Annotated in this window: 221 protein-coding genes, 9 tRNA genes, 1 other RNA gene and 14 pseudogenes (2 of these 245 running past the window's edge); 118 read left to right on the top strand and 127 right to left on the bottom strand. The window is 35.5% G+C overall.

All coding sequences use genetic code 11. The annotated features are described in order from the left end of the window. The 6 genes in view from uppS to rpsB are tightly spaced (at most 16 nt apart) and all read right to left on the bottom strand, a layout consistent with a single transcriptional unit that may run on beyond the window. On the bottom strand, positions 1–18 hold the start of the coding sequence (uppS, locus tag AAGD50_RS04855; protein WP_182309382.1) for a polyprenyl diphosphate synthase. It extends 678 nt beyond the left edge of the window; only the first 18 of its 696 coding nucleotides appear in the window; its start codon is at positions 16–18; the stop codon falls past the left edge of the window. Between the two features lie 6 nt (positions 19–24). Beyond that, the gene (locus AAGD50_RS06840) at positions 25–288 is read right to left on the bottom strand and encodes a hypothetical protein (protein ID WP_039964055.1); all 264 of its coding nucleotides are present in this window, start codon (positions 286–288) and stop codon (positions 25–27) included. Positions 289–293: 5 nt separating this feature from the next. Continuing rightward, the gene (gene frr, locus AAGD50_RS04865; RefSeq protein ID WP_264723666.1) at positions 294–851 is read right to left on the bottom strand and encodes a ribosome recycling factor; all 558 of its coding nucleotides are present in this window, start codon (positions 849–851) and stop codon (positions 294–296) included. 7 nt (positions 852–858) lie between these two features. Continuing rightward, positions 859–1596, bottom strand: coding sequence for a UMP kinase (gene pyrH / locus AAGD50_RS04870; protein ID WP_400771558.1), 738 nt, complete (start codon positions 1594–1596; stop codon positions 859–861). A 16-nt stretch (positions 1597–1612) separates the two neighbouring features. Then, positions 1613–2473 carry a translation elongation factor Ts gene (gene tsf / locus AAGD50_RS04875; protein WP_006279981.1) on the bottom strand — a complete coding sequence of 287 codons (861 nt, stop codon included), beginning with the start codon at positions 2471–2473 and terminating at the stop codon, positions 1613–1615. Further along, positions 2454–3302 (bottom strand): 30S ribosomal protein S2, encoded by an 849-nt coding sequence (gene rpsB, locus AAGD50_RS04880; protein ID WP_010962661.1) that lies wholly within the window; start codon positions 3300–3302, stop codon positions 2454–2456. The genes tsf and rpsB overlap by 20 nt, the downstream gene beginning before the upstream one ends. A 191-nt stretch (positions 3303–3493) precedes the next feature. On the opposite strand from rpsB, the gene AAGD50_RS04885 reads away from it, so the two are divergent. The 4 genes from AAGD50_RS04885 to AAGD50_RS04900 all read left to right on the top strand — a co-directional run bounded on the left by AAGD50_RS04885 (position 3494) and on the right by AAGD50_RS04900 (position 7230). Continuing rightward, positions 3494–3570: transfer RNA gene (locus tag AAGD50_RS04885), tRNA-Asp, on the top strand. A 137-nt stretch (positions 3571–3707) separates the two neighbouring features. Beyond that, positions 3708–4154 carry a preprotein translocase subunit YajC gene (gene yajC / locus AAGD50_RS04890; RefSeq protein WP_264723668.1) on the top strand — a complete coding sequence of 149 codons (447 nt, stop codon included), beginning with the start codon at positions 3708–3710 and terminating at the stop codon, positions 4152–4154. 32 nt (positions 4155–4186) lie between these two features. Beyond that, positions 4187–6007: a glutamine--fructose-6-phosphate transaminase (isomerizing) gene (gene glmS / locus AAGD50_RS04895; RefSeq protein ID WP_264723669.1), complete on the top strand. Its 1821-nt coding sequence runs from the start codon at positions 4187–4189 to the stop codon at positions 6005–6007. Between the two features lie 266 nt (positions 6008–6273). Beyond that, positions 6274–7230: an Rpn family recombination-promoting nuclease/putative transposase gene (locus AAGD50_RS04900; RefSeq protein ID WP_341810018.1), complete on the top strand. Its 957-nt coding sequence runs from the start codon at positions 6274–6276 to the stop codon at positions 7228–7230. A gap of 114 nt (positions 7231–7344) precedes the next feature. Here AAGD50_RS04900 and AAGD50_RS04905 read toward each other — a convergent pair whose 3' ends face one another. The 3 genes from AAGD50_RS04905 to hemC form a co-directional block, all read right to left on the bottom strand. Continuing rightward, entirely contained in the window at positions 7345–7536 is a 192-nt protein-coding gene (locus AAGD50_RS04905; protein ID WP_070356842.1) for a hypothetical protein, read from the bottom strand. Positions 7537–7632: 96 nt separating this feature from the next. Continuing rightward, entirely contained in the window at positions 7633–8520 is an 888-nt protein-coding gene (murB, locus tag AAGD50_RS04910; RefSeq protein ID WP_264723671.1) for a UDP-N-acetylmuramate dehydrogenase, read from the bottom strand. After that, on the bottom strand, positions 8511–9389 hold the full coding sequence (gene hemC, locus AAGD50_RS04915) for a hydroxymethylbilane synthase (protein ID WP_264724258.1): 879 nt from the start codon (positions 9387–9389) through the stop codon (positions 8511–8513). Before hemC ends, murB begins: the two co-directional genes overlap by 10 nt. Before the next feature lie 874 nt (positions 9390–10263). Between hemC and odhB the strand changes: the two genes are divergently transcribed. Next, the gene (gene odhB, locus AAGD50_RS04920) at positions 10264–11436 is read left to right on the top strand and encodes a 2-oxoglutarate dehydrogenase complex dihydrolipoyllysine-residue succinyltransferase (RefSeq protein WP_264723672.1); all 1173 of its coding nucleotides are present in this window, start codon (positions 10264–10266) and stop codon (positions 11434–11436) included. A 218-nt stretch (positions 11437–11654) separates the two neighbouring features. Further along, positions 11655–12417, top strand: a pseudogene (locus AAGD50_RS04925) (IS5 family transposase). Here AAGD50_RS04925 and AAGD50_RS04930 read toward each other — a convergent pair. The 4 genes and pseudogenes from AAGD50_RS04930 to rnhA form a co-directional block, all read right to left on the bottom strand. Further along, positions 12399–13301: a hypothetical protein gene (locus AAGD50_RS04930; RefSeq protein WP_264724144.1), complete on the bottom strand. Its 903-nt coding sequence runs from the start codon at positions 13299–13301 to the stop codon at positions 12399–12401. The pseudogene AAGD50_RS04925 and the gene AAGD50_RS04930 overlap by 19 nt on opposite strands. A 365-nt stretch (positions 13302–13666) precedes the next feature. Next, a complete protein-coding gene (locus AAGD50_RS04935) occupies positions 13667–14332 on the bottom strand; it encodes a RadC family protein (RefSeq protein WP_341810019.1) in 666 nt (221 codons plus the stop codon). A gap of 185 nt (positions 14333–14517) precedes the next feature. Next, positions 14518–15528 (bottom strand): helix-turn-helix domain-containing protein, encoded by a 1011-nt coding sequence (locus AAGD50_RS04940; protein WP_264724143.1) that lies wholly within the window; start codon positions 15526–15528, stop codon positions 14518–14520. 170 nt (positions 15529–15698) lie between these two features. Continuing rightward, positions 15699–16133: pseudogene (gene rnhA, locus AAGD50_RS04945) on the bottom strand (ribonuclease HI); the annotation flags it as partial. 429 nt (positions 16134–16562) lie between these two features. Between rnhA and AAGD50_RS04950 the strand changes: the two are divergent. Together AAGD50_RS04950 and AAGD50_RS04955 are read left to right on the top strand one after the other, a co-directional pair. Next, a complete protein-coding gene (locus AAGD50_RS04950; RefSeq protein ID WP_264724140.1) occupies positions 16563–17471 on the top strand; it encodes an Rpn family recombination-promoting nuclease/putative transposase in 909 nt (302 codons plus the stop codon). Between the two features lie 20 nt (positions 17472–17491). Beyond that, complete coding sequence (locus AAGD50_RS04955) at positions 17492–18025, top strand: pyrimidine dimer DNA glycosylase/endonuclease V (RefSeq protein WP_264724139.1); 534 nt, start codon at positions 17492–17494, stop codon at positions 18023–18025. A 228-nt stretch (positions 18026–18253) separates the two neighbouring features. On the opposite strand, the pseudogene AAGD50_RS04960 reads toward AAGD50_RS04955, so the two are convergent. Beyond that, positions 18254–19016: pseudogene (locus AAGD50_RS04960) on the bottom strand (IS5 family transposase). A gap of 137 nt (positions 19017–19153) precedes the next feature. Here AAGD50_RS04960 and AAGD50_RS04965 point away from each other — a divergent pair. The 3 genes from AAGD50_RS04965 to AAGD50_RS04975 all read left to right on the top strand — a co-directional run bounded on the left by AAGD50_RS04965 (position 19154) and on the right by AAGD50_RS04975 (position 23464). After that, positions 19154–20605, top strand: coding sequence for a cytoplasmic incompatibility factor CifA (locus AAGD50_RS04965; protein WP_341810020.1), 1452 nt, complete (start codon positions 19154–19156; stop codon positions 20603–20605). 311 nt (positions 20606–20916) lie between these two features. Further along, positions 20917–22263, top strand: a complete 1347-nt coding sequence (locus AAGD50_RS04970) for an IS110 family transposase (RefSeq protein WP_174515809.1) — start codon at positions 20917–20919, stop codon at positions 22261–22263. Positions 22264–22552: 289 nt separating this feature from the next. Next, positions 22553–23464 (top strand): Rpn family recombination-promoting nuclease/putative transposase, encoded by a 912-nt coding sequence (locus AAGD50_RS04975; protein ID WP_174515810.1) that lies wholly within the window; start codon positions 22553–22555, stop codon positions 23462–23464. A 9-nt stretch (positions 23465–23473) separates the two neighbouring features. Here AAGD50_RS04975 and AAGD50_RS04980 read toward each other — a convergent pair whose 3' ends face one another. Beyond that, complete coding sequence (locus AAGD50_RS04980; protein WP_264724049.1) at positions 23474–23758, bottom strand: transposase; 285 nt, start codon at positions 23756–23758, stop codon at positions 23474–23476. A 142-nt stretch (positions 23759–23900) separates the two neighbouring features. Beyond that, entirely contained in the window at positions 23901–25421 is a 1521-nt protein-coding gene (locus AAGD50_RS04985) for an HlyD family type I secretion periplasmic adaptor subunit (protein WP_174516815.1), read from the bottom strand. A 266-nt stretch (positions 25422–25687) separates the two neighbouring features. Here AAGD50_RS04985 and fabG point away from each other — a divergent pair, with 266 nt between their 5' ends. Both fabG and AAGD50_RS04995 read left to right on the top strand, forming a co-directional pair. Continuing rightward, on the top strand, positions 25688–26422 hold the full coding sequence (gene fabG, locus AAGD50_RS04990) for a 3-oxoacyl-[acyl-carrier-protein] reductase (RefSeq protein ID WP_015589136.1): 735 nt from the start codon (positions 25688–25690) through the stop codon (positions 26420–26422). 94 nt (positions 26423–26516) lie between these two features. Further along, positions 26517–26846 carry a TrbC/VirB2 family protein gene (locus AAGD50_RS04995; protein ID WP_155968336.1) on the top strand — a complete coding sequence of 110 codons (330 nt, stop codon included), beginning with the start codon at positions 26517–26519 and terminating at the stop codon, positions 26844–26846. 27 nt (positions 26847–26873) lie between these two features. On the opposite strand, the gene AAGD50_RS05000 is transcribed toward AAGD50_RS04995, so the two are convergent. From AAGD50_RS05000 to carA, 36 genes are all read right to left on the bottom strand, one after another. Then, complete coding sequence (locus tag AAGD50_RS05000) at positions 26874–28154, bottom strand: M48 family metalloprotease (RefSeq protein WP_264724048.1); 1281 nt, start codon at positions 28152–28154, stop codon at positions 26874–26876. A gap of 71 nt (positions 28155–28225) precedes the next feature. Then, on the bottom strand, positions 28226–28870 hold the full coding sequence (gene ribB, locus AAGD50_RS05005) for a 3,4-dihydroxy-2-butanone-4-phosphate synthase (RefSeq protein ID WP_007549343.1): 645 nt from the start codon (positions 28868–28870) through the stop codon (positions 28226–28228). 6 nt (positions 28871–28876) lie between these two features. After that, positions 28877–29371 (bottom strand): transcription elongation factor GreA, encoded by a 495-nt coding sequence (greA, locus tag AAGD50_RS05010; protein WP_007549342.1) that lies wholly within the window; start codon positions 29369–29371, stop codon positions 28877–28879. Positions 29372–29380: 9 nt separating this feature from the next. Then, the gene (gene atpA, locus AAGD50_RS05015) at positions 29381–30922 is read right to left on the bottom strand and encodes a F0F1 ATP synthase subunit alpha (protein ID WP_012673176.1); all 1542 of its coding nucleotides are present in this window, start codon (positions 30920–30922) and stop codon (positions 29381–29383) included. Then, positions 30919–31479, bottom strand: coding sequence for an ATP synthase F1 subunit delta (atpH, locus tag AAGD50_RS05020; protein ID WP_010962742.1), 561 nt, complete (start codon positions 31477–31479; stop codon positions 30919–30921). The genes atpA and atpH overlap by 4 nt, the downstream gene beginning before the upstream one ends. A gap of 41 nt (positions 31480–31520) precedes the next feature. Next, positions 31521–31871, bottom strand: a complete 351-nt coding sequence (locus AAGD50_RS05025) for a YraN family protein (RefSeq protein ID WP_264724047.1) — start codon at positions 31869–31871, stop codon at positions 31521–31523. Positions 31872–31894: 23 nt separating this feature from the next. Then, on the bottom strand, positions 31895–32323 hold the full coding sequence (gene rplQ, locus AAGD50_RS05030) for a 50S ribosomal protein L17 (RefSeq protein WP_264724046.1): 429 nt from the start codon (positions 32321–32323) through the stop codon (positions 31895–31897). A gap of 7 nt (positions 32324–32330) precedes the next feature. After that, complete coding sequence (locus AAGD50_RS05035) at positions 32331–33398, bottom strand: DNA-directed RNA polymerase subunit alpha (protein ID WP_264724045.1); 1068 nt, start codon at positions 33396–33398, stop codon at positions 32331–32333. A 21-nt stretch (positions 33399–33419) separates the two neighbouring features. Then, positions 33420–33806 carry a 30S ribosomal protein S11 gene (rpsK, locus tag AAGD50_RS05040; protein ID WP_213863584.1) on the bottom strand — a complete coding sequence of 129 codons (387 nt, stop codon included), beginning with the start codon at positions 33804–33806 and terminating at the stop codon, positions 33420–33422. Between the two features lie 24 nt (positions 33807–33830). Continuing rightward, entirely contained in the window at positions 33831–34199 is a 369-nt protein-coding gene (rpsM, locus tag AAGD50_RS05045) for a 30S ribosomal protein S13 (protein ID WP_010962745.1), read from the bottom strand. A 59-nt stretch (positions 34200–34258) separates the two neighbouring features. After that, complete coding sequence (locus AAGD50_RS05050) at positions 34259–34900, bottom strand: adenylate kinase family protein (protein ID WP_007550178.1); 642 nt, start codon at positions 34898–34900, stop codon at positions 34259–34261. After that, positions 34897–36225, bottom strand: coding sequence for a preprotein translocase subunit SecY (gene secY / locus AAGD50_RS05055; RefSeq protein WP_264724042.1), 1329 nt, complete (start codon positions 36223–36225; stop codon positions 34897–34899). Before secY ends, AAGD50_RS05050 begins: the two co-directional genes overlap by 4 nt. A 3-nt stretch (positions 36226–36228) precedes the next feature. Continuing rightward, positions 36229–36699, bottom strand: a complete 471-nt coding sequence (gene rplO, locus AAGD50_RS05060; protein WP_006279863.1) for a 50S ribosomal protein L15 — start codon at positions 36697–36699, stop codon at positions 36229–36231. Between the two features lie 3 nt (positions 36700–36702). Then, positions 36703–37215 (bottom strand): 30S ribosomal protein S5, encoded by a 513-nt coding sequence (gene rpsE / locus AAGD50_RS05065; RefSeq protein WP_010962748.1) that lies wholly within the window; start codon positions 37213–37215, stop codon positions 36703–36705. A 12-nt stretch (positions 37216–37227) separates the two neighbouring features. Continuing rightward, a complete protein-coding gene (rplR, locus tag AAGD50_RS05070) occupies positions 37228–37599 on the bottom strand; it encodes a 50S ribosomal protein L18 (protein ID WP_006279867.1) in 372 nt (123 codons plus the stop codon). Positions 37600–37604: 5 nt separating this feature from the next. Beyond that, positions 37605–38150, bottom strand: coding sequence for a 50S ribosomal protein L6 (gene rplF, locus AAGD50_RS05075; RefSeq protein ID WP_007551152.1), 546 nt, complete (start codon positions 38148–38150; stop codon positions 37605–37607). A 16-nt stretch (positions 38151–38166) separates the two neighbouring features. Further along, positions 38167–38562, bottom strand: coding sequence for a 30S ribosomal protein S8 (rpsH, locus tag AAGD50_RS05080; protein ID WP_155968326.1), 396 nt, complete (start codon positions 38560–38562; stop codon positions 38167–38169). Between the two features lie 21 nt (positions 38563–38583). Continuing rightward, a complete protein-coding gene (rpsN, locus tag AAGD50_RS05085; RefSeq protein ID WP_064124653.1) occupies positions 38584–38892 on the bottom strand; it encodes a 30S ribosomal protein S14 in 309 nt (102 codons plus the stop codon). Between the two features lie 16 nt (positions 38893–38908). Continuing rightward, a complete protein-coding gene (rplE, locus tag AAGD50_RS05090) occupies positions 38909–39442 on the bottom strand; it encodes a 50S ribosomal protein L5 (protein WP_010962750.1) in 534 nt (177 codons plus the stop codon). A 6-nt stretch (positions 39443–39448) separates the two neighbouring features. After that, positions 39449–39766, bottom strand: coding sequence for a 50S ribosomal protein L24 (gene rplX / locus AAGD50_RS05095; protein ID WP_006279347.1), 318 nt, complete (start codon positions 39764–39766; stop codon positions 39449–39451). Next, entirely contained in the window at positions 39766–40125 is a 360-nt protein-coding gene (gene rplN, locus AAGD50_RS05100) for a 50S ribosomal protein L14 (protein ID WP_006279348.1), read from the bottom strand. The genes rplX and rplN overlap by 1 nt, the downstream gene beginning before the upstream one ends. Positions 40126–40138: 13 nt before the next feature. Beyond that, entirely contained in the window at positions 40139–40375 is a 237-nt protein-coding gene (gene rpsQ, locus AAGD50_RS05105; RefSeq protein WP_007549925.1) for a 30S ribosomal protein S17, read from the bottom strand. Next, a complete protein-coding gene (gene rpmC / locus AAGD50_RS05110) occupies positions 40368–40571 on the bottom strand; it encodes a 50S ribosomal protein L29 (RefSeq protein ID WP_006279350.1) in 204 nt (67 codons plus the stop codon). The genes rpsQ and rpmC overlap by 8 nt, the downstream gene beginning before the upstream one ends. An 11-nt stretch (positions 40572–40582) precedes the next feature. Then, positions 40583–40996 carry a 50S ribosomal protein L16 gene (gene rplP, locus AAGD50_RS05115; RefSeq protein WP_010962752.1) on the bottom strand — a complete coding sequence of 138 codons (414 nt, stop codon included), beginning with the start codon at positions 40994–40996 and terminating at the stop codon, positions 40583–40585. 14 nt (positions 40997–41010) lie between these two features. After that, entirely contained in the window at positions 41011–41625 is a 615-nt protein-coding gene (gene rpsC, locus AAGD50_RS05120; protein WP_010962753.1) for a 30S ribosomal protein S3, read from the bottom strand. Between the two features lie 39 nt (positions 41626–41664). Continuing rightward, the gene (gene rplV / locus AAGD50_RS05125) at positions 41665–42012 is read right to left on the bottom strand and encodes a 50S ribosomal protein L22 (protein WP_007549821.1); all 348 of its coding nucleotides are present in this window, start codon (positions 42010–42012) and stop codon (positions 41665–41667) included. A gap of 5 nt (positions 42013–42017) precedes the next feature. After that, a complete protein-coding gene (rpsS, locus tag AAGD50_RS05130) occupies positions 42018–42302 on the bottom strand; it encodes a 30S ribosomal protein S19 (protein ID WP_006279181.1) in 285 nt (94 codons plus the stop codon). Positions 42303–42305: 3 nt separating this feature from the next. Further along, entirely contained in the window at positions 42306–43130 is an 825-nt protein-coding gene (gene rplB / locus AAGD50_RS05135) for a 50S ribosomal protein L2 (RefSeq protein ID WP_015589143.1), read from the bottom strand. A 1-nt stretch (position 43131) separates the two neighbouring features. Continuing rightward, entirely contained in the window at positions 43132–43419 is a 288-nt protein-coding gene (locus AAGD50_RS05140; protein ID WP_015589144.1) for a 50S ribosomal protein L23, read from the bottom strand. Next, positions 43416–44030, bottom strand: a complete 615-nt coding sequence (gene rplD / locus AAGD50_RS05145) for a 50S ribosomal protein L4 (RefSeq protein ID WP_012673183.1) — start codon at positions 44028–44030, stop codon at positions 43416–43418. The genes AAGD50_RS05140 and rplD overlap by 4 nt, the downstream gene beginning before the upstream one ends. Before the next feature lie 2 nt (positions 44031–44032). Continuing rightward, complete coding sequence (gene rplC, locus AAGD50_RS05150; RefSeq protein WP_264724040.1) at positions 44033–44755, bottom strand: 50S ribosomal protein L3; 723 nt, start codon at positions 44753–44755, stop codon at positions 44033–44035. 9 nt (positions 44756–44764) lie between these two features. Beyond that, positions 44765–45085, bottom strand: coding sequence for a 30S ribosomal protein S10 (gene rpsJ / locus AAGD50_RS05155; protein ID WP_012673184.1), 321 nt, complete (start codon positions 45083–45085; stop codon positions 44765–44767). A 14-nt stretch (positions 45086–45099) separates the two neighbouring features. Further along, positions 45100–46272 (bottom strand): elongation factor Tu, encoded by a 1173-nt coding sequence (gene tuf / locus AAGD50_RS05160; protein ID WP_265041119.1) that lies wholly within the window; start codon positions 46270–46272, stop codon positions 45100–45102. Positions 46273–46350: 78 nt separating this feature from the next. Continuing rightward, positions 46351–46421: transfer RNA gene (locus AAGD50_RS05165), tRNA-Gly, on the bottom strand. A gap of 4 nt (positions 46422–46425) precedes the next feature. After that, positions 46426–46508 (bottom strand) — tRNA-Tyr (locus AAGD50_RS05170). Positions 46509–46622: 114 nt separating this feature from the next. Further along, positions 46623–47822, bottom strand: a complete 1200-nt coding sequence (gene carA / locus AAGD50_RS05175) for a glutamine-hydrolyzing carbamoyl-phosphate synthase small subunit (RefSeq protein WP_010962760.1) — start codon at positions 47820–47822, stop codon at positions 46623–46625. Between the two features lie 205 nt (positions 47823–48027). Here carA and AAGD50_RS05180 point away from each other — a divergent pair, with 205 nt between their 5' ends. Next, positions 48028–48522: a hypothetical protein gene (locus AAGD50_RS05180; RefSeq protein WP_341810021.1), complete on the top strand. Its 495-nt coding sequence runs from the start codon at positions 48028–48030 to the stop codon at positions 48520–48522. Between the two features lie 420 nt (positions 48523–48942). On the opposite strand, the gene AAGD50_RS05185 is transcribed toward AAGD50_RS05180, so the two are convergent. Then, the gene (locus AAGD50_RS05185) at positions 48943–50028 is read right to left on the bottom strand and encodes a hypothetical protein (RefSeq protein ID WP_264724039.1); all 1086 of its coding nucleotides are present in this window, start codon (positions 50026–50028) and stop codon (positions 48943–48945) included. 47 nt (positions 50029–50075) lie between these two features. Between AAGD50_RS05185 and AAGD50_RS05190 the strand changes: the two are divergent. Further along, positions 50076–50838 (top strand): annotated as a pseudogene (locus tag AAGD50_RS05190) (IS5 family transposase). A 105-nt stretch (positions 50839–50943) separates the two neighbouring features. On the opposite strand, the gene glpX reads toward AAGD50_RS05190, so the two are convergent. After that, entirely contained in the window at positions 50944–51870 is a 927-nt protein-coding gene (gene glpX, locus AAGD50_RS05195) for a class II fructose-bisphosphatase (RefSeq protein WP_155969529.1), read from the bottom strand. A gap of 128 nt (positions 51871–51998) precedes the next feature. On the opposite strand from glpX, the gene AAGD50_RS05200 reads away from it, so the two are divergent. Then, positions 51999–53027 (top strand): hypothetical protein, encoded by a 1029-nt coding sequence (locus AAGD50_RS05200; protein WP_174516021.1) that lies wholly within the window; start codon positions 51999–52001, stop codon positions 53025–53027. 85 nt (positions 53028–53112) lie between these two features. Here the strand turns inward: AAGD50_RS05200 and ppdK are convergent, their stop codons facing one another. Next, complete coding sequence (gene ppdK / locus AAGD50_RS05205; protein ID WP_264724245.1) at positions 53113–55839, bottom strand: pyruvate, phosphate dikinase; 2727 nt, start codon at positions 55837–55839, stop codon at positions 53113–53115. 210 nt (positions 55840–56049) lie between these two features. On the opposite strand from ppdK, the gene AAGD50_RS05210 reads away from it, so the two are divergent. Then, a complete protein-coding gene (locus AAGD50_RS05210; protein ID WP_096616857.1) occupies positions 56050–56901 on the top strand; it encodes an Rpn family recombination-promoting nuclease/putative transposase in 852 nt (283 codons plus the stop codon). Positions 56902–57007: 106 nt separating this feature from the next. On the opposite strand, the gene AAGD50_RS05215 is transcribed toward AAGD50_RS05210, so the two are convergent. Beyond that, on the bottom strand, positions 57008–58396 hold the full coding sequence (locus AAGD50_RS05215) for a phosphomannomutase/phosphoglucomutase (RefSeq protein WP_264724037.1): 1389 nt from the start codon (positions 58394–58396) through the stop codon (positions 57008–57010). Positions 58397–58490: 94 nt separating this feature from the next. Between AAGD50_RS05215 and AAGD50_RS05220 the strand changes: the two genes are divergently transcribed. From AAGD50_RS05220 to AAGD50_RS05235, 4 genes are all read left to right on the top strand, one after another. Then, the gene (locus AAGD50_RS05220) at positions 58491–58634 is read left to right on the top strand and encodes a hypothetical protein (RefSeq protein WP_338406540.1); all 144 of its coding nucleotides are present in this window, start codon (positions 58491–58493) and stop codon (positions 58632–58634) included. A gap of 344 nt (positions 58635–58978) precedes the next feature. Beyond that, positions 58979–60574 (top strand): hypothetical protein, encoded by a 1596-nt coding sequence (locus AAGD50_RS05225; protein ID WP_341810022.1) that lies wholly within the window; start codon positions 58979–58981, stop codon positions 60572–60574. A gap of 521 nt (positions 60575–61095) precedes the next feature. Then, positions 61096–61347, top strand: coding sequence for a hypothetical protein (locus AAGD50_RS05230; protein ID WP_264724032.1), 252 nt, complete (start codon positions 61096–61098; stop codon positions 61345–61347). Then, positions 61337–61852, top strand: coding sequence for a transposase (locus AAGD50_RS05235; protein ID WP_264724031.1), 516 nt, complete (start codon positions 61337–61339; stop codon positions 61850–61852). The genes AAGD50_RS05230 and AAGD50_RS05235 overlap by 11 nt, the downstream gene beginning before the upstream one ends. A gap of 352 nt (positions 61853–62204) precedes the next feature. Here the strand turns inward: AAGD50_RS05235 and tsaD are convergent, their stop codons facing one another. Then, positions 62205–63212 carry a tRNA (adenosine(37)-N6)-threonylcarbamoyltransferase complex transferase subunit TsaD gene (tsaD, locus tag AAGD50_RS05240; protein ID WP_264724029.1) on the bottom strand — a complete coding sequence of 336 codons (1008 nt, stop codon included), beginning with the start codon at positions 63210–63212 and terminating at the stop codon, positions 62205–62207. Between the two features lie 268 nt (positions 63213–63480). On the opposite strand from tsaD, the gene AAGD50_RS05245 reads away from it, so the two are divergent. Then, positions 63481–63633, top strand: coding sequence for a hypothetical protein (locus AAGD50_RS05245; RefSeq protein WP_153296810.1), 153 nt, complete (start codon positions 63481–63483; stop codon positions 63631–63633). Positions 63634–63651: 18 nt separating this feature from the next. On the opposite strand, the gene AAGD50_RS05250 is transcribed toward AAGD50_RS05245, so the two are convergent. Together AAGD50_RS05250 and AAGD50_RS05255 are read right to left on the bottom strand one after the other, a co-directional pair. Beyond that, positions 63652–64389, bottom strand: a complete 738-nt coding sequence (locus AAGD50_RS05250; protein ID WP_265024435.1) for a hypothetical protein — start codon at positions 64387–64389, stop codon at positions 63652–63654. 869 nt (positions 64390–65258) lie between these two features. After that, positions 65259–66395 carry a cysteine desulfurase family protein gene (locus AAGD50_RS05255; protein ID WP_264724027.1) on the bottom strand — a complete coding sequence of 379 codons (1137 nt, stop codon included), beginning with the start codon at positions 66393–66395 and terminating at the stop codon, positions 65259–65261. A gap of 155 nt (positions 66396–66550) precedes the next feature. Between AAGD50_RS05255 and AAGD50_RS05260 the strand changes: the two genes are divergently transcribed. Further along, positions 66551–67249: an alpha/beta hydrolase gene (locus tag AAGD50_RS05260; protein ID WP_151808056.1), complete on the top strand. Its 699-nt coding sequence runs from the start codon at positions 66551–66553 to the stop codon at positions 67247–67249. 238 nt (positions 67250–67487) lie between these two features. Here the strand turns inward: AAGD50_RS05260 and AAGD50_RS05270 are convergent, their stop codons facing one another. Both AAGD50_RS05270 and AAGD50_RS05275 read right to left on the bottom strand, forming a co-directional pair. After that, positions 67488–68162 carry an ABC transporter ATP-binding protein gene (locus AAGD50_RS05270; RefSeq protein ID WP_007549198.1) on the bottom strand — a complete coding sequence of 225 codons (675 nt, stop codon included), beginning with the start codon at positions 68160–68162 and terminating at the stop codon, positions 67488–67490. A gap of 39 nt (positions 68163–68201) precedes the next feature. Then, positions 68202–68663, bottom strand: a complete 462-nt coding sequence (locus AAGD50_RS05275) for a HesB/IscA family protein (protein ID WP_010081891.1) — start codon at positions 68661–68663, stop codon at positions 68202–68204. Positions 68664–68710: 47 nt separating this feature from the next. On the opposite strand from AAGD50_RS05275, the gene AAGD50_RS05280 reads away from it, so the two are divergent. The 3 genes and pseudogenes from AAGD50_RS05280 (at position 68711) to tnpC (ending at position 72443) form a co-directional block, all read left to right on the top strand. Further along, the gene (locus AAGD50_RS05280; protein ID WP_065106726.1) at positions 68711–69910 is read left to right on the top strand and encodes a deoxyguanosinetriphosphate triphosphohydrolase; all 1200 of its coding nucleotides are present in this window, start codon (positions 68711–68713) and stop codon (positions 69908–69910) included. After that, entirely contained in the window at positions 69910–70992 is a 1083-nt protein-coding gene (gene ribD / locus AAGD50_RS05285) for a bifunctional diaminohydroxyphosphoribosylaminopyrimidine deaminase/5-amino-6-(5-phosphoribosylamino)uracil reductase RibD (protein WP_015589162.1), read from the top strand. Before AAGD50_RS05280 ends, ribD begins: the two co-directional genes overlap by 1 nt. A gap of 112 nt (positions 70993–71104) precedes the next feature. Further along, a pseudogene (gene tnpC / locus AAGD50_RS05290) lies at positions 71105–72443 on the top strand (IS66 family transposase). A 143-nt stretch (positions 72444–72586) separates the two neighbouring features. Here the strand turns inward: tnpC and rpe are convergent. Both rpe and AAGD50_RS05300 read right to left on the bottom strand, forming a co-directional pair. Further along, the gene (rpe, locus tag AAGD50_RS05295; RefSeq protein WP_264724025.1) at positions 72587–73267 is read right to left on the bottom strand and encodes a ribulose-phosphate 3-epimerase; all 681 of its coding nucleotides are present in this window, start codon (positions 73265–73267) and stop codon (positions 72587–72589) included. A 103-nt stretch (positions 73268–73370) separates the two neighbouring features. Then, positions 73371–73799, bottom strand: a complete 429-nt coding sequence (locus AAGD50_RS05300; protein WP_265041116.1) for a zinc-ribbon domain-containing protein — start codon at positions 73797–73799, stop codon at positions 73371–73373. A 74-nt stretch (positions 73800–73873) separates the two neighbouring features. Between AAGD50_RS05300 and dapD the strand changes: the two genes are divergently transcribed. After that, positions 73874–74704 (top strand): 2,3,4,5-tetrahydropyridine-2,6-dicarboxylate N-succinyltransferase, encoded by an 831-nt coding sequence (gene dapD / locus AAGD50_RS05305; protein WP_155968290.1) that lies wholly within the window; start codon positions 73874–73876, stop codon positions 74702–74704. Positions 74705–74710: 6 nt separating this feature from the next. Here the strand turns inward: dapD and AAGD50_RS05310 are convergent, their stop codons facing one another. Beyond that, a complete protein-coding gene (locus AAGD50_RS05310) occupies positions 74711–74995 on the bottom strand; it encodes a DUF2610 domain-containing protein (RefSeq protein ID WP_341810023.1) in 285 nt (94 codons plus the stop codon). Continuing rightward, positions 74996–75367, bottom strand: a complete 372-nt coding sequence (locus tag AAGD50_RS05315) for a hypothetical protein (protein ID WP_406719861.1) — start codon at positions 75365–75367, stop codon at positions 74996–74998. 101 nt (positions 75368–75468) lie between these two features. Between AAGD50_RS05315 and AAGD50_RS05320 the strand changes: the two genes are divergently transcribed. After that, positions 75469–76518 (top strand): class I SAM-dependent methyltransferase, encoded by a 1050-nt coding sequence (locus AAGD50_RS05320; protein WP_007549412.1) that lies wholly within the window; start codon positions 75469–75471, stop codon positions 76516–76518. Positions 76519–76758: 240 nt separating this feature from the next. Here the strand turns inward: AAGD50_RS05320 and terL are convergent, their stop codons facing one another. The 3 genes from terL to AAGD50_RS05335 all read right to left on the bottom strand — a co-directional run bounded on the left by terL (position 76759) and on the right by AAGD50_RS05335 (position 81223). Further along, positions 76759–78210: a phage terminase large subunit gene (gene terL / locus AAGD50_RS05325; RefSeq protein ID WP_264724022.1), complete on the bottom strand. Its 1452-nt coding sequence runs from the start codon at positions 78208–78210 to the stop codon at positions 76759–76761. 644 nt (positions 78211–78854) lie between these two features. Further along, positions 78855–80429 carry a penicillin-binding transpeptidase domain-containing protein gene (locus tag AAGD50_RS05330; RefSeq protein ID WP_264724021.1) on the bottom strand — a complete coding sequence of 525 codons (1575 nt, stop codon included), beginning with the start codon at positions 80427–80429 and terminating at the stop codon, positions 78855–78857. Continuing rightward, positions 80384–81223 carry a polysaccharide deacetylase family protein gene (locus AAGD50_RS05335; protein WP_010962787.1) on the bottom strand — a complete coding sequence of 280 codons (840 nt, stop codon included), beginning with the start codon at positions 81221–81223 and terminating at the stop codon, positions 80384–80386. Before AAGD50_RS05335 ends, AAGD50_RS05330 begins: the two co-directional genes overlap by 46 nt. 122 nt (positions 81224–81345) lie before the next feature. Here AAGD50_RS05335 and AAGD50_RS05340 point away from each other — a divergent pair, with 122 nt between their 5' ends. The 4 genes from AAGD50_RS05340 to AAGD50_RS05355 all read left to right on the top strand — a co-directional run bounded on the left by AAGD50_RS05340 (position 81346) and on the right by AAGD50_RS05355 (position 85235). Further along, positions 81346–82854: a YifB family Mg chelatase-like AAA ATPase gene (locus AAGD50_RS05340; RefSeq protein ID WP_264724020.1), complete on the top strand. Its 1509-nt coding sequence runs from the start codon at positions 81346–81348 to the stop codon at positions 82852–82854. 83 nt (positions 82855–82937) lie between these two features. Beyond that, positions 82938–83402, top strand: coding sequence for a hypothetical protein (locus tag AAGD50_RS05345; RefSeq protein ID WP_015589170.1), 465 nt, complete (start codon positions 82938–82940; stop codon positions 83400–83402). Positions 83403–83640: 238 nt separating this feature from the next. Further along, a complete protein-coding gene (gene ftsZ, locus AAGD50_RS05350; protein ID WP_010962790.1) occupies positions 83641–84837 on the top strand; it encodes a cell division protein FtsZ in 1197 nt (398 codons plus the stop codon). Next, complete coding sequence (locus tag AAGD50_RS05355; protein WP_007549395.1) at positions 84837–85235, top strand: EVE domain-containing protein; 399 nt, start codon at positions 84837–84839, stop codon at positions 85233–85235. The genes ftsZ and AAGD50_RS05355 overlap by 1 nt, the downstream gene beginning before the upstream one ends. A gap of 33 nt (positions 85236–85268) precedes the next feature. Here the strand turns inward: AAGD50_RS05355 and AAGD50_RS05360 are convergent, their stop codons facing one another. Beyond that, positions 85269–85448, bottom strand: a complete 180-nt coding sequence (locus tag AAGD50_RS05360; RefSeq protein ID WP_022626337.1) for a hypothetical protein — start codon at positions 85446–85448, stop codon at positions 85269–85271. A 15-nt stretch (positions 85449–85463) separates the two neighbouring features. Beyond that, a complete protein-coding gene (locus AAGD50_RS05365; protein WP_255322244.1) occupies positions 85464–85595 on the bottom strand; it encodes a hypothetical protein in 132 nt (43 codons plus the stop codon). A 24-nt stretch (positions 85596–85619) separates the two neighbouring features. Here AAGD50_RS05365 and ybeY point away from each other — a divergent pair, with 24 nt between their 5' ends. Together ybeY and AAGD50_RS05375 are read left to right on the top strand one after the other, a co-directional pair. Beyond that, positions 85620–86072, top strand: a complete 453-nt coding sequence (gene ybeY / locus AAGD50_RS05370) for an rRNA maturation RNase YbeY (RefSeq protein ID WP_264724019.1) — start codon at positions 85620–85622, stop codon at positions 86070–86072. 86 nt (positions 86073–86158) lie between these two features. Further along, a complete protein-coding gene (locus tag AAGD50_RS05375) occupies positions 86159–86947 on the top strand; it encodes a succinate dehydrogenase iron-sulfur subunit (RefSeq protein ID WP_010082472.1) in 789 nt (262 codons plus the stop codon). A 3-nt stretch (positions 86948–86950) separates the two neighbouring features. Here the strand turns inward: AAGD50_RS05375 and AAGD50_RS05380 are convergent, their stop codons facing one another. Genes AAGD50_RS05380 through AAGD50_RS05395 form a run of 4 tightly spaced genes read right to left on the bottom strand, consistent with a single transcriptional unit; the run spans position 86951 to position 90384 of the window. Continuing rightward, on the bottom strand, positions 86951–88087 hold the full coding sequence (locus AAGD50_RS05380; RefSeq protein ID WP_010962793.1) for a hypothetical protein: 1137 nt from the start codon (positions 88085–88087) through the stop codon (positions 86951–86953). 42 nt (positions 88088–88129) lie between these two features. Continuing rightward, the gene (locus AAGD50_RS05385; protein ID WP_155968998.1) at positions 88130–88909 is read right to left on the bottom strand and encodes a GNAT family N-acetyltransferase; all 780 of its coding nucleotides are present in this window, start codon (positions 88907–88909) and stop codon (positions 88130–88132) included. Then, complete coding sequence (locus tag AAGD50_RS05390; protein WP_006279290.1) at positions 88899–89381, bottom strand: phosphatidylglycerophosphatase A; 483 nt, start codon at positions 89379–89381, stop codon at positions 88899–88901. The genes AAGD50_RS05385 and AAGD50_RS05390 overlap by 11 nt, the downstream gene beginning before the upstream one ends. Positions 89382–89400: 19 nt before the next feature. Then, positions 89401–90384, bottom strand: a complete 984-nt coding sequence (locus tag AAGD50_RS05395; protein ID WP_010962796.1) for an NAD(P)H-dependent glycerol-3-phosphate dehydrogenase — start codon at positions 90382–90384, stop codon at positions 89401–89403. A 325-nt stretch (positions 90385–90709) separates the two neighbouring features. On the opposite strand from AAGD50_RS05395, the gene AAGD50_RS05400 reads away from it, so the two are divergent. After that, entirely contained in the window at positions 90710–91480 is a 771-nt protein-coding gene (locus AAGD50_RS05400; RefSeq protein ID WP_010962797.1) for a response regulator transcription factor, read from the top strand. 51 nt (positions 91481–91531) lie between these two features. On the opposite strand, the gene rnpB is transcribed toward AAGD50_RS05400, so the two are convergent. Further along, positions 91532–91881, bottom strand: an RNA gene (gene rnpB, locus AAGD50_RS05405) — RNase P RNA component class A. A gap of 156 nt (positions 91882–92037) precedes the next feature. Next, complete coding sequence (locus tag AAGD50_RS05410) at positions 92038–94053, bottom strand: hypothetical protein (protein ID WP_341810024.1); 2016 nt, start codon at positions 94051–94053, stop codon at positions 92038–92040. 224 nt (positions 94054–94277) lie between these two features. Here AAGD50_RS05410 and nuoE point away from each other — a divergent pair, with 224 nt between their 5' ends. The 3 genes from nuoE to AAGD50_RS05425 all read left to right on the top strand — a co-directional run bounded on the left by nuoE (position 94278) and on the right by AAGD50_RS05425 (position 96502). Then, positions 94278–94778, top strand: coding sequence for an NADH-quinone oxidoreductase subunit NuoE (gene nuoE, locus AAGD50_RS05415; protein ID WP_010962799.1), 501 nt, complete (start codon positions 94278–94280; stop codon positions 94776–94778). Next, entirely contained in the window at positions 94779–95993 is a 1215-nt protein-coding gene (gene tgt, locus AAGD50_RS05420) for a tRNA guanosine(34) transglycosylase Tgt (protein ID WP_151807958.1), read from the top strand. A gap of 191 nt (positions 95994–96184) precedes the next feature. Further along, positions 96185–96502, top strand: coding sequence for a hypothetical protein (locus AAGD50_RS05425; protein ID WP_010082444.1), 318 nt, complete (start codon positions 96185–96187; stop codon positions 96500–96502). Between the two features lie 6 nt (positions 96503–96508). Here the strand turns inward: AAGD50_RS05425 and AAGD50_RS05430 are convergent, their stop codons facing one another. From AAGD50_RS05430 to AAGD50_RS05440, 3 genes are all read right to left on the bottom strand, one after another. After that, positions 96509–97780: a M16 family metallopeptidase gene (locus AAGD50_RS05430; protein ID WP_010962800.1), complete on the bottom strand. Its 1272-nt coding sequence runs from the start codon at positions 97778–97780 to the stop codon at positions 96509–96511. Beyond that, complete coding sequence (locus tag AAGD50_RS05435) at positions 97777–98397, bottom strand: superoxide dismutase (protein ID WP_010082437.1); 621 nt, start codon at positions 98395–98397, stop codon at positions 97777–97779. Before AAGD50_RS05435 ends, AAGD50_RS05430 begins: the two co-directional genes overlap by 4 nt. Positions 98398–99057: 660 nt before the next feature. Next, a complete protein-coding gene (locus tag AAGD50_RS05440) occupies positions 99058–99186 on the bottom strand; it encodes a hypothetical protein (RefSeq protein ID WP_265041110.1) in 129 nt (42 codons plus the stop codon). A gap of 227 nt (positions 99187–99413) precedes the next feature. Here AAGD50_RS05440 and AAGD50_RS05445 point away from each other — a divergent pair, with 227 nt between their 5' ends. The 7 genes and pseudogenes from AAGD50_RS05445 to AAGD50_RS05475 all read left to right on the top strand — a co-directional run bounded on the left by AAGD50_RS05445 (position 99414) and on the right by AAGD50_RS05475 (position 107469). Then, on the top strand, positions 99414–100820 hold the full coding sequence (locus tag AAGD50_RS05445; RefSeq protein WP_006280502.1) for a cytochrome ubiquinol oxidase subunit I: 1407 nt from the start codon (positions 99414–99416) through the stop codon (positions 100818–100820). Then, positions 100813–101835, top strand: coding sequence for a cytochrome d ubiquinol oxidase subunit II (cydB, locus tag AAGD50_RS05450; protein WP_010962802.1), 1023 nt, complete (start codon positions 100813–100815; stop codon positions 101833–101835). The genes AAGD50_RS05445 and cydB overlap by 8 nt, the downstream gene beginning before the upstream one ends. Before the next feature lie 250 nt (positions 101836–102085). After that, complete coding sequence (gene era, locus AAGD50_RS05455; RefSeq protein ID WP_010082484.1) at positions 102086–102970, top strand: GTPase Era; 885 nt, start codon at positions 102086–102088, stop codon at positions 102968–102970. Continuing rightward, on the top strand, positions 102963–103784 hold the full coding sequence (locus tag AAGD50_RS05460) for a 3'-5' exonuclease (RefSeq protein WP_264724016.1): 822 nt from the start codon (positions 102963–102965) through the stop codon (positions 103782–103784). The genes era and AAGD50_RS05460 overlap by 8 nt, the downstream gene beginning before the upstream one ends. Positions 103785–103991: 207 nt before the next feature. Beyond that, complete coding sequence (locus AAGD50_RS05465) at positions 103992–105971, top strand: porin (RefSeq protein WP_341810025.1); 1980 nt, start codon at positions 103992–103994, stop codon at positions 105969–105971. A 573-nt stretch (positions 105972–106544) separates the two neighbouring features. Then, positions 106545–107351 (top strand): annotated as a pseudogene (locus AAGD50_RS05470) (DUF2163 domain-containing protein). Between the two features lie 31 nt (positions 107352–107382). Next, a tRNA-Ser gene (locus AAGD50_RS05475) sits at positions 107383–107469 on the top strand. A gap of 106 nt (positions 107470–107575) precedes the next feature. On the opposite strand, the gene AAGD50_RS05480 is transcribed toward AAGD50_RS05475, so the two are convergent. The 3 genes from AAGD50_RS05480 to AAGD50_RS05490 all read right to left on the bottom strand — a co-directional run bounded on the left by AAGD50_RS05480 (position 107576) and on the right by AAGD50_RS05490 (position 108502). Further along, positions 107576–107827: a hypothetical protein gene (locus AAGD50_RS05480; protein ID WP_022626339.1), complete on the bottom strand. Its 252-nt coding sequence runs from the start codon at positions 107825–107827 to the stop codon at positions 107576–107578. Beyond that, positions 107797–107946, bottom strand: a complete 150-nt coding sequence (locus AAGD50_RS05485; RefSeq protein WP_285520262.1) for a hypothetical protein — start codon at positions 107944–107946, stop codon at positions 107797–107799. Before AAGD50_RS05485 ends, AAGD50_RS05480 begins: the two co-directional genes overlap by 31 nt. 262 nt (positions 107947–108208) lie before the next feature. After that, positions 108209–108502 (bottom strand): transposase, encoded by a 294-nt coding sequence (locus AAGD50_RS05490; protein ID WP_341810026.1) that lies wholly within the window; start codon positions 108500–108502, stop codon positions 108209–108211. Positions 108503–108861: 359 nt separating this feature from the next. Between AAGD50_RS05490 and AAGD50_RS05495 the strand changes: the two genes are divergently transcribed. The 3 genes from AAGD50_RS05495 to AAGD50_RS05505 are packed head-to-tail and all read left to right on the top strand — an operon-like array spanning position 108862 to position 112275. Next, positions 108862–109971: a PQQ-binding-like beta-propeller repeat protein gene (locus tag AAGD50_RS05495; RefSeq protein WP_264724014.1), complete on the top strand. Its 1110-nt coding sequence runs from the start codon at positions 108862–108864 to the stop codon at positions 109969–109971. Beyond that, positions 109964–111343, top strand: coding sequence for a dihydrolipoyl dehydrogenase (gene lpdA, locus AAGD50_RS05500; RefSeq protein ID WP_155969057.1), 1380 nt, complete (start codon positions 109964–109966; stop codon positions 111341–111343). The genes AAGD50_RS05495 and lpdA overlap by 8 nt, the downstream gene beginning before the upstream one ends. Positions 111344–111345: 2 nt before the next feature. Next, complete coding sequence (locus AAGD50_RS05505; RefSeq protein WP_264724013.1) at positions 111346–112275, top strand: tyrosine recombinase XerC; 930 nt, start codon at positions 111346–111348, stop codon at positions 112273–112275. On the opposite strand, the gene AAGD50_RS05510 is transcribed toward AAGD50_RS05505, so the two are convergent. From AAGD50_RS05510 to grxC, 5 genes are all read right to left on the bottom strand, one after another. Next, entirely contained in the window at positions 112272–114185 is a 1914-nt protein-coding gene (locus tag AAGD50_RS05510) for an ankyrin repeat domain-containing protein (RefSeq protein ID WP_265024446.1), read from the bottom strand. The two genes, AAGD50_RS05505 and AAGD50_RS05510, sit on opposite strands and share 4 nt — an antisense overlap. A 207-nt stretch (positions 114186–114392) precedes the next feature. After that, positions 114393–115331: a thioredoxin-disulfide reductase gene (gene trxB, locus AAGD50_RS05515; RefSeq protein WP_155969061.1), complete on the bottom strand. Its 939-nt coding sequence runs from the start codon at positions 115329–115331 to the stop codon at positions 114393–114395. Continuing rightward, positions 115318–115917: a peroxiredoxin gene (locus AAGD50_RS05520; protein WP_155969063.1), complete on the bottom strand. Its 600-nt coding sequence runs from the start codon at positions 115915–115917 to the stop codon at positions 115318–115320. The genes trxB and AAGD50_RS05520 overlap by 14 nt, the downstream gene beginning before the upstream one ends. Before the next feature lie 936 nt (positions 115918–116853). Then, positions 116854–117726 (bottom strand): hypothetical protein, encoded by an 873-nt coding sequence (locus AAGD50_RS05525; protein WP_007550039.1) that lies wholly within the window; start codon positions 117724–117726, stop codon positions 116854–116856. A gap of 115 nt (positions 117727–117841) precedes the next feature. Then, on the bottom strand, positions 117842–118180 hold the full coding sequence (gene grxC, locus AAGD50_RS05530) for a glutaredoxin 3 (protein ID WP_007550037.1): 339 nt from the start codon (positions 118178–118180) through the stop codon (positions 117842–117844). A gap of 68 nt (positions 118181–118248) precedes the next feature. On the opposite strand from grxC, the gene ribF reads away from it, so the two are divergent. Genes ribF through AAGD50_RS05550 form a run of 4 tightly spaced genes read left to right on the top strand, consistent with a single transcriptional unit; the run spans position 118249 to position 122330 of the window. Continuing rightward, positions 118249–119181: a riboflavin biosynthesis protein RibF gene (gene ribF, locus AAGD50_RS05535; protein ID WP_010082493.1), complete on the top strand. Its 933-nt coding sequence runs from the start codon at positions 118249–118251 to the stop codon at positions 119179–119181. Then, positions 119178–119654 (top strand): signal peptidase II, encoded by a 477-nt coding sequence (lspA, locus tag AAGD50_RS05540; protein ID WP_006279329.1) that lies wholly within the window; start codon positions 119178–119180, stop codon positions 119652–119654. Before ribF ends, lspA begins: the two co-directional genes overlap by 4 nt. A 29-nt stretch (positions 119655–119683) precedes the next feature. Continuing rightward, positions 119684–121024 (top strand): M16 family metallopeptidase, encoded by a 1341-nt coding sequence (locus AAGD50_RS05545; RefSeq protein ID WP_264724011.1) that lies wholly within the window; start codon positions 119684–119686, stop codon positions 121022–121024. Next, on the top strand, positions 121011–122330 hold the full coding sequence (locus AAGD50_RS05550; RefSeq protein WP_010962819.1) for a M16 family metallopeptidase: 1320 nt from the start codon (positions 121011–121013) through the stop codon (positions 122328–122330). Before AAGD50_RS05545 ends, AAGD50_RS05550 begins: the two co-directional genes overlap by 14 nt. A 9-nt stretch (positions 122331–122339) precedes the next feature. Here AAGD50_RS05550 and purN read toward each other — a convergent pair whose 3' ends face one another. Beyond that, entirely contained in the window at positions 122340–122900 is a 561-nt protein-coding gene (gene purN / locus AAGD50_RS05555) for a phosphoribosylglycinamide formyltransferase (RefSeq protein WP_010082490.1), read from the bottom strand. 304 nt (positions 122901–123204) lie between these two features. Between purN and AAGD50_RS05560 the strand changes: the two genes are divergently transcribed. After that, entirely contained in the window at positions 123205–123621 is a 417-nt protein-coding gene (locus AAGD50_RS05560; protein ID WP_010082489.1) for a hypothetical protein, read from the top strand. On the opposite strand, the gene AAGD50_RS05565 is transcribed toward AAGD50_RS05560, so the two are convergent. Further along, positions 123614–124144, bottom strand: coding sequence for a Na+/H+ antiporter subunit E (locus AAGD50_RS05565; protein WP_006280659.1), 531 nt, complete (start codon positions 124142–124144; stop codon positions 123614–123616). The genes AAGD50_RS05560 and AAGD50_RS05565 overlap by 8 nt on opposite strands. 116 nt (positions 124145–124260) lie before the next feature. Between AAGD50_RS05565 and AAGD50_RS05570 the strand changes: the two genes are divergently transcribed. The 10 genes from AAGD50_RS05570 (at position 124261) to dapA (ending at position 134050) form a co-directional block, all read left to right on the top strand. Continuing rightward, positions 124261–125493: an ankyrin repeat domain-containing protein gene (locus AAGD50_RS05570; protein ID WP_341810027.1), complete on the top strand. Its 1233-nt coding sequence runs from the start codon at positions 124261–124263 to the stop codon at positions 125491–125493. Positions 125494–125613: 120 nt separating this feature from the next. Further along, positions 125614–126063, top strand: a complete 450-nt coding sequence (gene smpB / locus AAGD50_RS05575) for an SsrA-binding protein SmpB (protein ID WP_007548863.1) — start codon at positions 125614–125616, stop codon at positions 126061–126063. A gap of 6 nt (positions 126064–126069) precedes the next feature. Next, positions 126070–126861 carry a prolipoprotein diacylglyceryl transferase gene (gene lgt, locus AAGD50_RS05580; protein WP_264724009.1) on the top strand — a complete coding sequence of 264 codons (792 nt, stop codon included), beginning with the start codon at positions 126070–126072 and terminating at the stop codon, positions 126859–126861. 690 nt (positions 126862–127551) lie between these two features. After that, positions 127552–129297: a type I secretion system permease/ATPase gene (locus AAGD50_RS05585; RefSeq protein WP_015589192.1), complete on the top strand. Its 1746-nt coding sequence runs from the start codon at positions 127552–127554 to the stop codon at positions 129295–129297. 361 nt (positions 129298–129658) lie between these two features. Continuing rightward, positions 129659–131098, top strand: coding sequence for a hypothetical protein (locus tag AAGD50_RS05590; RefSeq protein ID WP_264724008.1), 1440 nt, complete (start codon positions 129659–129661; stop codon positions 131096–131098). A gap of 4 nt (positions 131099–131102) precedes the next feature. Further along, a complete protein-coding gene (locus tag AAGD50_RS05595) occupies positions 131103–131711 on the top strand; it encodes a hypothetical protein (protein ID WP_015589194.1) in 609 nt (202 codons plus the stop codon). Positions 131712–131715: 4 nt separating this feature from the next. Further along, positions 131716–132531: a hypothetical protein gene (locus AAGD50_RS05600; protein ID WP_264724007.1), complete on the top strand. Its 816-nt coding sequence runs from the start codon at positions 131716–131718 to the stop codon at positions 132529–132531. Between the two features lie 13 nt (positions 132532–132544). Then, positions 132545–132618: transfer RNA gene (locus tag AAGD50_RS05605), tRNA-Arg, on the top strand. Positions 132619–132685: 67 nt separating this feature from the next. Continuing rightward, positions 132686–133159 carry a single-stranded DNA-binding protein gene (ssb, locus tag AAGD50_RS05610; RefSeq protein ID WP_264724006.1) on the top strand — a complete coding sequence of 158 codons (474 nt, stop codon included), beginning with the start codon at positions 132686–132688 and terminating at the stop codon, positions 133157–133159. Between the two features lie 9 nt (positions 133160–133168). Next, the gene (dapA, locus tag AAGD50_RS05615) at positions 133169–134050 is read left to right on the top strand and encodes a 4-hydroxy-tetrahydrodipicolinate synthase (protein ID WP_264724005.1); all 882 of its coding nucleotides are present in this window, start codon (positions 133169–133171) and stop codon (positions 134048–134050) included. A 38-nt stretch (positions 134051–134088) separates the two neighbouring features. On the opposite strand, the gene ligA is transcribed toward dapA, so the two are convergent. Continuing rightward, on the bottom strand, positions 134089–136077 hold the full coding sequence (gene ligA / locus AAGD50_RS05620; protein ID WP_264724004.1) for an NAD-dependent DNA ligase LigA: 1989 nt from the start codon (positions 136075–136077) through the stop codon (positions 134089–134091). 206 nt (positions 136078–136283) lie between these two features. Here ligA and gltX point away from each other — a divergent pair, with 206 nt between their 5' ends. The 8 genes from gltX (at position 136284) to AAGD50_RS05660 (ending at position 144863) form a co-directional block, all read left to right on the top strand. After that, positions 136284–137606 (top strand): glutamate--tRNA ligase, encoded by a 1323-nt coding sequence (gltX, locus tag AAGD50_RS05625; RefSeq protein ID WP_155969083.1) that lies wholly within the window; start codon positions 136284–136286, stop codon positions 137604–137606. Positions 137607–138283: 677 nt separating this feature from the next. After that, a complete protein-coding gene (gene dnaE / locus AAGD50_RS05630; protein ID WP_264724244.1) occupies positions 138284–141613 on the top strand; it encodes a DNA polymerase III subunit alpha in 3330 nt (1109 codons plus the stop codon). A gap of 48 nt (positions 141614–141661) precedes the next feature. Next, positions 141662–142435: a 30S ribosomal protein S6 gene (locus AAGD50_RS05635; protein WP_155969085.1), complete on the top strand. Its 774-nt coding sequence runs from the start codon at positions 141662–141664 to the stop codon at positions 142433–142435. Further along, positions 142435–142710: a 30S ribosomal protein S18 gene (gene rpsR / locus AAGD50_RS05640; protein WP_007548890.1), complete on the top strand. Its 276-nt coding sequence runs from the start codon at positions 142435–142437 to the stop codon at positions 142708–142710. Before AAGD50_RS05635 ends, rpsR begins: the two co-directional genes overlap by 1 nt. Before the next feature lie 7 nt (positions 142711–142717). Further along, positions 142718–143272 (top strand): 50S ribosomal protein L9, encoded by a 555-nt coding sequence (gene rplI / locus AAGD50_RS05645; protein WP_007548891.1) that lies wholly within the window; start codon positions 142718–142720, stop codon positions 143270–143272. Positions 143273–143304: 32 nt separating this feature from the next. Continuing rightward, positions 143305–143502: a hypothetical protein gene (locus AAGD50_RS05650; protein ID WP_246484351.1), complete on the top strand. Its 198-nt coding sequence runs from the start codon at positions 143305–143307 to the stop codon at positions 143500–143502. Then, a complete protein-coding gene (purB, locus tag AAGD50_RS05655) occupies positions 143499–144791 on the top strand; it encodes an adenylosuccinate lyase (protein ID WP_264724002.1) in 1293 nt (430 codons plus the stop codon). The genes AAGD50_RS05650 and purB overlap by 4 nt, the downstream gene beginning before the upstream one ends. Continuing rightward, a tRNA-Met gene (locus tag AAGD50_RS05660) sits at positions 144791–144863 on the top strand. Before purB ends, AAGD50_RS05660 begins: the two co-directional genes overlap by 1 nt. A gap of 170 nt (positions 144864–145033) precedes the next feature. Here the strand turns inward: AAGD50_RS05660 and AAGD50_RS05665 are convergent. Continuing rightward, a complete protein-coding gene (locus AAGD50_RS05665) occupies positions 145034–146314 on the bottom strand; it encodes an iron-containing alcohol dehydrogenase (protein ID WP_006279794.1) in 1281 nt (426 codons plus the stop codon). Positions 146315–146356: 42 nt separating this feature from the next. Here AAGD50_RS05665 and dapE point away from each other — a divergent pair, with 42 nt between their 5' ends. Continuing rightward, complete coding sequence (gene dapE, locus AAGD50_RS05670; RefSeq protein ID WP_264724001.1) at positions 146357–147553, top strand: succinyl-diaminopimelate desuccinylase; 1197 nt, start codon at positions 146357–146359, stop codon at positions 147551–147553. Positions 147554–147670: 117 nt separating this feature from the next. On the opposite strand, the gene nth is transcribed toward dapE, so the two are convergent. Continuing rightward, complete coding sequence (gene nth / locus AAGD50_RS05675; protein WP_151807622.1) at positions 147671–148309, bottom strand: endonuclease III; 639 nt, start codon at positions 148307–148309, stop codon at positions 147671–147673. A 27-nt stretch (positions 148310–148336) separates the two neighbouring features. Then, the gene (icd, locus tag AAGD50_RS05680) at positions 148337–149773 is read right to left on the bottom strand and encodes an isocitrate dehydrogenase (RefSeq protein WP_141456998.1); all 1437 of its coding nucleotides are present in this window, start codon (positions 149771–149773) and stop codon (positions 148337–148339) included. 145 nt (positions 149774–149918) lie between these two features. On the opposite strand from icd, the gene AAGD50_RS05685 reads away from it, so the two are divergent. Together AAGD50_RS05685 and AAGD50_RS05690 are read left to right on the top strand one after the other, a co-directional pair. Then, the gene (locus tag AAGD50_RS05685) at positions 149919–150455 is read left to right on the top strand and encodes an RDD family protein (protein ID WP_264724000.1); all 537 of its coding nucleotides are present in this window, start codon (positions 149919–149921) and stop codon (positions 150453–150455) included. Positions 150456–150477: 22 nt separating this feature from the next. Further along, the gene (locus tag AAGD50_RS05690; protein ID WP_006279800.1) at positions 150478–150954 is read left to right on the top strand and encodes an RDD family protein; all 477 of its coding nucleotides are present in this window, start codon (positions 150478–150480) and stop codon (positions 150952–150954) included. 166 nt (positions 150955–151120) lie between these two features. Here AAGD50_RS05690 and rho read toward each other — a convergent pair whose 3' ends face one another. Both rho and AAGD50_RS05700 read right to left on the bottom strand, forming a co-directional pair. After that, complete coding sequence (gene rho / locus AAGD50_RS05695; protein WP_007549497.1) at positions 151121–152524, bottom strand: transcription termination factor Rho; 1404 nt, start codon at positions 152522–152524, stop codon at positions 151121–151123. Between the two features lie 199 nt (positions 152525–152723). Continuing rightward, positions 152724–153326, bottom strand: coding sequence for a cell cycle transcriptional regulator TrcR (locus tag AAGD50_RS05700; protein WP_010082495.1), 603 nt, complete (start codon positions 153324–153326; stop codon positions 152724–152726). A 323-nt stretch (positions 153327–153649) separates the two neighbouring features. Between AAGD50_RS05700 and AAGD50_RS05705 the strand changes: the two genes are divergently transcribed. The 5 genes from AAGD50_RS05705 to trpS all read left to right on the top strand — a co-directional run bounded on the left by AAGD50_RS05705 (position 153650) and on the right by trpS (position 158754). Further along, positions 153650–155458 carry a peptidylprolyl isomerase gene (locus AAGD50_RS05705; protein WP_264339500.1) on the top strand — a complete coding sequence of 603 codons (1809 nt, stop codon included), beginning with the start codon at positions 153650–153652 and terminating at the stop codon, positions 155456–155458. A gap of 331 nt (positions 155459–155789) precedes the next feature. After that, the gene (rpsP, locus tag AAGD50_RS05710) at positions 155790–156110 is read left to right on the top strand and encodes a 30S ribosomal protein S16 (protein ID WP_006279266.1); all 321 of its coding nucleotides are present in this window, start codon (positions 155790–155792) and stop codon (positions 156108–156110) included. A 10-nt stretch (positions 156111–156120) separates the two neighbouring features. Beyond that, positions 156121–157107, top strand: coding sequence for a polyprenyl synthetase family protein (locus AAGD50_RS05715; RefSeq protein ID WP_010962840.1), 987 nt, complete (start codon positions 156121–156123; stop codon positions 157105–157107). Between the two features lie 61 nt (positions 157108–157168). Then, positions 157169–157738 carry a nucleotide exchange factor GrpE gene (locus tag AAGD50_RS05720; protein ID WP_155969407.1) on the top strand — a complete coding sequence of 190 codons (570 nt, stop codon included), beginning with the start codon at positions 157169–157171 and terminating at the stop codon, positions 157736–157738. Between the two features lie 17 nt (positions 157739–157755). Next, positions 157756–158754, top strand: coding sequence for a tryptophan--tRNA ligase (gene trpS / locus AAGD50_RS05725; protein ID WP_006280207.1), 999 nt, complete (start codon positions 157756–157758; stop codon positions 158752–158754). Between the two features lie 175 nt (positions 158755–158929). Here trpS and AAGD50_RS05730 read toward each other — a convergent pair whose 3' ends face one another. From AAGD50_RS05730 to AAGD50_RS05740, 3 genes and pseudogenes are all read right to left on the bottom strand, one after another. Further along, positions 158930–159691: an alpha/beta hydrolase gene (locus tag AAGD50_RS05730; protein WP_012673268.1), complete on the bottom strand. Its 762-nt coding sequence runs from the start codon at positions 159689–159691 to the stop codon at positions 158930–158932. A gap of 1 nt (position 159692) precedes the next feature. Beyond that, complete coding sequence (locus tag AAGD50_RS05735; RefSeq protein WP_010082469.1) at positions 159693–160220, bottom strand: c-type cytochrome; 528 nt, start codon at positions 160218–160220, stop codon at positions 159693–159695. A 440-nt stretch (positions 160221–160660) separates the two neighbouring features. Beyond that, positions 160661–161916 (bottom strand): annotated as a pseudogene (locus AAGD50_RS05740) (IS4 family transposase). Between the two features lie 181 nt (positions 161917–162097). Between AAGD50_RS05740 and AAGD50_RS05745 the strand changes: the two are divergent. From AAGD50_RS05745 to AAGD50_RS05765, 5 genes are all read left to right on the top strand, one after another. Further along, on the top strand, positions 162098–162262 hold the full coding sequence (locus tag AAGD50_RS05745) for a hypothetical protein (protein WP_162829040.1): 165 nt from the start codon (positions 162098–162100) through the stop codon (positions 162260–162262). A 186-nt stretch (positions 162263–162448) separates the two neighbouring features. Continuing rightward, positions 162449–162619, top strand: coding sequence for a hypothetical protein (locus AAGD50_RS05750; protein WP_156768664.1), 171 nt, complete (start codon positions 162449–162451; stop codon positions 162617–162619). 55 nt (positions 162620–162674) lie between these two features. Beyond that, entirely contained in the window at positions 162675–163994 is a 1320-nt protein-coding gene (locus AAGD50_RS05755; protein ID WP_264723998.1) for a WH2 domain-containing protein, read from the top strand. Positions 163995–164049: 55 nt separating this feature from the next. Then, positions 164050–165318, top strand: a complete 1269-nt coding sequence (gene proS / locus AAGD50_RS05760) for a proline--tRNA ligase (protein ID WP_264723997.1) — start codon at positions 164050–164052, stop codon at positions 165316–165318. After that, complete coding sequence (locus AAGD50_RS05765; RefSeq protein WP_151807997.1) at positions 165315–165671, top strand: holo-[acyl-carrier-protein] synthase; 357 nt, start codon at positions 165315–165317, stop codon at positions 165669–165671. Before proS ends, AAGD50_RS05765 begins: the two co-directional genes overlap by 4 nt. 168 nt (positions 165672–165839) lie before the next feature. On the opposite strand, the gene AAGD50_RS05770 is transcribed toward AAGD50_RS05765, so the two are convergent. Next, the gene (locus AAGD50_RS05770) at positions 165840–166028 is read right to left on the bottom strand and encodes a WPE palindromic element domain-containing protein (RefSeq protein WP_155969415.1); all 189 of its coding nucleotides are present in this window, start codon (positions 166026–166028) and stop codon (positions 165840–165842) included. A gap of 143 nt (positions 166029–166171) precedes the next feature. On the opposite strand from AAGD50_RS05770, the gene AAGD50_RS05775 reads away from it, so the two are divergent. Next, complete coding sequence (locus tag AAGD50_RS05775) at positions 166172–167668, top strand: proton-conducting transporter membrane subunit (RefSeq protein ID WP_010962853.1); 1497 nt, start codon at positions 166172–166174, stop codon at positions 167666–167668. On the opposite strand, the gene AAGD50_RS05780 is transcribed toward AAGD50_RS05775, so the two are convergent. The 5 genes and pseudogenes from AAGD50_RS05780 to AAGD50_RS05800 form a co-directional block, all read right to left on the bottom strand. Beyond that, positions 167665–168327, bottom strand: coding sequence for a conjugal transfer protein TraJ (locus AAGD50_RS05780; RefSeq protein ID WP_264723996.1), 663 nt, complete (start codon positions 168325–168327; stop codon positions 167665–167667). The two genes, AAGD50_RS05775 and AAGD50_RS05780, sit on opposite strands and share 4 nt — an antisense overlap. Before the next feature lie 68 nt (positions 168328–168395). Then, positions 168396–169189 (bottom strand): annotated as a pseudogene (locus AAGD50_RS05785) (hypothetical protein). A 73-nt stretch (positions 169190–169262) separates the two neighbouring features. Further along, entirely contained in the window at positions 169263–170084 is an 822-nt protein-coding gene (locus tag AAGD50_RS05790; protein WP_155969419.1) for a DNA polymerase III subunit delta', read from the bottom strand. Positions 170085–170101: 17 nt separating this feature from the next. Next, a complete protein-coding gene (locus AAGD50_RS05795) occupies positions 170102–170689 on the bottom strand; it encodes an L-threonylcarbamoyladenylate synthase (RefSeq protein WP_006280292.1) in 588 nt (195 codons plus the stop codon). A gap of 118 nt (positions 170690–170807) precedes the next feature. After that, a complete protein-coding gene (locus AAGD50_RS05800) occupies positions 170808–171278 on the bottom strand; it encodes a hypothetical protein (protein WP_010082479.1) in 471 nt (156 codons plus the stop codon). 75 nt (positions 171279–171353) lie between these two features. On the opposite strand from AAGD50_RS05800, the gene miaA reads away from it, so the two are divergent. From miaA to AAGD50_RS05830, 6 genes and pseudogenes are all read left to right on the top strand, one after another. Continuing rightward, on the top strand, positions 171354–172238 hold the full coding sequence (miaA, locus tag AAGD50_RS05805; protein WP_155969421.1) for a tRNA (adenosine(37)-N6)-dimethylallyltransferase MiaA: 885 nt from the start codon (positions 171354–171356) through the stop codon (positions 172236–172238). A gap of 123 nt (positions 172239–172361) precedes the next feature. Then, positions 172362–173124 (top strand): annotated as a pseudogene (locus AAGD50_RS05810) (IS5 family transposase). 602 nt (positions 173125–173726) lie between these two features. Continuing rightward, positions 173727–175136 (top strand): hypothetical protein, encoded by a 1410-nt coding sequence (locus AAGD50_RS05815; RefSeq protein ID WP_341810028.1) that lies wholly within the window; start codon positions 173727–173729, stop codon positions 175134–175136. A gap of 2 nt (positions 175137–175138) precedes the next feature. Further along, positions 175139–175330, top strand: a complete 192-nt coding sequence (locus AAGD50_RS05820) for a hypothetical protein (protein ID WP_265024463.1) — start codon at positions 175139–175141, stop codon at positions 175328–175330. A gap of 276 nt (positions 175331–175606) precedes the next feature. Beyond that, positions 175607–175822, top strand: a complete 216-nt coding sequence (locus AAGD50_RS05825) for a hypothetical protein (protein WP_264723968.1) — start codon at positions 175607–175609, stop codon at positions 175820–175822. Between the two features lie 33 nt (positions 175823–175855). Then, a complete protein-coding gene (locus AAGD50_RS05830; RefSeq protein WP_341810029.1) occupies positions 175856–178519 on the top strand; it encodes a hypothetical protein in 2664 nt (887 codons plus the stop codon). Between the two features lie 212 nt (positions 178520–178731). Here AAGD50_RS05830 and uvrB read toward each other — a convergent pair whose 3' ends face one another. After that, positions 178732–180639, bottom strand: a complete 1908-nt coding sequence (gene uvrB, locus AAGD50_RS05835) for an excinuclease ABC subunit UvrB (protein ID WP_264723971.1) — start codon at positions 180637–180639, stop codon at positions 178732–178734. Positions 180640–181034: 395 nt separating this feature from the next. Next, positions 181035–181307 (bottom strand): annotated as a pseudogene (locus AAGD50_RS05840) (transposase); the annotation flags it as partial. 133 nt (positions 181308–181440) lie between these two features. Between AAGD50_RS05840 and AAGD50_RS05845 the strand changes: the two are divergent. Then, positions 181441–182254, top strand: a pseudogene (locus AAGD50_RS05845) (IS982 family transposase). Between the two features lie 41 nt (positions 182255–182295). Beyond that, positions 182296–182514, top strand: coding sequence for a transposase (locus tag AAGD50_RS05850; protein ID WP_065095234.1), 219 nt, complete (start codon positions 182296–182298; stop codon positions 182512–182514). Between the two features lie 344 nt (positions 182515–182858). Here AAGD50_RS05850 and AAGD50_RS05855 read toward each other — a convergent pair whose 3' ends face one another. From AAGD50_RS05855 to AAGD50_RS05870, 4 genes are all read right to left on the bottom strand, one after another. Further along, entirely contained in the window at positions 182859–183245 is a 387-nt protein-coding gene (locus AAGD50_RS05855) for a cytochrome c-type biogenesis protein CcmH (protein WP_015589263.1), read from the bottom strand. Continuing rightward, entirely contained in the window at positions 183229–184269 is a 1041-nt protein-coding gene (locus AAGD50_RS05860) for a hypothetical protein (RefSeq protein WP_264723972.1), read from the bottom strand. The genes AAGD50_RS05855 and AAGD50_RS05860 overlap by 17 nt, the downstream gene beginning before the upstream one ends. 7 nt (positions 184270–184276) lie before the next feature. Further along, positions 184277–184624, bottom strand: a complete 348-nt coding sequence (locus tag AAGD50_RS05865; RefSeq protein ID WP_012673282.1) for a ferredoxin family 2Fe-2S iron-sulfur cluster binding protein — start codon at positions 184622–184624, stop codon at positions 184277–184279. Between the two features lie 96 nt (positions 184625–184720). Further along, positions 184721–184843 carry a hypothetical protein gene (locus AAGD50_RS05870; protein WP_007549233.1) on the bottom strand — a complete coding sequence of 41 codons (123 nt, stop codon included), beginning with the start codon at positions 184841–184843 and terminating at the stop codon, positions 184721–184723. Between the two features lie 741 nt (positions 184844–185584). On the opposite strand from AAGD50_RS05870, the gene AAGD50_RS05875 reads away from it, so the two are divergent. From AAGD50_RS05875 to AAGD50_RS05885, 3 genes are read left to right on the top strand one after another with little or no spacing between them, the layout of a single operon-like run. After that, complete coding sequence (locus tag AAGD50_RS05875) at positions 185585–187138, top strand: Mur ligase family protein (protein WP_264723973.1); 1554 nt, start codon at positions 185585–185587, stop codon at positions 187136–187138. 6 nt (positions 187139–187144) lie between these two features. Beyond that, entirely contained in the window at positions 187145–187735 is a 591-nt protein-coding gene (locus AAGD50_RS05880; protein WP_341810030.1) for a COQ9 family protein, read from the top strand. A 4-nt stretch (positions 187736–187739) separates the two neighbouring features. Continuing rightward, positions 187740–188024: a hypothetical protein gene (locus tag AAGD50_RS05885; RefSeq protein ID WP_265024467.1), complete on the top strand. Its 285-nt coding sequence runs from the start codon at positions 187740–187742 to the stop codon at positions 188022–188024. Here AAGD50_RS05885 and rsmD read toward each other — a convergent pair. The 8 genes from rsmD to AAGD50_RS05925 form a co-directional block, all read right to left on the bottom strand. Next, a complete protein-coding gene (gene rsmD, locus AAGD50_RS05890) occupies positions 188021–188569 on the bottom strand; it encodes a 16S rRNA (guanine(966)-N(2))-methyltransferase RsmD (protein ID WP_264723975.1) in 549 nt (182 codons plus the stop codon). The two genes, AAGD50_RS05885 and rsmD, sit on opposite strands and share 4 nt — an antisense overlap. A gap of 122 nt (positions 188570–188691) precedes the next feature. Continuing rightward, complete coding sequence (locus AAGD50_RS05895; protein WP_264723976.1) at positions 188692–189321, bottom strand: hypothetical protein; 630 nt, start codon at positions 189319–189321, stop codon at positions 188692–188694. Continuing rightward, positions 189311–192925 (bottom strand): type IV secretion system protein, encoded by a 3615-nt coding sequence (locus tag AAGD50_RS05900; protein ID WP_264723977.1) that lies wholly within the window; start codon positions 192923–192925, stop codon positions 189311–189313. Before AAGD50_RS05900 ends, AAGD50_RS05895 begins: the two co-directional genes overlap by 11 nt. 89 nt (positions 192926–193014) lie before the next feature. After that, positions 193015–195960: a type IV secretion system protein gene (locus AAGD50_RS05905; protein WP_341810031.1), complete on the bottom strand. Its 2946-nt coding sequence runs from the start codon at positions 195958–195960 to the stop codon at positions 193015–193017. Continuing rightward, positions 195957–198353 carry a type IV secretion system protein gene (locus tag AAGD50_RS05910; protein WP_265041094.1) on the bottom strand — a complete coding sequence of 799 codons (2397 nt, stop codon included), beginning with the start codon at positions 198351–198353 and terminating at the stop codon, positions 195957–195959. Before AAGD50_RS05910 ends, AAGD50_RS05905 begins: the two co-directional genes overlap by 4 nt. A 9-nt stretch (positions 198354–198362) precedes the next feature. Further along, positions 198363–200927 (bottom strand): type IV secretion system protein, encoded by a 2565-nt coding sequence (locus tag AAGD50_RS05915; protein WP_213863603.1) that lies wholly within the window; start codon positions 200925–200927, stop codon positions 198363–198365. Beyond that, positions 200920–203325, bottom strand: coding sequence for a VirB4 family type IV secretion/conjugal transfer ATPase (locus AAGD50_RS05920; RefSeq protein WP_010962886.1), 2406 nt, complete (start codon positions 203323–203325; stop codon positions 200920–200922). The genes AAGD50_RS05915 and AAGD50_RS05920 overlap by 8 nt, the downstream gene beginning before the upstream one ends. A gap of 9 nt (positions 203326–203334) precedes the next feature. After that, positions 203335–203631 carry a type IV secretion system protein VirB3 gene (locus tag AAGD50_RS05925; protein ID WP_007548615.1) on the bottom strand — a complete coding sequence of 99 codons (297 nt, stop codon included), beginning with the start codon at positions 203629–203631 and terminating at the stop codon, positions 203335–203337. Positions 203632–203739: 108 nt separating this feature from the next. On the opposite strand from AAGD50_RS05925, the gene AAGD50_RS05930 reads away from it, so the two are divergent. Together AAGD50_RS05930 and AAGD50_RS06845 are read left to right on the top strand one after the other, a co-directional pair. Then, entirely contained in the window at positions 203740–205275 is a 1536-nt protein-coding gene (locus AAGD50_RS05930; RefSeq protein ID WP_264723982.1) for a lysine--tRNA ligase, read from the top strand. A 557-nt stretch (positions 205276–205832) separates the two neighbouring features. Further along, the gene (locus tag AAGD50_RS06845) at positions 205833–206048 is read left to right on the top strand and encodes a hypothetical protein (protein WP_410529741.1); all 216 of its coding nucleotides are present in this window, start codon (positions 205833–205835) and stop codon (positions 206046–206048) included. Between the two features lie 280 nt (positions 206049–206328). On the opposite strand, the gene alaS is transcribed toward AAGD50_RS06845, so the two are convergent. Continuing rightward, a complete protein-coding gene (alaS, locus tag AAGD50_RS05940; protein ID WP_264723983.1) occupies positions 206329–208962 on the bottom strand; it encodes an alanine--tRNA ligase in 2634 nt (877 codons plus the stop codon). A 165-nt stretch (positions 208963–209127) separates the two neighbouring features. Here alaS and AAGD50_RS05945 point away from each other — a divergent pair, with 165 nt between their 5' ends. From AAGD50_RS05945 to gpmI, 7 genes are all read left to right on the top strand, one after another. Continuing rightward, entirely contained in the window at positions 209128–209571 is a 444-nt protein-coding gene (locus AAGD50_RS05945; protein ID WP_010962890.1) for a PAS domain-containing protein, read from the top strand. A gap of 98 nt (positions 209572–209669) precedes the next feature. Next, on the top strand, positions 209670–209876 hold the full coding sequence (rpmI, locus tag AAGD50_RS05950; RefSeq protein ID WP_007548610.1) for a 50S ribosomal protein L35: 207 nt from the start codon (positions 209670–209672) through the stop codon (positions 209874–209876). Between the two features lie 20 nt (positions 209877–209896). After that, on the top strand, positions 209897–210262 hold the full coding sequence (gene rplT, locus AAGD50_RS05955; RefSeq protein ID WP_015589254.1) for a 50S ribosomal protein L20: 366 nt from the start codon (positions 209897–209899) through the stop codon (positions 210260–210262). Between the two features lie 12 nt (positions 210263–210274). Further along, a complete protein-coding gene (fmt, locus tag AAGD50_RS05960; protein WP_264723984.1) occupies positions 210275–211174 on the top strand; it encodes a methionyl-tRNA formyltransferase in 900 nt (299 codons plus the stop codon). 80 nt (positions 211175–211254) lie between these two features. Then, positions 211255–212766 (top strand): bifunctional phosphoribosylaminoimidazolecarboxamide formyltransferase/IMP cyclohydrolase, encoded by a 1512-nt coding sequence (gene purH, locus AAGD50_RS05965; protein ID WP_264723985.1) that lies wholly within the window; start codon positions 211255–211257, stop codon positions 212764–212766. Between the two features lie 556 nt (positions 212767–213322). Then, positions 213323–213394 (top strand) — tRNA-Asn (locus tag AAGD50_RS05970). A gap of 33 nt (positions 213395–213427) precedes the next feature. After that, entirely contained in the window at positions 213428–214948 is a 1521-nt protein-coding gene (gene gpmI / locus AAGD50_RS05975; RefSeq protein WP_264723986.1) for a 2,3-bisphosphoglycerate-independent phosphoglycerate mutase, read from the top strand. Between the two features lie 39 nt (positions 214949–214987). Here the strand turns inward: gpmI and fabD are convergent, their stop codons facing one another. Continuing rightward, the gene (gene fabD, locus AAGD50_RS05980; RefSeq protein ID WP_155969147.1) at positions 214988–215968 is read right to left on the bottom strand and encodes an ACP S-malonyltransferase; all 981 of its coding nucleotides are present in this window, start codon (positions 215966–215968) and stop codon (positions 214988–214990) included. A gap of 128 nt (positions 215969–216096) precedes the next feature. Between fabD and rpmE the strand changes: the two genes are divergently transcribed. The 3 genes from rpmE to AAGD50_RS05995 all read left to right on the top strand — a co-directional run bounded on the left by rpmE (position 216097) and on the right by AAGD50_RS05995 (position 218680). After that, positions 216097–216300 carry a 50S ribosomal protein L31 gene (gene rpmE, locus AAGD50_RS05985; RefSeq protein WP_007548602.1) on the top strand — a complete coding sequence of 68 codons (204 nt, stop codon included), beginning with the start codon at positions 216097–216099 and terminating at the stop codon, positions 216298–216300. Between the two features lie 38 nt (positions 216301–216338). Beyond that, the gene (locus AAGD50_RS05990; protein ID WP_070356930.1) at positions 216339–217133 is read left to right on the top strand and encodes an NAD kinase; all 795 of its coding nucleotides are present in this window, start codon (positions 216339–216341) and stop codon (positions 217131–217133) included. 83 nt (positions 217134–217216) lie between these two features. After that, the gene (locus AAGD50_RS05995) at positions 217217–218680 is read left to right on the top strand and encodes a hypothetical protein (protein ID WP_264723987.1); all 1464 of its coding nucleotides are present in this window, start codon (positions 217217–217219) and stop codon (positions 218678–218680) included. Positions 218681–218920: 240 nt separating this feature from the next. Here the strand turns inward: AAGD50_RS05995 and AAGD50_RS06000 are convergent, their stop codons facing one another. From AAGD50_RS06000 to AAGD50_RS06025, 7 genes and pseudogenes are all read right to left on the bottom strand, one after another. Next, the gene (locus AAGD50_RS06000; RefSeq protein ID WP_080717614.1) at positions 218921–219085 is read right to left on the bottom strand and encodes an IS3 family transposase; all 165 of its coding nucleotides are present in this window, start codon (positions 219083–219085) and stop codon (positions 218921–218923) included. Then, positions 219075–219239 (bottom strand): DDE-type integrase/transposase/recombinase, encoded by a 165-nt coding sequence (locus AAGD50_RS06005; RefSeq protein WP_156768661.1) that lies wholly within the window; start codon positions 219237–219239, stop codon positions 219075–219077. Before AAGD50_RS06005 ends, AAGD50_RS06000 begins: the two co-directional genes overlap by 11 nt. An 84-nt stretch (positions 219240–219323) precedes the next feature. Further along, positions 219324–219665, bottom strand: coding sequence for an IS3 family transposase (locus AAGD50_RS06850; RefSeq protein ID WP_210168268.1), 342 nt, complete (start codon positions 219663–219665; stop codon positions 219324–219326). A gap of 21 nt (positions 219666–219686) precedes the next feature. Next, the gene (locus AAGD50_RS06010; RefSeq protein ID WP_038198869.1) at positions 219687–219971 is read right to left on the bottom strand and encodes a transposase; all 285 of its coding nucleotides are present in this window, start codon (positions 219969–219971) and stop codon (positions 219687–219689) included. Between the two features lie 72 nt (positions 219972–220043). Then, positions 220044–220696: pseudogene (locus AAGD50_RS06015) on the bottom strand (IS630 family transposase); the annotation flags it as partial. Positions 220697–220729: 33 nt separating this feature from the next. After that, positions 220730–221095, bottom strand: a complete 366-nt coding sequence (locus AAGD50_RS06020) for a transposase (protein WP_155969141.1) — start codon at positions 221093–221095, stop codon at positions 220730–220732. 1379 nt (positions 221096–222474) lie between these two features. Next, positions 222475–222547 (bottom strand) — tRNA-Gly (locus AAGD50_RS06025). 173 nt (positions 222548–222720) lie between these two features. On the opposite strand from AAGD50_RS06025, the gene AAGD50_RS06030 reads away from it, so the two are divergent. The 10 genes and pseudogenes from AAGD50_RS06030 to radA form a co-directional block, all read left to right on the top strand. Continuing rightward, positions 222721–223341 carry a ribonuclease D gene (locus tag AAGD50_RS06030; protein WP_015589270.1) on the top strand — a complete coding sequence of 207 codons (621 nt, stop codon included), beginning with the start codon at positions 222721–222723 and terminating at the stop codon, positions 223339–223341. Positions 223342–223457: 116 nt separating this feature from the next. Next, the gene (gene trxA, locus AAGD50_RS06035) at positions 223458–223781 is read left to right on the top strand and encodes a thioredoxin (protein WP_007548839.1); all 324 of its coding nucleotides are present in this window, start codon (positions 223458–223460) and stop codon (positions 223779–223781) included. Between the two features lie 42 nt (positions 223782–223823). Then, positions 223824–223900, top strand: a tRNA-Ile gene (locus AAGD50_RS06040). 78 nt (positions 223901–223978) lie between these two features. Beyond that, positions 223979–224635 carry a CADD family putative folate metabolism protein gene (locus AAGD50_RS06045; protein ID WP_264724243.1) on the top strand — a complete coding sequence of 219 codons (657 nt, stop codon included), beginning with the start codon at positions 223979–223981 and terminating at the stop codon, positions 224633–224635. A 46-nt stretch (positions 224636–224681) separates the two neighbouring features. Then, a complete protein-coding gene (locus AAGD50_RS06050) occupies positions 224682–225071 on the top strand; it encodes a dihydroneopterin aldolase (RefSeq protein WP_264723989.1) in 390 nt (129 codons plus the stop codon). After that, the gene (folP, locus tag AAGD50_RS06055) at positions 225071–226351 is read left to right on the top strand and encodes a dihydropteroate synthase (RefSeq protein ID WP_341810032.1); all 1281 of its coding nucleotides are present in this window, start codon (positions 225071–225073) and stop codon (positions 226349–226351) included. The genes AAGD50_RS06050 and folP overlap by 1 nt, the downstream gene beginning before the upstream one ends. Continuing rightward, a pseudogene (locus tag AAGD50_RS06060) lies at positions 226348–226836 on the top strand (dihydrofolate reductase). Before folP ends, AAGD50_RS06060 begins: the two are co-directional and overlap by 4 nt. 1 nt (position 226837) lies before the next feature. Next, positions 226838–227566 (top strand): putative folate metabolism gamma-glutamate ligase, encoded by a 729-nt coding sequence (locus tag AAGD50_RS06065; RefSeq protein ID WP_155969135.1) that lies wholly within the window; start codon positions 226838–226840, stop codon positions 227564–227566. Between the two features lie 116 nt (positions 227567–227682). Then, positions 227683–228671, top strand: a pseudogene (locus AAGD50_RS06070) (IS630 family transposase). A gap of 825 nt (positions 228672–229496) precedes the next feature. Then, a protein-coding gene (gene radA / locus AAGD50_RS06075; protein WP_264723993.1) for a DNA repair protein RadA crosses the window boundary here: on the top strand, positions 229497–230686 show its 5' portion. Its footprint extends 154 nt past the window's final position; only the first 1190 of its 1344 coding nucleotides appear in the window; the start codon lies at positions 229497–229499; the stop codon falls past the right edge of the window.

Here is a 230686-nt window from a genome sequence, read left to right on the forward strand (position 1 = left end):
AGATTCTTGATTCAACATTTAAATTTAACCTAATTTTGACTTGAGTGAAATTTTTTGGATTTCAATGGACACCTGGAAGGTGTCAGCTACTTGCATGACAGGAAGAGAGTTACTGTAGTGACACCAATAGTTGATACTTGAATGCAAAATTGGTGTCATCCCAGTGCTCCGACACTGGGATCCAGGAAATTTGATTTCAAACAAGTGCATCAGATAGTTGTATAGTAAAGACTGGATTCCAGTGTCAAGCACTGGAATGACATCATTTGCTATGTAAGCTTTCTCCATATCATTTAGTGATTCAGTATATCCTTTTCTTTGATGGACAATTCACCATCAATTTTTTTTATATTATTATCAGTAATATTTTGTATTTCCTTTTTAGCACCATGAAAATCATCTTCTGAGATTTCTTTATTTTCCTTCATTTTTTCTGTTTCTTCCATAATATCTCTACGTATATTTCTAATGGCAATCCGTGCATTTTCAGCAAACTGATGCAATAATTTCACTAATTTTTCACGGGTTTCTTGTGTCAAGTCCGGAAGAGCTATACGTATGGTGCTACCCTCGACAACAGGATTTAAATTCAAGTTAGCATTTAATATAGCATTTTTCACTTCACCTACAACACTAATGTCCCAAACTTTAATTGATAGGGTTTTGTTATCTATAACCGAAACGCCTGCAACCTGATTTAACTTTTGATGTCCACCATAGATATTTACAACTATACCATCAAGCAACGATGCGCTAGCTCTACCAGTGCGTACACCTTTAATATCATCATGAAAGGACTGAATAGTTTTTAGCATCCTGTCCTTTGTTTTAGTTTTTATTTCATTTAACATAAATTACCTAATGTTTACAATCTGAAACTATAGTATAAGTACCTTGACCCTTAATAATATTGACTATTTTTTCTCCCTTCAAAGAAAAAACTATAATGGGAATAGAATTCTCACGAGCAAGTGAAATTGCTGATGCATCCATAACTTTTAAATCACGAGTCAACAAATCCGTGTAAGAAAGCCTATCATACATTACAGCATCCTCATTTTTTTTCGGATCAGCGGAGTATACACCATTTACTTGCGTACCCTTTAGAATAACATCACAATTCATTTCAACAGCACGTAAAGCTGCAGTTGTATCTGTAGTAAAAAATGGATTGCCTGTGCCTGCTGCAAAAATTACCACTCTACCTTTTTCTAAATGACGAATAGCTTTCCTTCTGATGTAAGGTTCGCATACAGTGGCCATGGGTATTGCAGATAATACCCTAGAAGCTACTAAATTTTTTTCTAAAAAGTTTTGTAAAATTAAAGCATTGATTATAGTTGCAAGCATTCCAATATAATCACTGCTTGCTCTTTCACAACCACTTAAAGACGCAGATGTGCCACGAAAGATATTACCACCACCAACAACAATACATACCTGAACTCCAAGATTACAAACTTCAACTATGCCTTTAGATAACTCACCTATAGTCTCCATATCGTGACCAAATTGCTTTGATCCCATCAAAGCCTCACCAGAGATTTTAAATAACACCCTGGAATATTTTATTTCGCTTTTTTCATTTGTTGAAATAAACATTTTTTGCTATTTAATCTGCATCACCCAAAACAAGTAACTTGTAATTAGAGAGTTTAACAGCACTCAACTCGCTTGATTTTATAAAATCAGAAATCTTCATCTTATCATCCTTTATAAATTTTTGCTCCAGTAAAACAACTTCTTCATAGTACTTAGCCATTCGTCCATCTACTATTTTTTTTGCTACTTCTTCAGGTTTATTTAAGCTCCTCACTTGCTCTTCAATTATAGAACGTTCGTTGTTCAACTTCATTTGATCTAAATCATCTATAGACAAGGCTTCAGGCTTCATAGCAACTACATGCATAGCTATTTGTTTCCCAATCTCTTGTAGCTTCGCCTTATCACCAGATGATTGCAATGCAATTAAAGCACCAATCTTACCTAAGCCATGCGCATCACCATGTACGTAGCCAGCAATAACTCCATCCTTAGCTTCTAAGTAACAAAGCTTGCTTAACTCTAGCTTCTCACCAAGAACTGACGTACCATTCATAATAGCTTCCTGCACTGTGCCAATGCTTTCATACTTGGCATTTTTTAACTCATCAACGCTAGTACAGCGTTCTTGATGAGCAATTGATGCTAAATTTAAAACTAACTCTATAAATTTCTCATTCCTTGCGACAAAATCGGTTTCGCAATTGAGTTCAATCAATACACCACAATTTTCAGTCAAACACATAGCAACGAGCCCATCTGAAGCTACTCTATCAGATTTTTTGTCAGCTTTAGCAAGACCTATTGTACGTAACTTATCAACGGCTTTCTTAATGTCACCATCACATTCTTCTAATGCTTTTTTACAGTCACTTAAGCCAAGCCCTGTTCTATCACGTAATTCTCTTATATCATCTGGATTCATCTTCATTTGTTACTACCTCCCTTTCTTCTTCTTTGTAAACTTTACTACGTCTCCTTTTAGTTTGCACAATACCATCTTCTTTTTCTTGAATAAACTCATCACCCCTTATATCATCAATCTTAACTCCAGATTTTGCTAGACTAGACTCTATTCCAGCTAATATAGAGTCGGTAGCTAATTTACAATAGAGCTCTATTGATTTTCTTGAGTCATCATTTCCAGGTATTAGATAAGTAATACCATCTGGATCAGAATTAGTATCAAGTATTGCAACTATTGGAATTCCTAACTTCTTAGCCTCCTTAACCGCTATATGCTCTTTATTAGTATCAATGATGAATAAGATATCAGGAATTGCTCCCATTTCTCTAATACCGCCAAGCGCCTTATCAAGCTTTTGCTTTTTCTTTTCAATGTTTCCCAATTCTTTCTTTGTTAAAATGCTATCCTCGTCATTTAATATTTTCTCATATTGCATCAAGGTTTTTATCGAAGAAGAAACAGTGCCCCAATTAGTAAGCATACCACCAAGCCAACGATGATTCACATAATATTGACCACAACGAATCGCTTCACTTGCAATAATATCAAAAGCTTGAAATTTTGTACCAACAAATAGAATACGACCACCTTGAAATGCAACGTCATATAAAGCCTTCATGGCCACCTGTAGCAATGGTAGTGTTTTTCGCAAATCAATTATATGTATACGATTTTCTTGATGCACTCCATATATGTATGGAGCCATTTTTGCGTTCCAGCGACTAATTTTGTGACCAAAATGTACACCAGATTCAGCTAAATCACGCACAGTGACTTTAGGCAAATTTGTCATATATCATTCCTCCAAATAGTTTATCTTCCATGGCATAACCCTAATGGGACTACTTGTACAAACCATGTGTGAAATTAAATTATTTACATAGTAATAGAAAAGACAGCAAAGCGCAAACAAAAAATATTGACAAAGGGCAACATGTTTATTAGCTTTAAAGTTGAAGCCCGAAAACGCTAAAAAGAAATTAGGGGGGTGTAGCTCAGTTGGTTAGAGCGCATGCCTGTCACGCATGAGGTCGTGAGTTCAAGTCTCATCACTCCCGCCATATTAGTTTTAGCATAACTTAGAATTCGCAGTATTATTGCCGGTATTGAGAAACGCCTTCACCAAACTTGACATGGCATGGTATTGTAATTAATACTTAAATAGGTTTGTTTTTATCATTAACAATTAGGATTAAATATGCTCATTTCTGAAGTTTTTGCAGCAGATGCAACTAGCAATACATCAAGTATCGGCGCATCTTTTGCTAGTTTTACTCCATTGATTTTAATATTTGTGGTATTTTATTTTCTCATTATTCGCCCGCAACAAAAAAAACTAAAAGAACATAGAAAGATGATAGATCAAATAAAACGTGGTGATACAGTCATTACTTCTGGTGGAATAATAGGTGAAGTTAATAAAGTTGATGAGGCAAATGCACAATTTATAATAGAAATAGCACCAAAAGTTGAGGTGAAAATCCTAAAGTCTGCTATATCTGAGGTTTTAAGCAAAGAAACTCAAAAAGTAGCAGCTAAACCAATTGAAAAAGGCAAAATCGAAAAGAATGATAAAAAGAATAAAAATCAACCACCAGAGGAAAGTAAAAAGGGAAAAGATGATAAAGGCAAAAATGCTACATAACTTTAAAAGAAAGTTCATTTGGTGATCCATTTGTGTGCGGAATATTTGGTGTAGTAAGTAGTGGTGATTCAGTAATACCAACCTTACTAACTGGGTTACAAAAATTGGAATATAGGGGATATGATTCCTCAGGTATAGCAATCATAAATAACGAAGGTAAGATAGAAGTCAAAAAATCAGAAGGTAAAGTCGAAAGGTTATGTGAAGTTGTTGATGACAGCAAGATGTCTCACAGTACAGTTGGTATAGCACATACTCGCTGGGCTACACATGGAGTTCCAGGCCTTAAAAATGCTCATCCCATTCGTACAAATAATGTTGTTGTTGCTCATAACGGCATAATTGAGAATTACAATCTGCTAAAAAAGGGTCTAGAAGAAAGGGGCATGTCATTCCATACTGACACTGACACAGAGATCATACCAAACATGCTAACCTTATATCTCGATGAAGGATTGTCGCCAGTTGATTCTCTATTTAAGTGTTTAAACAACCTACACGGCTCATTTGCCTTGGTCTTATTATTTGCAGAATATCCAGACGCCTTATTTGTTGCGAAGAGAAATTTGCCTTTAGCAATAGGCTATAACTGTAACACAGTGTTTGCTGCATCTGACTCTAATGCTTTAAGTGCATTTGTGGAAAGAATATCGCATTTGGAAGATGATGACATTGCAGTGATAAAATCTAGTGGAGTTAGTATATACAACAATGGTACACAAGTTAAACGCAGTATAGAAAATAGTAGTCCAAGTGATTTTCTAATTAGCAAAAATGGTTACCCTAGCTTCATGCTAAAGGAGATTTTTGAGCAACCGCGTGCATTAAACAAAACAATAAATCAATTTTACAAGCAATATAAAGAGGTAATATTTGCTAACAAAAAATTGTTTTCTGAGCTGAGTTACATTACTATAGTTGGATGCGGGTCATCTTATTTTGCTGGGCTAATAGCAAAGTATTGGCTGGAAAATGTCGCTCAAGTTCGAGTATATCTAGAAACCTCATCAGAATTTAGGTATAGCAACGTCAAGCTGGAAGAAGGCAGCATTGGGTTATTTATCTCTCAATCTGGCGAAACTGCAGATACCATAGAAGCGCTGCGTTATGCGAAATCACAGAAGCAAACAATCATAAGTATAACTAATACATTTAGCAGCAGCATTGAAAAGATCTCAGATATTGTGTTACATACTCTTGCTGGGCAAGAAATTGGTGTTGCTTCAACAAAAACCTTTTCTGCGCAACTTGCAACTTTAGCATGCTTTGCCGTGGAGCTTGGAAAAATAAAAGGTATACTGGGTGGAGAGAGAATAAAACAGCTAAGCAGTGCTATCAATTCTATTCCCGAGTATGTTGAGCACGTTTTGAATGTGATAAAAATACAACATATATCGGGCAGTATATTAGAACACAATAACGTTATTTTAATCGGCAGAGGAAGTTCATACGGAGTTGCAATGGAAGGCGCATTGAAAATAAAAGAGCTTTCATACATCAATACCATTGGTATTGCAGCGGGAGAAATGAAGCATGGTTCTATTGCTTTAATAGACTCTACTGTGCTTGTTATAGCAATTATCCCTTATGATGATTTATTCTTTAAAACGCTATCTAATATACAAGAGATTATTGCAAGAAAAGGCAAAGTAATTGCCTTCAGTGATAAACAAGGAGCGCCATTCCTAAGGGGAGTTTGCGCAGATGTGGTGCAACTTCCAGACACTGATAATTTTATCTCTCCAATCATCTACAGTGTTGCTATGCAATTCCTTGCTTACTTTACTGCAGCAAAAAAAGGGTTAGATGCAGATTGTCCAAGAAATTTAGCTAAGTCTGTCACGGTTGAGTAGTCCATTTAAAGTTAAAGCTAAACTTCTAATTAAGGTAACCAGACTGCATTCTGTGATTTTTAGCAAAACACGATACACAATCGTCATTCCGCTACTAATTAGCGGAATCTATGCCGAGATACCGCGAATGAATCGCGGTATGACGGTTAAGTAATTCGTCATTCCGCTACCTGTTAGCGCCGCGGCGGCATAGCTATCTTCAAAAATATGGTTGAATAATTGTTAATAATAGTGTATAATTATTAATATTTTTAAGCACTTTGGCTATGGCTTTATCTAAGTTTCTCGACCCTAAGCTGGATTTGACCTTCAAAAAAATATTTGGCACTGAAAAAAATAAGAATATTCTCATACATTTTTTGAATGATATTTTAGGGTTTACCGAGATAAATACTATACAAGAAGCGGAATTCCTCAGTACTATAATGGATCCTGAAATTGCATCTGATAAACAAAGTATAGTTGATGTTCTTTGCAGGGATTCTAGTGGGGCCAGGTATGTGATTGAAATGCAGCTTACTCGCGATAAAGGCTTCGAAAAACGAGCTCAATTATATGCTGCTAAGGCTTACTCAAGGCAAGCTGATAAATCTGGTAAGTACATTGATTTAAAGAAGGTTTTCTTTATTGCTATCTCTAATTGTAATTTATTTCCTGATAAGCTTGATTATATATCCAGCCACACTATAAGAGATGAGAAAACCAATGAGCATGACTTAAAAGATTTTCAATTTGTATTTATTGAACTACCTAAATTTCCTAAGAATAAGGAAGAACAGCTAGAAAGCATAGTGGATCGTTGGTTATTTTTCTTCAAATATGCAGATGAAACTACGGAAGAAGACTTAAGGAAAATAGCAGAAAAAGCACCAATAATAAAGTTAGCCTACGATGAATTAGACAGGTTTAGCTGGAATGAAAAAGATTTAGTAGCTTATGAAGAAAGAATAATGGATCTACGCAAAGAAGAAGCCATTCTTGAATACAGACTTGACCTTGCTACTGAAAAAGGCATCCAAATTGGCGAAGAAAGAGGCATCCAAATTGGCGAAGAAAGAGGCATCAAAATCGGTAAAGAGGAAGGAAAAATCGAAGGAAAAATCGAAGGAAAAATCGAAGTCGCAAAAGCAATGCTGGCTAACAATGTTGATGTCAACACTATTGTCAAATTTACTGGCCTTTCTATTAGTGAGATTGAAGAATTAAGTGTGAACGGTTACTAATTAAGAACTTTAATTATCAATCATAAATCACTGAATTTCGCTAGTAAATTTGTTGCCATTGTCCATATTGCACAATTGTATATAAGATATAGTATAACAATAGTGTCCGTTCAGCTAATACCAATTCCCACTGCACAATAAACGGATAGATAACAATGGAAAAAAAGCCATACTATTGCCTTTCTTTCTCACTCCACAATTAAATAACTCTACAATATCGCTTATTTGATTCACTAATAATGAGAATTGGTATAACTTTGCTATTTTTCTCTCTAGATTCTTGCAAAGTTCTACAAGATTAACCACATTACCTCACGGTTTCTCTATGATTATTTTTTTAGATTACTTGTTTACCTTATTTGCCGTTCTCCTGAACGAATATACATAAGCTATAAAAACTATCTAATAGCTACCCAAAACCCTTATTTCCCACTCAAGTTCAACATTAAATTTATCCTTTACTGCATCTTTTACTTTGTTGCCAAGGTTTTCCAAGTCAGATGCAGTTGCATTATCGTAATTGAGCAAGAAGTTACAATGTTTCTTAGAGATTCTAGCTCCACCAATATTTAACCCTAGGCAGCCAGATTTATCAATTAACTCCCATGCTCGGTAGTTTTTTGGATTTTTGAATATGCACCCAGCAGTTTTTCCTCTTATTGGCTGGCTTTTATTTTTCCTCTCAATAACTTCCTTTAACCTTTGCAGTATAAGCTCATACTCTGAGTTTACTCCTTTAAACTCAGCTTCAATAAAAATCCAATTTCCTTTTAGGCTATGTCCACGGTAAAAATACCCCATTTCTTCGCTGGAGAACTCATATAGGTTTCCATCCTCTAGATTCACTGCTTTTATGGATTGTACAACACTTGCGATATCACTACCATATGCACCTGCATTCATTTCTATTCCGCCACCAACTGTTCCTGGAATTCCAACTAGAAACTCCAACCCACTAATCTGCTGATTTCCCGCAAAGTGAGCAAGGTTGCTGAGCAGCACAGCTCCCCCAGCTACAATAGAGTTGTTACCCTTACTTTTAATATATGCAAACTCCTTACCTAATTTTACTGTTATTCCTCGAATGCCACTATCTCGCACTATTATGTTGGATGTTGCACCAATAACGCTAACTGGCAGTTCAGTATTTTTAATCAAGTATGTTAAATCTTCAATATCACATGGTTTAAATAATACATCAGCTCGTCCACCAACATTTAACCACGTCGCTTTAGACATTAAGACATCATAACGATAGATTCCACGTACTTTAGGTAAGCTTATAAGCATTTTGATTTCAACTCTAATCCTGCATCCATACCCATTTTCTCCGCATCTTCTATAAATGAAGTGCGCTCAGTGAAGTATATATTTTTTCCACTTGCTAACATACAACGAAGGTGTAGCATATTTTCGCTCACATATTCAGCCAAAGCTGCAAGTGGTGTAAAACATGAACCATTCACTGTCTTCATAAAACTGCGCTCTGATTTCACTCCTATAAAAGACATATTATTATTAATTTTCTCTAAAAGATCGATAATTTTTACATCATTCCTTCTACATTGAATACAAATCGCTCCCTGTCCCACTGCACTTAACATAACTTTTGGTGGTAATACCTCTGTAATTAAGTGATGTTTTTCTAATCTTATGAGTCCTGCTTCAGCTAAAATTATTCCATCAAAACTTTGATTTTGCAATCTAGTTGTTACATTTCCACGTAGCGGTACTATATTTAAATCTGGTCTAACATTTAACAACTGAACTTTTCTTCTTATTGAAGAAGTGGCAATAGTAGCCTGCTGTGGCAAAGACTCAAGGCTATTGTGTTTATGAGAAATAAACGCATCGCATGGACTTAGCCTTTCTAAAACACAAGGAATTGTTAAACCCCCTGAGAAAAACGCAGGCATATCCTTTAGCGAATGAACTGCCATGTCTATATTATTTTCGAGCAATTCAGCCTCAATTTCTTTGATGAATAATCCTTTACCTCCTATTTCAGCAAGATTTGCGTTTGCATACTTATCTCCAGAAGTTTTTATCTTAACAATTTCAATAGATAAGTTAGGAAAAGAGTCCAGCAACTTTTGTTTTGCTTCCAAAGCCTGGGCAACTGCAAGCTTGCTTCCTCTGGTGCCTATTTTGACTAGCATGTGTACGATTGTTTGTCTGATGTCATTCAAGTAGCTAACTACTTGGATCCAGTTTATATAAACCTTTGCATTTATTGTACTTTAACTTAAAACCAAAAGCAACTTTGACTTTACAAAATAATAACCTTTTATATGCATAAATAAGCTTACTGGATTCTAGTACTTGCATGACAAGGTATAAACCTTATCGTCATACCACCGCGAACCGTCATACCGTCACGGTATCTCTAGATCCCGCTAACAAGCAGCGGGATGACGGTTGTCGTTTAGCTATAAATATTAAAAAATTTACCAAACGAAAAAAAAGGCAAAAGAAGCCCCGTGGTTGGCTAGTTACTTACATTATACTTTCAAGTATGGCGTTTTTTTATTCTAAACGTCTAATAACCACGACTCAGCTGCTTTTAAGCTGCAACTAATCTAAATTATAAACATTAAGAAATTTACTAAACAGAAAAAAAGGCAAAAGAAACCCTAGGGTAGCTAGTTATTCACTATCCATCTTTTAAGTTGGCGTTTTTTAATGTTTTAAATGCTTTATAAGCGTATTTCAGCTTGTGTAGGTAAAAACCTAGAAATTTGATAAAGACATAGAGTGCACATAGTGCAAAAAATTAAACATGAGACGCCAGATACGTTGAGTTTTTTTGTCATTTAATCTGTACAGAGAAGATAAATAAATAGCTTCGTTTTCATGATAAGGGAGCTGGCGAGGCTTGTCAAGGAATTTTTATGACTTAGTGTCACACGCTGGAATGACATTTGGGAGTTGTTGTCCACTTCTAAATGATAAGAGCCTCAATGAATTTATTAGTTTATTACATGTCTCTTTTCATGTATAAATCTATAGAAAGTTTTATACGGAAGTTGTTTTATGAGCAAAATTATAGAAATCAGAGCACCAAAAACTCTTGGTGGTGAATCAGTTACAGAAGGTATAGTAAAAATAAAGAAGGGTATTGGAGAAGCAGTAAAAGTAGATGACTTGATCTTTGAAATTGAAACTGACAAAACAGCACTCGAATTAACTGCAGAAGCTTCGGGGCAAATAACTGAATTTCTTGTAAAGGAAGATGATGTAATAAGTCCTGATCAATTGTTAGCGAAGCTTTCCATGGGAGAAGTAAAAGAGGAAGCGAGAAAAGAAGATAAAAGCGAAAGTGCTGCTAAAAAAGATGCTCCATCAGCTCGTAAAATTATGGAAGAAAATGCAATCAGTGCAGAAAGCGTCAAAGGAACTGGCATGGGAGGCAGAATAACAAAAGCAGATGTGATAGGCCATATGAACAAAGCTGAACAACCTGCAATAAAACAATATGAATTGCCAAAAAGTGTAGTAAATGGAGAGCAAAGAGAGGAACGAGTAAAAATGAGCAAAATAAGGCAAGTAATTGCCGCTCGTTTGAAAGCATCGCAAAATACTGCTGCAATACTGACCACGTTCAATGAAATTGACATGAAGAATGTCATGGATCTAAGAGCAAAATATAAGGACGCCTTTGAAAAAAAATATGGAATAAAACTTGGTTTTATGTCGTTTTTTATAAAGGCAGCGGTGCAAGCATTGAAAGAAATTGCTGAAATTAACGCTGAAATCTCAGGCGATGAAATCATATATAAACATTACTATGACGTAGGTGTTGCTGTTGGCACCGATAAAGGTCTTGTTGTACCAGTTATTCGGGGTGCCGATCAGATGTCATTTGCAGAAATTGAGTTGACTTTAGTTGCTCTTGGCAAAAAAGCTCGTGAGGGTAAATTACAAGTATCAGAAATGGAAGGTGCAACATTTACCATCTCAAACGGTGGAGTATACGGTTCACTTCTTTCCACTCCGATAATAAACCCTCCGCAATCTGGAATACTTGGAATGCATTCAATACAAAACAGGCCAGTTGCTGTTGGTAATGCAGTAGAAATCAGACCTATGATGTACATTGCTCTCTCTTACGATCACAGAATAGTTGACGGCAAAGGAGCAGTAACTTTCCTCGTTAAAATAAAAAATTATATAGAAGATCCAAACAGGTTAGTTTTGGAAGTGTGATTATAAAATAAGTGATTATTAATCTAGTGTTGCTAAAAGCCTAAATATCATCTAGCTCTGCCAGCAGTTTAGCAACTTCCGGATGATCAGGGCCATAATGTTTCTTAAAGATGGATGAAGCCCGTGCAAACAACTCCTTTTGTTTCTTATGGTTACCTAGGTCTTGTCGACATAAAAAAATAGTGATATAGAGTACTCTTTATTAATAGGTAAAGAGAATGCTATATGATTTAAAAGATGAGCAATGGGAGAGAATAAAAAACAGTCTGCCAGGTAAGGAAGGAGATAGAGGAAGAAGCGCAAAAGATAACAGGAGATTCGTAGCTGCAATAATGTGGATAGGTAGAACAGGAGCAACATGGAGAGCATTGCCGGCTGAGTATGGAAAATGGTCAAGTGTACATAAACGTTTTATAAGGTGGGCAAAATCTGGTGTTTGGCAGATGATTTTCAACACATTAGCTGTTAATGGAGACACAGAGTGGCTCATGATAGACTCAACAATAATCAGGGCACATCAACATGCTGCTGGTGCAAGAAAAAAATGTGGAAACTGGTAGACAAGAACAAGAGCTGGGACGGTGCAAAGGAGGATTTTCAAGCAAATTACACGCTGCTTGTGATGCTTTGGGCAACCCACTGAGATTCTTTGTTACTGCAGGGCAAAGATCGGATTACGTAAAAGCTTTAGACCTGATAGAAGGCAAGAACATGGAGGCACTTATTGCCGATAAAGGGTATGACGCAAATTATATGATTGAGGCTGCAGAAGCTGTAAATGCTGAGCCAGTAATCCCACCGCGTTCCAACAGAAAAACACCAAGAGAATATGACAAAGAATTGTATAAAGAGAGAAACTTAATCGAAAGGATGTTCAACAAAATCAAGCACTTCCGCAGAGTTGCTACACGCTACGACAAATTGGCCATAGCTTTTCTGTCTTTTGTTCACATTGCTGGCATTTATCTTTGGTTAAAATAAATGTCGACACTGCCTAGACCTAAATTTTTTGTACCTTCCAATACTCTTGCAACATTTACTTTGCTATTCTCAGAAAATTTCATAAAAAATGTTTTGTTATCTATTCCGACATCTTCTACGATCCCTTCATTTTCAATAGCACTTTCACCGACTTCTCTCAGTTCTTTAAGCCATTTATCTATCTGTGGACGAACCTCTTGATACAGCTTGTTATGAACTTCACTTATTCGCTTATCCTGCAATAGATCGTAACTGAACATTGCTCCACTTAGCATCAATTCACATATTATATCTTCCTTCTCATTTTCTTTGCATGGGATCGAAAGCATTTTCAATATTACTGCATCAGCAAAACTCGTCTGTCCTTCACTATATGCGTTTATCCTGATTCCAGCATGTAGTGCTTGATCTACAACTTTGTTCAGTTCACTTACACTTTTTACCTTTACCACTGCATTTTTAAACCATATCAATTCTGCATTTTCAATTGCACTCGGCTCTATCTTGTTTAAAGCTGGAATAAATGGATTTGAACTTTGACGATTTGAAGATTTTGTGTTATAAAATTCACGTCCTTCTCCAAAGTTGATTACGAGATCTCTAGGGGAAGGCACACTTTCAGGCTTCTGAGTCTTCTTATCGCCTGCAAAGACAGGCCACCAGTTACTAGTACGATCCATGGCATCAAATATTTCCGGTAATCTGCTAAGATCGTTCTTATTACCTGTTTCGTTTGTAAAGTTAGACCTCTGGTTTTTCTTGCCAGTACGCCTTATACCTTCAATAGCACTAGATAGTCCATTTGGTAACTTTTTAGAATCAATGATTAATTCATAAGTATTTCCATCTATATCATCAAATGATACTGTTTTTTTAGTAGTCATATAAGCCTCCTATATTAAGCATATTATCTAAGTCTATAGCGCAATTTATTGCTTTACTATTAACTTAATATACAAATTATAGAAAGATCTTGTATAGTTTGCAACTATTTATAATAAAAGAACAGATCTATTCAGGCTTTTATTCCTTTATTGTAACTTAATATACAAGCTATACAAAGATCTTGTATATTTTGCAACTTTTGTGATGTCTTTTTCCAAATCTCAGCTATAGAAATATGCTTTCCTTAAAGCACGCATAGCTTTGCTACTTGATTTTTATATTTATTATTCATATTTCGTATTGTTTGCCACTAGCAGTGGTAGCCAAACTTCCCAAACCTGAAAAATTTGGCATTCCCATACCTTTATAACAGGTCGTTTTTCTTAAAGCTGAGATGGCCTTTGTCTGTTACCAGAATATGATCTAACAGCTCAATGTTCACCGATTGACACGCAGATGCCAATTCCATTGTCATATTTTTATCCTCTTCTGATGGCTCTAAACTTCCTCCAGGGTGGTTGTGAGCTAATATTATTGATGCTGCCTTCCTTCCGATTGCATTTTCTACCACTTCCCTTTCATATAGATGCACTTCATCTATTGTACCAAAATGCACGTCGTCGTCTATAAAACGGCGCTGTGTATCCAAATATATTATCTGGACAGCTTCTCTCGCTGAGAGGCCTATACTTACCCTTATATATTCTATGAGCTTTTCGTTACCCATTACCGGTCCTCTCTTTAACCCTTCTCTTAGTGCCCTCTTGTTAGCTTCCTTAACACATGTAATCACTACAACTGCAGGTTTAGTTACTCCTCTTATCATTTGCAGTTCATCTATTTCCCGACCTAGAATGCCTCCTATTCCTGTACAAGTATTCACTAGATTTTTAGTAATAGCTTGAGCTTGATGTACTGAACTTAGAAGCGTTTCCATTATTTCATCATCAGGTAGAGCTTTACCTCCACTGTTCAATGCTCTAAATTCTATTTCTTTTCTACGATCTTTACTTTTATTCTTATTATTCATATAATATATCCTTCACTAATAATAAATTATTTTTAAATGTTTACTGCTATTTTTTTAGCAGTATTGGCATAAGGCCATAGCTTTCGGGCGAAGTCAAATCAATTTTTCAATTTTTTTTTGTTTATTTTTTTTATGGAAATATAAAAGATATTAATAATTGCTGATTTCTTTAAACAATGTCGTTTTTAGACTCGTATTTTAAGGTGATATAAATCTATTGCTTCAGCAGGTATACCTATTGTTTGGGAAATGGCGTCAACAGAAACACCTAATATAAGTAGGTTATTTGCAACTTTGATCCCCTCTGCTTTATCAATCTTTTCTTTGTAAATCTGCTTTCTTTGGGATAAAAATTCTACCCATACATCCAGTTCATCTTGTGATTCTTGATTGTTAATTTTTTGTAACTCTCTCGCCCAGCTTAATAGTTCTTTTTCTCCTTCACCATCTTCGTCTTCACAGCAGTCTTCTTCCGTTGATTTAAGCACCAGATCCTTAGCATCCACTGACAATTTTCTCGCTATTTCCCATAACCTTTCACCGAACATGGTGCTCCCTTGTTCATAGTAATGTACCTGTGGACCTCCTACACCAAGCTCTTTTGCTAATTCCTCTTGCGTACACCCTTGTATTATTCTCCACTTTTTCATCTCTTGTCTTTTGCTTCGACGCTTAGAACCTTTTTCCTCTTTATTATCATATTCATCAGCTGATAAACCTGTTGCTCGGTAGATTATATCAGTAGCAAATCCTGCCTTTAGCATATTCTTTGCCATTCTTATTCTCGCTGCTTTTACATCATTTTCCTCTTCAGCTCGAATAGATTTGGTTAATGCATAAATCGCTTTACGTGATTCTCGCCCCCTTGTTTTTGTGTATTTTCCTATGAAATCGTACATCCATTGGATCTTACTTTTATCAAAACAACTGTTTTCTTTGAGTACTTTTTGTCTAGGAAGTAGATCACTCAAACTAACTGATAATGCATCTGCTATAACTTGTAATTCTTCATCTGGAATGCCACATATCCCTTGTTCATATCTTCGCAGCGTATGATAGTTTATACCTGTTTTGTCTGCTAGATCTTTTAGGGTATATCCTCGCTTTAGCCTCCAGCTTCTTATCTTTTGCGCTATTTTATATCTTGTAGCGTTAGTATGCTTTATACGGCTACTATTAATGTTACTAGCGGTCACTCTTTTTCACATAAACAAACATATATACCTAATCATAAACACTCTGAATAAAGACCTTAATTTTCATTTGCTTTGGACGATGGCTTCATCCTACTTGCTGCAGCAGATTTAGAGTTTCTTCTTGATGGTTTCTCAATCTCATAACTTCTGTATTTCAGCTTTTTAGTTTCTTTTCTAGCCAGTCTATCCGCCTCCTCGTTATACGTATTACCATTGTGAGCTCTAACCCACTTCCAATTAACGTCATGCTGTAAGGCAACTTCATCTAGCTCTTTCCATAATTCCATGTTTTTTACTGGTTTTTTAGTTGCTGTTCTCCAATCATTTGCCTTCCACTTGCTGATCCATTCTGTTATACCCTGTTTAACATAGAGACTATCTGTATGTAAAATAACCTCACAAGAAATTTTTAACATCTTTAGCCCGTTAATTACAGCCTTTAATTCCATCTTGTTGTTCGTTGTGTTTTCTTCACCTCCAGAAATACGTTTCTTGATAAAGACACTTTTATTTTCATACATAACTACAGCAGCCCAGCCTCCTGGACCAGGGTTTCCAGAACACGCTCCATCCGTATATATTGTAACCTTCTTTTTTTCGCCCATGCTAACAGGATATATTTTTAACTTACAATTTGCTACTGAAAATATTGACATTAAGTTTCAAGATCTTTATCATGTAAAGGTGTGGGAAACCTGTCCTCACGATGTTAGGTAAATCGTAATTGAGTTTTTACGCTCGTATTTTTATTAGGCTCCCACACCAAAAAGCGTATCTTTGATGTCTCCTACAGCTCCAAATTCATGGTATCCATTTGCCGGTCTTTTAAGGCGCTTTACAGAAGGGTTGATTAAAAGATGTATAAAGGGACGTCTAAGGTGCATAGTAGCATTCTAGGGCCATCTATGAAGGTAGTTTTTTGCCAACTCTTGAAATTCAGCTAAATTTACCACTTTAATAGACCTCAGCATAAAAGAGTTGAATATTTCTTCAGAATTGTGTATAATTATTAATGCTTTTTAGGTACTCTTGCTATGGCTCTTTCTAAGTTCCTTGACGTACGAAATGATGTCGCGTTCAAAAAAATATTTGGTACTGAAAAAAATAAGGATATACTTATTCACTTCCTCAATGACATCATTGGCTTCACTGGTAAAAACCAAATAAAGGATATAGAGTTTCTAAGTACTATTCAAGACCCTGATATCGCCGCTAAAAAGCAAAGTATTGTTGATGTTCTCTGTAGAGATGAAAATGGGATGCAAGTGATCGTCGAGATGCAAGTTGCTAAAACTAAAGGATTTGAAAAACGTGCTCAATACTATGCTGCTAAAGCTTATTCAAGACAAGCTGATAAAGGTGATCAATACCAAGACCTTAAGGAAATTATCTTTATTGCTATAGCAGATTGTATCCTGTTTCCGGACAAGTCTGAGTATAAATTAAAGCATACTATTCGGGATGAAGATACTAATGAACACGATCTAAAAGATTTTTACTTCATATTTATTGAATTGCCAAAATTTCCAAAAACCAAAGAGGATCAGCTTTCAAATATAGTTGAAAAATGGGTTTATTTTTTTCGATATGCAGACGAAACTAGTGAAGAAGAGCTGGAAAAAATAATAGGTAGTGATGTAATAATTAAAAAGGCCTATGAAGAGCTAAATAGATTCAACTGGTCAGAAAAAGAATTTATTGCCTATGAACAGGAAATAAAACGTATTCTTGATGAACAGGCTGTCCTCGCTCAAAAACTTGATGATGCTAGAGAGGAAGGTAAAGAAGAAGGTAGAGAGGAAGGCATCCTTATCGGACATGAAAAAGGCAGAAAAGCAGAGAAAATTGAGGTCGCAAAGAATCTACTAAAAGCAGGTGTTTCTATTGATATTATAGCTCAAACTACTGGTCTTACAGTTAACGAAGTCAAAGACTTAATCTGATTTTATTTTTTGACACCTAGATGAACATCTTTGTACTAGATGAAAACCCAGTAATTGCAGCACGAATGTTATGCGATAAGCACATAGTGAAAATGCCATTAGAAACTGCTCAATTACTTAGTAGTGTTTTTTCAATCGCATTAAAAGCGCCAAATCCTTTTGTCAGTATCACAAACCAAAATATAGAAGTTCCATATAAACTTACTCACAAAAACCATCCTTGCTCTTTATGGGCTAGGCAATCGAAAGGAAACTTTTGTTGGTTGATAGAGTATGGAAAAGAATTGTGTAAAGAGTATACACAGCGATACAAAAGGAAGCATAAATCAGAGGAAGTAATAAATTGGTGTGATAGTAATAAGGATTTACTCATTTTTCGATCAACTGATATGCAAGCTTTTATACAAGCACTGCCGGATCAGTATAAATGCAGCAGTGCTGTGGAAGCTTATAGGAGATATTATCTCAAGGAAAAGATGAGATTTGCTAAGTGGGAAAAAGGTAGAGAAGCACCAGGTTGGATAATCTGCTACACAATACCACAGCTAATATAGCTCATAAATAAAGAAGCCATCCAAATCGGACATGAAAAAAGCAGGGAAGAGGGCGAAAAACAGGCTAAAATAGCTGTGGCTAAAAATTCACTCAAGGCGGGTGTTTCTATTGATGTTATTGCTGAAATAACAGGGTTTTCTGTTGATTATATTGAGAAAATTCAAGAAAAGAAGTTTTAGCCATAACGTTTTTTTTATTAAACCCTCTATTCTAGGCAGTGTCGACATTTATTTTAACCAAAGATAAATGCCAGCAATGTGAACAAAAGACAGAAAAGCTATGGCCAATTTGTCGTAGCGTGTAGCAACTCTGCGGAAGTGCTTGATTTTGTTGAACATCCTTTCGATTAAGTTTCTCTCTTTATACAATTCTTTGTCATATTCTCTTGGTGTTTTTCTGTTGGAACGCGGTGGGATTACTGGCTCAGCATTTACAGCTTCTGCAGCCTCAATCATATAATTTGCGTCATACCCTTTATCGGCAATAAGTGCCTCCATGTTCTTGCCTTCTATCAGGTCTAAAGCTTTTACGTAATCCGATCTTTGCCCTGCAGTAACAAAGAATCTCAGTGGGTTGCCCAAAGCATCACAAGCAGCGTGTAATTTGCTTGAAAATCCTCCTTTGCACCGTCCCAGCTCTTGTTCTTGTCTACCAGTTTCCACATTTTTTTCTTGCACCAGCAGCATGTTGATGTGCCCTGATTATTGTTGAGTCTATCATGAGCCACTCTGTGTCTCCATTAACAGCTAATGTGTTGAAAATCATCTGCCAAACACCAGATTTTGCCCACCTTATAAAACGTTTATGTACACTTGACCATTTTCCATACTCAGCCGGCAATGCTCTCCATGTTGCTCCTGTTCTACCTATCCACATTATTGCAGCTACGAATCTCCTGTTATCTTTTGCGCTTCTTCCTCTATCTCCTTCCTTACCTGGCAGACTGTTTTTTATTCTCTCCCATTGCTCATCTTTTAAATCATATAGCATTCTCTTTACCTATTAATAAAGAGTACTCTATATCACTATTTTTTTTATGTCGACAAGACCTAGTAATTTTAATATTGCAATCCATTCTAATGTCTGTACAATGCCTTTTTTATATAAATACTTAATAGGAGGGGTTAATGCCAACACAGAAAGAGCTTCGGGCTACGATGTCCAAAAAATTACAGGAAGCTATTAAACATCCAGATCCAGCAGTTGCTGCCGGGAGGAAGTCAGCTATCAAGAGATGGGTGGGAGTCCTTCAAGATAACTTTATGGAGCACATAAAATACTTTAAGGGTGATAAGTTGAAGTTTTTGCACAATGTATTCCAAGATGAAGGTTGCTGGTCAGGTGTAAGGTTGGATAATGCTGCTTTAGGTCAAAGGTTTACTGAAGAAAAAATAGGTGGAATAGATAATCCACTTCGCAAATATGAGATGGCTTGTAGTTACTGTGTGGTAGATAAAATTCATCCACTCTTTCAAAAAAGATTTGAATCTTATAGGAACAATTTTCCTCCTGGTGCATTTGATGGTAAAACTGAAACTGAAATTGGCAAATACGTACGAAACTCGTTACTAGATAGCATAAAGAGGAAAGGTCCTGTGTTTGATTTCTGGATCGATAGAGAATCTGGGGGATTAAAGCAACCAAGTAACGCGTCAGAAGGTTTTGACAGTGCTGTAAAACTTAAGTGGAGTGAAGGAGTAGAGTATTTTTATAATCATTTAAAAGAAGAAGATAAGGAAAAGAAACTTACAGAAGCTATTATTGCTCTGTCTCGCGTTCAATCTGTTGAGAAAGATGCTCCTATTTTAGATTTTTGTGTAAGGAATATAGGTGATAAAGATACTCTTTTACAGAAATTGCTGCAGAAAGATAAGGGAGTATATTCCCTTCTTGCTGAATTAATAGAGTCATGTTTTTTTGATACGGTTCATGATTTGGTACAGTGCTGGTGTTATAAAGGCGTTTCAGCAGGAGGAGACCATTCAGACAAAATATTCTCACAGCGAGAGTATGAACTTCTTCTTTCATCACTCTCAGATGTAATGTTGAAAAATTCTGAGTCAAGTGTTCAAGCTAGATCTGTTATTATGAAGATTTGGGGATGTGATCACTTTTATAAACACAAGAAGGCTGCCGTTAATACTTCTAATTATACAGTTCATGTAAGTGGTATGCTTGCAGGATTAATAGTCAATTGGAAGCGAGAAGATAGTCATGAGTCTGATAGGGAAAAAGAAATAGAGAAAAAAGAAATATTAGATATAATGTCATTTGCCAAGAATTGCTTCCCTGAAAAGTTTGAACTTTTTAAAGAAGTCATGATAGAAAACCTTAGATTATGTGGTAGGGAAGGAATGGAAGAAAGTATAAACTACGATGATTTGGCGAAAGAATTGTTTTCTGAGTTAGAGAAAACAACTTTACCTCCTGGAGGTGATGGCCCTAGGTATGATTTACGGACGCGATCTCAAGCTCATGGTAGTAAGAAAACATCTTTGCCACTTGATGGTTCTGGTGATGGTCCGCAGTCCAAGTTTGAAGCTCCTAGTGTGAGTGGTGTTTCTAGCCGTAGAAAATAGAGGGGTATCTTATATGAATAATGGTGATGGACTTATTAGGAGCGTCGAACAAGAAAAAAATCTTGTTAAACCGGAAAGAAACTATTTCTTCACTTCCATAGCAATTTTTATATATAATTTATCAAGAAGTACTTCTGCAGTTATAACCGACTGATCAATGGTGCTTAAGTGCCCGTTTAGGAGCGTGGTTTTGGAGGAACGGTTAAACCACTGATGGAGTCTATTATGACTACCTCGATTAGAAGATTGTATAATCTAACCGTCCCAAGCTTAAGTGCTTCTCCATTATAAGTTATAGTAGGATAATTACCATGATAAAGGCAAAAAGTAAACTAGAAATAGTGAATCCTGATACAGCAGGAATTGATATCGGCTCAGCTGTACATTATGTATGTGTACCTGAAGGAAGAGATGAACAACGTGTCAAAAAATTTGGATGCTTTACAGTTGATCTTCATAACTTAGCAGGGTGGTTAAAGAAATGTAAAGTTAGAACAGTAGCTATGGAATCAACAGGAGTATATTGGATTCCTTTGTTTCAAATACTTGAGTCATATGGATTTGAGGTAAAATTGGTAAATGCACGATATATTAAGAACGTGCCTGGTAGAAAATCCGACGTTCAAGACTGTCAATGGTTACAACAATTACACAGCTATGGATTACTCCATGGGTCGTTTAGACCTGATGATCAAATGTGTGTGTTGCGTAATTACGTTAGGCAACGTAGCAACCTGATTGAAAGTGCATCCACACATATTCTACGTATGCAAAAAGCGTTAATTCAAATGAACGTTCAATTACACAAAGTCATAAGTGATATTACTGGAGTGACCGGTATGCAAATTATCAAAGCAATAATTGAAGGTGAAAGGAATCCTGAAAAATTATCAGAATTGAGAGATGTACGGATAAGAAATGATAGATCTACCATGGCAAAAGCGCTAAAAGGCGACTACAGAAAGGAACTCTTATTTGTGTTAAAGCAAGAATTTGAATTGTATAATATTTATCAGGAAAAAATAGCAGAATGCGACAAAAGCATCGAACAATATTACAAAACATTTGAAACAAAATCTGACGAGAATAAGCGATGCAGCAAAATAAAGAATAGGTTTTCAAAAAACAGACCAGACTTTCCTTTACACGAAGAACTGTATAGAGTAACCGGTATTGATTTTACTAAAGTTCCTGGGCTTGATGTGCTAACTATACAAACAATTATCTCAGAAGTTGGTTTGAACCACGATAAATGGCCATCAGAGAAGCACTTTACTTCTTGGTTGGGGCTAAGTCCTGCTAATAAAGTTACAGGGGAAAAAGTATTTGGGACGAGAACTCGCAAAGTTATTGCTCGTGCTGCAAATGCTTTTAGGATGGCTGCCCAGTGTGTGTCAAGAAGCAACAGTGGGATTGGTGCATATTGCAGAAGGTTAAAAAAACGACTAGGAGCACCGAAAGCGATTACCGCTACGGCTAGGAAATTGGCGTGCATTTTTTATAGTATGCTAAAGTATGGACAGGAATATGTAGAGAAGGGCATTGATTACTATGAAAAGTTATATAAGGAAAAAATAGTGAAGACTCTAAGCAAGAAAGCTAGTGAATTTGGTTATGTCTTGATTAAAAAAGAGCTACTAGCAGAAAGAGTTTCTTAGAAGATTAGCCTCTCACACCCAAAATAGGTATTTTTGAAGTTTTTTATAGCTACTAAATTCATGAATTCATTTGCCGGGGTTTTTAGGCGCTTTATGATGGGGATATAAAAAGATGTACAAAAGGACGTCTAAGGTGCGTAGTAGCATTCTAGGATCATCTATGAAGGTAGTTTTTTGCCAACTCTTGAAATTCAGCTAAATTTACCACTTTAATAGACCTCAGCATAAAAGAGTTGAATATTTCTTCAGAATTGTGTATAATTATTAATGCTTTTTAGGTATTCTTGCTATGGCTCTTTCTAAGTTTCTCAATCCAAAATTAGACTTAACCTTCAAAAAGGTCTTTGGTACCGAAAGAAATAAAAACATTCTTATTCACTTCCTCAATGATATCTTAGGATTTACCGGGATAGATACTATACAAGAAGTTGAGTTTCTTAGCACCTATATGGATCCTGAAGTCGCCTCTGATAAACAAAGCATTGTTGACGTCCTTTGCAAGGATTCTAGTGGGTTCAGATACGTGATTGAGATGCAGCTCGCTCGTGATAGAGGCTTTGAGAAACGCGCTCAGCTATATGCTGCTAAAGCTTATTCAAGGCAGGTTGGAAAAGGTGGCGAGTACATCGATTTAAAAACAGTATTCTTTATTGCTATTTCCGATAATACGCTATTTCCTGAGGAGGTTGAGTATATTTCCACTCATAATATACGAGATATAAAAACCAACGGACATTACTTAAAAGATTTTCAGTTTGTCTTTATTGAGTTGCCTAAATTCGCAAAAAACAAAGTAGAGCAGCTAGAAAGTACAATAGAGCGCTGGTGCTTTTTTTTCAAGTATGCAGAAGATACTACAGATGAAGACCTAAAAGATATTGCAGAAAAATCGCCAATAATAAAGCTAGCATACGATGAGTTAGACAAGTTTCGCTGGAATGAGAAAGATCTGATAGCGTACGAAGAAAGGATAATGGATCTGCGGAAAGAAGAAGGCATCCTCGCTCAAAAACTTGATGATGCTAGAGAAGAAGGTAGAGAAGAAGGCATCCAAATCGGGCATGAAAAGGGCAGGGAGAAAGGGAAAGAGGAAGGCAGAAAAGAAGAAAAAATTGAAGTCGCAAAAAACCTACTTAAGGCTGGTGTTTCCATTGATATCACCTCCCAAATAACCGGCCTTCCTCAATATGCTCTTTTATGAAAAAATATTTTACTCTTTTTGACTGGCCAGGGCTTTTTTTAAAATGTCTCTTTCTCTTGTTACTTTTGCTAACTCTTTCTGTAAATCAAATCTCTCTTTGTCATAAGGTGCTACATCTGGAAATGCATTTGCCGCTGACTTTTTTTCGTTGTGTTTCTTTATCCATTTTCCTAATAAACCACCCTTTATTCCTAAATCCTTTGCTATTTTTGTAATTGTTTGACCTGCCTTTCTTTGTTCATTTGCCAGCTTAACAGCTTCCAATTTGAATTCTGCCGTATATTCTCTTGCCATTTCTAATCCTCCAAAATTTTATTTTACCCGAAAAAACTCCTTTCTTTCTCTCCACTTTTTCTGGGTAAGGTCAAGAAGCCTATTGTCTAATTATGTACCTAAATTTTATTACGGCACTTTCACTACTACTTTAACGAGTGAGCTACCTTTCTATAAAAGACCTATCGACTGTTGCAATTATAGGCGTAAACAAGAATGATAAAAGAGTACGAGATTGAGTAACTATGTACACTTCTGCTGGCATACCAGGGTATAGGTATACGTTTTTAAACTGAGCAAGCTCTGGTTTTGGTATCACTACACGTACTGAATAATAACGCCCTAGCCTTGGATCATCAAGGGCATCGGGAGAAATATTGCTTACTATACCATTAATTAAACTTAAACGACGTGCACTGTAAGCACTTAAACGAACTTTAACCTTTAGCCCTTCTAGCCCATCAATAGAGACTATGTTGCTATCTTTCTTTTGTGCTGACAGTATCTCTTCTATGTTTCTGGTCTGAATTTTAGCATCTATTATTAGGTCATCATCCGATGGCACTACGCTCATGATCGGAACTCCAGATTGTATAACACCACCTTCAGTATGGTATCTTATATCTGTGACTATCCCATCTTGAGGCGATTTAATTATTGTACGTGCTAATGAATCTTCAGCAACCATCAGTCTCTCTTTCAAGTCTGCAATAGACGTACTAACTTCCTTAAGTTCAGCGTTTGCTCTTTCTTGAGAATCATTTCTCACGTTTATAATTTCTAATTCGTTCTCTCCAATTTTTTGCTGCACTTGAGATATTGCAGAACGGTAATGTCCAACTCTGCCTTCAATTTCAGCAAACTGCTTTTCTAAAGCTAAAATGTGTGGTTTGCTTATATGGCCACTATCAAGTAATTGTCTTTTTGTTTCCAACTCCTCAGTTATCAAGTCATATTGCTTATGAGCTGCATTTAGTTGAAAGTTTAGCCCCGCTAATTCATCATTTAACTGCTTTATACGTTGTTGCAGTATGTCTGTTTTTCCCAATATGCTCTTTCTCTGAGAGTTGAACAACTTTACTTGATTCTTTATCGCTTTATTTACAAGTTCATCGTGAGATAATTTTTTAACCTCATCAGGAAACTCGAGCGTGTCCAAATCTACTCTGATTGCAAGAAGCCTTGCTTCTGTTGCTAAAAATGATAAGAGCTTCTCTTTGATGATACTTAAATTCGCCTTCTCGTTAACATCACTCAACAAAACTAGAGGCTCATCTTTTTTAACTGCTTGACCCTCTTTTACTAAAATTTTGCTTATTATTCCTCCGCCCAAGTGTTGAACTATTTTTCTATTTGAAGATACAATAACTTCTCCACTTGCATGCACCGCACCGTCAATTGGAGCTATAGCCGACCAAATACCACCTATCCCAAAAAAGATGAGTATTACTACCAGACCAAAAAATAGTGGTCCCCATGTTACTTTCAGGACTTCATTTACGTTATTACTTTCGCGTTTTAAAATAAAATTTATCACTGCATCAATCAATGCAAACGTCTTATCCAAAAATTTTGGGTACTTCTTCTTTTTATTTTTTGCTCCTTGCATATTTATATTATCACCATGGCCAATCAAGCCTGTCAAAGAAAATCCAGCGCTAAGCTTTTTTAACTTACTTATCATAATACTACTGTGAATTTGTGTTAACTCAAGATAACACACAAAAACAAAGAATCTATAATTTAAGCATTCCATTTAGACTGTAGAGCACCAGAATAAACTATTTAGTAACAATTCCTGCATCAACTATGTTTTTAAAATTTTTTGACGTTTAACTTTATTATAACTTTTTCTTTATTTTGTGAATATCTGAGTTACTTATATTATGTAAGAAATCTATTGCCAACTAGTCAATATTCTGTTAGGAATTAAGATAATATAAAGTTATTATGCTTAAATTGGAAAGCAGAAAGTTCCTGATTACTGGCGCATCAGGCGGAATAGGGCAAGCAATTGTAAAAATTATGCACAAAGCCGGAGCAACTTTATGTATTTCTGGCACAAAAAAAGAAGTGCTCGAAGAAGTTGCTAAACAATATGAAAAAAACATGCATGTACTCCCTTGTGATTTATCAAATGCTGAGGAAGTAAATCAACTAATAAATAGAGCAAGTGAGCTGATGGAAGGCTTTGACGGGCTCGTATGCAATGCGGGTATTACGCGAGACAGTTTATTATTGAGAATGACAGATGAAGCATGGCAAAAAGTAATTGATATTAACTTGAGCTCTACATTTAAGCTGAGTAGAGAAGCATGCAGAAAACTAATTAAGAATAATTGGGGAAGAATTATAAATATTTCCTCAATAATAGGGCTGACAGGAAACGCCGGGCAAGCAAATTATGCGGCGTCTAAAGCTGGAATAATAGCTATGAGCAAATCCATAGCAAAAGAAGTTGCAAGTCGTAATATAACAGTAAATTGTATTGCTCCTGGGTTTATAGATACTAAAATGACTGAAGTTTTAAATGAAGGACAAAAGGGAAAAATATTAGATAATATTCCAATGAAAAGAATGGGAACAGGGGAAGAAATAGCAGCAGGGGTCTTGTTTTTAGCAAGTGATGAAGCAAAATATATAACAGGGCATGTGCTCAATATTAATGGTGGGTTATTTATGTAGCAACACTTATGTATGGACAAATTATAATTTTTACTTTAAAATAAAAAATGTGTAGGTGTAGGTTTAGGTTAATTTATTACTTAGAGGCAAAAAAATGAGCTCTATAATGGAATTTTTTAGTGTTTTTTGCGTAGTATTGCTTTTCTCTTTCTCAGGTTATGCAGCTGACCCTGATATGGATGACACAACTAAAGTAATATGCAATATTATTGGTTATGTTTGGGGGATAGGCGGTCCACTTATGACGGTAGTAATAATTGGTGCAGCTTTGCTTGCAATATTTGGCAGGATGCCGTGGCCAGCCCTCTTTGCTCTTGGCATGTTCTGTGGTGTATTTTTTGGCGCTAAAACTATCATAACGAAAATTATGCCCAACGTAAGCGATGAAGCAAAAACTATGTTGGAAAAGTGTGGACAAAAATAATCCAAAAAGTGCAGAAATGCTTTTTTGTTATCCATTAAACCGCTTCATATCTTCAACTTGCAACAAATAAGGGCTATCTTTTGGTAAAGTTTTAACAGCTAGCTCAGCATATTTTGTAAATTGCTTTAAATCACCTTCAATACAAGCCTTTTTTGTCAAGGCAAAATAATGCATTGCCGTATCAGCTTCACATTTATATGCAATGCTTAAATACTTCCAGACAAAAGCGTTATCTGGTTCTACATTCAAAATCTGCTCCAGGTAAAAAATCGCCTTTTTTGCATCACCGTGTAATAATAAAGTATGAGATAATGCAAGTTTCACTAAATAACTGTTTTTCTCAGATAAATACCTAAGCGATTCCTCATACATTTTTATTGCTTCACTTAAATTTCCGGCCTTGTATAGCATTTCTGCTTTTAATTCATATAGGTATGGGTCATTGCGTGACTCTTGAATCAATGAATTAACTTTAGCAACAGCCTCTTCTATCTTTCCTTGCCTATAGCAAACTATAGCATTTACATACTCAGAATTATTTTCATATTTATTAGATAACACATGAATAGGAGCAAAGAAAGAGTCTAGCTTGGCAACCACACGCTCAAACTTTAGTAACTTATCCGCAAAAATTGGTTTTACGTTGTTTTTAACCTTATAATTTTGTACAGCAAATATACGTTTCTCACTAAGTGGGTGAGTGCGGAAATATTCCTCGGTGTTCTCATGCTCAATACTTTTAAAATAATCAAAAATCTCTTTCATACCTGAATTATCATAGCCAGATTCATCAAGATACCTTAAAGCATAGCTATCTGCTACACTTTCTTGCTCTTGAGAAAAGTTAAAAAATAGCCTTGAACTAAACGCTACACCACTAAGCAAAATTGCACCAGCAACCTGAGGGTTAATGATAATACTAGAAACTAATCCTACCATATAACTAATCATTGCTATCGATTGAAAATAACCCATAGCACTACTCATTTGCAATATATGACCAGCAGATATGTGAGCAATCTCATGTGCTAATATACCAAGCAGGACATAAGGTTTAGCCGAATATTGTAAAAGTCCTAAATGAATGAAAATACTGTTATTGTTAATTACAAAAGCATTAATCGAATTGTCATTAATTATAAAAACTTTTATTTGCTCATGATCAATATCCGCAGCAGAAAATAAAGGTTGCGCTAGCTCTTTCACTATTGCTTCCACTTCACTATCTCTAATAATGTTAATAGAGTAAGCATTATTACAATATGCAAAAAAGAACAATAAGGTCAAAAACTTAGCAACTCTAAACATGAAAATTCTGTGCTTGTATAATTTATAGAAATTCTATATTTTAACACTTAAATTATACAAATTTATAAACGCTAGTTTAAATTTTTAACGTAACTGATAAGTTTGTCGATGGTAGTTAACTTAATTTTATGTTGTTCAGCAAATTTAAGTAACTGAGGTAAGCGCATCATAGAGCCATCATCATTCACTAATTCACAAATAACTGCTGAATGATCAAACCCTACTAACTTCGCCATTTCAACACTCGCTTCAGTATGACCAGCACGTTGTGCCACCCCACCTTTATGTGCAATTACAGGAAAAACATGACCTGGAGTTATGATGTCATCCTGAGTACCATCCTTGTTGATAGCAGCATGTATAGTTTTCGTTCTATCCTCTGCTGAAACACCGGTTGTAATGCCATAACGTGCATCAATTGATGTAGTAAATGCGGTATGATTTTCACCAATATTTTTCTTCTCCATGAAATTAAGGCCCAACCTTTTCATGTGAAATTTAGTCATTGCTAAGCAAACAACCCCTGTACCGTACCTAACCATAAAAGCCATATGTTCCGGCTTTATTTTCTCAGCTAAGACAATCAAATCGCCTTCATTTTCTCTATTTTCATCATCAACTAAAATGAATAATTTACCGGAACGAGCATCCTCTAATACATCTTCCACAGAAGAAATACCTGGTAGACTCATTGAAGCATAAGTGGCCTGTACCATAATAATTTACTTAAATTCAATCTTAACTATTTTATACAATTTCTCTCCATTTGGCACTGTCACTTCCACATATTCACCGACTTTTTTGCCGATTAAGGCACTCCCAAGTGGTGAACTAGTAGATATTAACTGCTTTGAAACATCAGCTTCATATTCGCCTACAACCTTATAAACATATTCCACTTCACCGTTATTATCACTTAACATGCTTAATGTCACAGTTGCACCAAACATTACTGAATCACCAGACAAATTTTTTACTTCTATTACTTCCGCATGTGAGAGCTTACTTTCTATCTCCATTATACGGCCTTCAATAAAACCTAACCTTTCCCGTGCTGCATGATACTCTGCGTTTTCAGACAAATCACCTTGATCACGAGCATCAGAAATAGCCTGTATCACAGAAGGTTTTTCTTCCTTTAATTTTTCAAGTTCGGCTTGCATATTCTCAAAACCTTCCCTCGTCATAGGAAATTTATTAATAATGGATGAAGCCATAATCACCACCTAAACGCAATTAAATTGAGTAACGAAATTACTCACAATGTTAAAAATATCACCTTTTATATCATCACTCATGTCATTTGACAACTTTTTTAAAACCCCAGGGTGTACAGTATGAAAATAATTAATAAGATCATGTTCAAATTTATTAATGTAACTTATTTGTATTTTACTTAACTGATTATATAGGTTAGAAAAAATATACATCAGCACTACTTGCTCTTCTATTGACATAGGTAAATGTTGTTTTTGCTTTAATAACTCGACAAGATATTTACCCTTATTCAAGGATAATTGAACACTAGCATCAAGATCAGAACCAAATTTTGCAAAATCTTCTAATTCTCTATACTGAGCTAAGCTTAGCTTTATAGAACCAGCAACTTTCTTCACAGACTTTAGTTGTGCAGCAGAACCAACCCGTGAAACTGACAAACCTATATTTACTGCAGGTCGAAATCCTTTATAAAATAATTCAGACTCAAGAAAGATCTGCCCATCGGTAATTGAAATAACATTTGTTGGCACATATGCAGATACATCACCAGCTTGAGTTTCGACAATTGGCAAAGCAGTTAAAGAACCCTGCCCTTTTTTATCAGACATTTTAGCAGCTCTTTCAAGCAAGCGAGAATGTACATAGAATATATCTCCAGGGTAAGCTTCACGACCAGGAGGACGTCTGAGCAATAAAGACATCTGCCTATATGCCACAGCATGCTTAGATAAATCATCATATATAATCAAACAATGCATTCCATTGTCACGGAAAAATTCCCCAATAGTGCAACCAGCATAAGGTGCTAAAAATTGCATAGGCGCGCAGTCAGATGCACTAGCCACAACTACAGTTGTATACTCTAATGCTCCGCTTTCTTTCAGCTTATTTACCACTTTTGCTACTGTTGAAATTTTTTGCCCAATAGCAACATAAACACAGTAAACTTTTTGATTTTCGTTTACCTCATCGTTAATCTTCTTCTGATTGATAATAGTATCAAGCGCAATAGTAGTTTTACCAATTTGTCTATCACCAATAATTAATTCACGCTGCCCTCTACCTATTGGAATTAGCAAATCTATAATTTTAATTCCTGTTTGCAGTGGCTCATGCACAGACTTACGATCAATAATGCCTGGCGCTTTAGATTCTATATCCATTCTGTTTTTGGCTCTAATTTCCCCACCGTCGTCCATAGGATGGCCCAACGCATTTACAACTCTCCCTAACAATTCATGCCCTACAGGCACCTGCACAACATCACCACTACATTTTACAACGTCCCCTTCTTTCACATCACGGTCATTACCAAGCACAACTATTCCAGCCGTATCATGATCTAAATCGAGAACTATTCCTTCTACACCACTTGCAAAAAATACCTTTTCACCGAATTTTGCTTTTTCCAGCCCATAAACCAATGCGATACCATCTGTTACTGAAATTACTTCACCTATATTTTCCCGCTTTATAGGATTATCAAACGTCTCAACCTTTTCTCTTATTATACTTGCTATCTCAGAAACATTCATACTGTTCTTCATACAAAATTCCTTACTTTTAATATTTCCATTTTACTTAAGTCAACTAACCTATCCAAGTAACTTTTTAGCGAAGCATCGATCAAATTAAAACCATACCTAACTACGAAGCCACCTAGTATAGAAGGGTCAACCACATTGCTTACTTTTATTATTTTACCAAGAAAGCTCAAAGATTCAGTAATTATTTTTATATCAGATTCCTTTAAAGTTTCTGCTGACTTTATAGTAATTTCGAATTCATTTTCATTTTCTCTTGCAAGACTTAAGAATTTTTCTAATATAAGGATCAATAAACTAGAGCGTTTATTTGCAAATATAACCATAATAAATTTTACTAAATTCTCACTCAAGTGCTCATTTATAGAAAGCATCACTTCTTTTTTGTGTGCAAAAGAAATCATAGGATGAGATAGGTACACAAAAACATCACGTTGATCCTTAAAAAAAGCCAACAAAAATTCTACTTCTTTCCTTATAATACCTAACCTGCTTCCTGAGACATGAAATAGCACTCTAGCGTAAGATGAAACTAAATTATTGTATTGGGTCTTTTTCATATTAAATCCAGTAAATCTAAATTAATTCAGCTACAAATCTTTCATTCTTCAATCCAAGCATTTTTTATATAAACAGGTCTTCTCTTTAAGGAAAGAAAATATAAATCATATCTGACTGAATAATCTAAAAAACTAAGGTTTTTACTTAAGAAATACTTAGAAGAATTTATAATAGACTGACATTGAAGATGAGATATCGGTATTTCTTTTCCAAGTAAACTTGCTTTAACTTCTATAAAAATCAGCTCCTTTTTTTTAGATACAATTAAGTCAATTTCACCGAACTTACAACGATAACGGCGTTTTATAACATTATACCATTTCAGTTTTAAATATACTAAAACTAATAACTCGCCAAAGTAACCTACAAAGTAGCGTAACCTACTTACCACAAGAAGAACAATTATGATAACAATTAACTTTGTGTAACTACTTTGCCTCCTTCTTTATTTTTACTATAAACCTTACCTCTTGCTGCAATATCCCTATCAACCAGTTCTATCACTGCCATTGAAGCGCAATCACCCTTTCGAGTGCTAAATTTTATTATTCTAGAATACCCACCTTTACGATCTTGATAACGGCTGGCTAAGACGTTTAATAACTTATCAACTGCTAACTTACTATTATGAAGGCGTGAAAGCAAAAGTCTTCTACCATGTAAAATATTCTTATTCTTAGCAATTGTAATAAACTTTTCGACATATGGACGAAGTTCCTTAGCTTTTGGTAAAGTAGTTACAATCTGCTCATGGTTAATTAATGAGATAGATAGATTCTTTAACGTCGATAATCTATGTTCAGTACAACGAGATAGTTTACGTTTTTTTATTCCATGTTTCATATATCACCTAATCTTCATCAGTATGTTGTTTAGCCAACTCATCTATATCCTTAGGTGGCCATTTTAGCACATTCATACCCAAAGACAAGCCAAAATTAGTCAAAACTGCCTTAATCTCATTCAAAGACTTCCTGCCAAAATTAGCAGTTCTTAACATTTCACCTTCTGTCTTTTGCACAAGATCACCTATATAAGTGATGTTTTCGTTTTTCAGACAGTTATGAGACCTGACAGATAATTCCATTTCATCTACCTTACGCAATAAGACAGGGTCATAACCCAAATCTTTAGCACCACTAGACGAAGAAACCTGCAATTTTTTATAACTTACATCAGAACTAATAAAGGGCTGAAGTTGCTCCTGTAATATTCTTGCAGCAGAGTCAACAGCTTGACTCGGAGAAATTGTACCATCAGTTTCAATTGACAATATCAGCTTATCCTTATCAGTCACTTGGCCAACACGACTGTTCTCTACCCTGTACGAAACCCTGTTGACAGGGCTATACAAAGCATTAACTGGAATAAAACCAATTAAATCCTGTTCACTCATAAGCTTCAAAAGTTCGTTTTCTTTATACTTAATTACAGGAAGATAACCTTTTCCGCTAGCCACATATATGGTCATGTTAAGCTCTACATTTTGCCCCAGCGTACATATTAATAAATCCTTATTAACAATAGAGCATTGATCATCAGTTTCTATCATCCCAGCTAATACCTGGCAAGGCCCTTTAGCGTTTAAATTTAAGCATTTATTAGAAGCACCATTTAATTTACACCTCAACATGCCCATATTTAACACTATATCAGTTACATCTTCTCTCACCCCTTGAATTGAAGTAAACTCATGAGTTACACCTTCAATTTTTATTCCATAAACAGCACTACCTTTAAGAGAAGATAACATTACACGTCTTAATGCATTACCTAATGTTAAAGCAAAACCACTTTCCAACGGTTCTAGCACTATATCACTTTTTTCACTTGAATCATCTGATATTACCTTAACTGAACTAGGTTTAATCAATTTATCTAAATTGCTACAGAGAGACACATCATTATTATAATACATAAAACAACCTTTTCAAATATCCTATACTCTTCTTTTTTTTCTTAACCTGCACCCATTATGAGGAATTGCGGTTTTATCTGCAATTGAAGTCACAGTCAACCCACAGCTCTGAAGTGCTTTAACCGCAGCTTCAGTACCAAAGCCAGGACCACGAATTATTACAGAGACAACCTTCATACCAAATCTCTCTATTGCATTCTTCGCAGCAGCCTCCGCAGCCTTACCTGCAGCATAAGGTGTGGATTTTCTCGAACCTGAAAAACCACATGCACCCACAGAAGTTTGACATAGCGTATTACCATGAACATCAGTTACATTTACAAAAGTATTATTAAAAGTTGCACGAATATGGACAACACCAGTAATAAACTCCTTCTTACTCTTACTAACCGTTTTGACTTTTTTCATTAAAACTCACAATAATAATAAATTTTATTTTTTCCCAGCAATAGGCAACCGAGATCTACCTTTACGAGTCTTAGCATTAGTATGAGTCCTTTGCCCTCTCACAGGTAAACCTTTTCTATGTCTCACCCCTCTATAGCATCCCATTTCCACTAAAGATTTTATGTTCATAGCCACTTCTTTTCTGAGCTCACCTTCTATAACATAATTTTGTCTAATGAAACCGCTGATCTTTTCTATATCTTCATCTCGTAATTCTGAAACACGTTTGCGCTTATCAACTTCGCAAGCGTGACAAATTACATTCGCAGTAGCAATACCTATACCATATATATAAGTTAATGCAAAAGGAACACATTTCCTCACTGGAATATTTATGCCTGCAATACGTGCCACTGGTACCTCGATACTTTATTAATAACAACTCTTAATTTATACCATAAAACAACTCAGAGTCAAACCAAATTACAAGAAATTTTACTTTCAATCTCTTGCGTTACCTCATCAACACTCAAATTAGCGTCAATTGTTAATAATTTGCCTTTATAATACTCGCGTAAACCTTTCATTTGAAGGTGATATTCACTTATTCTCTTATTAATTGCAGACATATCAGCATCATCAATTCTTTTCTCTAACCTCGTACTTTTACATTTAGCACAAGTAGTACTCTTAAAAGAAGATACACTATATATGCTTTTACAGTCCAAACACGCGAGACGATTTTTTAACCTATCGATTGCAATATTATCGTCAAGCTGCAGCTCAACTACAATGTCAACATCCCTATTATATTTTTCTTGCAAAACTTGAGTCAAAAAATGAGCCTGGTTTAAATTTCTCGGAAAACCATCTAATAAGCAATTATCATCCACTAATGCAAGCTGGTCACGTAATAATCCACATATAATTTCATCTTGAATTAAATTACCAGATTCCACGGTACCCTTTATTTTTTTACCTAACTCACTACTGCTAGATATAATATTCCTTAATAAATCCCCTACTGAAATTAATTTTAAATTATATTTTGCTATTAACAAGCTTGACTGAGTACCTTTACCAGAACCTGGAGGACCAAAAATCGTAATGATCATCTTACTTTCCTCGTTTTAGACTCATATTTCTTTATCCAGTTGTCGTACCTATTTGAAAAAATATAAGATTGTATTTGCATAATAGTATCAGTAATAACGTTCACTATAATCAGTAAGCTCGTCCCACCAAAAATAAATGGTATATCATAATAATATCTCATAACTTCAGGTACAGTACATATGACTACCAAATACGCAGAGCCAATGAATGTCAACTTAAAAACTATATCTTGAAGGTAATCAGAAGTATGTTTCCCAGGCCTTCTACCAGATATAAAACCACCATTTTTTTTAAGAAAATCTGCGTTTTCCTCTGGATTAAATATAAAATTGGTATAGAAAAAATTAAAAAATACTATCAGCACCAAATAGGCTACAATATATACTACTTTATTTGCCATAAAGTAATTCAAAATAAAATCAGAAAAAGCGTGCCCCTTATAGAAATTTGCAATTGAAATAGGTGTCAATAAAATTGCATTAGCAAAAATGGTTGGTACTACACCAGATAAATTAATCTTCAATGGAATATAAGTAAAATCGTCATTATGTAATCTTTTAAATTGCTTTTTAGGATGTTGAACAATAACCTTTCTATAAGAAGACTCTACAAAAATGACTAAGAGTAGCAGCAAAAAAAACAATACCAAAACAAAAAGGATAATAAATAACGATACGCTACCGTTTTTATTTAACGTTAACAAAGATGACAAAGCGCTGTGTAACTCTGATATTATACCCGTGAAAATGATTAATGAGATACCATTGCCTATACCGCTAGCGCTGATTCGTTCACCAAGCCATATTAAAAGCATAGTTCCACCTAAAAGGCTGAAAACACCTATTGTACGAAACATAACACCAGGTTCGATTACAACCAATACCCCTTCCCTATTCATCCCTTCCAATCCAACCAAAATTGGAATTGATTGAAATACACAAATTACTATGGTCAGATAGCGTATATAAGAATTCATCTTTCTACGGCCTGACTCTCCATCATTCTTAACTTCCTTCATTCCTTTAATCGCAGAAGAAAGTAACTGAATAATGATAGAAGCCATTATATATGGCATAACGTTCAATGCTAGAATTGTCATTCTAGCCAATGCACCACCAGAAAATAAATTAAATACTCCAAAAACGCCTGAGCCATCTTTGGGAAATATATCATTAATTACATCAAGATTAATTCCAGGAATAGGCACATAAGTACCCAAGCGATAGCAAATTAAAGCTATTAGCGTAAAAAATATACGCTTTAATAAATCGCCTTTATATAACAACGTAGGATCCAAGCTATTAAATGCTGATTTATTGCCCATGACTTACGATAGTATTTCCACACTACCACCAACTGAAGCTACAGATTTTTTTGCAGCTTCTGACGCAAAATCAACATGAAACACAAATTTTTCGCTCAACTTACCTTTATTAAGAAGTTTAATTTTATCCTTAATAGACTTTATAAAACCTAATTTATACAGCCTCTCCTTATCTATAACAGAGTCTTTCACTATTTTTTTAGCTTCCATTAAGCGCTGTATATCGCCAACATTAATTATAGAGTATATGCTCCTACGTATAGGCTTAAAACCTCTTTTAGGCAAACGAGTATATATAGACTGTTGTCCACCCTCAAAACCATTTATAGAAACTCCACTTCTAGCCTTCTGCCCTTTATGCCCTCTACCGGATGTTTTACCTTTACCACAACCGATACCTCTACCCAGCAACTTAGGCTTCTTTTTCTTAGATAATTTAGTAAATATAGAGTTTAATTTTACAGCATTATTCATACTTTACCTGTTTCCAACTATCTCGCTAATCTTTTTGCCTCTTTTGCTTGCTACCTGACGAGGAGATAACATACTATCAAAAGCCTTAAACACCGCACATATAACGTTATGAGGATTATTTGATCTAGTGGATTTAGCTACCACATCCTTTATACCTAACACCTCAAAAACTGATCTAATCGCTCCACCAGCAATAATACCTGTTCCGGCTCTTGCGGTTCTTAAAACTATCTCACCAGAACAAAATTTAGCTTTAATATCATGATGCAAAGTTCTACCTTCACGCAAGTACACTCTAATCATTGATTTCTTTGCAGCATTTACAGCTTTGACTCTTGCTTCAGCAACTTCTGCGTGCTTACCTATTCCACACCCTACCCTACCCTTCTCATCGCCAACAACAACCAAAATTGAAAATGAAAATCTTCTACCACCTTTGGTAACCGTTGTCACTCTTCGTACCGAAACTAAAAGCTCTGATAAATCATTATTATTTTGTAAATTCTTTATAGCCATATTCAAAACCTTCTAAAATTCAAATCCAGAACTTCTTAAAGCCTCAGCAAATTGAGAAACTAATCCTGTGTATTTATACGCTCCACGATCAAACGTAAGCTGCTGCTCTAATTTCATGCCAGACAGACGCTCAACCATTAAAGAAGAAACCTGTTTTATAGTTTCAGCGTTGACTTTCCCTTTACATACATCCTTAATTTTAGCATCCAAAGTAGAAGCTGAAGTGAGAGTTATTCCTTTTACATCATTAATTAACTGGACATAAAAATGCCTATTAGATTTAAATATGGATATACGTAAACGTTCAGCGCTCTTGTCAAGCTTCGCTCTATTACGTAACTTCCTTTTTTCAGAATTACTTAAAAAATTATACGATCTTTTCATTTTTATTACTTCTTTTTACTTACAACCTTACGCAGCATAAATTTGCCTTTTATTACAACACCCTTACCTTTATAAGGATCATATTTTCTAATTTTGCATATATCAGACGCCACCATATAGACCTTCTGCTTATCCATACCACTAACTACTAAGTGAGTTGGCTTTATGCACTTAATCTCAACATCTTTAGGCACTTTATATTTAACATTATGGCTATAACCAAGATATAAAGTCAAATACTTACCATCACACTCTGCCTTATATCCCACACCGTTAATCTCAAGATTAACAGAAAAACCATCAACCATGCCGTTAATGATATTATTAATATTACTCCTATAAGTGCCCCACATAGGCTTTATTTTATCATAATTATCTTTATCTTGATCAACAGAAAGCAATAGCTGATTATCAATAATCTGACACACAACATCCCTGATCAAGCTAACTTCCTTTTCAGCCTTAGCACTCTTTATTAACATACTACCATTATTATATTCAACTGAAACACCAGCAGGAATATTGATAGGAGCAGCACCTATACGAGACATGAATTTCTCCTATTATTTAAAACACACGACACAAAACTTCTCCACCAACCTTTAACTTATGTGCATTATAATCAGTCATCACTCCTTTGGGTGTCGATATAATAAAAATACCAAGACCATTATATGCTTTAGAAATGTCCTTATACTTAGAATAACGACGACAACCAGGCTTTGACACCCTAACTATGTCACTAATTACAGGTAACTTCTCATAATACTTCAATTTTACAATGAAAGAAGGTAAATTACCTACAACTTGCTTTTCATAATCAAGGATATACCCTTCCTCTTTTAAAATCTCCAATATAGAAGAATTCATCTTAGAAAATAGTACCCTTGTTGCCCTATGCATTGCCAATTGAGCATTACGTATCCTTGTTAAAAAATCACCAATACTATCAGATAACGCCACAATATACTCCTTATATTATATTTACCAACTAGACTTTGTAACTCCTGGAACTTGCCCAAAAGAACATAAATCACGCAAAACAATTCTACATAAACCAAATTTTCTATATACTCCTCTTGGTCTCCCAGTTAAAGCACACCTATTTCTAATTTTGGTTTTAGAAGAATTTCTAGGCAATTTTTTAATTAATTTATTTTGAGCTGTAAACCTTTCTACAATAGACAAATTCTTATTATTTATTATAGATTTCAATTTTTCTCTTTTTTCTTTATATTGATCGCACAACTTTATTCTGCGAAGATTTCTTTCTATCATAGATTTTTTTGCCATATATTTCTCCTCTCAATTAATCAAAAAAAGGAAATTTAAGAGCCAGTAATAATTCCTTTGCTTCCTTATCACTAACTGCACTTGTTATAATATTAATATCCATACCTCTAATTTTACTTATTTTATCATAGTCTATTTCTAAAAACGAGATATGTTCCTTTATACCAAAGGAAAAATTACCATTACCGTCAAATTGCTTCACACTAAATCCTCTAAAATCTTTTTCCCTTGGCAAAGCAATATATATCAATCTTTCTAAAAACTCATACATTTTATCTCTACGCAAAGTTACTTTGCAACCTACTGTAGCACCTTTTCTGATCTTGAAGCCAGAAATAGATTTTTTTGCAAAAGTTGATAAAGGCTTCTGCCCAGCAATCAAATATAGGCTATCAAGTGGTTCATTTATTGCTTTACTATCTGTAGCAGCATCTCCAACGCCCATATTGATACACACCTTGACAAGTTTAGGCACTTGCATTATATTGCCGTAATTAAACTTATCCTTCAAGGACTTTACTATGCTATCTTTATACAATTCTTTAAACATATCAACCTAATCTATCACTTCTCCAGAAACTTTTGCAAAACGCACTTTTCTACCGTCTATAACCTTAAACCCCACTCTAGTTGGAGTTTTATATTTAGGGTCCAATGTTGCAACGTTGGATATATCAATAGCTAACTCTTTATTTAATATACCACCACTACTACCAGCTTTTGGTTTAGTATGTCTCTTATGCACATTCACTCCAGAAACAATTACTTTCTTTTTAGCATCACGTGCTATAACTTTGATTACCTTACCAATTTTTCCCTTATCTTTACCAGTTAAAACTATAACGTCGTCACCACTTTTTATTTTAGCACTCATTATAAAACCTCAACAGCTAATGACATTATCTTCATAAAAGAACCAGATGATAACTTTTTTACCGGACCAAACACCCGAGTGCCAAGTGGTTCACCTTGATCGTTAATCAAAACTACAGCATTGCTAGAAAAACGAATTACAGAACCATCAGATTTTCTAATAGGGCTTTTCACCCTCACCACAACTGCTCTATATACTTTTCCCTTCTCAACTTTCCCTCTTGGAGTAATAGATTTAGTAGATACAATAACTGTGTCACCTATAGATGCAGACTTTCTACCACCCAATAAACCAATACAAAGCACTGCACGCGCGCCAGAATTATCAGCTACTTCCAACAATGTATTTTTTTGAATCATATAAATATCCTATTCAATGTGAGCTATTAACAATAACCCATTTTTTAGTAGTAGAAATAGGCTTGTGTTCTTGTATTAAAACCTTGTCCCCTTCTTTACAACTATTATTCTCATCATGTGCTGTATACTTCTTGTATTTTTTTATAACCTTTTTATACAGCTCATCCTTATACACTTGTAATACCGAAACCTTTACAGTCTTATCACACTTAGCCTTAGTTACAGTACCACAAAAAACCTTTTTAGGCATTCTTTTCCTCTCTTCTTCTTTTATTTAATGTAGTTAAAATACGAGCTATGCTCTTTCTTATTAAGCTAAAACGCGAAATATTGTTGCACTGGCCCAGCTTCTTTTGAAAAACCAAATTAACAAACTCTTTTCTCAGATTCACAAGAATTTCATGCAATTCTTGCGAGGACCTCGATTCAATGTCAGCTATATCCATTGCAACTCCATTTAATTATGATTAGATACAAATTTACACTTCATAGGAAGCTTAGCAGTTGCCTTTTCAAGCGCCAATCTTGCTAAATGCATGGGAACATCACTGCTAATTTCAAACAACATTCTACCGGGCTTAGCTTTAAATACCCAAAACTCAACACTACCTTTCCCTTTACCCATACGCACATCCGCCGGCTTTTTACTAACAGGGGTATCAGGAAAAATTCTTATCCACACTTTACCAGAGCGTTTTAATGTTCTAGATATTACACGCCTTGCAGTTTCAATATGCTTAGATTGAATCCTACCTGCTTCCATAGCCTTTAGACCATAATCTCCAAAAGATAATGTGCTACCACCTTTCGTGTTACCCTTAATTCGTCCTTTAAATACTTTTTTATATTTACTTTTTTTAGGAATAAACATTTCAATATACCTAATTAGTTACCAATATAAACCCAGACCTTAACTCCTATGATGCCATATATAGTTTTTGCTTCAGCAAAAGCATAATCTATATTAGCACGTAAAGTATGCAAAGGCAAACGGCCTTCTTTATACCACTCAGTACGAGCTATCTCAGCTCCGCCAAGGCGCCCAGAACAACTTACTTTAATACCTCTAGCACCCATCCTCAAACAACTTTGAATAGCTTTTTTCATCGCTCTTCTAAATGAAACCCTTTTTTCTAACTGCTGTGCAATGCTGTTTGATATTAAAACTGCATCTATTTCAGACCTTTTAACCCCTACTACATTCACTTCCACATTATTTTTTACTTTTTCAGCTATCTTTTGCTTTATCTTCTCAATATCCGAGCCTTTCTTACCTATTATCACTCCAGGTCTAGAAGAATGTATTATTACAGATACCAAATCGATCGTACGCTCTATAATTACTTTAGAAACACCAGCATGCTTAAAAGATTCATTTATATAACTGCGAATAGATAAATCTTGATGCAACCCTTGTTTATAACCCTTCTCAGCATACCAAATAGATGACCAAGTATTAATTATTTTTAACCTAAATCCTTTAGGATTAACGTTTCCCATATTTTTGCACTTTCCTTATTAATTTTCTATTTTTATGAATCATATAATTTCCCCCAATTTTACAGTTATATTACTATAACGTTTACTAACTCTATTAGCTCTACCCATAGCTTTTGGACATACCCTACGCAAAGTAAGAGACTTACCTATTAAAATTTCTTTTATATATAAATTATCGATATCCAATCCATAATTTTGAGCATTAGCAATCGCAGAATTTAATACCTTCCTTATAAGACCTGCAGCTTTCTTTTCACAAAATCTTAATTGCACAGTGGCAAAAGAAACTTTTTTATTACGTACTAAACCAGCAACCAAATTCAATTTACGAGGAGTTGATTTTAAAACCCTAGAACCAGCTTTAACTATTACATCTCTGTTTTTCATATCAATTACCTTCTTGTCGCCTTTTTATCACCACTATGCCCAGTAAATTTACGAGTGGGTGAAAACTCACCAAACTTATGACCTATCATATTCTGATCATTAACATTCACAGGAATGTAATCCTTACCATTATAAACAGCAAACTTTAAACCTAAACAATTAGGAAGAATTACAGAAGCCCTGGAATGAACTTTTATAGCCATGTTAACAAACCCCTTGTTTAAAGCATTATTCACCGACTTTAATATAGAAGGATGACAAAAAGGAGGCTTCCATGCAGATCTACTCATAAACTAACCTTTCAATTGTTTTATATACTTATCACTAGATTTATTTCTCCTTCGAGTTTTCTTTCCTTTTGTTGCAACACCCCAAGGAGTAACAGGATGACGACCACCAGAGGTTTTTCCTTCCCCGCCTCCATGAGGATGGTCAACCGGATTCATTGCAACTCCACGTACAGTAGGTCTAATCCCAAGCCACCTACTTCTCCCAGCTTTACCCAACTTTCTATTCTTATGGTCAGGGTTAGATACTACACCAATAGTAGCCTTGCAAGAAGATAAAATCAACCTAATTTGACCAGACCTGAGTCGTAATAAAACATATTGGCCATCACGACCAACGATTTGTGCATAACAACCAGCAGCTCTAGCAATCGCAGCACCATTACCTGGCTTCAGCTCAACATTATGAACGAAAGAACCAACAGGTATATGCTTGAGTAGTAAACAATTCCCTGGCAAAATATCAGCATCATTCCCAGCTGTAACAACATCACCTGGCTTCATACCTTGAGGAGCTAATATATAAGACTTAATATCATCTTCCTTATATGATATTAACGCCAAAAACCCACTTCTATTTGGGTCATACTCTATTTTTTCAACTATACCTTGACCACTTCTATTACGCTTAAAATCTATCACTCTATACTTCTTTTTGTGACCACCACCCCTATGACGAGTTGTAATTCTACCATGATTATTTCTTCCACCACTGGACTTTTTACCGGATGTAAGAGACTTTTCTGGCTCATCTTTTGATAAACCAACTTTACTTACTAACACAGTCCCACGAGAAGACGGAGTAACAGGATTAAAAAATTTCATACCCATACTAAACGCTCATTATATCTAATTTTTGACCATCCATCAAAGAAAAATAAACTTTCTTTTTCTGTTTTTCACAACCAATCACACCCCTAAAACGCCTATATTTAGGCTTAATTCTAACAACATTTATAGAAGAAATTTTAACATCAAATAGAGACTCTATTGCCAACTTTATTTGACGCTTATTTACATTTACAAAAACATACAAAGAATATTTATTAAACTTCTCCCTCAAAAAAGAGGCCTTTTCTGTAATTATAGGAGATTTTATTATATTATTATATTTGATCATAACAATCTACCTTCAAGATGCTTTAAAGTATCCTTTGTCAACATCACGCATTCGTGATTCAATATATCAAAAACATTTAACCCAATAGGTTTGATTAAGTCTACATAGTGCAAGTTTTTAGCCGCACGCAACAAATCATCTCCATAATCACCAACTATCAAAAAGGAAGAAAATTTAAAATTTTTAATACATTTACACATTTCAGACGTTTTCTTCACATCAATATTTAAATTATCCAGAATAATTACTTGATTATTTAAATACTTTAGAGATAAAGCAATTTTTAAACCAAATTTGCGTACCTTCTTATTAAGAGAATAAGTATGACTCCTCACAACAGGGCCGAAAATAATCCCACCACCTCTAAATTGAGGAGATCGCAAGCTCCCTTGTCTTGCCCTACCGGTACGTTTTTGACCATAAGGTTTAGCTGTTGTACCAGAGACATCACTAATACCTTTTGTTTTATGAGTACCAGCTCTTCTCTTCGCTAATTGCCATCTCACTATATCATGCAAAATACTCAATTTTTGCTTAGCAGAAAATATCAAAGGATTGAGCTGAGCAGTACCTACATTATCATTAGATAGATTAACTAAATTACATTCCATAACTAACTTACCAAATTACTAGCATCATCATTTACATCTAACAGTAAACCTACCGGAAAAAGAACATCTTTATGTAAAGATTTTTTAACTGCATCTCTTACAAAAACATAGGAATTTTTAAACCCAGGAACATTATTACCCTTCACAGCAATTATACTATTTTCATGATCAATGGATAATATCTTCATATTTTGTGCAGTTATCCTGCTGTTACCTAAATGACCAGCCATTTTCTTTCCTTTGAATACTCTACCAGGATCCTGACATTGGCCAGTGGAACCTTGTGATCTGTGAGCAATAGAAACACCATGAGATGCCCTAAGCCCACTGAAATTATGCCGCTTCATCACACCAGCAAATCCTTTACCTATAGAATAACCCGTAATATCAAGATATTGACCAACCACAAAATGATTGATTCCCACTTTTTTACCACATTCTATTCCCGACAGGTCATTTAATCTACTTTCGTATAACTTACATTTATTATTTATACCCTTTTTCTTTAAATATTCCAACTGAGGTTTTGCTATATTTTTAAAATCTCCTGTGCCTAAAATGACTGAATTATAGCCACATTTATCTTGTCCTTTTATATCAATAATATAAGTTTTGCTGAGATGCAATAAAGTTACAGCCATGCGACTATTGTCAGAATACATAGCAGTATGACCAATATTCATCATTAGTAAACCAATTCTCCTCAGCGAATTTATTCTCTTCATTTCCTTCTCCTAAACCTTAACTTCCTTGACTTTTAAATCCACTTCTACGCCAGCAGAAAAAGATAAACCTGTAAGCATCTGCATCATAGTAGGAGTAAGATCATGTAAAACAATCAAACGCCTAGAAGTTCTCATTTCAAACTGTTCACGAGATTTTTTATCAACGTGAGGAGATCTATTAACAATAAATTTAGAATCTTTCCTTGGCAACGCAATCGGACCAGATAATTTTGCACTGGACCGCTTTAATTCATCAACAAATTTTCGAACACACTCCTCCAATAAAGAACAATCGAAAGCCTTAATGTTAATATATATATCTTGCTTCATCTTAGTTACTACACTCACTCCAAAATTTCAGAAACAACACCAGAACCAACAGTTCTACCGCCTTCTCTTATCGCAAAACGCAATCCCTTATCCATTGCTATCGGTACTTGCAATTCTACTTCTACACTCACATTATCTCCTGGCATTACCATCTCCTTCCCATCTAGCAATTTTATGCTCCCAGTTACATCCGTTGTCCTTAAATAAAACTGTGGCTGGTAATTCGCAAAAAATGGTGTATGCCTTCCTCCTTCCTCTTTCTTTAATATATAAACCTCCGCCTTAAACTTTCTATGCGGCGTTATCGTCCCCGGTTTTGCCAATACTTGCCCTCTCTCTACTTCTTCTCTTTTTGTTCCTCTTAACAATATTCCTACATTGAGTCCTGCACTTCCCTTATCCAGCAACTTCTTAAACATTTCTACACCTGTGCATATCGTCTTTTGCGTCGCTTTCAGACCTATTATCTCTATCTCTTCTCCCGTCTTTATCTCTCCCTTCTCTATTCTTCCTGTTACCACTGTTCCTCGCCCCGATATCGAAAATACATCTTCGATTGGCAATAAAAATGGTAAATCCACAGGCCTTGGTGGAACCGCTACATATTCATCTAACTTTTCCATCAATTTGTCTATTGATTTCTTTCCATATTCGCTGCTGTCATCCTCCAGCGCCTTGAGCGCTGAACCAACCACCACAGGCACTTCATCCCCTGGAAATCCGTATTTACTCAGTAATTCCCTCACTTCCATTTCTACTAAATCTATCATATCAGCATCAGCAACATCAGCTTTATTTATATACACCACGATATATCCAACACCTACCTGCTTCGCCAGCAATATATGCTCTCTCGTTTGTGGCATTGGCCCATCAACCCCCGACACTACCAATATCGCCGCATCCATCTGTGCTGCACCTACTATCATGTTCTTTACATAGTCAGCGTGTCCAGGACAATCAACGTGTGCATAATGCCTTTTTCCCGTCTGATACTCAACATGCGCTGTTGCTATCGTTATCCCCCTCTTCCTTTCTTCTGGCGCTTTATCTATCTGATCGTACGCTACAAAATTTCCATAATGCTTCGTTATCGCCGCTGTTAACGTCGTCTTCCCATGATCCACATGTCCTATTGTTCCCACATTTACATGCGGCTTTCCAAATGCTTCCACTATTGCTGTCATAATTTAAATTTTTCTACCTAAAATACAAATACATCAATAAATAATATGTTGATTTTATAAAAATACAACAAAAAAAAGAGCGGATAGTGGGAATCGAACCCACGTCACTAGCTTGGAAGGCTAGAGCTCTACCATTGAGCTATACCCGCACAATGGAGGAGGTAGGATTCGAACCTACGTACGCTCACGCGGACAGATTTACAGTCTGTTACCTTTAACCACTCGGTCACTCCTCCGCAAAAATTTGTTAAGAGAATACTATTTTAGCATCTTAACTTAAGCTCTTATTGTATTTAATACTAAACGCCTAAAATTAAAAAATCAAGCAATAAAACCTACCCTGATTAAAATCATGCAGATTTCATTTTATATAACACAATATTGCCAATAAAACGCCTAAACAAATAATGCGAATCATGCGTACCTGGCGCTTCTTCTGGATGATATTGCACAGAAAAGACTAGGTAATCCTTCATCATTATTCCCTCTACACTATTATCAAATAGAGAAATGTGAGTAATTTCAACATTACTTGGAAGAGAAGCTGAATCAACAACAAAACCATGATTTTGGCTAGTGATCTCAACTTTTCCACTAATTACATCATAAACTGGATGGTTACTCCCTCGGTGACCTATATCCATCTTGATGGTCTTTGCCCCCAAAGTAATCGCAAGTAATTGATGGCCCATGCATATGCCAAAAATTGGTATTTTAGATTTTATAATAATGTCTATTTCTGAAACTACACTTTCTCCTATTTCTTGCGGATCACCAGGACCATTTGAAAGCACTATACCATCTGGATTCATACTCAACACTTTTTGAGCAAAACCTGTGCTTGGTCTGATTAATTCAACTGTACAACCAAGTTCTATTAAGCGTGAAACTATACTGATTTTTACGCCAAAATCAACGATTACAATCCTATATTTTGCATTAAGGTCAATAGCTCTATCTGATGTCATTCCAGTGCGTGACACTGGAATCCATATATTTTTTGCTGGATCCGAGTAGTCAGCTACTTGGATGACAAAGTGCTCCGCTAGTCTATTATTTTCAAAACTGTTATTTAAACTAACCTTATTAGTTATTTCTATCCCATTTACAGGTTTGTATTCCTTCAATTTGTCTAATGCATGCGCCTTACTCGATGAGCATATCATTCCATTTTGAGATCCATGTTCTCTCAAATGTCTTGTTAAAGCTCTAGTATCAACTCCTGATATCCCAATCACGTTATTTTTCTCTAACCAATCATTTAAACTGATATATGAAGAAGGGTGGGACATAGAAGAAAGTTCACGCATAACCACACCACTTGCAAAAATTTTCTTTCCTTCATTATCTTTATGGTTTATTCCAATGTTACCAATATGAGGAAAAGTGAACGTTATAATTTGATCGGCAAAAGAAGGATCAGTTATAGTATGCTGATAACCGGTCATACCAGTGGTAAAACAAACCTCGCCTATGCACTTGCCTTTTTTACCTACTGATTTTCCCCAAAAGCACTTGCCATCTTGTAAAATTAAAACTGCGTCCTGCACTTCATTATCTATTTAACTGATTCAAAACAGTATACAAGAATTTCAAATAATACGTAACTCTTTCTAAAATTCCAAATTTAACCACGAAGCAGCAAAAAATAACATGAAAAACTTTTAATACAATCTTTCATATAAAATATATAGTTGACTACCTTCATATTTCGTATTAGATATAGGTAAATCATAAGTAAAGTGGAGGGTAATAATGAACACTGGTACAAATCAATCAAAAAAAATAAATGAGAAGTGGTTAGCTGGAGGAATTGGCGCGCTATTATTTGTAATGATGCTACCGTCGATTCTTCTTTTAGCAAAAATAGCTATAGGGCTAATTATGGTTTCAGTTGCAGCAATAGCGATAAAAGTTGCCTTAAAAACAATATCGAATGCTTTAGAGGATAAACAGGCAGATCAAAGCCAAGCGACGCAACAAACAACACAAAGTAAAATTATAAACCTGGCTATTGGATTAACATCTATATTCGTAGGAGGATTATCACTATTCATTATAGCACAAACTGGCTTAATTGCAGCATGTGCAGCTATAACTGCTTTAGCTCTACACGAATATGTTAAAAATCAAGAAATAGGAAAAGAGATAAATGATAAATTCGATAAGCTAGCTGACGATACAATCAATTTTATTGTTAGCAGTGTTGAAAAACTTATTCCAACAAAGCCGCCAGGCATAACAGCCTAAACTGTCTCCGTTCAGGGCATAAGTGTTACAAGTAGCATTATATAAAGCGATTAATGGCATCCTCCTGATAATAGAATAATTGTATCTGTTCAGGGGCATCGCAAATATTGAAGCAAAAGTGGTCAGTGCTTACTATACGAATATTGTGATTTGAATCCACTAGGGAGGATGTCATCCCAGTGCCCAGACACTGGGATCCAGGAATTTTGATTAGAGATTAAATTGGTGAGTATAAAAGTAGCTAATCCTACGTTAAAATACAACGTTTTTAATGGGACTGCGTAAAAGGGCTGGATTCCAGTGTCAAGCACTGGAATGACACCTTTGTGTTTGAGGCAAAACCTGCTATAACATTTCTTCGCAAACAAACGTTCGTACAGTTATGTATCAGCTACTTTCATGGCACCATTTGTTGTAAACTCACATTTCTCTATGATTATCTTTATTTGCCGCTTTCCCGAACGGATGCTCTACAGTTATTTCCTCATTAATAGAGCGAGGTGCACCGGAACCAGGTACAACGATATTCTCGTGCGATTGCATATCCTTCTTTTCCTCACATGGTGTTTGCTTAATGAAATGTGCTGCTAAAACTTCATGTAAAGCTTTACCTTTTATAAGCACAGCCTCGTTTTGCTTAGCTAACTCTAAAATTTTCTTTGGTTCAACATCTTTACCGTCAATAGTTGATTTTTTAATACTAACTTGACCTAAATTTATATTTAGAACAACAGTACAGTTAAGGTCTTTTCCAGATTCATCTTTTGCACCCCAACTAATTTCGATGTCACATATTGCAAATTTTGTAAAGGAGTAGTTCCTCTGTTGTTTCTCATTCTTCTCAATTGTTACTATTCTTTCACCATTGCTGTATATTTTTGCTCTTTTTACCTCGCTTTTCTCTTCTTCCATTCTTTTAGTTTTTTCAGTGAAAAGACGACTGGTTTCTAAACTTTGTTCAGGTTTAGTAATGTTGATATTAAGATGGTCATAATGATTAAGAAGACGGTTTGCATATGGACATGGCACATAACACCCATCAAAGAAAGCAATTGCACTACCAGTTTTTAGAAATTCTTGTCCATCGCTCATTCCTTCACCAATTCGAATAAGATATCTACCCAACCTCTTTTTAAAATTTTCTTTTAACTCCTCCTGATCTTTAGAAGTAAGCTTCTTATCCAATATACCCATTATTTCTTTTCGCTTACTCAATACCACATAATTGAAAAGGAAAATATCATCCTCTCGATAATAATTTGCTATCTTGTCAAATGGATCTGCCGGCCAACCGTTATTATAATTTACGAAATCAGAAGAATCTTCACACTTATTATCCTTAAACTCCAATTCCTCAAAATCTGAGAGCACACTTTGTACCTGAGTCTCATCGAATTGAAGATTTGCTTGAGGAGATAGAAGAGTCAACTTTTCTTCACTTTCCTTGGTACTCGAATTTTTGTACAAACCATTAAATAGATTTATAATACTAGGTCTTGTCGACATAAAAAAAAATAGTGATATAGAGTACTCTTTATTAATAGGTAAAGAGAATGCTATATGATTTAAAAGATGAGCAATGGGAGAGAATAAAAAACAGTCTGCCAGGTAAGGAAGGAGATAGAGGAAGAAGCGCAAAAGATAACAGGAGATTCGTAGCTGCAATAATGTGGATAGGTAGAACAGGAGCAACATGGAGAGCATTGCCGGCTGAGTATGGAAAATGGTCAAGTGTACATAAACGTTTTATAAGGTGGGCAAAATCTGGTGTTTGGCAGATGATTTTCAACACATTAGCTGTTAATGGAGACACAGAGTGGCTCATGATAGACTCAACAATAATCAGGGCACATCAACATGCTGCTGGTGCAAGAAAAAAATGTGGAAACTGGTAGACAAGAACAAGAGCTGGGACGGTGCAAAGGAGGATTTTCAAGCAAATTACACGCTGCTTGTGATGCTTTGGGCAACCCACTGAGATTCTTTGTTACTGCAGGGCAAAGATCGGATTACGTAAAAGCTTTAGACCTGATAGAAGGCAAGAACATGGAGGCACTTATTGCCGATAAAGGGTATGACGCAAATTATATGATTGAGGCTGCAGAAGCTGTAAATGCTGAGCCAGTAATCCCACCGCGTTCCAACAGAAAAACACCAAGAGAATATGACAAAGAATTGTATAAAGAGAGAAACTTAATCGAAAGGATGTTCAACAAAATCAAGCACTTCCGCAGAGTTGCTACACGCTACGACAAATTGGCCATAGCTTTTCTGTCTTTTGTTCACATTGCTGGCATTTATCTTTGGTTAAAATAAATGTCGACACTGCCTAGAAAACATTTCACACCTCTATTGTTATAAGTAAACTTGATTATATCTTAATGCTAAATGTTGTAAAGCTAAAATTAGAAACTAAAAAAGCTAACATAAGTTCTGCATTGTTTGCAGCTTTATCAGCCTATTAGGCAGAATTATTAAAGAATTAGTTGAATAGGTATTATGATTCAATTTAACTCCATCCACAAGTTCTCCGCTTGTTACTCCAGTTGCAATGAACACTGATTCACCTCTTGCCATATCTTTTACGGCGTAGACTTTTTCTGGGTCATCAATATTTAAATTTTTTGCTCTTTCTCTTAACTGATCCGTATCAAGTACTAATCTTCCCTCCATCTGTCCGTCGATAGAGCTTAGCGCTGCAGCCGCAAGCACTCCCTCTGGTGCTCCTCCTATACCGATATACATATCATGATTGCCATTTACTAGTGAAACTATGGCCGCAACATCACCATCATCTATTAGTTTAATTTTTGCTCCTAATTTCCTGATTTTCTCTATTAATTCACTATGCCTTTCACGTTTAAGTACAGTTACCACGAGATCATTCACTTTGCACTTTTTTGCCTTGGCTAAATTGTCTAGATTCTTTTCAATGCTATTTTTTAGTGAGACTACACCCTCTGGAAGATTTTTTCCTACCGCTATTTTTTCCATATAAACATCAGGTGCATGTAAAAAATTACCTTTTTTCGTTGCAGCAAGAACAGACATTGCCCCTGGTTTGTAATGAGCACAAATCGTAGTGCCCTCAAGTGGGTCAACGGCAATGTCGATTTCAGGACCATTTCCAGTGCCAACCTTCTCGCCAATATATAGCATCGGCGCTTCATCTCTCTCACCTTCACCAATTACGATAGTACCATTTATTTCCATTGAATTTAATACTGTACGCATTGCATCAACTGCAACCTGATCAGCCTTTTTTTCATCGCCGAAGCCTGCTAGTTTATATGCAGCAAGTGCTGCAGCTTCGGTCACTTTAACTAATTTATAGGCTAAATCTTCCATCATTTGCTTTAAGAACTATATTCAATATGTATCATGATATATCATGCTGCTTGAAACTGCAATATGCCTTGACTGGTTTTGGGAAAGTTGCTATAATAAATTAGATAGTAATAGTGGTAAAATTTGACATGACTTATGAAAAGATAAAGGAAATTGTAACTAACAATCCTAATATAACTGCTGAGGAGTTTAGTGAGAAGCTCAAAGAAAATAGGATAAACATAAAAAAAACAAATAAATATCATTATACTTTACTTGGGCATATTGTTAATTCAAAGGGACCTAATATTACAGACAACACCAATGATCGTGCTATATTTCTACACATTATTAAATTACTCACAGAGTTGAAAACTGAAGGCAATACTGGTCAATTCAAACATGTAAAAGCTGGATTGAGCGAAGCTATAACGACTAAGCAAGCTGATGTTGTAAGAATACTCCTGGATAGTGGTAAGTTTAATGAAGAAGAAAAATTTAACGCTTTGCTCTGTGCTGTTACTCAAAAGTATGTCCAGGGAGTTAAATTATTGTTAGGTCATGTAAATGATGAAAACATGCAAAAGGCTTTAAAGGTGGCCATGGATAAAGAACAAACTACACAAGTTGAAGAAATTACTCAGATACTATTAAATTTTATTACACCAGAAACATCCAATGTAGAAGAAAATATAGTACCAGCACCTCCTATAGTAACAGAAGCAAATGCTAACCAACCTGTGTCAAGTAGTGTTAATGATCAGCCAGGTCATAGTAACGAAAATGAAACGCCTGTATTAACAATAGAAACAAATACCGGCAAAACTACTATATCAGATTGTGATAATAATAAAAATGTCTTCACAAATTCTCAATTTTCTATGCCAAATGAACAAGAAACTAAATATAAAGAGAGCAAAAAGGATTTTTACACCTCATTGACAAAAGATGTTGTTGGAGTTGTTATTACAGGATTATTCATTACTGCTGCTGTGATGGTTCCATTTGTAGCTGGTGCAGTAGTTTGCAGTGTCATAGCTGCTTTGATTGCAATATATACCGGGTTGCATGTAAAAAATTCTACATTACCAAGTTATAGGGAGATGAGAGAGAATGAAGTTGAACGTGTAACAGGATGTCATCCCAGTGCCCAGACACTGGGATCCAGAAGGTCATAATAAAAACTAGATTCCAGCGTCACGCGCTGGAATGACACCCTCTGGTGGGCTCAAACCATATGAGTAGCCAACACTGCCACTATACTTACCTAGCAAATTTAGATCTAACACTAAACTGTGCTGCCACTAACTTTGCAACCGGTACTCTATAGGGTGAGCATGAAACATAATCTACCCCTGATTCGATGAGAAACTCTATAGATTTTGGATCTGCTCCATGCTCTCCACATATACCCAGTTTTATTTCTTTTCGGGTTTTTTTGCCTCTTTCAATGGCTATCTTGATTAACTCCCCTACCCCTTCGATGTCCAGCACTTCAAATGGATCATTGTCAAATATGTTGCTTTCCTTATAAGAATCGAGGAAATTAACTGAATCATCTCTTGAAAGTCCCATGGTTGTTTGCGTTAAATCATTAGTGCCAAAACTAAAAAACTCTGCATGTTTTGCTAACTTATCAGCAATCAGTGCTGCTCTTGGTAGTTCTATCATCGTTCCAATTGAGTACGCCTTGTCTGATGTCATTCCAGCGCGTGACGCTGGAATCTGCATCTGTGAGATGACAGAGGATTCTTTCTTTGCTAGCTCGCATATCAGAACAAACTCTTTCTCACTCATGATAAAAGGAATCATGATTTCAGGTTCCACTTCTATCTTCTTTTCTTTCTTTAATTCACTTGCAGCACTAAGTATTGCCCTAATCTGCATGCTATATATTTCAGGATGAGAAATAGCAAGTCTACAACCTCGATGGCCAAGCATTGGGTTCTTTTCTGATAACTGTGCTATTTTATTTTTTACTGACTCAACTGACTTACTAAGTGATTTGGCAATTTTTTCTATAGTAGACTGATCATTGGGTAAAAATTCATGCAAAGGTGGATCAAGCAACCGTATAGTGACTTCCTTGCCCTCCATAATAGAAAATATTTCTTTGAAATCAGACTTTTGCATTTCTTCTAGTTTAATGAGCGCATTTGCCCTTTCATTTTCATCGTCAGCTATTATCAATTTTTGAATGAATTCGATTCTATCACTAGCGAAAAACATATGTTCTGTGCGACATAAGCCTATACCTTCTGCACCGAATTCTTTTGCAATTTTTGCATCTTTTGGAGTATCAGCGTTCGCTCTCACTTTGATCGTTTTGATTTCATCTATCCAGTTGATTATCGTTTTGAATTCTTGCGATAATTCAGGCGAAATTGTAGGAAGAATGCCAAGCATAACCTCCCCTGTTCCTCCGTTGATGGTAATTGGTTCACCTTTATTTACTTTTGTATCCCCTACAGAAAAGAAAATTCCATCTTTATCGATATAAAGTCCACTTACACTGCAAATGCATGGCTTACCCATTCCACGGGTTACAACAGCAGCATGCGAGGTCATCCCTCCCCGTGCTGTTACTATGCCGCTTGCAGCATTCATTCCATTAATATCTTCAGGACTCGTTTCTGACCTTACTAAAATCACTTTTTTACCCTGCTCTGCAGCTTTTTCAGCATCACTTGCACTAAACACTACATATCCAGAAGCAACACCTGGAGAAGCAGGTAGCCCCTTCCCTATTACTTTTTGGTCACTCTCAACGTCAAGAACTGGATGCAATAAATTGTCAAAGGTTTTTGGATCAATTCTCAATATTCCTTCTTCTTTTGTAATCGTTCCTTCGTTTACCATATCAACTATTATGCGAATAGCAGCTTCAGCCGTGCGCTTGCCAGACCTAGTCTGCAAAATCCATAATTTACCGTCCTGTACAGTAAATTCGATATCCTGCATGTCTTTATAATGCCTTTCAAGTTTTTCACATACCACACATAATTCTCGGTAGACACTTGGCAGCAACTTCTCCATGGTGTTTTTTTGCTCTCCGTCAATTGGCATAGGAGTATAAACACCAGAAACCACATCCTCACCCTGAGCATTAATCAGAAATTCACCAAAGTATTTTTTTTCTCCAGTTGAAGGATTTCGTGTAAATATCACACCAGTTGCAGAATTATCATTTAAATTACCAAAAACCATTGCTTGCACGTTGACCGCTGTTCCAAGGTTTTCAGGAATATTATGTATTTTTCTATAGGAAACAGCCCTATCATTTTTCCAAGAAGCAAATACTGCATTCACTGAGCTGAGCAATTGCTTTTCAACGTTCTGCGGAAAATGTTTTCCTATTTTTTCATGTACTATCCTTTTGAAATTGTTAACAATTTCTTTTAAAACATCAACATCAAGATCAGCTAAGCTTTTTGCTCCACTCTTTTGCTGCTTATTATCAACAACATCTTGAAATAGGTGATGATCAAGCTGTAGTACAACATTGGAGTACATCATGATGAAACGGCAGTAGCTATCGTAAGCAAAACGTTCGCCACTTTTTTTTGCAAGCCCAACAACGGTTTCATCATTTAGACCAACATTTAAAATAGTATCAAGCATGCCCGGCATTGAACTAACACTACCAGAGCGTATTGAAACTAATAAGGGATTATTTAAATCCCCAAATTTACAACCGATGTCATTTTCGAGCATCGTCATGTAGTTTTTAATTCCACTACATATGTCATTCCAGTGCGTGACCACATTTTTTTCTGGATCCGAGTAGTCAGCTACTTGGATAACAGAAGATCTATTGTCTTGATAATAGACTTTGCAAGCAGAGGTGGAAATTGTGAAACCAGGTGGAACAGGAATGCCAACATTGCACATTTCTGCTAAATTTGCCCCCTTTCCTCCCAGCAGATTTTTCATTTCTGCATTGCCTTCGCATTTACCCTGGCTAAAGTAATGTATTAACTTTTCCCCCATCATTTTCTCCGGATTTTCACTGATAAACACATTGTACATATAGCTCCAATAAACCTGTGAGAACTTGAAACCTTAGGATAATAAATTTTACAAAATTTGGCAACAACGTTCCTTCTGGCAACATCAGTAAAGTTAACAAAAAAGATGACAAATTATTGAATTATTATCAATAAGAATATATAATATAAAGATACATTTAAAAATTTTTTTATGGCTCTTTCTAAATTTCTCGACCCCAAGAATGATGTTGCGTTCCGGCGTATTTTTGGTACTGAAAAAAATAAAGACATCCTCATTCACTTTCTCAATGATATTTTGGGGTTCACTGGCAAAGATGAAATAAAAGAAATAGAATTCCTCAGCACTATTCAAGATGCTGAAATTGCCTCTAAAAAACAAAGTATCGTTGATGTTCTTTGCAGGGATGAAAATGGGGTGCAAGTAATAGTCGAAATGCAAGTTGCCAAAACTAAAGGCTTTGAAAAACGCGCTCAATATTACGCTGCTAAAGCTTATTCAAGGCAAGCTGATAAAGGTGATCAATATCAGGATCTTAAAGAAATCATTTTTATAGCTATTGCTGATTGTATTCTCTTTCCTAATAAATCTGAGTATAAGTCAGATCATGTAATGTTAGACAAAGATAGCTATGAACATGATTTAAAAGATTTTTATTTTACATTTATTGAGTTACCAAAATTTCCTAAAACTAAAGAAGACCAATTGGAGAGTATAGTTGAAAAATGGATCTATTATTTTAAATATGCAGATGAAACTAGCGAAGAAGAATTGGAAAAGATAATAGGTAGTGATGTAATAATTAAAAAGGCATATGAAGAACTAAATAGATTCAACTGGTCAGAGAAAGAATTTATTGCCTACGAACAGGAAATAAAACGTATTCGTGATGAACGGGCTGTTCTTGAACAAAAACTTGATGATGCTAAAAAGGAAGGAAAAATTGAAGTTGCAAAAACAATGCTAGCTAATAATGTTGATGTCACCACTATTGTTAAGTTTACTGGCCTCTCCATGAGTGAGATCAAAGAATTGCAGAATTAAGTGGACCCGCAAACGGTTACACGAAATAATGCTGCAGCCTGACCAGATGATAAGTACATTTAGCCTATTTATCTTTATACTTTCATGTCAATTTTATAAATCAAATTTATTTCTGTGAGTAGCTACAATTTAAAGACCTTGCTTCATCAATGTAATGGAACAAAACCTTTTTAGTAAGTTCAAAACCCTCTAAAGTCTCTCCTTCGCATCTTGCTGTAATGCAGTTTTGCGTATTTGATACCCTAAGAAGCCACCAACCTTTATTATCGGTTACCTTAACACCATCAAGATCTGAAAATACAATATTTTGCTGCTCCAGTGTTTTCTTTATTGACTCAATTATTTGAAACTTTTTCTCATCTTTCACTACAATCTTCACTTCATGAGTGATATATAACTTCGGTAAATCCTCAATCACCTGAGATAGGCTTTGGTTTTTCTTAAGCAAAATGTCAACTGCTTTAACAGCAGAATATAGCCCATCATCAAAACTTAGCTCAGAAAAGAAGAAGTGCCCGCTTAATTCACCAGCAAACTTTGCCTCTTCCTCTACCATCTTCTTCTTAACTAGTGAATGTCCAGTAGCACAGGTGATAACTTGCCCTCCTAACTTGCTAACAAAATCATGCACTTTCATACTCATTTTTACGTTAGCAATAACTTTGCTTTCTGGATATTCCTCCAACACTTCACGTGCAAAAATTATAAATAAATGGTCATTGGAAACAACGTTGCCTTTATTATCAATTAAGCGCACCCTATCGCTATCGCCATCTAGCGCAATGCCAAGATCACATCCATATTCCTTCACAATGTCAATTAATTGAGCAAGATTTTTTTCCTCTATGGGATCTGGATCATGCAGTGGAAATGCCCCATCTATAGAGTTATTGGTTACGATGTGCGTATGACCAGGCAAGATCTTTTCAATATACCTTATAATTCCACTTGCTGGACTATTTCCACAATCCCAGGCTATTTTTAATTTCTGTGTAGTATTATTCTTCACTGCACTTTTCAATATGCTAATGTACTCACTATATATATTTATGTTAATTAAGCTTCCAATTCTTGTGCTGTTTTTAATTGGACTGCTTATAATTTCCTTCATTTCTTGATCTGAGAAGACTTTTTTATTACTAAAAAATTTAAAGCCATTATATTCGCTGGGGTTATGAGAGGCAGTTATTATGATACCAAGATCCGCCTGTGTGATTTGTGTTGCAGCGTAAAGCATAGGTGAAGAGCATAGTCCAACGCGTATAACATTTGCACCGGATAAAGTTAAGCCCCTAATTAATTCTCTTTCTATACCTGGTGAATCTATTCTGCTATCGTAGCCGACACAAACACTAGCTACGGTTTGGCCAAACTTTCTACCTATCTCGTACCCATCATTAATCTGCAAGCCTTTGCCTATTATACCTCTAATATCGTATTTTCTTATAATGGTATTGTCCATACTGTACTTCTTGAAGTGACTACTATATAACATTTTGGCCAAATGCTCAAGTTTATTTATCCAACAATTAGTTGACTTTTTAAAGAAATCTGTTAGTATTATAGTATATTTTTTAAAATGTAAAATTATGCCACAGGAAAACGAAAATGTATTTATAGCTGAAAGTCAAAGTTTAGATGTAGATGAACAGCAGAAAAAGGATATTTTAGATGTGATTGAATCTTGTAGCAGCTTTCAAGAGACTATAAAACAATTGGAGGAAAAAATTTAATCTGGTATTTTATTGGCCCTTTACGCAAAGATGAGAACATTACAGGACAGATAAATTTAAAGTGGGAAAAGGAGTTCCAAAAATTTGAGCAATCAATAAATGAAACACATAGAGAATTTGAAGCATCTTTACCAAATCAAAATTTCTTAGCGTATTCAACAAAAGATGATGACTTCAAAATTAGATTTGAAAATGAAGAAAAACCAATAGAAATTAGCAATATTTTAAGAGCTAGCAGTGAAGGTAAGGTTTATAACATATCTTTAGGGAAAGATAGTCAAATAACTGCAACCAAAAAAGGCAGCGAAAGGCACTATGATTTTACTGGTTCAAGCTCATGTGAAATGACCATTAATTGGCAGGCTAAGGATTCTGAAGGTAACAGCATAGACTGTAGCATGACCGTAAAATTGGATTCTGGTGGTATACAGAGTGTTATTGGTGAACCAAAATTTGGAGGAATAACGAGTTCAGAAGAAGTATTAAAGTTAGTTGGACAAAATAAAGAAGTTTTTATCAACGGAAAAACTCTGTATCAAGCTTTTACTGGCATATCCAAGAGTGTAGACGATCAGCAAGTACCAGCAGAGGAAATATTTACAAAAGATCTACATATATCATCACAGTCACCTACACCAAGCAGCAGTGGGTATTCCTCTCCTAGCACACCTTCTTCACGTAGAAGTTCTATATCCACCAGCAGTGAATTTAGTGATGAAGATGAAATATTTGAGGATGATATGTCTGGTGATGAAGAAGAGTATGAGCAAGAAGGATTAAAAGATGAAGTTGAGGAATTAGAGGAAGAAAAAGAAACATTTGCTAAATATTTTGCAGTGCAGGCAAAGCAGCTTGAGGATCTAAGATTAGAACGTGACTCCTTGAGAGATAAAGTCAATGAACAACAGCGAGCGATATTTGAAAGAGGTCAAAGAATAAAGGAACAAGAGGAAGAACTACAGGATAAAAATGATGTAATAAAGAACTTAAATGATCAGTTGAAAGATAAGGAAGGTGAAACAAATGAGGCAAATAAAGAATTACAGAGAAAATTGAAGCAAAGTGAAGCTAATTTAACTGTACTAAAGGAAAAGAATGCAAATTTGGAGAATGACCTGAAGAAAATAGTGGAAGGTTTAAACGATGATCATAAAAAGCAGTTGGCAGAACAGTTAATGGAAACAAAAAAGGAAAACAATACATTGGCTGAAACGGCGAACCAATTGTCTAAAGAATTAAATGAATTACAGAGAGAAAAGGAAGATTTAGAGAGGGAAATTCGACAACTTGAACCTGGAAAATCACTTGCAGATGAGCTAAGCGAAGAAAATACGAAGAGGGAAATAGAAAAACTTCAATATCAACTTAAGGAAAAGGAAGGGATGTTAACGTGTACACAGGAAGAGCTGGCATCTGTCAAAGAGAGTCTAGAGCAACTGCAGAACATATTACAGCAGGAAAAAGGTCAGGCAACTCAAACTGAAGTTGAATATGAAAGTAGAGGAACAAGCATGCAGCAGCAAGACCAAGGTATACAAGCTGTAAACAACAACTCAAGCAGAATAGCTAGTGGGTTAAGACAAGAAAACAAAAAATTGACTAGAGACAAACTAACTATATCTGAACAATTAAAACAAAAAATAAGAGAGATTGACGAGTTAAAGAAAAATTTAAAGCAACTGCAAGAAGAAAATAAACAACTAAAACAAGAAGTTACCAAAAATGCAGGCGTTGATGCATCATCTTCAACAGGTCAAAAAGAAGCTAAAGAAGCAGAAGTTATACCGCAAAACATTATGGATTGGCCTGTTCCAATTCCAGACGATAAACCAGAAGAGCAGAAAACTCCATTAGAGCCAATCAAGGTAAATACAGAATTATCAGATCCAAAATCAATCTCCGCTGAGGGTCCGGAAAAATCTCCTCCTCTTTCAAAATGATGAGTTTTGCTTCTATAGCTGACCCAAGCAACACATCATCCCGCGATTTATTCGCGTTATCTCAGCCGCTAACACGTAGCGGGATACTTAACCGTCATACCGTGATTTATTCACAGTATCTCTTAGCCGCTAACAAGCAGCGGGATGACAGCAATCCTACGTCATGCCGCCGCGGTATCTCTAGATCCCGCTAACTAGTAGCGGAATGACGAATTTTTGTTTTTCAAATTATAGCTAAACATACTGTAATTGCTATTGAATGATGGAGAGACATACTCCATTATTTTAGTACGAAGTAACAAATTCAATGAATTGGTTCTTCAAAAATAATTTAAACTTTTACAGTAGGTCATGAAATATTATAGCGATCTCATTAAAAGAAACTTTTATAAGTATCGTTGATGAGAAAGGAAAAGTTGTTAAGGAAGAAGTTGTTGCAAGCGAAAGTAAGGCAATAGCAGATTAGCCAAGGCAAAAAATACGAATCCATAGGAATAGAAAGTGGACAGCTGTCAATATCAATGTGCAAAGAGTTAAGGAGTTTTGGATTACCAGTAATTTGTGTAGATGCAAGACATATGGCAGCAGCGTTGTCTGAAAGAATCAATAAGAATGATAAAAACGATGCGAGGGGTATAGTGCAGATGATGAGAAGTGTTAGTAAAATCAGTTGTCAAATTAAAATAGCGCTTGGAAGCAGAAGACAGCTAATGTGTAGCAAACAGCAGGTTATTGGAACAATAAGAGGGTTGTTGAAGATACATGGTCGATAAAGGATCAAAATTTGAAACTTTCGCTTTAAGAATACAAGAGGCAATAAATAATTTGGATGAAATCAGTAGGAGTTCAATTGAAGCGTTAGTTTGTAGTTTGGAAGCAATAGAAAAGTCATTAAGAAAGCTTGACAAAATGCTTTCAGAACAAGGTGAAAAAGACGATGATTGTAAATTGTTAACTACTGTTCCAGGAGTGGGGATTATAGTAGCAATGACGTATAAAGCTGCAATTGATAACCCACATAGGTTTGAGAAATCTGATACAGTTGGAGCATATATAGGGTTGACACCAAGGCAATATTCTTCTGGAGAAGTTGATCGGCATGGCAGCATATCAAAGATGGGACCAGCGGAATGTAGAAGTATGTTATATGAAGCTGCACAAACAATGCTTACAGTTACCAAGAGGACATTTAAATTAAAAAACTGGAGTTGCGAAGAAAAAAGGAATGAAAAAAGCAATTGTAGCAGTAGCAAGAAAATTAGCTGTAATTATGCATAGGATGTTGGTTGATAAAACAGAATTTTATTATCAATAAACATCAAAAGAGCATAGGACAATAATTTTATTGAAAATAAAGATAGCAATGCCGATGGAAGGGACAAGCAAGAACTTAGTTAGACTTCGTGGTAAACATGTTACCGTCCACTTCCGCCTAACAAGTATAATGCGGCTTGACAAGTTTATTGTCATCTCAGACCGCGGAGAGAACCATATGCTACTTTTAACTTACGTGGAATTACCAAGGATTATGGAGAAGATATGCTGTTTTGATTTGTGTGAAAATTATTGTTGACTTATGTGCAATTAGAGAACCTAAGTCACTTTAGCTATAATTCAGAATTGAGAGCTTTTAATAACTCTCTAACTCCCACTTAGGTCTTGGTGCAAAATTGAGAGAATCTATATAGCTTTTCTGTAACATTTCAATTCCTGCCCATCCAACCATTATTGCATTATCTGTACATAGGTTGTTGGGAGGAAAAAATATGTTTAAGTTTATGTGTTGTTTTAATTTTTCTCTCAAGAAATTATTTGCTGCAACTCCGCCGGTAATCACAAAGTCATTGATTTTGATATTTAAAGATTCGGCCATAATAATCGCATTACTAACCCTGTCCAGCAGTATGTCACTAATACACTCTTGAAACGAAGCACATACATCACACACATCTTGCTCGCTCATTTTCAGTTCTTGCACTAAGTTTTTTACTGCTGTTTTAATTCCAGAAAACGAAAAGTTACATCCAGAACGTTTTATCATTGCCCTTGGCAGTTTGAATCTTGTGCCATTGCCTTTTTTAGCCAACTTTTCAATTAATGGGCCTCCTGGGTAGCTTAAACCCAGCATCTTAGCAACTTTATCGAACGCTTCACCCAGCGAGTCATCAAGCGTTTCTCCAAGTTTAACGTATTTGCCTACATCCTGTGCAATTAAAAATTGACAGTGACCACCTGATATTAATAGGACTAAAAATGGAAATTTTACCTCATGCAGTAACCTAATAACCAATGCATGCGCTTCTAAGTGATTCACTGCAATGAACGGTTTTTGTGCTACATGCGCAATTGCTTTAGCCATCATTGTACCAACTATTAATCCACCTATGAGTCCTGGTCCTGATGTTGCTGCAATTGCATTGAGGTCACAAAAGTTAAGGTTAGATTTTTCCACGGCGCTTTTTATTAGACCACTTAAATGCTTCATATGAGCACGTGAAGCTATTTCAGGGATCACCCCACCACGTTTTTTGTGTTCTGCTTGGGAGAGAATTTCGTGAGCAAGGACTTGCTTGTCACTATTTACAATCGCTACTGCAGTTTCGTCGCAGCTTGTTTCAACAGCTAAAATGGTTTTCATGTATATTTAGTTACTGTATTACCAAAACTATACTTTGAAACGCTGTAGAAGTTAACTGCAAAGTTAACTTCTATAGCTAAAAGATTTACCAACAACCGTCATTCCGCTACGTGTTAGCTGATGAGATACCGCGCACAACTGTACGAACATTTATTCTTAAAGGTAAACTGCACAGCAAATGGTGTCATTCCAGTGCTTGACACTGGAATCCAGCCTTGCCGTAATCTCATCAAGAACGTTATGTTTTAACATAAGATCAGCCACTTTTATGCTTACCAACTTAGTGCCCAATCCAAATTCCTGGATTCCAGTGTCAAGCACTGGAATGACACCATCTACTACTCAAATTACCTGCAAATTGCAATGTTCGTACACCAAAAGAATGAATCGCGGTATGACGGTTCGCGGCGGTATGACGTAGGAAAACCTGCACTATAAGCTAATCATCATCTCCAAATATAGAGCTAATTTTTTTGCCCCCAGGAGAAAATTTGTTAGTCCAACTGCTTTGCACTTTGGTTACATCTTTAAAGACAGTTTTATTGCTGTATTCCTTGATTTCTTTATCTACTCTCTCCATTATTTGTGGATCCAGGTAGCTCTTTTTCCATTGGTCAGTAGCAAGAAAAACTTTGTTTAAATCTTGAGTGCGGATTAAGTATTCTTTATCTTTAGGGTAAACCTCCTGCGCCCAAGCAAATAGCTCAAAATAGCGTGCAAATAATTCAGATGCGCGTGATTTTGCAGTTTGATAAGCCTGTATCTCCTTAAATATGACTTGGCCGATAATTTTCTGCACAAGAATATTTGACTGCTTTAAGTTCTGCTCAATATCTTGATAAACTTTATGGAGAAATTCCTGTTCTAAACTTAAGTTCAGTTCATTTTCAACCATATGTGAAAGTTCATGCACTATAATATATGGGTTTGACCTTCTTAGCACAATAACATATCTATTTACACCAGAAGACCTGATTGTCTTACACACTCCCTCTTCCATATCCACTAATCCCTCTTGGTATATTTCAAATGAGAGCCTGTTTTGCTTTATTAGTGATAAAGTGAGGTTTAATGTGTTCCTGAACTTCTCAAATTGATAGAGATATTCGACATACCGTATTGCATTTTCACTGCTTCCTACTTGAGTTGCTTGTTTTATTAAATTCCTGATTAGCATACCTTATTATTAAAGGAATTCTTTTTATACTCAAGAATTGATTGGCTACAAAGTGTTTTTAGGAAGCCTGATTGCATAGCTAAAGTAATTCATGTTTACTGATAACCGTCATACCGCGATTCATTCCATAGCTGTACGAACATTGTGATTTGAGAGCAATTTCCATAAGGGAGGATGTCATTCCAGTGCTTGGCACTGGAATCCAGCCTTTCCATAATCATCAAAACATTGTATTTTAACGTAAAACAGCTATTTTTATGCTCACCAACTTAATAAAATTCCTGGATCCAAGTAGTCAGGGCACTGGGATGACATTACAGGGGCACTGAAATGACACCATTTTCGGTCTCTTAAATTGCTTTAGCCATAAATATTTAAGAAATTTACTAAATAAAAAAAAGGCAAAAGAAGCCCCATGGTGGTTGGCTATTTACTATGTACTAAAATATCGGCGTTTTTTTTATTCTAAAACGCTTGATTAAGAGCGATTTAGCTGCTTTTAACTTGCAACTAACCTACACCGCAAGTGTTTAAGAAATTTACTAAGCAGGAAAAAAGGCAAAGAAACCCCGTAGTAGCTAGCATTCAAATTCTCCCTTGTCAATTTGACGTTTTTTGCTGTCTTAAACGCTTTGTAAGCGCGTTTCGGCTTATATAGGTAAAAACCCAGAAATTTTTAAAGACATGCGATGCACGTAGTGCGAAAAATTAAACATGAGACGCCAAATACCCTAAGTTTTTTGTCATTAACCTGCACAGATTGCGAAGATAAATAAATAGCTTCACTGTTATGATAAGGGGGCTGGCGAAACTTGTAAAGGAATTTTTTACATCTAATTTATAGCTCCCTGCATGATATCACGTATTATCTATACCAAGGTGTTCTGCTTGTAGATATTATACCAACAATCCACTATTTTTTTTATGTCTTGTGGTTTAGTTTCTGGACCTATACTGATTCTAATTGAACACTCTGCTTGCTCTTTTGTTGCCCCCATTGCAAGCAAAACATGGGAAGGCTCAACTTTTCCAGAAGAACATGCGGAGCCATTACTAACTGCAATATAATTCAAGTCAAAATGCATGAGCTGCACATCACTCTTTACTCCTGGCATATAAATAAAACTTGTGTTTGGCAGCCTCTTAGAGTTTTTACCGAAGATTCTTATGTCACTGACAAGATTTAATAATTCACACTCTAATTGATCGCGTAGCTCCTTTACTTCATCCATTTTTGATAGAAGATCTGGAATATTTTGCAGTGCAGCAGAAAGGCCTGCAATCGCAACAATATTTTCCGTACCACCACGAAATCCCTTCTCTTGTCCACCACCTATTATAATAGGTTCTATCGCAAGTTCTTTATTGAATATTAAAACTCCACTGCCTGCTACACCGCCAAATTTATGGGCGGATAAAGTGAGTAAATCCACTCCTAAATCTTCCATATTAACTTTAATTTTCCCAACACTTTGAGCAGTGTCAGTGTGGCAAATTGCTCCAAATTTGTGGGCTATTTCAGCTATTTCCTCAATAGGTTGAATAACTCCGGTTTCGTTATTTGCCATCATAACTGAAACTATTGCTTTGTTTCCTTTAAGTTCGCTTAGAATTTTTTCTAGCTCTAAAAAGTCAACAATGCCCTCCTGATTAACAGGTATTATATATGGATTACATGCAGAATTAAGAATTGAAGGATGCTCTATAGCTGAAATTATATGCAGGTAGCCTGCTATTCCTCTCATAACAAGGTTATTCGCTTCAGTTGCACCAGACGTAAAAACTATTTCTTTATCACTTGAGACGCCAATAGCACCACGTACGTTATCTCTTGCATCCTGAAGAATCTTCCTCGCTTCTTGTCCTCTTTTATGTAGTGATGATGGATTGAGCGTTTGTTTTAACAAGACCTCAAATATACTTTTTTTTACATTTTCACTAATTGGAGCAGTTGCATTGTAATCAGCATATACGCAACCACTATTTTCTAAAGAGAATGGACTCATCTGTCACTTAAATAAGTTTACCATCAACTATAGCCATAACTATGTACGTTAGCTTTAACACGATAAAAAATTTATTGCAAAAACAGCGAAATTAATACATAATTAATAACTCACGTCATTAATACCTGTCAAGCGGGTTCTTATTAGGGGTTACCATGGTTGAAGTTTTTTTGAATAATGCAACAAGAAAGATAGAAGGTGAATACCACCAAAGCAAAGATGCCAACGCGCCGGTTGTGCTGGTTTTACATCATCATCCTCAATATGGTGGTAATATGGATAGTAAAATTGTACATAGTACATATACGTCTTTTATCGATAACAATTTTTCTGCATTGAAGATTAACTTTCGTGGTGTGGGAAAATCTACCGGAACTTTTGATAAGGGTATAGGAGAATTAACTGACGCTGCGGTAGCCATTGATTGGCTTCAGGAACATAATCCTAGCAATGTTCCAATTTGGATCGCTGGTTTTTCTTTTGGAGCATGGGTGGCTATGCAGCTAACAATGCGCCGCCCTGAGATAGTGGGTTTTATTGCTCTTTCTCTTCCGGTAACTAAGTACGATTTTTCTTTTCTTTCTCCCTGTCCAGTTTCTGGGCTTATAATACAAAGCAGTAATGATACAATCTCAGAAGAAAGCGATGTAACAGAATTAGCAAAAAGGTTGATAAATTCAGTAAGAAGTGATCACATGAAATACCATATAATAGATGATACTAATCACTTTCTAAAGGATAAAGAAGAGGAAGTGACTCAAATCGTGGACAATTATATAAAACTGCGCTTGAATAGTGCAACTATTTCTTTTCAAAAGGTCAAAAAAGAGGTAAGGGTAAAAGAATATGCCTAATCTTTACAAACAAGAGAAATGAGTGTAGTAATATAAATGAAAAGGTTTTGTTATGTTTAAAAAGCTATTATTTTTTGTTTTAGCTGTGTTTATGTTATCGGGGTGTTCCCTAAGTAAACAGCGTAAGTTAAAAAGTCCGTGTATAAAAAGCAATGAAAGCATTTCATGCGAGTTGTACTCTGTTAATGATCATTGGTTAGATAAGTATAAGGCATAGAAATTGTGCTATTTTTCCTATTCACAACTTCACTAATGATCGATCTCTCAATTGGAAAATGCAGTCTGCCTTTTCTGCAAGGAGATGATTGTGCGTTACTATAAGCATAGAGCTGTTATTTTCCTTTACGTACGAATGTAGCAGTAAAAACACCTTAAAAGAATTTGTTGGATCTAAATTTCCTGTTGGCTCATCTGCAAGTAAAAGCTTTGGAGAATTTACAATGCTTCTTGCAATTGCAACTCTCTGCCTTTCCCCACCCGAAACTTCAGATACCATGCTACTTGCTTTGTTTTCCAGACCAAATTTTTCCAACATTGCTTGCGAATTTTTTTTTGCTTCAGCTTTGCTTTTTCCTGCAATGAGTTGAGGAAGCATAATATTTTCCAACACCGATAACTCTTGTAACAAATAGTGAAATTGATAAACAAAACTAAGAAAATTTCTTCTTACATGAGTTTTATGCTTATTACTGGCTTGTGTGCAATTTATTCCATCTATCGTAACTATACCTGAAGTTGGCTTGTCCAACAAGCCTGCGATTTGCAATATAGTTGTTTTCCCTGCACCTGAATCGCCAATCAGCGCTACTACTTGCCCTCTTGTGACACTTAAGTTGATATCCTTTACAACAGCAGAATTGTTCTTGAAGCTTTTATCTACGGAAGTTAGTTCTAGTGCTACATTACCACCCATGTTTAAAAGATCCAGAAGGCATCTAAGTTTTAGTAATAATTAAACCGAAAAACTGTTACCACAACCACATTGAGACTTAGCAAAGGCATTCTTTATTTGAAAACCAGAACCACTGAGATCCTCAGTATAATCTATAACTGAGTTATTTAAAAATTTTGCTGAACAATTATCAACCATTAATACAGGGTTTCCATTTTCATCATTAATTACTATATCTTTACCTTTTTCGCTAAAACTGGAATGGCTTCTATAGTCCTCACTTTCTTCATAGTCATCATCTTCGTCTTCGTCATCAAACTCATCATCGTAATCATCGTCTTCATCATCCAAAGATAGATTTTTATTCATTTGATCCATAAGAAAATTGTATTTGAAGCCAGAACATCCACCACCTGAAACTGCAACCCGTAAAATGGAACTCTTATCCCCTTCCTGCTCTGCAAGAGAGTGGATTTTTTTTAGTGCATTATCAGTTAAGTTGATGTTGTAATTTGTTGACATAGTAACCACCGTTTATTATTGATAACTTATTATAGTAGAAATTTTACATGTCAAACAATAATTTTCTATTAAATTATGCATGTTTTCCAAGCAAAACAAAAGGGAGATACTTCAAAGAGCCAGAAGATGAGAATCGCAGCTGCTTTCAGCGTGATAGGGACCGTATCATTCACTCTAATGCGTTTAGAAAGTTGGAGTACAAAACACAAGTTTTTATCAATTATGAGCACGACTACTATCGCACTCGGCTTACTCATAGCCTTGAAGTTGCACAAATTGCAAGGTCCATTGCGCGTAGACTTGGCTTAAATGAGGATATCACTGAATGCATAGCGCTCGCACATGATCTTGGTCATCCTCCATTTGGTCATGCAGGTGAAGATGCTCTAAAGAAATCAGTTCAAGATTTGAATCTTGATAATGAGAAGTATGAGTTTGATCATAATGTTCAAGCTATAAGGATTTTAACTTATCTTGAACAAAAACATGCTGATTTTGATGGTATGAATCTAAGTTGGGAGGTGATTGAAGGAGTTGCAAAACATAACGGTCCCTTGCTTGGTCAAAACGCGGAGTCTTCTACAAGTAATCAGCTGTTATTAGAATACAACAAAAAATATGATCTAAAACTTGAAGAATTTTCAAGCATTGAAGCGCAAGTTGCTTCAATTGCCGATGATATTGCTTACAGTGTTCACGATCTTGATGATGCACTCAGGGCGAATTTAGTAACCATCGAAGATTTGCTGAATGTTCCTTTAATTGAAAAAATGTTTAAAGACATAAGGAGCAGATATTCAGAATTGCCTCAGAGCAAACTCATACATGAATCACTGAGTGGAACTATAGGAACTATGATAAGTGATGTTGTTTCTCAGACTGAAAGAAATATTGAAGATCACAAAATAAAAAGCGTAGAAGACGTAAGAAGTCTAAATAAAATGCTAGTCACATTTTCACCAGAAGTTGCGAATGCTACAAAAGAAATGAAAAGATTCAACATGGAGAAAATATACAGAAGCTATAAACTGAGTAGAACGATGAACAAAGCAAAACGCATAATACAGGAACTCTTTCAATGTTTTTATGAAAACCCAGGATTACTTCCCACAGAGTGGAGCAAACTCGCTTGTGAATCTCAGCGTTCAGTAATAATATGTGACTATATCTCAGGTATGACAGATAGATTTGCTATACACGAGCACAGAAGAATTTTTGATACCTCATACGAAATGACTTCTTTCTAATGACTGATGATCATTTCATGTCAATTGCATTAAGGCTTGCAGAAAAAAATCTTGGAAATGTTGCACCAAATCCTGCTGTCGGGTGTGTTATTGTAAAGGATGGTACAATTGTTAGTGAGGGATACACAGGGATTGGTGGGCGTCCGCATGCGGAGGTAGTCGCTTTGCAAAACGCTAAAGATTCAACTCATGGCGCAACTATATATATCACTCTTGAGCCATGTTGTCATCACGGAGTCACGGGGCCTTGCACTGCAAAAATCATAAAAGCTAGCATAAAAAGAGTAGTAATTGCAACTATTGACCCAGATAGTAGAGTTTCAGGCAGAGGCATGAAAGCTCTGAAAGAAGCAGGAATTGAAGTTGAGCAAGGTATTATGCAAAAAGAGGCAAAAGAACTGAATGTCGGTTTTTTCACCACTAAAGAATTACATAGACCATTTATAGCTTGCAAAGTCGCAACAACTCTTGACGGAAAAATCGCAACATTTACAGGCGATAGCAAATGGATAACAAGTGAAAATACGAGAAATTGGGTGCATGAGCTTAGAGCAAAATATGATGCAATTATGATTGGCAGCAATACTCTTATTAATGATGATCCACTCTTAACTTGCAGATTACCAGGACTTGGAAGTAGATCGCCAATAAGGCTAATTATAGATAGCCAAGGGAGATTAAAGGAAGAGCATAACATTGCAAAGACTGCAGACAAAGTAATAACTTGGGTCATCACAAATAAAGAAGTAGAGAAAAAAATAAAAAACATTAACTACTTAGTAGTTAATTCAAGCAACGCAGGTAAGGTTTGCCTAAAGGACATGGCATTAAAACTTGTTTCAGAAATTGGTATAACAAGATTATTAGTTGAAGGTGGAGGAGTGTTAATCACAGAACTATTAAAGTGTAATTTAATCGACAGGTTGATAATATGCCGCAGTGGTAAAATTTTAGGCAATGATGCCACTCCTTTTGTAGGAGATTTAGGGATTCAATTCATTAATAACTGTTATCAGTTTAAAAAAACAAAGATAATAGAGTTTAGTGAGGATATAGTTGAGGTTTGGGATAGGTCGTCATAATCCTTACATACTCAAACAGTAAAAAAAAGGTATCCGTTCAGCGGAGCGGTAAAATAAAAAGTAGACAAGGAGTGCTAAAAACATAATATCACAAGTAGTATGTGTGGTAAATATGTCTGATCTACTAGCTAGTCTTCTCAAGCTCTGTGAAAGCTTTAAAATAGAGATAGAGCAACTAAAAGCAGAGATAAAGAGGTTAGAGATAGAAAACGAAAATTTTAGATCTGAGAATAAGGCGCTAAGAATCGAAAATGCTGAATTGAAAGAAAGACTAGGTCTGAATTCACAAAATTCATCGATACCGAGCTCAAAAGAGTTATACAAGCTAAAGAAGAAAAAGAAAAAAAGTGACAGGAAAATAGGGGCACAGATTGGGCATGAAGGAAAGTATCGCCCTAAAATGGAAGCAGATGAAGTGGTGAAAATAGAGTTCTTGCGAGTGCGGAGGAGAAATTGCGATATCGAAAGAGCCATACATTCATCAAAAAGTTGATTTGCCAGCTTATGTTGTGGAATACCAATGGCCGCTGTTGCAAGTGTGGAAAAAGAAAAAGTAGCAGGCTACCAGAAGGTGTTACTGCGGATACATTTGGTCCAAAAGTTAAGTCAACAATTGCGGCGCTGAGCGGATTTTACAAGAACTCGAAAAGAGAAGTAGCAAATATTATAAAAAATATTTTCAACCTGGACATCAGTGTTGGTAGCGTGTCAAATAGCGAGGCTAGAGTTGCAGAAAAATGCCAAGAAGCATATGAGCAAATCGAGCAAGAAGTAAGTAAAAGTGAAGTTCTGCATATCGATGAAACGAGCCATTATAACAAAGGTAAACTTGGTTGGTGCTGGATGTTTGCCAGTAATACAGCAAGTTTTATAAAATTGACAGAGTCAAGAGGAATGAAGGTTTTACAAAATAGTAAGTTCTGCAATCGCAATAGCTTACGACAGGTACGCAGCATACAACTACTTTGCCGATAAGAACAGGCAAATCTGTTGGGCACATTTATCAAGAGATTTTGAAAGATTAGCACATAGTTGAAGTTAAAGTTCTGGGCTGTTACTTAAGAAACGTAGCCACTGAATTATTTGCACTAAAAAAGGCCTTGCTAAAAAATGAGATAGATGTTTTTAGATTTACCAGACGTGCCAGAAAATTGCGAAAACGTACAAGGTATTACTTGAAGCCGTTTACCTGAAGCAATTGGAGCTTCTCGAGTTGCAAAAAATATTTTGAAATCTGAAAGAATGATGTGGAAATTTTTAGATGACCCAGAAAATATTCCGCTGACAAATAACCATGCTGAACGGCAAATACGGCATTATGTCGTTTATCGCAAAAATTCATATTTTACCCAATCGAAGCGGGGAACTTGAACGGATAATTTCATTATACTTGACATGGAAACAAATGGGCTTTCCAAAACCTCTTATCTATCATCTCTCACACCGCTTAGCTGAACGGATACAACCCAAGAAAGGTTTTTCTACGTCATACCGCCGCGGTATCTCAGCATAGATTCCGCTAACGAGTAGCGGAATGACGAATTTGTTGTTTTTCAAATTGTAGGTAAACCTAAGCCACTTTAGCTATATAGGGTCACAACAATAGATTTTTAAGATCGGTTACGGCCTTCTTAATATCTTCAGCCTTGAATATCGCCGATCCCGCAACTAAAATATCTGCACCTGCTTTTATTATATCAGCTGCGTTAGAAAAGTTAATTCCACCATCTACTGAAATTTGTGTTTTAAGATTACGCTCCTGTATCATTTTTTTTATAGTAGATATCTTGTTCAACTGTGAATGAATAAATTCCTGCCCTCCAAAGCCAGGGTTGACTGTCATAATCAGCACAATATCTAGCTCATGTATTATGTATTCAAGCACACTTGGAGAAGTTGAAGGAACAATTGAAACTCCAACTTGAATCGGTTTTTTTTCGTCGTTTACATTTTTGTATGACTTTATCTTTCTTATCAACCTCTCAAGATGTATCTCTGCTTCTGCATGTACAGTGATAATATCAGCACCAGCATTTATAAAGCTTTCAATGTGGTTACCAGGAGATTTGACCATTAAATGCACATCAAAAGGAAGATTGCTATATTTACGTATTGCAGAAACAACGCTAGGACCAATTGTAATATTTGGAACGAAATTCCCATCCATAACGTCTATGTGTATGTAATCCACACCTAAATCGCTAATTTTTCTTACTTCTTCCCCTAATTTTGCAAAATCTGCTGAAAGTATAGAAGGTGCAATTTTAATACTCATGAGCTGCCTTTTTTGCTAAAAAATAACTTATTTTTAAAACTCTGTCACCCTAAGCACCATCTGAGTAGCTAGAGGAACTGGATACTGATATCGGTATGCCTATTTAACTAGATCTTAAATTAGATAAAAAAAGGTAGTCTTGATAAAACTTATTTACAGCAAGTTTTTTTACATTTGGACTTTCTGTTTGTTCTTTTTTGTACCCTAATTTATAGCTTATTGAATCCTTGTATAAACTGATCGTTTTGTATGCTTTGTTCATCTCTCTAGGAAAGATGCCGTTAGCAATTACGACGCATAACCCTGTAGCTGTTGCAAAAGCTAGAGTGGTAAATGCTAGATTTTGTAAAAAATTCCTTCCACCAACTTTTTTTTCCTGTATATTAGCAGAGTGCGATTTTTTTGACACTTCTTCTAGGTATTCATGCCATATGTGATTGCAGTTCGTACACTTTACCTTTCTTCCAGATGCACCAATTTGCTCGGGAGATACTAAGTAAGTTTTAGTACAACTATTACATTGTATTTTCATAGCACTTACATATAAAGTAGTAACAAGCCCAAATGATACGAGCTACAAATTTAATATCAATATATATATAACAAATGGAAGGTTTGCAACTAAAAAAAGCACAGAGTGAGATAGAAGATATTTGGAAAAATAGAGAAAAATTTAATGACTGTAATCTAAAGAAAACAGCAAGAATAGCAATTAAAGAGGTAATTGAGCTCCTTGATAGTGGCAAAATTAGAGTAGCAGAAAAGCTATCAAGTGGAGAATGGGTAGTACATAAGTGGATAAAGCAGGCAATATTATTACATTTTCTCACCGAAGAAAATAAAATAATAGATAATACTAATTGCTGGTTTGACAAGATCGGTAACAAATTTAGTGAATGGAATGAGGAGAAATTTCGCCAGTTAAAAATTAGAGCAGTTCCTGGGTGTTTTGTCCGCCGATCTGCTTATATAGGTACAAATGTTGTTCTAATGCCAAGTTTTATCAACGTTGGTGCATATGTTGATTCAGGAACAATGATAGATACCTGGTCAACGATTGGTAGCTGTGCGCAAATAGGAAAAAACTGTCATATTTCCGGTGGAGTGGGAATAGGTGGAGTTCTTGAGCCTATTCAAGCTTCACCTGTCATTATAGAAGATAATTGCTTTATTGGAGCACGTAGCGAAGTGGCCGAGGGTGTGGTAGTGAGAGAAGGATCAGTCCTTGGCATAGGCGTGTTTATTGGGGCATCAACAAAGATTATTGATAGAGAAACTAGCAAGGTATTTTACGGCGAAGTGCCACCTTATTCTGTAGTGGTACCAGGGTCTATTCCATCTAAAAATAATATTTCAACCTATTGTGCAGTCATAGTAAAAAAAGTGGATGAAAAGACGAGATCGAAAATCTCTATAAATGAAATATTGAGGGATTAAACTATCTTACTCCTTGTCGTCACTTTTTTTATTATTATTACTAACCACAGTAATGGCATACGCGCATAACTCTGAGAAAGAGACTCCATTTTCTTGAGATAGTTTATATAATTTTTGTAGACTTTCTTTTACTTTATTAGGAATATTCCCTCCACGTTCTTTTACAAGCCAGGAATCTTGATGATGAATTGGATGAGCATCACTTTTTGGATTTCCTATGTATATTGCAAAAGGTGAACTTTGTCCTTTGAAGTCACATTGTACAGTAAATTTTTTTATAGATTCAGCCATCTAAAGACCTCTACTTTTCTTTTTGGTCGATTTTATAGCAGGTGGAAGAGGTGGTTTCTTTATAAAATCTTGTCTATTGACAACACTTTCTCTACCTTCCAAAGCTCGGCGAACATCAGCTCTGCTTAATTGCGACTCTTTTGCTACCTTCATTCCATGCTTTGCCATAATATTAGCATATGCTAGTACTTTTTTTACCAATTCTAGATCACCATTTAGCATTTGAACTAGCACTTGAAACACTTCCGCTAAAGTTAGCCCATCAGCATTTATAACCTTGTTTTCTATAAAATTGACAGCTTCTTCAAATTTGTATTCAATACTATCATCTTGAGCTATAAGGGCAACATAATCGGTGTTTTTGTCGTCCATAACTGAAGCACTATTACTCACAAACTTAAGTGTATACTATATATATAAATACTCTACTATTTTATATTATGGCACGCTATAGTTAAACATTTATTAATAACATGCTCACTTATATACACGAATTAATTGACAAAAGTCAAGGATCAATATCCATCAGTGATTTCATGAATGCCGTTTTGTACCATGAAAAATACGGCTATTATACAAGTAAATTACCGCTTGGTAAGGATGGTGATTTTACTACCGCACCTGAGATCAGCCAATTATTTGGTGAAGTAATTGCAGTTTGGATAATGCATACATGGGAAAAATTAGGAAAGCCATCAAAATTTTCTCTAGTTGAACTTGGGCCAGGCAAAGGAACACTCATTCACGATATAATAAGAGTCACTAAAAAATACAGCAGCTTTTTTAATTCAATGTTGATCCACTTAGTTGAAATAAGCCCTACTTTACGGAAGATACAAAAGGAAAAATTAAAAAGCTTAGATGTTAATTGGCACAAAAATATTGACAACCTACCAGAACAACCAACCATTTTTTTAGCAAATGAGTTCTTTGACGCTCTTCCGATAGATCAGTTTGTATATCATGATGAGGGGTGGTATGAAAATATGGTGACAAAACAAGATGATGGCAGTCTCTTGGTGTCATGCCAGTGCGTGACACTGGAATCCAGAAAAAAAGAATCATGGATTCCAGTGTCAGCTACTCAGATGACAAATGGAAAATTTTTTAATGGTGCAGTGGTGGAAATATGTTCAGTTGGGGTTGAAATATTAAAAAAACTTGAGAAGAAGATATATAATAATAAAGGAGCTGCTTTGATTGTAGATTACGGTTATGTATACCCCGCATATAAGAGCACTTTGCAATCGATAAAACAACATAAGTATGCTAATTTTCTTGAGAATGTTGGTAATAGTGATATTACCGCACTTGTGAACTTTCAAGCGTTAAGAGATTCATTAAAGCATGTAGATTGTGAGATTTTAACTCAAAGGGAATTTTTATATCTTTTTGGCATAAAAGAAAGAACCCAGGCTTTAATGAAAAGCGCAAGTGATGAACAAAAGAATAGGATCTTTAGTGAATTCCTAAGGTTGACTGAAAATATGGGCACTCTTTTTAAAGCAATGCTATTGATATAGCTAACCCAAGAAAGGTTTCCCTACATCATACCGCCGCGATATCTCAGCATAGATTCCGCTAACGAGTAGCGGAATGACGAGCTTATTGTCATGCCGCCGCGAACCGTCATACCGCCACGAACTGTCATACCACCACGAACCGTCATACCGCGATTCATTCGCGGTATCTCTAGATCCCGCTAACAAGCAGCGGGATGACGGTTGTCTCCTAGCTGTCATCCCAGTACTGGTAGACTCAAATCACAATGCTCGTATAGCTGCAACCCTGGAGGTACTGTTTCTCACCCACTGGAGATATTGCACGGTACTATCCACTTGGTCGTCGTGGCGCGTTTCTGGGAACATTAAAATCTCATACTCAAAATCGTTCAGCCATACTGCTTGATGTGGCAGAAAAACCTTGCCAGACTCTATAATCGGAACAATTTGATGAAATCGAGTGAGCTTACCATCATGTGGCACTATTTCAATAATCGGTAAATCACTGTTTGTCTTTAGCTCTTGCACCAATTGTTGACCACTTGTTTTTGCTTCGATTAAAATTGCGTGTGGCGTCCATCTTGCAGCTAGTGACAAAACCTGTTCTTTAAGCTTTGGATACTCAAGCTTTGCGCGATATACGTCGAGTAAATAGAATTTATTATCTATTTTTGCCCAGGTGGTGCAGACACTAAAGTTGCTCATGTTACTTGTTGAAACCGCAGTATCCCAACTTTGTGTTATATGCGAGAGATTATCAGGAAATTTTTTATAGCGTTTCAACCACTCTGGTTTAATTATACCACTTGAAAGCGGCAGAGGGTTTTGTTGATATTGAGCAGCAAAAGCGTAACTCCCAAGTTCAGCTTTTATTATCTCAACTTCTTCTTTTCCTCCATCGAGGGAATATAACAACTGACCTTCTTCTCTTGAATATAATATCCTTACAGGTGACGCTGGTTTATTATATAATCGCCTGGTCGCACAATGCTGAGCTACTCGGATGATAGGAACGGGAGGTATTGGCTTTTTAATTGAATAAATAACCTGCTTATTTTCAGAAATCATTGGCAAACAAATATGATGCCATATGTTTTTTGGCTTGGAGAGAAGGTGTCCAGTTAAGTCCTCCTGGTGTAGCCTGTGCATTACAAGAACGATGACTCCTTTTTTTCTATCGTTCAGCCTGGTTACTAAAGTCTGATCAAACCAGTTTGTGGCACGCTTTCTAAGCGTTTCACTCAAAGCTTGAGCAGAACTGAGCGGATCGTCCACAATGATAAAATCACCACCTTCACCAGTTAGTGTTCCACCAACTGATGTTGCGATTCTGTATCCTCTCTGCACTGTTTGAAATTTATATTTGGTATTCTGGTCTTTGGATAGTTCTATCTCTGGAAATAGCGCTCTATACCAACTAGACTGCATCACGCACCTGGTGTCGAGCGAGTGCTTTTCGCTGAGCCGCTGAGAATAACTTGCAACTATTATTCTCGCAGTTGGTTGGTTTCCCAGTATCCATGCGGGCCACGCAACGCTTATGCACATGGACTTCATCGAGCGCGGAGGCATATTGAATATTATTCGTTTCACTTCACCAGCGCTCGCTGCTTCCAGCCTGTCTGCTATGACTTTTATATACTGATAATCGTTATACTCACACCCCGGCACTACCGTTTGAAAGCACAGTTCAATGAATTTTAGAAAGTTCATGATATAATGTTGAAACCAGCGCGTAACGCTGGGATGACAGAAAAAGGAGCACTGGAATGACACCCTACTTAACCGTCATACCGCGATTCATTCGCGGTATCTCTTAGCCGCTAACACGTAGCGGGATGACGGTTGTTGTTTAGCTATAAATATTAAGGAATTTACCAAATGAAAAAAAAGGCAAAAGAAGCCCCGTGGTTATTATCCGCTTTAAAATATTGGCGTTTTTTATGTTTTAAATGCTTGACAAGCGAGATTCAGCCGCTTTTAATTGCAACTAACCTACGCTGCAAATGTTTAAGAAATTTACTAAGCAGAAAAAAAGACAAAGAATCCCCGAGTTAGCTAGTCTTTTACTATCTCTGTCGAGTATTGGCATTTTTTGATGTCTTGTAACGCTTTATAAGCGCGTTCAGCTTATTTAGATAAAAATCTAGATGTAGATGAAGTTTTGTAAAGACATACAGTATCTATATACTGCAAAAAATTGAACATAAGACGCCGATACATTAAGTAATCCTTACCTTTTAATCTGCAGATTGGCGAAAGCAAATACAATAGCTTCACTATCATGATAAGGGCGCTGGTGGAGTTTGTCAAGTAAGTTTTTTCGTTTCTATTTCCAATAAAAGTTCGTTATATGGTTATGCAAGAAGTTTAATACTCATAGTTTCAAGCATATACTGAAATATCTCATTAGCAATTGCAACATCTTGGCGTGGGGCTTTGCCGTGTTCTATAAACACAGAGATTGCATAGCGCGGGTTATGGTAAGGGCCATAAGCGATAAATAACTTATGACTTTCACCCTTAGAGTTTATCTCTGGTGTACCGGTTTTACCGGCAATTTGTATACCGCTTAGCCCTTTCTTATAGGTTCCAGTTTTAGAATTCACCACATCAAACATAGCTTTTCGAACTATGCTAAGATGCTCACAATCCACATCAATATCGGGAAAATCTTTTATCGTTTCATTCATCTTAATGCGGGGAATTACCTCTTTTCCTGTTGCAATCCTCGCTGCAAGAACTGCAAGCTGTAGTGGTGTTGTAAGCATATACCCTTGTCCTATAACTAAGTTGATAGTGTCACCTAAATACCACTGCGAATATAGCTTTCGTGTACGCCAATCTCTATCTGGCAACAACCCTGGAGCTTCTTCTTTAAACGTTCCAATCAGTGGCCCACTTCCAATACCAAATTTTCTGGCCATTTCTACTAGAGAGTCTACACTTATTTTTTTCCCTATATTATAAAAGTAAGTGTTGCATGATAATGCCATTGCTTCATTTAAAGATACATATCCATGGACTTTGCTTTTCAGGCAACGAAATTTCCGCTCACCTATTTTCATATAGCCCTTGCACGAGAATTTCTCTTCTGGTGTTATTATCCCGTCTTTTAAACCCGCAAGCGCAACTATTACTTTAAATATTGAACCAGGTGGAATTTGATATGATAACGCACGATTCACGAGCGGCAATGAAGGAGCATTCAAGCTCTCCCAAGTCTCATTTGATAGCCTGCTAGCAAAAAGATTATTATCGTAAGAAGGTGAATTATATAATGCTAAAATTTCTCCATTATTTACATCAATTACCACTGCGGAGCCTTGGTGATCTTTAAATACCTCTGCGGTTTTCTCTTGCAGATTAATATCAATTGTCAGTTGTACATCTTGTCCGTCTTGTTGTGGTATGCTTGATAATTCTTTTATGACGCGTTTTTTAGAATTTATTTCCTGCTCAGATTTTCCTGACTTGCCTTTCAATATATGATCATATGTATATTCAATACCGCTGATTCCTACTTCGCTTATGCCTTGCTGTCTTTTTGTATATCCGATTACATGAGAACACATTGAACCAAATGGGTAATAACGTTTATAAAGAGCAGTTATTTTTTCTGACGATTTTGCTATTTTAGACTCGACTTCTGATAATGTCTGCAAATCAACTTCCTTACCAGAACCATCAAACAAAACAACATACGAAATTTTGTTTACCGCAAGTTCAATGCTATTCCTATCTAAAATTTTGCCCCGCTTAGGCATAATAGTAGCAACTCTTATTCTATTACTATTAGATAGTGCTTCGTACTTTTGTCTGTTTCGTATTTGTAAATTATATAACCTGCAACTAAAAACCGCAGAAATGGTAAGCTGAATACCACCTAATATGAATGCTCTGCGGTTAAAGACTTTGTTTTTTGTCCACATAACATTCCTTCAAAACACACTTTTTTCCCCTCTTTTATTGTTACACTTCTGGCTTTTACCGTATTACAAACCCTTTTTTCCCACTCACTTAAGGTCACAAACTTATAACCTGATTTTTTTAGTATTTTAATAATATGAGGTAAAGCTTCAATTGTGTTTGACCTGTTATTGTGATCATGAAACAGTATAACTGCTCCATTATGTACATTACTTAAAACTCTTTCAACTAAAGTTTCTGGCTTATCACCTTGCCAATCTAGCGAATCAACTGTCCATAATATTGAATACATATTTAATTGATCAGTATTTTCAATCAGATTATCGTCATAACATCCATATGGCGGACGAAACCATTTTACATCTTGTTTTATTGCATTTTTAATTGCTGTATTTGTCTTTTCCAATTCTTGCAATTGTTCCTCACTTGAAAGTGATGTCAACTTCCTATGCGACCAAGAGTGATTGCCTAACTCATGACCTGATTCATGAATTTTCTTTACTATTTCAGACGTTTTTTCATTTATACGTTCACCAAGCACAAAAAATGTTGCTTTTGCTTCATAGCTTTCCAGAACATTAATAATATCGTTTACTCTATTGTTAGACGGTCCATCATCAAACGTAAGCGCAACAAACTTATCGTCGTTATTCAATAATTTTTTTATATTACTTAAATTTCTATATGATAGATCTAGATTACAACTGAGCCCACAGTATGGTAAATTAAAATTACAATCACTACAAAAAGCCGTACTTGAATATAGTAAGAAAAAAGTGATTATCCTTATAAACATTTGTAATCAGCAAAGTGATAGAATACTACACTTTTTTGCTAAGTTAAGCCATCTTTAATTGCTGTAGCCTTTACTTCATCGCTTCTTTAATATATTGTATTAACAATTTTATATAATATATTATGATTGCAAATATAAATACCGTTGCGCTTCAGGGAATTAGCACAGTAAATGTCAATGCACAAATTCATATGGCAAATGGTATTCCAGCTTTTAATATTGTTGGCTTGCCGGATAAAACTGTTGCAGAATCCAGAGAGCGCATCAGAGCAGCGTTAAATTCAATCAATCTACTACTACCTCCAAAAAGAATTACAGTTAATCTCTCCCCTGCGGATTTGCTGAAAGAAGGCAGTCATTATGACTTGGCTATTGCTATTGGACTACTTGTTGTAATGAATGTGATACCAGTTGAAAAAGTTCAGTCTTATATAATCATGGGTGAACTGGCTCTTGATAGCAGAGTTATTCCAGTTTCAGGTGTGCTGCCAACAGCAATTAATGCAAAAAAGGACAATAAAGGAGTAATTTGCCCGAGAGGAAATGGTGTAGAAGCTGTATGGGTGAAGAATGTTTCAATTCTGGCTATAGAGAAATTAACTGATATTATCAGACACTTTAAGGGTGAGCAATTAATTCAGCCAGTAATTTTTAATTATAGTGATGCACCCAAAGAAAAAAGATTGGTTCCCGATATGAAGGATATCAAAGGCCAAGTTGTTGCAAAAAGAGCAGCTGAAATTGCAGCAGCAGGTGGGCATAATATGCTTCTTGTTGGCCCTCCTGGTACTGGAAAGTCAATGCTTGCTAAACGCTTTATAGGGTTGCTGCCTGATTTGACCGAACAGGAGATGATTGATGTTAATATTATTTCCAGCATAACAAAAACTGGTAACGAAATATTCAAAGTAACTCGTCCCTTTCGTGAACCTCATCACTCATGCTCTATGCCAGCAATGATAGGGGGAGGAAAGAATGCAAAACCTGGAGAAATTACCATGGCTCACAATGGCGTGTTGTTTCTTGATGAGTTACCTGAATTTCCAAGACTCGTGCTTGATTCTCTGCGCCAACCACTTGAAGATAGAAAAGTTACCGTTGCAAGGGCAAATGCTCACATAACCTACCCTGCCAATTTTCAACTGATAGCTGCAATGAACCCTTGCAGGTGCGGTTATTTAGGTGATGCAAGCAGATCGTGCAACAAAGCTCCAAAGTGTGGCACAGATTACAAAAACAAAATATCAGGCCCATTGCTTGATAGAATAGACATATGCATTGAAATGCCAAACGTTAGCATACTCTCTCCTGAAATCTCTGTGGAGGGAGAAAGTACTAAAATCATAAGAGGAAGGGTGATAGCAGCGAGAAAAATTCAAACTGAGCGTTATAGTAAATTGAATGTTCGTTGTAACGCAGAAGTAAGCGGTGAAGCATTTAATAAATTTACTGAACCAGATCAGGCAGGGTTAGAATTGCTAAAATACGTACTGAAAGAAAATTACATTTCCAATCGAGGCTACACACGCGTATTAAAAGTTGCAAGAACTATTGCAGATCTTGCAAAAAGTGAAGAAGTAAAAAGAGCACACATTGCTGAAGCGCTCAATTACAGAATAAAGGTATATTAAAAAATTAGTTTACTTGACAGGCAATTTTTTTTACTATATGCTTCCTTAATGAAATTTTAACATTCTATTTAAGGAGTAGAGTTATGGCATTAACAAATTATGAGTATAGAAAAGGGGATGGCATTTTTCATGCTATTTCAGAAGGATATATACGAGCTGAAAAATACTGGGGAATTCCTGGTGCTGCTGGTGGGGCTGGTCAGTACGCTATGCATAATAAAGGGAGAACAGCATTATTTCCGCTTGCAGTTGCAAGTGTTGTCTTTACAGCAATGCATATGAAAGCAGGCTTTGTTAGTGCAGCAGAAGCTTCTGGGTTTCTTGCTAAGACTGCCAGTTACTTTGTTGGAACAAATCAAGCAATAGCTGCTTCATTACCTGGATTTATCGGAACAGGTGTTGCTGGTCAGATAGTTGCGGGTGCCATAATGGCAATTGCTGCAGCTGCTGTTCTTTATGGAACATATCAAATTGCCTCAAAATTAAAAGATGTTGCGGTTGAAGCATTGAAAGGGGAAGAGAAAGATAAGGAAGCTAATAATCTTTAACAAAATAAAAAGGGATAGGTTTCTGTCCCTTTTTATAAACGTTTTCTATTTTTTGCATCGGTTAAGTGATGTCATCTAAGAATCTAGTTATTATAATTAACGGCACTTATTAGTATAAATGTTAAGAATAAGTAAATCCCGTTTACTGTTTACGCCTATAGAAGTGAAAAGTATTTGCATATTATTAAAAAAGCGGTAACTTATTATCAAGTGAATTCGCTAAATTTGAGTAATTTAAATGTCTATTGATCTTAGTCTGCCGGAGTTACCTATATTGCACCCAAGGATTACCGTTGTGGGAGTGGGTGGTGCTGGTGGAAATGCTGTGAATAACATGATCCAATCTAATTTGCAAGGAGTGAATTTTGTTGTCGCAAATACCGATGCTCAAGCACTAGAAAAGTCGTTATGTGATAAAAAAATTCAGCTTGGCATTAATTTAACTAAGGGGCTTGGTGCTGGTGCTTTGCCTGATGTTGGCAAAGGTGCAGCAGAAGAGTCAATTGATGAGATTATGGAGCATATAAAAGATAGTCATATGCTTTTCATCACAGCAGGAATGGGCGGTGGTACTGGAACCGGTGCAGCACCGGTAATTGCAAAAGCAGCCAGAGAAGCAAGAGCCGCAGTTAAGGATAGAGCGCCAAAAGAAAAAAAGATATTGACTGTTGGAGTTGTAACTAAACCGTTCGGTTTTGAAGGTGTGCGCCGTATGCGCATTGCAGAGCTTGGACTTGAAGAACTGCAAAAATACGTGGATACACTTATTGTCATTCCAAATCAGAATTTATTTAGAATTGCAAATGAAAAAACTACATTTTCTGATGCATTTAAACTTGCTGATAATGTTCTGCACATTGGCATCAGAGGAGTAACTGACTTGATGGTCATGCCAGGGCTTATCAATCTTGACTTCGCTGATATAGAAACAGTAATGAGCGAGATGGGCAAAGCGATGATCGGCACCGGAGAGGCAGAAGGAGAAGATAGAGCAATTAGTGCTGCAGAGGCTGCAATATCTAATCCATTGCTTGATAATGTATCAATGAAAGGTGCGCAAGGAATATTAATTAACATTACTGGTGGCGGAGATATGACTCTGTTTGAAGTTGATGCTGCAGCCAATAGAGTGCGTGAAGAAGTAGATGAAAATGCAAATATAATATTTGGTGCTACTTTTGATCAAGCGATGGAGGGAAGAGTTAGAGTTTCTGTTCTTGCAACTGGCATTGATGGTCGCAATAATAAATCAGAAACTTCACCTATAAGTCAGAGCGAAGACTCAGAGAAAGAGAAATTTAAGTGGCCATATAGTCAAAGTGAAAGTACACAAGACAAAACACTGGAAACAAAACCAGCTGAACAGGTAAGCGAAGGAGCTAAGTGGGGCAGCAATATCTATGATATACCAGCTTACTTAAGAAGAAAAAAATAATGCAATTTTGGCTACTTAAGTCAGAGCCAAGTGAATACTCATGGCAAAAAATGGAAAAGGAGCAGGTAGTTGAGTGGGATGGTGTGCGCAATTATCAAGCTCAAAATTACATGAAAATTATGAAAGCAAGCGATCTTGCGTTTTTTTATCATACAGGTAAAGAGAAAGCAATACTTGGAATCGTTGAAGTATTTAAAGAGTATTATCATGTTAATGATCCCAAGTTCGGATTAGTGAATGTAAAGTTTTTGAAACCTTTAAATAACCAAGTAACGTTAAATAATATAAAACAAAACCCACTTTTGAAAAATATGACTATATTAAAACAACCACGTTTATCAATTGCCCCAGTTTCGGAAATTGAATGGAATGAAATAATAAGGATGAGTGATGTGTAATACCTGTCATTTCAGTTCCTAAATGATGTCATCTCAGCACACAACGCACAGCTGTATGAATATTTGTCTCGAAGGCAGTGCATTAAACGTTATAGCCGATTTTGCATCAAACACAAAGGTGTCATTCCAGTGCTTGACACTGGAATCCAGCCTTAATGCAACCACATTAAAGCCGTTGTGTTTTAATATAAGATTAGCTACTTTTATATTCACTAACTTGATGTCTAATCAAAATTCCTGGATCCCAGTGCCTAGACACTGGGATGACATCCTTCTAGTGTACAATATTCGTACAGTTGTGTACATGACACAAGGGTCTATAACTCTTCTTTTTTGGATTCCAGTGTCAGCTATTTGCATGACACCCTTACTGATGTGTCACTCATGTTAGAAGTAAATATTCTTGACAAGAAATGGTGCAGCATTATAGAAAATCCTAAAAATTTTGTATTAGGTGTCATCAATGCTTCTCTAAAAGAATTAAAAATAGACCACTATAAACCAAATATATCAATAGCTCTGGCTGATGATGACTTGCTACATCAACTTAATTTAAAATTTAGAGAAATGGATAAGCCAACTAACGTACTATCATTTCCGTATGAACAATTGTCTAATGAGTGCGATTTAGGAGACATAGCAATTTCAATAGACATAATAAAAAGAGAATCGCATGAGTATTATATACCCATTCTTGCTCACATTGCACACATGTTAGTGCATGGATTACTGCATTTACTTGGTTATGATCACCAAAAAAAAGATGAAGAAATTATAATGAAAAATCTAGAAAGAGAGATTTTAGCTTCGCTTGGCTACAATATGTGTGCGATTTAAAAGGAATTTAATAAAAATATAGTAGATGATAATAAAATATGTTATCTACAAAGGGTTTTAGCTATAAACAATAAAAGGTAAGTGATATGGTTCAGTTTTCTTTGCCAAAGAATTCTAAAATTAATCAAAAGGGCAAAATTTATCCTATTCCTGCTAGAGCAAAAAACATCAGAAGATTTCAAATTTACCGTTGGTCTGCTGATGACGAGAAAAACCCTAGAATAGACACATTTTTTATTGATATGGATAGTTGTGGCCCTATGGTACTTGATGCATTAATAAAAATAAAGGATGAAATAGATTCGACTTTAACTTTCAGACGTTCTTGTAGAGAAGGCATATGTGGATCTTGTGCCATGAATATTGACGGAACCAATACTCTTGCATGTACTAGATCTATACATGATATAAAAGGTGACGTAAAAATATATCCATTACCTCACATGTATGTAATAAAGGACCTAGTCTCGGATTTGAGCCAATTTTATGAGCAATACAAATCAATTAAACCTTGGTTACAAGCAGATAAGCCTGCCCTACCAAATAAAGAATACTCTCAATCTTCTGAAGATAGAAAAAAATTAGATGGCTTGTCCGACTGTATATTATGTGCTTGCTGTTCGACTGGTTGCCCAAGCTACTGGTGGAATAGTGATAAATTTTTAGGACCAGCAATACTATTACAAGCTTACAGATGGATTGCTGACAGCCGTGATAATAAGACAGGTGAAAGACTTGATGTTTTAAACGACCCATTCAAGTTGTATCGTTGTCATACAATAATGAATTGCACAAAAACTTGTCCTAAAGGACTTAATCCAGCAAGAGCAATAGCGAAAGTAAAACAGCTCATGGTAGAGAGAGAAGGAGTTTAAGTATTATCTTTTGCATTCTTCGTAAGAGAACAGCAAACCTTCCGAAGCGTAGGGTATTGTTAATACCCTGAACGCTTTTCCGTTTGTGAAGTGCATCGTATCATCGTACGATTCAAATAATTTTTTGAACAACTCATGTCTTTGGTTACTAATAGTTTGAAAATCCTCTTTTTCTAAAAGCTTTTTAGATTCGAAGAGGTAAAGCATAACTTCGTGATAAGTTGGGTAAGATGCCAAAAATTTTGGGTCAAATTGAAAGGTTTTTATAAAAGCATTATTATAAAATTTTAGCTTTTGATTCTTACTATATATTACTATAGCAACCGGTAACCTCTCAAGCAAATTTTTCTGTGTAGCTAAATAACTGTTTAATTCAGTATATAATTTCTCTGCATCACTAACATCTTTCCCATACATTACTATGCTACCAGAACCTTGTATTGGAATTTTAACAAAATCGAAAACCTTAGGTTCGTTCTTATAAGTTATGACATGTCTTCCTGGTTTTGTGCTATGAGCGCTACCGGTAATAGCAAATTTCTTAGAACCATCTACATATTTATCATAAAACAAGTTATAAAATTCCACCTTTCTACTCTTGTTATATCTTAGTATTGGAAACGGTAAAGAGTTGAAAACGTTTTTATAGCTCTCCACTTCCTGTGTAAGCTTACTATTTTCTAACTCAAGTCCGTTAGCCTTTATCTTACAGTCTGAGACATTCCTTATCCATAACAGCACACCTATCACATTGTTAGAATCATCTATTATGCTTCTACCGTAACATATGCAATAAACCTCACTGTCTTTTGACTTTAAATCTAGAGTAAAAGATTTATTTATTTCCTTTGCCTCAACAAAATTTTTGATTAAGCTTTCTGATTGCTCAAAAAAATTCACAAACTCATTAAATGAGTAAAAAACAGTATTAAGCAAAATTAGTAAATTGGGAGAGAACTTTTCTATACGTTTTTTTGCATCCCAAATATAAAACCCATCATTCACAGTATCAATTAAATTATTTATGATAACATTTTGATGCTGTAAGTTCTTAATCTTATTACTAATTTTTAATTTAGAATAAGAGAGAAAGAATAATATTAGAATCAATATTAAAACCACTTCATACAAAAAAAACATAGCACTTTTAAAACAAATGTAAAAATTTGTAACCGCTCAGAATTATGCTGAAGAGGTATATAAGTAAAGATTGCCTAACATTTGAAAGCCCAATCTCTTATAAAGGTTCACAGAAGATTTCATACAATGTGCTACTATATATTTGCATTCAAGCTGTTTAGCTATCTTTATTCTTTCTAAAACCATTTGGGTACCTATTCCACGATTCCTGTAAATTGGTAAAACTCCATCACTATAAAAACCAGCTACGCTATCTTGAACATAAAGACCGCATGTCCCAATAATTTCATTATTTAGTGTTACAAGAAAAAATCTTAATCTTGAGTTCTTATCATCATAATTTGATAATCCGCGAAAAAATGTGCTGACAATTCCAACGCCATGATAAAAAATTTTAGAAGTGTGTAGATCTAACTGTTCTAAGAGGTTGCTACCATTCACAGCATTTAACCTCAAGTTTGGAATAACATCAGCAGGTAAAAAGTAATTTTTCATATTAAGTAAAGCTTTTTTTGGTGTGCTAACGTGTTTTATTTCACACTTTTCTAAAATCTCTCTTATTTTCATATGTGAATTTATTACCCATGTTGCTTCTATATCTCTTGTTCTGAGATAATCTAGAGTTTTTTGTATAGAAAGCTCGGTACATTGATCTCCACAGAACACAAAATTAAATAATGACTCCCTGGTACCATTTATTGTAAATATGATGTTATCAAATTCATCGTGTACTTCCCACTCAGATAAATTCGCTGTGTACAGTATATAATCCTTTAGATTTTGAACAATTAAGCTTGAATAATAAATTTTTTTATCCTGCATACACCAACAATAAACAATAAAAGGCTCCTATAAGAACACAGGCTAAAATTGCAGCTATAACGTCATCTAGCATAATACCTAAAGGACCTTTGGTATTTTTATCGATTAAATTTATAGGCCACGTTTTTATTATATCAAAAAACCTAAAAGAAAAAAAGCACAACAACAATGAAGAACAATTCATCTCTTGGCTTAACAATATCGAAACTAAAAGTATCGTCAGCAATTGACCAACCACTTCGTCAATTACTACCTCTTTTGGATCACATGAAGTCTTGTAATGTTTTATATAATTACCTGTAGACCATAATCCAATTAAGAATAAAAAAGAAATAATTGCTGCACCTAAAATTTTGTTGCTCAGGATTACAGGAACAAGCGGAAAAGAAGCCAAACTACCCACAGTACCTGGCATTTTTTTTACTGTTCCAGACAGCCACCACGTTGATATTAATTTATATAAAAATTTCACAATATATCCAAATACAAAATTAACTTATAAGAACAGAAAGAGTATCCTCTATAGAGGCGCTTTCATACAATAATCTATAGACCGCTTCACATATAGGCATTTTTATCTTTAGCTTTCCTGCTAAATTAAATATGGACTCAGCAGTGCTAAAACCTTCAATCACTGACTTGCCTTCTGACAAAATCTGCTGAACATTAAAGCCATTGTCACTATTACCTATTTTAAACCCAAAAGATAAGTTTCTTGAATTCAAGGATGTGCATGTCATAATTAGGTCACCCAGACATGCTGGCCCAAGTAGTGTATTTATATCCACACTACCGTCACCAATTTTTGCTGAGTATAAAGCCTTAATTTCGCTCATACTTTTCGTAATCAATGCTGCATGAGCATTAAACCCAAGTTTACTACCTAGAACAATCCCACACGCTATAGCAAAAACGTTCTTTAACGCTGCACAAATCTGTACTCCTATAATGTCGTTACTAAACTCCAATTTAACATTTTCTTGTTGCAGCTCTGATACTAGCTTTGAACCTAATGTGTTATTTTGGCATGCAAGAACCATTGAATAGGGTAATTTTCTTGCAACTTCTACAGCAAAGCTAGGACCTGAAAAAATAGCAATAGGATTGTTAGGTAAAATTTCATTTACTATTTCACTAGGTAATTTTAATGTAGACTTTTCTATTCCCTTACAAGCTAAAATTATTGCTACATCTTTTTTCAGATTACAATTATGCAATTGCTGACATACCTTCCTCAGAGACTGAGTGGGAACAGCGAGGATTGTTACTGAAGCATTAATTATGTCTTCAATAGCCAATTTTACTGACACATTATCAGAAATTCGACAACCGGGTAGCTTGTCACTTTCTCTTTTCCCGTTGATTGATTCAAATGTAGTTTCATTGTGAGTCCACAAAATCACATCTTTCTTACTACCTAATGAAATTGCGATTGCTGTACCCCATGCACCAGCACCTAAAATTGATATTGCCACACAATATTCCTGAAAATATTACTTATACTTTAAAATAGTAGGATAAGTAAATTAAAAATATAACACAGACATATAGAATAGTTAAATATTTATTAACCGAAGTATTCTTTTAATAATAGTAACTTTAATTCAATATTTACTAAAAATATTATTACTATCATGGTATGTCTATTATATTTTAGATCTATTTATATAACTTTGGAACAATATATTTACTATTAATTAATAAGTGTAATTTTGATCATTTGTTAATAAAAATTTGATTTATTACTTTCCTTAGTTATATATATTACTAAAATTATAAATTATTTATGGGGTGTAAAATATGCGTATATTATTAATTGAAGATGATCAAGTAAGTGCAAAGACTGTAGTTAACGCCTTAACTTCTGATGGACACTTCTGTGACGTTGTTACTTCTGCACAAGATTATAACAATAATATGGTTTCCTCAAACGGAGATTACTATGACCTAGTTATTTTAGATATACACTTACCTGGTGATATTGACGGATATGATATATTGTTAAGACTAAGAAGTGCAAAAATCAAAGTTCCTGTCTTAATACTTTCATGCATATCCGCTGTCAATCACAAAGCTAAAGGACTCGGATATGGTGCCGATGATTACTTAACCAAGCCATTTCATAAAAGCGAGTTATTAGCTCGAATTAAGGCCATAGTGCGTCGTACTAAAGGCCATCCTGAATCGGTGATAAAGATTGGTAATATAAATATCAATTTTGATCACAGGGTTGTTGAGGTGAAAGGTAAAACGGTTCACCTTACTAATAAAGAGTATTCTATGATAGAATTGCTAGCACTGCGTAAAGGAACAGTACTAACAAAAGAAATGTTCTTAAATCATCTTTACAATGGCTTGGATGAACCTTCAGATAACAAGATAGTTGATGTTTTTATGTGCAAATTACGTAAGAAACTTGAAAGTGCAAATGATGGAAAAAGCCACATAGAAACCGTTTGGGGCAGAGGGTATGTTCTGAAAGAGTATATTGATGATGATGAATATTCTAATGTTAATGTAGGCGAAAGTAGTGATGGCTATCAAGCAGAACAAGTGAAGGACAACGCATGAAATGCCTACACATTTAAATATAGCATGGCTTATATCGCACGTATCATGTGAACGCCTAGGTGAAATATAAGCCGAGTTCTGTTTATGTAGCTATTTATCTGGAGTAAATGTTACCATTTACCGCATGCGATTTACCCGAGTAGATATGAGGAAAACATAAAATCTACTTCTATTTAATCTTGCTCCTAGTGTTGGTTACTCGACTACCAATGTTGCCATTGCCATGGTGTGCTCTTACCACACCTTTTCACCCTTACCTAAAAATATTTTAGGCGGTAATTTTCTGTAGCCCTATAACTGGAGTTACCTCCGGCGGGCATTACCCGTCACTATTTTTCCTTGGAGCCCGGACTTTCCTCTGCTATGTTTATCACACAACAGCAGCTACTTATTTCACCTAGGAATTATACTTTAACATGAAAATCACAAAAGCAAAAGACAATTTCCTAACAGTCTACATATTAAAAACATTTAGACAAATAGCTAAAGGTGATATTCCGGCACATCATCACTATCCCAAGATAAGCTTTTTCACTTTTAGACTCCGCTTCAGTTAGTCAAGAGCCTGGTCCACCGCTTGAAGACGATGAGCTACTTCTTGATCGACTACTACTTTCTACTGATATACTATTTAGCACTGTTTCAGATTGATATATAGTTCGCATTCTGTTACCAGTGGTAAAAATTTCTTCATCGCTACTTGAAGATGATCGCCTTCTATAACCCAAATCAGTTAGTTCTAATACAGGAGCAGCATTACGACCCTTAACATATCTATATGCTATGAATCCTATAATTCCAACAATACCTATTGCTCCAACCAAAGATCCCCCTATCATTCCTGCCTTATTAGACCCTATAGCAAGTTGAGTAGGTTGTGGTGAAGAAGTAGACTGAGGAAGTAAAGTCGTGGTGAATATAGGAGTTGTTGACTCTTTTGTTCTAGTACTTGGTATACTAAATACTGTTTGTGTAGTTTTCTCTGAGCTTGTTGTTGGCGCAGTTGGTTCCACTGTTACTGTGCTTGTTTGAGTCGTTGACTCTGTTGAAGGTTTACTCATCGTAGAAGTCGACGCACCAGTCGCTGCTGTAGGTTTCACAGTACTTGTCTCAGTCCCTGAAGTTACTATCGGCACACTAGTTGACGTTGTAGCAACCGTGGTCGCTTGTGAAGTAGTAGTTGTTTTTGCTACTGTCGTTGACTCCGTTGAAGGTTTACTTATTGTAGAAGTAGGTGCAACGGCTTCCGTTGTCAATTTAGTAGTCTTCACAGCGTCGGTTTCTGCTGTGCTAGTAATTGCAGCAGTCGGCGTTTTCTTAGAAGTCACAACCGTTTCTGCAACAGTTATAGGAGCCACGGTACTACTAGAAATAATATCTGGCGTTAATCGACCGTTAATGATATTAACAAAATCACTGAGAGTTTTGATGCTATTTGCCGGTATTATTGTTGCTTCAGAAGATTTTCCAGAGCCGTTTTGATTAAAAGTTACAATATTTTCTCCACTTACCGCAGTTACGATAAAACCACCCTGACCGTTGCCTTTAATATATAATTGCTCTATAGGATCTGTAAATTGATAGATAGGAAAATCTGACACTGATCCATTTTTAAGTAGAGTTGCTATATGTAACCTCTGCTCATTAGCTGATTGGTCATTTTCAAGAAAAGCAACTAGATCATTTCCTTCCGTTTGTTCAACATACTGCAAAAAGCTTATTTCATGTTCTCTAGAAAGAGATAGTGCTTTATTATCTATTTGACCTTTTCGATTACCAAGTAAAAAGCCATTAACTCCATCCTTCAGACCCTGAATCACTTTAGCCATATCAAATTTAAAAATACGTGTTTTTCTCACCTCTTGATTTTCCTTAGTAATCCTTTTGCTCACTTGCGAATAAAGCATCGTGTTTCCATTTAATGCCAATTGCCCCTGATTATCAAAATTGAACAATTTTCTTTCTGTAACACCTTTTTCTCCAGTCAATACCTTAAATTTTCCGCTCTCGCTTGACTTTAAGTACCAAGAAACTAAAGTTTGATCCTTTAAGTTATGGGCGATTACAATTACGTCACCATTACCAACTTTCACTGCTCTTGGTTGAAAGTAACTATTGCCCACATTTGCAAGACTATTATTATCAATATTCTTTTGTAATTTTCTTTTATCTAAATGTTCAACTGAAGGAGTATTAACTGATTGTTTAATTCCGTAAGTGTTAAAAGATAAGCCTTTAACGCATTTTTCTCCTTCTTCGCTAATTCCTTCTTCAGGAAAGATAACTCCAACTTTATCTATTTCAGCTGAATCTTCTATTAATGTGAGAGATAATTGATCTTTGAATTCATTTGCTACGCTGATATTTGTACCACATTCGTATGTTTTTGATTGATATAATGGACTAATAAGTAATTTTACTTTACTGCTCCCATTACCATTATCTTGATAGCTGAGTCCGTAAGCAACTCCATTCCCCTCAATTAATTCTACGTTTGTTGGATTAAAACCTATCGCTTCTTTAATTTCCGGTGTATTTGAGTTGATCCCGAGCAATCTTCTTAATATAGACATAATTTTATTTAAAATATTAATAAAATGCTATTATGATTACTCCTGTGTGTTAATGTCAATGAAAATTTTAACTAAAATTAAAAAATTAATATAATATTTTATACTAAAAGGTAAATATAAGCTTGAAGAGGGCTAAGAAGCTTTATGCTATTTCTCAAAAAACCAACAATTGCAATCATTGGTTCTACAGGTATAATCTGTTAAAGTTTACACGAGTCTCATGAATGATAGAAAAAGAAGAGCAGTTTAGTTTTACATCAGAAAACCTCAAGAAAGCGGGAAAGTTTATAGAGATGTATCCCAAAGGTAGAGAAGGTAGTGCTGTTATGCCTTTACTATATCTGGTTCAAGAGCAATGCGGATGGGTTTCTGAATCTGCTATGCGTTATGTTGCTGATATGCTGCATATTCCACATATTCGTGTATATGAAGTGGCAAATTTTTACACCATGTATAATTTAAAACCAGTAGGCAAATATCTAATACAAATTTGTAGAACAACTCCTTGCTGGTTGTGCAATAGTGAAGAAGTTTTAAATACCTTTAAAAAAAAACTTGGAATCAATATCGGTGAGACTACTAAAGATAATTTGTTCACTTTAAAAGAAGTTGAATGCCTAGGTGCATGCGTTAATGCTCCCGTTGTGCAGATCAATAATGACTTCTATGAAAATCTTACTCCTGAGAAAGTAGAAAACATCATAACAGAACTTTCAGGCAAATAGATGAAAGAAGAATTTTCATTCAAGAGAATCAAGCAATCAGGTTCTGCAAGAGTTGGAACAATTAAAACTCCAAATGGAAGCGTAGAAACCCCCGCTTTTATATTCTGCGCAACAAAAGCTGCAATTAAAGCTGCAGATATTGAAAGAATAAGTGAAGCTGGTACCCAAATCATACTTTCCAACACCTATCACCTAATGCTTCAACCAGGAGAGAATACTGTTGCAAAACTTGGTGGTTTGCGCAAGATGATAGGATGGAATGGGCCAATGCTAACTGACTCAGGTGGATATCAGATATTTAGCTTAGGCCACGGATCAGTTTCGGAAGAGATAAAAGGAATAAGAAAAAAACAAAAAACTTTGATCAAAATTAATGAGGATGGGGCAATTTTTCGTTCTTACATTAATGGTAAAATTTATTGCTTAACTCCTGAAAAATCTGTACAAATTCAACAGAAATTAGGTGCAGATTTAATCCTAGTTTTAGATGAATGCACTCCATTTCACGTAAGCAAAGAATACACAGCAAAATCAATGCTCATGAGCCACAGATGGGCTGAACGTTCTTTAAATGAATTTGAAAAAAACAATAATGGCAAGCAGGCACTGTATGGAATTAGTCAAGGCGGAGTGTATCAAGATTTACGTAGAGAAAGTTGTGATTTTATCAACGATTTGCCATTTTTTGGTCAAGCAATAGGTGGATCACTTGGTCAAAGTAAAGAGCAGATGCATGATGTAGTTTCTTTCACTATGGACCACCTGAAAAAAGACAGGCCTACTCATTTGCTTGGTATTGGTGGAATTGTGGACATCTTTCGCGGAGTAGAGCTTGGAATTGACACGTTTGATTGCGTGCATCCAACCCGCTTAGCAAGGCATGGTGGCGCACTTGTTAAAGTAAAAAACAGAAATTCTATTTCTTCAAAGTGCAAAGAGCATATTAATTTGCGGAATCAACGATTTGAGCTGGACAACAACCCAATTGAAAGTGACTGTTTATGCTTTACCTGCAGAAAACATTCAAGAGCTTATATACACCATTTACTGAAAGCTAAAGAGCTCCTGGCTTACACGCTCGTTACCATTCATAATATTTTCTTTATGAATAAGTTAATGGCATCAATAAGGCAGGCTATATTAGATGATAGGCTAGATCGGGAGAAAAATAATTGGATTAGTGAGATACCACTACACTGTGAATTATACACCTAGTTCATATTTTTCTACGCTTATTTTATATTCCCTAAAACAGAAAAAGCCTTCCTCTTCCTACTCTTTTTTCCTTGGCTAATCCATAGTTAGCGTCTTTTGCACATGTGCGTTGCATTTTTTAATCTTCTTTAAAAACTTGACAATACATGACAACACTGGTATGTTAAAAATATAGTTTTTGTGAGGTATTTATGGTTAACAATAAAGAAAAACATCAAATAGCGTTTTGCGTTTCAGCCGTTACATTCTTAGCTGGGTTATCATTAATCGCAACTGCAATTGCAGTGGGTACCGTACCTGCTATAGCTGCTTGTCTAGTGATAGGAGGAATTTTGACTGTCTTGTCTGGTGTGCAAGCAGTAGAAAGCTATTTATTTTTACGAAACAGCGAGAAAACTTTGAATAAACTGATAAGTAATATACGCGATGAACCAGAAAGTAAACTTTTTATAGAAAGGATTTTGCAACCGTTCATTGAACTTTTTAGTGAGCTTAAGCAACATAATTAAAGTACACTAAGCTTTAAGCATAGAAACCACTTTATCGTAACTTGGCAATGATTCAATTTCTCCAATTGCAGCTAGAGTGGTTTTTTCATGCTGAGATAACAATTCTTCTGCTGCTTTTTTTACGTTAGCAGTGGTAACTGCACTAATTTTTTCTATTAATTCATTTTTACTGATGTACCTATTATAGTTACCGTAGTAGTGTCCCAATGTTTCAGCACGTGAGCTAACACTTTCCCGTGACATTAAAATTTGGGATTTTACTCGCTCTTTCACTCTATTTACTTCTTCTTCCTTCAGATCATCTGTAGACAACTTCTTCAACTCTGTCGTTATAGATTTTAAAAGCTTATCTAAGTTACTACTGTCTGTACCAGCAAAAATGGAAAACATTCCTGTATTAGTATAGCTGGAATTAAATGAATAAACAGAGTAAGCTAATCCCTGCTTTTCCCTTACTTCCTGGAATAAACGTGATGACATTCCGCTCCCTAATATAGAATCAAGCACTTGAAATGTGTGATATTTATCGTCATGGCGAGAAACACTAGGTAGACCAATTAGCAAGTGTACCTGATCTAATTTACGATGTTCTAAATACTCACCACCAGTACAGCTCGCATTTTGGCTTTTTTTCAGCTTTTTAGAATGAATCTTTGAGAGAAAATCTTTGGTTAATGCAACAACTTCTTCATGTTCAACATTTCCTGCAACGGCAAATAGCATATTCTCACCAAAGTAATGCTCATTTATGTAATTATCTAGATCTCCTCGAGTAAAAGATTTTACAGTATTTTGCGTGCCTAAGATTGACCTACCAAATGGTTGGTCTTTATAAGCTGCCTCAAAATATTTGTCGAAAATAATGTCACTTGGTGAATCATTAGTTTGAAAAATCTCTTGTATTACAACACCCTTCTCACGTTCCAATTCATCTTCTGGAAACGTGGAATTCATCAATATATCTATTAATATATCAATACCAGTTTTTATGTCTTTCTTGAGGACTTTTGCATAATAGGTGGTGCTTTCCCTACCGGTGCTAGCGTTGAAAACTCCACCTATGTCATCAAAAGCTTTTGCAATTTCAAAGGCAGTTCTTGTCTTCGTCCCTTTGAAAGCCATGTGTTCTAAAAAATGGGATATTCCATTTTGCTTTGCACTTTCTGCTCTACTGCCAACACCAACTCGTATGCTTAAAGCTACGGAATCAATATCACGCACCTGCTCAGTTATTATGCGCAGACCATTATCTAATTTTGTTACCCGGGGTATATTCATCTCATATATTCTTCTAAGTTCTCTTCTGCAAAATCCCAATTAATCAAATGATCAAGGAAAACTTTTATGTAGTCAATTCTACGGTTTTGACAATCTAAATAATAGGCGTGCTCCCACACATCCATAGTGAGTAGTGGCACTTGGCCATAAATTATTGGCAAATCTGCATTTGGAGTCTTGGTGATTTTGAGCTTTCCTAACCTACCTTTTTCGAGCACTAACCATACCCATCCACTGCCAAACTGGCTTACTCCATGACTCGAAAATTCTTCATAAAATTTATCAAAGCCACCGATATCGTCTTGAATTTTTTTTGCTAGAAGACTACCATCTTTAGGCTTACCACCACCATTTTTTTTCATTGAATTCCAATAAAAAGTATGGTTCCAAACTTGTGCTGCATTATTAAATATAGGCAAGTTGCCGCTATTACCATGCACTTTTGTTATTAATTCCTCAATTTTTACATGTTGATAATCTGTATTTTCAACTAGCTCGTTGAGTTTATTTAAATATCCTTTATGGTGCTTATCATAATGAAAATCTAAGGTTTTTGCAGATATATAAGGCTCCAAAGCTGTTTTATCGTATGGTAATTCAGGTAAAGTAAAACTCATAAAAACCTCTTTATTTCTAACCTACTTGGATGGTAGGGCAATATATGCTTTTGTGCAACATATAATTAATAGCTAAAACATTTAGGTATCTATTGCTTTATTCTAAATTATACTACAATAACGATTATTATATAAGCCATAGAAATGGATTAAATGCAAAAGTTACTTGACACCCTTCGCCAACCCCCTTATCATGAAGCTGAAGCTATTTATTTATCTTCTCTGTACAGATTAAATGACAAAAAAACTCACGTATCTGGCGTCTCATGCTTAATTTTTTGCACTATGTGCACCTTATGTCTTATAAAATTTCTACCTACATAAGCTGAAACGCGCTTATAAAGCGTTTAAAACATAAAAAAACCCCAACTTAAAAAATGGATAGTGAATAACTAGCTACCCTAGGGTTTCTTTTGCCTTTTTTTCTGTTTAGTAAATTTCTTAACGTTTATAATTTAGATTAGTTGCGGTTTAAAAGTAGCTGAATCGCGGTTATTAAACGTTTAGAATAAAAAAACGCCATACTTGAAAGTATAATGTAAGTAATTAGCCAACCACGGGGCTTCTTTTGCCTTTTTCTCCGCTTGGTAAATTTCTTAATGTTTATACGGAAGGTGTCATTCCAGCGCGTGACGCTGGAATCCCAAAAAAAGGATGATGTCATCCGAGTAGCTGACACTGGGATCCAGTTTTCCATATAATCTCATCGAAAACGTTGTAACCACTTTCTATGCTAGTTTGCTTGTGAGCAACCTGGATCCCAGTGTCCAGACACTGGGATGACATCATAGGGGCGCTGGCCTGACAATCGTCATTCCGCTACGTGTTAGCGGGATCTAGAGATACCGTGACGGTATGACAAGGGAGAACAGTTGTATTCCTGCACAATTTATTCTCATGACAAAAACGTCTTAACTTTCTCTCTACTTTTTCTGGGTAAGGTCAATTTTGTGAAAAAATGGATTGAATTATAGGCAGATTTGGCTATTATTTGTAATACATGGGTATTAGGTAAAATGTTTAAATTTGATCCTTTATTATTAGCTCGAATTCAGTTTGCCTTCACAATAGGCTTTCACATTATATTTCCTGCTTTCACGATCGGGCTTGCAAGTTTTCTAGCCTTTTTGGAATGGTGTTGGCTTAAGACTGGTGATACACGTTTCCGTGATGTTTATAAATTCTGGATCAAGATTTTTGCCGTTGCTTTTGGCATGGGAGTGGTATCTGGAGTTGTAATGTCATATCAACTTGGTACCAATTGGTCGATTTTTTCTGACCGCATAGCCAATGTTCTCGGCCCTCTATTTTCCTTTGAGGTTTTAACAGCCTTTTTTCTGGAGGCATCTTTTTTGAGTATTATGCTATTTGGATGGAATAGAGTAAGTTCTCGTATGCACTTTGCTTCTACTTGTATTGTTGCAGTGGGAACGCTTATTTCAGCTTTTTGGATTATTGCGGCCAACAGTTGGATGCAAACACCCGCTGGATTCACGATTGGTGAGAATGGTCTCCTATATCCAACCAATTGGTTAGAGATTATTTTTAATCCTTCTTTCCCTTATCGCTTTATTCATATGGTAACAGCAGCCTATCTTACAACAGCTTTTGTGGTTGGTGGTGTAGGAGCATTTTATCTTTGGAGAAAACGACATGCTCCTCAAGCAAGAATTATGCTTGGTATGGCAACCATTATGGTAGCTTTAGCTGCACCATTTCAGCTGTTCATGGGAGATAGGCATGGATTAAATACACTAAAGCATCAACCTGCTAAGATTGCTGCAATGGAAGGTATATGGGAAACCGAAAAAGGGGCTGGCTTACTTTTATTTGCTTATCCGGATCAGCAAAATGAAATTAATCACTACGAGATAAAAATTCCTAATCTTGCCAGCTTGATCTTAACACATGATTTTTTAGGAGAAGTAAAAGGATTAAAGGAATGGAAAAAAGAAGATAGACCACCTGTAGTATGGGTATTCTGGTCCTTCCGTATAATGGTTGGAGTTGGAATTTTAATGATCATAATTGGGTCAGTAAGTGTTATACAGTATCTTCGTGGCAAATTATTCCAAAGTTGTTTCTTACATGGATGGTGGATATCAATGATGCCGTCTGGGTTCATAGCGTTACTTGCAGGTTGGTTTACTACTGAAATTGGCCGTCAACCTTACACTGTATATGGAATTATGCGCACAATTGAATCATTTTCATCTGCGATTACCGGTCCTCAGGTTGCATGGTCTTTGATTGCATTTATCGTTATGTATACCCTTATATTTGGAGCAGGTAGTTACTATATTCTGAAACTTATATACAAAGGAATTCCTGTCATTAAAGAAGAAGAGCAATTTTATAAACACGGTATTGGAGCTTCAGTGATTGATGCTGGTACATCTGGAAAGGACAACAATCATGTTTGATTTTTCTTCCTTAATTAATTTACCCCTAATCTGGGGATTACTAATTGCCATAGCTGTTTTACTGTATATTTTAATGGATGGGTTTGATTTAGGTATTGGTATTTTACTTCCTTTTGCACCGTCAGATAAATGCCGTGATCACATGATAAGCTCAATTGCACCATTTTGGGATGGAAACGAAACATGGTTGGTATTGGGTGGTGGAGGGTTGTTTGCTGCTTTTCCTCTTGCATATTCAATATTAATGCCTGCTTTTTATATTCCAATCATTATTATGCTGCTTGGCCTTATAGTGCGCGGAGTATCCTTTGAGTTTCGTTTTAAGGCAGAAGGAAAATACAGGCGATTATGGGATTATGCCTTTCATTTTGGGTCACTTGGTGCTGCATTTTGCCAAGGCATGATTTTAGGTGCATTTATACATGGTGTAGAAGTAAACGGACGCAACTTTTCTGGTGGCCAATTTGATTGGGCAAGTGCTTTTAGTGTAATGACAGGCATTGCTGTGATATTTGGATATGCACTTTTAGGTTCTACATGGCTCATAATGAAGACAGAAAATATAACACAAGAATGGGCACGCAAGGTTGCTTCTTATACGCTTGGTTTTGTAGGTATTTTCATGGGACTAGTGAGTGTAGTGACACCATTTTTAAATGAACGTATTAAAAACTTTTGGTTTAGCATGCCAAATTTTTATTATTTATTTTCTATTCCATTACTCACATCTTGGCTATTTTTCATGCTGTGGTTTGATCTTCAGAATACTAAACGGGAGTACCGTCCATTCTTTCTCAGTATTGCTATTTTTTTTATGGGATATTTAGGTTTAGGAATTAGTATCTACCCATGGATTATACCTTTTCAATATACCATTCTGGATGCAGCCGCTTCTGGGCCAAGTTTATCTTTAATGCTCATTGTTATAATACCGCTTTTACCAATCATTTTAACTTACACTGGTTATTGCTATTATGTCTTTCGTGGAAAATCAAATTATGAACACACATATTAAGGAGTTAGTGACCTTATGGTTAAAACGTTACCCTTAAATCAAGCAGTCGTTCAGGCAATGGCGTCAACTCAAGAACCTTCATTAGCAAACCCTCCTATGGATTTTCTGAAAAGTTTTTGAGTATATTGTATTTTTAATTTGTAGAATAAGTTTTTTTCCTTTTTGCATGCTAACCAAAAAGGGTTCTATCATCCTTCTTGTCATATAAGTAGCTTGACGCGGGCATTCAGTTTTCTTTATAATTTTCTTTGTGAAAGAACAAAAATGCTTATTTGTAACCATAGCTGGCTTACCAAATGCTGGGAAGTCTACATTAATTAACAGCATCATAGGCAAGAAAATTGCAATTGTCACCCCTAAAGTGCAAACAACAAGGACGCAAATAAGGGGTGTTGCAACATGCAACAACACACAAATTGTCTTTACTGACTCCCCAGGAATTTTCTCAGCAGAAACAAAACTTGAAAAAGCTTTAGTCAAATCTGCATGGTCGGCAGTTAAGGATAGTGACATCACTTTGTTGCTTGTTGATGTAAGCAATTATTTGAAAAATATAGAAAGAATTAAGACTATATTTATGCGGCTGCAGCGCACAAAAGGCAGATGCATTTTGGTTATCAATAAAACTGATTTGGTAAAAAGGCCTGAATTAAAGATGGCGCATGAGCATCTGAATTTGCTTTATAAATTTGAAAAGGTTTTTATGATATCAGCATTAAAGAATGATGGACTTTCTGATTTGATGAATTACTTATCTGAAGTTGCATCGGTGAGCCCCTGGTTTTATGAAGAAGATCAAATAACCGATTCCTCGACAAATTTTTTATCAGCAGAAATTACGAGAGAAAAATTATTCTTGAACTTGCGTGAAGAATTGCCATACTCTACAGCTGTTATAACTGAACAATTTGAGGAAAAAAAAGATAAGAGTTTAGTCATCAAACAGATCATATTTGTGTTGAAAGATAGTCATAAAAAAATAGTACTAGGAAAAGATGGCAGTAATATTAAAAAAATTAATATCGAAGCGCGTGCTGAACTAGAAAAATTATTTGAGTGCAAGGTACACCTCTTTTTATTTGTGAAAGTGCGACCTTGGATCGACCGTCCGGAGGAGTATATAGGCAATGCTTAATTCTTTATTGGTATTTGATATTGAAACTATACCAAATGTAAATTCCTGCAAAAATTTACTCAATATTAGTGATGATAGTAGTGTAGAAGAGAAGAGGGATGCATTAACAAAATATCATCTTGAAATAACAAACGGGCAAAACTCTTTTCTGCGTCAGCCTTTTCACCTTGTTGTAGTTATTAGTTTTTTACTTTGCAATATAAGCTACCAGAGTGGTTATGAGGTGTTCACACTGCAAGAAATAAGATCTGGAGGCACACTAAATTCCAGTGAAAAGGAGCTAGTGAAAGGATTTTTTAACTACATATCAGAGAAAAAGCCAAGATTAGTTTCGTTCAACGGACGCACTTTTGATATACCAGTGCTGAAGTATCGTGCTATGGTCCATGGCATTCAAGCAGAATATTTTCATAAAGCTGGCGATAAGTGGAATAGTTACAATCAGAGATATAGCAGTGATTGGCATTGTGATTTGCTTGAATCCCTCTCTGATTTTGGAGCTTCTGCGAGAGTAAAAATGAACGAAGTTTGTGCAGCATTTAATCTTCCTGGTAAGATTGGAGTTGATGGGTCACAAGTTATGGACTTATACGATAGCGGCAAGATACAAGAGATTCGAGATTATTGTGAAACAGATGTAATTAACACTTATTTGATTTACTTAAGGTTCATGCATCATCAGGGAAGGATTACTACTGAAAGCTACAACAAAAGTGTGGAAGAGCTGCTTTTAGAGTGCGAAAAAAAAGAATACCTAAAGAAATTTAAAGAAGAATGGGAAAGAACTTGTGGTGGAAAAATTTTACTTCCATAGAATAAATAGTCGAGTTATAATGCACTAACAAGCGAACCTCTGTACTAAATTTTGGTTAATATACACGTTGAGCATATTAAGAAAGTTGCTTTTAAGGTATTGCATTTTACTTTTATTTTCGTTATAAGGTTGCTTTAAGTTGAATTTTCAACATTTTTATACTATTTACATTTAAGATATGATTTCGAAATTTTTTGGGGGCACTTCATGAAAAAGTCTATGTATACTAGAACTGCTCTAGTTTCTTTATTAACTTTATGTTCTTTCAGCAGTTTTGCAGCTGACTTTCCTGATGAGAGTATGAAGGAAATAAAAAAGCAAGAGAGCACAAAAACTTCTGGAAAAACAGAAGTTATGAAAACATCAAATAAAAAACTGAAAGAAAAGATGGACAGAATATGTAATGCTGATCCAAGAAAAAAAGCTGAAGAGCTTAAGAAAAAGGAAGAGATGAGATTAGCAGCCGAGCAAAAGAAAAAAGAGGAGATCAGGCTAGCAAATGAGAAAAAAGCAAAGCTTATAGAGGATTCAAAAGCGAAAGCTCTAAACGCTAAGAATTCTAATATAGAAAAAGGTAAAGTTTCAAAAACTAAGCGTTCTAAAACTAAGAATGCTAAAGTTGAAGCTAAAGATGTAAAGAAGGATATAAAAGTTGTTAACAAAAATACAGAGGAAAAAGGTAAGGCAAGTCCTGTTGTTTCAGTTGGTGGAGTTGATATTATCGATACCAATCAAGGGCAAAGTAATTTAAGAATAACTTTTGGTGGTGTTGTTGATGCTCAAGGTTATGGCAAAGCTGGACCAAGTGGCGCAGATTATAAACGTTATAACGTTATGCCAAACAGATCTACAGAGTATTATAATGCCACTCCAGATATAACAAAAGGAGCAAATCCAATATTCTATGAAGGAATAGGAAATATTGGTGATTACAGCAACGATATGGGTATGATTGCTGATGCAATATTGCACCTCAGAGCAGAAAATAAGAATGAAGATTTAGGTCTTCTTTATGGTGCTGACGTGCAGTTTCATGTCCCAGTGACCGAAGGTAAGGGAGCTTCACAGGGTGTTTATGCTGCAAAAGGCAGAAGTGCGCATGTGTTTGTTAACTCAAAATATGGTGACGTGAAGCTTGGTTACCAATTTGGTCCTGAGGCTCTGATGAGGCTTGATGCAACAAGAATTGCGACTGTTGACGGAGCTGCAGATAGTGACTGGTTCAGAAAAGTGAACTTAGAAGGAAGCGCTGCTAGCTTTCCATTTTATGTAACACCACGTCTTTACACTGAAAGTTTTTCGAGTGAAAGTGAAAAATTCTCTTTCCGTATGGCAGGGAAATATAACAAAGGCGTTATGACTACACTGCCATTTAGAGTTGCTTACTACTCACCAAATTATATGGGCGCAAGATTTGGTATCAGCTACTCACCTCGTTATGATAGTGGTTTGTTTACTGTAAAAGAAACAGTTTCAGAAGATAAAGGCGGTAAGATAGAACATAAGGAAACGATAAACCATGTCGGCCCAGACTATGAGCACATAGTAAGTGCTGGTGCATCATATGAATATGACTTTGATAAACATAACATAAAAGTTAAAACTTCTGCAGTTGGTGAATATGGCTTTCCAAAGCAACCAAGTAAAGATAAGCATCTTTATAAGGAATTTGTGGAGTATAATGACCTGATGGGTGTTAATTTTGGTGTAAGCGCTGATTATAAGATTAATGAAGATCAAGGCGTAAAGTTTGCTGCCTCTTTTGCATACTTGGGCAAATCTGGTCAACCGAAGGGTATTAAAAAATTAATTGGTGATACCTATACGGAAATTGATAGTAAAGATGCTACTGATGGCAAAAGAGTGGAAGGGCTGAAAGCTCAATTTGGTAAAGATAGTATAGATACCATGTATTGGACTGTAGGAGCTGGGTATCAACATGAGAATATCTACACAAGTTTGACGTATTTTGGCAGCAGAATGAATGACAAAGATATGCTTCATGATGGTGCACTTGGCGTTCAATATGATCTGTCTCCTGCATGCAGTAAGAACAAATTTGTTCCTTACGCAGCTCTCCATTATTTTATGACTAACGAAACAGGTAAGCTGAAAGATGAGTCTGATGCTGATGTACCTTCTAACCAAGGAATTCTCCTTCTTACTGGTGTGAAGTTTTCTTTCTAACCAGCCAGTACACACCACAGTTAACTGTGGTGTATTCTTGTCTGTTAGTGTTTATTTGTCGATCAAATAAACATATGGTGTCCTCTCTCCTGTCATCCCAGTGCGTGACACACAACTGTACGAACATTGTGATTTGAGGACACTCCACCAAGAAGGATGTCATCCCAGTGCCCAGACACTGGGATCCAGCTTTCCATGCAACTTCATCAAAAGCGTTTATTCAGCATAAGATCAGCCACTTTTTATGCTCACCAAATCAGTTTGCTTACTTACAAGCAAAATTTCCTGGATTCCAGTGTCAAGCACTGGAATGACACCCTATGGTCACCGGAATAACGCTTTATGGCTACTTATACCAATTCTCATTATTAGTGAATCAAATAAGCGATATTGTAGAGTTATTTAATTGTGGAGTGAGAAAGAAAGGCAATAGTATGGCTTTTTTTCCATTGTTATCTATCCGTTTATTGTGCAGTGGGAATTGGTATTAGATGATGAGAAAAGAACACACTGCCCTTATTCTACTGGCCGTATAGCTACTTTCAAATTTAATCAATTAAGCAGGAGGCCCCTATGCAAACCACACTAAAAAATCATTTAGCTGGAGAATTACTTACCACTGCTACGTGCTGGAAATTAAAGCTCGCAGGTGGAGAAGTAATGGGATTCACTGACTATGATGAAGACTTAAATATTGATAATATACTCTATAAATCTTCAAGTGGATTTACAGCCAGTAGTATAATATTAAACAGCGATTTAAAGACTGATAATTTGGAAATTGAGGGAATATTAAATAGTGTTGATATCAAAGAAAAAGATGTTTTATCAGGAAAGTACGACTTTGCAAATATTGAGATATTTCTTGTGAATTATAAAGACTTGAACCAGGGAACAATGAATCTACATTCAGGAATTTTTGGTAAAGTGACATTAAGTAGTGGAAGATTTATTGCTGAAATTAGAGGGCTCTCAGCAAAGCTTGAGAGAAGCATAGCAGAATTATACTCTCCTGCATGCAGAGCACAATTTTGCGATGATAAATGTAAAGCCGATACTAAAAAATTTAGTAAAATAAGTACAATCACTAAAGTAATAGATGAAAGAAGATTTGAAGACACGAATTTAACTGAGAGTGATGAATATTATAAGCACGGAGTAGTAAAATTCTTTGGCTAAATAGCGTTTGAAGGTGTAGTAAAAGAATATAAAAATAAAGTAGTTACGTTGTTTACTTCGCCTCCATACCAAATTTTTGCTGGAGATAAATATTCAATACTCGCAGGTTGCGATAAAACATTTCCAACTTGCAGAAGCAAGTTTAACAATACTGTGAATTTTCGTGGTGAACCCTATATACCAGGTTTTTATATTGTTTAGCAGTACAATTTTCAATATTATGAATAAGCATGGAAAGGTGGCTGAGTGGTCTAAAGCACACGCTTGGAAAGCGTGCACATATGAAAATATGTCGGGGGTTCGAATCCCCCCTTTTCCGTATGTTACTTCTAGAATAGTATAAAACCCCCGGTCGCGCACACAACTGTACGAACATTGTAATATGGTACAATGTTACAACTATGCGGTGGTAATTTACGATAAATTCATGTAGCCATTTCAAATTTAGCCATACCAATGTCAGTAAATTGATTAAGCAAATAACACTTGAGTAGCAGTTCCTTCCCACGATTAATTTCAGATTTGTTCCGAAAATTAAACCCGAATGTTTGTTTCAGTCGCGAGAAAAAACTTTCTACATAAGATCTTTTTCCGTAGTTTGTTTGCCTTTTCCACCTCTTCATTCCATCTTCGCTGTATGACTTTATTAGTCTAATTGCAGCATTTCTCTCTGCCATACTTTGGATGCTCTGCTGCATTGTTTTTTTGGAGGAATTTTTGTCTTTATGCCGCATTCATCACACAATTTATAGAGTTTATGTCTGTCATATGCTCTGTCTGCATATAGTGCTTTTATGGCATGCTGAAAATTAACTCCTTTAAGTAAATCGCAAGCTCCATAGTGATCAGACCGTTACTGTATTCTGCAGCTATGGCTTTTTTGCTGTTTATATTCAACATTACATGCAATTTTCTTGTCTGTTCATAGCCACGATATTTTCTGTCAGCGCTATTTTCCTTGCTGTGTGTTGTTATAAATGCTGATGCTTGTGCTATCTATGGCAATTTCGATATCTTCCATATTATTTTTATCAATTCTGCAATCATTGATCTTAATATTAAGTTTTTTTTGAAGCTTGCGAATAGCTGATAACTGCCAAATCTCTTCCTATTTGTTGCAAATATCCTTTTATAAACCCGACTGTTTGTCTTAAGCCAATTCTAAAAAGATTAACGATTATATGCACTAAAATCACAACTTTATCACTATAAATATATTTGCCGCCCTGCATTTTTGGACTATTTTCATACCAATTTTCGATAGCTTTATCGATGTAACGAAAAATATTTCCTCTTTTTTCTAGAAATTTGTTATATTCATGGCAGTTACTAACTCTCATTTTTTGTGGCATATTTTTCCTTAAGCGGTTAAATGGCTATTTTATAATGAATTTTGTCAGTAGCCACCAGATTTTTTCAGTTGCGATGCAACAGAGCCATCCCAGTGTCAAGCACTGGGATGACAGGAAAAGAGGCTATTTGGATGACATCTTTCTTCTTGGTATAAATTACTTTTATATCTCAATGTTCGTACAGCTATGCACGTTGCCGCATAGTGGATGAGGTGTACTACCTCTAAGAGTATACATTATCTCACATAATAATATAATATTTCGTTCATAAATCAACGTTTTTAACATGCAGCAAGAACATTTCCGTTGTAATTAAGGTTCTTAAGATGTATATTAATGAATCTTGTTTTCAATAAATAATGAAAGTAATAATTGTCATGATAATGTTATTGTGTAGCAGTTACACAATGGCAAGCGAGAGAATAAGTCTAGTGGATAAAAAACTATCTCAAGGATATGTAGCTCCAGTGCTTACAGAAAATAGCGTTATTTTATCAGACAAGCACGGCGCTTTATATTCCTTTGATATTGATAACTCAAAGGCTATGAATTGGAAATTACACCTCTCACACAGAAAAAAAATTAGTAACATGAGCCTATTGCGTCACAGAGGAAACGTTTTCTTTATAGTGGATAACGTTCTACACACAATAGATGCAAAAACCGGCGAGATTCAGTGGGAAAAAGAATTGAGAGCTCCAGTAAGAGGGAAAGCAGCAGTAATAAACAATAAATTGGTAGTATTGACTATTGATAATTATCTGTACGTGTTTGATATAAAAGATGGCAGCTTCGTTTGGACTTATCAAAACGGCATCAATGAGGTTCGAGGTTTGTATTCCATATCGCCAGCAATTTCTAATGATAAAATAATAGCACCATTTTCAAATGGTGAGTTAATAGCTTTTAATGAAGACGGTAAAAAATTGTGGAGCCAAAAATTGGCTACAAACCTTTTGGATACACAGCTCACAGATGTAACTACTACACCGAGAGTGCTTGGCGATACTTTAATAGCTACAAATAATTCTTATATTTATGGTATTGACGTAAAATCAGGAAATATTTTATGGTCAAAGTCACTGCAAGTAAAAAGTGTATCAGACATTGAGTCATATTATAGTCCTCTTATTCCTGCAGAGAAACAAAAAAAAGGCGGAAGAATTTTTATAGTTACTAAAGATGATAAAATAATTGGCCTGGATATAAAAAATGGAGAAATAGTCTGGGCATCTGATTTAATAGAAAATACGCAACTATTTGCTCCAATTATGCATGCCCATACACTGTGGGTGACAAGCAATAAAAGTTCAATGTTTGCTTTTCCGGGATCTGAAAGTGCAGGAAAGGTAGTCAAAGTACCTGGTAATGTGTTTCACACTCCAGTGTTTACTCGCAATAAGATATATGTAACAACTGAGAAGAATGGTGTTTATTCTTTAGAAAATAGGTTTGTTTTTTATGACTGATTATGATTTAATTGTTATAGGTGGTGGCCCAGGAGGCTATAAGTGTGCTATCGCTGCTGCAAAACTTGGATTGAAAGTTGCCTGTATAGATAAAAATAGCATTTTTGGTGGCACATGCCTCAGAGTTGGGTGCATACCCTCCAAAGCATTGCTCCATTCTTCCTATCAGTATGCTCACACGAAAAATGATCTGTCGAAGCTTGGCATAAAAATTAAGGACGCAAGTTTCGATTTAAAAGAAATGCTAGGCTATAAGGATGCCAGAGTTCAGGAACTTGGAAAAGGTATAGAATATCTGTTTAACCTTCATAAAATCACTAAAATCAATGGGCTTGCTTCTTTTGACCAAGGTAATCTTGAAGTTTCAGTTGAAGGTAAGGTGCTGAAGACAAAAAATATAGTAATTGCAACCGGTTCTGACGTTATTTCTTTGCCAGGAATTAATATCGATGAGAAAGACATTATTTCTTCCACCGGTGCACTATCTTTAACTGAAGTACCAAAAAAACTTGTCGTAATCGGAGCTGGGGCAATAGGGCTTGAAATGTCTTCTGTATGGAGGAGGCTAGGGTCTGAAGTCACTGTAGTAGAATTTTTTGACAGAATCGCTGCAGCAATGGATGGAGAATTAAGTAAGTCTCTACTTTCTAGTCTACAAAAACAAGGAATAAAATTTTTACTTAGCACTAAAGTTGAGGAGATAAAACAAAGTAGTAATTCTTTGAGTGTGAAAGTTTGCTCTGTAAAAGATAATCAAACAAACACTATAGAGGCGGATAAGGTATTGGTGGCAGCAGGACGCAAACCATGCACTGAGAATCTTGGTATTGATGAAAAAATAGAAAAAGATAATCGCGGTTTCGTTCAAGTTAACAACAGATATGAAACTAATGTGAAAGGAATATTTGCTATTGGTGATGTGATCGGTGGAGCAATGCTTGCTCATAAAGCAGAGGAAGAAGGAGTGGCAGTTGCAGAGATAATAGCAGGACAGTCACCTCACGTTGATTATGGAATCATACCATCTGTCATTTACACTCACCCTGCGGTTTCTTCGATTGGTAAAACCGAAGAGGAACTCAAAAATGCTGGCCGTAAGTACAAAGTTGGTAAATGTCAATTTGCTGCAAACGGCAGAGCAAAAATCACTGATGATGCTGAAGGATTCGTGAAAGTGCTGACTTGTAGCAGGGCAGATACAATACTAGGTGTGCATATCATAGGAGCATACGCTGACACGCTAATCAACGAAGCAGCGGTTGCAATGGCATATGGTGCAGCAGCAGAGGATATATACAGAATTTGTCACTCTCATCCTGATATAAATGAAGCCTTTCGAGATGCGTGCATCGATGCTTTCTTTAAAAAATAATTGTGGACCTCGGTTCAATCATTGAAAAATGGTATGAGTGGCTGAGGTGCAACAGATCTTATTCACCAAACACTTTAGAGTCATACATGAGGGACTTGAAGGATCTTATAAGTTTCCTAAATACTCACATTGGTGGAGAAGTAAATGTTGGTACTCTGAAAAATTTAAGCATACCTGAGTTAAGAAGTTGGCTTACCTCTCGTTACGCAAGAGGTGTGAATGCAAGATCTAACACTCGAGCACTCTCAGTAATCAGAAATTTCTTCAAGTACATAAAAAATAACCACAATATAGACAATGAAGCTGTATTTTCCTTATCAAGGCCAATTCAGAGAAGAACTCTGCCCAAAGCATTATCAATACCTAATATAAAAACTTTATTGAAAGAAATGAAACTATCCGATCTGGGCGAATCTTGGGTGGTAAAAAGAGAAATTGCGATTATCGTCCTGCTATATAGTACAGGCTTAAGAATCAGTGAAGCGTTGAACCTTAGGGTTAGTGATATTAACAATGAAAGTTTAATAGTAACAGGTAAGGGAGATAAACAAAGGCAGGTATTCATTCTTCCGGTAGTAAAAAAATGTATACAGGAATATGTAAAAGCCTGTCCTTATCTTGGCATTAATGATGAAGCACAATATCTTTTTTTGGGAGTAAGAGGAAAAAAATTGGGAAGAACTTATGTGGCCAATCGTTTGCAAAAAATAAGGAGAATGTTAAATTTACCAGAAATTTTATCTCCACATGCATTTCGCCATAGTTTTGCTACTCATTTGCTTCAGGAAGATATTGACATAAGATCAATACAACAACTGCTTGGTCACTCAAGCCTGGAAACTACTCAAATTTACACTCACCTCAATTATCAAGATGTTTTTAACATGTACAAAAATTTTCAGCAGGGCCTGGAGAAGAAATCAAAACTTTAACTTCGTTCTAAACCACCAAGCTGAGTGCTTTCAACATCACTAAGTATTGTGTTTGCTTTATATAAATTACAACATCCTAATAAAAAAAAAGCCAGTGCAACTGCTGTAAAGAAAGCACTTATTATCCCTGGATAATCTTCTATTACTAAACATGCAACAACAGTATATACTCCAAGCAATATAAAACATGCAGAAGCGTAGTTGCTTAGTTTTCTACCAGAAGAAATTGCTTGCGAGGATTTTTCGTTTTTATTACTACGGAGCAGTCTATTTTCTGATAAAAGCCTATCTCTTTCTTCCCTTACTTGTTTCAAATCTCTTTTTAATCGTGAAATTTCGACAGTGTCGCTTGCTCTTCCACACACAATTCTATTAAGTCGAGTTACTTCACTATTTAGATCATTGATTTTTGTTTTTTGAGCCGATTTTTCCTGCCTTAAATCTTCTTCTAACTGTGAAATTTTGTCAATGCCTCTCGTTCTTTCGCGTACGACCCTATCCAGCTCTCGTTCTTTTTCTATGAGTTGAGCTTTCGTTCTTTCAAGTTCACCTTTAAGTTCTTGTATAACTTGCTCAGAACCTACCGGTATATCATTCGTACTTGCCAAAGGTTGTAATGTATTTGCAGGAAATTTTTCATTTAGATAATTTACAATAGACTCGATTGGATTATTAACATTTCTCCATGCAGCAATAATAATTGCATAATTCATGAAGTCATTATCTTCTACTAATTTTTTTACATCATCTAAATCTTTTTTATTAATAGTACCGGTTAATCGCTCTGTAATAGCTTGTTCAATTGTTTGCTTTAATTGTGCATACTGCTCGTAACTAAAATCTAGGTCTTTATGTTTTAAAAGTTTTGTCAATACTTCTTTTTCATCTTCTGTTATCGTTCGTAAACATAATCGAATAATTAAGCTAAGTGGTGTTTTTATTCTTCCATCTTGGGTTCTTCTCCAGCAATTAGGATGAAGCTCTTGATTCAATAGTGTTTTCGCTTGGCAAATATTTCCGCTAGAAAGAGCAGCTAATAATTCTTTTCCTTTCTGTGCTTTTTGTATTTCTATTATCAAATGCCCAGCACGATTTTGTCTAGCACATTCCTCAGGATTTTGATGGTTTTTATTGGTTAGATAAGTGTTTATGTTTGGATGACTTAGTAAGAGTTGTAAAGTTTTCTTTTGTTGAAAGCACATTGCTAGATGCAAAACTGTATTGTTATTATTTTGTTCAGAAATATTAACATCTATGCTCCGGTGCAGTAGGAGCAACCTAATCATATTCTGATATTCTTTTTCTGTTTCAGAGCCTGCAGACAAATTAGTAACTATGGACATCAAAGGTGTCATGCCTTCTTTATCAAACGCATTAACATCCGCACCCTCTGCCAGAGCTTCTTTAAAATCTTCTAGGTTTCCATCATCAATAGCCTTAAATAACAGCAATGTAACCATTTCCTTTAGCACAGGTTGCTGCCTATCATAGACACGGGCCCTAGCAATAATCATTAAAGGTGTCATGCCCTTCTCATCACGTGCATAAACATCCGCACCTTCTTTTATAGCTTGTTTAAAATTTTCTAGGTTTTTATCACCAATAGCTTTAAATAACTGTTTTGTAGTGAGCAATTTAGTCATTTCCTTTAACGTAGTTTTTTGCTTATCACTGCTAACAGCACAGGCACTCTTATTAGATAAAACATTCACTAACTTATCCTTTATAGACTCCAAAGGTCTCATGTTCTTCTCATCACGTGCATAAACATCCGCACCTTCTTCTATAGCCTGTCTAAAATCTTCTAGATTTTCATCATCAATAGCTTTAAATAACTTTTGTGTCGGTGCATCTAGAGTTCTCTGATATCTGTAACCATTAGTATTTGTCCTATTCTCTCCATAAAGCATATTAAACCCATCTAATAATTTACTAACATAATTATGTAAAAAAAAAGGAAAATTGCAAGCAATTTATCTATAGCTAACCCAAGAAAGGTGTCATACCGCCACGGTATCTCAGCATAGATTCCGCTAACAAGTAGCGGAATGACGAATTTTTGTTTTTAAAATTATCGGTAAACTTAAGTCACTTTAGCTATAAAATCCTAGAATTAACTACGACTCCAAAAACTTTTCTGCATCAAGCGCAGCCATGCATCCTGTTCCTGCTGCAACTACTGCTTGACGATATACCTTATCTTGAACATCACCTGCAGCAAACACTCCTGCCCTACTAGTTAAAGTTGTTCCAGGTTTTGTAATGATGTAACCCTGCTCATCCATTTCAACAAAGCCTTTAAAAATACCCGTATTTGGTGCATGCCCAATTGCAATGAACACTCCATCGACTTTCAATTCTTGAGCTTCCGTTGATTTAACTATAATACCAGTAACTTTCTTCGGATTTTCTTCTCCAAGAATCTGCTCTACGGTATGGTTCCACATTACTTTTATTTTATCATTTTTAAAGAGTCTATCTTGCATTACTTTTTCCGCTCTTAATTTATCACGCCTGTGTATTAATATCACTTCTTTGGCAAATCGAGTTAAAAATATTGCTTCTTCAACAGCAGTGTTTCCACCACCAATCACAGCTACAACTTTATTCCTAAAAAATGCACCATCGCAAGTCGCACAAGCTGAAACCCCATAACCCTGAAATTTCTTTTCACTTTCTAAACCAAGCCACTTCGCTTGCGCACCGGATGCAATTATAATTGCATCTGAATAGTAGTCATTAGTATTACCAGAAGATCTAAATCTATACTCATTAAAATCCTCAAGTTGTTCAACGCTTTTTATCTCATCATCTATTATTTTTGCTCCAACCTTTTCTGCATGCAACCTCATTTGCTCCATTAGTTCTGGACCCTGTATTGAAACAAAACCAGGATAGTTTTCAACATCTGTAGTAATTGTAAGCTGACCACCAGGCTGCATTCCCGTTACTACAATTGGCTCTAAGTTTGCACGTGCTGCATATATAGCGGCAGCATAACCCGCTGCCCCAGATCCAATAATAAGAACTTTTGTACTAAATTTATAATTCTTCACTGTATGAGTTTAGATAATCAGCTACTCCTTCATCGCTTGCCTGCATTGCTGGCTTACCTTTCTTCCACCCTGCTGGACATACTTCACCATGCTCCTCATTATGTTTAATTGCATCAACGATTCTAACGAATTCATCGATATTACGCCCTAAAGGCAAATCATTTATCGATTGATGACGTACAATAAATTTATCATCAATAACGAAAGTTGCTCTCAGCGCAATTGAGTCATCATATAAGACCCCATAGTCTCTTGATATAGACTTTTTGATATCAGACACTAAAGTGTAGCTAATCTCTCCAATACCACCATCATTAACTGGAGTGTTTCGCCATTTATAATGTGAAAATTTTGAATCTACACTTATTCCTATCACTTCAACACCACGCTTTGCAAACTCATTTATTCTATTATTGAGCGATATCAATTCAGTTGGGCAAACAAAAGTAAAATCAAGTGGATAGAAAAAAAGGACAGCATACTTATTTTTTATGCGCTTACTCAGACAGAAATCATCAACAATTTCTCCGCCGGAGAGAACAGCTGGAGCAGTAAAATCGATAGCAGATTTTGTTACAAGATTCATAATTGACCTATTCTTTTAAAACAACTCTAATTTTACATCTTGATAAACTTATATGCAAGTTTTCTTTAGTTTTAGTCCTATAAAAACTTCCTCAAGTAGCTCTTCTTTTTTACCGATAAGATACAATCCAGATTGGAATACTGAGTTGGTGAGTATAAAATTCTACATCATGCCGCCGCGAACCGTTATACCGCCACGGTATCTCTAGATCCTGCTAACAAGTAGCGGGATGACGAGCTTATCGTCATGCCACCGCGAACCGTCATACCGCGATTCATTCGCGGTATCTCTAGATCCCGCTAACAAGTAGCGGGATGACGGTTGTCGTTTAGCTATAAATGTTAAAAAATTTGCCAAACGAAAAAAAAGGCAAAAGAAGCCCCGTGGTTGGCTAATTACTTACATTATACTTTCAAGTATGGCGTTTTTTTATTCTAAACGTTTAATAACCGCGATTCAGTTGCTTTTAAGCCGCAACTAATCTAAATTATAAACATTAAGAAATTTACTAAACAGAAAAAAAGGCAAAAGAAACCCTAGGGTAGCTAGTTATTCACTATCCATTTTTTAAGTTGGCGTTTTTTTATGTTTTAAATGCTTTATAAGCGCATTTTAGCTTATATTAGGTAAAAACCTAGAAGTTTTATAAAGACATAAGGTACACATAGTGCAAAAAATTAAACATGAGACGCCAGATACGTGAGTTTTTTTGTCATTTAATCTGTACAGAGAAGATAAATAAATAGCTTCAGTTTCATGGTAAGGGGGCTGGCGGAGTTTGTCAAGTAAGTTTTTCGTTTCTATAGCTACTTGAATAACGGCTACAATGTTTGTACAGCTATGTACATAGTGCTGGAACCCAAAAAAAGAACCAAGTAGCCTTGGCTACTTGGATGACAAAAGGTAATACAAGAAATCTATTGGCTCTCGTATATCTTAGTGAAACTTAACAAGTTTATCTATAGTTTTAGTGATGATTCTTGGAGTATCCGGAGAAACTGCTGAGCTCAGCCTATTTAACCGCTCTATAGCGAACTCGCTATTCTCATTTGCTATGAAATCACATAAAATATTTTCTATATCCTTAGTAACACTTTCATGCTTTCTCAGAGGATGATTATGTGGATACCTACTGATGGTTTTGATACTGGAATACTCAACAAAAGCTTGATCCTTAAAAGCAAGTTGTCTCAATTTCTCTTTGAATTTTCCTTCTTCCTCTTTTGCTAAAAGGCGAGACTTTATCAGTGATTTTATAATCAAATTTATAGCTTGATGTATTTCAGAATGCACTATAACTTTAATGGTATTTTCTTCTACTATACAATCATAAATATTTTTTTCGCTCTGTAACGACTCTATTAATTTCTTGCTACTTTGTGAATTCAATTCCAAATTCTCCTCACTCATAGGAGTTATTATGAAGGTGTTCTTACTCACTCTGATGTTAAATTGTGGAGAGCCTTCAGAAAAGGAAAATGCTACATCCTTAAATTCAAGTGCATGATTGTATGCAGCAAAAAGGGTGTGTGCTATAACACTGCTGGGCACCTTCATTCCATGTTTACTCAGGTGGTTCAATACATTTTCAACCTCATGATATGTAAAGTCTGTATCTTTTAGCAATTCAACAACTTCTATGCCGTTGTGTTGTTTATACTCTATTCTCACTTCTTCTGTAAAAAGTGTTTTAGCTGCTATATGTTTATCAAGCACTGTGAAAATCTTGATGAAATTCTCTAAATCTTGTTTGTTAACTAATTCGATACTAATTAAGTTTCTGCTAATAATTGAAATATTTTTTGTCATTTTTTCCCACTAAAAAAACTCACTGAATGAATTGTATTTTTAATTCATTAAGAATTGTTTAAAGTGAGCATACTAGTTTTCATTTACGTATTACACGACAAAACAAGATAAAAAGTTACATAAAATCATCATGTGGTATAACACACTCTCCACATTCATCATTGCTGTTTGTGTAGGTTGTGACATCAGTGTGATTGTCATTATTATTTAGCATATCATCCAACTTTCCTTCTTTTTCAAGATCCATCAATTTGTCACACCCCCCAATGTGCTTATCGTTGATAAAAATCTGTGGAACTGTTCTAACGTTATACTTTGATTTTATGTCGTTAAATAGATCTGAGTTTTTGAGCACATCAATTTCTTCATACTTCACACCTTTTTTATCTAGTAAATCCTTTGCCCTTATGCAGTATGGACAGCCCTTCTTTACATATATCACAACATTTTTCACAATTTATCTCCGTAGCTTACTAAAATATAGTTATTATATATAAGAAACATGTAAAAACATCAAATTGTATGAAAATTATTTATAATTGTGAGCAAGGAATAGAAAATAATATAGCACTAACCTTCGGAAATTTCGATGGCATTCATTTAGGACACGAGTTTGCAATTTCTACTCTAAAGAAGGTAGCACAAGAAAGAGGATTACCCTCTGCAGTTTTAACTTTTGAGCCTCACCCATCAACTGTTTTATTTGGTAGAAACAATTTTAGGTTAATAGACCAAGAACAAAAAAAGGAACTAATCAGCAGCTATGGTATAGATTACTTATATATTATTAATTTTAATAGAGGTTTTTCTGAGGTTAGCTGCGATGACTTTATCAGTGAGATTTTAATAGATAAATATGGCGCTAAACACATAATTGTCGGAGAAAATTGCACTTTTGGTCATAAACGATTGGGTAATATATTAACTCTAGAGAAATATTCTGAAATATATGGATACTCTTTGACTAAATTAGAGCCATTAACAATTGACGGCAAAATTTGCTCTTCTTCTTCAATAAGGGAGTATGTACAAAGGGGCGAAATAGAAATTGCTAATAAATTGCTCGGCAGGCCTTATCAAGTTTCTGGTGTTGTGACAAAAGGTGCATGTAGAGGTAGAGAAATAGGATTTCCAACCATAAATATTCCTATAGAAGATTGCATGATAAAACCTAAGTTTGGCACATATTACGCTAGAGTGACTTTTCCTGATAGTAATCCAAATTGGTTATATGGAGTAGTCAATATTGGTATGAGACCTACTTTTAAGGATCTGAAAAAGCCTATAATAGAAATGCACATATTCGATTTTGATGAAGACGTATATAGTCATAAAGTCAATATACAACTTTTAAAATTCATAAGGTCAGAAAAAAAATTCCATAGTATTGAGGAGTTAACAAAACAGATAAATTATGATATACTTAAAGTTTATAGGTTAAAGGCAAATTTATGAAAAAGTTATGCTTAGTTGTTATATTAATTATAGTATTGATTGACCAAACGAGCAAATTGTACATAAACTCATTGATTGATGAAGGAGAATCAATTGAGATCGCTAGTTTTATAAAACTAGTTGAAGTTTGGAATTCAGGTATTAGTTTTGGAATGTGTAGCGCTTTACCACATGGCGGTTTCTTTTTTTCAGCATTTTCAATACTAATAATTGGTATACTTGCATATTTGATATACAAGTCTGACGATCAGTCAACTTACCTTGGTTTTTCTCTGATGATTGGTGGAGCAATCGGAAACGTAGTTGATAGGATCTATTGGGGAGCTGTATATGATTTCATATATTTTCATATTGATGATTGGTATTGGCCAGCCTTTAATTTAGCAGATTTATCTATAGTTTGTGGAATGTTTACATTGTTATATAAGTGGTATATATACGATATGCTTATTTCTAAACAAAATGAGGAATAAAATAATTGTTTTTATATTAGGTCGAAATAATGCTTCATAAGTTTTTTAGTTTTCTTATACTACCTGTACTTTTTTTTACTTACCCAATTTCTTCGAATGCTTTAAACATAGAGCACAACATAAAATATACTAAACTCAGTAACGGACTAGATGTTTATGTTGTTTCTAATCATCGGATTCCAGCCGTTTTACATGCAGTAATATACAAAGTTGGGGGAATGGATGATCCAATCGGCAAAGCAGGATTGGCTCACTACTTTGAACATTTAATGTTTGAAACTACAGGGAAGTTCACAGATATAGAAGCCACTATGAGTAGCATTGGGGCTCAATTTAACGCATTTACCACTAAAGAATATACCTGTTATTTTGAGTTGATCCCCAAAAAAGATTTACCACTGGCAATGGAAGTTGAAGCAGATAGAATGGGAAACTTTAATGCTACTCAAGACAAAATAGATAGAGAAAAAAACATTGTACTGGAAGAAAGAAAAATGAGATTTGATAACCAACCTCATAACTTGTTGTGGGAAGAAATGGATAGTGCATTTTACCGTAATGGCTATGGTAGATCTGTTATTGGCTGGGAGAGCGATATCAAAACTTACAATCAGGATGACATAGTGAGGTTTCACGATAGTTATTATCACCCTGGTAATGCAATATTGCTGATTGTGGGTGATGTGGAGTTTGATGAAGTAGTGAAATTAGCAGAAGAAAAATATGGCGAAATTAAAGCTAAGCCTGTAATGAGACATTACCCAAATCAGGATCCAGTGCATAATGCAGGTCTATCGGTGACCTTAGAGAGCACTGAAGTAAAAGAATCAGTTTTATATTTTCGTTATCGTGTTCCCTTATTTGATCACATAAATGAAGCCTCTGCTGCTCATTTAGCGGTTGACATTTTAGGTGGCGGCAAATCCAACAAACTGTATAAAGATTTGGTTTTAGATAAAGATGTGGCAGTATCAGTGTTTGCTTATTATAATAGCCTAGCTTTTAGTGATGGCTACATTGATATTATGATAATTCCAAAAAGTGGCGCTAATTTAGATATTGTTGAAAGAGAGTTAGATAATGCTATTAATGGCTTCGTATCTAAAGGGGTGACGAGCGAGGAATTACAAAGCTCAAAATATAGGTATAAGGCAGCACAGTTTGATAATCTATCTGACTTAACTCATATAGCGATGTTCTATGTGCCACACCTTGCACTTGGTATTCCACTTGATGAAATAGATATTTCATATAGCAAGATTAATGATGTCAATCTAGAGGATGTAAATAATAAAATCCGTGCTATTTTTTCTGCTAATAAGTTAATTGGTCGTTTATTACCAAAAGGAGATAATAATGAGAATAAGTAAAATTATATTTCTATTTTTTTTCTGTCTAGGCTTTAATTTACAAGCAAGTGGTAACCTAAATATAGAGGAGGTCACTACCCGTAAAGGATTTAAGTTTTTATTTGTAGAAAATCATGATTTGCCAAAAGTTTCACTAAATATATCGTTCAAGGATGCAGGTTATGTGTATGAGAATAAGGAAAAACAGGGGCTTGCTTGGTTTACTTCTCTTGTAATCCAAGAAGGGGCAGGAAAAAATGATGCCAAAGATTTTGCGAAAAAGCTTGAAGATAAAGGGATTAGTTTAAATTTTATTGCTGATTTAGAAGCATTTAGGGTTTCATTAAATACTTTGTCTGACAATCTAGAGGAAGCAATTTCATTACTGAGCGATACTATAATGCGTCCTAAAGTTGACCCTGAAGGGTTGAATAGAGTTTTCGAGAAAGCCAAAGTTGATTTTAATAATCTTGAAAAAAATCCTTATTTTGTTGCTGGAAAAGAATTAGATACGTTATTGTTTAAAAAACATCCTTACTCAAAAAGTGTGTACGGTACTCTTGATACTATAATGAGCATTACTAGAGACGATGTTTTAACATACATAAAGCGTAATTTTGCTAAAGATAACATAGTTATCAGTGTTGCTGGTTGTACAAAAAAAGAAGAAATTATTACGCTATTAGATAAATATTTATCTAAATTGCCGTCAAAAAGATCAAAAGTTAGAAAAATACCTGTAAAAAATAATTTTGGTTCTGCAGAAAGTAAGAATATTTTTATGGATATACCACAGAGTGTGATACTTTTTGCTCAAAAAGGTATAGCTTATGAAGATCCTAATTATTATAACGCTGGTGTCTTAATTGATGCACTTGGTGGCATGAGGCTGAATTCAATATTAATGACAGAACTGAGGCAAAACTTGGGTATTACTTATGGTGTTTATGCAAGTATTATTTCCAATAAACATGGAAATATTATATCTGGATTTATAAGTACTGATAGTTCTACTGCTGGCAAAGCTATATCAGCAGTAAAAGATACATTTAGCAGAATAAAAAAGCAAGGAATTGACGAACAATTGTTCAAGGATGCAAAAATTGGCTTGGTAAATAATCTTGTCCTTTTCCTGTCCAATAACACAAATACAGCAACGCTGCTAGATAATATGCAGATAAATGATCGTGATGTTAACCGTATAAATAATTATGCGAATATCATTAATGATGTTAAATTAGAGGAAGTAAACGAACTGGCAAGTTCTTTACTGGAACCTGAAAATTTATTTTTTGTTGAAGTTGGAAAAAACGCTCAAGGTCAATAATTATTACAGTCATATATCTTCTGCTATTGACCTTACTGCTTCTACATAACACTTATGCTCCTCAGCTAGAATGCGTTCTGAGAGGCTTTGAATATCATCAGCTGGTAACACTGGTACAACAACTTGAGCAATTATGGCTCCAGCATCAACTTCAGGAGTGACATAATGTACAGTACAACCTGTAATTTTTACACCTGCTTTTAGAGCTTGCTCTTGAGCGTTTAGGCCTTTAAAAGACGGAAGTAAAGAGGGATGAATATTTATCACCTTGTTATGCCATTTACTCAGAAAATCAGCTTTGAGAATTCTCATAAACCCTGCAAGGCAAATTAAATCAACCTTATGTTGAACAAGTATTTCGTGAATTTTACCAGCATCAAGCGGTTTATCTTTAACAATAAACGCTGAGATTCCTGCTTGCTCTGCTATTTTCAGACCAGCAGCTTCGCTATTATTTGTGATAACACATGCAACTTCTGCGGAAAAATTCTGATCTTGACATGCTTCTATTAAGGCCTGCATATTCGACCCCCTACCTGAAATTAGTATTCCGAGTTTTATCTTTTTCATTATAGCACAGTTAGTTTAGAATTTAGTTAATACTAACAAAACAGCTCAAAAGGAAAACTTATTTTATAGCAAAGAAGGCAGACTAAACTCTTTATATAAGTGGACCTCTAATTTTGGACCTCACTGGACAACACAAAATAACGAATAGCCCCATGTACCCAGCTAAAACTAGCTTTAATGCTTAGATATTGTGCTATTTTTGTATAATATACTACTATAAGTATATATTTTTGTAATCGCGTTATTATTTATTTAACAAAGTATTAGTATAATTTATTACACTGGATTAAATGGAGAAAGTTCAATGAGTAAATTACCGAACAATGCAAAAATAGGTAAATCTCAGGTTACTCAGTGGGAGGTAATAAAAAATTGTGAATATGCTGATAATTGCTTGTCAAAAATAGTAACTTTGTACGTTATTAGAATAACTCAGCTATCAGATTTTTATACGAGTGACGAACCTGAAATTAACACTGTTTTAGCAAGAATAAGCGTGACAAGTGAAAATGTATTTTTAAACAAGGCTACTACTATTGAAGTTATGGAAGGTATTTTTCCGTATAAATTCAACAGCAAGAAGAGAAATAACGTATTAAGGTTAGAAGATTTGTATAATTATTTATGTTCTATTGTTAACAATAGCCTTCCAAAAGAAATGCTTGAAAGTCTTGTAAGGGAATATAAGGATGCTGTTAACTTATTTAAAGCAATTACTTAACTGAACGTAGTATTTTTAAGATTTTATTTTCTATTTCAGAAATGCCGCTTTCAAGATCTTTATCTATCAAATACATGGTAGAGAAATATGTTTTCTGCTTACTTTCAACATTGATAGTTAAAGTTCCGGGAGTGATTGTGACTGAATTGGCAAATAACGCAATGCTTTCATCATTATGCCCTTTGCATTTTCTTAGGATAATGATTGGCTCAAGCTTAGATTTGAGTTGTAGCACCTTTTTTGTTACATAAACACTTGATAAAATGATTTGGTACATTAACCATGGTATATAACTTACTAACTTATAAAACGACAGTCTACTCGTACTATTTAAAATCTGGCTAAGAGCTCTTTCAGCGTTTATCAACCTTCTAAAGATAAACGATGTGAATATACAGGAAAACACTCCACAAAAAATAAAAAACGGCTCAAAATAACCAGACAATACAGTCCATAGAACAAATAAAATTATAAATGACAGAGAAAAAAACTTGATTTCCTTCCTAAAGTTGAGGTTTTTCATAGTCTGTAATATAACTAAAATGACTCTTTAAGGAAAGATAATAACGAATATTTAGGTTCTTGACTTCTATGTTAAAAGATATAACAACTAAGTTATGTATTTTAAGTGAGGAAGTTATGAAATATAATAAATTTATGGAAATATTAAAAAAAATAAATGACCTTTCAGATTTGAGCAAGGACAATATAGTTGAAAAAATAAAAGCTAAGTTACAAGAAGAAGATCCAGATTTATGTCAAGAGTGGGAAAAGAGTAAACCTGACAATGATAGTGGATCTGGCATAAATTACATATTTACTATATCTCGTGGTCAAAATTCTAAGGAAGTCAAATTGTTACATCTTGCTTCTTATTGGAACTGTGCAAATGTAGCAAAAGCTCTGATTGAAAACGGAGCAGATATTAATGCAGAACATGATAATAAAATTACTCCTTTACATATTGCTGCTCACTATGGCCACGAAGATGTAGTAACCATTCTAACTGGAAAAGGAGCAATTGTTGATGCAAAAAATGGTGATGGATGGACTTCTTTACATTTTGCTGTTGAAAAGAACCACAAAAATGTAGTAAACACTCTAATTGGAAAAGGAGCAAATGTTAATGCAGAAAATGATAAAGGATGGGCTCCTTTACATCTTGCTATTACAAATGGCCACAAAGAGATAGTACAAGTTCTATCAAAAGCAGAAGGAATCAACGTTGATGCAAAAAATAGTGATGGGTGGACTTCTTTACATCTTGCTGCTGCAAATGGCCGCAAAGATATAGTAAAAACTCTAATCGCAAAAGGAGCAAAGGTTAATGCAAAAAATGGTGATAGACGTACTCCTTTACATCTTGCTGCTGAAAATGGCAAAATAAAAGTGGTGGAAGTTCTGCTACACACTGAAGCAGACCCTTCATTAAAAGATGTTGATGGAAAAACGCCAAGAGACCTTACTAAATATCAAGGTATAATTCAGCTTTTAGAGGAAGCGGAAAAAAAGCAAACGTTAAAAAATGAGAATAAAAAAACGCCAAAGGATCTTACTGAAAATAAAGATGTAATGCAGCTTCCAGAGAAAAAGGAAGAAAAACAAATTGGAAAAAATGCAATTGTGAAAGAAAAAGAACAATCTGCAAAAAATGCAATTGTAAAAGGTGTTATTGTGTGTTTTGTAACTGCAGTGATAGTTGGTATTGCACTTGCATTTGCTACTGCCCTATCTGTACCAGCAATAATTGGACTAGCTGCAGGATCTGCGCTCATAGTTGGTGCTGGTCAATATATAATGTCAAAGCCTAAAACTGAAATGAAAGAAGTAAAGGAACTTGTGCCTAGAGAGACAGAAAAAGCACTTACTTGATTTTTGTTATCCTGTTGCTATCAGACTAGCCTGGCACCTTATATTTATTGGGATAACTGTTTTATTATGAATTAAGTCAAAAACTCTGTAATATATTGAAGCTTAAAGATATCTTTAGATATGGAAGTTATTGCAGAAAATAGGAAAGCAAGGTTTGAATATTTCATCTTAGAAGAATTTGAAGCGGGTATGGTCTTATTAAGCAGTGAAGTTAAATCGCTAAGAGAAAGAAAAGTAAATATTTCCGACGCCTACGTTGTTGAAAAGAATAGCGAAGTATGGCTGCACAATATGCATATTGCAGAATATAAAGCTGCGAACCGAAAAAATCATAAACCAAAAAGGGAACGTAAATTACTCTTGCATAAAAAGGAGATAAATAAACTAATTGGTCAAATCAAGACTGCTGGGATAACTGTTGTGCCGCTTTCGGTCTATTTTAACGATAAAGGATTTGCAAAAACTAAAATTGCCATTGTAAAAGGAAAAAAACTCTACGATAAGAGAGCAACCATAAAACAGAGAGAGTGGGATCGTGAAAAAAGTAGATTGTCTAAAAATAATTTATAGCAAAATATGTCTTTAAATCCAGTAATTTTCAGCATCGGTCCTGTTTCTATATATTGGTATTCCTTAGCCTACGTTTTGGGTATAGTGTTTGCATATTGGTATTTACATAGGCTAGATGACCAAAAAATATTTACTAAGAATTTTTACGATTCGTTATTAACAGCCACTATTGTAGGTATTATCCTTGGAGGTAGACTTGGCTACGTATTGATATATGATCCAGTTCTTTATATAAGCAACCCTATTGAGATATTGAAGACCTGGGAAGGAGGGATGTCATTTCATGGTGGTGCTATAGGAGTTTTGCTTGCAGTAATAATTTCGTGTAAAAGACATAATATCCCTACATTTTATGCACTGGACCTAGTTTCTTGCGGAGTTCCCATAGGTTTATTTTTAGGTCGCATAGGCAATTTTATAAACGGAGAGTTATTTGGCAGAGTTACAACTATGCCATGGGGTATGGTATTTCCAGAGAGTGGTGATAATTTGCTGCATCATCCAAGCCAGCTTTATGAGGCACTTTTTGAAGGACTGCTACTTTTTGCAGTTGCAAATTCACTGTTTTTCTTAACTAGAATAAGACTGTATCACGGTGCGTTAACTGGTATTGCAGTTATGTGGTATGGAATAGCACGTTTTTTCGTTGAGTTTTTTCGCGAACCAGACTATCAAATTGGCTATTTGTGGCTTGATTTAACTATGGGGCAGTTGCTTTCTATACCTATGGTTTTGCTAGGAATGCTTGTATATCTAGGCGCATTAAATTTAAAATTTAATACGAAATCTGTCACATAGAGAAAAGGTGAGTTCAATAGAAAAATGTAGCCAGAAGCCCCACATTATGTACAATTGTACGAATTTTCTGCGTTGCAGTAGAATGAATCGGTGGGCTTTGTTGCATCGCTAGCTATGATGGATTAAAGATAAAAAAGGTGGAGAATATCAGTAGCTTATTATTCTGGTATTTATAACAAGAACGGTCAGTGAATACCTAAATTTGAGTAAAAGAAATTTCACTACCACTCACTAATCTGGCTAAAATTCAAGAATTTCAATGCTTTAGCTATTTTCAATAGAATTAAATTTATTAATATAAATAACAAATTACTATTCTTAAATTTGATCAGATTGATTGCAAAAAAACAAGATTTTCAATAAGTTGCTTATAATCCTAATTATAGTTAGCCTTTCATAAGTAGCAATGCAACAAAGCCATCCCAGTGTCAGCTACTTTCATGACACCATTTGCTGTGCAGTTTACCTTCAAAAATGAATGTTCGTACAGCTATGGAATGAATCGCGGTATGACGTAGCTTCGCTATAGGCAATGAAGGAAATATTAACTATACTTCTTTTTACCATTGTTTATATTTCCTATTCACATATATTAATATTTTACTCACTTAAAGTAAGCTAACTACCGTTATTAATATTTTTGTAATAAAAATTGTATATGGTGCATGTAATCAAATTAAGAGGAAGATTGTGGAAATTACGCCATCAATAAAAAAAGAATTGAAGCAAAGTACTCTATATGTTTGCCTAGAAAAATGCAAAAGTGCATTTTGGTTTATCTTTTGGTTTAGTGCGGGAATCAATTTATTAATGTTATTCCTACCACTTTATACCTCTCAAGTGCTTGATCGGGTGATATCGAGCGAAAGTGTATCAACACTAACTATGCTGACAATTATCACTTTATCTGCATTTGCATGTTCTGCAATGCTTGAAACTTGTCGATATTTAGCCATGGCAAAAATAGGTGATTGGATCGATAAAACTGCAACACCAGATCTGATAGTAAGGTCAATCAGGCTAACGTCAGTGCAGAGCTCAACTTCAAGTGGTGAAGCAATACGAGATCTCGGAGTGATAAAAAATTTCATTACAGGAAATGGTATATTCTCACTGTTTGATACTCCATGGTCGTTAATTTACCTTGTTGTGATTTTCATGATACATACCTCCACGGGGTTTATAGCTATTACTGGAATTATTATATTAGTCTCTATGGCAATATGGAATGAACTTGCCACTAAACGAATATTACAAGAAACCAACGAAGAAACTATACGGAATATCAATGCTATAGATGTTGCAACAAGAAATGCAGAAGTGGTTGAAGCTATGGGCATGTCAGAATTCATAGTCTCTGATTGGTGTAAACGAAATGATCAGAACCGAGCAATGCAAATTAAAGCACAAAATCGCTCTAATGTAATTACTGGAATCACTAAATTTTTGCGCTCAACTCTGCAAATATCAGTGATTGGAACAGGTGCATTACTTGCAATCACAGCTCATAAGACTGCCGGTAGCATCATCGCTGCTTCAATTTTAATGGGTAGAGTATTAGCACCATTTGATGCTGCGGTTCATACTTGGAAGTTTTTAAATCAGGCTAGAATGTCATATGGAAGGCTACAAAGACTTATATTAACATCGCCAAAAAGAGAGCAAACGATGGCTCTACCAGAACCTGAAGGAAAATTGGAATTTGATAGAGTATTTTTTACTCCTTATGGAAGCAATAAGCCGACAGTAAAAGGAATATCATTCATTATAGATCCTGGAGATGTAGTTGGTGTTATTGGTGCAAGTGCTTCTGGTAAATCCACTATCGCAAAATTAACTGTTGGTGTATGGAAGCCAATATCTGGTGTAGTCAGACTAGATGGCGCTGATGTATATACTTGGAATCGAGAAAATTTTGGTAATTATGTTGGCTACTTACCTCAGGATATTGAGTTATTTAACACTAGTGTCAAAGCTAATATTGCTCGCATGAGGCCAGATCCAAATCCTGAAGAAATAATCAAAGCAGCAAAAATTGCAGGAATACATGAACTAATACTAAGCTTACCAAATGGATATGATACAACAATAGGAGGTCCTGGAGGAGTAACGCTCTCTGGCGGCCAAAAACAGCTTCTTGGACTTGCCAGAGCTTTTTATGGTCACACAAAACTTTTAGTACTTGATGAACCAAACGCTAACTTAGATAGCAATGGAGAGGCATGCTTAATTAATGCAATTGGCATTGCAAGAAAACAAAATACTACTACTGTTATCATCACTCACAAGCTACCGTTATTGTCCGTAGTTGATAAGGTGATCCTCATGTCAGATGGTGTCATTTACGCTATGGGACCAAAAGATGAGATTTTGAGCAAATTAGTTGCTCCATCATCAAGTACCACAGAAGATGAGCGCTCTTCAGCAAATGGTTAGTTTACTTACAATAAATTCTGTATCTGAAATAACAACTGTTCCAGAAAAATATATATTTCTTTACCATTAGAAATAATATTACAAGAATAGTAAATAGATTAATAACTCTTATTAATTAAAGTCAATCGGCAGATATAGCTAAAGTGGCTTAGGTTTACCTACAATTTGAAAAACAACAAATTCGTCTTAATGAATTTTCTTAATTTGTTATCTAAATAACTTAATATTAGTGGTAATTTTATAAAAAAATTATAATATAAATAATGTTGCTGCGAAAATTTATAACAATATTTCCCTCTAACGTTTAATGAATTTCAATAAATTGCCTTTTTAATTCTAGATAAGTATATGCTTTGTTAATATGTTTAGTTCAAAATCCAAAAGTAAGTTTATGCTTTCTATTGGAGAAGAAGGCATAATGTTACTATATTTTAAAAATAATACTTTAAATAAAAGGTATTTTGTTAAGGGCAAAAACGATAAAGCAGTTTCCGATTTAATTTCATGTCTTTCGTCAGATAAAAAAGCACCTTTATACCTGGTGCTTAATCATGCAGATCAAAATTACTCGCTACAGTTTATTACAAGGGCAAACAAGATTAGTGCCTATCTATCAGCAAAAACAAAGATGGAGCATTTTTCTCGTAATAATGACATAAGTTCAGTTTTTTTGGTTGAGAAGCCAAACAAATTCAATCAAAACTGGTGCTATCTTCTTGTTTCATCAAAAGCAAAGCATTTAGTAGAATATTGGTTGAATGTGTTTATTGAGATAGGCTCCAACTTTAAGGGAATATTAATGTTTCCTATAGAAATAAGTAATATAACAAAAAAGATTCTACATAAAGATCCTAATAATTGGAAAATTATAGTTGCTGCAACTAAAACGGGAGGCTATAGACAAGTGGTTCTTAAAGAGAATAAAATGGTATTTACGCGCTTAACATCATTTACTAATGATAATTTACCAGGAATTATCGCTGGTGGAATATATCAGGAAGTGCAAGATACTATTCGATCCTTAACTAAGTTTGGGTTTGAAAAAAATAACCCTATCGACCTTTGTATCATAGTGTCAGAAGATATCAAAGCTAGTTTATCAGTCATAAATTTTTCAGAGAACAGTGTGAACATATTAACTCCATATGAGTTAGGCAAACTATTAGGAGCAGAACTAGCTATAAGTGAAAAAGATCACTTTTGCGATACCATAATTTTGTTTCATAGCTTTAAGAATAAATTAGCAGCTATTTTTAATACAAAGGAAACTAAAGAATTTTATCTATTCAATTACCTTTATTTAAACTCTCCTCGAATTTTTCTATACTTCGCCCTGGTTTTAGTTATAACAAACACCCTTTGTTTGCTAAATTTGTATTCAAATTTCAATGTCGCTGATAATTTATCAGCAAAGCAGAACACCTTAAATAACCAATTAACAAAACTTAGCCAAAGCTATAATGTAAAAAAAATAGATGAAATTTATGATTTTATTAATATCAATAATATTTTATCAAAAATAGAATACTCTCCTCTTACACAAGTTAAGTATGTAGAAAAGTTAAAAATACCAGGTATAGAGCTTCGATCATTTGAATGGAATTATAATGAGGCAAAAAGTTATATTACCACAACTTTAAAGTTTAATTTTCAATCCGGTAAAAATATTTCTCATCAATACGAGAAACTACGAAAAAATTTAAACGATAATTTTCGTACCTATGACATTAATATTTCTAGCTTACCTGCTGCTAAAGAGCAAAATCTATCTATTGATGTTGAAATAGGAGAGGCAATGTAGATTAATGACTATCTCTCAATTAAAAAGAAAAGCTACAATTCAGTTTATATCGTATTTGTTATTATCTGTTGGATTAATAGGGTTATTAACATATGTTGTTATCTATAACGAAAAGATTTATAATAAAAACCAAATTGCGATTGATAAAATACGTTCTATTAATTTACAGATTACTGGAATTCAAAAAAAGGAAGTTGTTCTAAATAAAAACCTAGATTTATGGAAAAAAATTTCTTCTTCAAATTTACATAGTAGCAGATACATTGCAAATTTAAATTTCGAGCTTAGCAAGTTATATAAAAAGCACTATATATTAGAACCTGAAATATCAATTTCTATACCCGAAGAAGTTGAGCTCCACAACAAAAGTGAACGCACAAAAGTAATAAAAAGTGAAGTGGTCCTAAATTTAAGCTCAATCAGCGATAAGCATATTTTTTTATTTCTACAGTCTATTCCAAATCTGCCCGGTTATGTTATGATCAAATCTCTTATTTTAAATAAGCAGAGAAATATTGATGCTGCAACTATGAATCAGATTTTGAATGGTAATATGATAGAGATAGTGAGAGCTAATATAGTCTTTGATTGGTATACTATATTAAGTAGATAAGGTGATGAACATAAAGCTGTTTTTTATTTTTACGCTACTCATTTCCAATGTTAATGCATATTGCAGTTGTGAAGATATCATAGAAAGCATAGAAATTTGTAAGGAGTATTCTTGCCGACAATATATTGGCAATGAAGATTTTATTGAGCATAAAATATTAGGATTAAATAGTGGAAATTTATGCGTATATATAGAAAAACAAGGTAATGATGAAATGGTTTGTCATCATTCTCAGTATGGAATGATGATAGAAAAAAGATATTTTGAAAGTATTCTTAAAGTTGGCAATCAAGAAATCGACGATTTTATTGATATAGCAAATTTGCGTGCAAAAGAGTGTTTCTTTATCAACAATCAAAAACTAAGCTATACAGATCGGGACGATATAATAAGAGAAGCAGTGGAAAGTGACTTTGACGTTTTGTCACAATATAGTAACGTAAAAAGCATTTTTTTTGATGAAGAGCCAGTTAATAGAATGGTCAATGAAATGGAAAAGTTCAATTTACGATCTTCAAGAGCTGCAAAAGAGGAGGTATCAGATAATTTCAACTGTAAGGTAGTGAGTTTAGACTCAATTTTATATCTTTCTCCCGATACATGGAAAATATGGGTAAATGGAAAGCTGTTTATAAATACCAAGGATTTAAAAGTGCACTCAGTCAATGAAAATTATGTAACTTTTGTATGGACCGTAGATCAAAAAGCAATAAAAAAGCATGCGAATGATTCTCAAAATGTATATTTTGGATATGGGAGTATTATGTTTACGCTTTATCCAAAACAAAAATTTGACTTGGATGGCTTATCTATTAAATAACTTAAATATATATGCGCTTGTAGCTCAGTTGGATAGAGCGTTGCCCTCCGGAGGCAAAGGCCGTGGGTTCGAATCCCTCCAAGCGCACTTTTAATTAAATTTGACAATAGTATTTTCACATAAGATAATAAAAGGATTTATTTAGAGCATAATTATGTCTGGTGGTACCATAAACAAAGTCATACTAGTTGGTAATTTAGGAAAAGATCCTGAAATTAGGACTACACAAAATGGAAAAGAAATGGCAAGTTTTTCAATAGCCACGTCTGAAAGTTGGACTGACAAACTTTCCGGTACGCGCTCTGAAAAGACAGAATGGCATAATATCGTAATTTTTAGTGAAGGATTAGTAAAAATCGTCAAAGATTTTGCACGCAAAGGCAGTAAAGTTTATGTTGAAGGTTCTTTGAGAACTAGAAAATGGACTGACCAAAACGGTGGTGAAAGATACACAACAGAGGTGGTTCTATATAATTTTAATAGCGCTCTTACTCTCCTCGATTCACGACCAAATTCCGATTACAAGCCGAGTGAATACAAGCAAAATGAAACAGAACAAAAAAATAAGCACGAAAGTTTTGACAACGATATAAAAGATGAACTACTCGACGATGAAATACCATTTTAATAACTTCAATTGAAATCTACATTTTTATGGACTGCTTGTGTTACTCCTTTTAATTGCAATGGAGATAGCATAGATTATAACAGTTTGCAGCGTTTACTGACAATGCAAGTTAAAGCTGAAAATGGTGTAGTGTTGCTGGGTAGCACAGGTGAAAGCCTATCGCTTACTGATTCTGAAAAGCGTACATTAGTTGAATTTGTATGTAAGCTAAAATTAAGTACGAAAATTATAATTGGCGTACCAGGAGTGAATCTATATCAGACTCTTGAATGGCTTGATTTTTGCAAGGGTATGCCTATTCATGGCTATCTAATGACAACTCCCATTTATGCAAAGCCCGGAATTATGGGGCAGACTTTATGGTTTGAAAAGCTACTTGAAAAAGCACATGTGCCGGCTATGTTTTACAATATTCCATCGAGAGCAGGAGTGAGTCTTCATGCTGAAACTGTACGCAACTTATCCAGTCACGAAAAATTTTGGGCTATCAAAGATTCAAGTGGCACTGTTGATACTTTAACTCAGTATAAGAAAGTTGCACCAAATATTGAGGTCTTTTGCGGAGATGATAATATGATATCTGATATGGCCGCTTATGGTGCGGCTGGCCTGGTTTCCGTTGCTGCCAATGTTTGGCCACGCATAGCGCATGAATATGTTAAGAAGTGCCTCAATGGCAGGAACCCTCAGGCAGATATCTGGCAACAGGCTTGCGAAGAGTTATTTATTGCCAGCAACCCAATACCCACTAAAGCACTTTTGCATGATATTGGGCTCATAGAACATCAAACTGTCCGCCTACCACTCAGCACAGAAGACTTGCCTTCTGTTGAAAAATTGAGGCAAGTCAATAAAATGATTCTTGGATGGAAAGAATTGGCTACTCTCTAAATAGTCTTGCAACTTTGATTTAATATACAATCCAAGTATCATTTGAACACTCCCGAACTTACCACTTTATGCCACTGGTCTTCATCTAAAATTTCCACACCTAATTCCACTGCCTTTTTATATTTGGATCCTGGTTTTTCTCCTGCAATTAGGTAGTCAGTTTTAGCAGAAAGATGTGAGCTGACCTTTGCTCCTAGAGTTTTGGCTCTTACTTTTGCCTCTCCTCTACTCATAGCAAGTAGCTTACCAGTAAACACTATAATTTTATTATTTAAAACAGAGTTACTAGAGTTGGAGCTCACAGGAAGAATTTGAAGACAAGCAGTAAGATCATTTAACATTTTGATGTTATGTTCCTTAGAAAAAAATGATTCCAAAGATTCAGCCACTTTTTTTCCTATGCCGTCTATACTGACTAGCTCAGTATTATCTGATGACAGTTCAATCATCGAATTATACCAGTTATTATAAGAAACATAATAATCTGCAAGCAATTCTGCTGCAACTTGACCAATAAATCTAATACCTAAAGAAAATATAAACCTATCTAGAGTTATTACCCTTCTGCTTTGTATAGCATTTAATAAATGAGCTATTGATTTCTTGCCCCAACCAGACTGTTCTTCCAGATTAAATTCATCCAATCTTTCTTCTAAAGTAAAAATATCGGGAATTTGTTTTATCAGACCAAGGTCGTAAAAAAACTCTATCTGCTTATCACCAAGGCCAACAATGTCAAATGCATCTTTCGATACAAAATGCTTTAGTTTTTCTATTATTTGAGCTTTACAGGCAAATTCCTCAGGACATCTTACTGCAGCCTCTCCCTCAACCTGACGTACTTTACTACCACATTCAGGGCATACTTCAGGAAACACAAATTCAGGTGTATTTGGAAGACGAGAATCTCTGCTTACTTCAACGATCTGGGGAATTACATCCCCTGCCCTTTTGATTGTTACAATATCTCCCTCTCTTATGTCTTTACGTTTTATCTCATCTTGGTTATGCAGACTTGCTCTACTAACTAGCACCCCACCAACATTGACTGGCACTAAATCTGCAACTGGAGTTAAAACCCCTGTTCTGCCCACCTGTATAAATATCTTGTTTAACTTTGTTTTTGCATAAACCGCAGAAAACTTGTATGCAAGTGCTGAGCGCGGTGCTTTGTGAGTATTCCCTAGACGATTTTGTAGTACCAAATCATTTACTTTATAGACTATTCCATCAATATCATAATCCAAGTTATAGCGACAGTTATAGACTTCATTATAGAACTTCAGCATTCCATCTAAACTACTCGTTAAGGACTGATGCTCATTTACGCAAAAACCAAGTGCCTCAAGCTTATTTAGTACCTCACTTTGACTTTTCTCTGCTCCACCAATCAAAGAATAAGCAAAATATCTAAGAGGTCTGCTTGCTGTAATGTTTGCATCCAATTGCTTTAGAGAACCAGCGGCTGCATTTCGAGGATTGGCAAATTCATCGTTTTCATTTAACTTTAAAAAGTCGCTGTTACTGATGTATATTTCACCTCTTACTTCTAGTCTTCCTTGCACACCTTGCAAAAACTTAGGAAAGCCTTTTATTGTTGCAACATTGTGAGTGACATCTTCTCCTACAAAACCGTCACCTCGAGTTGCAGCTTTAACAAATCTTCCATCCTCATAAATTGCAGAAAACGACAACCCATCAATTTTTGGTTCACATAATATCTCTATTTTGTCCTCAATTAAAAACCTCTTTATTTTAGACAAAAATTTCTCTACACCTTGTTCATCATAAGCATTCTCAAGGGAAAGCATAGGTTCTTGATGTTCCACCTTAGAAAACCTCTCATCAGGTGGAGCACCAACACTATCTTGTGTTGCATAAATTTCTGGCTCTATTTCAGCTAACTTTTTCTTCAGTTCATCATATTCAGCATCACTTATTTCTGGCTTATTTTTTTGGTGATACAAAACATTATGATAATTTATTTGATCTTGCAGTTTTTCTCTCATCTTTTCTAAGTTAGTCATGATACCAATATAATGCTACATTAGCCTTTGTCGTCAAGCCATGAATTTTCTTGAATTCATCATATGGTCTCAAACATCAAAGGTGCCACAATGCTATAGCCATACTTATTCTTCTTTTGCTCAATTGTATTAGCAGATCTCGCTTGCTTTAGCCGTACATTTATATAAAATTAAAATAAATTAGAGTAAACAATATTGCTGTTTAAATGCTAACAAGATTCGCTCCAAGCCCAACTGGCTACCTCCACGTAGGAAACGTACGAACTGCCTTGGTTTGTTGGATGTACACACGCAATCAAAATGGAAAATTTTTACTCCGTTTTGATGATACTGACCTTCAGCGTTCAGATGTCAAATATATAAATGATATCATACAAGATTTGAAATGGATTGGTATCAATTGGGATGCAAATTTCAAGCAATCAGAGCGCTTTGAGCGTTACAATGAGGTGTTTTTGCAGTTAATAAAAGAAGGGCATATTTATGCATGCTATGAAACAAGAGAAGAGTTAGACATTAAACGAAAATTGCAGTTAAAACAAGGACTTCCCCCTGTATATGACAGAAGCGCGTTACTTCTAACTGAGCAAGAGAAAATTAGTTATGAGCAAGAAGGAAGAAGACCACATTTTAGATTTAAGTTGGATAGAAATGAAGTTGTTAAATGGAATGATGAAGTTAAAGGTGAAATAAATATTGCAACAAGTCACATCAGCGATCCTGTGGTAAAAAGAGAAGATGGAATTTACACATACATGTTACCTTCTGTTACTGATGATGTTGACTTTAATGTAACTCATATTGTACGCGGGGAAGATCATGTAACTAATACCGCAGTGCAAATCCAAATGATTAAAGCATTAAAAGCGAAAATCCCTACATTTGCTCACCTTTCTCTGCTACATTTTGATGATAGCAAAATATCCAAGCGAACCGGCGTGCTGGACATTAAATCTATAAAAGAAGATGAAATTGAACCGATGGCACTAGTTAGTTATTTAGTGAAGCTTGGAACATCCAATCCAATTGAAGCTTGCGCCTGTATGCAATCTTTGATTGATTCATTTGACATTAAAAAATTTAGCTCAGCATGTACGCAATTTAGCTTGAGTGAAGCATACAAGCTAAATAGCAAAGTGCTGCAACAAATGCCATTTGAAATTATACAAGAACGTTTAAATCAAATTGGAGTGGACTCCTCAGAGTTTTGGTATTTTATAAAGAACAATATAGAAAGGTTTTCTGAGGTGGCCAAGTGGTGGAAAATATGCAAATCCGATATAGAGCCTGTGATTCTTGATAAGGAGCTTATAAAAATTGCGTTCAATGCATTGCCCCAAGGTGATTGTAATGAAAACACGTTGTCAGAATGGGTCAAAACTATTCGACAAACAGTGGATATAAAGGCAAAAAACCTATTTACGCAGTTGCGTTCAGCTTTAACAGGAACAGAAACAGGACCAGAGCTCGCTAAATTATTAATTTTTATCGGCAAAGAAAATATCATTGCAAGGTTAAAAGAAAAGTGAAAACTAAAGAATTATAGCTAATGCAATCCCTACGTCATACCGCGATTCATTCGCGGTATCTCTTAGCCGCTAACAAGAGATCCCGCTAGCGGGATGACGGTTGTCGTTTAGCCATAAACATTAAGAAATTTACCAAATGAAAAAAAAGGCAAAAGAAGCCCCGTGGTTATTATCCGCTTTAAAATATTGGCGTTTTTTATGTTTTAAACGCTTGACAAGCGAGATTCAGCCGCTTTTAATTGCAACTAACTTACGCTGCAAATGTTTAAGAAATTTACTAAACAGAAAAAAAGACAAAGAATCCCCGAGTTAGCTAGTCTTTTACTATCTCTGTCGAGTATTGGCATTTTTTGATGTCTTGTAACGCTTTATAAGCGCGTTCAGCTTATTTAGATAAAAATCTACATGTAGATGAAGTTTTGTAAAGACATACAGTATCTATATACTGCAAAAAATTGAACATAAGACGCCGATACATTAAGTAATCCTTACCTTTTAATCTGCAGATTGGCGAAAGCAAATACAATAGCTTCACTATCATGATAAGGGCGCTGGCGAAGGGTGTCAAGTAAGTTTTTGTATTTTAATTTTAGAATTTTATAGGCTTTTGTTCTCATGAAAATTATGTTCTCATGAGTAAATTAATGTTATCCTTTTTTGTTGATCTAAAGTTTTTTATGTTCATACACTTGCGTGTTCATAGTGTTTATTCGCTGCTTGAAAGCTCGGTTAAAATTGAGGAGCTGATCGGCCTTTGTTTGCGAAATAAAATGCCAGCGGTTGCAATTACTGATTCAGGTAATTTATTTGGTTCACTTGAGTTTGCAGAATATGCGGCAAGTAGGGGAATACAGCTAATAATAGGATGCAATATTATAGTTAAACATTCAGAACAAAATTTACCTATATTATTGCTTGCAAAAAATGAGCAAGGGTACACTAATTTAGTCACTTTGGTGAGTGAGTCTTTTAGAAAGCGCAAGAATAACAGCGATATTCCTTACGTTGATTTTGATGAGCTATTGAATTTAAGTACGGGTCTGATCGCTTTAACCGGTGGATGTTTGGCTCAACTATTGTTGGGGCAAGATAAAGAAACGGTTGAAAAACTGCTTTCAGCATTCAATGGTCATTTATATGTTGAATTGCAGCGTCATGGGCTGAATAAAGAGCTAGAGCTTGAAGAAGCTTTGATAGACTTTGCTTATCAGCGCAATATACCACTAGTTGCAACGAACGATGTATTTTTTCCAAATAGGTCTGACTATGAGGCTTATGATATATTAACGTGTATATCGGAGGGGAGTTATGCCCTGGAGAATAATAGAAAGAAGTTAACTACCGAGCATTACTTCAAGTCTGTGGCAGAAATGGAGGAGCTGTTCAGCGACATTCCCGAAGCAATTCATAACACTTTAGTGATAGCTAAGCGGTGCTCTTACATGCCAAGAAGCAGGCAGCCTATTTTGCCTAAATTTCCTTGTCGAGAAAATAAAACTGAGAATGAAGAACTGAGGGAGCAGGCAGTTGCAGGATTAGAATTCCGTATTGCGAATGAGACAGACATAGACCTTAAACAATACTACGATCGGCTGAATTACGAACTGAGTGTGATAACTTCGATGAACTACGCTGGCTACTTTTTGATAGTTTCTGATTTCATTCGTTGGAGCAAAGCAAATGGCATTCCAGTTGGTCCAGGAAGAGGCTCTGGTGCTGGATCAATTGTTGCTTGGGGCTTGCAGATTACAGACCTTGATCCAATAAAGTTTGGCCTAATATTTGAAAGATTTTTGAATCCTGATCGTATATCGATGCCTGACTTTGATATTGATTTTTGCCAGGAAAAAAGAGACCTGGTTATTGATTATGTTCAGAAAAAGTACGGTTATGTTGCTCAAATAATCACTTTTGGAAAATTGCAGGCAAGGGCAGTATTGCGTGATGTTGGGAGGGTATTACAAATGCCTTACTCTCAAGTGGATAAAATATCTAAAATGGTTCCATTTAATCCAGTAAATCCTGTAACTTTATCGCAAGCGATAGAGCTTGATCAAAACCTGCAGAAAGAACGAGATAGTGATGAGGTAATTGCAAAGCTTCTTGATATATCTCTTAAGCTTGAAGGGATATATCGTCACGTTTCAACCCATGCTGCTGGAATTGTAATATGTGATCAAAAGTTGGAAAATTTTGTTCCTGTGTATTATGATCCAAATTCAGCTTTGCCAATCACTCAATACAGCATGAAATATGTGGAGAAAGCTGGGCTAATAAAATTTGATTTTCTTGGGCTTGGTACGCTAACGCTAATAGATCATGTATGTCGTTTAATTAATCGTGATGGAAAAAAGATCGATATTTCTTCAGTTTCTTTGAATGATCAAAAAACCTATGAGATGCTCTCTAGCGGTGATTCAATTGGAGTGTTCCAGCTTGAAAGTTCGGGAATGAGAGAAGCTTTAATCAAGTTAAAACCAGACTGCATCGAGGACATCATCGCTTTAATCTCTCTTTATCGTCCAGGACCTATGGATAACATTCCAACTTATGTTGCAAGAAAACATGGACTTGAAAAGCCAGATTATATTCATCCATTACTTGAGGGAATATTAAAAGAAACGTTTGGGGTAATAATCTACCAAGAACAGGTGATGGAAATAGCGCGTATTCTCTCTGGATATAGTCTCGCAGAAGCAGATTTGCTAAGACGTGCCATGGGTAAGAAAATCAAGGAAGAGATGGATAAACAACGTGAACTTTTCATCCAAGGGGCAACGAAGAATGGCGTTGATTATGACAGGGCAAGTTATATTTTTGACCTTGTTGCAAAATTTGCTGGTTATGGGTTCAATAAATCTCATGCTGCAGCATATGCGGTTATATCTTATCAAACGGCTTACCTTAAAGCTAATTATCCATTAGAATTTTTTACAGCACTAATGAATCTGAATATTGATGATAGAGATAAACTGAATTTATTTTATCATGCAGCAAAGTTTAGTGGCGTTACCGTTCTTTCACCTGATATAAACAAGTCTCAAGCTGAATTCTCAATAGAGGATGAACGCATACGTTATGGTATTGCTGCCTTGAGGAATGTTGGTTTTTCTATAGCGGAAGGAATAGTGAACGTACGTTCAAGCGCTTGTAAGGACATATGGGAATTCATTCAAAATTCAGGTCATATAATAAATAAGAGAGCGCTAGAAAGCCTGATTAAATCCGGAGCATTCGATAGCGTGCATAAGAACAGAAAGCAGCTATATGAGTCAATGGACATGCTGATTTACTTTGCAAATAAAAACAAACAGGATAGAGAATCAAGTCAAGCTGCTTTGTTTGGTAGTCTTGATGTCCTCAAACCGAAACTTGAGAATGTGGAAGATTTTGATGAGGAGGAAAAATTAGAACATGAGTTATTTTCACTAGGATTTTATTTAACTAATCATCCACTTGAAAAATTTAGAACTCTTCTGGAAAAGTTAAATATTGGGTTTATCGGAGAAAATAGAACAGCAAAAACTGCTGGGGTAATATTAAATGCACGTATGAGAACTTCAGAGCGTGGAAGGTTTGTTATCCTTACACTTTCTGATCCCCATAACGTTTCTGAAATAGCATTCTATAATAATGAAATAATAGAAGAAAAAAGAGATTTATTTTCACCAGGAACATTTGTGATAATTGATCTTGAAGCTTCGGAAAATACGACAAGATTAGCAGGCAAGGATATATCTGAGTTTACAAAAAGAGTCACTTCTATAATAAAAGAATTAGTTCTCACCACTGAGTGCACGGATTCGCAAAAAGCCGCTATGGAATTAAACACAATATTGAAAGATGAAGGCAGAACCAAAATAATGCTAAAACTTCTTCTCGAAAAACATAAAGTGAGCATCTTATTACCAGGTGCATACTCAATTGCTCCTCAAGTTATTTATGAAATATCTAACTTAAGCTGGATTAAAGGCGTAGAAATTAATACAAATAACTTGCTTATATAAAAAAGCTTTATATAATGAAATATTTAATCGGTATTAAAGGAAGATATAGTGAATCTTTATGAATTTACTTTTATAGCACAACAAGGATTGTTACAGCAAGAAGTAGAGGAGATGGTCCAAGAGCTAGCTGTTTCATTGAAAAATATTAAAGCAGATGTTATGTTCCAGCAAATCAGGGATATTCTGAAAAAAGGAAATGACAAGCTTACAACACAAGAGTTAGAAGTGCGTGCTGAAAACATTAAAGAAGGTCTAGTTGCTTACTCTGATTTCTTGGAAGATCTTACAAAAATTTTATGGGTTGAATTGGAAGAAGATCTTTCAAATTTGAAAGAAGTGAAGTCAAAAATCGATAAAGAGTTGAAAGATGACCTAAAAGATTTAGGAATAATGCAAGATTTTACAAAATTTCTAGGAGGCAGTACTAAAAGTGCGTTTATCCATAACGCAGTAAATGCTTTGAAGAGAAATATTTCAGAACATCTAATAAAGATTTTTCAAGATATTTTGAAAGATTTTAGAATAAACGGTCCAACTCAATCGAGCAAAGCGTTGGAAATGCTTTTGAAAAACATTGAAGCATCAGGATTAATCAAGTATGAACATTGGGGTCTTTTGGATTTTGCATATCACAAAAATAAAATGAAGAGCGGTCATTATTGTATAATGTGCATAAGTTCTACTGCAAGCATTCTGGATGAATTTATGCGTAGAATGAAACTTAATGAGAACGTTATTCGCCACTTTCCTGTGCAGGTTGATAAAATTTTTGAAGGTAAATCTCATATGATGAATAAACAAATTGAGGAGCAAAGCGCATAATGATGAAAAGACGAAATAGTTTTAATAATTCTTACGTATCTGTAAATAATAGGACTGGCTTTAGGCGTTCTAAAGTTTGCCCTCTTGCTGCGTCTAAAGATGAAGACATAGATTATAAGAATATAGATTTATTATCCAAGTTTACCTCTGACTATGGTAGGATATTACCTAGAAGATTAACAGGCGTATGTGCAAAAAAACAAAGGAAGTTACGCTTAGCGATTATAAGGGCACGTTTTTTAGCTCTTATTCCTTACTGTACTAAAAAAGTTTAGGTAATTTATGTTGATAATTTTAAAGGAAAATATAAGGACTTTAGGTAAGCTTGGTGAAGTTGTCAAAGTTAAACCAGGTTATGCACGTAATTTTCTTTTTCCACAAAGAAAAGCGGTGAAAGCTACCAAGGAAAATTTAACAAAGCTAGAGGAGCAACGTTTATTACTGGAAGAAGAGAATATAAAAAGATTAAATGTAGCAAAAGAGCTTGCGTTGTCACTACATGATAAGTTTGTGGTATTAATAAAGCAAGCTTCAGAGGATGGTAAAATTTTTGGTTCTGTAACAACACGTGAAATTGCGAAAATTTTACTACAAGAAGGACATGTGATAGATCACCGTAGTTTATCTTTTGGTGGAATAAGCATCAAAAACTTGGGTGAATACCAAGTAAACGTAGAATTACATAGTGAAGTAGTAGTACCAATTACTATATACGTCGTGAAATCCGAAACAGATGCAAATGAGCTAAGGCAAGTAAAATTGCAAAATCAGAAATCTGAGCAACAAGAGGCAGAGCAAGATGCGAATAAAGAAGCTGCTGATGGTGATGATAGCTGATCCCTTGTTATAGCCGAAAAGAAATGTCTGCCATGGCTAAGCTGGTGTCATCCCAGTGCTCCCCTCCTGTCATCCCAGTGCGTGACACTGGGATCCAGTTTATTTCATCATGGACATTATTTTATGCTTCTAGAATCCGTTGTCCATTGAATAATTTGCAAATACTTTTATATCTGGATTCCAGTGTCACGCACTGGAATGACACCATTATTGGAATAAATCAAAAATGATTCCCCGCTATAGCAGAAAAGAAATGTCTTCCATTTGGGAGGAAAATAATAAATTTAATATATGGCTTAAAATAGAAAAATTAGCGTGTGAAGCTCAAGCAAAGTTAGGAGTGATTCCGAATAATATTGCTGAGAACCTCTCTGGTGCTATTGAATTTGATGTTGAATGTATCAACGAAATTGAATCCATTGTAAAACATGATGTTATAGCTTTTCTGACATATGTTGCTGAAAAAGCGGGAGTTGATGTTCGTTATCTCCACTATGGAATGACAAGTTCTGATGTTTTGGATACATGCCTTGCGGTGCAACTGAAAGAGTCCTGTGATATTTTGCTCGAGAATCTAAAAAATTTACTTGCAGCATTGAAAAAAAAAGCTGAGGACTATAAAGATATTGTTTGTGTTGGACGCAGTCACGGAATGCATGCAGAACCAACAGCTCTTGGAATAAAATTTGCCAGATTTTATGCTGAATTTAAACGCAATTATCAGAGATTAATTAGCGCGCAAAAAGAAATCTCAATTTGTAAAATATCAGGTGCGGTAGGCAATTTTGCAAATGTTGATCCGTTTGTTGAAGAGTATGTAGCGAAAGAAATGGGACTCATACCTGAAACCATATCATCTCAAATCATTCCTCGTGATAGACATGCCATGTTCTTTTCAGTTTTGGGAGTGATTGCAAGCTCAATGGAAAATATTGCAATTGAAATTCGTCATTTGCAAAGAACTGAAATCGGCGAAATTTCTGAGCATTTTTCCACTGGGCAAAAGGGGAGTTCTGCTATGCCGCATAAGTGTAATCCTATTTTAAGTGAAAATTTAACTGGGCTCTCACGTTTAATACGCAGCTATGTGTTTCCTGCGTTAGAAAATGTTGCATTGTGGCACGAACGTGATATATCACACTCGTCTGTGGAAAGATGCATTGCTCCTGATGCTTGTATAACAATGGATTTTGCTTTAGTGCGATTAACAGATTTGATAGATAAATTGGTGATCAATAAGGAAAACATTGAAAAGAACTTAAATTCTTCAAAAGGTTTAGTTTTCTCACAGCGTGTATTGCTTGAGTTAGTAAATAGTGGTTTGGCGAGGGAAGAGGCGTATAAAATTGTTCAGAGCAATGCAATGAAAGTGAAACAAAACAACAGTGATTTTCTGGCCGAATTGAAACAAGATAAACTCTTACTTAAGGTTATTAACTCGGAAAAACTTGAATCTTTGTTTGATTTGAAATACTATACAAAACATGTAGGTCACATGTATAGCAAGGTTTTCAATTAGGCTGAGTAGCTCAGTTGGTAGAGCAGGAGGATCATAATCTCTTGGTCGGGGGTTCGAGTCCCTCCTCAGCCACTTGCACTAAACTATGTTTAGCAAGATAGTGCTATTGGTGAAACCCAGTGTCAACTACTTGGAGTGAGTTGTGTATCCACTCAGGTGAAGAGACAATGGATAAGAAATTGTGAAAAGGGTTTAGCTTTTGGCCTATGATCTCTTTAAATGACAGAATTTCACTACAAAACTTAACTTTCTTCTATGCAGTTAGCTAAGTCAAGAAAGGTGAATCTATCTCTTGTTGTAAACGCAAGATCGACCACTTTACAATATTGTTCTTTATTCCAACTGAGGTGCTCTGGTAAGTGTGGAATTGATAGATCTTCAAATATTTTTTGCAGGTGTTTTGCAGGTAGTAAATTTTGCTTAATTAAACTGGAAATATTATGCCATTCTTTACAAATAATCTCTTGGATTTTTTGCTGCATAATTTGCTTCTGTTCAAAAGTTCTTACAAATTCGATATTATCAAAGCACTGAGTTATATGTTTTACATCTAAAGTGGTCGGTTTGATAATCGGGTTTTGTATTGATAATATCTTTTCCTGCAAATTAGCCATGGTAATCGTCGTAACAGCAATTTTTTCGCCATGTAGTAAGGAATGATCTCTTGTTACCATTTCCATTGCGTGAGCTATCATATGCTCTCCTTGGCTTGCAGAATAGCTGCCTTTTGATATTACCATTCCAAGTCCTGAAATTAGTAGAACTTCCATAAGTAATAGGACCACTTTTCTACTTCTTTTAGTAAGCGCCGTATACTCTCTTAGCAAAATTTGCTCCAAATCGCGAACAAGTGTAAAAGGTAATTCATTGTATTCTGTGCCAAGCAACAAATGAGATAGTAGCCAGTCAGCCTGAACTGTTGAACGACAAATGAAATCTGCAAATCCGCTTAATGTGAGACGCAGTGGTGCATTGGCAAGTATGTCTATATCTATATATACTGCTCTTGGAAGATGTGCTTTGAACGATTTTTTATATCCATTTACTAATATTGAAGCATTTGCAGAGGTATATCCATTCATAGAAGCGGCTGTTGGGAACGATATATAATCTTTTTTCTCGAGGTAGCTTGCATATTTGCAGATATCGTTAACAGTGCCGCTACCAAATGCAACTATTAAGTCACTGTCTTTTGCTTTGTTTCTAACTAGATTTACGGTTTCAAGAGAGGCAGCTCTGCTTGGTGTCATGCAAGTAGCTGACACTGGGATCCAGGAAAACAACTTATGGATTCCAGTGTCACGCGCTGGAATGACAGGTGGAGCTGGAATAATTAAGTTAGGAATTTTATTAAGTACGTTTTTGTTTAAAAGTTTTGCTGTATTTTTATCTGCAACTAGAAAGACGTCATTTCCGTGTCGTGTGCATATTTCATAGATATCATCAGCAAGGTAGTAATCTGTTATTACTTCCCTTAGAAAAGTTTGTTCGGTTTGATGTAATATTTGTTTTAAATAGTGCATAGAGTGTTTACAATATAGCAGTATAAGTATTTTAAGATTGACATGAAAATTGACCCTGTAGAGCTAACTAGGAAATTGATCTCTTTTGAGAGTATAACACCAGAAGACAGCGGGGCAATAGAGTATATAGCAACAATCTTCAAGAAGAGCGGCTTTGATTGTGAAATTTTAGAGTTTGGTGATAAAGTTAAAAATCTTTATGCGAAATATATAAATGGAGTACCAAATTTGTGCTTTGCTGGGCATGTTGATGTTGTACCACCGGGTCAGTTAAAAGATTGGGCATTTGGTCCATTTAATCCAGAAGTGAGGGATGGTATATTATATGGAAGAGGGGCGGCTGATATGAAAAGCGGAGTAGCTGCGTTTATTGCTGCTATGGTAAATTTGATTGCAGAGAAGTTTCAATTTAATGGTTCGATAAGTGCATTGATTACCAGTGCTGAAGAAAGCACGGAAGAATATGGAACAAAGGCAGTTTTGGAATGGATGAAAAGTAAGCAAAAAAAGGTGGATTTCTGTGTGGTTGCTGAACCAACCAGTAGTGAGAAATTAGGTGATACCATAAAAATAGGCAGAAGAGGTTCTGTAACATTTGAATTAATTTGCCATGGAAAACAAGGGCACGTTGCCTACCCAGACCTAGCAGACAATCCAATATATAAGGTAATATCGATATTGAGTAAGGTAAAAAATACTACTTTTGATCGTGGTAATAAATATTTTCAGCCTTCACATTGCGAAGTTACTACTATCGATGTTGGAAATAATACTAGCAATCTAATACCTGGTTCAGCAACTACATGTTTTAACATTCGATATAACAATGAACAAACACCGGGTGGCCTATATAAGCTGATTGATGAAATATGCTCTAGTGTAACTAACGATTATAAGCTTTCTATGCATAGCAGCAGGGACGTTTTCCTCTCTACTCCCGATAGGAATACTGATATTATGCTTGATGCAATAAATAAAGTTACCAGTATTGATGCTGCGCTGAGCACAAGTGGTGGCACATCTGACGCTGCGTTTATCAAAGATGTTTGTCCAGTGATTGAATTTGGTATAATCAACAAAACTGCACATCAGATAAACGAATGCGTATCAGTAAACGATATACACAAGTTAACAGCTATATATAAGGAATTTATAGAAAATTATTTCAATCCCACTAATAAAATATTGAATCAGGTCAACGTAGTTAGTAATATATCTAGTGGTCCATTGTTAGCTTAGATGTAATCAGATCTCTTGCATAACTGTTGTCTGAATAACAACTGGTGTCATTCCAGCAAAATGTGTCAAGTAAGTTTTTTCGTTTCTATAGCTACTTGGATGACAAAAGAAGAAATACTAGACTTTATACCTTTTGCACTTAAATTCACATAAATCATGAATTATGCACGTTTCACACGAAGGTTTCTGTGCTTTGCAAACATATCTACCATGCAAAACTAGCCAATGATGAGCATAAAGCAGGTATTTTTTGGGAACCACATTTAAAAGAGATTGCTCTGTTTTAAACACATCTTTTTCTTTCACAAGCCCAATTCTATTGCTCACTCTAAAAACGTGAGTATCAACTGCCAATGTTGGAATGCCAAGCCCCGAATTTAAGAACACATTAGCGCTCTTTCTCCCCACTCCAGGCAAAGACACCAAATCATCAAAATTAGTAGGTACTTTGCTGTTGTATCGTTCTACCAATATTTTACTAAGCCCGATTATATTTTTTGCTTTGGAATTATATAAACCAATACTGCTTATGCATTTTTTCAGCTCACTCTGCCCAAAGCTCAGCATTTTTTCTGGCGTATCAGCGATATTAAATAGTTCTCTTGTAATTTTATTAACGCTTACATCAGTTGTCCGCGCTGATAAAACTATCGCAACCAGTAACGTAAAATGATTGGTATAATTTAGCTCTATTTTTGGCGCAGGATTTGATTGTTGAAACTTTTCAAATATTAGTTCTACTTTTTTTGAGTCCATTTCATTTACCACACCTCTTTTAAATATTTAAACAAAGAACCCCTCTTTCCCATCATACAAATACAATTTGTCCATTCTCACCACGTCAAAATTGTGTTCTTCGAGTTTGATTAGCAAGTTATTTACATCACTATTTGTAATAGCTTGCTTTTCATTATTTGCGATAAACCTACAGGTTATTTGGTCACTTGAAGGTTTTGAGTTTCCTGGCCAAATCGCAAGTCCTTTTGAGTATATTGCTATCATTTGCAGATTACTTGATTCAAATAATCCTACTATTTGATCAACATTACTGGATTTGTCCCAAGCGAGAGTTATATCACTACCCACTAGCTTTTTAACTTTGTAATCTTGTTCGTAATTGTCTTGTACTTTATTTATTTTACTATCCAAATTTATTTTACTATCCGAACCACTGCCAATTATAAGCTCAGCAGGTTTCTTTCCTAAATTATCTATAACAGCTTCTGCAAATTCTTTGGTACCAACTTTCTGTTTACTTCTTTTCTCCTTATATAAATCGGCAGTGTGTATTCCATCCTCCAAAGTCTTGAGCCATGCATCGTAGATTAGTTTTGCAGTACCCACTTGACCTATGTAAATTAGCATATGCACTGCAGCATTTAAAAGACCAGAAGGATTGGCTATGTTTTTTCCTGCAATATCAGGGGCAGAACCGTGCACTGCTTCAAACATTGCGTATTCATTCCCGATGTTGCTACTTCCGGCAAGCCCCACAGATCCAGAGGTTTGTGCGACTATATCTGATAATATGTCGCCATATAAGTTCTCGGTTACTATAACATCAAAATTCTCCGGTTCTGTTGCAACACGCGCCATTCCAATATCAACTATATAATGTTCTGCCTTTATATCTGGGTATTCCTTTGCAATGCGATCAAACGCGGCATGGAAAGTTCCGTCAGTCATTTTCATGATGTTATCTTTAGTCAGGCAAGTTACTTTTTTTCTGTTGTGTTTTTTTGCATATTCAAAAGCGTACCTGCATATCTTCTCTGAGCCAGATCTAGTAATAATTTTAGTGCATTGGTAAGAGTCACCAGTGAGCCTATGCTCTATTCCGGTGTAAACGTCCTCTTCATTTTCACGTATCACTACGATATCAAACTTATCGAATTTATTTTCTATAACAGGATGATATGAAATGCATGGTCTGATATTTGCATACAACCCTAGATTTTTTCTGAGTGCAACGTTTAAGCTTTTGTGCCCTTTACCTTGAGGAGTTGTTGTCGGAGATTTTAATAATATTTTTGTCCTTTCAATTGATTCCCAACCACTTGGAGAAATTCCGTGAGACCATTCTTTACTGTAAACACGCTCCCCTATTTCAATAATATCTATTGAGATTTCCGCTTCTGCTTCGCGCAATATCGACAGCACCGCTTCCATGATTTCTGGTCCGATACCGTCGCCATATGCAACTGTGATTAGTGTTGACATAACTTCCCTAGTTATAAATGATTTAATATTAATTTAAATAATAGAGTGGCACAAGTAGCTAATATTACCCAAGTTAGTATATTTACGGTTATTTAATAACGTATTTTTATATCATATGATGATATTATGAAATATAGGTGGGGTTATGAATACTGAAATAAATGTTAAAGTAAATTATGTAGGATTTACAAGGCGTATTGTAGCAGAAATACTTGACCTCATCATATTTTCCCCTCATTTTATCTTCGGTTTTATCTATGGTGTATTCATCGTATCATTACAAGATCAAGATAAAGACTCTTTTCAGGAACTTGCACAACTAGCAACAGAAATACCATTTATATTTTCTACAGTGGTCGCAACATTAGTACTAACAATATCCAAAATATTAATGGTAACAAAACTTGGTGGTACCCCAGGAAAACTATTGTGTGGTATGCATATTAAAGATGCTAATACATTTACAAATGTTACCCTTATGCAAGCAACAATAAGATGTATTTCTAAGGGAAGCATCTGGATTATTTTTCGCTTTTTGCTTCATCTGCATTATCATGGTTATACTTTTCTATATCTTTTAATTGTGCTAATTTTATTTTTGTTTGCAGTATTTGATCAACGCAAACAGACTTTTTACGATAAAATTGCAAAAACAGTAGTGATAGACTATAAATCTAGTTGATATTTTTCTTTATAGGTAGTACATGGATAAAAAAGTAAACTACTCAACGATGACAAGACGTACTCTAGCATTTATAGTTGATTGTATTTTATTTATCGCAATACCATTTGGTTTAATGGCGGTGGGTTTCTCACTTACACACGCAATACAAGGGATCATGGGTGCAATAATTGTAATCACCACGATTGTATTTTCTTTATTTTTAATGATACCATGTATATTTCATATATTCATGCTAGTAAAATTTGGCGGCACTCCAGGACACTTGTTATTTAGCATGCGTGTAAAAGACAAAGATACATTTGAGTCAATCACTACAATGCAAGCAATGAAAAGGACTATAGCTCTTTTTATAATTTATTGCATATCACTTTGTAATCCCATTTTATTCTTAGCTATACTAATCTTAGTTTTAGTATGTGCAGTAGGTGATGAACATAAACAAGCTTTTCACGACAAAATTGCAAACACGGTAGTGATAGATTATAAACCTAGTTGATATTTTCCTTTAGCTGTCTGCCACCAAGGGTGTCATTCCAGTGTCACGCGCTAACTTAAGGTAAATTGCCAACTTAACTATAAATATATTTTGGTAAATCCAAATTATTTTAGCTATAAGAGCGTTTTACTTTTTGCTCAGCATATCCATCATAACTGGCTTACTTTTAGTGATTCATGGAGTTAAAAAAGTCAGCATTGCTCTTTGTTAAAAGTAGTTTGTCACGTAAAAATTCCATTGCTTCAACGGGTCCCATAGGATTGAGTATCCTACGCACCACCCATATTTTATTTAGTATAGCCTTATCAACTAATAGCTCTTCCTTCCTTGTTCCGGATTTTGTAATATCAATAGCTGGAAATATACGTTTATCAGAAAGTTTTCTATCAAGTATGATCTCAGCATTTCCTGTACCTTTAAACTCTTCAAAAATAACTTCATCCATTTTTGAACCAGTCTCTATAAGAGCTGTGGCGATTATAGTTAAAGAACCCCCATTCTCAATATTACGAGCTGCTCCAAAAAAGCGTTTTGGTCTCTGCAGTGCGTTTGAATCTACACCACCAGTTAGAACTTTCCCAGACGAAGGAATAACCGCATTATAAGCACGTGCAAGTCTAGTAATATTGTCAAGTAGAATTACCACATCTTTTTTATGCTCAACCATTCTTTTAGCTTTTTCTATTACTATTTCAGCAAGCTGTACGTGACGGTAAGCAGGCTCATCGAATGTAGAACTTACTACCTCACCTTTTACAGAACGTATCATATCTGTTACTTCTTCAGGTCTTTCATCTATAAGTAACACTATTAATTCTACTTCAGGGTGATTTATAGCTATAGAGTTAGCCATTTGCTGAAGCAATACTGTTTTTCCTGTGCGAGGTGGAGCAACTACTAACGCTCTTTGCCCTTTTCCAAGAGGAGCTACTATATCTATAGCACGCATGCTTAAGCCTTTTTTATCATCACCATTATTACACTCAAGTACTATGCTTTCCTCAGGATAAAGAGGAAGCAAATTATCAAAATGGACGTACTTTCTTAATTCACTTACTTCAGTAGAGTTTATACTTTGAACCTTAGTTAAAGTAAAATATCTCTCTTTATCACCAGGTGGCCTTATTTCTCCATATGCCATATCTCCTGTACGTAAATTAAACTTCTTTATTTGCCCGTTAGAAATATAAACATCATCGGTACTTGGGGCATAATTTGCACTTGCTGAACGTAAGAAACCAAAACCATCAGGCAATATTTCCACTATTCCACTCCCTGTGGTTATGCCTCCTTCTTCACTCATTTTTTTCATTAAGCTGAATATTATTTCCTGCTTTAGCATTCTACCATTGCTTTTACCGTTAGTTGAAATTTTTCTTTCTTCAGCTAACTCTAACAATTCTTCTGCTGTTTTCTCTTTTAATTCGCTCAGATCTAATGTTTTTCTGTTTTTCTCAGTACCTTCATTGACCATCTGTTTTACTGTATCGTTATTGTAAATTTGCTCACTTTTTTCAGGTTGAGCTGTAACCTTTCCTTTTGCCAAAACATCTTCATTGATTGTTGTCATAATCCTCCAAAAATTTTAATTGATGCTTACTAACCTAAAATGTGACTATAAGATAATAAATTAGGCTGAGTTAGTTTCAGTGCGTATTAAGCTTAATTATCATTAAACCCCGTACTTTACTTACATTATACTAATAAACACTAGCAAGTCAAGTTAATTTAATGTTAACAAAACACAAAAATTTGAGGATTTTCAATAGCTATTCTTTATATTTTTTTAACCTTTCTTGCTTCTCCTCTTCTACTTTTGCTTTTTCCACTTCTGCTTCTAAATTTTCTTGACTACATAAGCCGAGTAGTACAGGATCTTGGGGTTTTATATTTTGCATGTTATGATGAGATCCATCTCTTACCTGCTCAACTGTGTAATTTGTTGTACTAATTAATTTAGCTATAACGTTATTGTCCAAGATAGGAAATTTTTTTACTAAATAATAAATCGCATCAGGTTTATCTCTACGTCTTGCCGTAGAGGCAAAGCCAAGAATGCTACCAATCGCTTTACTCCTTTTTTTTATATTTTTTATAATCAAATTTGGTACACGATTTGGATTTTTTTTGCAATCATCGATTTCTTTTTCAGTAATTATTCCAGAAATAATAGGGTTATATTTTTCTACTTCTATTTCCTCATCAGCTATGTCTTGTACTTCTTCAAGGGCCAATCTGCAACATTGTGCTATTTGATTAAAAGTTAAACCAGTGTTGTCTACTAACCAAGCAGCTATTTGCACTAGAAACTGTTTATTTCTATCGTTATTGCCCTTAGAAGATTCCATTGACATCAAAAAAGCATCTCCCATTTAAAGTATCCCTTACTGTTATACAGAGCTAAAATATAAACTATTAAAACTAAAAAAGCATTAATTTTGTCATTCAATAACTTTTTGTTTGTCACTTCCCACCTCTTAAGTTAATTAAATGCGCTTACCTTTAAGCATATTTCAAACAAAATATTTCCCCTTCCTAAGGTATAGTATAACTCAGTTAAACATATGTTCCTATTTAAGATTAGAGAGTTAAATTTTAAGTTAATATATTATATATATTATCTAATAAAGCAACAGGTTTACAAGTATTAAATTATCACTATTCTATAATTAACCATTAATTAACTGAGTTTAAAATGAATGTTAAAAATTTTTTCACTAAAATAACCGTTGTCCTTTTAGCTTGCTTGTTAATCTTTGTGGGAGTTGGCAACCTTTTATCAGGTGATGATGAAAAAGAAGAGGTAGCTAGGGTTGGAAAAGAAGTTATAACGTCAGATGAGTATAAGTCGCTATATCAAAATTATGGAAAACAAATTTCTGGATCTGATGCGAGTAGAGAACAAGTAAAAAAGCTGAAATATGATTTGCTTAACGCACTTATAGAGCAAAAACTATTGTTTAACCTAACTAGTGAGCTGGGGTTGACAGTTGGAGAAGAATCTATAAAAAACCATATTAAAAACACCAAATACTTTCAAAATGATAAAGGTGAATTTGACAAAAATAAATTCTATGAAACGCTAAATGACCTGCATATGACAGAGAAAGAGTATATAGCAAAGCTAGAGAAAGTCCTGCCTGCAATGATGTTCATGACTTCATTATTTAAAGATAATTATCCAGTAACTTTTGGCGAGAAAATTGATGAGCAGATATACAAAAGTCGCTACCAAACTAGAGTAGTTGATATTGTTAAAATAACTGAAGATGCAGTTACAAACATTCCTGAACCAGATGATCAAGCCTTACTTGATTTGTACGAAAGAAATAAATCCCATTTTTATTATCCTGAGTATCGAACTGCGCAATATATTTCCCTAGGCCAAAAGTATTTTGAAGATCAAATCAAGATCTCAGATGAAGAAGTTGATGGTATAATAGAACAACAAGAACTTAAAAATCAAAGAGATATATTCAATGCAATATTTTCTACCAAAGAAGAAGCTGAGACAGCAAGAAGAGCATTTGAGGAGGGTAAAACAAGCTTTGAACAGATAGTAGAAGAGTTTGGCAAAGCAAAACTTGAGGAAACTAGAGTAAATAATATAACTAAGGATTTTTTACCAGAAGACGTGAGAGAGAAGGTATTTGCTCTTAAAGTAGGTGAAGTAAGTGAAGTTTTAGCAAGCAGTTTTGGTTGGCACATAGTAAAAGTGGAAAGTGCGCATCAAATCTCTGATGAAGACTTAGTTGATTTAAAAAAAGACATAAAGTCAGTTCTAACTAACCAAAAGTCTTTTGAAAGAGTCAATGATTTCATAAACCAAGTGAACTATAAGATATACAATGGTTCAGAAATTGAAGAAATATTGAGTGAATATAATTTACCTATACAAACTATTGGTCCAGTAGATGCGAGTGGAAAAGATCAAAGCGGTAATAACGTAGGAGATTCTGGTGATTTGATTTCTTTCATTTTTTCGCGAGAAAAGGATCAGAAAGGTTATTTTAAGGGCGTTGGGGACGCTGTTGTTAGTGTAAAAATCATCGATATCGTTCCACCTAAATCACAAAGTTTTGAAGAAGGCAGGGCATTAGCGGTAGAGCTTTGGCGTAGTGAGTTTATAAAAGAAAGAATGTTTAAATTCGGGCAAGAGGTTGCAGTTCAACTAAGAGAAAAAACAGATTTGGAAGAAATTCAAGGTGTGGAATTAGTTAAAGGTCAGCAGATGCACCGCAATAAAGTGGATCAACAAAACTACCCCTTTTCTTTTGTAGAAGAGATTTTCAATATGAAAACAACTGGTTCAGTGACAGATCCTATTCAATACAATAATGAAATTATAATAGGTGTTCTAAAAGAAATGCATTCATCAAATGGCAAATTAAACATGCTTGACACTGGAAAACGTGTGATGATATCGCTAAAAGAGCAATTAATTAGCTATCTGGAATCAAAGTATAAAGTCGAAGTTAATCACGCTATACTTGATGATATATAGTCAAAAATCTTATAAGTTGCTTCAAACGCATCCAGTGCCCAGACACTGGGATCCAGGAATTTTATTAAGTTGGTAAGCATAAAAGTAGCCGTTTTATGTTAAAATACAACGTTTTAATGATTAAAAAAAGGCTGGATTCCAGTGTCAAGCACTGGAATGACACCATTTGCTGTGCAATTTACCTTCAAAAATGAATGTTCGTATAGCTGTGCGCCCGGCACTGCCCTACATTATTGGTAATTATATTATAAGGTGCAAAAGTTGTATAATTCATTTGACTTAAAACGGCTCATTGTATAAAATTGTGGCTAATATATGAATAAAGGTTAACATGGCAGTTAAAATAAGGTTGGCGAGGTTTGGCGCAAAGAAACGCCCTTTTTATAGGATAGTTGTAGCTGATTCACGAGCACCAAGAGATGGGCGTTTTATTGAGAAAATAGGACAATATGATCCAATGTTACCAAAAGACAATAAAAATCGTGTTGTGGTGAAAGCTGATAGATTAAAACATTGGCTAAGTGTAGGCGCGCAGGCAACTGAAAGAGTACTGTGGTTTATCAAAAAAGGCATAGTAACTTTAGAAACAGAACCAAAGAAAACAGAAAAGAAGAAAGTAGAGAACGAGAAAGCACAAGGGCAAGAGGCATAAGTCTCTTAAAATGCTAAATACTGATTTAACAAACAGCGATAAATTAGACGATATTGTATCTTCTGATTTGTCAGCTATGAATGACTTTGTCTTCAAAAATGTCAATGATGAAGATGCTAAGCTTGCTACTGATATTATATCTCATCTTGTTAGGTCAGGTGGAAAAAAAATAAGGCCTAAACTAGTTTTTATTATATGTAAAATGCTAAACTATTCTGGGGAGAATAGGATCAACGTTGCTGCATCGGTAGAGTTTATACACAATGCTACTTTACTTCATGATGATGTGCTCGATGAAAGTGAGGCACGCCATGGAGTTAAAACAGCGAATAAGATTTGGGGGAATAAATCAAGCATTTTAGTTGGTGATCTATTGTTGACTCTAGCATTTAGATGGCTTATAGAGTGTGGAAATTTAAATATTCTCTCTATTTTATCTAAAGCATCGCATTTACTTGTGAAGGGTGAAATAAAGCAGATGACAGCACGCTTTGACCCCCACACAGTCAGGGAAAATTATTTTGATATCATTGGAGAAAAGACAGCATCTTTATTTTCTGCATGCTGTGAAGCTGCATCAACAGTATCTGGTGCAACAAATGACGAAACAGAGAGGCTAAAGAATTTTGGTTTTAATTTTGGTATGGCATTTCAAATAGTTGATGATATGCTCGATTATACTGCTAATCAAGGCACTTCTGGAAAGCAAGTCGGAAAAGACTTTTTCGAAGGTAAAGTCACCTTACCTGCTATTATAGCATACGAAAAGGGCAGTCCAGCAGAGCAAAAATTCTGGGAAAAATGCTTTTCTTCAGCTAGACACAATTTTGACCAAGCATTACACTATATTAATCACCATAATGCCATTCAGCTTTCTATGGAAAAAGCTAGACACTACATTAATATGGCACAAAATGATATTAGTACTTTTTCTGATTCTTTTTATAAAACTACTTTAATTAACTTTTTAAATGCGAGCATAGAAAGACGAATGTAGCTGGCGCTTGATATTTTCAGATTAATTGTTATATATTTATTAGATTCTTAAGGGTAATGATATGTCAGATAGCAGTAAGGAGAAAAAGAAGAAGTTTGCTGATATGGTAAGTAGGCAGAAAGGTGACGACCAACAAAGTGATAACCATAAGCAAACTGATGATTTAAATGAAGATCTCAATACATTAAGAGAACGTGCAGCTCAGCTTGAAGATCATTTACGCCGTGCTGTTGCAGATAATGAAAACGTCAAACGTATAATGCAAAAGCAAATTAGCGATGCAAGTGACTACGCAGTCACAAAACTTGCACGTGATATGATCGACTCGTGCGACAATTTAAAAAGAGTAATGGAAATTTTGAAAGACGGTGATCCTGTTCATGAGGGGATTAAAGTAGCTTATCAAAAAATTATAAATGATCTAAAAAAACATGGAATAGAGGAAGTAGATCCACTTGGTGAGCTTTTTGATAGTAATTTACACCAAGCTGTTGTGGAAAGAGAAGACAATGAAAAAAAGCCTGGCACCATTGTAGAAGTACTACAAACTGGTTATACTATCAAAAATAGGTTGCTCCGTCCTGCAATGGTTATTCTTTCTAAGAAATCTGCTGATTGTGGAAGCGATTAGCATGAGGTAAATGTATAATGACAAGTATTGTCTTTTCAGGTATCCAGCCAAGTGGCGTACTACATTTAGGTAATTATCTTGGTGCAATCAAACAGTGGATAGACTTACAGGATAAATACAAATCTCTTTTTTGTATTGTCGACCTACACGCAATCACAGCAAATAAGCTTCCCGCAAGTGAATTAAAAAGTAATATTTTCAAAACAGCAGCAGCTTATATTGCATGCGGAATAGATACAGAAAAGTCCATTATTTTTAGTCAGTCCACAGTTAGTGGTCATGCAGAACTGGGCTGGCTGCTTGGATGCTATACACCAATTGGTTGGCTTAATCGCATGACTCAATTTAAAGATAAAGCTGGCAGCGATAAACAAAAAGCCTCTCTTGGATTATATAGTTATCCAGTACTTATGGCTGCAGATATATTGTTGTATCAAACTAAATACGTTCCTGTTGGTGATGATCAAAAACAGCATTTGGAGCTTGCACGTGATATTGCATCAGCTTTTAACAATCATTATAAGCTGGATTATTTCATCGTACCTGAAATCTTAACTTTGGATTGCACATCAAGGATAATGAGCTTAAGGGATGGCACAAGCAAGATGAGTAAATCTGATCCTTCAGAACATTCGTGCATTAACCTTGATGATACGGATGACTTAATTGTCAAAAAAATAGAAAAAGCAAAAACAGATTCAATTCTAGGCTTTGCTACTTTAAAGTGCCGACCAGAAATAAGCAATTTGATAAACATTTATTCAGTGCTTAGTAATGTAAATGCAGAAAAAGTATGTGAAGAAGTGAACAAACATGACATGAAGCACTTCAAAAAAGAGTTAGCTGATTTAATTATCAGTGTTATATCACCCATACGTGAGAAAATGAATGATCTTTTAAAAGACCAATTCCATTTACATGAAATATTAAAAAAAGGCACAAAGAAAGCAGCAGAAATTGCAACCCATAATATAAAAGAAATCAAGGATATTATTGGATTTGCTCAATATCTGTAAGGTTCCAAAGTGTGATGGTGCGAACCGTCATACCGCCGCGGTATCTCAGCCGCTAACACGTAGCGGGATGACGGTTTTTCAAATTGTCGGTAAATCTAAGTCAGTTTAGCTATAGGCAGCAATTTTCTGTATTTATTTTAAGTTGAAGAAAGCTCAAATGAAAAATCGTGTTTTGCTAAAAATCACAGAATGCAGTCTGGTTACAAAATTCTCTAATGGTCTTAAATAAAACTTCCAGTGAATGATTGTCAGACATATTGTGCTCTGCTGATTTTATTAAGTGTACTTCAACATCGGTTGACTTAATTTTTTCAGCTAAATTCAATGAAGTTTGATAAGGAACATCTTTATCATTAATGCTATGCAGCAAGCGCACAGGACAGTTTATATCTATTGTCTTTTTGTTTAAAAGAAGGTTCTTTCTGCCATCTTCGATCAAATTTTTAGTTATTTTGTATGTACAATGCTCTGAAGTAAAATCTATTACACCTTTAGAATCTAGTTCTTCTTTTTGCTTGCCTGACAATTGCTTGAATATCAAATCTTCAGTAAAATCGGGAGCAGACGATATACCAATTAGTGCTGCAATTTTTTCTGGAAATTGAAGGGCAGTGAGCAACATCAGCCATCCTCCCATACTTGAACCTATAATTATTTGTTTATCGCTAGTTAATTCACTCATTACTTTAGCACAATTTTTTTGCCAATCACTTATCGTGTAATCAATAAAATTACCACTTGAATGACCGTGACCAAAATAATCAAATAGCACAAGTGCTACGTCATTTTCTTGGCAAAATTTGTAAATAGCAGTTGCTTTAGTTCCATCCATATTGGATGCAAATCCACCGAAAAAAACTACAGAAGCTTTCTTTCCTTGTAGCTTTCGATATGCTATGTGACCATTATTTCCATCAAACAATTTACAATAATCCATACTACTTTGGCAAAGCAACCGGGCTATCACTCAATTGATGCAAATAACTAACTAGATCTGCAATTTCTTGTGGATTGGAAATACCTGCAAATGCCATACGTGTACCTTTTATATAGGCTTTTGGGTTCTTTAAAAAGGCAAATAGCTCCTCATACCCCCATTTTCCACCTCTTTCAAGCACTGCTTTTGAGTAATTGAATGAGTTACCAAGATGGGCCTTTTTATTTCCAACTATGTTCCATAAGTTTGGTCCTACTTTATTCATTCCACCTTTCTCAAAACTATGGCAGGCTATACATTTTTTTGCTGCTGATTTACCTTTCTCAAAGCTAGCATTCTGCATGAGCGCTCCAATATCAAGCGCCACTTGCTCGATTTTTTGCTGGAACTCATTGCTGCCAGCAGCTACTATCGTTTGGTGTTCAATCTTATATTCTTCTGGACTGTAAAGCATATCAACTACATTACTAACTATCATAATGATTAGCCCAGAAAGTAAAATCGATGCTGCAATCTTATTAAGCTCCATAGTTAATTTTTATTAAGTAATGTTACTTAAATTATGCGAATATTTTCGCAAATAGCAACCAATTACCTTGAAGCTCGCTAAAGATGAGAGTCTCTATAGCTGACCCAAGAAAGGTTTTCCTACGTCCATACCGCCGCGAACCGTCATACCGCGATTCATTCGCGGTATCTCAGCCGCTAACAAGAGATCCCGCTAACAAGTAGCGGGATGACGAGGTTCACTGCCATTAAGTTAAGGAAAGAATGGTTAAAAACTGAACTAAAAAGTCAGAAATAATTAAGGATTTATGACAAATGCTGAAACAGAATAGAGTAAACTTTAAAGCAGATAAACTCTGAAGTGTAAATTACTTAAGAAACAGTTTGTTTAGAAGTCATTTTACAGGAGCTATGGCAATAAGCTACCCAGTTATTATCAGAAGATATGAATACTACCTCTAGTCAAAATATGTGTTTTCTAACCCTTTTTTGGTAATTGAACGAACGAAGATAAGGTACCTTATGACGATCAACTTTCCTTCCCTTTCTTACCGCCAAAGTGTTCATCAAAAATAGCTTTGATAATTGATCCATAATGCAGTCAGTATCTGATTCCGTAGCAAAAATGTCGAAAGCCAAGTTTTTGATCGCGTTAAATGAGACAGATTTGTTAATGCTCCTCTTAAGCTTATCATCGGTTAAGTCCATATTCAACGCTTCTTCTACATCTTCTGTCATAACACTTTCTAGGTTGCTAATAATGATAGCTGACCAAAAATCCTGTTTAACAGACTCAACACTTTTTCCTGTAAAATTTTCTAGACTTAGTCTTCCTTTGAGTTTTGCAAAAAATGTCTCAACTCCCCAGCGTAAAAAATATAACTCCTTAAATCCTCCAGTTTGAAACTTTTGTTCATCCATTAATGATGTAGCTAACACTTCAATTTCACCAGATGGCAGTACCACTTTGAAGCGTTATTCCACTATTTTCTTGTTTTATCTTACGCTGAGCACATATGGTAACCTCAACACTAGATGGGCTTTTTTCTTCAAACATAGCATTCACTTCATTAAAAGATGATCTGGGACATCGAATGACATAAGCAATTTTTCTTTTTGTAAGGCTAGAAAGAAATTTATAAGATAAATATACAAATCAGTAAGTCATTAGTATTTACAACTTTAAGCATTTCATCTGCTAAGTTAATTTCATGAGTGTTACCTCTATCTAACACTGACCTTATGGCAACATTATTTAGCACATCTTAACAAACCGCAAAGGTTGCACTTGCATAATCACCTAAATCTTTTGGTTTTTGGTTACGTATTTTTCTTGAGCCAAATTCATTTTTTATTTCAACGCTTGTTGGTAAAATGATTTTGGAGGCATCAAGAGCTAACACTCTAAAGCCAAAACAAGTTTTAAATTTTTGGTCTTGGTAGTACAAGGAAACCACACCTTCGTTAATTTCTGAAAATGCACTGTGTTTCATTTTTTTTCTTGCTTGACTAAAAGCACTAGCAGTAACGGTATAGTCTTTTTTCCTATATAAAATAAATTCGTTTAGTATTACTTGCAGCGACTTTACACTTTTTCTTAAAATTAAGATAAATATGTCAATAAAAGATAACTTCCTCTTTCTCATAAAATCTTTTGAAGATGATTTATGGGATTCTATAAATTCTAGACTTGCCAATTCATTTTGAATAAATTTTATTACTGCCTTTTTTACTCATACTACCTTTAAACTTATTGGTATACATCATTATCCCATAAAATCTATCTTTTTTCCTTAACTTAATGGCAGTGAGACGAGGTTATCGTCATGCCGCCACGAACCGTCATACCGCGATTCATTCGCGGTATCTCTTAGCCGCTAACAAGTAGCTGGATGACGATTGTCAGGGTGTAATCCCAGTGTCCCTATGATGTCATCCCAGTGCCCAGACACTGGGATCCAGGAAAGTTTGCTTGTAAGCAAGCAAACTAGCACAGAAAGTGGTTACAACATTTTCGATGAGATTATATGGAAAACTGGATCCCAGTGTCAAGCACTGGGATGACAAAAAAAGGAGCACTGGAATGGCACCATTTGTTATGTTTAACAAAGTTCGTACTTAGCTTCATGTTAGCCATAAATATTTAAGAAATTTACCAAATAGAAAAAAAGGCAAAAGAAGCCCCATGGTTAACTAGTTCTGACACTGGTTTCCATCCAAGACGGCAGTAGCCCCTTCGGTGTCATTCCAGTGTCAAGCACTGGAATGACAAAGGAGAGCAGTGTCAGCTACTTGGATGACACCTTTTTTCTACTTAGTGTGGGTTATACAAGAAGTCTATTGTATGGCTATTGCTGGTCGTATATTACTTATAGCTTATCTATTCAAATTGCAACTTTGTTTTTCATAATTAATTATTGACAGAAATTATTAATTGGGTTATTATTAAATTATCGTTAACAAGTGAGGCAAAGAAATGATGATATCCAATAATTCTTCATTGCTAAAAGATAGTCAGGAGCTTACTAAAACTAAGCAGACTATATGGAAACCTTTAATTGCTGTTTCATTATTATCTATATTTAGTTTCATATCTGGTCAATATCTTCCTTATGTTATTATAGCAGTTTCTGGTTCTGGTCCTATTGCAGCAGTTCCTTTAGCAATTTTTGCTGTTTCTACGGTTGTTGCACTTATTTCAGTGACATATCTTGTTAAACTGGCTATTTCTAGAGATGATAATAAGAAAGAAGTAGGTCTTAATGGACAGAAATTCGGCCATACTCCATCTCAAGAACCACAAAAATTTGTGTGTAAAAATTGTACTAATCTGGAGAATAAATCAAATGTACCTACTCCTCAATCACCTCCAGTAACATTGGGTACACAACCAAATCCAAGTGTCAGTGTACCACCGCCACCACCTCCTCCATTGCCACAAGATGCTGCACTACCACCACCTCCTCCTATGCCAACTCCTGAGCAATTGAATCAAGCAAGTGGTGCAGTACCTCCACCACCACCTCCTCAAAATTCATCAACTCAACAGGGTAGTAATGATTTACTTAATAGTATAAAAAAAGCTGGCGGTAAGGCAGGTGTGAGCAAAGAACAGAAAAAAGCACGCGATGAAAAATTAAAACAAAATAGGGAAAAACGAGAAAAGAATAGTGAAGGTGAGCAAACAGATTCCAAAAATGCTTTATTTGCAGAAATAAGAGGAGGTTTTAAATTGAAACCAGTTAATAAAAATCAACAAAGCCCTGAGAAGAGTACTCCAAAAACAAAGTGTGATACGGCTTCTATTCTTGCAAGGAGAATAGCCATTGAATTCTCAGATAGTGAAAGTGAGCATTCTGATTCTATTAGCGATTCAGGTTGGACTACAGATGAAAGCAAAGACAAACAGAAAGAGATAGAGCAGAAAAAGAAGGTGCTGACAAAAAGCAGGAAAAAATCTACGCCTTCAAATTCCCAATCAGACAATAAAAAAGGAACAAGCACTCCCGAGAGTGGTTATAGATCTGATGATGACCAACAATATCCTGAAACTGCAGCTCCGCCAAGCCACCAACCAAATACAAAAAAGCCACCGATACCGCCTAAGCCTGTTAATTTAAAAACGAAACCTGAAGCTCCTCTTGCAACAACAGCGACTGAAGTGAAAGACTCATTTACTCGTTCTGTTAAGGAACGTTGTGGCATGTTTGGTAGAGCGGCTACTAAATTTGAGAGGGAATCGGTGTTACGATACGTTAAGGAAAGCACCACGCACTTCCCTTCTTTTTCAAAATAAGTTTGCCTACAAGTCTGATTGTATTAAGATTACTTAATACAATCAGATCTATTATATGCGTTTATCCAAGTATTACTTACCAACTCTAAAGGAAAAGCCTGCTCATGCTAAAATTATCTCCCATCAATATTCTTTACGTGCAGGTTTAATAAAGCAGATAGCATCTGGCATCTATACGTGGTTACCACTTGGTCTGCGCGTGCTTAAAAATATTGAAGACATCATCAGAGATGAAATGGATAAATCTGGTGCTATTGAAGTGTTGATGCCTTGTGTACAACCGGCAAATCTTTGGCGAGAATCAGGGCGTTACGATGATTACGGTAAGGAAATGTTGCGTATAAAGGATAGGCATGAGGAAGATATGCTTTTTGGTCCAACGCACGAGGAGGTAGCAACTGATCTAATTAGAAATGTGGTAAAAAGTTACAAAGATTTGCCACTTTGTTTATACCAAATTCAATGGAAATTTCGTGATGAGGTAAGACCACGTTATGGCGTTATGAGGGGTAGGGAATTTTTGATGAAGGATGCATATAGTTTTGATGTGGATTACGAAAGTGCACAGAATTCATACAATTTGATGTACAAGACTTACATAAAAATCTTCAAACGCATGGGACTTACCCCAATTGGAGTTCGAGCTGATACGGGGCCAATTGGAGGAAATTTGAGCCACGAGTTTCATATATTGGCAAACACTGGTGAAAGCACTTTATATTACGACAACAAATTTTCTGAGTTGCTAGAAAGCGAAGATGTTGAAAGTTTGAAGAGTATATACGCAGTTGCAGATGATATGCATGATCCTGAGACTTGCCCTATATCACAAGAGCAGTTAAATGTTAGTAAAGGTATTGAAATAGGGCATATTTTTTATTTTGGCGACAAATATTCAAAGCCTATGAAGGCAAGTGTTACTTCTCAAGATGGAAAAAATGTCAATATACATATGGGTTCGTATGGCATTGGGGTTTCAAGGCTTGTTGGTGCAATAATAGAAGCTTTTCATGATGATAAAGGAATTATCTGGCCAGAATCGGTGGCTCCTTTCAGAATTGGTTTAATCAATTTACAAACGAAAGTAACGGAGGCTGCAGATAAAATATACAAAGCTTTGAAAAGCGATGAAGTGCTTTACGATGATACGGAAGGGAGTGTAGGAGTAAAATTTTCTAGAATGGATCTGATAGGCTTGCCGTGGCAAATAATTGTCGGAAAGAAAGCAGTAAGTGAAAATATAGTTGAAGTAAAAAATAGAGCAACTGGAGAGGTAAAGGAAATGCAGATTGAGGAAGCAATAAATCACTTTAGCGCAAAATGATACACGGTATCGGCACTGACATAGTATATATACCAAGAATATTGAGAATATTACAAAAATACGGGGAAAAATTTCTCAATAGAATCTACACTGAAAAGGAAATAGAGCTAAGTAGAAAGTATAATAGTCAAGAAATGCGAGCAAGGTATTTTGCTAAACGCTTTGCAGCAAAAGAAGCTTTTGTTAAAGCACGAGGTAGTGGTCAGGGTATTACAATGAAAGATATAGAAATATACAATGATGTAAGAGGCAAGCCATATCTTACCGTTAGCAAGGATTTTATCTCCAAAATTCATCTTTCTTTAAGTGACGATGGAGATTACGCTACTGCATTTGTTGTAATTTGCGTCTAGCAGATATTTTCAATTTATGCAGTTGACTTTGTGCTATCTATATAGCTAAACTGACTTACGACAATTTGAAAAACCGTCATTCCGCTACTAGTTAGCGGAATCTATGCTGAGATACCGCGGCGGTATGACGGTTCGCGGTGGCATGACGATAAGCTCGTCATCCCGCTACTAGTTAGCGGATGAGATACCGCGAATGAATCGCGGTATGACGGTTCGTGGTGGTATGACGTAGATTGCTGTCATTCCAGTGCTTGGCACTGGAATCCAGCCTTTATTATGCAGCCACTTAGTTGAAATTAAGTTTTCTGGATCCAAGTAGTCAGGGCACTGGGATGACATCTTTGTTGTGTTTAACAAAAACAAATGTTCGTACAGTTGTGGAATGAATCGCAGTATAGCTATAGCATACACAAACGACTAGTTTGCCAAAAAAACATAGCGGTTTTTCTATGATTTTAGTATAATTCTAGCTTTACCTAAACAAAAAGATGAATTATTTAATGGACTGTGTTTTAACGTCTCTTTCCTTACCATTTTCAATTACTGAGAATTATTTATTAATTACTGCGTTGATTCCACTTTTAAGTGCGTTAGTTATTTTTTTTACTGGTAAATGGCCCGGAGTGAACAATAGTATTACTGTCACTTCTTCTGTACTTCTGTTTACGTATACGTGTCTGTGCACTTTATATTGGGTATATGGTGATCATTCTCAATTTATTCTCATGGATTTTGGTAATAATTTGCACATTAGTTTAAAGCTAGAGTCTACCGGAGTAATATTCAGTTTATTAATATCGTTTTTATGGGTGCTGACCAGTATATATGCAATATGTTATATGCAGAATAACTATGCTGATAGCAATCACTCAAGTTTTCTATGCTTTTTTTCAATATCGATTGGCTGTGCAATGTTTATTGCTTTTTCTGGAGACTTGCTCACTACATTTGTCTTTTATGAGCTTCTAACTATTAGTACATACCCTCTGGTTACTTACAACTCAACAAATGAATCAATGATTGCAGGACGCTATTACTTTGGCGTGCTATTTTTCTCTTCTTTGGTATTATTTTTTCCTGCAATAGGCCTTTTATATCATGAATTTCATACTTTAGACTTTGTAAGCGGTGGAATATTCAAATTTGATACTTCACTCATCACTTTCATTGCAGTGTGTTTTGCTATGCTGATTTACGGAATAGGAAAAGCTGCATTAATGCCAATGCATTTTTGGTTACCAAAAGCAATGGTTGCACCAACTCCTGTGAGTGCACTACTGCACGCTGTTGCTGTTGTGAAATCCGGAGTTTTCATCATCATAAAAGTTATATTATACACTTTCGGCGTCGATAACATGCAACGTTTTGTGCAGCAAAATTGGTTTGCTGGAGGGTGGCTTCCGTACGCTGCTGGATTTACTATTATTACTGCATCATTGATTGCACTAAAGCAAAAAGAATTAAAGAAGTTGCTTGCTTACTCTACCATCTCTCAATTGTCGTATATTATATTATTCGCTTCAATTTTTAGTGATCTCAGCATGAGGGTTGCAATTTTTCAATTAGTTTGCCACGCATTTGCAAAAATCACTTTGTTTTTCGTTGCCGGAGCAATAATAACGAGAGCAGGTGAGAAATATATAGATAAGATTTACGGTATAGGACGCAGTATGCCAATTAGCATGACAGCATTTGCTATAGGTGCATTGTCTATGATAGGGGTGCCGCCTGCTCCGACTTTTTGGGGTAAATTTCTCATTTTTCAAGCTGTTTTCAACTCTGGCAATGTAATACTTTCTGTGTTTGTAACTCTAGTGTTAATTGTTAGTACTATACTCAACGCTCTGTACTTTTTACCGATAATTTACAATGCCTTTTTCTTAAAACCTTCTCAGAATTACTTTATTAAAAAAACACCAATTCTTCTAGTTTTACCTCCAGTTATTACTGCTATGTGCACTTTGGTTATTTTTTTTAGCTACCAAGTAATATTTTAAAATCTGTATTTATAACCATTAACAATAAATTTAAATGGTATTATACCAGCCAGAGTTGCTTTTATATTCGACAAAGTGAAGCTAATCTCCACAGTATCCTCCTTATTTTGCTCGGTTGTAAAAACTACAGTAGCATTTCCAGCAAATGTAACTAAGTCCTTGGTCGATCGATCAATAGATAATGTTATTACATTTATGTTGGCGATTTTTCTTTTAGATAAAGACAAATTACCAGCTTCATTATTCGTTTTTTCCTGAAAGCCTTGATAGATTTTATGTATAGAATTTTTTCTTATAAAATTTTCTTGGTACTTCGGTTCAACGATCTTAATGGACTCGTATATTTCAATGTATTTACTTATTAAGTACCTCGCTGTGGAAGTGTATTCATCTTCCTTTTTACTGAAACTAAGCTTATGCATTGCAGAGAACTCATCTTCTGTGTGGTTCATATACTTCACAAAATTTAAATCTTTTTTAATAGGAAATAACAGGTATATGTTTAATGTTAATAAACATAAGCATACTAGGAGAAGCGATACTATTAATGCCATCCAAGATCTTTCTGCTACACAAAACAGATACCTATGGCAGTACCATTCGACTGCTTTACTGAAATAACTTTTGTTTTTTACTGATTCAAGCAATTTATCTTCCATAACACAATACTACCAGACCTAATCGGATCATTATAATAACAATAAGCTTAGATACTCTAAAAAAAACTTTAAAATATGTCTAAATTTTCCCAAATAGGATGAATGATTATATCACCTTGTTCTGCAATGAGGTAGAATTTATCGATTTTGCTCACATCTATATTTATCATTTTTACACTGAAATTTTCAGGATCATAAGTATTACTTTCTACACTTTTGTGATAATTATAATAATGTAATTTATTTTGATCATCAAAATAACCAAATTCATCAGCAAAGGTTCCCACTTTTCTACCTTTACCACTTTTGACTAGCTCAAATAGATCAATTACATGGTTTTGGGATCCAGGCTCAATAGGCCCTTCTGCAGCAAAAATTTAGGTGCATGACCAATGTATTCCTTAAATTTTAGATTATGAGTCTTTTTTACACTACCAAAATCCACAAATTTATATTCATCTGAAATACCAGAATATTGTGGATCATACTTTTTATATTCAAAAAACTCATTACCTAAAAAATTACAAAACGTTAATTTATAATTATCATGATCGGATTTTACGACTTTAAGGTAATGAAAATCTCCAGGAATCTTTACTTCCTCTTCCGTAATATGATTACGTACAACAAGCTCACCATTTAGCATATGATAGCCAATTTTTGGCAAAGTAGCTATATTGATTGTCTTGTTTAGCTTAAAATTTGCTTCATAAATGCCACTTAACAACTCCTTTCCTTTTTCTAGGGTTATGTCTTGATCTGAAGCTATATTCTTAATTAAGCTTAATTTTTTCTGCATGTTCAATATGGCTTTCGTCAAAACTTCTATTGATTGCCATACAGTTAATTTATTATCAGTCAAATTATATACTTCGAGTATTAAATTAACAGAATTTTATCATGAATTTATGTTAAAAGTATTATACTTTGTAAACTTATGTCATGATATTAACTACATTAGCTAAAACATGCTTTTTATCTAAGTGGAGTTGCTTTGCGGCAACGAAAAGTTCATCTATTTTTTTCCACTGACTTAGCAGAATTTCAACACCATTTACCTCTCTCTTTATGCTTTCTAAAATGAAGGCCTGAATTATATATGATGCTAGTTCTAGTTCGATTTCGCTATTAATTACTTTATTAATCATATTGGGATTCTTTAAATCATGAAGAAATTTATAAAAGCATTTGTATGCTTCATAAGCATCACTACTTATTGTATTTATTATCATTCCTGGCATTCCAGGAAATAAAGTAATCATTTCGTCAAACGTTTGATTATCAAATTTACATTGAGATGAAGCAACTTGCTTTGTTTCATCATAAGTTAATGGGAGTAAATTTAGCTGAAAGCACCTACACAAGATAGTGGTTTGTATATCATATGGCTTATGGCTAATTATAAATATCTTAGAATTTTTTGGCGGCTCTTCTAATATTTTCAATATTGCGTTTTTAGCGTGATTAGTCATTGCCTCTAAGCTATCTATTATAGCTATTTTGTGTTCTGATTGAATGGGACTTAAGTGTAGAAAGTTTTTCATTTCTCTGACTTTTTCTATTCCGATAGTATCACCTTCAACAATGTGTAAGTCCAATGCTACTTCATTATAGTTTTTTATGAGTAACCAATTGGAGAAGGATTTTGCAAGTGTTGCTTTTCCTATACCTCTTTTACCACAGATCAGCCAAGACTGAACAGATAAGTTGTTCATTATTTTTTTTTTGGCTTGGTTGTGGCCTATTACTTTTTTCATTCTTTCTCCTATAGATTTTAGTTTGAAAATGCGTTGTTTACTGTTTGTAATGAAATTGCACCTTCCCTTAAAACCTTAATCTTATCTTCGGTTAAGTCAATAATAGTAGATTCTATACCAGAAACTAGTTCGTCATCTTCAATCACTACAGATAAATGTTGCTTAATGGATTGTGGTATATCGTTTGCCTTACATACACTTTCTTTTCCTGAAATATTTGTACTAGTTGCAACTATTGGAACTTTCAGTTTGTTTAGTATTGAAATTGCAATAGGATGCTCAGGAATTCTGATACCTATACTATCTTTAAAGAATTCGTTTGGCAATATGTTGTTGTTTTTAAGTGGTAAAATATAGGTAATTGGTCCAGGAGAAAAGTGGTTTATTAAATCAATATATCTTTCCTTTACCTTTGCTATTTTTGTCAAATTGTAAATATCACTAACAAATATAGACAGTGGTTTATTTTGAGAGCGTTTCTTTATCTGATATATTTTTCCTATAGATTCATTATCTAGTGCATTACAAGCAAGAGCATACACTGTTTCTGTTGGAAAACACACTAATAAATTGTTCTGTATTGCATTTATTATTTTAGATACCATATAGCTAAAAACTTATTCATAACAACTAGATCAGTTTTGTTGCACTGTATCTTATATAGTAACTGCTAGTTTTTGTAAACGTAATGCAACGCAGCTTACCATTTGTTATGCAGATTTGCTACAACCCAAACTCTTCATTGACTTTATCAATTATTGCCTGTGGTGGATCCTCTCCCCATCCTGAATACAAAATCTCTCCATAGTCTGCAACATCTATAGAGCCAGTTCTGCTTTTTGCTAGAAACATTTCTCTTTTCTCTTTATCAACTAATACATAATGCCACGCTGATTTTCCACGATCTTTACCACGGACTAAGTATATAAGATCTGACCTACTTCTTTTTGTTGCATCAGCAAAAGATCTTTCATTGACAGTTCTGCTTTTACTTTTTATGCCGCCACTTTCAGAAAAAGCTTCCTTGGATTCGGTTTTTTTGCCTGCTAATTCAGAAATTTTTCCTTTTTCCCCTAATGCCCGTTCTTTGGTGTTTTGAGACGAATACTTACTGGAAAAACCTTCCCCTGTACCGCCAGGAGTCCTGTTTGTGAAACGCTTAGTAAATGAATTATTGTCGTTGTTTTCTGCCATAAAAATCTCCAAACTTTAGATTGTAGAATCCAAACTTTTACTACACTTTATCATATGTTAATTAAATTAATATAAATGAAAAATAATATAGTAATTATTACAGGAATTACGGCCTCAGGTAAATCAGAATTATGCGATAACCTGATAGAAAAATATGGAAATATTAGTATAATAAATTGTGATTCAAAGCAGGTATATGAAGAAATTCCCATAATTACTGCTCAACCGCCAAAGCAAGAAGAATTTTATAAACTATATGGTTATGTTTCAGCAAAAGAAAATTATTCCGTGGGTCTATGGTTAGAAGATTTAGAAAAAGAAGTTAATCACGCATTAGAAAATGCTCAAATACCTATCATCACTGGAGGAAGCGGGCTTTACATCAGCAGTTTAATCAAAGGCTTATCATCAATGCCACAAATAAGTCAGGAAGTGAGGAAAAATGTAAGCGAATTAAGGAAAAATTTAAGTAAAGAGGAGTTTTACAAATTAGCGCTAAGCAAAGATCCAAGGATTCAAGGTAAAGTGTTCATGAATGACTCGCACCGCCTTTCAAGGGCACTTGAAGTTATCACTGAAACTGGCAAGTCAATTTTTGTATGGCAAGAGAATAGACAGCCTCCTTTATTCAATAATTTTAAGATATATACAATTCTGCCTAAACGTGAAGATGTATACCGAAAAATAAATTCTCGTTTCATTACAATGATTGAAAATGGAGCAATTGATGAAGTAAAAAAGCTACTTAGCATGAACCTAGCCCCACATTTGCCAGCTATGAAAGCACACGGAGTGCCAGAAATTATAAAGTACTTGAAAGGTGAGATTACTTTAGACGAAGCGATACAAATTGCTCAAACAAACACAAGACACTACGCGAAACGTCAGTATACCTGGTTTAAAAAACAATTTCTAAATGCTGAAGTGATTGATTGTGCAAACAAGCTCAAGATATTTTAATTCAGGCCGTGCTCATTACTACGAATAGGGGGTTCCATATTTTCCAGATGGTCGCTTACTTCTAGGTCTTGTCGACATAAAAAAATAGTGATATAGAGTACTCTTTATTAATAGGTAAAGAGAATGCTATATGATTTAAAAGATGAGCAATGGGAGAGAATAAAAAACAGTCTGCCAGGTAAGGAAGGAGATAGAGGAAGAAGCGCAAAAGATAACAGGAGATTCGTAGCTGCAATAATGTGGATAGGTAGAACAGGAGCAACATGGAGAGCATTGCCGGCTGAGTATGGAAAATGGTCAAGTGTACATAAACGTTTTATAAGGTGGGCAAAATCTGGTGTTTGGCAGATGATTTTCAACACATTAGCTGTTAATGGAGACACAGAGTGGCTCATGATAGACTCAACAATAATCAGGGCACATCAACATGCTGCTGGTGCAAGAAAAAAATGTGGAAACTGGTAGACAAGAACAAGAGCTGGGACGGTGCAAAGGAGGATTTTCAAGCAAATTACACGCTGCTTGTGATGCTTTGGGCAACCCACTGAGATTCTTTGTTACTGCAGGGCAAAGATCGGATTACGTAAAAGCTTTAGACCTGATAGAAGGCAAGAACATGGAGGCACTTATTGCCGATAAAGGGTATGACGCAAATTATATGATTGAGGCTGCAGAAGCTGTAAATGCTGAGCCAGTAATCCCACCGCGTTCCAACAGAAAAACACCAAGAGAATATGACAAAGAATTGTATAAAGAGAGAAACTTAATCGAAAGGATGTTCAACAAAATCAAGCACTTCCGCAGAGTTGCTACACGCTACGACAAATTGGCCATAGCTTTTCTGTCTTTTGTTCACATTGCTGGCATTTATCTTTGGTTAAAATAAATGTCGACACTGCCTAGAAGCCTGACGCTCACACTCGAGCCTCCTGAGCAAATCTTGTCTGGTGAGCTCCTCTACGCACTGCCTCTATTGCTCTGATATAGCTAAAGTGACTTACGATAATTTGAAAAACAAAAATTCGTCATTCCGCTACTTGTTAGCGGAATCTATACCGCGAATGAATCGCGGTATGACGTAGGACTGCTGTCATCCCAGTGCGTGACACTGGGATCTCGTTCCTTAACTTTATAGTGTAAATTATTTCAAATTGTGTCTAGCTGCAAGTATAATAATTTCCATTTATAGATAAAGTATGTTGCAAATGTTATGCCAAAGAGTATAATAAAATCTATATCAAATACTTTACAAGAAAAAGTGGGATAGAGGCAAAAGCAAATATTAATAAGGATAATTTAAGAAAAGTGCATGCTAGAGTTTGAAGAAGCAGTAAAAATAAAAAATATTATTGAAAGGTTAAATAGCACATGATATAATATATATATAGTGTAAAAATGTAAATAATTTTATTGACATCTTTACATTAATAGTTCTTAAATATTTAGTACTGTAGAATTAAATTATTAAGTTTTATGAAGGAAGTAAAAATGGTGGAAAGCTTTTCAGGTAACAACAAAGGCAGTAATTTTATTGAGGAGGCAAAAATAATGGAAAATTTTTCAGATAATAACGGAAACGGTAGCTCGATCTTCCAAGGAAAAATCAGGGAGCAAGATTTCTCTGCAGAGCAGAAGCTAAATGAACTAAAAGCAGCCATAGAGGAGCTCACCAGACAAGATTTGCTCAGGAGGCTCGAGTGTGAGCGTCAGGCTTCTAGTTGTATCGATGAAATCTCATCTCAAGCAGAGCTACATATCGGAGAAGGTGATGATGAGGATTACTTCACTGGTGAAAAAGGAAGAGTACTCGGAGATTTCTGGAATTTCTTTGAATCTCTCTTCAACCTTTTTGAAGTAGATGTAGATGATCCGAAAATCTACCAAATGCTCAAGGAGAAGAAAGAAAAAAATTGGCTTCTTTCGATAATTAAGTTTTTCCGTGATAAGCTTAAGGAGTTAATCAAGAAGATTTTTGCACGCGATTTAAGTTTCAATCAGAGGTTGGACAAAGAGATAAAAGAATTGCAGGAAAAATCAGGCAGTGGTGAGTTATCAGAAGAAGAGTTTGCAAGGGCGTTAGAAAGATTAACTGCATTGCAAGATCTGAAACTCAGGTTACAAATGGCCGTTGTCGGATGGATTGTTACAATGTTCGCAGAGATGTTTGGAGTTGAGTTGGCGGCTGCGGTAGAGGCATCTACAGAAAAAGAAGATAAAAAAGCAGAAAAAACATCATTAAAGGAAGAAAATAAAGAAGTTTGCGAAAACGTAGAAATCAAGTTAGACGAAAGAGAAAAACCTAAAGTGCCAGTTTTCCTTTTTGAAATTTCACCAGGATTTGTAAGGCCAGTCCCTCTGAGCAAACCAGAGCTTGATCTTTTACCAAAGCCTATAATGCCTTCTATATTTAAGGAGGTTATAAACAATGAGAACCGCGAGGAAACAAAACCAAAAGTAGAAGAAGAGAAAAAAGCGAAGCCGGAGGAACCGAAGAAAGAGGTGTGTCCACCGAAGAAGCCTGCAACGAATGCGACGGAGATGGGGCCAAAAATTGTTCAAAGCACTTTAAAATTTTCTAGTAAGCAGAAAAGGGAAAGGAGTGGTAATGTTAGCAATATTGTACCAGGACCTGAATCTACTGATGCAACCAGGCCTAAAGCGGCTGACCTTGACAAGGTTAAAAGAGAAGAAGCACCAATAAACAAGTCTGCTAATAAACAAGAAACGAATAACCTTTGCGCTGAATTTGCAAAAGAACTTGCCAATTTTAAAGTGGGTGTTTGGAATGGTGCTGAGAATGAAGGTTCTGTAAATAATGCTCAAGCAAAAGTTTCATCAGAACTTACTGGTCCAAAAGCTAATAATTTTGTAGAAGGTCAATCAGTAGGAAAGACATAATCATGGAGGTAGTTAGATCTCAGTACTGGGATGACACCTATGGGTTATTTGTGATGACAAAGGAGGGTATCATTCGAGTAATGGATGCTGAAATCCAGGAGCCAGTGCTTCCTTTTGTCATTCCAGTCTGGAATCCAGGATGTGCATTAGGTTTGATAAATGTAGGGTTTTATGTTAAGAGGGAGTGTTTTTGATGAAATTGTGAAGAATCAGTGTTAGCTACTTGGATGACGTCTTATGGTTATAGCTCTAGGATGATATCCTATGGGCATTTGGTATGACATAAAGAAACACGAGTGTCATTCAGCGTCTTTTTTTGTCATTCCAGTGCGTGACACTGGAATCTAGAAACTCGAGTTTTATGAAAAAAGAGTGAATAAAATTTATACTAAAAAATATAAAAAAAAGTGCTTGCACTACAATTTATTTTTAGTATATTGGTTACATAATATTTTTACTTGGGGGTTAATATGCATGGTAATAACGATAAAAAAAGCAAATCAGGACCTCAACCTGATGGTTCTTGGATTCCAAGCAGCAGGTATGAAAAATATAACGGTCCTAATAAGGAAATACGTGAGCAGTATAAGAAAGAGATGCGGGAACGTGAAAGTAATAAACCTGATACGCGAATGGATAAGTGTAGCTCTACTGGTGCCGGTAGCAGTAAAGGTAATAATAAATAATATCATTTTACAGTAATTTTAATAGGAGTGGTTATGCCAACAAAAATTTTTGTAACAGAACTAGTTAATGCGTTTAATTTAAATAATTATTTTTCTGATAATATTTATACTAATTTTACTGTGCAGGGTGGAACGAAAGGAAAAAATGATAAGATTGTCAGTTCATTTGGATGTGATGCAAATATAAAGAAATATTTGAAGGAGGTGAGAGAGGAGATAATAAATCGGCACTATGGTACTGAAGAGGCAGCAGATGGGTTCTATAACTTAAACTGTTTTCCATTTGTTTTTGATGTCGGTTTTAATAAAAAAGGGAAGTTTAAAGGGAAGTTTATAAATAAAAATGTGAAAGTAGTAGAGCTAGCAAATCTTATGGATGGTGAAGTAATCCATAACTTGAAGCTTCATTTTGCTAATGAGTTTCAGCAGCTTGTGGGAACAAGAGCTATTGAGTATCTAGAAAAAATGGCAGGAATGACAGAGGAAGAAGCTTTAAAATGTGTGAGAAGGTCTGTGCAGCTAGAAAGAACAGATAGATCTTCTCCTTATCTATACTGTATATCTTTTAGTGACAGGTATTTTAAGGAGAAAGGGAATCAAAATCCTTCAAAACTTCTTGGGATATTTAAGCATATATATGTTAAAGCATTTAACTCAAGATTGGAGGAATGTGGTTTTAATAATAGTTCAATTTTTTATGAACAAAGAGATAATAAGTTATATATTAAAGATATTACCGACATTAATGTCATCAAGGATATAGTAAGATATGTTAAAGAGCGAATAGCGTTTGATTTTAAAACTCCAGGCAACATAGATTCCAAAGTTGAAAATTGCAAAGATGCTATTAATGATTTAATTTTTAAAATAACAGGAAAGTTTATTGAAGGTTACGAATATGATGTGTTTACAAATAAAGACAAAATAAAGAGTGGTCATAGTTTTGCTCTTATACCTTTAGTAGAAGTAAATGGTCAGGTGGTTCCTTTGAGTGAGGAAGATGCATATAAGGTTAAGAAAAAATTTTACGAGATTTTAGGTGACATTGTTTTAAGTGATATTACAGGTAAAACTGAGAGTACACAATTCACTACTGGAAGATCAATATATGCTTTCTCTAATAAACAGATTGCTCTTTTACTTCCTGTGATTATGCAGTCTCCAATTGCATATAATCAAATAAACGGACATTTTGAATTTGCAGTTAATCTTGAGAATTTTAGAAGTCGGCATGGGTTATTATCGCCTGAGCCACCAAGAACACCGCCTGAACAAACTGGACATAGGTTTTTTGAATCTAAAGAAGATAGAGATAGTGGTCTTGGTGATTCACCTCCACAACTTAAGGATTCTGGTTCTTCAAGTGGTGGTCCAAGTTCTGGCTTAACTGAATTGTCATCACCGAAACAGGAGTTGCACAAGCGAAGTCGTGGTGAAGGGTTAGAGAGGCCTCCCAGGCAAGGATCAGAAAGAGAGGAAGGAAAAGGGGGGCTGTTTCAGTTGGTGCCGGGGGAAATAGATTCAAGTCAATCCACTGGTGATCAATCACAGCTATCTTCCGGGGAAATAGATCTAAGTCAATCCACTGGTGATCAATTACAGCCATCTTTGACCTGTGGATCATCATCGATTCCTTCTCTTAGAGCATGGGATAGTTCAACATTCTTAAATCTTGAGGTTTCTAATAAGGAATCTGAAAAACAGCAAGTTACTGATGAAAGTGATCAAAAAAGTAGTGATGAGTATTCTGACGCAAAGTCACAAGAAAGTGAATCTCCGGAGAAGAAACATGGGGGTGGTGTTCAAAAAATAAAAAAATTGCTCTCTTCACCTTTTAAGAAGCAATATGGCGTAAACCTTAAGCGACATGATGAAGGGCGTGATACAACGCGAAGTACTCCTGAAACTCCTGTAACTGAAAAACCACTTTTGTCTAAACGATCTGCCTCAGAAAGAAGAGCAAAAAATAATCCACCCTCAGGAGTGACTTCTCCTGTTACTGAACCAGATGATGGCGGATTTCGCAATAGACCAAGAATACGAGTATTACGTTCTGAAACGAATGGTGGTATTCCAGAACCCTTGCCACAAGATGCCGTAAGCAAGCCAAATGTGCCCGGGGACCGTAATTCTAAAATTTCTAAAGATAGTGGTTTAGGATCGCTTGAGCGGGGACAGTCACCGCCGCTTACTGAAGAGTTTAGTGATTCATCTCAGCAGAACCTGTCAATAGGTGTTAAACTTGGAAATATGCTTAGTGAATTATTAAATTCTGCTCAAAATCTACTTAAAAACCCGGCTTCTTCTACGCATAGAGGTGTGCCAGGTGGACCAAAGAGGCAAGCATCTCTTACCTCTAGCCAGAGGCAGGAACTACGCAAAGTTCTTTCTCCTGAGATGAGGAAGAAGCTAGACGCCAACTTTTTTCCTCCTGGGTACGAGAAGTTACTACACTTACTTTATGTTGATAGTGAGGGGCTGTGTTCACTTCTTTCTTCTCCTGAAGCAAAAGAGCAAGTGTGCTCAGTTCTTCCTCCTGAGGAGAAGGAGCAAGTACAATCAGGTTCTCCTGAGGAGATAGTACGCTTACTTCACAAGTTCTTTAGTAATCAAAAAATTAGTGATAACTGTCTTCTAAGTTCTAAGATAGATTCTCCTAAGATCAAGAAACTCTTGCAAGAAGAAATTTTTGTATAAGCGGTTTGTACCTAATCCACCGTCCTAAGCCACCCAAGTGTTTTATTAGGGTTGGAGCCAAAATCCCTGACCCTGAAAGCACTGGTGTTAGTTTTTCTCATCCATTGCAGATATTGCACGGTACTAAATGTTTAAAAAGTATTAATATAAAGATATCAATAAAATTATTTACACTTTCATGCTATGCCCATAGCATCATATATTACTTAACCTTACAATAATTTTTTTATTCTTGCTGCTTCTTCAAACTCTAAATTTTCAGCATGCGCTAACATTTGCTTTCTCAAATCATCCTTATTAGTATTTACTTTCGGTTCTGCTATTGCCCTCTCTTGTAAGGTGTTTGATATAGGTTTTATTATAGTCTTTGGGATAATATTGTGCAATATATTATGTTCTTCTTGTTTTTTTCTTCTTCTTTCGGTCTCTTTTAACGCACGGTCCAGAGAACCAGTGATTTTATCTGCATACAAAATTACTCTACCTTCAGCATTACGCGCAGCACGACCGATCGTTTGAATTAATGAAGTTTCCGATCGCAAAAATCCTTCTTTATCAGCATCCAAAATTGCAACCAACCCACACTCTGGAATATCAAGACCTTCCCTCAGCAAGTTAACACCTACTAAAACATCGATTTCTTTAGATCTTAATTTGTATATAATTTCTATTCTCTCCAGCGCAGCAATATCAGAATGCAAATAACTCACTCTCATATTCAATTCACTCATATATTCAGCTAAATTTTCAGCCATTTTTTTCGTCAATGTAGTGATTAAAACACAAAATCCCTTCCCTATTGTCACTTGTGCCTCGTGAATTACATCATCAATTTGACTCTCTATTGGTTTCACAATGCAGATTGGGTCTATAAGCCCTGTTGGACGGATAACTTGCTCTATAAATACATTATTGGTCTTTGCCAACTCATACTTTCCTGGAGTGGCTGAAATGTAAACAGTCTGCGGCCTAACTCCCTCCCACTCTTCAAATTTTAATGGACGATTATCAAAAGCGGAAGGGAGCCTGAAGCCATAGTCAATCAATTTCTTTTTACGCGCCTCATTACCACTGTACATCGCACCAACCTGAGGAACGGTGACATGACTCTCATCAACAAATAAAATTACGTCTTTGGGTAAATATTCAAACAAAGTAGGTGGTGGATCCCCAGCTTCCATTCCATAGAGATAACGCGAATAATTTTCAATACCTTTACATATTCCTGTTGTTCTCATCATTTCGATATCAAAATTAGTGCGTTGCTCGAGGCGCTTTGCTTCAACAATCTTGTTTTGCGAGTAGTAATAATCCAAGCGTTCATGCAGCTCTTTTTTGACTAGTTCAATTGCCTGCAACAAAGCCTCACGCGGGGTTATGTAATAGCTATTTGGAAAAATGGTGATTTTATTTACGCCTTTGGTAACATTGCCCGTTATAGCATCAACTTCAGAAATTTCTTCTATTTCATCGCCAAATAACGATAAACGCCAAGCTTTATTTTCATAATGGGAAGGAAATATATCAACAATATCGCCGCGCACTCTGAAATATCCTCTCTCAAACCTGGCATCAGAGCGCTTGTATTGAAGATCAGTTAAGTTGCTCAGGAAATCATTAATACGAATTTTATTTCCAACACTAAGCGGTATGATCATGCTGCGGTAGCTCTCAGGCGAACCAAGACCGTATATGCAGGAAACACTGGCAACTACGATCGTATCCCTGCGCTCCAAAAGGGAGCAGACGGTGGAATAACGCAGCATCTCAATTCTTTCGTTAATTGCAGAATCTTTTTCGATATAAGTATCAGTTTGTGGTAAATAGGCTTCAGGTTGATAATAATCATAATAAGAAATGAAGTATTCAACAGCATTATGGGGAAACAATCCTTTCATTTCCTCATAAAGCTGTGCTGCTAAAGTTTTATTGTGTGCCATAATTAATGCAGGCCTGTTTGTCCTTGCAATAACATTTGCCATAGTAAAAGTTTTCCCAGAACCAGTAACTCCAAGCAAAACCTGATCTCTTTTATTGCTATTTAGCCCTGCAATTAAGCTATCGATTGCCTGTGGTTGATCCCCAGCCGGTTGAAAATGTGTAGCGATTTGAAATTCCATAGACTTTACTTACTATCTTTGATTCATTGTATAGTAAACACTATATTGCTTTTAAGATAAGTTGTATAGCTATCGTAAAGCCATAAAACATTAACCAACAATGTCATGCAAGTAGCTGACACTGGAATCTTGTTTCAATGTTAAACAAAATACCATAGAATTCAAGAAGACAATTCCTAAAAAATCCCTACATCCAAAAAAAGGCAAAATGCTGCTTGAATAAGCTAAATTTTTTTAGATGCAAAAACAATAAAACATAGTTGATACTAAAGTTATAGTACTCCTATGACAACGTTACAAAAATTAAGGAAATGGATAGCTCTGATCAATTGGAATAGTATTTTCAGGTACCGGTGGTCAATATGACATTTTTAAAATAAAGATTTAGAACCTGTTTAAAATCTTCTCAATAGAAGAGAAATGAAGGAAAGAACGACCATTTGTAGGCTAGTGTTAAGTTTTCGCTCGCAATTTTTCCACAATCGTCTGCATTTTTCTAACCAAGCGAAAGATCGCTCTACAACCCATCTTTGTGGCAATACAGCAAAGGAATGTAATTCACTTCGTTTTATTACTTCTACAGTTGCTCCAATAATCGTTTTTATTTGAGTTGCAAAATTTTCTCCTGTATAACCTGCATCGACCAGTATATTTTTAACTTCCGAGAGGTTTTCTTTTGCGCTTTCAACCATTCTCACAGCACTGCTAACCCCAGTTGTAAATTAGAAAAAATAGAAAAGGTAAGGAAATAGGGTAAACTCCGAGGTATTTGATATTCATTCCTAAAATAGGAGGTTACCAATGAAAGAAAAAGTAACAGAAATCTTTTGTATAGTCGATGATTTTTGCAATACAGTCGATGAAAATTTTGCAGAAAAACTTCTACCAAGTGGCAAAAAACCAACCAGGACGCCAGAGATTACGCATTCAGAGATTTTTACCATAATATTGCTATATCAAGTGCGACAATTTTAAAATTTTCTATGTGCATTATTTGAAATTATTATACGAATCAGCGTTTCCAAAATTGCCATCCTATAGTAGGTTTATCAGGTTAAAATCGCGGGTTTTATGGTATTTAGCGCTCTTAATGCAATGGTTTTGCGAACAGTCAAAAGTGACAGGGATTTCGTACATAATCTATCGCTGTTTGCCATCCAAAAAGGACCTCGAGAAACAAAGTTTTCAAAGGGTTGGCAAAGATTGGAAAGACTACTTATGGGTGGTTTTTCGGTACATCTAGTAATCAATGAAACTGGCGAAATTCAAGGGGTTACGGTGATAAAAGGCAACGTTGATACCTGTGCCAAATTTAACTAAGAAATTGACTGGATTATTGTTTGGAGATAAAGGATATATCAAAAAAGATCTTTTTCACGAATTATTCGATAGAGGGTTAAAGCTTGTAACCAGTATAAAAAAGGGTATGAAAAACTCATTAATGGCGCTAAATGAGAAGATTTTGTTAAGAAAAAGATCGATTATTGAGACAGTTTTTGGCTCTCTGAAAAACAAATTTGAGATTGAGCATACTCGCCACAGATCACCGATAAATTTTTTGGTACACATTTTTTCTACGCTTGTTTCATATTCCATGCAGCCGCTGCATTTCTAAGCTTTACTTCGTTGGCTAATCCGCAACTGGGGTATATAGGGTTGACACCAAGGCAATATTCTTCTGGAGAAGTTGATCGGCATGGCAGCATATCAAAGATGGGACCAGCGGAATGTAGAAGTATGTTATATGAAGCTGCACAAACAATGCTTACAGTTACCAAGAGGACATTTAAATTAAAAAACTGGGGTTGCGAAGAAAAAAGGAATGAAAAAAGCAATTGTAGCAGTAGCAAGAAAATTAGCTGTAATTATGCATAGGATGTTGGTTGATAAAACAGAATTTTATTATCAATAAACATCAAAAGAGCATAGGACAATAATTTTATTGAAAATAAAGATAGCAATGCCGATGGAAGGGACAAGCAAGAACTTAGTTAGACTTCGTGGTAAACATGTTGCCGTCCACTTCCGCCTAACAAGTATAATGCGGCTTGACAAATTTATTGTCATCTCAGACCGCGGAGAGAACCATATGCTACTTTTAACTTATGTAAAATTACCAAGGATTATGGAGAAGATATGCTGTTTTGATTTGTGTGAAAATTATTGTTGACTTATGTGCAATTAGAGAACCTAAGTCACTTTAGCTATATATAAAAGGTTTAAGTGGTTGTATTGATGTATCTTTGTATTAAAAAACACCCAATAAGCAGAGTTGTAAGTGGAATAAACCACAAAATGTAAGTGCTAGATTTTATAGGCGGTACGATTATAATTGAATTGCCGTAAGAATTTTTTAACTCTGAGATTATCTCTTCATCTGTGTATCCATCATTGATTTTTTTACGAATTGCTTCTCGCATATCATACGCGATCTGAGATCCAGATTCAGACAATGATTCGCCAGAACATATTGGACACCTTATTATTTCAAATAAACTGGTTGCTCGTTTTTCCATGCTTTTATCTCTGAGTTTATTATCCAGAGTAAAAGCGTTTACGCCTGAGTGGAATATCAATATGAAAAGTAAACTAACTACTGCTCTCATCCTTGGTTAATTGGGTTATTTTACTGAGCTGGTTCATAAAATCAGTGGTGGATAACTTTCCAATAAAGCTTGACCCTACATCATCATCGTACTTTATTGAAAATTGAATGCCATCATCAGTTGTTTTTTCTGATAAGGAAGACATTAATTTTTCAAACGCATCTGAAGTTTTTGAGTCACCAATCATAAACGAGATTAATTCTTTATAATTTGATATAGCCACGTTGATTTTGTCTTTAAATGAAGACGTAACCAAATTATAATTTCGCACTCCACCATCTGCAGCAAGAGAAAAATTATTACTTTGAATTAAAAATTTCTCTATGTTGAAATTAATTCTGGAAGCTGAGATGTGGTTTACAAATTCGTAATCAAATTTAGTGTCGATACTAAGGTAACTTTCAGGACTTGCAGTATTTTTATACCGATAAGTATAAAAATCAAATCCTAGTTTAGTATTTCCACTTGGTTCTTTATCGAGGTGAAATTGAATGTAATTGCTTTTATCATTCACTTCAGTTATAACACTTTGCTGATTTTCTAAAACATCACATTTTAATCCATAATCTTCGTAACGAAGTGTATCTATATAGTCTATCACGGTACTATTTTTGTTGAATCGCAATGAAGATGGTAAATCGTTTAGTCTAACAACAAAGTGGCTGCTATCGTTTGTGTGGCATTTTATATTCTTTTTCTCATCACCATGAACAGCAATATTGACTTCATTGCTTGGTATGTAGATATACACTGATTTATCAAACAATCTATTTTTTATCAATAAAGCATCAGATGAGATGGTTAATTGCTCATTGGAAAATTTTGGGTTTGTCACACGGAAAATTAGGTTAGAAGGAAATCCACTAAAATCATGTGAAATATCAAATTTTTCGTCGTTAATGTATAGTATTGTTTCAGCTAAAAGATTTTTTACCTTACATGCAGAAAAATACCAAAAACCACTATACGCTACAGGAATAAACAAAAGTAAAGAGACGATAATATAGATAAAAATCTTACGCATGATTCCCCTATTTATCTAATGATATGTTTCTTGTACCCCTTGGTATGGTTACACACAAGCCGTCGATATCTTTTGTGATTTTTATTTGGCATCCAAGCCTCGACGTCTCTGTTAAGCCGAAAGCTAGGTCTAACATATCATTTTCCTCATCAGATATAGGGTTATGTATTTCTACAGCATTATAAAACTTTGGATCAACAATTACATGGCATGTAGAGCAAGCAAGAGAACCTTCACATGCACCTTCAAGCAGATCTGGATCACTTCTGTGGGCTAAATTGAGCAGAGTTTCTCCCTCTGCAGCTTCATAGCTTTTCTTACTCCCATCAGGTAAAATAAAAGTAACAGATGGCATATTATTCCTATTAAAATCCTTACTAATTTCTTTATATCCTACAGGTAATAACTAATATTTGCAAACTCTTTGCAACTCCAGTGCCTATATTTCTTGTTATCCAAGTAGCTCTTTGTTGTCATCCGAGTAGCTGACACTGGTTCCTTTATGACGGCAGTGCCCTCTTCTTGTCATCCCAGTGCCCTGATTACTTGGATCCAGAAAAAAGAATGGTGTCATGCAAGTAGCCTCCTTCTCCTGTCATCCGAGTAGCTGACACTGGGATGACACCCCACTTAACCGTCATACTGCCGCGGTATCTCTTAGCCGCTAACAAGCAGCGGGATAACGAGCTTATCGTCACGCCGTCGCGAACCGTCATACCGCGATTCATTCGCGGTATCTCAGCCGCTAACAAGTAGCGGGATGACGATTGTCGTTTAGCTATAAACATTAAGAAATTTACTAAATGAAAAAAAAGGCAAAAGAAGCCCTGAGGTTATTATCCGCTTTAAAATATTGGCGTTTTTTATGTTTTAAACGCTTGACAAGCGAGATTCAGCCGCTTTTAATTGCAACTAACCTACGCTGCAAATGTTTAAGAAATTTACTAAGCAGAAAAAAAGACAAAGAATCCCCGAGTTAGCTAGTCTTTTACTATCTCTGTCGAGTATTGGCATTTTTTGATGTCTTGTAACGCTTTATAAGCGCGTTCAGCTTATTTAGATAAAAATCTAGATGTAGATGAAGTTTTGTAAAGACATACAGTATCTATATACTGCAAAAAATTGAACATAAGACGCCGATACATTAAGTAATCCTTACCTTTTAATCTGCAGATTGGCGAAAGCAAATACAATAGCTTCAGTTTCATGATAAGGGGACTGGCGGAGGGTGTCAAGTAAGTTTTTTCGTTTCTATTGAATGACAGTTGTGACCTATGCAAGAAGTCTGTTGTAGTTTGTACGATATCTTTATAAAATGGTTCGCATAAGTTATCTAGCAGTGCAACTAAACAAATACAAAAATCAAAACGTTGCGGTTTTTGGTCTTGGTAAAACTGGTTTATCCGCCATTAACGCTCTAACAAAGAGTGGTGCAAGAATATATGCATGGGATGATCATGAAGAGCAAATAGCAAATGCAAAAATGATGTATAAAAAATGTAATTTTATTCATCCCAAGGAATACAATTGGCATGAGATCAGTGCATTGGTTTTAAGCCCTGGAGTGCCAACAGAGCCACATTGGATAGTAAAACTTGCAAGGAGATTTGATTGCAAAATAAAATCAGACATTGAGCTATTTCTTGAAGCTAAAACTACGAACCAGAAGGTAATAGGCGTCACAGGAACAAATGGTAAATCAACCACTACATCACTAATAGGGCACATATTAAAATCTGCAGGGAAAAAAGTAGCTATTGGTGGAAATTTAGGCGTTCCTGTTTTGGATCTAGAAAGAGATGCAGAAATTTATGTAATCGAACTCTCCTCTTTTCAATTGGAGTTGATGAATGAAATTAACGTGGACATTTCAGCACTGCTCAATATTACACCAGATCACATAGATAGGCATGGAAGTATGGAGAACTACATAGCAACTAAATTAAAACTGATAAACGGTAGTGAGGTTGCCGTAATAGGATGTGACAATGAGATTACTGCTGATATATTCAACAAATTCACTGGAGACAAAATTCCAATCTCAGTAACATATTCCCCGATGTCATTCCAGCGCGTGACGCTGGAATCCAGAAAAGAAAAACCATTGCCAACTACTCAGATGACAGAGGGTGGTGCAAGAGATCTAATATCATTGGCAGGTAACAATTTGCTTGATTATAGTGAACAGATTACTGGTATAGATCGAAATTATCTGGATCCCAGTGTCAGCTACTTGGATGACAAAAGGGGCACTGGGATCCAGAAGATCTCGTTAAAATTAGAGAATCATAGCTTATCAGTAAGCGACGTGAAAATAAACCTAATATCCAACGCAGAAAACATAGCAGCCACATATGCCGTATGTAAGGTACTTGGAGTAGATAGCAACACTATTATCAATGGAATCAAGTCCTTTTCAGGACTGAGGCATAGGAATGAACTGCTTGGCAAAATAAGAAATGTGTTTTTCGTGAACGATAGCAAAGCAACTAATGCAAAATCGAGCGAAAAGGCGATCTTATCTTATGAAAACATAAATTGGATCGTTGGTGGAAGAAGCAAAAAAGGTGGAATAGAATCATTAAGCAAGCATTTTACAAGGGTTAGAAAAGCTTTTCTTATTGGAGAATCAACCGAAGCTTTTGCAAATGTTATGGAGAATAAAGTAGATTATGTTAAATGTTGCAATCTAGAAGATGCATTCAGATTGGCTTTTGAAGAGGCCTTAAATAGCGCAGAAGAAGTAACAATATTACTTTCTCCCGCGTGTGCTTCTTTTGATCAATGGAAAAATTTCGAGGAACGTGGTGAAGCATTTTGTAGAATGTTTGAAAATCTCAGGTACAATCACACATGCTGTTTAGTATGATGTTGCGTGGAACAAAAGTTAATAATAGATAAGCTAATTAGGGTTATTCCATTTGAAGGGATAAGCGATGAAACCCTATTAAAGGTGTGCACTGACCTTAATCTAGCTAATAGCTTTTGCAAATTTCAGAATGGAATATATAGCGCTTTGGAGCACATAGCAGAGGACTTAAATAGCTCAATGGAAGCTGAACTAAGGAATTCTAATTTAGAAGATATGAAAGTGCGAGAGCGAGTAAAGTTAGCCATTCAAATACACCTTTCAAACTATGCTAAGCTACCGAATTATAGAGAACTTTTAAAAAATGTTTTATCATTCTCCGTATCACCAAAAAATACATATTTTTCTAGTAAACTTTTATACAGAACTATTAGTGCGATTTGGTATGGCATTCATGACCAATCAACAGATTTTAACTACTATACAAAAAGAGCAATATTAGCTGAAGTGTACTTAAGTACGATACTTTTTTTTATCAATGATTATTCAGAAGATTTTGCGGATACTTTATCGTTTCTTGATAACCGTATCAACAATGTCATGACATTTCAAAAATTCAAAACTCGCTTAAAAGGAATCATAGGAAATTTCTTATAAGCTATTGATTGTTGGTAGAAAAGTACTTGAGCACGATCCTGAAAAGGTTTGTGAAAATAAAAATATTCATGCTGATCATAAAGAACATTTAGTTTATCGTGAAGATAACGGTAGTATAAAAAAGTATGAAGAAAAAGAAAATAAATTTATTGAAGAAGCACGTGAATATTTGTTGAAACGTGGATTTAATAGCAATTTTAAGCTAAAAGGCTACTATGAAAGTAGTATCTTCAAAAGCTTGACGGAAATAGAACTGAAACCCATCAATGAAAAGCATATACAAGTTTAAGTTGATAGAGAAAGAAAAATTATTCTTGCTATACCGTAAATACGTTCCAAGATTATACTAAAGTCTTTATTGCACTCAAAACCTTCGTTTTTCCTAATCTCTAGAATTATCAATGCATCATCACTTAACCAGCCTGAGTGAGCTAGTCCATTCAACGTTGATTCAACTAGATTGCTATTGTAAGGTGGGTCTATAAAAACTATGTCACATTTTGAAATAGGTTGTGGTAAGCAGTTAGCACTGCAGCAAATTAGCGTAACATTGTCCGTAATTCCAAAATCTTTTGCTGTTTTTTTAGGCAATTGCAAATTGTAATAATCTGAATCTACCATAAATGCATGTTTAGCGCCGCGAGAAAGCGCTTCAAATGAAAAAGAACCACTACCACAGAATAAATCAAGTACATTCAAGTTATAAATAGGTTTTCTTGAGGAAAGCATATTAAATATTGCTTCTCGGACAATACTCATAGTTGGCCGTGCAGCTAAATGCTTACCTGTAGTTATTTTTCTTCCGCGATATTTGCCTGCAATGATGCGTAGCATATTAAATAAGCTCCAAAATAATTAATTATTTATACTATATGATTAATGTCAATATGGCTTTAGCAGTTTAATAGAGAGAAGCTATCGAGTCGCTTGTAAGAAAAACACAAACACAAGACTCATCAGTTATCTTTTTCTGATTTGCCTGCTGCATTAATTGCTTGACCAATCTCATCTTGTAAATCATCATGATCATTTTTTTCATCATGATTTAGCCCTTCAATTCTGCTTTCTAACTCTAACTTAATTATAGTATTGATTTTATCTATATTATCAAGAAAGCCTCTACATTCTTCTTCACTATACTCTTCACCAGATGCTTTTTTTTCAATAAATAGGTTTTTAAATCCTGCTAGATCAGAATTCTGATCGGTATTTAGTACAACATTTCTCTCTATGAAGCTAAGGTCTGATAGCAATAAACTAACCTCTAACAGATCCTCACTTTTCACGCTTTTAAGGTCTTCAAGGCTTTCTAAAATACTAAACACCTTAAGCCTTTCTTGCGCAATTTCTTGGTCTTCCTTATCAAATTCAGACAATAAACCATGATTATCTACAAATTTCTCACTCAAAGCTTTATTTAACCTAGTGAGGTCGATATTGTTGTCTGGTGTGTTGTCTAATAGTAAATCTACCCTTGCCCTACGCGCATTAAAAATATCATCATAGTCATTTAACTTTATATTGCCATTATCGTCTTGCTGCAATTTATAATAATCAAGGCCTTTGAAATTTTTATTAGTCTTCATCTTCAATCCTCTTCTCATCTCCTTTTGCATCTGGTTTCCTCATTGGTTCCGGTAATTTCCTTTCTGGATTTTTTGGTTCTTTAAATAAAGGCTTAAGATTATAAACTTCACCTTCTCGATCTTCTCTTTCTTTTTTTCTTCTAGCTCTTTCAGCACGTTTTTCTACAGCTTCTGGAGTATTCATTTCAAAAAGTGGTGAGAGGTTGTAAACTTTATTTTGATTTCTTCTGCCTTCTCTTTCAGCACGTTTTTCCATACCTTCAAAAGCAGATCCAAAATCATCAATTTCATCTGGGCCTTTTGGTTCCGTGCCTAAATTTCGTGTCACTTCATTTGATTGATTAGGCTTATCTTCTTCTGTTGGCTGATCATGCTGTAGTTGATTAGGCTTGTCTTCTTGTTCTGTGCTTAGTTCTCGTACTACCTTATCTGGCTGACCTCCCCCTCGTAGTCGAAGAGGGTCGCCTTCTTCTAGTGGCTGATCATGGTTATCTCTTACTAGTTCCGTGCCTAACTCTCGTTCTACCTTATTTGATTGATCAGGATTGTCTTTTTCTGGTTCTCTCTTACGGCCTATGGTGTCATCATGAAGCTTATTCAAGAAATCTTGCCTATGCGATTTTGCTCTAAAAAGTAAGTTATTTGGATAACCATCTTTTTCTCCTGTACGGCGCCTAACTCCTATAGAATCAAGGCCATGCTCCCAAGTAAACTTCATAGCATCTTCTATTGTATAGCCCAAATGTGATCCTACGTATCCTTTATAATAATCTAAATATTTACCGATCCTTCTGTGTGTAATATCTTCCTTATCAACTCCAAATGCCCTGTAGATCTTTTCCTCAAGTTTATCAACGTCATTTTTAGGTGATGTTGCAAATTTTGTTGCTTCAATAGTAGCACCTACAAATTTACGTGGCACATCAATAGCGTATTTCAGCACTCCTCCAACTCTTGGTACTCTCCCCAGCAGATTAGCTGCACCTCCGGCTAATCTATCCGGTAAATGAGTAGCCCAACTGCCTAAAGACTCAAGTCCTCTACCAGCAAAATTTTGCCACTGCTGTTTGAATCCTTCCATTATGCCAGTCAAAGGCGATGCCTGATACATACTAGATATATTGTAAACGCTGAATCCACCACCAGCGATACTTGAGCCCATTTGTTGTACGAACGTGCGTAAGGAGAACATTAAAAATGAAAGCAAGAATAGTATAAAGATTTCCCCTGCATTGATTAAATAACCTCTCTGTATGTCTTGCACCCTTTGGTAATCACTATTTTCTTGATAGTTTCTATTTACCTTATAAAAATTCTGTGATTGGCAGCTCCCATCTTGTCTAATTATATCTTGCACTAAAGACTTTATTTCACTTTTTAAACTTGGCTGTAGAATTACTTTTTCTATGATTTCCTTGTAATTAGTACACCTGCTTTCATTTCCTGGCTGCTTACAATAGATTTCTGTCTTTTTACTTATATTATTAATCAATAATAAGATATCAGCTTTTTCTGATGCATGGGATAAACTATTTGTTAAACGCACTAAATCTTTTACACTACAGCTATTATCTACTACCATATCACTTTCTGCAATATAATGGTCTGCTGGATTCTCTTTAGTACCAGGAATTGGGTTAAAGAAAGGATAATCTATATAACGAAACCCTTTTTCAATGTAATCCGGTGGAAGAGGGATATACCCAGCACCGCCAGTAAATTTTATTGTACCACCTTCTCTGCTTATCTTTTCTATACCTTCTATGTTCTTATCTACGTTCAGCGGAGAAGCTTCTCCAAGAGTGTAAGGTACGAAAATTTGCCCTGGGGTCCAACCAAAGTACTGCTTATCAACGATACAAAAACCACCAAACACCCATTTTGGAGCACATAACCTTACCTCAAACCATTTATTGTAGCATACAGTAAAACCTAACTGCCTATAAAAGGTATTCATTATAATGGAAGCCAGTAATGACAAGAGAGCAAATATCATAATCGACTGTAAACAAAAGCTGATGCAGAATTTTATCCAACCTTCAAATAGACTTTTCAGCGGTGAAAATAAAATAGAAATTAGAAACAGTGGCATAATGGCTATAAGAAAAGCTATACCCATAAAACCAGAGAGAAATATTATGTAAGCATATAAGCACAGCAAGAAGTATAGCACAATCCCTATGAAAATTGCCGGTATCATAAGAAGGCTTGCCCACATTTGGTAATGTAAAAACGCTGCAAACTTTTTCCAAACAGAATAAGCAAAAAACTTATTGAACATGTCCTCCATGAAGCTAAACAACTTAGCTTCATCTCCTTGAGCAATACTTCCGGTGTTCATGTTGGGAGCAAAATTAGTAATTATACTTATCAATTGTTCAAGACCTTTAACGAATAAAACAAGAAAATGATCATAGAAAAATCTAAAACTTCCAGGAGATATAAGCACTATTACTAGAGTGATTTTCATCATTCTGATGAGCATATCATGCTTAGTTTCTTGTATCATGCCAAAAAGATAAAGAAGCGATGAAATCATTACAAATAGAACAAGCAAGGAAAGAACAAAATTGTGAAAGCTCGTACTTTTTTCAGCTATATTTTCGAACATAGCTTGTGCAACTGCAGGATCATTGCTATTAAAATGTTCTTTGCAATTTTCGTTAATCAATAATACACATTTTAGATAGTTATAAATGTAATCAAAAAACCCAAAACTACTTGGCTGCTGCACTCCACTTAAGAACTCAAAAGAGTAGCCACCTACATTATCTAAGTAATATCTATCTAATATTTTTACATATATTTTCCATCCCTTTTTTAACTTCAACTCATTACAATTTCTGTCTTTTAATTTAGTGCTATCTCTGTCTAAAGTAAAAAGACCGCTCCCATTTTCTGCCACGGAGTTGTAACCTAGATGTACAGTAGGATATTGAGGATCGCGCATTAACTTTAGATTTTCGTTAGGATCATCTTTCCCCGTTTGAAACAAAAGATAAGCACCATGACCATTGGTAAACCAACATGGAGCACCACGTGATACTGTATTTGCGCTATCATCTTCATTAATGCACTTGCAATTTACAGTGCAACTTGTATCAGACTTACTTGAAAATTTTTGTATGCTAGGTTTATAATCATTACAAACTAAGTGAAAATTAGGTAAACTATTATCACTTTGTTTACCTTCAAATTTAGTTGCATATTTTAACTGCTCCAAGCTTTGTAAGGTATAACTGCCTTTTTTAGATTCCTTCTTGTTATTATTACTCCAAGATGTCCATGCACCATTTACTCGCACTATTAAGCTATCTCCATTGGTTTCTAATCCAGTATCTTTCCACTTCACCACTTGGTTATGGTGAAAACCAGAATTAATTTCACCAGTGTCAGGATCAATAACGCTTTCATCTTCACCTTCTGGAATAAAAGCATCATGATCGCTTGAAAAATGAGCGCTTACTGCAATAGGTTCAGGACCAAAATAGTCAGCAGATATGCACCTTGGAAAAGGCATATCGTTCTTACTACAACCTGTGATCAGCACATAAGCTGCAAGAAGTAATACCCTAAACCAACATTTGCCTAAACGTGATTGCATATCTAAACTTTTTCCAAATACAGAATAAATTTCTAAAACTTTACTTAAAATATCTTTTTAATTAGTTACTCCATAACATCATTCATATCTTACTCCTCTCCATTTTCTTCCTTGTTTTTAGCTTTAGCACTAGAATCACTTCTTATTGTTTCATCAGAATTTTTTTGCTGATCTGATTGTTTTAATGTTTTAGGTCTATCACTCGTTGTTTTATCAGAACTTCCTTTAGAATCTTCTTTTTTGTCTGGTTGCTTTGGTGTGTTAGGTAATTTAGCCTCAATTTTTCCCCGATCTTTACTCATTTTCTGCTTGATACTCTGTATCATACTTTGGGTCTTATCATCAAGGCCAACGGTTGACAGCATAGCTTGCGATGCGCTCTTAGCAACTGTACCAACACCGCCAGTAACTCCATAACCAGAGCTAAATAGTGTTTGTACCATAGTTTCCGATATAGAAACAAAAGCTTCCATTGCACCGGCAATAATGAGGTATGTAAACGCCTGGATTAGGTCTATAGGTAATGCTGCAAAGTGTCCACCAGCCCTTTCTCCGGTACTGAGTGCAACATCAACGCTAGTGCCAGGACTGTATCCAAGAGGCAGTATTGATTTCATCAAGCACAGATCATACGATAAGAAATTTACGCTAATTAAACATTGATAGCATGTAGAAAAATTTGTGAGGTTATATAAAACTGAATACATCAACTGATTTAAAAGAGATAAAAATGAAAATAAAATGACTGGTTCTAATGAAACATGAGCCAACGTTTTTATCCAATTATCAAACAAGGGTTTAGTCTTTTGAAATAGAATAAATACGATAAATAAAGGTGTTAATGACAGTAAAAACGCTACTAGAACAGTAGATATTACATATTTCAATGTAGCACTAATAATGCATTTTAAAAACGCATAAGTAGCGCAGAGTATTGCCAAAAATGCAATAACGCCAAAAGGACCAGAAAGCATCAACGATAAAAACTTTAGCCAAGTTTCTGCTGTGAATAATACTCCTGCTGTCAAGTCTAAGAATGCAAATTTTCTCTCCCCTTCTCCTACATAGCCAGAAAAACTATCAACTAAATAAGTGCTACCATCTATAAAAAGTCTGGATAAAGTTGTACCAAAAAGTTCCCAGCTTCTATCGCTAAAGGCAAAAGCTATAAATGCTATCTTGAACATTCTTACAATGAAATCAAATTTACTTAGCTGTATTGTTCCAAGCATATAGCCAACGACAGTAAATATAACGTATAGAGTAAGCAAAGCTCTTACCCCTTGAAGAAGACCTCTTGCATATCCTTTGTATGAATCTTTAACGCTGTCCCCAATTACTTCTTCTTTTATAAGTTTAAATACCCCGTTTACATTCGATGAAATAAAATCATTAATTTTTCTTTTAACAAATAAAGTTACTGTGTACTTATTATTTTCATAATATTTGCCATTTTTATCTGTAATGTCATCTCTCTCTACGTTGCTTACATTGATGCCGAAATATATCTTCTTAGATTCTTTGTTCTGAAAGTGTTCTCCGCTTATTACATCTAATATGGTGTACTCATCTTTTCCGTTTACTCTTTCTCTCACTCCTACCACTTTAAAATCATTAGTTCCCACACCATGCAAATCTTTAGGTGGCTCATCACCTAAATATACATATAATTTTTCGCCATTAATATATTCACATGATCTAGTCACTTTAACATGGTACCCTCCTCTATTATAGTAATAATGACCATAATCTGCGATAGCGAGCATCACACTACTACCGGGCGTTACCTCGTCATTTACTGGATAATCATTGTTCAATTCCAGAGAAAAATCCTCGAATTTATTGTTATCGCCAATTTGCGAACACATATTATCCCCTTTTGCACCCTCTTTCTTTGGAAGACATTGAATACCTTTAGCGGTATTTTTATCATCAGGATCACCAATTTTTGCAACAAGAGCCTCAGCCCAAGATTTATCATCTTCAGTAAAACTACCTGCTTTAACATTCCCTTCCATTTTTTCTAGATAAGAATACATATCACATTTATTTCCTTTATCGTACTTCTTATACCTTATAGAGGAGACACAGTTCCGTTCTCCTGCTTGACCTAAACCATAGTTCCATATACCCTTCTCAGTATAGCATATATTTTGATGGTAACAGTTAAGCTCATAGGAGGAGTACTTTTTTCTCTCATCAAGACTACAGTTTTTTCCATCACATAACTCGTTCAATCCTATTTTAGCGCGGCGTAAATCAAGTAGTGAACCATATACCCATGGTTCGTTGTCTTGAATATAACCTTTATTAAAATGCACCTTATTATCATATGGGGTATACCCATTGCCAACTAGCACTTTGCTTTCCTTTGCTTTTGTTTTATCAAGAGGTAAAAATTGTATTTTATTTTTTGTACCATCTTTACCATCACAAAAAAACTCTCCCCCCTGATGTACTTCACTCACTGTAGCTTTCTTATATACAGTTTCCTTACGATCATTTTCTACAGCTTTATAACAATTGTCATCAAAATTGATGCCTTTCCCTTCTGGATTGTCGTAATCAATTGTTATTTTTCTGGGAACTAAGCTGAAGCTTAACTTGTCACCAGGATTTACTTTAATTCCAGTGTCCACATAACGTCTATTGCTGCCAAATCCTTTGCCACCACATAGTTCGTTTTTACTTTCATTAACACCATAATTGTTAGGTACACTATTAATATCCGCAGCCTTACTATAATTTGGTTCTGAGCCATCAGCACAAAAGCTAGCTGGCACAAGTACTTTCCTTGGATTTTTGTCTTCTTTAAAAGGGCAAAAATTTACTGATCCATCGAGGGTGAATTTGATTTTCTCACCCTGACTAATTACCTGACCAGAATCAACCCAATGAATTTTATCGGCTTTACGAACTGGAACATCCACATTAACGCTGGTGTTTTTGCTCTGCAACCCAGGCTCGACACAATCCATATTACAACCAGTGATTGCAAGACACAGTATCAATAATAGTGATCTTTTACTTATCATTGCTGTCTTCCTGGTTGTGGTATCTGAGGCGTTGACCTTTGAGTCCCTTGTGGTATTTGAGGTCTTGACGTACCTGACTGTTGAGAGGCATCTCCTCTTTCTCTTCTTTGAACACTTTGTTCATCTAACCCTACTGTTCCCATTAAGCTTTGTTGATACTGTCTTCCAGGTTCGCTTGCTACATAAGCACCAAACAACGAGTCAGATATTGCCGAAGAAGCTTCAACTAAAGCTTTCATAGCGTGTCCCAAAATAACAAAAGCCATCATAGCGGTAATATTAGGTGTATATTTGGAAGCATAACCATAAAAAATACAAGGGTTAAAAATCTTTAGGTTAATATTAAGTATACATGTAGAGCAGACCTCAAAATCAAATACTGAATACACAATATAATCCATAACCTGACTTATCAGTGATATAAAAATTAAAAGGACCACTGGATGAATTGCAAATCTTGCTAAATTTTTAACCCAGTTTTGAAACATCTGCCTAGTATACGCAAATAAAAGACAAATAATAAAAATAGGTGCTAAAGAAAGTAATAACGCAACTATTGCTATAGATGTAATAAAAGAAAATAAGGCATTAAAAATAGATAAGCTCACTGTGATTAAACCCCAAATCACCAAGCAAAAAGATACAATGCCCAAAGGGCCAGAAAATATAAGAGATACTATTAACAATACTGAATGCGATGACAAGAACCTATTGAGCGGCAAATCAAGAAACTCAAAAACATTTGAAGTAGTGCCTCTAAAATTTGCTATTTCTATTAGTTGTTTTGGAGTGTTAATAAATATAGAGAATGCGTTGTTATAAAAAAAGTCCCAGCTATTATCCTGCAATAGCTGGGCGATGATTCCTATCTTTACGCATATAATTAAAAACTCATATATAGAAATATGAGTTAATCCAAAAAAGTAATAAAGAGTATATAAGATTATATATAGTACTAATAGTGATATTATAGTAGATCTAATGGTATTTGTTCTGCTTGATTTTATAAAACTTTCGTAAAGAGACTTTACAGGACTAGTATCAGAGTGAATTGCGTTAGGGTCTTTATAATTAGAGCCGAAAAATGCAGTTTTCACTTTTTCATCAAAGAAATTATATATTGCACTAAAAGTTTTTGTAGGTGGCTCTTTAGTTGTTAGGTTAATACTAAACTGACCTTCATTTTTGTAATCGCAGCCATGGTCTCTTATTCCATAATATATGGTGCCTGTTTTGTCTTTTAATTTTCCTTTCAAGTTTTCCATGTCATGAACTTTGCTGATATATACAGATATATCCGCTTGATTTTCACCAGGCTTATGCTCAGGGAATTTATCGGAAACACTTATATACAAGCTATTTTCCAGACTATGGTTCTTCGTTACTCTTATGTTGAAACCACCTTTGTCATTTCTATTGTAGCAGTGCTCGTCATTTCTACTACATAAACTAAAAGTTAAACTTGGTGTTCGATGGTATTTTTCTATCTTATAATCACAGTTAGTACATATGCCACCTGTTGGAATGTGTTCAAAATCTTCACCATCCATGTGAACTTTCAAAAGTGTAATGTCAGTTTTTACCTGTTTTTCTTTTAGTATTTTACTAATAATTTCAGCAACAACAGATTCACCACTAGAATTTAAAGCATTGAATAGCTCAATTTCTATATTATTATATTCAATATACACGCAATCCTCGCCTCTACGACCAGAAGAAAATTTACATATACGTCTACAGAGTGAATTTAAAATGTGCGTATCTATCTTACTTGCACTGCTCTCTGAAAGCTTGCTGCAATCTATATTCTCTCCTTGTTTTATAGAGTTAATAATATTTTCAATTTCCTTTTTTCTTTCATCTTGATCTAACTTCGAAAAATCTGAATCCCAGTACTCTCTTCCACTCAACCATTGCGCATCGCCTATTATATATTTATTAGGACATATCCCATCCTTGCCACCTTGGCATTTCTCTTGATTTAAAACATGTGCAAAATGTTCCGTTTCTTGCTCGCTACACTTTTCGTCGATTTTCAAATACCTGATTTTTGTCTCACTCTCTTTATCTTTACACACTTTACTTCCAATCACACTAAAGCTTATCGTATCGCCTTTTTTAAGTGCAAATGGTAATGCAACGTCATTTCTCCCAGGCCCAATTGCAAAATCTGCATACTGCTTAGGACAAAAATTAACCTTACTAGGCACTATATCAATCTCTGTTACTCTTATTCTATCTGAGATATTAACACCAGAATCAACCCATTTCTGCTCTGTTGACACTATATCTAGTTTTTCACGCAAACCTGATAAATTTTCTGGCTTAATACAGTGATGTTCCCCGCAGCCTGACAGAAAAAAAAACGGTATTATCAGCAAAAATTTTAGCATAAATCCAACTCATTCAGTGCTTTTGTTAACACTCTCGGAGCTACTAGAACCAGAACCTCGAGATTTACTCTTGTCTCCACCACTCAACTTCTTAGCAGCAGCACCAGCAACTCCAGCAACACCCCCAGCAGCAGCTTTGGCAGCAGATAAAGCTTTGCCCACCATTTGTCCAGGTGTCTGACCTGAGCCAAGTGCTGCTCTATGGTTACCAGCAAGTTCAGCAGCCATGCCAGGAAGAATGTTTAAAAAGTGGTAAAAGAGGAATAATACTAAACACAATTTTAATAATTCTCCGATGAGAGAGCTGCCAAACTCCATGTATGTAAAGTCGAATAGACCAAGTATGCTGCTCTTTTTAAAGCTATAATTTTGCATCATACATGCAAGAGTAGTTTCATTTTTATCACATTCCCCATCTTTCAATTTAAACCACTGTTTTTTCTTACTATATGAGATTTCTGCTTGTTTCTTTTCATATGACTTGTCCGGTTGTTCATTTTTATATGACTCGTCCAGTTCAAAATTTAAATTTTTAAAATAGATTTTATCACATGCTATGAACATAAAGGACAAAAACGCAAAAAGGATAACCGGGTATAAGCTATAGGTAATCAACTCTTTCACCCAGCCTTCAAAATATCCTTTGGTGTGTTGGAATAAAACCATAGGAATGAACAAAGGTGATAAAATGATGATTACACTTAAAGCAACTAGAGATAAAATAAATACATAGCACAGCCACAAAATAACCATCATCATCAGAACGGCCATAAATATACAGACAAGAGCTACTAAAATTTGTCCACCAGCAAAAATAATACCGATTACCGAACCTGCAACTAATAAGACAGGAGCAGCACCAAGCAAGACTGCTAACGTTGCAACACCTCCAGTACCAATTTTGCCACCAATTCCATCTAAAGGGGCACCTAAATAAAATAAAATTCTACAATCAAGCCTATCCCAAGGTGCAAGATAACTGTAAGATACCCTCTTTCCTGCACGAGTATATTCATAATCTGTACCTGCTTTATAATTACATATGCCTTTACTTTCAGATGATGCTTTTAGCACTATCTCTGACAAACCATTTGAGAGACGAGTTAATTCTCCATAATAATGAGACATGGTACTGCCTGTTGTGAAGTAAATCACTAAAGCGAATTTTATGATCAACATATACATTTCTTGAGGCCTCTGAACTCCACCAGACATGGCTTTTATAGAGAACAGTATTAAAGCTAAAACTAAAACAGCAGTTACAGTGTTTTTCAGCCTTTTCTGTGCTACAGATATAAAACTCTCACCATTTGGTGCACCTTTACCTGCAACTAAATTATCTAACGATTCCTTAATGCATTGCACTATCATAGAAGTTACGGGAATAGGAGCTAATGATTTACTCCCTGCCTGGTTATAACAAGCTTCAGAAACATACGAGCTAAAACAGCCAGCATTATCATAACCTACAAAAATTTTCCCCCCTTGTCCGTTGAGTCTTTTTTCTTTAGATCTGATAATAGTTTTATAGTCATCATTATTACCAATAGGAACTTTTTCCTCTCCTGTACCATCTTTATTTTTGAATATCATCACAGATTTTTCACACATAGGAGCAAGTGGGTCAGGTGGCAATTCCGTGCACCCCATATCAACCCCTTGCGGCCAAGGAGTCATTTCGATACCAAGCATGCTAACACTGGCTAACTCCACACATAATCTGCCCGTTTTTCTCACTGCTTTGAATGTAGCTCCATGTATGGGTTCGCTCTGTCCTGCTTTGAGAACTCTACATTCCAGACCACCATCAACCTTCGAGGACCATGACCCATCTACGTATCCAGTGTCTTTCTCCCTGACATCAAAGTCTATGTATCCAGGTTTTCCTCTAGAATTAAAGTCTACCTTATTAAAAAGATTACCAAAAGTTAAAGGGTTTCGATGACATACTTCTATATATTCACTGTATTGCACACCATTTTTTGGCCAGTAATAACTCTCTGTACTCTCCTGAACGTTAGAATTTAAGGCTTCTTTTTCTGCTCTTTTCCCGTCATAATCTTTTTTGTTCACGTCTTCCCGAGCTTTATTTTGCAAACAAGAAAAATATTCCTCTTCTGTTTGGTAATTTTCATTGGTGCAGCCACTATAACCTGTGTCTTCTAATTTAAAATTTTTGTATTTTCCATCATGATCACGTGCAACTGGGTGTTTAACAAAACTATGTTCACAAACAACAAGCCCTCCTATCGCTTTCCAGACTCCAACAATTGCAGCTATCATTCCAACAATAACAAGAGCGGTAAACAAACCAGCAGAAGAAACGATCAAAACAATGCCAGTAAATATTGCGCCAACAGCAATCGCTATTCCAGCAAGTGCTGCAGCTGTTTTAAACGCTCCACAATCAGGATTAGAGGCACGACTAAAACTGCCAGTGGAATTAAATCTGCTAACAAATTCTGTCTTGTCAGTACCACTTACTCCATCTGCAAGCACTGGATATGAGAGTAAAAAGTCTATATTTAGTAAAAATATCGCAATTAATAGCAATGACAGCTTAGTCTTAAACATTTTTTACCTTCTGATAAAATATAGGCAACCATACTTTTGGGTTGTCCCCAACTTCATTTAATATATCGTGTAACAATAGAACACTTTCTGCACGTCCGGATAATACGTTGATTATATCATCCAGGCCTTTTAAGTCTATTCTAGCTACTACAGCATTGACTCCTTGTTTCACCAAAAAGAATCTAGTACTCGGATCTGTGTGCTTAATTAATATATATTCACGTTCAGTTAACATAAAAACATCCCGATAGACACTAGTAGCTTTCAGATTTGGTAAAAAAATCTGTGTCGCTGTTTGTTGTACAAGCGTATCGCTAATAGTACTTTTACTTGCATCCTCAACACTCTGAGTAGCAAAAATCACAAAAGCATTTAGTTTTCTCAGTACCTTCAACCAGTCTTTTATCTTGGGTGCAAAAACTGGATTATCTATTAACGCCCATGCCTCATCAAGAACGATAATAGATGGAGTGCCATCAAGAGATATACTAATCCTATGAAATAAATAAATCAAGACCGGTCCAAGAGCAACAGGATCTTTGAGCAAGCTAGCCATCTCAAAACCAAATACTCTTGCTCGTGAAAAATCTAGCAAATCTTCTTTATTGTCAAATATTGCAGCATGAGAACCATTATCATGCCACATAGATATTGCCCCAGCTAGAGTATCAGGACCTGCAAGCCCTAAAAACGGTACGAGGTTTCTCAAGAATCTGTCTTCTTTTCTTAATTTAAAATTTCCTTCAATTGCATCATTAATTCGTGCAATATCTTCTGAAGTAAATTTATCATTATATACCGAAATTAAAGACTTTATCCACTCCATTAAAAATGTTCTATTATCAGAGGTATCATCAAGTTGTAAAGGATTAAAATTTGTTTTAGTTCTTGGTTCTATTACAGTATAGATACCACTAAGTGCTCTTAAGAAAATCTCTGCACCGCGATCTTTATCAAAAAAGAATATCCTTGGAGAAAACTTCATCGCTTGGGCACACAGGAAATTCATTAAAACAGTTTTACCAGCACCAGTTGGGCCAATTATCATAGTGTGTCCAACATCCCTTATATGAAAGTTGAAAAAAAATGGAGTACCAGATGTCGTGTCAAAAACTGTAACGGCATCTCCCCAGTGGTTATTGAATTTATTACCAGTAGGATAATTATGTTGAGATGCAAATCCAGCCAAATTAAGACTACTTATTGTAGCTTTTCTCACTATATAATCGAAATTACCAGGAATTTGCGCCCAAAATGCTGGTTCAAGGTTAACTCTCTCACGTATAGGGTAAACACCGCAATTAGAAAGCTCTGATTCTACCAACGACAGAGCGTTATCCAATGATTTAGGACTTTTTTCTATACATAAAATAGTCAGGTGATGTTGACCAAACGCAATCTTACCACTCATTGCGTCATCAAGCGCTTGAGAAATTTCTGCTATTTGAGAAATAGCTTTATCTGCAGACTGTATCATTCGATTTTGCTGTATCTGCATTTTTCCAATCGCCATTTGCCTGTTTATAAATTGAAAAGATTGCGTAATTATAAACTCGTAAGGAAGTTGTAAAAACGAATCAAGCATTCCTGCAGAAGTATGATTTCCATATTCTTTGATACTAATTATTCCAGCATATTTACTCTCATTATGAGTCACAACCTGTATCATCTTACGGCCAAAGAATAACCTATGTACTGGTAAGTATCTTGATATTTCAGTTCTTAGCGGAAAAAGCGTATTTGTAACGAAGCCACAATTTACGATTCTAGATAGAAACTCCATTATTTCGCAGAACAAACCATCTGGAGTTTCTTTTACTCCAAGAATTTTAGGCGAATAATTTCTAAGGCTTGTCACTACACGATTTGTCGTTTCCTCTAAATCTTCATACGTGGCACGTATATCACTTTCCCAAGCATGTTTTGAAGTTACATGTCCGAATTTTTTTAGTAGATGTGACAAAAATTCTACTCCTTTTGTGTCCGCTCTACGGATAATCGTAATGTATAGGTCATTAATAAATGATTGCCTTGTTGCGTGTTTTTCTCTCCATTTTAGATTTACGTGATTAGCGAAAAAATTCGGCAAACCTTGACTTGCAAATTCATCAGAAAAAATATTTTTCTTACGTCTGATAGTATGAAAATACAAACTAAATGCCGGAGATGAAATGCTTCTTAGCATCTGATTCCTGATGTTGTTCTGTATGACTAAATCCTCGTCATCGGCAGTTTCAAATGCAAAACCACTTAATTTTATAACCTTAACCAACCAATTTTCTTTTGTCATCAAGGTTGTGCTATTCCAATAGCAAGAATAAGGAATAAATTCAGCAGCGTGAACTTCCCTGTTCAGAGTAGATTTATTCTTTGATTGAATAGCCCTAAACCTCAGCATCACACAACGTTAAGCAATATCATAAGAATTGGCTCCATGGTAAAAACGATTTAAACATTTCGAGCACTTTCCCAATTTTACCATAAATAATTCAATAAACAACGGTTCTTTTGCAGAAGCTATATAACCAAGTCCATGTATACCTGGTAACATTAAGAGAATCACTCTTAAATCATTTGAATTAATGAAAATTAGCATGCAAATCAGGACGTTTAATATTGCAAACATATAACTCACACCAAAGAGCATTGCAGGTCTTGTAAGACCTTTAAATAATTGATCTGTTTGTATACTACCTGTGGACATATCTTTAACCTTCTAATAATAGCTCTAACACTAATACTATATCATTATATTAAAAATCCATTGAAACTAGTAGCACTTTAAGTTAAGATACATTATTTAATCTCGATAATGACAAGTTGGCCATTTCAAGAAGCAGAAAAAATATTGCAAGAGTTTCCTAATAAAAAAGAAATAATATTTGAAACTGGTTATGGACCCTCTGGTTTACCCCACATAGGAACCTTTGGAGAGGTTTTCCGCACTACAGTTGTTGTAAATGCATTAAAAAAAATAGCTCCTGGTATAAAAACCAAAATCATTGCAGTGTCAGATGATATGGATGGTTTGCGAAAAATACCAGATAATGTGCCAAATCAAGAGATGCTAAGAGAGCACTTAAATAAACCATTGACTATGATACCTGATCCATTTGGCACTCATCAGAGTTATGGTCATCACATGAATTCATTGTTGTGTAAATTTCTTGATTTGTTTGAATTTGAATACGAGTTCAGGAGTGCAACAGAGTGTTATAAATCTGGCGTTTACGATGAAAAACTTTTACTACTGCTGAAAAATTATGATAAAGTGATGGACGTAATGCTTCCATCATTTCGGGAAGAAAGGCAGCAGACTTATAGTCCATTCTTGCCAATATGCCCAAAAACTTCTCAAGTTTTACAAGTTCCAGTAATTGAAACAAATACAGATAAAGGAACAATCACGTATGAAGACCCAAACGGGGAAAAAATAGAAGTTCCGGTAACAAAAGGAAAATGTAAACTGCAATGGAAACCTGATTGGGGAATGAGGTGGGCCGCATTTGGAGTAAATTACGAAGCTCACGGAAAAGATTTAACTCCATCTGCTGTGCTTTCAAGTCAAATATGTGAAATACTTGGAGAAAAGCCACCACTTCTGTTTTGCTACGAGCTTTTCCTTGATAAAGAAGGAAAGAAAATATCAAAATCAAAAGGAAATGGCATTTCAATTGAAGAGTGGCTAACTTACGCACCAACAGAGAGCTTAGCATTGTACATTTTTCAGAGTCCTAAAAAAGCTAAACGTTTATATTTTGATGTGATACCAAAATCAACTGATGAATATTTAGAATTTGTAAAGCGTTATCATGAGAACAAAGAAAAGGATATAAATAATCCTGCTTGGCACATTCACCAGGGCAATGTTCCCAGTATAGAAACTTCAGGCATAAATTTCTCACTACTTTTAAACCTAGCAGCAGCTTGTAATGCTGAAAACAAAGAGATCCTATGGGGTTTTATATCCTCTTATGCACCAAACGTTACACCAGAAAATAATAAAATGCTTGATAGACTTTCAGACTTCGCAGTAAAGTATTATCACGATTTTATCAAGCCAACAAAATCATATAAAACTCCAAATGAAAAAGAAAAAGCAGCGTTACTAGATTTGAAGGACACTTTACATTCTCTATCTACAACTGCTACTGCTGAAGAAATTCAATCTCAGGTATTTTCTATTGGAAAAAAATATGATTACACCAACTTACGTGACTGGTTTCAGCTATTATATGAAACGTTACTTGGCCAAAAAACCGGTCCAAGAATGGGATCTTTCATAAAGCTTTACGGAATAGGTAATACGCTTTCTCTCATAGAAAGCGCTACTAAATGTATACTTTAGAGTTTACCTCCTTTCATTTGAGCTCTTTAGTTTTAATAAGAATTCCTTGACAAACTCCGCTAGCCCCCTTATCATGAAACTGAAGCTATTGTATTTGCTTTCGCCAATCTGCAGATTAAAAGGTAAGGATTACTTAATGTATCGGCGTCTTATGTTCAATTTTTTGCAGTATATAGATACTGTATGTCTTTACAAAACTTCATCTACATCTAGATTTTTATCTAAATAAGCTGAACGCGCTTATAAAGCGTTACAAGACATCAAAAAATGCCAATACTCGACAGAGATAGTAAAAGACTAGCTAACTCGGGGATTCTTTGTCTTTTTTTCTGCTTAGTAAATTTCTTAAACATTTGCAGCGTAAGTTAGTTGCAATTAAAAGCAGCTGAATTTCGCTTGTCAAGCGTTTAAAACATAAAAAACGCCAATATTTTAAAGCGGATAATAACCACGGGGCTTCTTTTGCCTTTTTTTTCATTTGGTAAATTTCTTAATGTTTGTGGCTGAACGACAACCTTCATCCCGCAGCGGGATCTCTTGTTAGCGGCTGAGATACCGTGAATGAATCGCGGTATGACGGTTCGCGGCGGCATGACGATAAGGTTTATACCTTGTCATCCCAGTGCTTGACACTGGGATCCAGCTTTCTTTATAAATTCACCAAAAGTGCTTCATTCTATAACGCAAAACCCATACTCACCAAATCCAATGCATTACTTGCAATTAAGTTTCCTGGATCCCAGTGTCTGGGCACTGGGATGACACCATCATAAAGGAATCAGTGTCAGCTACTTTCATGACACCATTCTTTTTCCTGGATCCAAGTAGTCGAGCTACTTGGATGACAGCTAGCCTGACAACCGTCATCCCGCTACCTGTTAGCGGGATCTATGCTAAGAGATACCGCGAATGAATCGCGGTATGACGGTTTGCAACGGTATGACGGTTCGCGGCGGCATAGTAATTCGTCATCCCGCTGCTTGTTAGCGGGATCTCTTGTTAGCGGCTAAGAGATACCGCGAATGAATCGCGGTATGACGGTGTAGACGATGGTTAAGTATCCCGCTGCTTGTTAGCGCCGCGGCGGTATGACGGTTCGTGGTGGTATGACGTAGAGTGCTTAGAAGCTGTTATTTTGCTATAAATGGCTGTAATGGCATCATCTATTTTATTGCTATCACAGCCTGTTTGTGCAAGTTCAGCATTCCCACCACAGTTCTTTTCAACTGCTATGGATATTAGTTCTTTTGCGCTAATCTTATTGATTAAGTCTTTACTTACTTTAATAATCAAGACTGTTTTATCTTTTTCTGTTGCCGTGAAAGCTATTATCGTTTTTGGTTTTTGTTGCTGCAAAACAAACTCTCTTATTATATTCGCTGGAATATTGGTAAAAGCATGACTTACAAAATTTATTCCATTTATTTCAGTACTTTTTATGCTCTCTGCGCTTATAAGTTTTTTATATAAATTTTTTATTTTAGCTTCAGATTCTTTGCGCTCTTGATTTAAAATATTTAATCGGTTTATTATTTCACTTGCTGGCGCTTTTACGAATTCTGCAACTTTTTTTAAGTTAATTTCATTATCACGTACATAATTGATTGCTTCTTGACCAGTTAAAGCTTCAATTCTTCTCACTCCAAAAGCAACAGAACTTTCTGTTACTATCTTAAATAAACCAATTTCTCCAGTATGTTCAACGTGTGTGCCACCACACAGTTCTCTTGAATCTCCAATCTTCACTACTCTTACTTGGTTGCCATATTTTTCACCGAATAACGCCATAGCTCCTTCGTCTATTGCCTGATTCATGCTCTGAATTTTTGTAGATGTAGAAAGGTTTTCTCTGATTAGAGAGTTTACCATATCTTCTACTAAGAATAGCTGATCCTGAGTAACTTGAGTGTTATGACTAAAGTCAAATCGTAACTTATCCGGTGCAACTAGGGAACCTTTTTGAGTGACATGGTCACCTAGAATTTTTCTGAGTGTAAAGTGCAGAAGATGTGTAGCTGAATGATTTCTTCTTAAGGTTTGCCTTCTTTCCTTGTCAATGCTTGCTGCAACTGTGTTACCTTTACAAATTGAACCGAACTTAACTATGCATCTGTGCAAATATAGGTCATTAACCTTATTGGTATTCTCGACTATAATAATACTTCTATCAGATTTGATCAGACTGCCAGTATCTCCCACTTGTCCACCTGACTCGCCATAAAAAGGTGTTTTATCAAGTATAATGGTTATCTTTTCTCCCTCCTTTGCAGAATCAATTACTTCATTTTTAGAGGAAACTATAGCTAGTATTTTCGCATCACTTACTTCATTGAACTCATAACCAACAAATTTTGTTTTGCCAAATTTATTGATCAAATCAAACCATACTTGCTCAACAGATTTTTCACCAGATCCAGCCCATTTAGCACGTGCTCTCTCTTTTTGTTCTCCCATTGCATCATCAAAACCCTTCTGGTCAAAATTTATTTTTTTCTCTTTTAAAATATCAAGTGTAATATCCAAAGGAAATCCGTAGGTGTCATATAGCTTAAACGCTGATTCTCCAGGCAAAGTATCGCCCGATTTTAAATCTGTAGTGAATTTCTCCAGGAGATTGATACCTTTCATCAAAGTGTCTTTAAAGTTTTCTTCCTCTGATTTTAACGTCGTTTCTATTAAGCTTTTAGCTCTGACTAATTCAGCTCCCATATAAGCCGAACTCGTGCTATCTATCAACACTGGAAAAATACGATGGAGTAGGGAATCATTATATCCAAGCAGGTGAATATAACGTGTGGCTCTCCTAATTAATCTGCGTAATACGTAATTCCTGCCCTCATTTCCAGGAAGCACTCCTTCTGCGATGAGAAATGCAGCCGCGCGAAGATGATCTGCTATGATCTTATGCGCTATTTTATTTTCCGTTCTTCCACAGTACTCTTGTGATTTACTTATCAGAGCAGAAAATAGATCAATATCATAGTTATCATGGACGTTTTGCATAACAGCCGCTATTCTTTCAAGGCCCATTCCAGTATCGATGCATTTTTTTGGCAATTTGTGTAAATTACCTTCTTCATCTTTGTTAAACTCCATGAATACCAGATTCCAGATTTCAACAATTCTATCGCCCTCTTGTAAATTAGGACTCCCATGGTCATAAAAAATTTCAGAACATGGACCGCACGGACCAGTGCTTCCCATACTCCAAAAGTTATCATCCGTTGTAATTCTTATGATTTTATCACTTGAAAAGCCACTTATCTTACGCCAAATCTCGTACGCCTCATCATCAGTATGGTAGACGGTTATGGATAGTCTGTTTTTATCAAGAGATAACTCTTTAGTGATAAATTCCCACGCAAATTCTATCGCAGTTTCCTTAAAGTAATCACCGAAGCTAAAATTTCCGAGCATTTCAAAAAATGTGTGATGCCGAGTTGTATAGCCAACATTTTCCAGATCATTGTGTTTACCGCCTGCTCTTAGGCACTTTTGACTTGAGACAGCACGTTTCATTTCAGTTTTTTGAGCACCAGTAAAAATATTTTTAAACTGCACCATACCAGCATTTGTGAACATGAGCGTTGGGTCATGTTCTGGAATCAAAGGAGAAGAAGAAACCTGCTCGTGGTCATTATTTACAAAAAATTTTATAAATCTTTCTCTGATTTCGTTTAGCTTCATCGTTTTTATTGAGGTTATCTATAAATAATAAGTTGTAATGGAAATAAAATCAATACCACTCTCTAGATCTCAGAACTTCTAGTGACATGCACCTTGTGGTAAGAAAAAATCAATATATTCACGATAAATTTACCTCATATCTGTGTTTTATATGTGGAAATTGGAATGGAAATTTATGTAGGCAAAGAAAAAAGAATAGCAAATGTGGTGACTCAACACTGGAATGACATAAAAGGATCAGACAGAGATTGGCCAGAAAGGCATGAAATAGACACTGCAGAAATAATGGAATCATGGCAGCATTGTTTTGTCATTGAAGTCAAGGATCAAGGTTATATTTGTGAAAATGCAGGAGAAAAGGCTGTTGAATTCTATGGTTTTGAGAAAAAGACGCGCATTGATAATAAGTATGCAATTGATGCACCATTTTTGCGACTATATAAAATAGATGCAGTTATTGATAAACTTGATACTGTAATAGAGAGTAAATGCCCGATCAATGAAGAGGAAGAAAGTGAAAGTGTTAAAATGAGGCAAGTATTGCTGCCACTTGGGAATAAAGAAGGTATAACACACATATTGGGCGTAATTACTTTTAAACTCCTTTAATATACAATTTTAATTTGATTCTTTAATAAAATTATTTATACTAATGCTTAATTACTATTAAAGAACTCAATAGTAGTGCTTGTAAATTTATTTGGAATATGAAGAAAATAAAATTAAAAACCAAATCTTCTGTGAAAAAGCGCTTTCACCTTACAGCTAAGGGTAAAGTTATTTCTACTCAGTCAGGCAAAAGGCATGGCATGGTAAAGAGAAGTAAATCTAATATTCGTAATCAGCGCGGTACAACGATTCTTGGTAAATCTGACTCGCGTATAGTTAAGCTTCATATGCCTTACGGTATTTAACAAAATGGAGGTAAAATAAAATGGCTCGGGTAAAACGTGGAGTCACTACTCACGCTCGTCATAAAAAAATATTGAAACTGGCAAAGGGTTATAGAGGGCGCGCAAAAAGTTGTTATAGAATTGCATTACAAAGAGTTGAAAAAGCACTGCAATATGCTTATAGAGACAGAAGAAATCGTAAACGTGATTTTCGTGGTTTATGGATAATACGTATTAATGCAGCAGTAAGAGAGCATGGGCTTACTTATGGTAGGTTTATGCATGGTCTTACACTTGCCGGCATTGATTTAAATAGAAAGATTCTTGCTGAGATGGCCGTTAATTATAAGGATGATTTTGCCAAATTAGTAGAAGCTGTAAGTGGTAAATTAGCAGAGAATTCTTAAAGCAAAGACACCATGAGAATTATTTTCATGGGATCACCAGGATTTGCTGTTAATTCTCTGAGCTTGTTACTGAAATCAAAGAGCGAAGTGGTGGCAGTATACACCAAGGCTCCAAAACCTTCGGGGCGTGGACAGAAGCCAACGAAATCTCCAGTACATGTTATCGCTGAAGAAAGTAACATAGAGGTATGTACTCCTATCTCTCTAAAGTTTTCGGCAGAGCAAGAAAAATTTAGAAATTTCAAACCAGACGTTGCAGTTGTAGCCGCGTATGGGTTGATACTTCCAAGAGAAATTTTGAATATTCCAAAATATGGTTGTATTAATATTCATCCTTCATTACTACCAAGGTGGCGTGGTGCAGCCCCGATACAGCACACAATTTTAGCAGGAGATCAAGAAACCGGGGTTAGCATTATGCAATTGGATGAAGGATTAGATTCCGGCCCTATTTTAAAACAGGAAAAATTTCTTATCGAAAAGAACGATAATTACAAGACATTGCATGATAAATTGTCTGAATTAGGCAGTGATTTACTGCTTGAGGTGTTAAATGAAATTGAAAAACAGGTTCCTATAGAGCAGAGCGATAATGATGCATGTTACGCTAACAAAGTGGAAGACTATAAAATTTATGCAAGTGATGCTTGTGAAGTTGCTTATAGAAAGGTTAAAGCGTTTTACCCAAAAGCATTCATTAAGATAGAAAATAAACGTATCAGGATACTTGATGCTGACTTTGAAGCTCTCGCTTCAGAACAAGGTAAGATTGTTAACGATAATATGCACATAAGTTTAAAAGGTGGCACTTTAATTCCTAAAGTTGTACAAATGGAAGGGAGAAATCCTTGCAGTATTGAAGATTTTATTCGTGGCTTGAAATCAAGCATGGTAAAAAAATTTATAGAATAGACTGCTTTAAATTAGTGTAGAAATGTAATAGCTAAATTTCCTTTTCTTAGATATAATCTTAAAAAACTTTCCATATAAAAATGAAAATAAAAAGAGCTTTAATATCAGTATACGATAAAACGAATATAATTGATCTTGCATCGTTTTTAACGCAGCAACAAATAGAAATTCTTTCAACGGGCAATACTTATAAAGTGCTATCTAGTGCAGGAATAAAAACACAAGAGGTCTCAGATTACACACAATTTCCAGAGATACTGGGTGGTAGAGTGAAAACTTTACACCCTAAAATTCATGGAGGAATACTTTATGATCGAGAAAAGCATAAAAAGGAAGTGCAAGATCTAGGTATTGAGCCAATAGACCTGCTTATAACTAACCTATACCCATTTTGGGAGACGGTGAATAGCGATTCAAGTGAGGAGCAAATTATAGAACAAATTGATATCGGCGGGGTGGCGTTAATTAGAGCCGCAGCAAAAAATTTTCATTTTACTTCAGTTATTTCTAGCATTCAAGACTATGAAGCACTGAAAGCTGAGATGATAGAAAATAACAATAAAACAACATTGGAATATAGAAAACACTTAGCAACCAAAGCATTTGCTCTCACTGCACACTACGATTCTAATATTCACAGTTGGTTTTTATCCCAGAGTAAAAATAATGAGTTACCAGAGTTTTTTGCTCTATACGGGCATAAAGTACAAGAACTCAGGTATGGTGAAAATCCCCATCAAAAAGCTGCATTTTATAGTAATCAATTTACAGAATATCCGTTGGAAAAACTACATGGAAAAGAGTTGAGTTATAATAATATAGTAGATATAGAATCCGCACTTAACATAACTTCTGAATTCGAAGAACCTGCAGCAGTGATAATCAAGCATAATAACCCATGTGGCGCTGCTATTGGTAATAATGCTTTGGAGGCATATGAAAAAGCTCTATCGTGCGATGAAGTAAGCAGTTTTGGTGGTATAGCTGCCTTAAACCGGGAGATAGATTTAAAGCTAGCAGAAAAATTAAACGAGATATTTTTGGAAGTAGTGATAGCACCATCGGTAAACAATGAGGCACTAAAAATTTTACAAAGAAAGAAAAATTTAAGAGTGATTATTCATAAATCTTTTCAACAAAATGTGAAATACCAAACTAAAAATGTTGTTGGTGGGTTTTTGGTGCAAGAAAATAATGACCACACAATAAAAGCAGAACAAGTAACAGAATGCACTGCAACAGAAAAAGAAAAGGAAGATCTTATTTTTGCCTGGAAAATATGTAAACATGTGAAATCCAACGCAATAGTTATAGCAAAAGATGGTTGTGCTATTGGCATCGGCGCAGGGCAAACAAGCAGAATAGATAGTGTGAACATTGCAGTGAAAAAAGCAGGTGAAAAATGTAAAGGTGCAGTGCTTGCTTCAGATGCATTTTTTCCATTCCCAGATAGCATAGTAGAAAGTGCAAAACATGGAATTACAGCTATAATTCAGCCCGGCGGCTCGCTGAAAGATCAAGATGTAATAGCAACCGCAAATGAAAATAAAATTGCCATGTTTTTCACTGGCGTTCGCAGTTTTTTCCATTAGGCTTTGTGTCTTATCGTCATACCGCCACAAACCGTCATACCGCGATTCATTCGCGGTATCTCTCAACATAGATCCCGCTAGCGGGATGACAAATATACCGCCGCGGCGCTAACAAGAGATCCCGCTAACAAGCAGCGGGATGACGGCTGTCGCTTAGCCACAAACGTTAAAAAATTTACCAAATAAAAAAAAAGGCAAAGAAGCCCCGTGGTGCGAGTTTTGACCCTCTAATACTTTAAATTGGCGCTGTAATAATGTGCTAACGCTTAAAATAAGCGCGATTTGGCTGAATGTAGAAAAAATTAAAAAGACATGCAGCCGCTATAATTTTATGTAATCCGCCAATAGATACTCCAAGTTTTTTACTGAATTTTTGTTATTGAACCCGCGCGGATCAAAAACAAGTTTTGAGTCAGAAATACCCTTAATACTACAATAAGGGGGCTGGCGGAGTTTGTCAAGTAAGTTTTTTCGTTTCTGTGACCAGTTGGACTTAAAGTCTACACAAAAAACGTTTACAACCAACGTTCAACATGGTAAATTAAAAACGGTTTATTCCTCGGTAGCTCAGTGGTAGAGCAGTTGGCTGTTAACCAATTGGTCGCTGGTTCGAATCCGGCCCGGGGAGCGTTTCTCTGTGAAATTCTAGTGTTGATTTTATATGAACATTAAATCAGTGGTTTTATGTATACTAGATGGCTGGGGAAATGGAATAGAGAATAATAAATACAACGCTATCAGCAACGCAAATCCACCCTGTTGGCAATATATTAGCTCTAATTATCCAAAATGCAGTTTATCCGCCTGTGGAGCTGATGTGGGGTTACCTGGTGGTCAAATAGGTAATTCAGAAGTTGGCCACATGAATATTGGCAGTGGTAGAGTAGTAATGCAAAGCCTTCAGCGCATTAATCAAGAAATTGGAACAATAGAAAACAATGCAAATCTACAAAGTTTTATTAGTAATCTAAAAAGTAAGAACGGAGTATGCCATATAATGGGATTAGTGTCAGATGGCGGTGTTCATTCGCATCAAAAGCATATTTCAACTTTAGCAAATAAAATATCACAGCATGGAATAAAAGTGGTGATACATGCATTTTTAGATGGCAGAGACACATTGCCAAATTCAGGAAAAAAATGCATTCAAGAATTTACAAAGAGTATAAAGGGAAATGACACAAGAATTGCTACTGTTTCTGGGCGTTACTATGCTATGGACCGTGACAACAGGTGGAAGAGAACAATCGAAGCTTATGAGGCTATCGCATTTGCAAAGGCACCTTGTCATGATAATGCAGTATCGTTGATTGAGAATAATTATCAAAATAACATAACTGATGAGTTTATCAGGCCCGCAGTAATAGGTGATTATCAAGGTATAAAACCAGAAGATGGAGTGCTGTTGGCTAACTTTCGTGCTGATCGAATGATACAATTAGCAAGTATTTTGCTTGGCAAAACAGATTACGCTAAGGTAGCAAAATTCTCTTCAATTTTAAGTATGATGAAGTATAAAGAAGATCTCAAAATTCCTTATATTTTTCCTCCTACTTCTTTCGCTGATACTCTAGGACAAACAATAGAAGACAATAAATTACGACAATTACGTATCGCCGAAACCGAGAAATACGCTCATGTGACTTTCTTTTTCAATTGTGGAAAAGAAGAACCTTTCTCTGGTGAAGAAAGAATACTCATTCCCTCACCAAAAGTTCAAACTTACGATTTGCAGCCCGAAATGTCAGCCTTCGAGCTCACAGAAAAGCTTGTAGAAAAAATTCACTCCCAAGAATTCGCACTGATAGTTGTAAATTACGCTAATCCTGATATGGTAGGACATACAGGTAATATAAAAGCAGCCGAGAAAGCTGTGCTAGCTGTAGATGATTGTCTTGCAAAAGTGCTGAGTGCTGTTAAAAAGTCAAGCAACACCGCGTTAATTGTCACTGCAGACCATGGTAATGTGGAATGTATGTTCGATGAAGAAAATAATACACCTCATACAGCACACACTCTAAATAAAGTGCCATTTATTGTGTCTTGCAATAATCTAAAACTAAGAGACGGAAGGTTATCTGACATTGCCCCTACTATTTTACAGCTACTTGGAATTAAAAAACCAAACGAAATGACAGGCAGTTCGTTGATTTCTTGCATTACCCTCTGTCATTCCAGCTAGGCAGCGTTATGCACCGGAATGACATCAAATAGATGTGTTTTAACTTAATCCAACTTTTAAATTTTTCGCTGTTAGTACTAATGATTCATTAAAGAAGCTGTCAATATCACCAATACTATCTATATTTTTTGTACTGATAGATTGGTCAATTCTTTTGACCAAATTAGATAAAACTTTATTAGGGCCAATTTCAACAAATTTGTTAATGCCACGGCTTGACATATACAAAACCATTTCTCTCCATTTCACTCTGCTTACAACTTGCTTGGCGAGTAAAGTTTTTATAACTTTGGGATCACTCTCCTCTTTAGCTGTAACATTTGATATCAAAGGAACTATAGGACGGGTTATTTTAATACCCTTCAAAAACTCCAAAACTTTTTCATCAGCAGGTTTCATAAGAGATGAATGAAAAGGCCCACTAACCTGTAATTTAATTAGTTTCCTCACACTCGAGTTTTTGAATAAATCGGGTAACATTTCAAGAGCTTCTCTAGTGCCACTTATAACCACTTGTCCGCCACCGTTATCGTTTGCAATTTCACAAATTCCGTCAATTTGAACTGATTTCAATATATCTTCCACTTCATTTATCTCTGCTCCAAGCAACGCAACCATTCCGCCTTTACATTTCAGTGAAGCTTCATGCATTGCTTCGCTGCGAACTTTCAGCAGCTTGATTGCAGACTCAAGCGTTAACGCTCCTGCAGCACACAGCGCTGTATATTCGCCAACTGAATGCCCACAAACATATTTAACATTGTGATCAGTGAAAAGAGATTTGCCAAACACATGCTCCATAACACGTAGCATTGCAATTGATACTGCCATTATAGCTGGCTGAGCGTTTTCTGTAATGGTTAATTCTTCAATAGGACCGTTGAAGATTAAATGAGACAGCTTTCTATCCAATATGCTATCTACTTCATTAAATACTTGTCTTGCAACGGAAAACTCACTATATAAGCTCTTTCCCATTCCTACAAACTGAGAGCCCTGACCAGGGAAAGCGAAAATCATGATAATTATTACTTATTCCTTATTAAGTATAAGATTTTATTTATTTTTTGTCAATATTTTAGAATAATGATTGACTTAGTAAATTAAGTTCACTAGAATGTTAACTGACTAAAAGTTTATAAACAACAATGAATTATCATAAAATTATTATAGTGATGACAGACGGTCAAGAGTTTGAAACTCGTTCCACTTATGGAAAGGAGGGAGATAGGGTAAAACTTGATAGAGATCCTCTTACTCACCCTGCATGGACTGGAAGTTTGACAAGCGGGTTAGCAAGTAAAACTAGCAAATTAGCTAAGTTTAACGATAAATATGGAAGCATTTTCTAATTCTCCTCCTCTTTAAGTTTTAGAGAGTTTACTGAAGCATGCATAAATACAAAAATATAGGCTATGTTGCTTCTCCATCACCAAAATCGCAGGAAGTATCTAAACTATTAAAGAAACTTAATTTTATCAATATAACAGAAGAAAATAAGTCCGAAATCGATCTATTGATAGTTGTTGGCGGTGATGGCTTTATGCTACGCACTTTGCACAATTACGTCATAGAAAATAAAAACATGCATGTGTATGGGATAAACACTGGCAATGTTGGGTTTTTGATGAATAAATGCTTTAGCTGCAGTGAAGATTTAATTGATCATATAGAGCATGCAACTTCAACTCAGTTAACTTTGCTAAAAATGGAAGCAACAGACACAAGTGGCAAGAGATATCATTACATAGCAGTAAACGAAGTATACGTTTTTAGAAAAGCGAACCAAATAGTAGAGATGAATATTACTATTAATGATAAGCTAAAAGTAGAAAAATTTAGAGGGGACGGAGTAATATTATCTACCCCCACAGGCAGCACTGCATACAACTTCTCTGCCGGTGGCCCAATCTTGCCGCTAAATTCAAATTTACTTGCATTAACCTCCATCAATAGCTATTACCCAAGGCATTGGAATGGAGCGCTAATTTCAAATGATACGATCGTACAAATTGACATTAACGACACAAAAAACCGTCCAGCACTTGTAGTATCAGATTACAAGGAGTTTCATAATATATCACAGATAAAAATACAAAAAGACCACGAAAACACAATAACTTTGCTTTTTGACAAAGATTACCCTCTGAATGAAAGAATCTTTGATAGACAATTTCTATACTAATAATTATCCGTAAATTGGTATTTACTATATCTTAATAACTATAGCGTAATCAATGCAGCATAGTAATTAACTTTGGAGTGAATATGCATGGGTCAGTCGAAAAATCAACAGTAAAATTAACTTCTTACGAACAAACAGGTGACAATAGCAAGATAACACTAAAAGATCCACCATCGCCTGAAGAAGCAGGAAATGCTATCTCAAGTGTACTGAATGTAGTACCACGTGTGCAGGGAATGTCACATGAAGAATCAGATGATGAGGAAGTGGATCCTACTTATGCATCTGTAAATCGACAAAAAGATGGTGATGGAGCACCACCGATTTTGCCAAAAGCTCCAGGTTTACAAGACAAAGAAGACAAAAATTTGTTTGGTCTTAGTACTGAAGTACTACCTCCTTCCCTAGAAGAAACAAAAGGTGAGACTCATGATTGGGTATCACAAACAGCAAGTTTAGGTTTAGAAGGATTATCTGGTAATGGATCAGAAGAACATATTTATGCAGTTATAAACCCAAATACAAAATCTTCGAAAAAGAGTTTAGACAGTGAAATAGGTGGTCAAAACTCAAAAGATGATTTAGGTGGGTCTTCAAATACTTTACCATCGTATAAAAGCAAAGATGACTCTGAAGAGTCTTTGTCACTAAATTCTGATATAGGTAGCACAACAAATAAAAAAACAAACAGATTCTTGCCAAGAGCAAAATATGCCATGCAGCAGAAGGGCTTTATAATTTTTACTGCAAGTGCTATTATACTCAGTATATCTGCAGCTTTATTATATTTACAAGATAAAGCAAAATTTATTGCATTTTTTACAAACAGCCCAAAATATATCACTATACCAGTTATCGTACTTGCTGCATTGCTTGCAATTGGTCCAATATTTTTTGCAACAAGGCAATTTATAGATACTGAAGAACATTCCATTCAAAAAAAAGATGCGGATAAAATTTTAGCTGAGGTGTTGGAGCACCAGCCAAAAGATAAAGCTATAAAATCTGTAAGACTGGAATATAGCAATGGCACTCATTCAAATTTTGTACTTAATGCTTGGGAAGCTAAACAAGGCTTCACTAACATTGACGAAAAAGTAATTACTAGAACTAATAAAATAAAATCAGTAATTAACGACAGACCAATATTTACTGCATTATTTACTGGTGTAGTTGCTGCAAATATAGCGTTTCCTCTAGGGCTACTTGCAACACATGGTGTTAATGGTGTACAAAAATTTTACCAAAACCCTTTGACTAATAACATAGGATTATCATTACTTATAGGTTCTGGTATACTTGCATTATCAATTATATGTCTTGGCGTGCATTATTATAGAAAAACAAATTGCACTAACCTTATATATTCTGAAGAAGAGATTGATCCTAAAGATGTTAATGGGAAATTCATTGAGGAAATAAAACGAGAAAGAACAAATGTTCTTGGGGAAAATCACAGTAAAGACGCTAAACGCAGCAGCTTAACGCTTGAGCAAGTTGTGGTTCAATCTCATAATTGTAAGGATATTGTTTATAGTGTCGGTTAATAAAATGCATGATATAGCTAGTGCAGCCCTACGTCATACCGCTGCAGACCGTCATACCGCGATTCATTCGCGGTATCTCTAGATCCCGCTAACACGTAGCGGGATGACGATTGTCAGGGTAGCACCTCCCTCCCCTGTCATCCAAGTAGCTGACTGACCTTACCCAGAAAAAGTGGAGAGAAAGTTTGGAATGTTTTTCACAAAGAGAATGATGAATCAAAATGCTCAGGAATGCAATAGTTAATAGTGACGTTGTTTGTTATAAAAAATTTCTATGTATTCAAATATTGCAGTTCTAGTTTGTTGAGCAGAGTGTTGTGAAGTATCAATAAGTATTTCTCTTTTCAATGAGCTAAAGAAGCTTTCCACAACAGAATTGTCGTAACAACAACCTTTATGACTCATCTATGTTTTTTATGGATAAGAGATATTGATAACCTTGCGAAGTATATTGTGAACCTTGATCACTATGTAATAGTAGATTTTTGGCAGGTTTACGCTTGTTAACGGCCATTAATAAAGAGTCCATAACCAATTGTTTATTTATTGAACTGCTCATTAACTACCATGCGTGAATATAGATCGATTATTGTTGCCAAATATAGCCATCCTTCTTTGGTTTTTATATAAGTAATCCCATACTTTATTTGGTTGATCGACAATAAAGTTTTGGTCTAATATATTGGGAGCTACTGTCCGTTTGTTGTTTCTTAATTTTAAATTTTCTTCTCAATATAGCCTGAATACCATTTTTCTGCATAATACTTTGCACTGTTTTTAAGTTGCAACTTTTACCCAAAGCCTTCAATTCAGCATGAATTTTAGGAGCTCCATATCTACATTTAGAAGCTTGATATATTTTTTGAATATCTGCTAATAACTCTTTATTTGCTGATTCTCTACTGCTTATTTTCCTTGTAGTCCACTTATAGTAGCCACTAGCAGAAAATCCTACATAATTCCTGTACTTTATAGCAGTTACTATGCTCTTTTATAAAAAAATATTTTACTCTTTTTGACTGGCCAGGGCTTTTTTTAAAATGTCTCTTTCTCTTGTTACTTTTGCTAACTCTTTCTGTAAATCAAATCTCTCTTTGTCATAAGGTGCTACATCTGGAAATGCATTTGCCGCTGACTTTTTTTCGTTATATTTCTTCATCCATTTTCCTAATACACTATCCCTTATTCCTAGATCTCTTGCTACTTTTGCAACTGGTTGACCTACCTTTCTTTGTTCATTTGCCAGCTTAACAGCTTCCAATTTGAATTCTGCCGTATATTCTCTTGCCATTTCTAATCCTCCAAAATTTTATTTTACCCGAAAAAACTCCTTTCTTTCTCTCCACTTTTTCTGGGTAAGGTCAGTCTGTCCAGGTTCCAAGATCGGTGTCAAAAATTGCTCAAACCATCCATTAAAAACATCCATATTACAGTGGCCTTCAAAGGTTAACGGAACAACTATCTTTCTTCCACTTAAGGCTGCAACCATACTGATTCGTTGAGTTTTCTTTCCAGATTTTAAGGCATAAAACCGCTGTCCTTTCTGGCAATATCCGTAGGGGTAGTCTTCGGTGTTATCAATGCCAGACTCATCTATATACACTAAGTTTTTAGGTTCTTTTGTCGCTATAATTTTCAAAAATTCAGCACGTTTTTCTTCGTTTCTTTCCTTGTATCCATATGTCTTTTTTTGCGCGTAAATCCAATTTTTTTAAGGGCTCGATAGATCGTTTGGATACTAACGTTGTTCCAAAGTTTAGCCATTTCCGATAGAGTCTTTCCTCCGTGTTCTCTGGCAAATTTGGCAAAGGTATCCCAGTCGGTAATTTTGTGATTGTAACCCCCATTTCCAAGTTTTTTTGATTGAAAGTCTCCTGTTTCTTTTCTTCTTTGCTGCCACTCCCATAAAGTAGTTCGTCCAATCTTAAATCTTGCTGCCACTGTTTCTCTGCTTTCTCCTTCGTCTAGCGCTTCCATTGCTTTTTTTCTTAAATCATAACTATATGCTGCTGGCATTCAACCTCCTTATCATCATCTACCCTTATCCTATCACATCCGGACTTTTATGGAAAGAGCTATATTTTTATCAATTCTGCAATCATTTATCTTAATATTAAGTTTCTTAAACCTTCTTGATGCTTGTGAATAGCTGATAACTGCCAAATCTCTTCCTATTTGTTGCAAATACCCTTTTATAAACCCGACTGTTTGTCTTAAACCAATTCTAAAGAAACTGACGATTATATGCACCAAAATCACAACTTTATCACTATAAATATAGTTGCCGCCCTGCATTTTTGGACAATTCTCGTACCAATTTTCTATGGCGTCATTGATATAACAAAAAATGCTTCCTCTTTCTTGGAGAAATTTGTTATATTCATGGCAGTTACTGACTCTCATTTTTTGTGGCATATTTTTTCTTCAACAGTTAAATGGCTATTTATAATGAATTTTGTCAGTAACTGCCAGTTCTTTTCACTTGAGCGATGCAACAAAGCCCACTGGGATCCAGGAAAGTTTGCTTGTAAGCAAGCAAACTAGCATGGAAAGTTTATACTAAATGAATGTTTTTGATGAGGTTGCACAGAAGCTGGATCCCAGTGTCAAGCACTGGGATGACATCATCCTTTTTTGGATTCCAGACTGGAATGACAGCAGTCCTACGTCATACCGCCGCGGTATTTCCAGATCCCGCTAACACGTAGCGGGATGATGGTTGTCAGGGTGTTGTCCAAGTAGCCTCCTTCTTCTGTTATCCAAGTAGCCTCTTTCTTGTCATCCCAGTGCTCCTTTCTTGTCATCCCAGTGCCCAGACACTGGGATGGCTTTGTTGCATCGCTACTTATGAAAGGCTAACTATAATTAGGATTATAAGCAACTTATTGAAAATCTTGTTTTTTTTGCAATCAATCTGATCAAATTTAAGAATAGTAACTTGTTATTTATATTAATAAATTTAATTCTATTGAAAATAGCTAAAGCATTGAAATTCTTGAATTTTAGCCGGATTAGTGAGTGGTAGTGAAATTTCTTTTACTCAAATTTAGGTATTCACTGACCGTTCTTGTTATAAATACCAGAATAATAAGCTACTGATATTCTCCACCTTTTTTATCTTTAATCCATCATAGCTAGCGATGCAACAAAGCCCACTGGGATCCAGGAAACTTAACTTTACACCAGGTAATAAGAACTGGATTCCAGCGTCACGCGCTGGAATGACAGCAGTCCTACGTCATACCGCCGCGGTATCTCAGCCGCTAACAAGAGATCCCGCTGCGGGATGAAGGTTGTCGTTCAGCCACAAACATTAAGAAATTTACCAAATGAAAAAAAAGGCAAAAGAAGCCCCGTGGTTATTATCCGCTTTAAAATATTGGCGTTTTTTATGTTTTAAACGCTTGACAAGCGAAATTCAGCTGCTTTTAATTGCAACTAACTTACGCTGCAAATGTTTAAGAAATTTACTAAGCAGAAAAAAAGACAAAGAATCCCCGAGTTAGCTAGTCTTTTACTATCTCTGTCGAGTATTGGCATTTTTTGATGTCTTGTAACGCTTTATAAGCGCGTTCAGCTTATTTAGATAAAAATCTAGATGTAGATGAAGTTTTGTAAAGACATACAGTATCTATATACTGCAAAAAATTGAACATAAGACGCCGATACATTAAGTAATCCTTACCTTTTAATCTGCAGATTGGCGAAAGCAAATACAATAGCTTCAGTTTCATGATAAGGGGGCTAGCGGAGTTTGTCAAGGGATTTTTGACGAAATGATTTTGAAAGCAAAGAGCGGGAGAAGGGGTTCGAACCCTCGACCTCAACCTTGGCAAGGTTGCGCTCTACCAACTGAGCTACTCCCGCAATTAAATTAACCTAAATTTACTTAATTATAGGCATATACAGCAATTTGTAAACCCCCGTGTACACGAAAAATGTGAGAGCCCATAAACTTGCGTGGTTCCTTCTATGATCTTTTCGTATACTTAAGGCTTATTTTTGATTATCATAAGTTTTTAATTATTCCACAAAGCTTTATGGGAATATTTTTATATAAAGACGACTTGCCAGCTAGTTCAATACCAGATGATGTAAGGTCTATAGCTGTTGATACCGAGGCAATGGGGCTACTTCATAGCAGAGATAGATTATGCCTTGTGCAGCTCTCTTTTAATGATGGCAACGCTCACTTAGTTCAACTCAAGAACGATTATACAGCGCCAAATTTGAGAAAAATATTAGAGGATAAAAATATAACTAAAATATTTCACTTCGCGCGATTTGATGTGAGCATAATACGTTATTACTTGGAAACTTGGGCACTTCCGTGCTATTGCACAAAGATAGCTTCACGTTTAGTTCGCACTTACACAGATAATCATAGCTTAAAAGAGTTGTGCTTAGAGCTGCTTGATACCAAACTAAATAAGCAGCAGCAATCTTCTGATTGGGGAAATGAAAATTTAACAGACAAACAAAAAAGTTATGCTGCATCTGATGTTTTGTATCTCCACAGGATAAAGGAAAAGCTAGACTTAATGCTGGAACGTGAAAATAGAAAAGAATTGGCCCAAAAGTGCTTTGAATTTCTTCCTACTCGTATTGAGTTAGACTTAATGGGTTGGGAAAACGTGGATATCTTTAACCACCAGATGTAATAGAAGTTTTTTGTTTGTGCAAAACACTTTAGGGCAATTTTTCAAGCTCTGCGGTAAGAATTTAGTTGATTAACTGCTAATAGATACGCTATATTTTACAAAAATTTAGGTATTTTATGAGTGATGATATTACATCGGTAAATGATCAAAATTTCAAATCTGAAGTCACTGACTATAAAGGGTTCGTGCTGGTAGATTTTTGGGCAGAATGGTGTGGGCCATGCAAAAGTCTAATGCCACGTATAGAACAATTGGCTAAGGATAGAAAAGGCAAGATTAAGATCTGCAAATTCGACATAGATGAAGGGACTGAAGTGCCAAGTAAGTATGGAGTGCAATCTATACCTACTTTAATCATATTTCAAGATGGTAAGGAAATTGCACGCAAAATTGGTGCAACAAATGATTTGTCAAGTTGGGTTGATAGTGAAATAAGCTAATAGACAAATTTGCTTTTGTGTGTATTATAAATATTGATAAAAGGGATTGTAGCTCAGTCGGTTAGAGCAGTTCGCTCATAACGAATTGGCCGTAGGTTCGAGTCCTACCAATCCCACCATTGTGTTGATCTTAGCATGATCGTAACAATGAGAAAGCTGTAGTATATGAACTATATGTTGATATAATGGAGGAAATAATGAAATTTACTAAGTCTCTAAATAACAAGTTAGATGAATTGCACTTACTAAATCATCCATTTTACCAGTCATGGAATACAGGAAGCTTAAGCTTGCAAGCTTTACAAACCTATGCTAAAGAATATTATCACCACGTTGCTGCGTTTCCTCGTTACATCAGTGGTATACATTTTTTGTGCCCAGATCTAAAAATGCGACAGGTTTTACTTGGTAATTTAATAGAAGAGGAACAAGGTGATGAAAATCATCCAGAATTATGGCAACGTTTTGCTGAAGGGCTTGGCGTTGCGCGATCTGATCTTCGTGAAAGTGCACAGATTAAAGAGACACAGGAGTTAGTTGATGGTTACTTTGATATTGTAAGATCAGGTTTTGCGGCAGGTCTTGGAGCCTTGTACGCTTACGAACGTCAAACTCCAGAGGTTTCCAAGTCTAAAATTGAAGGTTTAAAAAAACACTATTCAATAAGTGATGAGCGTTCTCTTCAATTTTTTACGGTCCATATGCATGCTGATGAGTGGCATTCTGAGGAGTGTGCAAATCTTATTGAAGATCTAGATGAAAAAGAGCAAGATAAAGTTATGCAGGGTGCTCAAAAGGGAGCAAAGCTCTTGTGGGGTTTTCTTGATGGGATGATGAATGCCAGTGTGTGTTAGTAGTTTAAGTAGCTTCAGAGTTAAAATTCAGTGATATTGGAATGCAATGTCTGCATGTAATCTTCTTATATCTGATCTGCGGCTTTGGGTTCATTTAGGATGTAGCGCAGAAGAGAAGTTTGCTCCCCAATTGGTGAGTATTGATATTGGTTTCACTTTTAAATCTCCTCCTTTAGGGCTTACAACTGATCAGCTTAAAGATACTCTCTGCTATTTGGAGGTAGTACGGAACATTCAATATTTCGTTCAAGGCAAGCAATTTAATTTAATCGAACATTTAACTCATGGGATATACAGGATGATTAACGACTTTTTGCTGCAAAAAAAGCATATTATTTCTTCTATCAGGGTGACTACTCACAAAACTGCACCACCAGTTCCTGGTGTGCATGGGGGCGTCTTTTTTACCTATTGTAATGCACTGCAAGAACAGTAATGATCTATATTTCTATTGGCTCAAATATGGGGAATCGCTTTTTCTATTTACAAAAGGCTGCTCAGTTACTGCAGGAGCGCTATTTTAAAAATTTAAAATCTTCAATTATTCTGGAGACTAAGGCTATTTTACCAAATGATGCTCCACCTGAATGGGACAAGCCATTTCTAAATATGGTTGTGTATGGAAGTTGTTCTTCTTCTCCTGAAGAGCTGTTAAAGGGCCTTAAACAAATTGAGTGTGACATTGGCCGCCCGCAGGTCTATGAAAAATGGGCACCTCGCATTATTGATTTGGATATTTTGTTATGGGATAACCTGACACTTGATACATCCTACCTTAAGATTCCTCACCCAGAATTGATAAACAGACCATTTTTGCTTCACTTGATGGCAATGCTGAGTCCCATGGCAGTAGTTAACAAAACGTTTGGTACTATTAACCCTAACATTAAGGATTGCTTTTTAAGGAGTTTTACGCTTTCACCAGAGCTTGTAGGTATTGTTAATATTACTCCTGATTCATTTTCAGATGGTGGTCTTTATTATGATGCAGATCAAGCAACCAAGCAGGCACTGCGGCTGTTATCAGATGGTGCAAGCATAGTTGAACTTGGTGCTCAATCAACAAGACCTGTCTCCTCAATACAAACTCCAAAAGCAGAATATGCACGCTTAAAACCAGTGCTTGATGACCTTAATCAATATATGAAAGTTGGTGACATTAAAGTCAGCATTGATAGTTTCTGCCCAGATGTTATTTTGAATGTTTTGGAGCACTACAACATTGCCTGGGTAAACGATCAGAAGGGAGATCTAGATGATAATACCTTAAAAGCGATTGCTAGCAGTGGATGTAGTATCGTTATTATGCATTCACTCTCCATACCACCACATAGTGACAACATTATCCCAAGTGACATTGATCCAATTGATACCATAAATAATTGGGCAGAAAGGAACATTAATAGATTACTAGCTCTAGGTTTTGATCAAAGCTCGATCATTATTGATCCTGGTATTGGTTTTGGCAAATCTCTATATCAGAATATCTGGCTTTTATGCAATATAGAAGCATTGCAAAGTTTTGGCTGCAAAGTTCTGGTTGGCCATTCTAGAAAGTCATTTATTTCTTCTTTTTCTACAGAACCTGTCTTTAACCGAGATTTAGAAACAATTGCTTTATCATCTGCATTGCACAACAAGGTTGATTTCCTTCGAGTGCATAATGTGCGTGATCACATGCGATTTTTTGTAGCTCAAGCTGCTTTACAGGGATGATAGTTATCGGAATTATGGCTGTTGATCCCAAGGGGGTAATTGGAATAAATAATAGATTGCCCTGGCATTATCCAAGTGAGTTAGATCATTTTCGTCAGGTGACTGACAAACAAGTTATTGTTATGGGGAGAAAGACATTTGAAACTATGCCTCAAGACATATTAGGGAATCGTATTCCTATTGTTTTTTCTCGTGACAAATTAAATTCTTGTTTTAACAGAGGAGTAAAATGCACTATTATTTCTTCTATGCAAGAGTTTTTGTCAATCCAAAGTAATTGGAGTTACCCTTAAATCTTTGTGATTGGTGGAGCACAAATAGCGCATCTTTTTTTAGAATATAATCTAATTTCAGAGTTCATCATGACAGAAATTTACAAACCCTATAAAGGTGATGTATATTTCAACTTAACACTTCTTAGTGGATGGAATAAAACTATTCTCACCAAAACAAAAGATTATACTATATGCAAGCTAACACGTTAATATGCATATTGAAGCAATTTATACCCACCGCATTGAATATGGAGAAGTATTAGAGCAGGTTCTTGATCGCTATGTTTCAGAGCTGCTAAGAGAGGAAGTTGTTCTTGCTATCACATCAAAAATCATTTCAATTTGTCAAAAACAAGTGGTTTGCAAAACTGCTTGTTCTAAAGAAGAGCTAATCAAAAGGGAAGCTGATGCAATTGTTGATGTGGCTCACAGTATCTGTTTAACGATTAAAGATAATATCTTAATTCCATCTGCTGGTATTGATGAATCAAATGGTAATGAGGTGTATATTCTATATCCAAAAGATGTTCAGAAAACAGCTCTGTCAATATGGAACTATCTCAAGACAAAACACTGCATAAAACATCTTGGTATTTTGATTACAGATAGTAACATAACACCTATGCGCCTTGGGGTTACGGGCGTTGCTCTTGGTTGGTGTGGATTTGAACCATTTTATTCCTATATAGGCAAGCCAGATCTTTATGATCAACCACTGCAAGTAACACAAGTCAATCTTCTTGATGCGCTGGCAACGTCTGCTGTTTTAGTTATGGGAGAAGGGGCGGAGCAAACACCAATGGCAATAATTAGTGGTGCACCAAAGATTCACTTTCTTACTCGTCCGCCAACTACAGAAGAAGAAAAAAGTGTGAAGATATCTATGGAAGAGGACCTTTACTCTCCTCTCCTCATGCGAGCCCGCTGGTTAAAGAGTTAAAGAGGAACTTAAAAATTTGCTATTAGACTTCTTATACCAATTCCCGCTACACAAGTAACGGATAGACAATAATAGAAAAAAAGCCATACTGAAGTAAGTAAAGTAGCGAGGTTTAAATGGCATTAAGATCAAAATTATTGGATGAAAAAGTGGTGGAATCAGCAAAAGAAATGCTGAAGAAAGTAAGAAATAACGCATATGTTGCAAAAAAACTAAATGCTGTAATTGCAGCAAAAAAGCACAGTATAACAGCCGTAGCAAAGATATGCTGCATTTCAAGAAAGGCACTTACTGCATGACCTAAAATTTGGCAGAGAAGAAAAATTATTTGCTCCGCCTCAACGCCGTAGAAAAACTATATTGAATCAAAGTCAACGTGAACAAGTTGAGGTGTGGATAGAGGAAAACCCCAATATTACTATAAAAGAAATGAAAATAAGAATTCAAGAAAAGTTTGGTTTGAATATCAGCAAATCTACAGTACACCGTAATATGCAAAGAATGAAATTCTCATATATCACACCAAGACCAGTGCATAACGGACAAGATAAAAGTAAACAAGAGGAATTTAAAAAAAAATCTTAATGAAACTATTGTCATGTATCATGAAAAAGAGCTATTTTTCTTCGATGAATCGCGGTTTGGCACACATTCAAAGATTGGACACGGGTGGTTTAAAAAAGGCATTAGGACACAGGTTAAGGTAAAACTAGGTAGGCAAAATTTTTATCTCTATAGTGCAGTTAATCCCAGAAATGGAGAAAGTTCTAGCTCAAACGTCAATACTGATTGTATGAATATATTCCTTGAGCAGATGTCACAATATTTAGGAACAAGGGAGGCATTTCTTATCATGGATTGTGCTAGTTGGCATAAGTCAAAAAATTTAAAAGTACCTAAAAATATCGACATTATATACCTACCACCATACTCACCTGACCTCAATCCTGTTGAGAGGTTTTGGTTATATATAAAACAGAACATTTTGCGTAACAAAATCTACGACACAATTGCTTTGCTTGAGAGCGCTTTGTGCAAATTTATTACCTCTCTTTCTCACTCCACAATTAAAAAACTCTGCAATGCCGCTTATTTGATTCACTAGTAATGAGAATTGGTATTACATAACCATATAACATTGGGAATAGAAACAAAAAACTTGCTTGACACCCTTCGCCAGCCCCCTTATCATAAAACTGAAGCTATTGTATTTGCTTTCGCCAATCTGCAGATTAAAAGGTAAGGATTACTTAATGTATCGGCGTCTTATGTTTAATTTTTTGCAGTACATAGATACTGTATGTCTTTACAAAACTTCATCTACATCTAGATTTTTATCTAAATAAGCTGAACGCGCTTATAAAGCGTTACAAGACATCAAAAAATGCCAATACTCGACAGAGATAGTAAAAGACTAGCTAACTCAGGGATTCTTTGTCTTTTTTTTCTGCTTAGTAAACTTCTTAAACATTTGCAGCGTAAGTTAGTTGCAATTAAAAGCAGCTTAATCTTGCTTGTCAAGCGTTTAAAACATAAAAAACGCCAATATTTTAAAGCGGATAATAACCCCAGGGCTTCTTTTGCCTTTTTTTTCATTTGGTAAATTTCTTAACGTTTGTAGCTAAACGACAACCGTCATCCCGCTACGTGTTAGCGGCTAAGAGATACCGCGGCGGTATGACGGTTTGCGGCGGCATGACCTCGTCATTCCCCTACGTGTTAGCGGGATCTAGAGATACCGTGACGGTATGACGGTTCGCGCGGTGGCATGACCTCGTCATCCCGCTACGTGTTAGCGGGATCTATGCTTTGAGATACCGCGAATGAATCGCGGTATGACATAGGGAACCCTTTCTTGGGTTAGCTATAGATTTACTTCGCATATTCAGCTAATTTTTATTACAATTACAACAAAATAATTTTGGCTTTGATGAAAACTGTATATGTATGTCAATCCTGTGGTCATAGCACTGGCAGGTGGGTAGGGAAGTGTATTGCATGTGACAATTGGGATACAGTTGTTGAGGAAATAGCAGTAAAAACGAGCAAAAGAAGTATATCTGCACCAATTTTAATAAAGACGTTATCGGGTAGCGAAATTATCACTCCAAGTCGTTTTTTAACAGGAATAGAAGAATTAGATAGAGTTTTTGGTGGGGGTATCGTTCAAGGTGCTAGCATTTTAATTGGTGGCGAACCTGGAATTGGGAAATCCACCCTTTTGCTTAGAATTGCAGCTAATGTTGTGCAACTTTCCTCTTTTGAATGTCTTTATGTATCTGGCGAGGAATCTTTAGAGCAAGTGAGTCTCAGAGCAAAGCGTCTTAAGATAAATGAACCTAAAATTAAGCTTTTATCTACAGTGTCTTTAACTGATGTAGTAGCAACAATAAAGGAAAATAAAAGTATTAAATTCTTAGTAATTGACTCTATACAAACAATGTATGATAGCAGAATTACATCAGCACCAGGAACTGTAACTCAGGTCCGCACTTGCGCACATGAATTAACCATTCTTGCGAAACAATATGGTATTTCCCTCTTAATAGTTGGCCATATAACTAAGGATGGACAAATAGCTGGACCTAAAACTTTGGAGCATATGGTGGATACGGTATTATATTTTGAAGGTGAAAATAGCAATCAATACCGCATTTTGCGTACTATTAAGAATAGATTTGGCCCTGCAAATGAAATTGGTGTTTTTGAGATGTCTGAAGCAGGACTTGTGCCTGTTGATAACCCATCATCATTGTTTCTGATGGCCCATGACAGAGAAGTAGTTGGCAGCGCCGTATTTGCAGGAATTGAAGGTTCAAGACCAATTTTAATGGAAGTGCAAGCATTAATAGCAGGAACTAATATGGCAACCCCAAGAAGGGCAGTAGTTGGGTGGGATATTAATAGATTGGCTATGATCATCGCAGTGCTAAATGCTCGTTGCAAAATGTTTTTGCATGATAAAGAGGTATACCTAAACATTGCAGGGGGACTCAAAATACAGGAACCATCGGCTGATCTTGCTGTTGCTGCTTCCCTTATTTCAAGTGTAGTAAATTTACCGCTGCCAACTTCTTCAATAATCTGCGGTGAAGTTGCACTTTCAGGAGAAATTAGGAA

Origin of the sequence: Wolbachia endosymbiont (group A) of Apotomis capreana, assembly GCF_964027025.1 — a bacterium.
GTDB lineage: Bacteria > Pseudomonadota > Alphaproteobacteria > Rickettsiales > Anaplasmataceae > Wolbachia > Wolbachia pipientis.

What these genes read in the sequence shown, in the direction of transcription:
- rpsJ (WP_012673184.1), bottom strand. Translation starts at nt 45,085, where the DNA reads ATGAAGCAAGATATATATATTAACATTAAGGCTTTCGATTGTTCTTTA.
- AAGD50_RS05245 (WP_153296810.1), top strand. Translation starts at nt 63,481, where the DNA reads ATGCTTACCAACTTAGTGCCCAATCCAAATTCCTGGATTCCAGTGTCA.
- AAGD50_RS05490 (WP_341810026.1), bottom strand. Translation starts at nt 108,502, where the DNA reads ATGCCACAAAAAATGAGAGTTAGTAACTGCCATGAATATAACAAATTT.
- AAGD50_RS05310 (WP_341810023.1), bottom strand. Translation starts at nt 74,995, where the DNA reads ATGGCTGAATCTATAAAAAAATTTACTGTACAATGTGACTTCAAAGGA.
- AAGD50_RS05225 (WP_341810022.1), top strand. Translation starts at nt 58,979, where the DNA reads ATGACCATTAATTGGCAGGCTAAGGATTCTGAAGGTAACAGCATAGAC.
- AAGD50_RS05815 (WP_341810028.1), top strand. Translation starts at nt 173,727, where the DNA reads ATGGTGGAAAGCTTTTCAGGTAACAACAAAGGCAGTAATTTTATTGAG.
- ligA (WP_264724004.1), bottom strand. Translation starts at nt 136,077, where the DNA reads ATGACTAACTTAGAAAAGATGAGAGAAAAACTGCAAGATCAAATAAAT.
- hemC (WP_264724258.1), bottom strand. Translation starts at nt 9,389, where the DNA reads ATGCTAGTCAAAATAGGCACCAGAGGAAGCAAGCTTGCAGTTGCCCAG.
- AAGD50_RS06050 (WP_264723989.1), top strand. Translation starts at nt 224,682, where the DNA reads ATGTCTGCATGTAATCTTCTTATATCTGATCTGCGGCTTTGGGTTCAT.
- AAGD50_RS05920 (WP_010962886.1), bottom strand. Translation starts at nt 203,325, where the DNA reads ATGCTGAGGTTTAGGGCTATTCAATCAAAGAATAAATCTACTCTGAAC.
- tuf (WP_265041119.1), bottom strand. Translation starts at nt 46,272, where the DNA reads ATGACAGCAATAGTGGAAGCATTTGGAAAGCCGCATGTAAATGTGGGA.
- gpmI (WP_264723986.1), top strand. Translation starts at nt 213,428, where the DNA reads ATGAACATTAAATCAGTGGTTTTATGTATACTAGATGGCTGGGGAAAT.
- rsmD (WP_264723975.1), bottom strand. Translation starts at nt 188,569, where the DNA reads ATGCTACGCATCATTGCAGGCAAATATCGCGGAAGAAAAATAACTACA.
- odhB (WP_264723672.1), top strand. Translation starts at nt 10,264, where the DNA reads ATGAGCAAAATTATAGAAATCAGAGCACCAAAAACTCTTGGTGGTGAA.
- rplC (WP_264724040.1), bottom strand. Translation starts at nt 44,755, where the DNA reads ATGAAGAGAATAAATTCGCTGAGGAGAATTGGTTTACTAATGATGAAT.
- AAGD50_RS05565 (WP_006280659.1), bottom strand. Translation starts at nt 124,144, where the DNA reads ATGAAAAACCTCAACTTTAGGAAGGAAATCAAGTTTTTTTCTCTGTCA.
- AAGD50_RS05495 (WP_264724014.1), top strand. Translation starts at nt 108,862, where the DNA reads ATGAAAGTAATAATTGTCATGATAATGTTATTGTGTAGCAGTTACACA.
- AAGD50_RS05140 (WP_015589144.1), bottom strand. Translation starts at nt 43,419, where the DNA reads ATGATCAAATATAATAATATAATAAAATCTCCTATAATTACAGAAAAG.
- AAGD50_RS05355 (WP_007549395.1), top strand. Translation starts at nt 84,837, where the DNA reads ATGCAATTTTGGCTACTTAAGTCAGAGCCAAGTGAATACTCATGGCAA.
- ribF (WP_010082493.1), top strand. Translation starts at nt 118,249, where the DNA reads ATGAAAATTATTTATAATTGTGAGCAAGGAATAGAAAATAATATAGCA.
- AAGD50_RS06020 (WP_155969141.1), bottom strand. Translation starts at nt 221,095, where the DNA reads ATGCCACAAAAAATGAGAGTCAGTAACTGCCATGAATATAACAAATTT.
- dnaE (WP_264724244.1), top strand. Translation starts at nt 138,284, where the DNA reads ATGTTCATACACTTGCGTGTTCATAGTGTTTATTCGCTGCTTGAAAGC.
- trpS (WP_006280207.1), top strand. Translation starts at nt 157,756, where the DNA reads ATGACAAGTATTGTCTTTTCAGGTATCCAGCCAAGTGGCGTACTACAT.
- AAGD50_RS05550 (WP_010962819.1), top strand. Translation starts at nt 121,011, where the DNA reads ATGAGAATAAGTAAAATTATATTTCTATTTTTTTTCTGTCTAGGCTTT.
- AAGD50_RS05825 (WP_264723968.1), top strand. Translation starts at nt 175,607, where the DNA reads ATGCATGGTAATAACGATAAAAAAAGCAAATCAGGACCTCAACCTGAT.
- AAGD50_RS05720 (WP_155969407.1), top strand. Translation starts at nt 157,169, where the DNA reads ATGTCAGATAGCAGTAAGGAGAAAAAGAAGAAGTTTGCTGATATGGTA.
- AAGD50_RS05220 (WP_338406540.1), top strand. Translation starts at nt 58,491, where the DNA reads ATGCCACAGGAAAACGAAAATGTATTTATAGCTGAAAGTCAAAGTTTA.
- AAGD50_RS04900 (WP_341810018.1), top strand. Translation starts at nt 6,274, where the DNA reads ATGGCTTTATCTAAGTTTCTCGACCCTAAGCTGGATTTGACCTTCAAA.
- AAGD50_RS05050 (WP_007550178.1), bottom strand. Translation starts at nt 34,900, where the DNA reads ATGATCATTACGATTTTTGGTCCTCCAGGTTCTGGTAAAGGTACTCAG.
- AAGD50_RS05915 (WP_213863603.1), bottom strand. Translation starts at nt 200,927, where the DNA reads ATGTTTAAGACTAAGCTGTCATTGCTATTAATTGCGATATTTTTACTA.
- dapD (WP_155968290.1), top strand. Translation starts at nt 73,874, where the DNA reads ATGGAAGGTTTGCAACTAAAAAAAGCACAGAGTGAGATAGAAGATATT.
- icd (WP_141456998.1), bottom strand. Translation starts at nt 149,773, where the DNA reads ATGTCAACACTAATCACAGTTGCATATGGCGACGGTATCGGACCAGAA.
- rplX (WP_006279347.1), bottom strand. Translation starts at nt 39,766, where the DNA reads ATGAGTGCTAAAATAAAAAGTGGTGACGACGTTATAGTTTTAACTGGT.
- fabG (WP_015589136.1), top strand. Translation starts at nt 25,688, where the DNA reads ATGCTTAAATTGGAAAGCAGAAAGTTCCTGATTACTGGCGCATCAGGC.
- frr (WP_264723666.1), bottom strand. Translation starts at nt 851, where the DNA reads ATGTTAAATGAAATAAAAACTAAAACAAAGGACAGGATGCTAAAAACT.
- proS (WP_264723997.1), top strand. Translation starts at nt 164,050, where the DNA reads ATGCGTTTATCCAAGTATTACTTACCAACTCTAAAGGAAAAGCCTGCT.
- rpsK (WP_213863584.1), bottom strand. Translation starts at nt 33,806, where the DNA reads ATGAAAAAAGTCAAAACGGTTAGTAAGAGTAAGAAGGAGTTTATTACT.
- AAGD50_RS05995 (WP_264723987.1), top strand. Translation starts at nt 217,217, where the DNA reads ATGCATGGGTCAGTCGAAAAATCAACAGTAAAATTAACTTCTTACGAA.
- AAGD50_RS05510 (WP_265024446.1), bottom strand. Translation starts at nt 114,185, where the DNA reads ATGCTTTATGGAGAGAATAGGACAAATACTAATGGTTACAGATATCAG.
- AAGD50_RS05260 (WP_151808056.1), top strand. Translation starts at nt 66,551, where the DNA reads ATGGTTGAAGTTTTTTTGAATAATGCAACAAGAAAGATAGAAGGTGAA.
- rpsN (WP_064124653.1), bottom strand. Translation starts at nt 38,892, where the DNA reads ATGGCAAAAAAATCTATGATAGAAAGAAATCTTCGCAGAATAAAGTTG.
- AAGD50_RS05215 (WP_264724037.1), bottom strand. Translation starts at nt 58,396, where the DNA reads ATGTTATATAGTAGTCACTTCAAGAAGTACAGTATGGACAATACCATT.
- AAGD50_RS05820 (WP_265024463.1), top strand. Translation starts at nt 175,139, where the DNA reads ATGGAGGTAGTTAGATCTCAGTACTGGGATGACACCTATGGGTTATTT.
- AAGD50_RS05200 (WP_174516021.1), top strand. Translation starts at nt 51,999, where the DNA reads ATGACTTATGAAAAGATAAAGGAAATTGTAACTAACAATCCTAATATA.
- cydB (WP_010962802.1), top strand. Translation starts at nt 100,813, where the DNA reads ATGTTTGATTTTTCTTCCTTAATTAATTTACCCCTAATCTGGGGATTA.
- AAGD50_RS05255 (WP_264724027.1), bottom strand. Translation starts at nt 66,395, where the DNA reads ATGAGTCCATTCTCTTTAGAAAATAGTGGTTGCGTATATGCTGATTAC.
- folP (WP_341810032.1), top strand. Translation starts at nt 225,071, where the DNA reads ATGATCTATATTTCTATTGGCTCAAATATGGGGAATCGCTTTTTCTAT.
- AAGD50_RS05870 (WP_007549233.1), bottom strand. Translation starts at nt 184,843, where the DNA reads ATGACACCATTCTTTTTTCTGGATCCAAGTAATCAGGGCACTGGGATG.
- AAGD50_RS06840 (WP_039964055.1), bottom strand. Translation starts at nt 288, where the DNA reads ATGGAGAAAGCTTACATAGCAAATGATGTCATTCCAGTGCTTGACACT.
- lpdA (WP_155969057.1), top strand. Translation starts at nt 109,964, where the DNA reads ATGACTGATTATGATTTAATTGTTATAGGTGGTGGCCCAGGAGGCTAT.
- AAGD50_RS05790 (WP_155969419.1), bottom strand. Translation starts at nt 170,084, where the DNA reads ATGAAAAAAGTAATAGGCCACAACCAAGCCAAAAAAAAAATAATGAAC.
- AAGD50_RS06045 (WP_264724243.1), top strand. Translation starts at nt 223,979, where the DNA reads ATGAAATTTACTAAGTCTCTAAATAACAAGTTAGATGAATTGCACTTA.
- AAGD50_RS04995 (WP_155968336.1), top strand. Translation starts at nt 26,517, where the DNA reads ATGAGCTCTATAATGGAATTTTTTAGTGTTTTTTGCGTAGTATTGCTT.
- fmt (WP_264723984.1), top strand. Translation starts at nt 210,275, where the DNA reads ATGAGAATTATTTTCATGGGATCACCAGGATTTGCTGTTAATTCTCTG.
- AAGD50_RS04970 (WP_174515809.1), top strand. Translation starts at nt 20,917, where the DNA reads ATGATAAAGGCAAAAAGTAAACTAGAAATAGTGAATCCTGATACAGCA.
- AAGD50_RS05320 (WP_007549412.1), top strand. Translation starts at nt 75,469, where the DNA reads ATGCTCACTTATATACACGAATTAATTGACAAAAGTCAAGGATCAATA.
- yajC (WP_264723668.1), top strand. Translation starts at nt 3,708, where the DNA reads ATGCTCATTTCTGAAGTTTTTGCAGCAGATGCAACTAGCAATACATCA.
- rplP (WP_010962752.1), bottom strand. Translation starts at nt 40,996, where the DNA reads ATGTTTATTCCTAAAAAAAGTAAATATAAAAAAGTATTTAAAGGACGA.
- lspA (WP_006279329.1), top strand. Translation starts at nt 119,178, where the DNA reads ATGAAAAAGTTATGCTTAGTTGTTATATTAATTATAGTATTGATTGAC.
- AAGD50_RS05650 (WP_246484351.1), top strand. Translation starts at nt 143,305, where the DNA reads ATGGCTAAGCTGGTGTCATCCCAGTGCTCCCCTCCTGTCATCCCAGTG.
- greA (WP_007549342.1), bottom strand. Translation starts at nt 29,371, where the DNA reads ATGGCTTCATCCATTATTAATAAATTTCCTATGACGAGGGAAGGTTTT.
- tsf (WP_006279981.1), bottom strand. Translation starts at nt 2,473, where the DNA reads ATGAAGATGAATCCAGATGATATAAGAGAATTACGTGATAGAACAGGG.
- AAGD50_RS05570 (WP_341810027.1), top strand. Translation starts at nt 124,261, where the DNA reads ATGAAATATAATAAATTTATGGAAATATTAAAAAAAATAAATGACCTT.
- smpB (WP_007548863.1), top strand. Translation starts at nt 125,614, where the DNA reads ATGGAAGTTATTGCAGAAAATAGGAAAGCAAGGTTTGAATATTTCATC.
- rpe (WP_264724025.1), bottom strand. Translation starts at nt 73,267, where the DNA reads ATGAGTATTAAAATTGCACCTTCTATACTTTCAGCAGATTTTGCAAAA.
- alaS (WP_264723983.1), bottom strand. Translation starts at nt 208,962, where the DNA reads ATGAAGCTAAACGAAATCAGAGAAAGATTTATAAAATTTTTTGTAAAT.
- atpH (WP_010962742.1), bottom strand. Translation starts at nt 31,479, where the DNA reads ATGAAAAAGACCCAATACAATAATTTAGTTTCATCTTACGCTAGAGTG.
- ybeY (WP_264724019.1), top strand. Translation starts at nt 85,620, where the DNA reads ATGTTAGAAGTAAATATTCTTGACAAGAAATGGTGCAGCATTATAGAA.
- rpsB (WP_010962661.1), bottom strand. Translation starts at nt 3,302, where the DNA reads ATGACAAATTTGCCTAAAGTCACTGTGCGTGATTTAGCTGAATCTGGT.
- AAGD50_RS04985 (WP_174516815.1), bottom strand. Translation starts at nt 25,421, where the DNA reads ATGATAAGTAAGTTAAAAAAGCTTAGCGCTGGATTTTCTTTGACAGGC.
- rplF (WP_007551152.1), bottom strand. Translation starts at nt 38,150, where the DNA reads ATGTCTCGTATAGGTGCTGCTCCTATCAATATTCCTGCTGGTGTTTCA.
- AAGD50_RS05185 (WP_264724039.1), bottom strand. Translation starts at nt 50,028, where the DNA reads ATGTCGACAAGACCTAGTATTATAAATCTATTTAATGGTTTGTACAAA.
- ribB (WP_007549343.1), bottom strand. Translation starts at nt 28,870, where the DNA reads ATGGTACAGGCCACTTATGCTTCAATGAGTCTACCAGGTATTTCTTCT.
- AAGD50_RS04950 (WP_264724140.1), top strand. Translation starts at nt 16,563, where the DNA reads ATGGCTCTTTCTAAGTTCCTTGACGTACGAAATGATGTCGCGTTCAAA.
- AAGD50_RS05665 (WP_006279794.1), bottom strand. Translation starts at nt 146,314, where the DNA reads ATGCACTATTTAAAACAAATATTACATCAAACCGAACAAACTTTTCTA.
- AAGD50_RS05795 (WP_006280292.1), bottom strand. Translation starts at nt 170,689, where the DNA reads ATGGTATCTAAAATAATAAATGCAATACAGAACAATTTATTAGTGTGT.
- AAGD50_RS06030 (WP_015589270.1), top strand. Translation starts at nt 222,721, where the DNA reads ATGGGAATATTTTTATATAAAGACGACTTGCCAGCTAGTTCAATACCA.
- AAGD50_RS05905 (WP_341810031.1), bottom strand. Translation starts at nt 195,960, where the DNA reads ATGATAAGTAAAAGATCACTATTATTGATACTGTGTCTTGCAATCACT.
- rpsS (WP_006279181.1), bottom strand. Translation starts at nt 42,302, where the DNA reads ATGAGTAGATCTGCATGGAAGCCTCCTTTTTGTCATCCTTCTATATTA.
- AAGD50_RS05755 (WP_264723998.1), top strand. Translation starts at nt 162,675, where the DNA reads ATGATGATATCCAATAATTCTTCATTGCTAAAAGATAGTCAGGAGCTT.
- AAGD50_RS05735 (WP_010082469.1), bottom strand. Translation starts at nt 160,220, where the DNA reads ATGGAGCTTAATAAGATTGCAGCATCGATTTTACTTTCTGGGCTAATC.
- AAGD50_RS05595 (WP_015589194.1), top strand. Translation starts at nt 131,103, where the DNA reads ATGACTATCTCTCAATTAAAAAGAAAAGCTACAATTCAGTTTATATCG.
- AAGD50_RS05900 (WP_264723977.1), bottom strand. Translation starts at nt 192,925, where the DNA reads ATGCAATCACGTTTAGGCAAATGTTGGTTTAGGGTATTACTTCTTGCA.
- AAGD50_RS05460 (WP_264724016.1), top strand. Translation starts at nt 102,963, where the DNA reads ATGCTTAATTCTTTATTGGTATTTGATATTGAAACTATACCAAATGTA.
- AAGD50_RS06005 (WP_156768661.1), bottom strand. Translation starts at nt 219,239, where the DNA reads ATGAGCAGTTCAATAAATAAACAATTGGTTATGGACTCTTTATTAATG.
- rpsR (WP_007548890.1), top strand. Translation starts at nt 142,435, where the DNA reads ATGATGAAAAGACGAAATAGTTTTAATAATTCTTACGTATCTGTAAAT.
- purB (WP_264724002.1), top strand. Translation starts at nt 143,499, where the DNA reads ATGATTCCCCGCTATAGCAGAAAAGAAATGTCTTCCATTTGGGAGGAA.
- AAGD50_RS05705 (WP_264339500.1), top strand. Translation starts at nt 153,650, where the DNA reads ATGAATGTTAAAAATTTTTTCACTAAAATAACCGTTGTCCTTTTAGCT.
- AAGD50_RS05600 (WP_264724007.1), top strand. Translation starts at nt 131,716, where the DNA reads ATGAACATAAAGCTGTTTTTTATTTTTACGCTACTCATTTCCAATGTT.
- AAGD50_RS05400 (WP_010962797.1), top strand. Translation starts at nt 90,710, where the DNA reads ATGCGTATATTATTAATTGAAGATGATCAAGTAAGTGCAAAGACTGTA.
- AAGD50_RS05385 (WP_155968998.1), bottom strand. Translation starts at nt 88,909, where the DNA reads ATGCAGGATAAAAAAATTTATTATTCAAGCTTAATTGTTCAAAATCTA.
- rplT (WP_015589254.1), top strand. Translation starts at nt 209,897, where the DNA reads ATGGCTCGGGTAAAACGTGGAGTCACTACTCACGCTCGTCATAAAAAA.
- AAGD50_RS05435 (WP_010082437.1), bottom strand. Translation starts at nt 98,397, where the DNA reads ATGAGTTTTACTTTACCTGAATTACCATACGATAAAACAGCTTTGGAG.
- ribD (WP_015589162.1), top strand. Translation starts at nt 69,910, where the DNA reads ATGACTGATGATCATTTCATGTCAATTGCATTAAGGCTTGCAGAAAAA.
- AAGD50_RS05860 (WP_264723972.1), bottom strand. Translation starts at nt 184,269, where the DNA reads ATGCGTAAGATTTTTATCTATATTATCGTCTCTTTACTTTTGTTTATT.
- AAGD50_RS05730 (WP_012673268.1), bottom strand. Translation starts at nt 159,691, where the DNA reads ATGGATTATTGTAAATTGTTTGATGGAAATAATGGTCACATAGCATAT.
- miaA (WP_155969421.1), top strand. Translation starts at nt 171,354, where the DNA reads ATGAAAAATAATATAGTAATTATTACAGGAATTACGGCCTCAGGTAAA.
- AAGD50_RS05035 (WP_264724045.1), bottom strand. Translation starts at nt 33,398, where the DNA reads ATGTATTATAATAATGATGTGTCTCTCTGTAGCAATTTAGATAAATTG.
- rho (WP_007549497.1), bottom strand. Translation starts at nt 152,524, where the DNA reads ATGACAACAATCAATGAAGATGTTTTGGCAAAAGGAAAGGTTACAGCT.
- gltX (WP_155969083.1), top strand. Translation starts at nt 136,284, where the DNA reads ATGCTAACAAGATTCGCTCCAAGCCCAACTGGCTACCTCCACGTAGGA.
- AAGD50_RS05895 (WP_264723976.1), bottom strand. Translation starts at nt 189,321, where the DNA reads ATGAAGACTAATAAAAATTTCAAAGGCCTTGATTATTATAAATTGCAG.
- AAGD50_RS06000 (WP_080717614.1), bottom strand. Translation starts at nt 219,085, where the DNA reads ATGAGTCATAAAGGTTGTTGTTACGACAATTCTGTTGTGGAAAGCTTC.
- secY (WP_264724042.1), bottom strand. Translation starts at nt 36,225, where the DNA reads ATGGGCAATAAATCAGCATTTAATAGCTTGGATCCTACGTTGTTATAT.
- AAGD50_RS05425 (WP_010082444.1), top strand. Translation starts at nt 96,185, where the DNA reads ATGGTTAACAATAAAGAAAAACATCAAATAGCGTTTTGCGTTTCAGCC.
- AAGD50_RS05230 (WP_264724032.1), top strand. Translation starts at nt 61,096, where the DNA reads ATGTGCAAAGAGTTAAGGAGTTTTGGATTACCAGTAATTTGTGTAGAT.
- uvrB (WP_264723971.1), bottom strand. Translation starts at nt 180,639, where the DNA reads ATGGAATTTCAAATCGCTACACATTTTCAACCGGCTGGGGATCAACCA.
- AAGD50_RS05800 (WP_010082479.1), bottom strand. Translation starts at nt 171,278, where the DNA reads ATGGCAGAAAACAACGACAATAATTCATTTACTAAGCGTTTCACAAAC.
- AAGD50_RS05765 (WP_151807997.1), top strand. Translation starts at nt 165,315, where the DNA reads ATGATACACGGTATCGGCACTGACATAGTATATATACCAAGAATATTG.
- tgt (WP_151807958.1), top strand. Translation starts at nt 94,779, where the DNA reads ATGAAAGAAGAATTTTCATTCAAGAGAATCAAGCAATCAGGTTCTGCA.
- nuoE (WP_010962799.1), top strand. Translation starts at nt 94,278, where the DNA reads ATGATAGAAAAAGAAGAGCAGTTTAGTTTTACATCAGAAAACCTCAAG.
- rplE (WP_010962750.1), bottom strand. Translation starts at nt 39,442, where the DNA reads ATGTTTAAAGAATTGTATAAAGATAGCATAGTAAAGTCCTTGAAGGAT.
- AAGD50_RS05440 (WP_265041110.1), bottom strand. Translation starts at nt 99,186, where the DNA reads ATGATGTCATCCCAGTGTCTGGACACTGGGATCCAGGTTGCTCACAAG.
- AAGD50_RS05430 (WP_010962800.1), bottom strand. Translation starts at nt 97,780, where the DNA reads ATGAATATACCCCGGGTAACAAAATTAGATAATGGTCTGCGCATAATA.
- AAGD50_RS04965 (WP_341810020.1), top strand. Translation starts at nt 19,154, where the DNA reads ATGCCAACACAGAAAGAGCTTCGGGCTACGATGTCCAAAAAATTACAG.
- AAGD50_RS05300 (WP_265041116.1), bottom strand. Translation starts at nt 73,799, where the DNA reads ATGAAAATACAATGTAATAGTTGTACTAAAACTTACTTAGTATCTCCC.
- AAGD50_RS05700 (WP_010082495.1), bottom strand. Translation starts at nt 153,326, where the DNA reads ATGGGAGATGCTTTTTTGATGTCAATGGAATCTTCTAAGGGCAATAAC.
- AAGD50_RS05480 (WP_022626339.1), bottom strand. Translation starts at nt 107,827, where the DNA reads ATGGCAGAGAGAAATGCTGCAATTAGACTAATAAAGTCATACAGCGAA.
- atpA (WP_012673176.1), bottom strand. Translation starts at nt 30,922, where the DNA reads ATGAAGAACAGTATGAATGTTTCTGAGATAGCAAGTATAATAAGAGAA.
- rplO (WP_006279863.1), bottom strand. Translation starts at nt 36,699, where the DNA reads ATGAATAATGCTGTAAAATTAAACTCTATATTTACTAAATTATCTAAG.
- AAGD50_RS05830 (WP_341810029.1), top strand. Translation starts at nt 175,856, where the DNA reads ATGCCAACAAAAATTTTTGTAACAGAACTAGTTAATGCGTTTAATTTA.
- rpsE (WP_010962748.1), bottom strand. Translation starts at nt 37,215, where the DNA reads ATGGCTATAAAGAATTTACAAAATAATAATGATTTATCAGAGCTTTTA.
- AAGD50_RS05930 (WP_264723982.1), top strand. Translation starts at nt 203,740, where the DNA reads ATGACAAGTTGGCCATTTCAAGAAGCAGAAAAAATATTGCAAGAGTTT.
- AAGD50_RS05000 (WP_264724048.1), bottom strand. Translation starts at nt 28,154, where the DNA reads ATGTTTAGAGTTGCTAAGTTTTTGACCTTATTGTTCTTTTTTGCATAT.
- AAGD50_RS06065 (WP_155969135.1), top strand. Translation starts at nt 226,838, where the DNA reads ATGCATATTGAAGCAATTTATACCCACCGCATTGAATATGGAGAAGTA.
- AAGD50_RS05275 (WP_010081891.1), bottom strand. Translation starts at nt 68,663, where the DNA reads ATGTCAACAAATTACAACATCAACTTAACTGATAATGCACTAAAAAAA.
- purN (WP_010082490.1), bottom strand. Translation starts at nt 122,900, where the DNA reads ATGAAAAAGATAAAACTCGGAATACTAATTTCAGGTAGGGGGTCGAAT.
- rpsC (WP_010962753.1), bottom strand. Translation starts at nt 41,625, where the DNA reads ATGGGAAACGTTAATCCTAAAGGATTTAGGTTAAAAATAATTAATACT.
- trxA (WP_007548839.1), top strand. Translation starts at nt 223,458, where the DNA reads ATGAGTGATGATATTACATCGGTAAATGATCAAAATTTCAAATCTGAA.
- AAGD50_RS05590 (WP_264724008.1), top strand. Translation starts at nt 129,659, where the DNA reads ATGTTTAGTTCAAAATCCAAAAGTAAGTTTATGCTTTCTATTGGAGAA.
- rpsQ (WP_007549925.1), bottom strand. Translation starts at nt 40,375, where the DNA reads ATGCCTAAAAAGGTTTTTTGTGGTACTGTAACTAAGGCTAAGTGTGAT.
- AAGD50_RS05250 (WP_265024435.1), bottom strand. Translation starts at nt 64,389, where the DNA reads ATGCTAATCAGGAATTTAATAAAACAAGCAACTCAAGTAGGAAGCAGT.
- AAGD50_RS05855 (WP_015589263.1), bottom strand. Translation starts at nt 183,245, where the DNA reads ATGAGAGCAGTAGTTAGTTTACTTTTCATATTGATATTCCACTCAGGC.
- AAGD50_RS05380 (WP_010962793.1), bottom strand. Translation starts at nt 88,087, where the DNA reads ATGTTTTTTTTGTATGAAGTGGTTTTAATATTGATTCTAATATTATTC.
- rplR (WP_006279867.1), bottom strand. Translation starts at nt 37,599, where the DNA reads ATGAAAAGATCGTATAATTTTTTAAGTAATTCTGAAAAAAGGAAGTTA.
- AAGD50_RS04980 (WP_264724049.1), bottom strand. Translation starts at nt 23,758, where the DNA reads ATGGCAAGAGAATATACGGCAGAATTCAAATTGGAAGCTGTTAAGCTG.
- AAGD50_RS05335 (WP_010962787.1), bottom strand. Translation starts at nt 81,223, where the DNA reads ATGTTTATAAGGATAATCACTTTTTTCTTACTATATTCAAGTACGGCT.
- dapE (WP_264724001.1), top strand. Translation starts at nt 146,357, where the DNA reads ATGAAAATTGACCCTGTAGAGCTAACTAGGAAATTGATCTCTTTTGAG.
- AAGD50_RS05780 (WP_264723996.1), bottom strand. Translation starts at nt 168,327, where the DNA reads ATGGAAGATAAATTGCTTGAATCAGTAAAAAACAAAAGTTATTTCAGT.
- terL (WP_264724022.1), bottom strand. Translation starts at nt 78,210, where the DNA reads ATGAACTTTCTAAAATTCATTGAACTGTGCTTTCAAACGGTAGTGCCG.
- AAGD50_RS05210 (WP_096616857.1), top strand. Translation starts at nt 56,050, where the DNA reads ATGGCTCTTTCTAAATTTCTCGACCCCAAGAATGATGTTGCGTTCCGG.
- AAGD50_RS05465 (WP_341810025.1), top strand. Translation starts at nt 103,992, where the DNA reads ATGAAAAAGTCTATGTATACTAGAACTGCTCTAGTTTCTTTATTAACT.
- rpmE (WP_007548602.1), top strand. Translation starts at nt 216,097, where the DNA reads ATGAATTATCATAAAATTATTATAGTGATGACAGACGGTCAAGAGTTT.
- nth (WP_151807622.1), bottom strand. Translation starts at nt 148,309, where the DNA reads ATGGACTCAAAAAAAGTAGAACTAATATTTGAAAAGTTTCAACAATCA.
- AAGD50_RS06010 (WP_038198869.1), bottom strand. Translation starts at nt 219,971, where the DNA reads ATGGCAAGAGAATATACGGCAGAATTCAAATTGGAAGCTGTTAAGCTG.
- AAGD50_RS05685 (WP_264724000.1), top strand. Translation starts at nt 149,919, where the DNA reads ATGAATACTGAAATAAATGTTAAAGTAAATTATGTAGGATTTACAAGG.
- AAGD50_RS05410 (WP_341810024.1), bottom strand. Translation starts at nt 94,053, where the DNA reads ATGTCTATATTAAGAAGATTGCTCGGGATCAACTCAAATACACCGGAA.
- tsaD (WP_264724029.1), bottom strand. Translation starts at nt 63,212, where the DNA reads ATGAAAACCATTTTAGCTGTTGAAACAAGCTGCGACGAAACTGCAGTA.
- AAGD50_RS05345 (WP_015589170.1), top strand. Translation starts at nt 82,938, where the DNA reads ATGGCATTAACAAATTATGAGTATAGAAAAGGGGATGGCATTTTTCAT.
- AAGD50_RS05545 (WP_264724011.1), top strand. Translation starts at nt 119,684, where the DNA reads ATGCTTCATAAGTTTTTTAGTTTTCTTATACTACCTGTACTTTTTTTT.
- AAGD50_RS05990 (WP_070356930.1), top strand. Translation starts at nt 216,339, where the DNA reads ATGCATAAATACAAAAATATAGGCTATGTTGCTTCTCCATCACCAAAA.
- AAGD50_RS05315 (WP_406719861.1), bottom strand. Translation starts at nt 75,367, where the DNA reads ATGGACGACAAAAACACCGATTATGTTGCCCTTATAGCTCAAGATGAT.
- AAGD50_RS05560 (WP_010082489.1), top strand. Translation starts at nt 123,205, where the DNA reads ATGAGTAAATTACCGAACAATGCAAAAATAGGTAAATCTCAGGTTACT.
- purH (WP_264723985.1), top strand. Translation starts at nt 211,255, where the DNA reads ATGAAAATAAAAAGAGCTTTAATATCAGTATACGATAAAACGAATATA.
- AAGD50_RS04975 (WP_174515810.1), top strand. Translation starts at nt 22,553, where the DNA reads ATGGCTCTTTCTAAGTTTCTCAATCCAAAATTAGACTTAACCTTCAAA.
- AAGD50_RS05910 (WP_265041094.1), bottom strand. Translation starts at nt 198,353, where the DNA reads ATGCTAAAATTTTTGCTGATAATACCGTTTTTTTTTCTGTCAGGCTGC.
- AAGD50_RS05715 (WP_010962840.1), top strand. Translation starts at nt 156,121, where the DNA reads ATGCTAAATACTGATTTAACAAACAGCGATAAATTAGACGATATTGTA.
- rplD (WP_012673183.1), bottom strand. Translation starts at nt 44,030, where the DNA reads ATGGAATGTAATTTAGTTAATCTATCTAATGATAATGTAGGTACTGCT.
- ppdK (WP_264724245.1), bottom strand. Translation starts at nt 55,839, where the DNA reads ATGGGGGAAAAGTTAATACATTACTTTAGCCAGGGTAAATGCGAAGGC.
- AAGD50_RS05945 (WP_010962890.1), top strand. Translation starts at nt 209,128, where the DNA reads ATGGAAATTTATGTAGGCAAAGAAAAAAGAATAGCAAATGTGGTGACT.
- AAGD50_RS05775 (WP_010962853.1), top strand. Translation starts at nt 166,172, where the DNA reads ATGGACTGTGTTTTAACGTCTCTTTCCTTACCATTTTCAATTACTGAG.
- AAGD50_RS05375 (WP_010082472.1), top strand. Translation starts at nt 86,159, where the DNA reads ATGGTTCAGTTTTCTTTGCCAAAGAATTCTAAAATTAATCAAAAGGGC.
- AAGD50_RS04955 (WP_264724139.1), top strand. Translation starts at nt 17,492, where the DNA reads ATGAACATCTTTGTACTAGATGAAAACCCAGTAATTGCAGCACGAATG.
- AAGD50_RS05280 (WP_065106726.1), top strand. Translation starts at nt 68,711, where the DNA reads ATGTCAAACAATAATTTTCTATTAAATTATGCATGTTTTCCAAGCAAA.
- AAGD50_RS05270 (WP_007549198.1), bottom strand. Translation starts at nt 68,162, where the DNA reads ATGGGTGGTAATGTAGCACTAGAACTAACTTCCGTAGATAAAAGCTTC.
- rplB (WP_015589143.1), bottom strand. Translation starts at nt 43,130, where the DNA reads ATGGGTATGAAATTTTTTAATCCTGTTACTCCGTCTTCTCGTGGGACT.
- AAGD50_RS04930 (WP_264724144.1), bottom strand. Translation starts at nt 13,301, where the DNA reads ATGACTACTAAAAAAACAGTATCATTTGATGATATAGATGGAAATACT.
- AAGD50_RS05525 (WP_007550039.1), bottom strand. Translation starts at nt 117,726, where the DNA reads ATGACAAAAAATATTTCAATTATTAGCAGAAACTTAATTAGTATCGAA.
- AAGD50_RS05235 (WP_264724031.1), top strand. Translation starts at nt 61,337, where the DNA reads ATGGTCGATAAAGGATCAAAATTTGAAACTTTCGCTTTAAGAATACAA.
- glpX (WP_155969529.1), bottom strand. Translation starts at nt 51,870, where the DNA reads ATGGAAGATTTAGCCTATAAATTAGTTAAAGTGACCGAAGCTGCAGCA.
- murB (WP_264723671.1), bottom strand. Translation starts at nt 8,520, where the DNA reads ATGCTTATAAGCTTACCTAAAGTACGTGGAATCTATCGTTATGATGTC.
- rplI (WP_007548891.1), top strand. Translation starts at nt 142,718, where the DNA reads ATGTTGATAATTTTAAAGGAAAATATAAGGACTTTAGGTAAGCTTGGT.
- ftsZ (WP_010962790.1), top strand. Translation starts at nt 83,641, where the DNA reads ATGTCTATTGATCTTAGTCTGCCGGAGTTACCTATATTGCACCCAAGG.
- AAGD50_RS05925 (WP_007548615.1), bottom strand. Translation starts at nt 203,631, where the DNA reads ATGTCCACAGGTAGTATACAAACAGATCAATTATTTAAAGGTCTTACA.
- AAGD50_RS05365 (WP_255322244.1), bottom strand. Translation starts at nt 85,595, where the DNA reads ATGCAAATAGCTGACACTGGAATCCAAAAAAGAAGAGTTATAGACCCT.
- AAGD50_RS05520 (WP_155969063.1), bottom strand. Translation starts at nt 115,917, where the DNA reads ATGAATCTTGTAACAAAATCTGCTATCGATTTTACTGCTCCAGCTGTT.
- rpmI (WP_007548610.1), top strand. Translation starts at nt 209,670, where the DNA reads ATGAAGAAAATAAAATTAAAAACCAAATCTTCTGTGAAAAAGCGCTTT.
- lgt (WP_264724009.1), top strand. Translation starts at nt 126,070, where the DNA reads ATGTCTTTAAATCCAGTAATTTTCAGCATCGGTCCTGTTTCTATATAT.
- rpsP (WP_006279266.1), top strand. Translation starts at nt 155,790, where the DNA reads ATGGCAGTTAAAATAAGGTTGGCGAGGTTTGGCGCAAAGAAACGCCCT.
- AAGD50_RS05330 (WP_264724021.1), bottom strand. Translation starts at nt 80,429, where the DNA reads ATGTGGACAAAAAACAAAGTCTTTAACCGCAGAGCATTCATATTAGGT.
- AAGD50_RS05445 (WP_006280502.1), top strand. Translation starts at nt 99,414, where the DNA reads ATGTTTAAATTTGATCCTTTATTATTAGCTCGAATTCAGTTTGCCTTC.
- rplQ (WP_264724046.1), bottom strand. Translation starts at nt 32,323, where the DNA reads ATGAAACATGGAATAAAAAAACGTAAACTATCTCGTTGTACTGAACAT.
- rplN (WP_006279348.1), bottom strand. Translation starts at nt 40,125, where the DNA reads ATGATTCAAAAAAATACATTGTTGGAAGTAGCTGATAATTCTGGCGCG.
- AAGD50_RS05690 (WP_006279800.1), top strand. Translation starts at nt 150,478, where the DNA reads ATGGATAAAAAAGTAAACTACTCAACGATGACAAGACGTACTCTAGCA.
- AAGD50_RS05180 (WP_341810021.1), top strand. Translation starts at nt 48,028, where the DNA reads ATGAACACTGGTACAAATCAATCAAAAAAAATAAATGAGAAGTGGTTA.
- rplV (WP_007549821.1), bottom strand. Translation starts at nt 42,012, where the DNA reads ATGAAAAACAGAGATGTAATAGTTAAAGCTGGTTCTAGGGTTTTAAAA.
- AAGD50_RS05865 (WP_012673282.1), bottom strand. Translation starts at nt 184,624, where the DNA reads ATGCCATCTGTTACTTTTATTTTACCTGATGGGAGTAAGAAAAGCTAT.
- fabD (WP_155969147.1), bottom strand. Translation starts at nt 215,968, where the DNA reads ATGATTTTCGCTTTCCCTGGTCAGGGCTCTCAGTTTGTAGGAATGGGA.
- rpmC (WP_006279350.1), bottom strand. Translation starts at nt 40,571, where the DNA reads ATGGATATAGCTGACATTGAATCGAGGTCCTCGCAAGAATTGCATGAA.
- AAGD50_RS05875 (WP_264723973.1), top strand. Translation starts at nt 185,585, where the DNA reads ATGGTTCGCATAAGTTATCTAGCAGTGCAACTAAACAAATACAAAAAT.
- ssb (WP_264724006.1), top strand. Translation starts at nt 132,686, where the DNA reads ATGTCTGGTGGTACCATAAACAAAGTCATACTAGTTGGTAATTTAGGA.
- AAGD50_RS04935 (WP_341810019.1), bottom strand. Translation starts at nt 14,332, where the DNA reads ATGAATAATAAGAATAAAAGTAAAGATCGTAGAAAAGAAATAGAATTT.
- AAGD50_RS05340 (WP_264724020.1), top strand. Translation starts at nt 81,346, where the DNA reads ATGATTGCAAATATAAATACCGTTGCGCTTCAGGGAATTAGCACAGTA.